This is a genomic window from Ignatzschineria larvae DSM 13226 (assembly GCF_038500265.1).
GTDB lineage: Bacteria > Pseudomonadota > Gammaproteobacteria > Cardiobacteriales > Wohlfahrtiimonadaceae > Ignatzschineria > Ignatzschineria larvae.
In genome coordinates this window covers 5,001-235,686 of the sequence record NZ_CP150637.1, presented here as the reverse complement: position 1 = coordinate 235,686, position 230,686 = coordinate 5,001, and the positions used below count along the sequence as shown (strand labels likewise).

General features: G+C 41.0%; 190 protein-coding genes, 1 tRNA gene, 2 rRNA genes, 1 pseudogene and 1 riboswitch (2 of these 195 only partly in view). Of the genes and pseudogenes, 73 read left to right on the top strand and 121 right to left on the bottom strand.

All coding sequences use genetic code 11. From position 1 onward, the window contains the following. The 4 genes from lpdA to WMO13_RS00960 all read right to left on the bottom strand — a co-directional run. Nucleotides 1-480, bottom strand: the start of a protein-coding gene (gene lpdA, locus WMO13_RS00980; protein ID WP_026879372.1) for a dihydrolipoyl dehydrogenase. 1,332 nt of this gene lie to the left of the window's left edge; 480 of the gene's 1,812 nt are visible here — the first part of the coding sequence; its start codon is at nt 478-480; its stop codon lies beyond the left edge, outside the window. A gap of 11 nt (nt 481-491) precedes the next feature. Beyond that, nucleotides 492-2,189: a dihydrolipoyllysine-residue acetyltransferase gene (gene aceF, locus WMO13_RS00970; RefSeq protein WP_026879373.1), complete on the bottom strand. Its 1,698-nt coding sequence runs from the start codon at nt 2,187-2,189 to the stop codon at nt 492-494. A gap of 250 nt (nt 2,190-2,439) precedes the next feature. Continuing rightward, the gene (gene aceE / locus WMO13_RS00965; protein WP_026879374.1) at nt 2,440-5,112 is read right to left on the bottom strand and encodes a pyruvate dehydrogenase (acetyl-transferring), homodimeric type; all 2,673 of its coding nucleotides are present in this window, start codon (nt 5,110-5,112) and stop codon (nt 2,440-2,442) included. Between the two features lie 506 nt (nt 5,113-5,618). Beyond that, a complete protein-coding gene (locus WMO13_RS00960) occupies nt 5,619-6,044 on the bottom strand; it encodes a DUF1090 domain-containing protein (protein WP_051396301.1) in 426 nt (141 codons plus the stop codon). A 268-nt stretch (nt 6,045-6,312) separates the two neighbouring features. Between WMO13_RS00960 and WMO13_RS00955 the strand changes: the two genes are divergently transcribed. From WMO13_RS00955 to rpsT, 6 genes are all read left to right on the top strand, one after another. Next, nucleotides 6,313-7,068: an IS5 family transposase gene (locus WMO13_RS00955; RefSeq protein WP_342386815.1), complete on the top strand. Its 756-nt coding sequence runs from the start codon at nt 6,313-6,315 to the stop codon at nt 7,066-7,068. A 347-nt stretch (nt 7,069-7,415) separates the two neighbouring features. Next, nucleotides 7,416-8,465 carry a methionine ABC transporter ATP-binding protein gene (locus tag WMO13_RS00950; protein WP_051396279.1) on the top strand — a complete coding sequence of 350 codons (1,050 nt, stop codon included), beginning with the start codon at nt 7,416-7,418 and terminating at the stop codon, nt 8,463-8,465. A 137-nt stretch (nt 8,466-8,602) separates the two neighbouring features. Next, nucleotides 8,603-9,280: a methionine ABC transporter permease gene (locus tag WMO13_RS00945; protein WP_026879253.1), complete on the top strand. Its 678-nt coding sequence runs from the start codon at nt 8,603-8,605 to the stop codon at nt 9,278-9,280. Between the two features lie 189 nt (nt 9,281-9,469). Beyond that, on the top strand, nt 9,470-10,360 hold the full coding sequence (locus WMO13_RS00940) for a diaminopimelate dehydrogenase (protein ID WP_026879254.1): 891 nt from the start codon (nt 9,470-9,472) through the stop codon (nt 10,358-10,360). 525 nt (nt 10,361-10,885) lie between these two features. Beyond that, complete coding sequence (locus WMO13_RS00935) at nt 10,886-11,665, top strand: MetQ/NlpA family ABC transporter substrate-binding protein (RefSeq protein WP_026879255.1); 780 nt, start codon at nt 10,886-10,888, stop codon at nt 11,663-11,665. Between the two features lie 169 nt (nt 11,666-11,834). Then, nucleotides 11,835-12,098, top strand: coding sequence for a 30S ribosomal protein S20 (rpsT, locus tag WMO13_RS00930; protein WP_026879256.1), 264 nt, complete (start codon nt 11,835-11,837; stop codon nt 12,096-12,098). A gap of 234 nt (nt 12,099-12,332) precedes the next feature. Here rpsT and WMO13_RS00925 read toward each other — a convergent pair whose 3' ends face one another. The 6 genes from WMO13_RS00925 to rpoH form a co-directional block, all read right to left on the bottom strand. Next, complete coding sequence (locus WMO13_RS00925) at nt 12,333-12,893, bottom strand: L-threonylcarbamoyladenylate synthase (protein WP_034855951.1); 561 nt, start codon at nt 12,891-12,893, stop codon at nt 12,333-12,335. A gap of 1 nt (nt 12,894) precedes the next feature. Beyond that, complete coding sequence (locus WMO13_RS00920) at nt 12,895-14,370, bottom strand: inorganic phosphate transporter (protein WP_026879258.1); 1,476 nt, start codon at nt 14,368-14,370, stop codon at nt 12,895-12,897. Nucleotides 14,371-14,411: 41 nt separating this feature from the next. Further along, nucleotides 14,412-15,767: a glutathione-disulfide reductase gene (gene gorA, locus WMO13_RS00915; RefSeq protein WP_026879259.1), complete on the bottom strand. Its 1,356-nt coding sequence runs from the start codon at nt 15,765-15,767 to the stop codon at nt 14,412-14,414. 119 nt (nt 15,768-15,886) lie between these two features. Next, the gene (locus tag WMO13_RS00910) at nt 15,887-16,486 is read right to left on the bottom strand and encodes a BON domain-containing protein (protein WP_026879260.1); all 600 of its coding nucleotides are present in this window, start codon (nt 16,484-16,486) and stop codon (nt 15,887-15,889) included. A 357-nt stretch (nt 16,487-16,843) separates the two neighbouring features. After that, nucleotides 16,844-17,410 (bottom strand): D-sedoheptulose-7-phosphate isomerase, encoded by a 567-nt coding sequence (locus WMO13_RS00905; protein ID WP_026879261.1) that lies wholly within the window; start codon nt 17,408-17,410, stop codon nt 16,844-16,846. A 71-nt stretch (nt 17,411-17,481) separates the two neighbouring features. Beyond that, nucleotides 17,482-18,360 (bottom strand): RNA polymerase sigma factor RpoH, encoded by an 879-nt coding sequence (rpoH, locus tag WMO13_RS00900; protein ID WP_026879262.1) that lies wholly within the window; start codon nt 18,358-18,360, stop codon nt 17,482-17,484. Nucleotides 18,361-18,743: 383 nt separating this feature from the next. On the opposite strand from rpoH, the gene WMO13_RS00895 reads away from it, so the two are divergent. Together WMO13_RS00895 and WMO13_RS00890 are read left to right on the top strand one after the other, a co-directional pair. After that, the gene (locus WMO13_RS00895) at nt 18,744-21,071 is read left to right on the top strand and encodes an NADP-dependent malic enzyme (protein ID WP_026879263.1); all 2,328 of its coding nucleotides are present in this window, start codon (nt 18,744-18,746) and stop codon (nt 21,069-21,071) included. Nucleotides 21,072-21,379: 308 nt separating this feature from the next. Next, on the top strand, nt 21,380-22,003 hold the full coding sequence (locus WMO13_RS00890; RefSeq protein ID WP_051396280.1) for a peptidoglycan DD-metalloendopeptidase family protein: 624 nt from the start codon (nt 21,380-21,382) through the stop codon (nt 22,001-22,003). A gap of 121 nt (nt 22,004-22,124) precedes the next feature. Here the strand turns inward: WMO13_RS00890 and pcnB are convergent, their stop codons facing one another. Genes pcnB through rplM form a run of 3 tightly spaced genes read right to left on the bottom strand, consistent with a single transcriptional unit; the run spans nt 22,125 to nt 24,570 of the window. Then, nucleotides 22,125-23,708 (bottom strand): polynucleotide adenylyltransferase PcnB, encoded by a 1,584-nt coding sequence (pcnB, locus tag WMO13_RS00885; protein WP_084331513.1) that lies wholly within the window; start codon nt 23,706-23,708, stop codon nt 22,125-22,127. Between the two features lie 20 nt (nt 23,709-23,728). Beyond that, nucleotides 23,729-24,121, bottom strand: a complete 393-nt coding sequence (gene rpsI / locus WMO13_RS00880) for a 30S ribosomal protein S9 (protein WP_026879265.1) — start codon at nt 24,119-24,121, stop codon at nt 23,729-23,731. Nucleotides 24,122-24,141: 20 nt separating this feature from the next. Beyond that, nucleotides 24,142-24,570, bottom strand: a complete 429-nt coding sequence (gene rplM / locus WMO13_RS00875) for a 50S ribosomal protein L13 (RefSeq protein ID WP_026879266.1) — start codon at nt 24,568-24,570, stop codon at nt 24,142-24,144. 607 nt (nt 24,571-25,177) lie between these two features. Here rplM and WMO13_RS00870 point away from each other — a divergent pair. Continuing rightward, on the top strand, nt 25,178-25,975 hold the full coding sequence (locus WMO13_RS00870) for a siderophore-interacting protein (RefSeq protein ID WP_026879267.1): 798 nt from the start codon (nt 25,178-25,180) through the stop codon (nt 25,973-25,975). Between the two features lie 476 nt (nt 25,976-26,451). Here WMO13_RS00870 and WMO13_RS00865 read toward each other — a convergent pair whose 3' ends face one another. The 3 genes from WMO13_RS00865 to ptsP are packed head-to-tail and all read right to left on the bottom strand — an operon-like array spanning nt 26,452 to nt 31,772. Further along, on the bottom strand, nt 26,452-28,224 hold the full coding sequence (locus WMO13_RS00865; RefSeq protein ID WP_026879268.1) for a PTS fructose transporter subunit IIC: 1,773 nt from the start codon (nt 28,222-28,224) through the stop codon (nt 26,452-26,454). A 3-nt stretch (nt 28,225-28,227) separates the two neighbouring features. Further along, nucleotides 28,228-29,223, bottom strand: coding sequence for a 1-phosphofructokinase family hexose kinase (locus WMO13_RS00860; protein ID WP_245601173.1), 996 nt, complete (start codon nt 29,221-29,223; stop codon nt 28,228-28,230). Continuing rightward, nucleotides 29,220-31,772, bottom strand: coding sequence for a phosphoenolpyruvate--protein phosphotransferase (gene ptsP / locus WMO13_RS00855; protein ID WP_034855954.1), 2,553 nt, complete (start codon nt 31,770-31,772; stop codon nt 29,220-29,222). Before ptsP ends, WMO13_RS00860 begins: the two co-directional genes overlap by 4 nt. Nucleotides 31,773-32,318: 546 nt before the next feature. Here ptsP and WMO13_RS00850 point away from each other — a divergent pair. The 4 genes from WMO13_RS00850 to ygiD all read left to right on the top strand — a co-directional run bounded on the left by WMO13_RS00850 (nt 32,319) and on the right by ygiD (nt 36,538). Next, the gene (locus WMO13_RS00850) at nt 32,319-33,767 is read left to right on the top strand and encodes a DUF4139 domain-containing protein (RefSeq protein WP_026879271.1); all 1,449 of its coding nucleotides are present in this window, start codon (nt 32,319-32,321) and stop codon (nt 33,765-33,767) included. A gap of 201 nt (nt 33,768-33,968) precedes the next feature. After that, nucleotides 33,969-35,042, top strand: a complete 1,074-nt coding sequence (locus WMO13_RS00845; RefSeq protein ID WP_026879272.1) for a hypothetical protein — start codon at nt 33,969-33,971, stop codon at nt 35,040-35,042. Between the two features lie 51 nt (nt 35,043-35,093). After that, entirely contained in the window at nt 35,094-35,666 is a 573-nt protein-coding gene (locus tag WMO13_RS00840) for a LemA family protein (protein WP_026879273.1), read from the top strand. Nucleotides 35,667-35,716: 50 nt separating this feature from the next. Then, nucleotides 35,717-36,538, top strand: a complete 822-nt coding sequence (gene ygiD / locus WMO13_RS00835) for a 4,5-DOPA dioxygenase extradiol (protein WP_026879274.1) — start codon at nt 35,717-35,719, stop codon at nt 36,536-36,538. Between the two features lie 228 nt (nt 36,539-36,766). On the opposite strand, the gene WMO13_RS00830 is transcribed toward ygiD, so the two are convergent. From WMO13_RS00830 to WMO13_RS00820, 3 genes are read right to left on the bottom strand one after another with little or no spacing between them, the layout of a single operon-like run. Next, entirely contained in the window at nt 36,767-38,086 is a 1,320-nt protein-coding gene (locus WMO13_RS00830) for a cytochrome c (protein ID WP_051396282.1), read from the bottom strand. A gap of 11 nt (nt 38,087-38,097) precedes the next feature. Further along, on the bottom strand, nt 38,098-39,687 hold the full coding sequence (locus tag WMO13_RS00825) for a GMC family oxidoreductase (RefSeq protein ID WP_026879275.1): 1,590 nt from the start codon (nt 39,685-39,687) through the stop codon (nt 38,098-38,100). 10 nt (nt 39,688-39,697) lie between these two features. Beyond that, nucleotides 39,698-40,231, bottom strand: coding sequence for a sugar dehydrogenase complex small subunit (locus WMO13_RS00820; RefSeq protein WP_026879276.1), 534 nt, complete (start codon nt 40,229-40,231; stop codon nt 39,698-39,700). A gap of 519 nt (nt 40,232-40,750) precedes the next feature. Here WMO13_RS00820 and WMO13_RS00815 point away from each other — a divergent pair. From WMO13_RS00815 to WMO13_RS00795, 5 genes are all read left to right on the top strand, one after another. Further along, entirely contained in the window at nt 40,751-43,093 is a 2,343-nt protein-coding gene (locus WMO13_RS00815; protein ID WP_342386878.1) for a TonB-dependent hemoglobin/transferrin/lactoferrin family receptor, read from the top strand. Nucleotides 43,094-43,325: 232 nt separating this feature from the next. Beyond that, nucleotides 43,326-44,237 (top strand): heme/hemin ABC transporter substrate-binding protein, encoded by a 912-nt coding sequence (locus WMO13_RS00810; RefSeq protein ID WP_342386877.1) that lies wholly within the window; start codon nt 43,326-43,328, stop codon nt 44,235-44,237. 3 nt (nt 44,238-44,240) lie between these two features. Beyond that, nucleotides 44,241-45,254, top strand: coding sequence for an iron ABC transporter permease (locus tag WMO13_RS00805; RefSeq protein ID WP_342386876.1), 1,014 nt, complete (start codon nt 44,241-44,243; stop codon nt 45,252-45,254). Next, nucleotides 45,254-46,051 (top strand): ATP-binding cassette domain-containing protein, encoded by a 798-nt coding sequence (locus tag WMO13_RS00800; RefSeq protein ID WP_342386875.1) that lies wholly within the window; start codon nt 45,254-45,256, stop codon nt 46,049-46,051. Before WMO13_RS00805 ends, WMO13_RS00800 begins: the two co-directional genes overlap by 1 nt. A gap of 143 nt (nt 46,052-46,194) precedes the next feature. Next, on the top strand, nt 46,195-46,977 hold the full coding sequence (locus tag WMO13_RS00795; RefSeq protein ID WP_342386874.1) for a HugZ family protein: 783 nt from the start codon (nt 46,195-46,197) through the stop codon (nt 46,975-46,977). Nucleotides 46,978-47,477: 500 nt separating this feature from the next. Here WMO13_RS00795 and WMO13_RS00790 read toward each other — a convergent pair whose 3' ends face one another. The 10 genes from WMO13_RS00790 to WMO13_RS00745 all read right to left on the bottom strand — a co-directional run bounded on the left by WMO13_RS00790 (nt 47,478) and on the right by WMO13_RS00745 (nt 63,895). Next, nucleotides 47,478-49,772 (bottom strand): hypothetical protein, encoded by a 2,295-nt coding sequence (locus WMO13_RS00790; RefSeq protein ID WP_342386873.1) that lies wholly within the window; start codon nt 49,770-49,772, stop codon nt 47,478-47,480. 250 nt (nt 49,773-50,022) lie between these two features. After that, nucleotides 50,023-51,792, bottom strand: coding sequence for a molecular chaperone HtpG (locus WMO13_RS00785; RefSeq protein ID WP_425324271.1), 1,770 nt, complete (start codon nt 51,790-51,792; stop codon nt 50,023-50,025). 278 nt (nt 51,793-52,070) lie between these two features. Next, the gene (locus WMO13_RS00780) at nt 52,071-52,826 is read right to left on the bottom strand and encodes an IS5 family transposase (RefSeq protein ID WP_342386815.1); all 756 of its coding nucleotides are present in this window, start codon (nt 52,824-52,826) and stop codon (nt 52,071-52,073) included. 213 nt (nt 52,827-53,039) lie between these two features. Beyond that, nucleotides 53,040-53,441 carry a DUF2628 domain-containing protein gene (locus tag WMO13_RS00775; RefSeq protein ID WP_026879387.1) on the bottom strand — a complete coding sequence of 134 codons (402 nt, stop codon included), beginning with the start codon at nt 53,439-53,441 and terminating at the stop codon, nt 53,040-53,042. A gap of 203 nt (nt 53,442-53,644) precedes the next feature. Next, the gene (gene mqo / locus WMO13_RS00770) at nt 53,645-55,132 is read right to left on the bottom strand and encodes a malate dehydrogenase (quinone) (protein WP_026879386.1); all 1,488 of its coding nucleotides are present in this window, start codon (nt 55,130-55,132) and stop codon (nt 53,645-53,647) included. Nucleotide 55,133: 1 nt separating this feature from the next. Beyond that, nucleotides 55,134-55,565: a hypothetical protein gene (locus tag WMO13_RS00765; protein WP_026879385.1), complete on the bottom strand. Its 432-nt coding sequence runs from the start codon at nt 55,563-55,565 to the stop codon at nt 55,134-55,136. A gap of 67 nt (nt 55,566-55,632) precedes the next feature. After that, nucleotides 55,633-59,583: an autotransporter outer membrane beta-barrel domain-containing protein gene (locus WMO13_RS00760; protein ID WP_026879384.1), complete on the bottom strand. Its 3,951-nt coding sequence runs from the start codon at nt 59,581-59,583 to the stop codon at nt 55,633-55,635. Nucleotides 59,584-59,999: 416 nt separating this feature from the next. After that, nucleotides 60,000-61,448 (bottom strand): tRNA 5-hydroxyuridine modification protein YegQ, encoded by a 1,449-nt coding sequence (gene yegQ / locus WMO13_RS00755; protein ID WP_026879383.1) that lies wholly within the window; start codon nt 61,446-61,448, stop codon nt 60,000-60,002. Nucleotides 61,449-61,740: 292 nt separating this feature from the next. Beyond that, complete coding sequence (locus WMO13_RS00750; RefSeq protein WP_026879382.1) at nt 61,741-63,519, bottom strand: N-acetylglutaminylglutamine amidotransferase; 1,779 nt, start codon at nt 63,517-63,519, stop codon at nt 61,741-61,743. Nucleotides 63,520-63,577: 58 nt separating this feature from the next. Continuing rightward, the gene (locus WMO13_RS00745) at nt 63,578-63,895 is read right to left on the bottom strand and encodes a HesB/IscA family protein (protein WP_026879381.1); all 318 of its coding nucleotides are present in this window, start codon (nt 63,893-63,895) and stop codon (nt 63,578-63,580) included. 405 nt (nt 63,896-64,300) lie between these two features. Between WMO13_RS00745 and relB the strand changes: the two genes are divergently transcribed. Further along, nucleotides 64,301-64,525: a type II toxin-antitoxin system RelB family antitoxin gene (gene relB, locus WMO13_RS00740; protein ID WP_026879380.1), complete on the top strand. Its 225-nt coding sequence runs from the start codon at nt 64,301-64,303 to the stop codon at nt 64,523-64,525. A gap of 934 nt (nt 64,526-65,459) precedes the next feature. On the opposite strand, the gene WMO13_RS00735 is transcribed toward relB, so the two are convergent. The 3 genes from WMO13_RS00735 to WMO13_RS00725 form a co-directional block, all read right to left on the bottom strand. Further along, on the bottom strand, nt 65,460-66,227 hold the full coding sequence (locus WMO13_RS00735) for a hypothetical protein (protein ID WP_026879379.1): 768 nt from the start codon (nt 66,225-66,227) through the stop codon (nt 65,460-65,462). 568 nt (nt 66,228-66,795) lie between these two features. Next, nucleotides 66,796-66,957: a hypothetical protein gene (locus WMO13_RS00730; protein ID WP_156923292.1), complete on the bottom strand. Its 162-nt coding sequence runs from the start codon at nt 66,955-66,957 to the stop codon at nt 66,796-66,798. 214 nt (nt 66,958-67,171) lie between these two features. Then, nucleotides 67,172-67,687, bottom strand: coding sequence for a hypothetical protein (locus WMO13_RS00725; protein ID WP_156923290.1), 516 nt, complete (start codon nt 67,685-67,687; stop codon nt 67,172-67,174). Nucleotides 67,688-67,935: 248 nt separating this feature from the next. On the opposite strand from WMO13_RS00725, the gene coaD reads away from it, so the two are divergent. Both coaD and queG read left to right on the top strand, forming a co-directional pair. Then, complete coding sequence (gene coaD, locus WMO13_RS00720) at nt 67,936-68,445, top strand: pantetheine-phosphate adenylyltransferase (RefSeq protein ID WP_026879377.1); 510 nt, start codon at nt 67,936-67,938, stop codon at nt 68,443-68,445. 8 nt (nt 68,446-68,453) lie between these two features. After that, complete coding sequence (gene queG, locus WMO13_RS00715; protein ID WP_026879376.1) at nt 68,454-69,533, top strand: tRNA epoxyqueuosine(34) reductase QueG; 1,080 nt, start codon at nt 68,454-68,456, stop codon at nt 69,531-69,533. 910 nt (nt 69,534-70,443) lie between these two features. On the opposite strand, the gene WMO13_RS00710 is transcribed toward queG, so the two are convergent. Continuing rightward, nucleotides 70,444-71,742 carry a CitMHS family transporter gene (locus tag WMO13_RS00710; RefSeq protein ID WP_026879233.1) on the bottom strand — a complete coding sequence of 433 codons (1,299 nt, stop codon included), beginning with the start codon at nt 71,740-71,742 and terminating at the stop codon, nt 70,444-70,446. A gap of 696 nt (nt 71,743-72,438) precedes the next feature. Here WMO13_RS00710 and WMO13_RS00705 point away from each other — a divergent pair. The 4 genes from WMO13_RS00705 to WMO13_RS00690 all read left to right on the top strand — a co-directional run bounded on the left by WMO13_RS00705 (nt 72,439) and on the right by WMO13_RS00690 (nt 75,804). Further along, complete coding sequence (locus WMO13_RS00705; protein ID WP_026879232.1) at nt 72,439-73,161, top strand: outer membrane protein; 723 nt, start codon at nt 72,439-72,441, stop codon at nt 73,159-73,161. A 302-nt stretch (nt 73,162-73,463) separates the two neighbouring features. Further along, entirely contained in the window at nt 73,464-73,925 is a 462-nt protein-coding gene (locus tag WMO13_RS00700) for a hypothetical protein (protein ID WP_026879231.1), read from the top strand. Between the two features lie 112 nt (nt 73,926-74,037). Then, nucleotides 74,038-74,838 carry a DUF805 domain-containing protein gene (locus WMO13_RS00695; protein WP_026879230.1) on the top strand — a complete coding sequence of 267 codons (801 nt, stop codon included), beginning with the start codon at nt 74,038-74,040 and terminating at the stop codon, nt 74,836-74,838. A gap of 300 nt (nt 74,839-75,138) precedes the next feature. Next, entirely contained in the window at nt 75,139-75,804 is a 666-nt protein-coding gene (locus WMO13_RS00690) for a DUF1345 domain-containing protein (RefSeq protein ID WP_026879229.1), read from the top strand. 24 nt (nt 75,805-75,828) lie between these two features. On the opposite strand, the gene WMO13_RS00685 is transcribed toward WMO13_RS00690, so the two are convergent. The 23 genes from WMO13_RS00685 to WMO13_RS00575 form a co-directional block, all read right to left on the bottom strand. Next, nucleotides 75,829-77,046 (bottom strand): AAA family ATPase, encoded by a 1,218-nt coding sequence (locus WMO13_RS00685; RefSeq protein WP_026879228.1) that lies wholly within the window; start codon nt 77,044-77,046, stop codon nt 75,829-75,831. 560 nt (nt 77,047-77,606) lie between these two features. Next, entirely contained in the window at nt 77,607-79,631 is a 2,025-nt protein-coding gene (locus tag WMO13_RS00680; RefSeq protein WP_026879227.1) for a polysaccharide biosynthesis protein, read from the bottom strand. Between the two features lie 372 nt (nt 79,632-80,003). Beyond that, nucleotides 80,004-80,585 (bottom strand): hypothetical protein, encoded by a 582-nt coding sequence (locus tag WMO13_RS00675; protein WP_026879226.1) that lies wholly within the window; start codon nt 80,583-80,585, stop codon nt 80,004-80,006. A 4-nt stretch (nt 80,586-80,589) separates the two neighbouring features. Beyond that, nucleotides 80,590-82,095 (bottom strand): AAA family ATPase, encoded by a 1,506-nt coding sequence (locus tag WMO13_RS00670; RefSeq protein WP_026879225.1) that lies wholly within the window; start codon nt 82,093-82,095, stop codon nt 80,590-80,592. Nucleotides 82,096-82,413: 318 nt separating this feature from the next. Then, entirely contained in the window at nt 82,414-82,806 is a 393-nt protein-coding gene (locus tag WMO13_RS00665; protein ID WP_026879224.1) for a hypothetical protein, read from the bottom strand. 3 nt (nt 82,807-82,809) lie between these two features. Further along, nucleotides 82,810-83,616 carry a hypothetical protein gene (locus WMO13_RS00660; RefSeq protein ID WP_026879223.1) on the bottom strand — a complete coding sequence of 269 codons (807 nt, stop codon included), beginning with the start codon at nt 83,614-83,616 and terminating at the stop codon, nt 82,810-82,812. 118 nt (nt 83,617-83,734) lie between these two features. Beyond that, entirely contained in the window at nt 83,735-84,922 is a 1,188-nt protein-coding gene (locus tag WMO13_RS00655) for a DegT/DnrJ/EryC1/StrS family aminotransferase (protein WP_026879222.1), read from the bottom strand. 22 nt (nt 84,923-84,944) lie between these two features. Further along, nucleotides 84,945-85,526 (bottom strand): sugar transferase, encoded by a 582-nt coding sequence (locus WMO13_RS00650; protein WP_156923280.1) that lies wholly within the window; start codon nt 85,524-85,526, stop codon nt 84,945-84,947. A gap of 87 nt (nt 85,527-85,613) precedes the next feature. Next, a complete protein-coding gene (locus WMO13_RS00645) occupies nt 85,614-86,336 on the bottom strand; it encodes a hypothetical protein (protein ID WP_026879220.1) in 723 nt (240 codons plus the stop codon). 121 nt (nt 86,337-86,457) lie between these two features. Further along, complete coding sequence (locus WMO13_RS00640; protein WP_026879219.1) at nt 86,458-87,621, bottom strand: nucleotide sugar dehydrogenase; 1,164 nt, start codon at nt 87,619-87,621, stop codon at nt 86,458-86,460. Nucleotides 87,622-87,631: 10 nt separating this feature from the next. Next, nucleotides 87,632-88,372: a glycosyltransferase family 2 protein gene (locus WMO13_RS00635; RefSeq protein WP_026879218.1), complete on the bottom strand. Its 741-nt coding sequence runs from the start codon at nt 88,370-88,372 to the stop codon at nt 87,632-87,634. Between the two features lie 3 nt (nt 88,373-88,375). Next, nucleotides 88,376-89,509, bottom strand: a complete 1,134-nt coding sequence (locus tag WMO13_RS00630; protein ID WP_026879217.1) for a glycosyltransferase family 4 protein — start codon at nt 89,507-89,509, stop codon at nt 88,376-88,378. Next, complete coding sequence (locus WMO13_RS00625) at nt 89,499-90,704, bottom strand: hypothetical protein (RefSeq protein ID WP_026879216.1); 1,206 nt, start codon at nt 90,702-90,704, stop codon at nt 89,499-89,501. Before WMO13_RS00625 ends, WMO13_RS00630 begins: the two co-directional genes overlap by 11 nt. Before the next feature lie 3 nt (nt 90,705-90,707). Continuing rightward, entirely contained in the window at nt 90,708-92,045 is a 1,338-nt protein-coding gene (locus tag WMO13_RS00620; protein WP_026879215.1) for a polysaccharide deacetylase family protein, read from the bottom strand. 5 nt (nt 92,046-92,050) lie between these two features. Continuing rightward, nucleotides 92,051-93,004, bottom strand: coding sequence for a GNAT family N-acetyltransferase (locus tag WMO13_RS00615; RefSeq protein ID WP_034855934.1), 954 nt, complete (start codon nt 93,002-93,004; stop codon nt 92,051-92,053). After that, nucleotides 92,997-93,572, bottom strand: a complete 576-nt coding sequence (locus WMO13_RS00610) for a GNAT family N-acetyltransferase (protein ID WP_026879213.1) — start codon at nt 93,570-93,572, stop codon at nt 92,997-92,999. The genes WMO13_RS00615 and WMO13_RS00610 overlap by 8 nt, the downstream gene beginning before the upstream one ends. Continuing rightward, nucleotides 93,560-95,122 (bottom strand): asparagine synthetase B family protein, encoded by a 1,563-nt coding sequence (locus WMO13_RS00605; RefSeq protein ID WP_026879212.1) that lies wholly within the window; start codon nt 95,120-95,122, stop codon nt 93,560-93,562. Before WMO13_RS00605 ends, WMO13_RS00610 begins: the two co-directional genes overlap by 13 nt. Then, nucleotides 95,112-96,560, bottom strand: coding sequence for an oligosaccharide flippase family protein (locus tag WMO13_RS00600; protein ID WP_026879211.1), 1,449 nt, complete (start codon nt 96,558-96,560; stop codon nt 95,112-95,114). Before WMO13_RS00600 ends, WMO13_RS00605 begins: the two co-directional genes overlap by 11 nt. A gap of 12 nt (nt 96,561-96,572) precedes the next feature. Beyond that, nucleotides 96,573-97,655: a DegT/DnrJ/EryC1/StrS family aminotransferase gene (locus WMO13_RS00595; protein ID WP_026879210.1), complete on the bottom strand. Its 1,083-nt coding sequence runs from the start codon at nt 97,653-97,655 to the stop codon at nt 96,573-96,575. Nucleotides 97,656-97,722: 67 nt separating this feature from the next. Further along, entirely contained in the window at nt 97,723-98,304 is a 582-nt protein-coding gene (gene wbpD / locus WMO13_RS00590; RefSeq protein ID WP_026879209.1) for a UDP-2-acetamido-3-amino-2,3-dideoxy-D-glucuronate N-acetyltransferase, read from the bottom strand. Between the two features lie 7 nt (nt 98,305-98,311). Next, nucleotides 98,312-99,262 carry a Gfo/Idh/MocA family oxidoreductase gene (locus WMO13_RS00585; protein ID WP_026879208.1) on the bottom strand — a complete coding sequence of 317 codons (951 nt, stop codon included), beginning with the start codon at nt 99,260-99,262 and terminating at the stop codon, nt 98,312-98,314. 13 nt (nt 99,263-99,275) lie between these two features. After that, complete coding sequence (gene wbpA, locus WMO13_RS00580) at nt 99,276-100,586, bottom strand: UDP-N-acetyl-D-glucosamine 6-dehydrogenase (RefSeq protein ID WP_026879207.1); 1,311 nt, start codon at nt 100,584-100,586, stop codon at nt 99,276-99,278. Nucleotides 100,587-100,613: 27 nt separating this feature from the next. Then, on the bottom strand, nt 100,614-101,912 hold the full coding sequence (locus WMO13_RS00575) for a Wzz/FepE/Etk N-terminal domain-containing protein (protein ID WP_051396275.1): 1,299 nt from the start codon (nt 101,910-101,912) through the stop codon (nt 100,614-100,616). A gap of 381 nt (nt 101,913-102,293) precedes the next feature. Here WMO13_RS00575 and WMO13_RS00570 point away from each other — a divergent pair, with 381 nt between their 5' ends. The 5 genes from WMO13_RS00570 (at nt 102,294) to WMO13_RS00550 (ending at nt 107,400) form a co-directional block, all read left to right on the top strand. Beyond that, nucleotides 102,294-102,563, top strand: coding sequence for a hypothetical protein (locus WMO13_RS00570; protein WP_342386865.1), 270 nt, complete (start codon nt 102,294-102,296; stop codon nt 102,561-102,563). A gap of 54 nt (nt 102,564-102,617) precedes the next feature. Next, nucleotides 102,618-103,862: an O-antigen ligase family protein gene (locus WMO13_RS00565; protein ID WP_026879205.1), complete on the top strand. Its 1,245-nt coding sequence runs from the start codon at nt 102,618-102,620 to the stop codon at nt 103,860-103,862. A gap of 83 nt (nt 103,863-103,945) precedes the next feature. Next, on the top strand, nt 103,946-105,472 hold the full coding sequence (locus WMO13_RS00560) for a phosphoethanolamine transferase (protein ID WP_026879204.1): 1,527 nt from the start codon (nt 103,946-103,948) through the stop codon (nt 105,470-105,472). 76 nt (nt 105,473-105,548) lie between these two features. Then, entirely contained in the window at nt 105,549-106,391 is an 843-nt protein-coding gene (locus WMO13_RS00555) for a WlaTC/HtrL family glycosyltransferase (RefSeq protein WP_026879203.1), read from the top strand. Further along, nucleotides 106,336-107,400 (top strand): capsular polysaccharide synthesis protein, encoded by a 1,065-nt coding sequence (locus WMO13_RS00550; protein ID WP_245601170.1) that lies wholly within the window; start codon nt 106,336-106,338, stop codon nt 107,398-107,400. Before WMO13_RS00555 ends, WMO13_RS00550 begins: the two co-directional genes overlap by 56 nt. A gap of 37 nt (nt 107,401-107,437) precedes the next feature. Here the strand turns inward: WMO13_RS00550 and WMO13_RS00545 are convergent, their stop codons facing one another. Further along, the gene (locus WMO13_RS00545) at nt 107,438-108,565 is read right to left on the bottom strand and encodes a glycosyltransferase (protein WP_026879201.1); all 1,128 of its coding nucleotides are present in this window, start codon (nt 108,563-108,565) and stop codon (nt 107,438-107,440) included. Nucleotides 108,566-108,833: 268 nt separating this feature from the next. On the opposite strand from WMO13_RS00545, the gene WMO13_RS00540 reads away from it, so the two are divergent. Genes WMO13_RS00540 through WMO13_RS00530 form a run of 3 tightly spaced genes read left to right on the top strand, consistent with a single transcriptional unit; the run spans nt 108,834 to nt 112,259 of the window. Continuing rightward, the gene (locus tag WMO13_RS00540; RefSeq protein ID WP_026879426.1) at nt 108,834-109,973 is read left to right on the top strand and encodes a glycosyltransferase; all 1,140 of its coding nucleotides are present in this window, start codon (nt 108,834-108,836) and stop codon (nt 109,971-109,973) included. After that, entirely contained in the window at nt 109,957-111,105 is a 1,149-nt protein-coding gene (locus WMO13_RS00535; RefSeq protein ID WP_026879427.1) for a glycosyltransferase, read from the top strand. Before WMO13_RS00540 ends, WMO13_RS00535 begins: the two co-directional genes overlap by 17 nt. Further along, the gene (locus tag WMO13_RS00530) at nt 111,105-112,259 is read left to right on the top strand and encodes a glycosyltransferase (protein ID WP_026879428.1); all 1,155 of its coding nucleotides are present in this window, start codon (nt 111,105-111,107) and stop codon (nt 112,257-112,259) included. Before WMO13_RS00535 ends, WMO13_RS00530 begins: the two co-directional genes overlap by 1 nt. On the opposite strand, the gene WMO13_RS00525 is transcribed toward WMO13_RS00530, so the two are convergent. Continuing rightward, nucleotides 112,240-113,847 carry an acyltransferase family protein gene (locus tag WMO13_RS00525; protein WP_270049130.1) on the bottom strand — a complete coding sequence of 536 codons (1,608 nt, stop codon included), beginning with the start codon at nt 113,845-113,847 and terminating at the stop codon, nt 112,240-112,242. The two genes, WMO13_RS00530 and WMO13_RS00525, sit on opposite strands and share 20 nt — an antisense overlap. A gap of 60 nt (nt 113,848-113,907) precedes the next feature. Here WMO13_RS00525 and WMO13_RS00520 point away from each other — a divergent pair, with 60 nt between their 5' ends. Further along, a complete protein-coding gene (locus WMO13_RS00520) occupies nt 113,908-114,915 on the top strand; it encodes an IS30 family transposase (RefSeq protein ID WP_342386846.1) in 1,008 nt (335 codons plus the stop codon). Nucleotides 114,916-114,939: 24 nt separating this feature from the next. Here WMO13_RS00520 and WMO13_RS10645 read toward each other — a convergent pair. The 3 genes and pseudogenes from WMO13_RS10645 to WMO13_RS00510 form a co-directional block, all read right to left on the bottom strand. Beyond that, a pseudogene (locus WMO13_RS10645) lies at nt 114,940-115,191 on the bottom strand (acyltransferase family protein); the annotation flags it as partial. Nucleotides 115,192-115,240: 49 nt separating this feature from the next. Further along, nucleotides 115,241-116,218, bottom strand: coding sequence for a glycosyltransferase family 2 protein (locus tag WMO13_RS00515; RefSeq protein WP_026879405.1), 978 nt, complete (start codon nt 116,216-116,218; stop codon nt 115,241-115,243). Further along, nucleotides 116,211-117,365, bottom strand: coding sequence for a glycosyltransferase (locus WMO13_RS00510; protein ID WP_026879404.1), 1,155 nt, complete (start codon nt 117,363-117,365; stop codon nt 116,211-116,213). Before WMO13_RS00510 ends, WMO13_RS00515 begins: the two co-directional genes overlap by 8 nt. Nucleotides 117,366-117,812: 447 nt before the next feature. On the opposite strand from WMO13_RS00510, the gene glyS reads away from it, so the two are divergent. The 4 genes from glyS to rsmD all read left to right on the top strand — a co-directional run bounded on the left by glyS (nt 117,813) and on the right by rsmD (nt 122,242). Next, on the top strand, nt 117,813-119,882 hold the full coding sequence (glyS, locus tag WMO13_RS00505; RefSeq protein ID WP_026879403.1) for a glycine--tRNA ligase subunit beta: 2,070 nt from the start codon (nt 117,813-117,815) through the stop codon (nt 119,880-119,882). 83 nt (nt 119,883-119,965) lie between these two features. Beyond that, nucleotides 119,966-120,667: a D-glycero-alpha-D-manno-heptose-1,7-bisphosphate 7-phosphatase gene (locus WMO13_RS00500; protein WP_084331531.1), complete on the top strand. Its 702-nt coding sequence runs from the start codon at nt 119,966-119,968 to the stop codon at nt 120,665-120,667. A 78-nt stretch (nt 120,668-120,745) separates the two neighbouring features. Then, complete coding sequence (locus WMO13_RS00495) at nt 120,746-121,597, top strand: lysophospholipid acyltransferase family protein (protein WP_051396305.1); 852 nt, start codon at nt 120,746-120,748, stop codon at nt 121,595-121,597. A 15-nt stretch (nt 121,598-121,612) separates the two neighbouring features. Next, nucleotides 121,613-122,242 carry a 16S rRNA (guanine(966)-N(2))-methyltransferase RsmD gene (gene rsmD, locus WMO13_RS00490; RefSeq protein ID WP_034856061.1) on the top strand — a complete coding sequence of 210 codons (630 nt, stop codon included), beginning with the start codon at nt 121,613-121,615 and terminating at the stop codon, nt 122,240-122,242. Nucleotides 122,243-122,453: 211 nt separating this feature from the next. Here rsmD and WMO13_RS00485 read toward each other — a convergent pair whose 3' ends face one another. The 4 genes from WMO13_RS00485 to WMO13_RS00470 all read right to left on the bottom strand — a co-directional run bounded on the left by WMO13_RS00485 (nt 122,454) and on the right by WMO13_RS00470 (nt 124,723). Further along, a complete protein-coding gene (locus WMO13_RS00485) occupies nt 122,454-123,164 on the bottom strand; it encodes a nucleotidyl transferase AbiEii/AbiGii toxin family protein (protein ID WP_034856057.1) in 711 nt (236 codons plus the stop codon). Next, complete coding sequence (locus WMO13_RS00480) at nt 123,157-123,366, bottom strand: hypothetical protein (RefSeq protein WP_026879401.1); 210 nt, start codon at nt 123,364-123,366, stop codon at nt 123,157-123,159. Before WMO13_RS00480 ends, WMO13_RS00485 begins: the two co-directional genes overlap by 8 nt. A gap of 627 nt (nt 123,367-123,993) precedes the next feature. Further along, a complete protein-coding gene (locus WMO13_RS00475; RefSeq protein WP_034856064.1) occupies nt 123,994-124,263 on the bottom strand; it encodes a helix-turn-helix domain-containing protein in 270 nt (89 codons plus the stop codon). A 112-nt stretch (nt 124,264-124,375) separates the two neighbouring features. Continuing rightward, entirely contained in the window at nt 124,376-124,723 is a 348-nt protein-coding gene (locus WMO13_RS00470; RefSeq protein ID WP_026879399.1) for a type II toxin-antitoxin system RelE/ParE family toxin, read from the bottom strand. A gap of 927 nt (nt 124,724-125,650) precedes the next feature. Between WMO13_RS00470 and WMO13_RS00465 the strand changes: the two genes are divergently transcribed. The 7 genes from WMO13_RS00465 (at nt 125,651) to thiQ (ending at nt 131,924) form a co-directional block, all read left to right on the top strand. Beyond that, a protein-coding gene (locus tag WMO13_RS00465) for an IS3 family transposase (RefSeq protein WP_342386822.1) occupies nt 125,651-126,723 on the top strand; the annotation gives its coding sequence in 2 pieces (ribosomal slippage) (nt 125,651-125,912 and nt 125,912-126,723; 1,074 coding nt in all). Between the two features lie 96 nt (nt 126,724-126,819). After that, nucleotides 126,820-127,059, top strand: a complete 240-nt coding sequence (locus WMO13_RS00460; protein WP_026879423.1) for a hypothetical protein — start codon at nt 126,820-126,822, stop codon at nt 127,057-127,059. Nucleotides 127,060-127,167: 108 nt separating this feature from the next. Next, nucleotides 127,168-127,311 carry a DUF2335 domain-containing protein gene (locus WMO13_RS10640; RefSeq protein WP_084331534.1) on the top strand — a complete coding sequence of 48 codons (144 nt, stop codon included), beginning with the start codon at nt 127,168-127,170 and terminating at the stop codon, nt 127,309-127,311. Nucleotides 127,312-127,323: 12 nt separating this feature from the next. Further along, nucleotides 127,324-127,572 (top strand): hypothetical protein, encoded by a 249-nt coding sequence (locus WMO13_RS00455; protein ID WP_026879422.1) that lies wholly within the window; start codon nt 127,324-127,326, stop codon nt 127,570-127,572. A 726-nt stretch (nt 127,573-128,298) separates the two neighbouring features. Beyond that, nucleotides 128,299-128,420: riboswitch (TPP riboswitch) on the top strand. Nucleotides 128,421-128,555: 135 nt separating this feature from the next. Beyond that, nucleotides 128,556-129,524, top strand: a complete 969-nt coding sequence (thiB, locus tag WMO13_RS00450; protein WP_051396308.1) for a thiamine ABC transporter substrate binding subunit — start codon at nt 128,556-128,558, stop codon at nt 129,522-129,524. After that, on the top strand, nt 129,500-131,203 hold the full coding sequence (thiP, locus tag WMO13_RS00445) for a thiamine/thiamine pyrophosphate ABC transporter permease ThiP (RefSeq protein ID WP_270049129.1): 1,704 nt from the start codon (nt 129,500-129,502) through the stop codon (nt 131,201-131,203). Before thiB ends, thiP begins: the two co-directional genes overlap by 25 nt. Then, on the top strand, nt 131,187-131,924 hold the full coding sequence (gene thiQ / locus WMO13_RS00440; RefSeq protein WP_026879419.1) for a thiamine ABC transporter ATP-binding protein ThiQ: 738 nt from the start codon (nt 131,187-131,189) through the stop codon (nt 131,922-131,924). Before thiP ends, thiQ begins: the two co-directional genes overlap by 17 nt. A 525-nt stretch (nt 131,925-132,449) precedes the next feature. On the opposite strand, the gene WMO13_RS00435 is transcribed toward thiQ, so the two are convergent. Both WMO13_RS00435 and fic read right to left on the bottom strand, forming a co-directional pair. Beyond that, nucleotides 132,450-132,626, bottom strand: a complete 177-nt coding sequence (locus tag WMO13_RS00435) for a hypothetical protein (RefSeq protein ID WP_156923295.1) — start codon at nt 132,624-132,626, stop codon at nt 132,450-132,452. 63 nt (nt 132,627-132,689) lie between these two features. After that, a complete protein-coding gene (gene fic, locus WMO13_RS00430) occupies nt 132,690-133,766 on the bottom strand; it encodes a protein adenylyltransferase Fic (protein WP_026879418.1) in 1,077 nt (358 codons plus the stop codon). Between the two features lie 1,321 nt (nt 133,767-135,087). Between fic and WMO13_RS00425 the strand changes: the two genes are divergently transcribed. Further along, nucleotides 135,088-137,046, top strand: coding sequence for a bifunctional 2',3'-cyclic-nucleotide 2'-phosphodiesterase/3'-nucleotidase (locus WMO13_RS00425; RefSeq protein ID WP_034856110.1), 1,959 nt, complete (start codon nt 135,088-135,090; stop codon nt 137,044-137,046). 166 nt (nt 137,047-137,212) lie between these two features. Here WMO13_RS00425 and WMO13_RS00420 read toward each other — a convergent pair whose 3' ends face one another. From WMO13_RS00420 to hemE, 3 genes are all read right to left on the bottom strand, one after another. Next, a complete protein-coding gene (locus WMO13_RS00420; protein WP_051396309.1) occupies nt 137,213-137,617 on the bottom strand; it encodes a response regulator in 405 nt (134 codons plus the stop codon). A gap of 143 nt (nt 137,618-137,760) precedes the next feature. After that, on the bottom strand, nt 137,761-138,216 hold the full coding sequence (locus tag WMO13_RS00415) for an NUDIX domain-containing protein (protein ID WP_026879431.1): 456 nt from the start codon (nt 138,214-138,216) through the stop codon (nt 137,761-137,763). A 3-nt stretch (nt 138,217-138,219) separates the two neighbouring features. Continuing rightward, a complete protein-coding gene (hemE, locus tag WMO13_RS00410; RefSeq protein WP_026879432.1) occupies nt 138,220-139,308 on the bottom strand; it encodes a uroporphyrinogen decarboxylase in 1,089 nt (362 codons plus the stop codon). A 165-nt stretch (nt 139,309-139,473) separates the two neighbouring features. Between hemE and WMO13_RS00405 the strand changes: the two genes are divergently transcribed. From WMO13_RS00405 to clcA, 5 genes are all read left to right on the top strand, one after another. Next, complete coding sequence (locus tag WMO13_RS00405; protein ID WP_342386815.1) at nt 139,474-140,229, top strand: IS5 family transposase; 756 nt, start codon at nt 139,474-139,476, stop codon at nt 140,227-140,229. A gap of 377 nt (nt 140,230-140,606) precedes the next feature. Further along, the gene (gene rpsB / locus WMO13_RS00400) at nt 140,607-141,428 is read left to right on the top strand and encodes a 30S ribosomal protein S2 (RefSeq protein WP_026879434.1); all 822 of its coding nucleotides are present in this window, start codon (nt 140,607-140,609) and stop codon (nt 141,426-141,428) included. Nucleotides 141,429-141,518: 90 nt separating this feature from the next. Continuing rightward, nucleotides 141,519-142,382 carry a translation elongation factor Ts gene (tsf, locus tag WMO13_RS00395; protein WP_026879435.1) on the top strand — a complete coding sequence of 288 codons (864 nt, stop codon included), beginning with the start codon at nt 141,519-141,521 and terminating at the stop codon, nt 142,380-142,382. 488 nt (nt 142,383-142,870) lie between these two features. Next, nucleotides 142,871-143,878 carry an IS30 family transposase gene (locus WMO13_RS00390; RefSeq protein WP_342386846.1) on the top strand — a complete coding sequence of 336 codons (1,008 nt, stop codon included), beginning with the start codon at nt 142,871-142,873 and terminating at the stop codon, nt 143,876-143,878. A gap of 87 nt (nt 143,879-143,965) precedes the next feature. Next, nucleotides 143,966-145,348 carry a H(+)/Cl(-) exchange transporter ClcA gene (gene clcA / locus WMO13_RS00385; RefSeq protein ID WP_245601155.1) on the top strand — a complete coding sequence of 461 codons (1,383 nt, stop codon included), beginning with the start codon at nt 143,966-143,968 and terminating at the stop codon, nt 145,346-145,348. 479 nt (nt 145,349-145,827) lie between these two features. Here clcA and WMO13_RS00380 read toward each other — a convergent pair. The 5 genes from WMO13_RS00380 to pxpB all read right to left on the bottom strand — a co-directional run bounded on the left by WMO13_RS00380 (nt 145,828) and on the right by pxpB (nt 150,271). Next, nucleotides 145,828-145,903, bottom strand: a tRNA-Val gene (locus WMO13_RS00380). A gap of 390 nt (nt 145,904-146,293) precedes the next feature. Beyond that, nucleotides 146,294-147,523 carry an NRAMP family divalent metal transporter gene (locus tag WMO13_RS00375; RefSeq protein WP_051396196.1) on the bottom strand — a complete coding sequence of 410 codons (1,230 nt, stop codon included), beginning with the start codon at nt 147,521-147,523 and terminating at the stop codon, nt 146,294-146,296. 280 nt (nt 147,524-147,803) lie between these two features. Continuing rightward, nucleotides 147,804-148,616: a 5-oxoprolinase subunit PxpA gene (locus tag WMO13_RS00370; protein WP_051396195.1), complete on the bottom strand. Its 813-nt coding sequence runs from the start codon at nt 148,614-148,616 to the stop codon at nt 147,804-147,806. A 21-nt stretch (nt 148,617-148,637) separates the two neighbouring features. Then, nucleotides 148,638-149,603 (bottom strand): biotin-dependent carboxyltransferase family protein, encoded by a 966-nt coding sequence (locus tag WMO13_RS00365; protein WP_026878797.1) that lies wholly within the window; start codon nt 149,601-149,603, stop codon nt 148,638-148,640. Continuing rightward, the gene (gene pxpB, locus WMO13_RS00360) at nt 149,600-150,271 is read right to left on the bottom strand and encodes a 5-oxoprolinase subunit PxpB (protein ID WP_026878796.1); all 672 of its coding nucleotides are present in this window, start codon (nt 150,269-150,271) and stop codon (nt 149,600-149,602) included. Before pxpB ends, WMO13_RS00365 begins: the two co-directional genes overlap by 4 nt. Nucleotides 150,272-150,908: 637 nt before the next feature. Here pxpB and WMO13_RS00355 point away from each other — a divergent pair. After that, entirely contained in the window at nt 150,909-152,945 is a 2,037-nt protein-coding gene (locus tag WMO13_RS00355) for a TonB-dependent receptor domain-containing protein (protein WP_051396194.1), read from the top strand. A 363-nt stretch (nt 152,946-153,308) separates the two neighbouring features. Next, entirely contained in the window at nt 153,309-154,514 is a 1,206-nt protein-coding gene (gene gltS, locus WMO13_RS00350; protein WP_026878794.1) for a sodium/glutamate symporter, read from the top strand. A 341-nt stretch (nt 154,515-154,855) separates the two neighbouring features. On the opposite strand, the gene WMO13_RS00345 is transcribed toward gltS, so the two are convergent. After that, the gene (locus tag WMO13_RS00345) at nt 154,856-155,542 is read right to left on the bottom strand and encodes a murein L,D-transpeptidase catalytic domain-containing protein (RefSeq protein WP_026878793.1); all 687 of its coding nucleotides are present in this window, start codon (nt 155,540-155,542) and stop codon (nt 154,856-154,858) included. A gap of 291 nt (nt 155,543-155,833) precedes the next feature. Between WMO13_RS00345 and WMO13_RS00340 the strand changes: the two genes are divergently transcribed. The 3 genes from WMO13_RS00340 to WMO13_RS00330 are packed head-to-tail and all read left to right on the top strand — an operon-like array spanning nt 155,834 to nt 159,705. Beyond that, nucleotides 155,834-156,571 carry a gluconate 2-dehydrogenase subunit 3 family protein gene (locus WMO13_RS00340; RefSeq protein ID WP_156923262.1) on the top strand — a complete coding sequence of 246 codons (738 nt, stop codon included), beginning with the start codon at nt 155,834-155,836 and terminating at the stop codon, nt 156,569-156,571. 2 nt (nt 156,572-156,573) lie between these two features. Beyond that, on the top strand, nt 156,574-158,370 hold the full coding sequence (locus tag WMO13_RS00335; protein WP_245601154.1) for a GMC family oxidoreductase: 1,797 nt from the start codon (nt 156,574-156,576) through the stop codon (nt 158,368-158,370). 18 nt (nt 158,371-158,388) lie between these two features. Continuing rightward, complete coding sequence (locus WMO13_RS00330) at nt 158,389-159,705, top strand: cytochrome c (RefSeq protein ID WP_084331469.1); 1,317 nt, start codon at nt 158,389-158,391, stop codon at nt 159,703-159,705. 140 nt (nt 159,706-159,845) lie between these two features. On the opposite strand, the gene mog is transcribed toward WMO13_RS00330, so the two are convergent. The 15 genes from mog to ndhC all read right to left on the bottom strand — a co-directional run bounded on the left by mog (nt 159,846) and on the right by ndhC (nt 175,121). Continuing rightward, nucleotides 159,846-160,415, bottom strand: a complete 570-nt coding sequence (mog, locus tag WMO13_RS00325) for a molybdopterin adenylyltransferase (protein WP_026878789.1) — start codon at nt 160,413-160,415, stop codon at nt 159,846-159,848. Nucleotides 160,416-160,578: 163 nt separating this feature from the next. Then, on the bottom strand, nt 160,579-162,042 hold the full coding sequence (locus WMO13_RS00320) for an NADH-quinone oxidoreductase subunit N (protein WP_051396192.1): 1,464 nt from the start codon (nt 162,040-162,042) through the stop codon (nt 160,579-160,581). 12 nt (nt 162,043-162,054) lie between these two features. Further along, nucleotides 162,055-163,569, bottom strand: a complete 1,515-nt coding sequence (locus WMO13_RS00315) for an NADH-quinone oxidoreductase subunit M (RefSeq protein ID WP_270049109.1) — start codon at nt 163,567-163,569, stop codon at nt 162,055-162,057. 9 nt (nt 163,570-163,578) lie between these two features. Continuing rightward, complete coding sequence (gene nuoL, locus WMO13_RS00310; protein ID WP_026878786.1) at nt 163,579-165,585, bottom strand: NADH-quinone oxidoreductase subunit L; 2,007 nt, start codon at nt 165,583-165,585, stop codon at nt 163,579-163,581. A gap of 2 nt (nt 165,586-165,587) precedes the next feature. Then, the gene (gene nuoK / locus WMO13_RS00305; RefSeq protein WP_026878785.1) at nt 165,588-165,896 is read right to left on the bottom strand and encodes an NADH-quinone oxidoreductase subunit NuoK; all 309 of its coding nucleotides are present in this window, start codon (nt 165,894-165,896) and stop codon (nt 165,588-165,590) included. Nucleotide 165,897: 1 nt separating this feature from the next. After that, nucleotides 165,898-166,575: an NADH-quinone oxidoreductase subunit J gene (locus WMO13_RS00300; RefSeq protein ID WP_034855570.1), complete on the bottom strand. Its 678-nt coding sequence runs from the start codon at nt 166,573-166,575 to the stop codon at nt 165,898-165,900. 9 nt (nt 166,576-166,584) lie between these two features. Further along, nucleotides 166,585-167,076 carry an NADH-quinone oxidoreductase subunit NuoI gene (gene nuoI, locus WMO13_RS00295; RefSeq protein WP_026878784.1) on the bottom strand — a complete coding sequence of 164 codons (492 nt, stop codon included), beginning with the start codon at nt 167,074-167,076 and terminating at the stop codon, nt 166,585-166,587. A gap of 21 nt (nt 167,077-167,097) precedes the next feature. After that, the gene (gene nuoH / locus WMO13_RS00290) at nt 167,098-168,150 is read right to left on the bottom strand and encodes an NADH-quinone oxidoreductase subunit NuoH (protein ID WP_034855568.1); all 1,053 of its coding nucleotides are present in this window, start codon (nt 168,148-168,150) and stop codon (nt 167,098-167,100) included. Beyond that, nucleotides 168,151-170,481 (bottom strand): NADH-quinone oxidoreductase subunit NuoG, encoded by a 2,331-nt coding sequence (nuoG, locus tag WMO13_RS00285; RefSeq protein ID WP_026878782.1) that lies wholly within the window; start codon nt 170,479-170,481, stop codon nt 168,151-168,153. Further along, the gene (nuoF, locus tag WMO13_RS00280; protein ID WP_026878781.1) at nt 170,481-171,767 is read right to left on the bottom strand and encodes an NADH-quinone oxidoreductase subunit NuoF; all 1,287 of its coding nucleotides are present in this window, start codon (nt 171,765-171,767) and stop codon (nt 170,481-170,483) included. The genes nuoG and nuoF overlap by 1 nt, the downstream gene beginning before the upstream one ends. Beyond that, nucleotides 171,767-172,288 carry an NADH-quinone oxidoreductase subunit NuoE gene (gene nuoE / locus WMO13_RS00275; RefSeq protein ID WP_026878780.1) on the bottom strand — a complete coding sequence of 174 codons (522 nt, stop codon included), beginning with the start codon at nt 172,286-172,288 and terminating at the stop codon, nt 171,767-171,769. The genes nuoF and nuoE overlap by 1 nt, the downstream gene beginning before the upstream one ends. A 30-nt stretch (nt 172,289-172,318) precedes the next feature. Then, nucleotides 172,319-173,578 carry an NADH-quinone oxidoreductase subunit D gene (locus WMO13_RS00270; protein WP_026878779.1) on the bottom strand — a complete coding sequence of 420 codons (1,260 nt, stop codon included), beginning with the start codon at nt 173,576-173,578 and terminating at the stop codon, nt 172,319-172,321. Nucleotides 173,579-173,585: 7 nt separating this feature from the next. Then, nucleotides 173,586-174,284, bottom strand: a complete 699-nt coding sequence (locus tag WMO13_RS00265; RefSeq protein WP_034855565.1) for an NADH-quinone oxidoreductase subunit C — start codon at nt 174,282-174,284, stop codon at nt 173,586-173,588. Nucleotides 174,285-174,291: 7 nt separating this feature from the next. Continuing rightward, a complete protein-coding gene (locus tag WMO13_RS00260) occupies nt 174,292-174,777 on the bottom strand; it encodes a NuoB/complex I 20 kDa subunit family protein (protein ID WP_026878777.1) in 486 nt (161 codons plus the stop codon). Further along, a complete protein-coding gene (ndhC, locus tag WMO13_RS00255; RefSeq protein WP_026878776.1) occupies nt 174,768-175,121 on the bottom strand; it encodes an NADH-quinone oxidoreductase subunit A in 354 nt (117 codons plus the stop codon). Before ndhC ends, WMO13_RS00260 begins: the two co-directional genes overlap by 10 nt. Before the next feature lie 195 nt (nt 175,122-175,316). On the opposite strand from ndhC, the gene WMO13_RS00250 reads away from it, so the two are divergent. After that, nucleotides 175,317-176,534 carry an amidohydrolase gene (locus WMO13_RS00250; protein ID WP_034855563.1) on the top strand — a complete coding sequence of 406 codons (1,218 nt, stop codon included), beginning with the start codon at nt 175,317-175,319 and terminating at the stop codon, nt 176,532-176,534. 368 nt (nt 176,535-176,902) lie between these two features. Then, nucleotides 176,903-178,612, top strand: coding sequence for a proline--tRNA ligase (locus WMO13_RS00245; protein ID WP_026878774.1), 1,710 nt, complete (start codon nt 176,903-176,905; stop codon nt 178,610-178,612). A gap of 341 nt (nt 178,613-178,953) precedes the next feature. Here the strand turns inward: WMO13_RS00245 and tsaB are convergent, their stop codons facing one another. The 3 genes from tsaB to ettA form a co-directional block, all read right to left on the bottom strand. Then, the gene (tsaB, locus tag WMO13_RS00240) at nt 178,954-179,682 is read right to left on the bottom strand and encodes a tRNA (adenosine(37)-N6)-threonylcarbamoyltransferase complex dimerization subunit type 1 TsaB (protein ID WP_026878773.1); all 729 of its coding nucleotides are present in this window, start codon (nt 179,680-179,682) and stop codon (nt 178,954-178,956) included. A 167-nt stretch (nt 179,683-179,849) separates the two neighbouring features. Further along, nucleotides 179,850-180,017 carry a zinc-finger domain-containing protein gene (locus WMO13_RS00235; protein ID WP_084331468.1) on the bottom strand — a complete coding sequence of 56 codons (168 nt, stop codon included), beginning with the start codon at nt 180,015-180,017 and terminating at the stop codon, nt 179,850-179,852. Nucleotides 180,018-180,053: 36 nt separating this feature from the next. Next, the gene (ettA, locus tag WMO13_RS00230; RefSeq protein WP_034855561.1) at nt 180,054-181,724 is read right to left on the bottom strand and encodes an energy-dependent translational throttle protein EttA; all 1,671 of its coding nucleotides are present in this window, start codon (nt 181,722-181,724) and stop codon (nt 180,054-180,056) included. 467 nt (nt 181,725-182,191) lie between these two features. Here ettA and WMO13_RS00225 point away from each other — a divergent pair, with 467 nt between their 5' ends. The 3 genes from WMO13_RS00225 to phnD all read left to right on the top strand — a co-directional run bounded on the left by WMO13_RS00225 (nt 182,192) and on the right by phnD (nt 185,485). Beyond that, a complete protein-coding gene (locus WMO13_RS00225; RefSeq protein WP_051396191.1) occupies nt 182,192-183,181 on the top strand; it encodes a sulfite exporter TauE/SafE family protein in 990 nt (329 codons plus the stop codon). Between the two features lie 498 nt (nt 183,182-183,679). After that, a complete protein-coding gene (locus WMO13_RS00220) occupies nt 183,680-184,363 on the top strand; it encodes an MBL fold metallo-hydrolase (RefSeq protein WP_034855559.1) in 684 nt (227 codons plus the stop codon). A 102-nt stretch (nt 184,364-184,465) separates the two neighbouring features. Then, nucleotides 184,466-185,485: a phosphate/phosphite/phosphonate ABC transporter substrate-binding protein gene (gene phnD / locus WMO13_RS00215; RefSeq protein WP_026878770.1), complete on the top strand. Its 1,020-nt coding sequence runs from the start codon at nt 184,466-184,468 to the stop codon at nt 185,483-185,485. Here the strand turns inward: phnD and mnmC are convergent. Then, a complete protein-coding gene (gene mnmC, locus WMO13_RS00210; protein ID WP_051396190.1) occupies nt 185,397-186,755 on the bottom strand; it encodes an FAD-dependent 5-carboxymethylaminomethyl-2-thiouridine(34) oxidoreductase MnmC in 1,359 nt (452 codons plus the stop codon). The two genes, phnD and mnmC, sit on opposite strands and share 89 nt — an antisense overlap. Nucleotides 186,756-187,048: 293 nt before the next feature. On the opposite strand from mnmC, the gene WMO13_RS00205 reads away from it, so the two are divergent. Next, nucleotides 187,049-187,579, top strand: coding sequence for a DUF1307 domain-containing protein (locus WMO13_RS00205; RefSeq protein WP_026878769.1), 531 nt, complete (start codon nt 187,049-187,051; stop codon nt 187,577-187,579). 469 nt (nt 187,580-188,048) lie between these two features. Here the strand turns inward: WMO13_RS00205 and WMO13_RS00200 are convergent, their stop codons facing one another. The 8 genes from WMO13_RS00200 to WMO13_RS00165 form a co-directional block, all read right to left on the bottom strand. Beyond that, nucleotides 188,049-188,744: a LysE family transporter gene (locus tag WMO13_RS00200; RefSeq protein ID WP_051396189.1), complete on the bottom strand. Its 696-nt coding sequence runs from the start codon at nt 188,742-188,744 to the stop codon at nt 188,049-188,051. A gap of 157 nt (nt 188,745-188,901) precedes the next feature. Beyond that, nucleotides 188,902-189,819, bottom strand: coding sequence for a Kdo hydroxylase family protein (locus tag WMO13_RS00195; RefSeq protein WP_051396188.1), 918 nt, complete (start codon nt 189,817-189,819; stop codon nt 188,902-188,904). Between the two features lie 212 nt (nt 189,820-190,031). Continuing rightward, nucleotides 190,032-191,294 carry an anhydro-N-acetylmuramic acid kinase AnmK gene (gene anmK, locus WMO13_RS00190; RefSeq protein WP_051396187.1) on the bottom strand — a complete coding sequence of 421 codons (1,263 nt, stop codon included), beginning with the start codon at nt 191,292-191,294 and terminating at the stop codon, nt 190,032-190,034. Further along, nucleotides 191,295-192,206, bottom strand: coding sequence for an N-acetylmuramic acid 6-phosphate etherase (gene murQ / locus WMO13_RS00185; protein WP_034855556.1), 912 nt, complete (start codon nt 192,204-192,206; stop codon nt 191,295-191,297). A 266-nt stretch (nt 192,207-192,472) separates the two neighbouring features. After that, nucleotides 192,473-193,126: an outer membrane protein gene (locus tag WMO13_RS00180; protein ID WP_051396186.1), complete on the bottom strand. Its 654-nt coding sequence runs from the start codon at nt 193,124-193,126 to the stop codon at nt 192,473-192,475. Between the two features lie 296 nt (nt 193,127-193,422). Further along, nucleotides 193,423-194,067, bottom strand: coding sequence for an outer membrane protein (locus WMO13_RS00175; protein WP_026878764.1), 645 nt, complete (start codon nt 194,065-194,067; stop codon nt 193,423-193,425). A gap of 233 nt (nt 194,068-194,300) precedes the next feature. Continuing rightward, nucleotides 194,301-194,921, bottom strand: a complete 621-nt coding sequence (locus WMO13_RS00170) for an outer membrane protein (protein WP_051396185.1) — start codon at nt 194,919-194,921, stop codon at nt 194,301-194,303. Between the two features lie 283 nt (nt 194,922-195,204). After that, nucleotides 195,205-196,794 (bottom strand): peptide chain release factor 3, encoded by a 1,590-nt coding sequence (locus WMO13_RS00165; protein ID WP_026878763.1) that lies wholly within the window; start codon nt 196,792-196,794, stop codon nt 195,205-195,207. 230 nt (nt 196,795-197,024) lie between these two features. Between WMO13_RS00165 and WMO13_RS00160 the strand changes: the two genes are divergently transcribed. Continuing rightward, nucleotides 197,025-197,465, top strand: a complete 441-nt coding sequence (locus WMO13_RS00160; protein ID WP_026878762.1) for a universal stress protein — start codon at nt 197,025-197,027, stop codon at nt 197,463-197,465. A gap of 437 nt (nt 197,466-197,902) precedes the next feature. Here the strand turns inward: WMO13_RS00160 and WMO13_RS00155 are convergent, their stop codons facing one another. The 12 genes from WMO13_RS00155 to ccmC form a co-directional block, all read right to left on the bottom strand. Then, nucleotides 197,903-201,124: an efflux RND transporter permease subunit gene (locus WMO13_RS00155; RefSeq protein ID WP_026878761.1), complete on the bottom strand. Its 3,222-nt coding sequence runs from the start codon at nt 201,122-201,124 to the stop codon at nt 197,903-197,905. Between the two features lie 111 nt (nt 201,125-201,235). Then, the gene (locus WMO13_RS00150) at nt 201,236-202,441 is read right to left on the bottom strand and encodes an efflux RND transporter periplasmic adaptor subunit (RefSeq protein WP_051396184.1); all 1,206 of its coding nucleotides are present in this window, start codon (nt 202,439-202,441) and stop codon (nt 201,236-201,238) included. Nucleotides 202,442-202,505: 64 nt separating this feature from the next. After that, entirely contained in the window at nt 202,506-202,994 is a 489-nt protein-coding gene (locus WMO13_RS00145; RefSeq protein WP_051396183.1) for a MarR family winged helix-turn-helix transcriptional regulator, read from the bottom strand. A gap of 445 nt (nt 202,995-203,439) precedes the next feature. Beyond that, nucleotides 203,440-204,111 carry a heme exporter protein CcmB gene (gene ccmB / locus WMO13_RS00140; protein ID WP_026878760.1) on the bottom strand — a complete coding sequence of 224 codons (672 nt, stop codon included), beginning with the start codon at nt 204,109-204,111 and terminating at the stop codon, nt 203,440-203,442. Continuing rightward, nucleotides 204,104-204,751 carry a cytochrome c biogenesis heme-transporting ATPase CcmA gene (ccmA, locus tag WMO13_RS00135; RefSeq protein WP_034855553.1) on the bottom strand — a complete coding sequence of 216 codons (648 nt, stop codon included), beginning with the start codon at nt 204,749-204,751 and terminating at the stop codon, nt 204,104-204,106. Before ccmA ends, ccmB begins: the two co-directional genes overlap by 8 nt. After that, entirely contained in the window at nt 204,752-206,140 is a 1,389-nt protein-coding gene (ccmI, locus tag WMO13_RS00130) for a c-type cytochrome biogenesis protein CcmI (protein ID WP_026878758.1), read from the bottom strand. It lies immediately after the preceding gene. Between the two features lie 5 nt (nt 206,141-206,145). Then, complete coding sequence (locus tag WMO13_RS00125; protein ID WP_245601153.1) at nt 206,146-206,673, bottom strand: cytochrome c-type biogenesis protein; 528 nt, start codon at nt 206,671-206,673, stop codon at nt 206,146-206,148. Then, nucleotides 206,673-207,233: a DsbE family thiol:disulfide interchange protein gene (locus WMO13_RS00120; protein ID WP_026878756.1), complete on the bottom strand. Its 561-nt coding sequence runs from the start codon at nt 207,231-207,233 to the stop codon at nt 206,673-206,675. The genes WMO13_RS00125 and WMO13_RS00120 overlap by 1 nt, the downstream gene beginning before the upstream one ends. Before the next feature lie 8 nt (nt 207,234-207,241). Beyond that, nucleotides 207,242-209,215 carry a heme lyase CcmF/NrfE family subunit gene (locus tag WMO13_RS00115; RefSeq protein WP_034855551.1) on the bottom strand — a complete coding sequence of 658 codons (1,974 nt, stop codon included), beginning with the start codon at nt 209,213-209,215 and terminating at the stop codon, nt 207,242-207,244. 137 nt (nt 209,216-209,352) lie between these two features. Beyond that, entirely contained in the window at nt 209,353-209,880 is a 528-nt protein-coding gene (ccmE, locus tag WMO13_RS00110; RefSeq protein ID WP_245601152.1) for a cytochrome c maturation protein CcmE, read from the bottom strand. Beyond that, nucleotides 209,867-210,037 carry a heme exporter protein CcmD gene (gene ccmD / locus WMO13_RS00105; RefSeq protein WP_084331467.1) on the bottom strand — a complete coding sequence of 57 codons (171 nt, stop codon included), beginning with the start codon at nt 210,035-210,037 and terminating at the stop codon, nt 209,867-209,869. Before ccmD ends, ccmE begins: the two co-directional genes overlap by 14 nt. Nucleotides 210,038-210,058: 21 nt before the next feature. Next, nucleotides 210,059-210,835, bottom strand: a complete 777-nt coding sequence (ccmC, locus tag WMO13_RS00100; RefSeq protein ID WP_084331466.1) for a heme ABC transporter permease CcmC — start codon at nt 210,833-210,835, stop codon at nt 210,059-210,061. Nucleotides 210,836-211,144: 309 nt separating this feature from the next. On the opposite strand from ccmC, the gene WMO13_RS00095 reads away from it, so the two are divergent. Genes WMO13_RS00095 through WMO13_RS00085 form a run of 3 tightly spaced genes read left to right on the top strand, consistent with a single transcriptional unit; the run spans nt 211,145 to nt 213,967 of the window. Then, on the top strand, nt 211,145-212,266 hold the full coding sequence (locus tag WMO13_RS00095; RefSeq protein ID WP_026878754.1) for an NAD(P) transhydrogenase subunit alpha: 1,122 nt from the start codon (nt 211,145-211,147) through the stop codon (nt 212,264-212,266). 12 nt (nt 212,267-212,278) lie between these two features. Further along, on the top strand, nt 212,279-212,572 hold the full coding sequence (locus WMO13_RS00090; protein ID WP_026878753.1) for an NAD(P) transhydrogenase subunit alpha: 294 nt from the start codon (nt 212,279-212,281) through the stop codon (nt 212,570-212,572). A gap of 3 nt (nt 212,573-212,575) precedes the next feature. Beyond that, nucleotides 212,576-213,967, top strand: a complete 1,392-nt coding sequence (locus WMO13_RS00085; RefSeq protein ID WP_026878752.1) for an NAD(P)(+) transhydrogenase (Re/Si-specific) subunit beta — start codon at nt 212,576-212,578, stop codon at nt 213,965-213,967. 308 nt (nt 213,968-214,275) lie between these two features. On the opposite strand, the gene polA is transcribed toward WMO13_RS00085, so the two are convergent. Next, nucleotides 214,276-217,029, bottom strand: coding sequence for a DNA polymerase I (polA, locus tag WMO13_RS00080; RefSeq protein ID WP_026878751.1), 2,754 nt, complete (start codon nt 217,027-217,029; stop codon nt 214,276-214,278). A 278-nt stretch (nt 217,030-217,307) separates the two neighbouring features. Next, nucleotides 217,308-218,117, bottom strand: coding sequence for a sulfite exporter TauE/SafE family protein (locus WMO13_RS00075; protein WP_051396182.1), 810 nt, complete (start codon nt 218,115-218,117; stop codon nt 217,308-217,310). Nucleotides 218,118-219,041: 924 nt separating this feature from the next. On the opposite strand from WMO13_RS00075, the gene aspS reads away from it, so the two are divergent. From aspS to WMO13_RS00045, 6 genes are all read left to right on the top strand, one after another. Next, nucleotides 219,042-220,823, top strand: a complete 1,782-nt coding sequence (gene aspS / locus WMO13_RS00070; RefSeq protein WP_026878749.1) for an aspartate--tRNA ligase — start codon at nt 219,042-219,044, stop codon at nt 220,821-220,823. Nucleotides 220,824-221,078: 255 nt separating this feature from the next. Continuing rightward, a complete protein-coding gene (gene erpA, locus WMO13_RS00065; RefSeq protein WP_026878748.1) occupies nt 221,079-221,423 on the top strand; it encodes an iron-sulfur cluster insertion protein ErpA in 345 nt (114 codons plus the stop codon). A gap of 321 nt (nt 221,424-221,744) precedes the next feature. Continuing rightward, nucleotides 221,745-222,662, top strand: a complete 918-nt coding sequence (locus tag WMO13_RS00060) for an SPFH domain-containing protein (protein ID WP_026878747.1) — start codon at nt 221,745-221,747, stop codon at nt 222,660-222,662. Between the two features lie 2 nt (nt 222,663-222,664). Beyond that, nucleotides 222,665-223,114 (top strand): NfeD family protein, encoded by a 450-nt coding sequence (locus WMO13_RS00055; RefSeq protein WP_051396181.1) that lies wholly within the window; start codon nt 222,665-222,667, stop codon nt 223,112-223,114. Further along, entirely contained in the window at nt 223,098-224,264 is a 1,167-nt protein-coding gene (locus WMO13_RS00050) for a DUF2868 domain-containing protein (RefSeq protein ID WP_026878745.1), read from the top strand. Before WMO13_RS00055 ends, WMO13_RS00050 begins: the two co-directional genes overlap by 17 nt. A 65-nt stretch (nt 224,265-224,329) precedes the next feature. Further along, entirely contained in the window at nt 224,330-225,715 is a 1,386-nt protein-coding gene (locus tag WMO13_RS00045; RefSeq protein ID WP_051396180.1) for a GTPase/DUF3482 domain-containing protein, read from the top strand. 22 nt (nt 225,716-225,737) lie between these two features. Here WMO13_RS00045 and WMO13_RS00040 read toward each other — a convergent pair whose 3' ends face one another. Together WMO13_RS00040 and prfA are read right to left on the bottom strand one after the other, a co-directional pair. After that, nucleotides 225,738-227,678, bottom strand: a complete 1,941-nt coding sequence (locus tag WMO13_RS00040; RefSeq protein ID WP_051396179.1) for a bifunctional 2',3'-cyclic-nucleotide 2'-phosphodiesterase/3'-nucleotidase — start codon at nt 227,676-227,678, stop codon at nt 225,738-225,740. Between the two features lie 15 nt (nt 227,679-227,693). Further along, complete coding sequence (gene prfA, locus WMO13_RS00035; RefSeq protein WP_026878744.1) at nt 227,694-228,782, bottom strand: peptide chain release factor 1; 1,089 nt, start codon at nt 228,780-228,782, stop codon at nt 227,694-227,696. A gap of 90 nt (nt 228,783-228,872) precedes the next feature. Here prfA and WMO13_RS00030 point away from each other — a divergent pair, with 90 nt between their 5' ends. Further along, entirely contained in the window at nt 228,873-229,181 is a 309-nt protein-coding gene (locus WMO13_RS00030) for a septum formation initiator family protein (RefSeq protein WP_026878743.1), read from the top strand. Between the two features lie 392 nt (nt 229,182-229,573). Here WMO13_RS00030 and rrf read toward each other — a convergent pair. Together rrf and WMO13_RS00020 are read right to left on the bottom strand one after the other, a co-directional pair. Then, nucleotides 229,574-229,688: ribosomal RNA gene (gene rrf / locus WMO13_RS00025) — 5S ribosomal RNA — on the bottom strand. A 148-nt stretch (nt 229,689-229,836) separates the two neighbouring features. Continuing rightward, a 23S ribosomal RNA gene (locus WMO13_RS00020) occupies nt 229,837-230,686 on the bottom strand; it runs 2,062 nt beyond the window's last position.

Sequence of the window (230,686 nt, the reverse complement as noted above, 5' to 3'; positions counted from 1 at the left end):
AAGCCCTAAATCAGCCGCTCTAAAAGCTGCAGAATAACCACCCGGACCGCCACCAATCACAACAAGATCACAATCCGGATCTAAAATCGTAGACATGACCACATCATCTGCCTGTGCTGTTGCCGCTTGATGAGTTGCTTGAGCAGGTTCTGCTTTTCTCTCTACATTTGCCTCTGATTTCGCTTCCGTTTTAACTGAATCTACTTTAGAGGCATCAGTTTTAGCAGCCGATTCTGATGAGCCTTCTGCTACTTCTAATTTAGCAATGACAGTTCCTTCACTTACAGAATCACCCACAGAAACTAGTACTTCTGTGATCGTCCCTGCTTTTTCCGCGGGTACATCCATAGAAGCTTTGTCAGACTCAAGCGTTAAAAGTGTATCATCAATAGCAACGGTATCACCTGGTTTTACGAGCACTTCAATCACATCGACACTATCAAAATTGCCGATATCTGGAATTTTTAACTCAATAATCATCTCTAACTCCTTTAGATTACCATGCGACGCATATCTGTAAGTAACTCATTGAGATAAACGATGAAACGCGCACCTAATGCCCCATCGATCACCCGATGATCGTAAGAGAGCGATAATGGAATCATTAAACGAGGTTCAAACTCTTTACCATTCCATACAGGCTTAATTTGATTCTTCGCAACACCGAGGATTGCCACTTCAGGTGCGTTAATAATCGGAATAAAGTTCGTTCCACCGATGCCGCCTAATGATGAGATAGTGAAACATCCACCCGTCATTTGATCAGGCTTCAATTTACCATCACGTGCAAGCCCTGCAAGTTCACGCATTTCAGCGGCAATCTCTAAGACACCTTTTTTATCACAATCACGAATCACCGGCACCACTAAACCATTAGGTGTATCTGCCGCAAAACCGATATGATAATATTTTTTGAGAATGAGCTTATCGCCCTCTAATGAACTATTAAACTCAGGGAATTTTTGCAATGCTTTCACAACAGCCTTGAAGAGGAACGCTAAAATAGTGACTCTTGCACCTTGTTTTTCATACTCTTTGTTAAGCTGCTTACGAAGTGCTTCTAAATCTGTAATATCGGCCTCATCAAACTGTGCCACATGCGGAATCATCGCCCAGTTACGCGCAAGATTTGCCCCTGAGATTTTTTGAATTCGGCTTAATGGTTTCTCTTCTACTTCTCCAAATTTAGTGAAATCTACTTTTGGCCATGGAAGCAGATCTAAGCCCCCACCATTAGAAGATACCGCTGCTTTACCAGCAACGGCTGGCTGCGCACCACTTAACACGCCTTTCACATAACTTAAAACATCTTCACGAAGAATCCGGCCATTACGTCCTGAACCTTTCACCTCATTAAGATTCGCACCTAATTCACGAGCAAAAGCACGCACAGAAGGTGAAGCATGCGCTCCGCTGATATCAAGCGTTGCTTGCGCTACTTGGCTTGGTGGCGCGACAGGAATTTCATCCCCTTTATGGGGTGCAGTTAAATCAGGTTTTGATGTAGTGGTTGCTTTCACATCAGAAGATTTCACTTCTGGTGCTTGTGCCGCGGGCGCAACTTGAGACGTTGATTCTGCTGAAGAGCCGCCTGTCGCAATTTTGACGACAAGATCCCCCTCTTTCACTTTGTCACCGACAGATAATGCGATCTCAGTAATGGTACCGGCTTTATCTGCGGGAACATCCATTGATGCTTTATCTGACTCTAATGTGGCAAGCGTGTCATCAAGCGCAACGACATCACCTACTTTCACAGGAATATCAATTACATCTAACTCATCATTATTTCCGACAGCAGGAATGCGAATCTCTGCAATTTCACCAGCTGATTGTGCTGCAACTTTCGCTACAGGTGCTTGAACTGATTCAGTCTTAGCTGGTTCAGTCTTAGAGGTTTCAGCAGACGCCTGAGCTGTATCCGATTTTACCGAACCCGCTTCGGCATCTCCTGCTACTTCCATGCGACCAATCAGATCTCCCGTCGTCACTTGATCACCTACTTTGACAAGTAGCTCTACAATTTTACCCGCAGCTTCTGCTGGGACATCCATTGAAGCCTTATCTGATTCTAATGTCATGAGCGTATCATCGACTGCTACTGTATCGCCAACCTTTACCGGAATTTCGATAATATCTACGGCATCAAAATTACCAATATCTGGCACTCTTAATTCAATTGTCGCCATATTTTTAATCCTTTTAATCAGTTATATTCAACCATTTCAAAACATTGAATGATCTCATCACTATAAACGCATCACTATAAGTGCATTACTACAATGCGTACTTCCTTCATTCACGTAATAGTCCTATTCAGAAGCCAGTGTTCTATCATTTTACGTTCAAATATTCATACTCAAATCGTACTCAAATATTCAACTTCGAACATTACAATCTCGATAGAACACTGTCTCTATCCTCTATTACGGGTAGTTACTACACCCAAAGTGGATTTGGTTTATTAACATCAATGTTGTATTTCTGAATCGCTTCAGTTACGACTGATTTAGCAATAGTGCCAGCATCAGCAAGCTCTTTGAGCGCTGCAATCGTAATATAGTAGCGATCGACTTCAAAGAATTTACGAAGTTGTGGACGCGTATCTGAACGACCAAAACCATCCGTACCTAATACACGATAAGGTGCTTTTGTGATTGCCGGGCGTACTTGCTCTGCATACATCCGCACATAATCCGTTGACACAATAATCGGTGTCTCTTCATGATTCAATTTTTGTGCAACGAAAGATTCAGGTGCTGCTTTTTCTGGATGGAAAAGCGCTTGGCGTTCACACTCATTAAAGTCACGTGCAAGCTCGGTAAAACTGGTTGCACTGAAAATATCACTCTCTACTTTCCAATCATTTTTAAGAAGCTCAGCGGCATGCATCACTTCTTGCAGAATTGTACCAGAGCCCATTAAACGTACTTTCGGGCCTTGTCCTTTATCCGCCGCTTTGAGTAGATAGAGACCTTTAAGAATATCTTCTTCCACACCTTTTGGCATTTCAGGATGTGCATAATTCTCATTCATAATGGTAATGTAATAGAAGATATCTTCCTGTTCTTTCACCATACGACGTAAACCATCTTGCATAATCACTGCTAATTCAAACTGAAGTGCAGGATCATAGGATTTACAGTTTGGAATCAAACTCGCTAAGATATGGCTATGACCATCCTCATGCTGCAAACCTTCCCCATTAAGCGTTGTCCGACCAGAAGTACCGCCCATTAAGAAACCACGAGTCCGCTGATCTGCTGCCGCCCAGATAAGATCCATAGTGCGTTGCATTTGGAACATAGAGTAACAAACAAAGAATGGAATCATCTCCACATTAGAATTGGAATAAGCCGTTCCTGCCGCAATCCATGAGCTTACACCGCCTGCTTCATTGATCCCTTCTTGCAGAATCTGTCCATCTTTTGTCTCTTTATAGAACATCAATTGACCGGCATCTTGTGGTGTATATTGTTGTCCTGCTTGTGACCAGATACCTAACTGACGGAACATCCCTTCCATTCCGAAAGTTCGAGATTCATCTACAAGAATAGGCACTACACGCTTACCAATCGTTTTATCCTTCACTAATGTATTCAAGATACGGACAAAACTCATGGTTGTTGAGATTTCTCGGCCTTCTGCAGTCGCTTCAAGTTGTGGTTTGAAGGCTTCTAACTTAGGGACTGTTAATTTCTCTTTCGCTTGTGTACGGCGAGAAGGAACATAACCCCCTAATGCTTTACGACGCTCATGCAGATACTCAAGTTCAGGGCTCCCTTCAGGTGGACGAATAAAGTTCACTGCCTCTAAATCTTCATCAGAGATTGGCACTTCAAAACGGTCGCGGAAACGACGGAGGGATTCAAGGCTAATAGATTTTTGTTGATGCGCCACGTTTTGCGCTTCACCATCTTGCCCCATCCCGTAACCTTTAATAGTTTTTACCAGAATGACAGTCGGTTGACCTACTGTTTTAACCGCTGCATCATAAGCTGCATAGACTTTATTCTCATCATGGCCACCACGATTTAAACGCCAAATATCATTATCTGACATATGCGCAACCATCGCTTTTAATTCTGGCGTATTGAAGAAATGCTCACGAACATAAGCCCCATCACGTGATTTATATGTTTGATAATCTCCATCAACACATTCCATCATACGACGGCGTAAGATCCCATCATGATCTTGTGCTAATAAGGCATCCCAACCATTTCCCCAAATAAGTTTAATCACATTCCAGTTATTACCGCGGAAGTTTGATTCAAGCTCTTGGATAATTTTACCATTACCGCGCACAGGGCCATCAAGACGCTGTAAGTTACAGTTAATCACAAAGATCAGGTTATCGAGTTTCTCACGACCTGCGAGCGAGATCGCACCTAGTGATTCAGGCTCATCCATCTCACCATCACCGCAGAAACACCATACTTTACGATTTTCAGTATCCGCTAATCCACGAGAATGAAGATACTTCAAGAAACGCGCTTGGTAGATCGCTTGCATTGGCCCTAAACCCATTGATACCGTTGGGAATTGCCAAAAATCTTTCATGAGCCAAGGGTGCGGATAAGATGATAAACCTTTACCATCCACTTCTCGGCGGAAGTTATCCATCTGCTCTTCTGTAATGCGCCCTTCAATAAAGGCACGCGCATAGATACCTGGGCTTGAGTGACCTTGGAAGAAGATCAAATCACCATCTTGCGTATCAGTATTTCCTTTCCAGAAGTGGTTAAAGCCCACTTCCCACATCGTTGCCAAAGAGGCGTAACTTGCAATATGTCCGCCTAAACTTGAATCTTCTGCATTGGTGCGCACAATCATCGCCATCGCATTCCAACGAATATAGGAGCGGATTTTATGCTCTAATTCGGAGTTGCCAGGATAACGAGGTTGTTTATCTGCCGGAATGGTATTGATATATTCAGTCGTGCCAATAAAAGGGATCTGCACACCATCACGATGGGCGCGTTCAATCACTTTCTCGATGAGAAAATGCGCCCGCTCTTCCCCTTCTACTTCAAGGACACTTTCGATTGAATCGACCCAATCTTTGGTTTCTAACGGATCAATATCATTCAATAACTTTTGGTCTGCCATAAAATTATCCTCTTTTGCATTAACTAGAACATCCTATCTCTCGATAGGATCTAGTCTTGTGAAAAATAGACAGATGACTGTCTTTTGAATCAAAATAAATGCTTTCAGATGAGAATACATCTTCAAGCATAAGTATTTTTCACACAATTGATAAAAGCCCCATGAAAAATAGAGTTCTTCTGAGGCCAATAAATGTAAGTAACTACTACAGTATAACGGATATTTAGTGAAATTTACGCTATTTTTATTACTAGCAGCTTATGACTAAAGCTAGAGCCACCATTTTGCTGAATTAAACTATCATTTTGATATTTATTGAATTAATTTTATATGATTTAAGTTGTAAATCCTATAAACACGATCTAAATAGAGCCATAATATTCACTAAAGATCTGATCAAAGGCAAAAAAGGGACAGAAGTTCTCCTTCTATCCCTTATGCTCTTTATTTATCGTGACGTCATTAAATGATATTTACTAATCATTTAATAGACTATTTTCAATAGACTATTTCAACCCATCAAAATAGCCCTGATACATCTCTAAGCGCATTTTTGCCTCTTTGATTTTATACTCAGCTTCATATTGGTCTTCAATATCACCTTTTATTTTTGCTTTTTGCAATTTATATTCCGCTTTAGCTAAATCTTTCTGAGCATCCTCAATCTTCTCGAGTACTTCTAACCGCTGATCCGCCTCATAGTAAGATTTAGCTTCCTCAGAATCTAGAGGATATCCGCCACCACAATAAGTTTTCACATTTGCAAGTGCACGCTCTAGCCCTTGAATACGATAAGTATTGTTATATTTCTTAGCGTATTCTAATTGATTCTCAAGCGCTGCTTCTTTACGTTTACAACCATAATCAGCCATAGAAACAGCTGGAACTATAAGGCCTGAGAGTACAAGCGCAATCACACTTAACTTTTTCATTTTCTTATCTCCTATAGAATAAGTTACATCTACAACCTATTATCGTTAATAATTATCTATGCAACTTATTATTCAAACTGCAATATTAATAACGACATGTTGTTTACTCATTTGTTACCAAATGAGTTTTGCACTTAAGTAATTTATAGGAAAATTTGTATAAAAAAGTAAACATTATATAAATAACTAGGGGCTGTTGAACATTGCAGTTCAAAATAAAAAAAGCGAGCGGTAGAATATTATCGTCAAAAAAAACCTACCTCTCGCTATGTCTCGAACCATGCTTACAGATAAACTATGGCTGAAACTGAAGCCTATTCTCCTAGATTTGAATATCTATGACAAACCAAATTTAAGAAATATCGTTGAGGGTATTCTATTTAGAATGAGAACAGGTGTTCCTTGGAGGGATATTCCTGAGCAATTTGGGCGACCTAATACTATTTTTAAAACTTTTAGTCGTTGGTCTAAAAATAACAAGCTCTTGAAATTATTTAAAAAACTATCACAAGATGTTGACTATGAATGGCTGTTTATAGATGCAACTCACATTAGAGCTCACCAGCATAGCACAGGAGCAACCGCAGATAATCCTCAAGCAATATCTAAAAGTGTTGGTGGAAATAGTTCAAAAATTCATATGATCGTAGATGCTTGCGGTAATCCCTGTGAATTTATCGTAACAGATGGAACGACCCACGATATCAAGGTCGCTCCAGAGCTACTTAGCAGGGTTCATTTAAATACGACAGATTACGTTAGTGCAGATAAAGGTTATGATTCTGAGAGTTTTAGAGAAGATATTATAAATCAAGGAGCTAAAGCTATTATTCCTAAAAAGAGGAATACTCTTACGAATAATAATCATATGGACTGGCATATTTATAAAACTCGGCATTTAGTGGAGAATGCATTTGCAAGGCTGAAACATTTTAGAAGTATAGCAACAAGATATGACAAGCTAAAACAACATTATGAAAACAACGTTGCTTTAGCTTGTGCCTATATTTGGCTGAAGTTATGAATGTTCAACAGCCCCTAATATCACTATTACTGAATATTCTCATTCCAATCATCTAAAGTGATTAACTTCTATTATGTTTTTATTATAGTTCTTAAATTTCAACTGTTAATATTAAATTACCAATAATTATTTCTATCAAGCATCTCTAACTTCTTTCTCTTTAACTTGTAAATCTAATAGACACTTAAAAAACTGTAATGGCACAAAATTTCTCTTTTTACCCTCTAAACTACGAATATTAGCTGAGATTCTTGCTATAATTAGACGCTTGCAAAACCTATCGATAGGATGATCTATCGCCAGATTTATCATCAGATTGATCTATTGACTCTATAAAAAGATTTTTTATGATTAAAATTGAACAGCTCACAAAATCCTATCTAACCCCAAAAGGCCCGAAAATTGCACTTCAAAACATCTCTCTAACCATTGAAAGAGGTTCTATTTTTGGTGTCATTGGTCATTCCGGAGCAGGAAAAAGCACTCTAATTCGTTGCCTAAATCTTCTAGAAAAACCCGATAGTGGCGCTGTGATCATCGACGGCACAGATATTACTCAACTCCCAGCAAAAGCATTAATGCATGAACGCCGAAAAATGGGCATGATCTTCCAACACTTCAATCTACTCTCTAGTCAAACTGTATTCGATAATATCGCCTTCCCCTTGCGTCTAGAAAAAATGGGCGCAAGTGCGATTCAAAAACGGGTGGAAGACTTGTTAGAATTAGTCGATATTGCTGATCACCGGAATAAATATCCATCAGAACTCTCAGGCGGGCAGAAACAACGCGTGGGCATTGCTAGAGCGCTTGCAAATAATCCGAAAGTGCTACTCTGTGATGAGGCAACTTCGGCGCTAGACCCTCAAACCACGCAATCTATTCTAGAACTACTCGTCGATATCAACCAAAAACTGAATTTAACAATCGTATTGATCACCCATGAGATGGAGGTGATTCGCTCTATCTGTCATCGTGTTGCGGTCATTCACGATAGTCAAATCATCGAGGAAGGGCCGGTAGAAGAGGTCTTTTTGCACCCGGCATCCGATGTTACCAAAGAATTTATCATTGATAAGACCGAGCAAGCACAATTGATTAAATATCTTGAGCGAGCACCAGCGCAACAGCATCACCTTTATCAGCTCTCTTATATTGGAAACGAGGCATTTGAACCCCATCTTAGCCAGATCATCAAACAGAGTAATATCGATCTCTCGATCTTATCGGGTTCTATTAGCTATATCCGCGATATTCCTTATGGGCAGATGATTGTCACAATTAATGGCGACAAGGATGAAGTTGAAGAGGCGATTACGCTCTTTAAAGCCCATAAAGTATTAGTGACATCACTTTCACCGGCACTCACTCAAATCAAGCTCAACCCATACTCATAATGGTAATGGTAATGGTAATGGTGAATATATCGATTAGATAATCGATCGTTCATCGTGATATTAATTTTGCATTAATATCAGCAATAACTCTGTATCAACACCAGTAACAACCTAATTCGCAAAAGGCTTTTCAAATTATGACAGCGTTTTTAGATGCTCTTAGCAATGCACAATATTGGGATATGATTCTCAAAAATACTTGGATTACTCTAATCATGTTAGGGTTTACTTGGCTCTTTACCATTCTGATTGGGCTTCCTTGGGGAATTGCGCTTTTTCTCTCTTCACCGAAGCAATTACTCGCAGCGCCTAATTTTTATCGAATATTCTCTTTCATCACCAATATTTTGCGCTCCATTCCCTTCTTGATTCTCATTGTAGTACTGCTCCCCCTAACCTTTCACCTCATGGGTACCAAAATGGGCGTTAAAGGAGCAATCTTCCCACTTGTTGTCGGCTCTGCCCCTTTCTTTGCTCGACTTGCAGAAACAGCATTTAGAGAGATCGATCGGGGGGTGATTGAAGCTGCACAAAGTATGGGAACACCGCTTCGCACAATTATTCTCAAAGTTTTACTTCCTGAAGCAAGGCCAAGTTTAATTGCCGCAACAACAGTCACCGGCATTTTAATTCTCTCCTATACTGCAATGGCGGGAACAGTAGGTGCCGGCGGGCTTGGGGATATTGCGGTTCGTTTTGGCTTCCACAGAAATATGTCAGAATTGATGTATCTTATTGTGATTGTACTCATTATTATGGTACAAATTATACAATGGATTGGCGATTGGCTCGTTCGCCACTACACACGGAAATAACCCATTTTCGATCTAAAATAGAGTGCAGTCTTGTGGCAATAGCCCTGAGATTGCACTTTTTTTGAGAGTCTTTTTTAATAAATGATAAAAATTCTCACTTACAAGAGTGTAAATGAGAATCACTAACATCATTCATAGAGCCCTCTTAACGAGCTTCTTCTCACAATTTTACAACCGGAGATTATTACTATGAGTAAAATAACTGCTGCTATTGTAGGTTACGGCAATATTGGACGCTACGTTTTAGATGCCCTTGAAACGGCACCTGATTTTACAATCGCAGGGATCGTTCGTCGCCAGGCAACTCCAATTAAGGGTGTTGATTATCCCGTGGTCACAGAGATTACCGAATTAGGCAAAGTCGATGTCGCAATTCTCTGTGTCCCAAGCCGTCAAATTGAGCAATATGCCTCTGAAATCTTAGCGAAAGGTATCCATACCGTAGATAGCTTCGATATTCATTCGGATATCACAAAAGTTCGCGCTCACTTAAACGATGTAGCTCAAAAGCATGGCAAAAGTGCTATTCTTTCAGCAGGCTGGGATCCCGGTTCAGACTCTGTGATTCGTGCGCTTCTCTTAGCCGCGGCCCCTAAAGGGATTACTTATACCAACTTCGGTCCTGGTATGAGCATGGGGCACTCTGTTGCTGTTAAAGCCATTGAAGGCGTAAAAGATGCACTCTCTGTCACCATTCCGATTGGTACAGGAAAACATCGTCGTATGGTCTACGTTGAAACTGAACAAGGCGTTCATTTCGACACTGTTAAAAATACCATCTTGAATGATGATTACTTCAAAAATGATGATACTATCGTTGAGCACGTTGATTCAATCGATTCATTAAAAGATGCTGGTCACGGCGTGACGATTACTCGCAAAGGTGTTTCAGGTAAAACGGATAATCAACTCTTTGAATTTGATATGCGCATCAATAACCCTGCATTAACTGCACAAATTCTTGTATCAAGCGCACGCGCTGTCACGAAACAACAACCTGGCGCTTATACAATGATTGAGATTCCTTTAATCGATCTATTATATGGTGATCGTGAAACCTTAATTCATGATTTAGTGTAATCTATCAATTCTATCCAACTAACTTATTGATAGAGAGTTAGATCAATGAATCGTTTATAGCGATTCATTCATCATTCAGAAAGGCCAAAGAGATGATCTTTGGTCTTTTTATTTTATCTCGATATTTCAATCGATCTATTGTAGCAGCGTAATCCATATCTTATAATCAATTTGGTTTAAGAAAAATGGTTTTTAAACAGCTATTGTGGGGTTTTAAAAGAAGATAAAACCGTACTAAACAACACTTGCAAGATGCCGGATAGAACAGATTTTCTCACCTAGATCAGTTGATGCGCCGGCATTTGAATCAGCTTCTTTTGAAACGATCTTACTATAAAGCTCATGATAGCTCATTGAGATTTATGATAGAAGCGACATCTAGCCTCAAATGGCAGCGATTAAATACATACTAAACATACTTTTTAAATATATTTTTATCAAAATAGCTTGATTTCATAGAAAAAGCTCGTTATAAAAGAGTTCTCGGGGCTCGATTCCTCACTATTTATTTAAAGGATATTCATCATGCGTAAATTAGCACTTGTTTCAGCACTTTCACTTATTCCATTCTTTGGTCTGGCAGCAGAGAAACTCACTGTAGCAGCAACACCGGTACCTCATGCAGAGATTTTAGAGCAGATCGCACCTAAACTCGCAGAGAAAGATATTGATCTTAATATCGTGGTTGTGACTGACTATGTACTGCCGAACATGATGGTGGATGAAAAAGAAGCAGATGCAAACTTCTTCCAACATACTCCTTATCTTGATGAATTTAACAAAAATCACAATATCAATTTAGTGGCCTTAACGCCTGCAATTCATATTGAACCGATTGCCGGCTATTCACAAAAAATTCAAAATATTAGTGACCTTCCTGATGGTGCAAAAGTCAGTATTCCTAACGACCCCTCCAATGGTGGCCGCGCACTCATTTTGCTTGATGATGAAGGCTTAATTAAACTGAAAGATCCAAGTAATATTCTTTCAACTACATTTGATATCGTTGAAAACCCACATAAATTAGAGTTTGTGGAGCTTGAGGCGCCAATGCTGGCTCGTACCCTTGATGAAGTTGAATTAGCACTCATCAATACTAACTTTGCATTAGATGCGGGTTTAAATCCGACTAAAGATTCTCTCTTTATTGAGGGCGCACAATCACCTTATACTAATATCATTGTTGTCCGCCCTGAGAATGAAAATGACCCACGCATCAAAGCATTAATGGAAGCGATTACATCAGATGATGTTCGTCAATTCATTGAAACGAAATATGAAGGTAGTATCGTTCCTGTTTTCTAAGAAATCGTTCTCAGAAAAAGTGCCCGCTTTCTTCCCATTTTCAGTGAAATTACATTGACAAAACCATGAAAAAGGTTAATCATATGTGATTATTACAAATTTAATTGCGCCGATTTTAGGCGCAATATTGTGTTATAAATTCATACATTTTTTAAATTGGAGTAAAACCTTGGCAAATACAGCACAAGCAAGAAAACGCGTTCGTCAAGCTGAGAAGCACAATGCAGCTAACGCTTCATATCGTTCAATGACTAGAACTTATGTTAAGAAAACCATCAATGCAATCAAGAGCAATAACCGTGAAGAAGCGATTAAAGCTTTCGCTAAAGCTCAAGGCGCACTTGATCGTTCAGCAAAACGTGGTTTAATCCATAAGAACAAAGTTGCACGTCTTCTTAGCCGTTTAAATGCTCAAATTAAAGCATTAGCTTAATTGATTCATAGACATTGCCGTTATCTACTATTAGTAGCAATAGCAATATCAATATACAATCATTCTTCTCTTAGAAATATCCATTCTTTGAGTGATATAGATCATAGAAAAGCCCTGTCATTTTATGTCAGGGTTTTTTATTTCTTTCAACCTAGAGTGATATCGATACACATAAAAAAAGAGACTTACATATAAGCCTCTTTTATTCAGATATGATGCCATCCTAATTAAAATCTAAGCACGAATCACCGCTTTGGTTTTAAGATTTACGATACGCGTAGGTGACGATAATCCACCAATCTCACCCATCATCACACCAGCAATCTTGGTACCAAAAACTCCCATAATCGCTTCAGGCGATATTAATGGCGCTTCTTGATGCAAATTCGCACTAGTCGATACAACTCCAACAGACATACGCTCACAAAGCGCTAAAGCATCCGGATGATTGGTAATACGAATAGCTAAGGTCGTGAAATCCCCCCGCAAATAGTGTGGAACAGATTCTTTTGCTGGAACAATCCAAGTGTAACGAAACCCACCCCGATATGATTCTAATACCTCCGTTGTCTCCGCTCTGTCTAAGGGCTCAATCAGTGAGCCGAGCTTCTCTAAGGAAGCACTCATCACAATAAACCCTTTACTTGATGCTCGCTGCTTCATTGTTAGCAAACGTTCAACCGCTAATTGATTAGTTGCATCAGCGGCTAATCCATATACCCCTTCCGTAGGGTAGGCAATCACTTCCCCGTTTTGTAACGCGAAAGCTGCCTCATCATAACTTAATAATTTCATCCTAATTCACAAACAGATAAGTGCCTAGCACATAAAGTCCAAAAGAGAGCGCAGTTGAGACCGGCAAGGTCAAAATCCATGCAATCACAATATTTTTAACCGTTGATTTTTGGAGCCCTGCCTTATTGGCGATCATCGTCCCGGCAACGGAACTAGAGAGAATATGTGTAGTCGATACAGGGAAACCAAAATGGCTAGCAGATGCAATCGCAAATGCCGAGACAATCTGCGCACTCATTCCTTGTGCATAAGTCATATCTTTTTTACCGATTTTACCACCCACAGTATCTACAACCCGTTTCCAACCAATCATCGTTCCCATTCCAAGTGCAGCGGCTACCGCAACAATCACCCAGAAAGGGGCATATTGTGTTGTTTTGGTAAGATCTTTACCAATTGCTTTATACGATTTACGATACCCCTCAGGTAATGCCTCAACAGACTCGAGCGTCTTAGCAATATTCGCTAAACACATCACCTCATTACGAACACCCCAACGTTGATCTGTTGTCAGCTGGTCATAATTATCAATGCCCTCTAAAAGATGGATCAATTTTTTAGAGTGTTGCGTCATTTCACTATATTCACAACTAAAAAGACCTTCATCTTCGGCTTGCGCTTTGCTCTGCTTAGGATAGAGCTCATCTAAGACCGTTTTATTACTATCGTAATAAGCAATCATCTGCTGTGCTGCAACGCGCGTCTGTTCAATTTCAAAGACACTTGAATTAAGATTCAAGACAAAATGCGCTGGTACTACACTAAAGAGCACTAACATCACTAAACCAATCCCTTTCTGCCCATCATTTTGCCCGTGGGCATAACTCATCCCCATTGCAGAGGTGACAAGCCAAAATCGGGGCCAGAAAGGTGGCTTCTTCTTATTGTCTATAACATGACGTTGATAAGGGGTTTTATGAATATAACTATTCGGAAGAAAACGTAAAAGCCCTAAAAGAAGCAATCCTGCTAAACCAGCCCCAATAAAGGGGGAAAAGAGTAGAGATTCAAAAACGCCTAAAGCTTTACCCCAGTTCACGCCTTCAACTAAGGAATGATCATTAATCAGGGCATTCGCAAGCCCAACCCCAAGGATGGAACCTATTAATGTGTGGGAACTAGAAGCTGGAATACCAAAATACCAAGTACCAAGATTCCAAATTAATGCGGCCACTAAAAGTGACACCACCATCACTAGACCCTTTGTAGAGTCTGCACTCGCTAGGAGATCCATCGGTAAAAGGTTGACTATTGCATAAGCAACGCCTAAACCGCCAAGTAAAACACCGAGAAAATTAAAAATCCCCGATAGAAATACCGCTAAACGTGGCTTTAATGATTTGGTATAAATCACCGTTGCAACAGCATTTGCCGTATCATGAAAGCCATTGACGAACTCAAAGGCAAGCACTAAACCGACCGATAAGACTAATGTTAATAAAATTGCGAAATCAATACCCTGAAAAAATTCTAACATGCCGTTTCTACTCTTAATTCATCTGAAATTTATTAGTCTTATTAACGCATCGTTACTAATTCTTCGGCAGCTGTCGGATGAAGCGCTACAGTGTCATCGAAATCTTGTTTTCGTGCGCCCATTTTTACGGCAACAGCAAAGCCTTGAAGCATCTCATCGACAGAAGGGCCTATCAGATGAATACCGACAATTTTTTCCTCTTCGCCAGCACAAACCATCTTCATCGCTGTTTTCACAGGTTTATCGCTAAAGCTAGAGTACATCGCTGTAAACGAAGTAGTATAACAGGTGATTGCAGCCTGCCCATACTCAGCAATCGCCTCTTTTTCAGTCAAACCAGTGGTTCCAATCGGAGGATGTGAGAAGACAATACTTGGAATATTGTGATACTCCAAATGCCGATCCGTCATTCCATTATGCAGACGATCAGCCAAACGACGCCCTGCGGCAATTGCAACAGGCGTTAATTGATATTTACCACCGATAATATCGCCTAATGCGTAAACACCCTCAACATTCGTCGCTTGATACTTATCAACAGTAATAGTGCCATCCGGATTGACCGGCACATCGGTATTCTCTAAACCAATGTTGTGAGTATTATAACCACGCCCAATCGCCCAGACTAAAAGATCCACCTCTAGTGTTTCACGCTCTGTACGAACGGTTAATGAACCATCTGCATTTTTGATCACTTCTTGTACATTAGAGCGCGGATGAAGCGTTAAATGCTCATCTTTCATCAACTCCTCATAGAGATGCTCCGTGATATAAGAATCAAAATGACGAAGAACCATATCACCACGGCACAAGAGCTCTGTTTTACTTCCTAATGCCGATAATAATTGGGCTAATTCAACGGCAATATAACCTGCCCCCACCACAGCAACGCGCTTTGGTGCTTCTTCAAGGTCAAAAAATTCATCAGAAGTAATACCATACTCTGTTCCAGGTACATCTAAACGAAGCGGATACCCTCCCGTTGAGATAACGATCGTTTCGGCACTATATTGCTCGCCATTGACTTCCACCGTTTTATTATCTACAAATTTTGCAGCACCATGAATCACATCAACGCCAGCATTAGGCATATAGCTTTCATTATACCAATTCACGATATTGTGAATATATTGATCACGTTTTGCTTTAAGTGTTGACCATGAAAATGATGGGCCTTCAAACGAAAAGCCGTATCCCTTGGCATCATCGAAAGTATGGGCAATATTGGCTGCATTCCACATCACTTTTTTGGGAACACAACCAACATTCACACAAGTACCGCCGAGCTTATCTTTTTCAATAAGTAGGCATTTCACACCATAACTTGCAGCACGCTCCGCGTAAGATAGACCTCCCGATCCGCCACCGATTATAATTGCATCATACTTTTGTACCATTACATTCACCTTTTTAATGTCATTCATCTGAATAATGATTCTCGCTATTTTACTACAAAGTAGTTAATCGATTTCCATTTGTTCAGTTTTCATAAAGAATCTTATATTAAAGCTTTGTGCTAATTTACATTATAGAATTGTCGATTCACAATATCAAAGAAGGGCACAACCTCTTCCACCCCTTCTACATGTCTTACAATATTAATCGCTTCTTTCGCTTCAGCTTCGTTAACAATCCCCATTAAGTAGACTTTACGCCGGGACGTCTCCACTTTCACATTCGCAGCATTAAAACCCTTTAGCGTAATCTCTGTAGCCAATGCCGCCTTTACTTTAGCAGTAATCATTGCATCAGTAGAGATACTTGCAATAGAGGCTTCAGGCGCCACAATCAATTCATTATGTACCCCCTTCACATGCTCAGTATTAAGCACGGCTTTCTCCACCTCAAGCCCAAGCTGTTGAGTAGGTACCTCACCTAAAATCAAGACCACGCCGTTATAGCTTAAAATACTAATATGGGCATGCATCCTACCAGGTAACTCTCCAATTTTACTTTGTACTTTTACGGTGATCGCATTATCTTCTACAATCTGCCCTGCTGTACGCCGATCATTAACGCCTAAAGCAGTTGCGCCGACACCTCCCACTATGAGGGCAGGAACACATCCCGCTAAAGCCCATAAAACACTACCTAGTAACAAAAATCGCTTCATCATATTTACTCACCATTTAGGGCAAAATATCATTAAATTATTCTCACCAACCATATCCTCTATCCGTATAAAACACAGCTATTTATGATTGATATCATGTCTACTTTATATTAAGTTCTCTTTATTGTGCTTTCTTTATTGCACCTAATCTTATCACTACTTAATAGAGCGCTACACAAGTTCCATCCAAGTTCCATTCAAATTCCATTCAAATTCCATTATCTTTTCCTTCTCTCTGACTTTTATCATCTTTTATTCATCATATTCATCTGACTCACCTGTAATAATTGTTTACGTCTCAGTGTTTATGGTGGACATGATAGTCATAATAGGAGTTAGAAATCTCAAATTGAAAATGATTTAGAAAGCCTGATCGATCATTGCACACCAAATATGGATCACTAAAATATGCATCTCTTGAATTCGGGCGGTTCTATGACTTGGGATTTTCACAAGATGTAGATGATCCGAAACAATCTCCGCCATCTTCCCACCGGTTTCTCCCGTCAAGGCTAATACGTGCATTCCTTTGGCGAGTGCCACCTCTACAGCATTATTAATACTGACTGAATTACCACTAGTACTAATTGCAATGAGCACATCACCTGATTGCCCTAATGCTTGAACCTGCTTAGAGAAAACAACTTCATAACTATAATCGTTCGCGATCGACGTGAGATTAGAGCTATCTGTCGTTAATGCAATTGCCGGCAATGGGGCACGTTCTGTTTCAAAACGGTTAATTAACTCGGCGGCAAAATGTTGTGCATCTGCAGCAGACCCCCCATTACCACACACTAAAACCTTATGGCCATTTTTGAGAGCATCTACTAAAACATGACCTGTCGACTCGATTACCTCTGGCAATTGCGTTAATACTTTCTCTTTAACGGCAAGGCTCTCTTGAATATGGGAAATGGCTGTCATCGTTATTTATCTCCAATAATAGAAAAGACCCAGAAAACAATCTCTGAGTCTTATGAATTATAAAATGTATCCTATACAGTTAACAGGTCTTTGATTTTACTCATCGCCTGATTTTCAATTTGTCGAATCCTTTCGGCGGAGACTTCATACTTATCCGCTAATTCTGTTAAAGTCGGGCGTGCCTCATCTTCATCTTGCATCCAACGTTGCATAATTATATCTTTACTCCGAGGATCTAGCTCTGCAAGCGCAGTATTAAGCTTCTCATTCTCGTAATGTGTATAATCCTCTCGTTCAACCTGTTGCGATGGGTCTGCATTATGGCTTGCAAGCCAATCAGAAGGGCTAAAATCACCATCATCACTACTGCTATTAGCGGGAAGATCAAATGCAATATCGTTAGAGAAAAGTCGCATCTCCATTCTCTTTACTTCAGCCTTACTCACATTGAGTTCTTTGGCAATATCAGAAGCCTCCTGATCAGTTAACCAATCAAGGCTCTCTTTAGAGGAGCGGAGATTAAAGAAGAGTTTACGTTGCGCTTTAGTTGTCGCGACTTTCACAATTCGCCAATTACGAATCACATACTCATGGATTTCTGATTTAATCCAATAGACAGCAAAAGAGATCAATCTTACATTATAAGCAGGATCAAAACGCTTGACTGCTTTCATCAAGCCGACATTTCCCTCTTGAATCAGATCAATCAGCGGTAGGCCATAGCCCGTATAGTTCTTTGCAATATGCACTACAAACTTTAGATGCGACAAGATTAATGTCTGCGCTGCATTGAGATCTTGATGTTCAAGTAAACGATACGCTAAAGCCTGCTCTTCTTCCGCTGTGAGCGTCGGAATATCACTAATCGCACTAATATAAGCATCTAAACCATCTGCAACCGACGGGAAAGTATTTGCTCTTAGCACTAATTGTTTATCTTGATCGGACATTCAAACCCTCCAAATTTGAGTAGAATAGATTCTCTTCCATTAACTCAGTTTAAACCAGACTCTTCCCTGCTGTTCACTGCGGGTTAGTATAACAAATATCCTCTAAATCGTCCTTATTAAATATTCATTTAATATTCTTATGAAGATCATAGACACGCTTTTTAACAATTAGCAGTACAACAATCAATCCACCGGTGAGCGTCTAGCATTTCTGCCTATTTTATTCATTTTTAGCGAGCCCTTTGTAAACATTTTAGACAGCTATTTTCCAATACTATCTCCGATATTATGCTTTTTTATAACAGAATCTATAGATTCACAATAAAATCCTTGTTAGTATCTAATATTTCCCTCATATTTCAGTACAAAGGATAGATCTAAATATGGATTCTCCCAACAATAAAACTGAAGATCTTCGTATTGAAGCACTTCGCTATCATGCACAGCCTAGACCTGGAAAAATATCGGTTGAAGCCACTAAACCGCTTGTCAACCAAAAAGATCTCTCTTTAGCCTACTCTCCTGGCGTTGCCTATGCTTGTGAAGAGATCCAAAACGATCCATTAACAGCATTAGATTATACTGCTAAAGGCAATCTCGTCGCCGTCATCAGTAATGGCACTGCTGTTTTAGGCTTAGGTAATATTGGCCCCCTTGCCGGCAAACCTGTGATGGAAGGTAAAGGCGTTCTCTTTAAAAACTTCTCCGATATTGATGTTTTTGACATTGAAGTCGATGAGCTTGATCCCGATAAATTTATCGATATTGTCGCAAGCCTTGAACCCACATTCGGCGGCATTAATCTCGAGGATATCAAAGCGCCTGAGTGTTTCTATATCGAAAAAGAACTCAAAAAGCGGATGAATATCCCCGTTTTTCATGATGATCAACATGGCACCGCAATCATTACCGCTGCAGGTGTGATTAATGCACTTAAACTCACCGACAAGCGGATTGAAGATGTGAAAGTCGTCTGTAGTGGTGCTGGTGCTGCGGCAATCTCCTGTTTAAATCTTTTAATGCGCTTTGGCGTCAAAAGAGAGCATATTACCGTCGTCGATCGTGATGGGGTAGTGAATCATCTTCGTTCCCCTGAAAGTTTAGATGAGTATAAATCTGCTTTCATCCAACAAACAGATAAAACAACCCTAGGTGAAGTCATCGAAGATGCTGACATCTTCCTCGGCCTTTCAGCACCTCGCGTTTTAACAGCTGAAATGGTCGTTAAAATGGCGCCACATCCGCTGATCTTTGCACTTGCAAACCCTGAGCCTGAAATTCGTCCTGAGCTTGCACATGCAGTACGAGAAGATGCCATTATTGCAACCGGCCGCTCTGATTATCCAAATCAGATCAATAATGTACTCTGCTTCCCTTACCTCTTCAGAGGGGCGCTCGATTGTGGTGCAACAGAGATCAATGAAGATATGAAAATGGCATGCGTTGAAGCGATTGCAGAGTTGACTCATAAAGAGCCAACCGATGAAGTACTTCATGCTTATCCCGGTGAAAACCTGCGTTTTTCAAGCAGTTACATTATTCCAAAGCCATTTGACCCGCGTTTAATCGTTGAACTTCCCATTGCCGTTGCCAAAGCTGCAATGGAGTCCGGCGTTGCACAACGTCCTATCACCAACTTTGAAGAGTATCGCCAACGTCTTACTGAGCATTTCAATAAGACCAATATGGCAATGCGCCCTATCTTCAATCAAGCAAAAGAGAATGCGAGAACAATCGCCTATTGTGAAGGTGAAGATGAGCGTGTTCTGCGTGCGGTTTACCTTGTCAAACAAGATCGTCTAGCGAACCCTATTCTCATTGGCCAACCGAAAGTGATTCAACAACGCATTGAGGAACTTGGGATCAATCTTCCAACCAAAGTTTTAGCGCCCACCGATAAGATCAGTAAAGATATTATGAGCGACTATGTTCAAATTATCGATTATCGTAATCCGCCAATGCTCGATGAATGCGCAGAGAAATATTATGAAGTGATGCGCCGCAAGGGAATTACCCCGGAGCTTGCCCGCCAAAGAATGCAAACCCGCGGCAATCTTCTCTCAGCCATGCTCTTACAATTAGGTGTTATCGATGGTCAGATCAGCGGTATTTTAGGCCAATATCATCGCCATGTTCACCACATTGTCGATGCCATCGGGCTTCGTAAAGGTACACTACAAGCGGCTGCGATTACAATGCTTCTTTCACCTAAAGGGCCTCTCTTCTTTTGTGATACTCATGTTAATGAAGATCCAACTGCTGAAGAGCTTGCAGATATTACGCAAATGGCAGCGAAAGTGGTAGAACGATTTGGTATTACGCCGAAAGTGGCTTTAATTTCCCACTCTAACTTTGGCTCTCGGGAATCGAAGTTTGCACGGAAAATGCAGCAAACTCTGAATATTCTTAAAGCAGAAGCACCTGAACTTGAGTGTGAAGGTGAGATGCAACCCGACCTTGCACTTTGGGAGCGTTATCGTAATGCTTATTTCCCTAACTCAGAGCTTCAAGGTATGGCAAATCTCTTTATCTTTGCCAATATTGATACCGCAAATGTGACTTATAACTTTGTTCGCACCATTACTGATAGTATTGCAGTAGGCCCTATTCTTACCGGAATCTCTAAACCTGCACATGTTGTAACAAATATTGCTACGGCTCGACGCATTGTCAATGTCACTGCAATCTGTGCAACCGATCCTATTGAGTAATGAGGTACCGTTATTAAAAATCGATGAATTAATGTCACAGTGATTAAGATTAATTATTAAGCCATATCTTATTGTTCATATCTTATCCTTCATATCTCATTGATATAAACTGTAACATTAATCCTCGGTAGAAATTTATTATAATAAAAAATCCCCCTAAAAGATTGAAGGTGTTAAAATGATCGCCTTCCTTTTAGGGTTTTTTATCAGCGATATAAAAGTAGAGAGTTATGTACCTTAAACGACTAATACTATTTCTGATCACTCTTCTGATCGTTCAAGCTTGTAGCTCTACAAGAGAGTATACTGTGCGCCCCGGTGATTCATTAAGCAAAATCGCTAAACAACACAATATGTCGGTCAAAGAATTACAACAATTAAATAATATCTCTAACCCCAATCTTATTAAAGCGGGGCAAACATTAGTTGTCAAAGGCAAGGCTGGTGAGGTACCTGTAGCTTCCACTGCTGCAAGTAGTAATGCTAATCCACAACCGCTTCCTAAACGCAATAATACTGTCGTAACGCCGGCAGCGTCTCCTGCACCTAAAGACAAAGTCACTACACCGGTAAAAAATTGGCGTAAACCCACTGCAGGAAATGTCGTTCGCACTTATAACCCCAATATTCCCGGACAAAAAGGAATTCAGATTGCCGGCACATTACACCAACCGATTGTAGCCGCTAATGATGGAGAAATTGTCTTTGCAGGTGCCGGTAATTCTGGCTATGGCCAACTCATTATTATTCGCCACAATGCCAATACCTACTCTGCTTATGGCTATCTCTCCTCTATCAATGTTAAAGAGGGCCGTAAAGTCAAGAAAGGTGAACAGATCGGAACAATGGGTAATAGCTTTGATGGCCGAACAGTACTCTATTTTGAAATCCGCACACAAGGGCAAACGGTTAATCCGATGAATTATATTTAAAATATAGTAAATTTGGTTTAGGGAAAATGGTTTTTAAGTCGCTCGAGTTGACAAAGAAAAAGGTAGCCTTTGCTACCTTTTTCTTTATCCTACTAGATTGTCAATTAGAGACCTATATCACTTAGGGCTCATTGACTTGAGCAGCCTCACTCTGAGTCTTTGAACGTTTGCGAGGGCGCCGTTTACGTTTCTTCTTCGTTTCAACCTCTACCCCATTATTACTCGCGATCGGTTCTAGAGCCGTTTTATTTTCACCAGCATTATTACCGACTTTTGGTTTACTAGAGCGGCGTCTTGAGGGGCGTTTTTTCTGAGAAGCACTATTAGCATTCTCAGACTCATCTTGCCCTTTCACCACATTTCTCAGCGCTTGCTTTACCTCTCGGCGCTCTTCTCTATTACGTTGTTGCTCATTCGCTAAGAGCGTTGCCTCATATACAGAAAATTGCCCTTTCCAATAGTTTGCTCTCGCGATCACCGATTCACTCTCTTGCGCCTCAGCCCGAAGTAGTAAAAAGTCATAAGCTGCTTTAAAACGCGGATTTGCCATCAACTTTTCAGGATGATGAATGACTTTCGCTTCTAATCTAAATTGCAGCACCCACAATTCTTCAATAAACTCGCGCACATAACGTGGAATCACTGTAATCTGATGCTGAATTTTAAAGACTTCATCAATGGCCTGTTCAGAAGCTGTTCGATACTTCACACCTTGCGCTGTTAATGCATTAAATCGGGTAATAAACGGCTCCCACAACAAAGAACCATACACAAAGTAAGGAGAGCTCGATAATCCCTCTTTCGCTCGTAAATCAGAATTATGAAGCGATTGACGTAGCAGATGTTGTGCCGGAAAATCTTGTTGCGCTAATGCTCTATACGTCAGAGGGAATAAAATCTCAAATAACTGATGCGCCATTAATCGCTCATAAGATGCCTCACCATGCCCCGTTAAAAAGAGCTTAAGCACTTCATCATACATCCTTGCCGGTGAGACATTTTCAAGTAACTGACGATGTTCGGCAATCGGCGCTAATAGATCAGGCTCAATCTGAAAACCAAGTTTCGCCTCAAAACGAATCGCTCGCAAAATTCGCACAGGATCCTCTAAAAATCGCTCTGTTGGATTCCCAATTAAACGAAGTTGCCGCTGTTTCATATCAGCAAAGCCGCCGCAATAATCAATAATCGTCTGATCACGTACATCATAAAAGAGCGCATTGATGGTAAAATCTCGGCGCATCGCATCTTCATCAATATCGCCATAGATATTATCACGAGTGACAAATCCTTCTTGATTAGTCTGATAATGCTTTGAGCGATCATCCACTTCATTAGAACGGAAAGTTGCCACTTCCACCACTTCACGCCCAAATAGGACATGCACTAAACGAAAGCGACGACCAATAATTCGGCTGTTACGAAATAACCGACGAATTTCATTCGGGTGAGCATCAGTGACAATATCAAAATCTTTCGGCGCTAAACCAAGCAGTAGATCCCGAACGCCGCCGCCTACCAAATAAGCATTAAATCCAGCGCGATTCAATCGTTGAATCACTGTCATCGAATTTTTTGAAATTTGGCGATTACGGATAGGATGCGTATCTGCCGAATAGATTGTTGGCTCCATTGCCGTTGGCTCCTCGCCGTTATTCCAAAAAGAAAAGCCTTTCGCTAGAAAGGCTTTGATCTGTTTTATCATACTCAAAATAGCGATAGAAATTAACGTTTTGAGAACTGTGTTGCACGACGTGCACCACGAAGACCGATTTTCTTACGCTCAACACTACGTGGGTCACGAGTTACGAAACCTGCTTTACGTAATGGCGCACGATTTGCTTCATCATATTCGATTAATGCACGTGTTAAACCATGACGAATTGCACCAGCTTGACCACTCATACCGCCACCTTTTACAGTTACGATCACATCAAATTGATCTGTAGACTCTAAAAGCTCTAATGGTTGACGCACGATCATGCGAGTGACTTCACGTGGGAAGTACTCATCAATTGCTTTGTTATTTACAATAATGTTGCCTGTACCTTTGCGTAAGAAGACTCTTGCTGCTGATCTTTTACGTCTTCCAGTACCATAGTTTTGGTTAACTGCCATAATAAATTCTCTCTTCTTAATTAGATGTCTAAAACTTTAGGTTGCTGTGCTGCATGCGCATGCTCAGGACCTGCGTACACTTTAAGCTTACGAAGCATATCTCTTCCTAAAGCATTTTTAGGGAGCATACCTTTTACCGCAAACTCAATTACGTTCGTAGGTTTAGTTTGCAACATCTTTTCAAGTGTCGTTTCTTTTAAATGACCAACATAACCAGTATGCTTGTAGTAAATTTTTTGCTGCATCTTGTTACCGCTTACACGAATTTTATCCGCATTCACAATAACGATATAATCACCTGTATCTACGTGTGGCGTAAATTCAGGCTTATGCTTACCACGTAAGCGTCTTGCAACTTCGCTCGCTAAACGGCCGAGGGTTTTTCCTTCTGCATCGATTAAAAACCATTCACGGGTTACTTCAGCAGGCTTTGCACTAAATGTTTTCATTGAAAACTCCAAAATAAATAATCACTAACAAAAAAATCTAAGACCAACAATTCAATCCACCGGTAACGAGAATACCGGCAAGCGCTAGGCGCTCATAGATTACTGGCTTAAATCAACGTTAGGGGTCGCTGGTAAACGATTCGGGCATTTTACTGAATATATGTCTAAAGATCAAGCTAAATAGCAATTGAACATCCTAACATAAATCTATAAAAATATCGCTTAACTACAACGCTCATGATCAATCATCCTATTTTAATTAAAGTTGAATTCATTGAAATCGAAATCCAATTTATAGAACAAAAATTACTTTAAAAAAATATAGTGAGAATAGGCTTTCATAATTCAAAAAGCGAACCTTTACCATCAAATCTTTTCAAAAATTAGAACATGATCGCTGAAAAATCATCTTCATAAAAAAGGTTCTTCAAGATCCTTCAATAAATGCAAATGATAATCTATTGCATTTGAAAATAAGATCCATAAAATAGAGTGCTCACAGATAAATTTTAAGACTTTGGCAAAGTCTCTATTTCAGCGATCTATGGTAACTTTTACACAAAATTGAACCATCACGCTGATGTTTAAATATTTAAAGGATGAGTTTATGAAAGTTCATAGAACAACTGTTTCACTTGTAGATAAGCACTATATTACACCCGGCTACTTACGCCTAACATTCCACTGCGAAGAGATCGCCCCTTTCGCAGAAGTACCATTAGGTGTGAATAATAAACTCTTTATTCCTCCCCAAGGTATGCGTCAAGTAGTAATGCCAAGCTATAATGCTGACCTAAAAGTCTGGGAAATTGAAGATGAATCCCTTCGCCCGACTGTACGTACTTATACCCATCGCGGCATTGACCTTGGGAAGAAACATTTAACCGTTGATTTTGCGATTCATGAAGGCGATTCAGTTGCTTGCCAATGGGCACTCAATGCAAAAGCCGGCGACACCGTTGGACTTGCGATGAAATTAGCTCACCGAGAAGTATTGCCACCTCGAGACCATTATCTCTTTATCACTGATATGACAGGTATTCCCGCCGTTTCATCGTTAATCGCAACAGTCCCACAATCAGCATCTGTAACAATCATCACTGAAGTATTAAGTGAAGCAGATATTCACTCTGATCATTATCAAACAGCGGCAAATCTACAACTTCAATGGCTCGTAAACCCTCACCCTGAACAAGGCAGTGAATTAGCATCTCGTGGAATAGAAATCTGGAAACAATTGCCGGAATCGAATTTTAGTCATATTACAGCCGAATATCATACCGTTAAAAAACTTCGAGACTTTCTTCGACAAGAGATGGGAAAAGGTAAAGAGGATTTCTTCGCCTGCGCCTATTGGCAGATTAATAAACGAGAAGATGAAGAGCGGGAAAAACGCTTAGACTAAGGATTACTCACTTGCGGGCGCTCGATTGTATGGAATTGCAAGCATCCCCTCCCGCTTTGAAATAGCTTCTATTTGAAATGACTAAGAGAAGCTATCGCATCGCCGGGGAGAATGACCTTATTCTTATCATAATCACGTGCCGGCAGATTGCGCATTTCTCTACGCTGAACGATATCGCTATTCCACAATCTTATGCCGGCAATTATGATAGTTCTTAATACTGAGAGATCCGAAGATCACTCGCTTGCGGGCGCTCGATTTTACTGGTGACTCGCTTTTTCTATCCCGCACTGAATCAGTTTTGATTTGAAATAACTTACTCTGAACAATAAGAGTTTATCAATACCCATAAAAATACCCTCAGATTTTCATCTTGAGGGTATTTTGTATCAGATATACCGCTAATAGTACTGATCATCAATATATGATGACTATATGCGATATATCATCACTATCAATGAGTTAATCAGTTATTATTACTTTGCAGGCGCAACAACTTCTACGCGTCTTTTTAATAAGACTAATAATAGTGCTGAAGCCACAGTTCCTGCAATAATCGCAATAATATAACCGATTAAATGGGTAATAGCTCCCGGAATAAAGAGTACAAAGATCCCACCATGAGGTGCTCTTAACTCACAACCGAGCATCATTGAGATACCCCCCGTAATTGCCGCTCCTACCACGAAAGATGGGATCACACGTAACGGATCTCTTGCTGCAAAAGGAATCGCTCCTTCACTAATAAATGAGAGCCCTAAAACAGCTGTTGCCGCTCCTGATTCATACTCATCTTTGGTGAATTTACTACGATAGAGACGAGTTGCAAGCGCTGCAGCAAGTGGGGGTACCATACCCGCAGCCATTACTGCTGCCATTGGCTCATAAACGCCAGATCCTATGAGTGCTGCTGATGTTGCATATGCCGCTTTATTTACAGGTCCACCCATATCAACCGCCATCATCCCACCGATTAATGCTCCCACAAGGAAGCCACCAGCGCCTTGCATTCCTTTCAACCAATTTTCAAGGGCATGTAGAATATAAGCCACCGGTTCACCGACAATATAGACCATAATAAGACCTACAAAGAGCGTGCCTAATAATGGTAAAATCAGAATCGGTTTTAAACCTTCAAGATTACGCGGTAATTTGAGATATTTGATAAGAAAACGAACAAAATAACCCGCCACGAAACCAGCAATAATCCCACCTAAGAACCCAGAACCTGTTGCCGCAGCTAACATTCCCCCAATCATACCTGGAGCAAGTCCTGGTCGATCAGCGATGGAGAAGGCAATGTAACCTGCTAATACCGGCACCATCAATGCTAAGCCATAACTACTACCAATCGTAAAGAGATAGTAGCCAATCGAGCCCTCATCTTCGCCGACATTAATCCCGCCAATTGCAAATGCAATCGCCATCAACAATCCACCGGCAACCACGAAGGGGAGCATGAATGACACCCCGTTCATCAAATGCTTATAGACACCCGCTGATTTCGCTTTTTCTCCACTATCTTCAATGACATCATCTTCAGCATCACTGCTTGCCCCTTTTTGGGTCTTCGCTTCTTTAAGTGCTTGCTCAATTAAGGCTTGACCATTACTAATTGCTTTTTTAGTGCCTGATGAGAAGACCCGCTTACCATTAAAGCGTGAACGATCCACTTCTCTGTCTGCAGCAATCATCACGATATCGGCATCCCGAATCTCTTGAGCCGTTAATGCATCTTGTGCTCCCACTGAGCCTTGGGTTTCTACACGCATCTCAATATCCATCGCTTTAGCCGAGTTAATAAGTCCCTCAGCCGCCATAAAAGTATGCGCAATCCCTGTTGGACAAGACGTGATCGCCACAATCTTAATTGGCCCTGAATGACTCACTTCTCCTCTCTCCATATCCGATGCAGTGGGAGATTTAGCAAGTGAAATGGTTCCTGTAGACCCTGACCCCACTACATTTGTTAATACTGTTGCGGCATCCCCTAAGACATCATCTGCAGTGACTGATTGCAACTCTCCTTTCAATCCTGACACCTGATCAGCCGAGAGATCTACCAATAAAACAGTATCATCTACTGTCGGATTTTGAGAAAATTGTGGCAACCGCCCCACTTCTGCCAAAGAGCTTAGATCTAACGCAATCGCCTCTTTTTCTGCGGCTGCTTTCAAAGCTTCTAACACTACAATGCGACGAACTTCTGAAGTTTGTGGCCCTACGACTACCCATAACTTTCGATTCATAATCTATTTCTCCACTTTGTCAATTTGAACAGCTTGTGCTAATGCCTCTATGTGATCACTCTCCGGCAAGTGAGGGCCAATAAAACCTAAAGTCCCTACCGCAAAAGCTGTACCTAAACGTGCAACACGTTCAAGATCAAGTTTATCGGCAGAGTCTTTTACTGAGGCTTCTGCAATCGCCGCGGTCATTCCTGCCACCATTGCATCCCCTGCACCTACAGTTGTCAGAACCTTCTCCGCCTTAAGATAGGCCCGTAACGTCCCTGCTTTTGAGAGGAAATAAGCACCATCTCCACCCATAGAAATCGCCACTAAGGCAACGCCTAAATCCACTAATTTTCGCGCTTCGGTTAAAATAGCATCTGTCGTTTCTAACTTCCGACCCGCCCATTGAGCAAGCTCTACTTCATTCGGCTTAATGGCAAATGGCAAGCGATCGCCTTTCAATGCTGCAATTAAGGCCTCACCCGATGCATCGAGAATCACCTTACTCGCTTGCGGTGCTGCTTGAATCAATTGGCGATAACTATCCACCGGCATCCCTTCTGCTAAAGAACCTGAGAGAACCAGTAATTCTGGTTTCTGTTCTGCAAAAGTCGCTGCAACACGCTGTAAAGCCACTTCAGTTCCGGCAATGCCGGGGAGATTAATATCGGTTGTATCATTTTGATCGACAATTTTGATATTCGTGCGATTCTGCCCTGAGACGCGCACAAAGCAATCTTGAATCGCTTTGTCTTTCAGTGCTTCTTCAAAAATTTGAGGATTGCTCTCCCCTAATAGACCGCCGGCACGAACAGAAAACTGTCCCCAATCCGCTAAGCATGAAGCCACCATAATCCCTTTACCGCCGGCATTGTAATGGACAGATTCTGCTCGCTGTACCGCCCCCACCGTTAAGCGCGGAACTTTAATGGTCTGATCAATCGCCGGATTGAGCGTAATAGTTAAGATACTGTTCATTGTATGATCCGTTGTATGATCTATCACCTGACTCATTCATCACCTCCTTGAAGTGCTTCCACCTCTTCAGCACTCTCAAATGAGAGGGCTTTTTCCGCAAGCGCCTTGATATCTGCAAATGATTTTTTACGAATACCGGCTTTCACTGCAGCAACATCTCTTGGCGTCATCGATAACTCACTCACCCCTAAGCCCATCAAGATTTGTGCGCCTAAAGGATCACCTGCTAAGCCACCGCAAACACCTACCGGACGTTGATGTTTTTGCGCCCCTTTTACCGTCAAATCAATCAGGCGTAAAACCGCAGGATGCAAGCTTTTCGCTTCCGCTGCTAACACGGGGTTTTGGCGATCAGTTGCAAGGGTATATTGGGTTAAGTCATTCGTACCAATGGAGAAGAAAGCCACGTGTTCTGCAAGTTTATCGGCTAATACCGCAGCTGCCGGCACTTCGATCATAATCCCAATAGGGATTTCTGGCGCATCTAAGCTACTACGCACCTCTTCACAATACTGTTTAAGGGTTAACACTTCAGAAACAGAGGTGATCATCGGGAACATAATCTTAATATTGCTCACCTCTTTTGCTGCACGATAAAGTGCACGCAATTGGGGCAACATCAGATCTAAACGTCTGAGTAAAAGTCGTGAGCCACGCACGCCTAAGAAAGGATTCTCTTCATGGGGTAATTTAAGATGTGCCACTTGCTTATCGCCCCCGATATCCAAAGTTCGGATAATAAGCTCACGCCCTTCAAGTTTTTGCCCCATCTCAAGGTAAGTGGCATATTGCTCATCTTCAGTTGGCGTATCGCCCCGCTCAAGGAAGAGGAACTCTGTACGCATCAAACCCACACATTCAGCGCCTTCTGAGAGCGCTAGTGGGACTTGATCAGGACGATTAATGTTGGCTCCGATAATAATATTGACATCATCTGTTGTAGTTGCCGGTAATTGACGACCTTTCTCTGCCTCTAAGCGTTTCTCCGCTAATTGCGCAGCCCACGCTTTTGCAGAAGCTAGATTCTCTTCTGATGGATCGAGATAAACGCGACCGGCATCCCCATCGACGACCAAGGTATGTTTTTGATCAAGGTCTGCTAATGTAGAACCTAATTTGTCCCCTATTTTACCCCCTATCGCAACCACCGCAGGAATGCCTAATGTCCGCGCTAAAATAGCCGTATGAGAAGTAGGACCACCTGCAAATGTGGCAATGCCTTTCACTTTATTAGGATCTAAACCGGCCGTATCTGAGGGTGTTAAATCTTCCGTCACCACAATAAATTCACCGGCAGGAAGATCCGTAAGAGAGTTTTTCTTTAAGCTACTATCAATATTCGCTAATACCCGCTGACCGATATCCCGAAGGTCAATCGCTCTAGCGGCAATCAGAGGATTTGCATTGCTTGCCAATTGATTGGCTTTCATCTCCACCGCTTCATGCCAAGACCAAGCAACACCATGCCCCGCCACCATTCGCTGACTCGCAAGGGTCATTAACTCTTCATCTGCTAAGAGTGCTGATTGTGCCTTAAAAATCTCTGCATCTTTTGCCCCTAATCGACGGGTGATATCATCTACGATCGATTTGAGCTGTAATTGTGTTTTTTCTAAAGCACGACTTAAACGTTCACTAGCCGTTGTCAAAGGTTCAGGTTGATCAGGAATCTCAAGCACCTTTGACTCAAGGAAATAGACTTGCCCCATTGCAAACCCGGGGCTTGCAGTAACACCTGCAATCGGCGCAATCTCTGCAGCAGGCTTCCATCCACCATGTTTGGCATTCATTAGCGCTTCAGCTGCTTTTTTCGCCGCCTCAATTTCCCCTTTTGAAAGGCCGGTAATCACTTGCTTCAATTGCATTAAAGCATCTTGTGCTTGATCACCTTCGGCAGAGATCACAATTTGATCTCCCTCTCTTAGGCCTAACTGAAGTAATGCCACCATATTGCCGGCATCCGCCACTTCCTGTTGGTGGCGTACTTGAATTTTGATACCTTGATTAACCCATGCTTTAGCCGCATCAGACCATGCGGTTGCCGGGCGCGCATGTAAGCCTGATGGATAATCAATCGTCCATTCAAACTGTTCTGCTAAATCGGTAACAGCCTCTGTGATAACGTTAGCTTGAGTATTGACCTGATCTTCTAGTAAAGCGGCTAAAATCAGTTGAGGATCTGTCGTTGTTTGTAATTGTGCTAACAATTCTTTATTTTGCATTAAGCGCGTTAAACGTCGCAGAATCGTAATATGTGTATCGCCTTTCGCCGCAATACCCACGACTAAAGTCACTTTTTCACCATCGTTCCACTCAACACCTTCCGGCACTTGTAAAACGGCAATCGCATCCTCTTTGATCAAGGATTTATCTTCAACCATGCCATGGGGAATGGCGATACCTTCCCCGAGATAAGTATTAGAAACCGCCTCCCGTCTTTGTAGACTATCAATAAAATCAGGGGATACCGCGCCGGCTGCAACTAAGATCTCGCCAACCGCTTTAATGGCCTCTACCTTGTCCCTGGGGCCGGCATTTAGCTTAATGGATGATTCGGTTAAGATAAGCTTTGGTGATGATGTCATAAAAGACCTCCCATTCAATAAATTCTCATAACGACTACTAGCTACTTTGTGATTACCTACTCTAACGAATAATCCTTAGGCTCATCGTTCTCACTGATAACCTCGTTCATAAACGCTTATAGTTGAACCTTAACAATTAAACTCTTACTAATAACTTCTAATTATTTATAGTAAAATAGAGCTAATGGCTTTTAACATCAACTTTTAACATCAACTTTTAACATTTGCTTTTAACTATCTGCACTAAAGAGTATCTCTAGTATAACCTTATAAAAAAATAGTGCTGTATCAATCCATTTTTTGATTTATACATCACCCGCTCTTCAACAGTTCCTATTAAACCTTTCTTCAATTTTTTAACTAATAGCCAATGAACAACAGTTTAAATGACACTGTAATAGGAATAATATCCATTGTAATGACATTATTATCCCTGAAAACTATTTAAATTTATCGAATAATTTTCATTTTTTATCAGAAAAAATTGATATAAGACCTTTTTCACCCATTTTTTCAAGCGAAATCTCAAACTGGAGCGATCTATCAATGAAAACCAAAATGATCCACACAATTTTACCGACTCTCGTGGCCTCTTCAATAATGATATCTTCTATTGCACAAGCAGAAGATGTTCATAAAACACCAATAGTAACTATTTATCAGGGGAATATTGCGTTAATTCAAGAGACTCGGGCACTCACATTAAATCATGAAAACAGCACGCTTTTCCTATCAGGCATCTCCCCTTCAGCCAATACCTCATCATTAGTGTTAACCTTCACAGCAGACAAAGAGGGGGAGAAGGTTCCTACTATCGTAGCGAAGAAGCTAGATCGAAATATTCTCTCTCCAAATACGCTTCTCAATGACTTTGTAGGCAAACAAGTGAAAATCGTGAGCACACAAGCCGGACAAGAAAAGGTTGAGACCGCAACTATTCTCTCGAATAACGGTGGGCTCATTATCCAATATCAAGATCGCATTGAACTCAACCTGCCTGAGAATGCCCGTATCGCCTTTAGTACGTTGCCGGAAGGATTAAGTAATACGCCTGTTTTATCGGTTATCCTCAATAATCTGCCGGAGACAAAATCCCCTTATCAAGCGAATTTAACCTATCTCACCGGTGGTTTAAATTGGAGTACGGATTATATCGCGCAACTTGATGATAAAAATAAAACCCTCAAACTAGAAGGGTGGGCAACGATCAATAATGGTAGTGGTCTTGATTATCAAAATGCCAAAATTCGCCTGATCGCCGGTGAGCCTAACTTGATCCATACGAACATCACTCCTCGCTACAATATGGCACTCATGGCTTCAGCAAAGATGGAGATGATGGATGAATCAACCGCGATCTCGGCCCAATCAGTGGGTGATTTCTATCTCTATGATATTCCAACAATTTCAACACTTAAAAATAATGAAGAGACGCAATTAATGCTCTTTACAAGTGAAGCGATTCCTTATCAGAAGAGTTATTACTTCACTAACTACGCATCTTATCAACGAGAGTCCGACAAGATAGATTTAACGAACGCAGAAATTCGTATCTACTTCAAGAATGATGAAGCATCTCACCTCGGCTTCCCGCTTCCTTCTGGCATTATTCGGCTCTACGAGGGAGCACAGAACATAGCCTTCCTCGGCGAAGATCAATTACCCGCTACTCCCAACCAACAGACAGCCATACTCAATAGCGGTAAAGCCTTTGATGTAACACAAAAACGTCAATCCACAAGCTATAATATTATTAATGAAGATGAAACCGAGATTAGCTATCAACTCACGCTCTCAAATGCGAAGTCTGAAGCGGTAGAGGTTGTTGTAAATGAACGCATTCCCAATATGAGCGATCTGAATTGGGAAATGATCGATACGAATCATAAAATTAAAAGCTCAAATAGTGACGGTGTCACTTGGAAATTGACCATTCCTGCAAATAGTGAAAATGTCTTAACCTATACTATTCGCTATACCCGTTTCAAAAATTAATCCGTTTCAAATATAGTAATTTTGGTTTAAGAAAAATGGTTTTTAGGGGCTATCAGGAGATTTAAAAAACATAAAACCTAGCTAACCAATGCTTGCAAGATGCCGGACAGAGCAGGTCTTCGCCTCGATCAGCCGATGCGCCGGCATTTCAATAAGCTTATTTTGAACCGATCTTACTATAGAATTAAGAGAAGGAGGAATATGGCCTTTATCGCCCATAATCGACGGTTAAAGCAATTTATTAACCACATCGATAATGCACTTCAAAAGGCAGATACCCCGCAAGCACTCATTGCTGTTGTTGAGGAAGCTAAAAGTTTTGAGGGGAATCTAGCCTTTGATCAACGGGATTTCTATCTCTATTTTACGCTCGATTTCTTACTCCTCATCGGGAGCACACTCTTCTACCAACGAACCGGGGAAGGCTTTGCCCTCTTTCTCTCTTTTCTATCCATCTTTATCGCCTTTATTTTAGGGCAACGCTTTTTTGCCCGCCGGAAATTACTCGATAATCTCTCAGCTAAAATCTTCTATCAAGATTTTCTCTTCGATAATGAGCTCACAGTAGATCATTCAGAATATTACCAATTGCCGGCGCTACTAACGCGATTATCGGACTTCAATCGAGGTAATCATTCGCGAGAATTACGAGAATGCTTAAGGGGCTATTATCAAGGGCAGCAACTCACTTTTACCTATCATTACTATCATCTCCATTATGTAGATCAACGCACTGTAGAAAAACGAGGCAATGATGGTGAGATGAGTCAAGAGACAGTCCTTGAACATTTTGATCGTTATGGTTTAATTCTGAATTTACAATCTATGAGCACCATGACCCAAATCGCGCCCATTGTCATCGCCGCCAATAAGCGCCTTATCGGCCTTAATGAAGGGGATTATGCGCCGGCATCCCTTAATTTTCGTAAGACATTGATTGTCTATAGTCAAACACCCCAACAAGCCGCTCGTTTCTTGACACCGACAACCGTTGAACAATTAGAATATTTTGCCAAGCATTATCAAAAAATTGCGCTTGAGGTCAATGAAGAACAGGAACTCTGCTTCTCATTTGATGATAATGATCTCTTAAAAGTACCGCAACAATATGATCTCTCAAACCCTGGGCAATTTATCGCTGAGCTATCGGGGAAATCTACAGCGCTCAAACTTGAGAGAACCCTTAAAGACCTTGAGACGATATTGTGCGAAAATGATCATAATTTCAATGTTATTGATCCTTCACAGGCAAATGACTCATCAACACAATCCTAGATCAAGGATCACAAAAACCATAGATTATAAAGAATGATAAAGGAGATCTTTATGTCAACACCACTACTGATTCTACTTGCGATTATCGCCTTACTCCTGTTATTGATCGTCATGATTCATAACAGCATTATTACTTTCTATAATGCGTGCCAACGGGCTTGGGCAGATGTGATCGCCGAAGAGCTCAAGAAAACAAGGCTCCTGCCGAACCTTGAAAAGATGGTAGAAGAGTACAAAGTTCATGAGGCTTCAGTACTACAAAATGTCACAGAACTTCGTTCAGCTTTACAGCAAATTTCACCAGAGAAAACCGATATTGATGCACTCACTAAAGTGAATCAACAATCAAAAGCACTTCTCAGCAATATTAATATGGTGGCAGAGAACTACCCAGACCTGAAAGCCTCCAATATCTATCAAAGCTTTATGCGAGAATTATCCGAACTTGAAAATAATATCGCCGCCAGCATTCGGATATTCAATGGCAATGTAGAGCGTTATAACACGAAGATTGAAGTATTCCCCAACGTTCTTATCAATAATATGATTACCCATAAACCACGTCTCAATGTCTTCACAGATGCTGTTGCTACCGACCACTTCGAGTATAAGCCTAATTTTTAGAGTCCCTTCTTCAACTCGCATCTATTCGTTAGCATGGAGCTATTGTCATCATGAATTTACAACAACTAGAAAGGATCACCGCAAACTTCTCTCAAACAGAGAAGATGCCACTTCTCTTCATAGGTCATGGAAGCCCGATGAATGCAATTGGCAATAATCAGTTTACCCAAACATGGGGAGCACTTGGAGACAATCTCCCTAAACCTACAGCAATCCTCTCCATTTCAGCGCACTGGGAAACAGATGGCTCTCGCGTAACGGCAATGCCGGCACCACCGACTATTCATGATTTTTATCACTTTCCTCAAGCGCTCTATCAGATGGAATACCCGGCTCCCGGCGATCCCTTATTAGCCAAGCAAATCCAATCGATGGTCAATACTATTCAACTCGATCATATTTGGGGGTTAGATCATGGCACTTGGTCCGTTCTCTGCCACCTCTACCCACAAGCAGATATTCCTGTGTTACAACTGAGCCTCAACACCAATCTCTCACCTATGGCGCATTTTGAGTTAGCACAAACATTACAATCTTTACGACAAAAAGGGGTTCTTATTATTGGCAGCGGTAATATCGTGCATAACTTACGCCGTATCGATTTTCACAATGAGCATGGCGGTTACGATTGGGCTGAAGAAGCAAGAGAGATCATCAACCAACAAGTTCTTGCGCGGGATAATACCGCTCTACAAGCATTTCGTGATGGTAATCGCGCCCTACAACTGGCTATTCCTACAGATGAGCACTTTCTGCCATTACTCTACATTATGGGGCTGCGATCTTCTAAAGATGAAACACTCCTCTTCAACGATCAAACAGTGATGGGATCACTTGCGATGACGGGTTATTTGATGGGGCGGTTATCGTAGCAACGATCATCACTTCCTTTCTTTTTCATCCTTTCTTTTTCATAGTTACATCAAATTAAAAACCCTCTAATTATGCAGATTACAAATATCATAATTAGAGGGTTGTCATTGTGAGGTATCTGTTTTGAAGTATCTGTTAGCAGATCTATATTTAGACATTACTTCCGTAAACCTACTTCTACCTATATACCTTTATCTTTTGATCTACCATATATTCATCAAGTGTAGCTACTCTTTGCCACTGAGAATTTTCTCAACATCTTTTGCAGAAATAGACTCATTAATATTGCCAAAATGTGTTCGAACATAATTAGTAAGTGCAGCGATTTGCCCTGTTGTTAACTCTGATTTAAATCCTGGCATAAATACTTCATCTCCGGGTACGGCTCTATGAAGCCCTTCAGCGATCACTTGTACTAAATTATTAGGTAATGGACTTTTCACAGTACTATTGAGAATTAATGATGGAAAAGATTGATCTTGAGCCCCTTCCCCTTGAATGCCATGACAAGCGGCACAAACATTAAGATAAAGTAATGCGCCATCTGTCGTATCATGATCGATAAGCGTTTGGTAATCTCCTTGACCTGTGTAAGCACTATTAATCTCAATAACGGGGAAGCGCTTGGTATAAATGGCTTTCGGAACCGAACCATGTATCGCATTAATCGATTTTAAAGCAGCAGCGATTGCCATCAAATCGTCGTCTGTCATTTTACTAAAACTTTCTACAACTGCTGTAGCCATCTCTCCGGCAGAGGAGGCCTTGTTCGCTATATGCCCCGTTTTTAGAAATTGCACAATCTCCTCTTTACTCCAATTACCAATTCCCGTTTCAGGATCTGGCGTAATATTCGGCGCATACCAGCCACCTAGATTAGAGCCCGACAGAGTCTTATTCTCTTTCTCTGAATAAAGAAGATTGCGAGGAGTGTGACACGTTCCGCAATGCGCTAAATTATCAATCAGATATTCCCCCCGATTAATTTGCGCGGATTGATTCGGATCAGGTGTAAATGTCTTATCATCCGAAAACATCCCATTCCAAATAGCCATTAATGAACGGTATTCAAAAGGAAATGAGAGCGAAGTTTCATGTTTTGGTGGCGCATCAACAGCAGCAACGCCATTCATAAAGTAAGTATAAAGTGCGTGAATATCCTCATCTGTAATGCCATGGTAGGCTGTATAAGGCATTGCAGGATAGAGTCTAGTTCCATCAGGCCTAATACCTTTACGCACCGCATCTGCAAATTCAGCCTCACTCCAATTTCCAATCCCATGCTCTTTTGAAGGCGTAATATTAGGCGCAACAATATCCCCCATAGGAACAGTAATCACATAATCACCGGCAAAGGGTTTTGCATTCTCAGTTGGAGCTGTATGACACGCAACGCAATCCGCAGCAATGGAGATATATTGACCTTTTTCAATTAACTCAGCTTCAGAGATCTCCGGTTGCGATTGCGCAAAAAGCAAACTGCTACTCATGCCCAAGGTGAATAGAGAGATCAAAAGACGGTTACAAAACGTTCGATTATTTTTCATCTTTAATCTCCTTAAATTTCACGATCAATAATTTCGGCCAAGCGAATACTTAAGGCAACACCTGTCAATGTAGGATTGACGACACCTGAAGCAGGAATCACACCTGTTGTTGCAAGAAAGAGATTTGGATGATCCCATGTACGACACTCATGATTTACAACGGAATCTTTAGGGTTATCGCCCATGATCACAGTCCCCATAAGGTGATCTCTATTTTGGAATCCCGTACGATCAACAATCACTTTCTCACCCATTTCTGCTACTATTTTGGCATAATCTTGATAAGCCACTTCCCGTGCATTTTTCACATAATCAGCTACATTATAATGAACCGTTAACATTGGAATTCCTAAAGCATCTTTACGAGTTGTACTTGGACGCACAGTATTATTGGGATCTGGCAACATCTCAAATACTGTAGAAATATCCACCCATCGTGACGCTTGGTAACGGATTTTTTCATCTAATTCCGTCCCCAAATACCCTTGTTCTATTAAATTCTGTGTCAACGTTAAGTTAGGATTTGAGTTTGTAAAACCATGGCGCATTGCAGCGTGTTTTTTACGGAAATCGCCATCACGGTGATTCACTATCACACCATACTCTATAGATCCTCTACCTGGCCAAACTTCTTCGTCTGCAATAAATTGCAACCCTGCACCTGAATGATCCATTAAGTTACGCCCAACCTGATCTGAACTATTGGCAACATCTGACATTAACAATAATTTAGGTGTTTCCAAGCCATGAGCAGCGATGACAAAATATTTAGCCGTTAACTGCTTATCCTCTCCTTTTGAAGAACGGTAATCGATTGACTCAATCTTATTCTCTTTTCCTCGATTAATCCTATAGGCCGTAGCATCCGTTAGAAGAATAGCACCCGCTTTTTCAGCCTTTTCAACATCAGAAATCCCACTATACATCGCACCAATAGGACAGATAGGCATACAATTATTATTACCGGCACAAGCAGGACGATTTTCAAATTTGACTGTAGCGCGGGCACAAGGCTCATGTACAAATCGATATCCTAATGGCGATAAGCGATCTCGAACTCTCTGCAATAAATAGTTATCTTGTTCAGGGGGCAAAGGATACGGTTTTGATCTAGGTGGAAATGGTCCTTGATTATGTCCACTTTGATCTTGAGTATCATTACCGGCAACCCCTAAAGCATATTCTGCCTTTGTATAAAAAGGTTCTAAATCATCATATTCAATAGGCCAATCTCGCCCTACACCATAGAGTGTATTAATTTTCATATCATTAGGAAGATAGCGCCAAGTAAATGCTGCCCAATGCCAGGTTGTTCCGCCTACAAGCTTTAACATCCCCGGTTTAAATTCAAATGAACCAGTATTTTCAATATAATCGTCATCAAAAGAGTGACGTGCCCAAGGGGCATTGGGATAAGGGGAATTTAAATTACCTTTTCGAGGTGAATTACGGAAGTTTTCTAAAATTTTCCATCTAGGGATTTTTTCACCCGCCTCTAAAATTGCAACACTATGATTTCTTTCAGCTAATACTCTAGCTACATTGGCACCCAACGCTCCGGAGCCGACAATGATGATGTCATAATCATATTCTTTACTCATTCTCTTCTCCTTATGAATGTTGATTCATTAAATGTACTGGAGGATTAAACCAATAATTGGGCTTTTCCCGTGAAAATGAAGGAATAATCGTTACATCTAATGTTGGTCGATACATCAATGCATCCGTATAGGTGACAAAACGAACATCGTCGGATACTGTATATGGCAATTGATCCCCGGTATATCCTAAATACCATGCTTTAGTGATCTTTTTAACAGTATCGGCAATCTGGGGATTTTGCATCAAAAGACTCTTAGAAAATGTTGTTGCATTAGGGAAACCGCTCTGAGAGATCGTGGCATGTAACTCCCGTAATTTATCCATAAACTCTGAATCATCTATCCATAAATTACTCAATGCCCTCTGCGCTAAAATCAATTTCAGATCAGACTTATCTGTAATAAATTCAGATACTTGCAAAAAAAGTGTTACATTCTCCGCACTCACCGGGGTTGCAAAGGATTGTGCCTGTATGAAGCTAAGGGGCATCACTAAAGAGGTAAAGAGACCTCCACCGAGCTGTATAAAATGTCTTCGATTCATCTATTATTCCTTATCTATTATTTAATAAACCCTCCTAATACTCCCCTAAGATAGAAGAATAATGCCGAGCTTACCTCTCAAAATACCACATAAAAACCAAATCAATATCAATATTATTTCAAATAATTCAATAATTTAAATTCAAGATAGGCTCTAGTACAACTCTACATACCTTTTACACTATTAGTAATTAAAAATTATCAATATTGGTAATCCTCTTCTCCTTGGGCAACCTTCATAATAACTATCCTTACCTCTAGAAATCATTGCACTGCAATTGCTTATTTTTTAAACAAATACATTTGCACTTTCCTTTTTATTCCGACAAATAACCACGATAAATCAGGCTTTAGACTCATCTGATTTTGTGAAACTCTGTGAATCTCTTTCGGATTTTTATGAAAAAATTTGACAATGATCAGCTAATGTGAAAAATATACAAATAAGAATTGATATCATTCGCATTAAACAATCATATTCATTTACTATTTAACCTCATATAAGAAAGAGTCCCTACTTATGTATAAACGCTCGCTGTTATCTCTCTGTGTCTCTTCCCTAATTTTCTCCCCCTTTGCGTTCGCCCAAACGCCGACCTGGGTTAACGATAATACTGAAAATGCGGAAGGTATCGTGACGCTTGATACCCATGATGAACCAACTCCACCTACAGTTGCTTTAAGCAAAGTGGTGATTACCGGTGCACTGAAAGAAGAGCTCTCTATTGCCGAAAGTGCGGCGACCATTGCTCACTTTGGCATTCAAGAAGTGGATCGATTAAATGCCACCAATCTTGCGAATCTTTTAACTTATGAACCTGGTGTCACCGTTGACCTCAATGATTCCGGGGGATTGAGCGATATTCGTATCCGCGGCATTGGCAGTGACCGCGTTTTAATCTCCGTAGATGGTGCGCCTATGCCGATGACCTATAGCTTTGGAAGCTACCTTGCCACTAGCCGTAACTACTTCGATATCGATGCAATGAAGAGCGTGGATATTATCAAAGGGCCTATGTCTACGCTTTATGGCGGGAGCGCCCTTGCCGGTGGTATCTTCATGCAAACCAAAGATCCTAGCGACTTTATTCGTGGCGATAATCGCTTCGGCGGTGAAGTTAAAGCGGGTTACAGAACTGCAACCCGTGAAACACTTCTCTCAGGAACCGTTGCAGGGCGCTTAACCGATACCCTCTCAGCTTTTGCCCGTTTGACTTATACTAATCCACACGAACGGGAGAATTATCAGGGAAAAGCTTCTTCTGAAGATCGTCTTGGTGATGAGAGAACTCATCCTAATAAATCTAAAGCAGATAGCTACAACTTCTTGACTAAATGGGTCTTTGAACCGAATGCCGATCACCGTTTTAGCTTAACCTATGAAAATTTCAAAGAAACGCTCGATATCGATCCGCTCTCTCAATTTAACTATACTAATCCTCTCTCAAGAATTACCTTCTTAGATCTTCATACTAAAGATGTCAATAAACGCCAACAAGTCACACTGCGCCACGATTTCAATCAAGAAACCGCGCTCTTTGATCGAGGTTTTTGGAATATCTATTATCAAAATAGTAAAGCCTCACAAGATCATAATGAAACCCGGCAATCCATGCGTGGGGATCTTAGCTATCGTACCCGTTATGGGCAATTTAATAATAAAAGCTATGGTCTTGGGGCTGAATTTACCAAAGGCATTGCCCAAAATGAGATAATTTTCCATAACCTGACTTATGGTGTTAATTATCGCCACAGTAAAGTAACAACAGAGCGCACCGGTAATACAGTCAACCTAGCAACCGGCGCATCGACAGAGACAGAAACATTCCCAAACAAAAGTTTCCCTGACTCAAAAATCAAAGAGCTAGGCATCTTCTTACAAGACCGTATTAGCCTCTATGATGGCCAATTTGAGGTTATTGCCGGGATTCGTTACGATCATTACAAACTCTCCCCTAAAGCCGGAAGTGCTTTTGAATCAGCCAATCCCGGAACCGCAGCCCCCGCTTCTGTTAGCAAAGGGCAATTCTCCAAACGGTTAGCCTTCCTATGGCATCCCACTGATGAGAATACACTCTTCTTCAATTATTCAGAAGGCTTCCGCGCACCCACATTTAGCGCAGTCAATGTCGGTTTTAGCAATATCAGTAGCCCTTATCAGAAGTATATTAGTAAATCAAATCCTAATCTTAAACCTGAAACTAGTAAATCTTATGAGCTTGGTTGGAACTATCTGGATGAAACCAAATCCTTTGCCGTGACTGGATTTTACACCAATTATAAGAATTTTATTGATGAGTTAAATCTAGTAGGTACAGATCCTAACGATCCTAGAATTCAAGTTTATCAAGCAGTGAACCTCGGCAAAAGTAAGATTTATGGCTTAGAGGTTAAAGGGCAGATGGATCTCTTTACGATTCAAAATGGTCGAGGCACCATCGGGATTAACGGCAGTCTTGCTTATGCTAAAGGCAAAGAGAAAGGCACCAATAATCCGATCAATAGTGTAGAACCCCTGACCGCTGTGATTGGTATCGATTATCGCTATCTTGATCAACTCTACCTTAGTGCACGTGTCAAAGCGGTACAAGCCAAAAAAGCTCGTAATATCAATAGTAATGAGGGAAGTAAAAGCGGCATTCCACAACTGCCTATTAATCCGGCGCCTGGTTATGCCACTGTCGATCTCATTGCTGAGTATCGCCCATCGCGGGATATCACAATCAATGCAGGACTCTACAATATCCTCGATAAAGAGTATTGGTCTTGGAGTGATCGCTTACTCGCACGAGAAGCGAATGATCTTAGACGCGCCTCAAACCCAGGATTTAATGCGGCATTCTCGGTGAAATACGAGTTTTAGGGGATTAATTAATCCTATTTGCAATAGAGCTATAGCGCATCTCGGCTATGGCTTTATCGCACTTCAAAGCAAAACCATTAACCCACTTATATAAAAATCAACATCTTGAATTATCAATAAAAATAGACATTTAAAATAACTCCAATAATTCAAATAATTCAAATAGTTTAAATTCAAAATTAGAACAAACATATTGATAACTCTCTATCTTAGCAGAACAGGTACTCTTACAATGTTACGGAAATTGATCACCCTTAGCTTACTCTCCGCACTTCCTTTTATGGCCAATGCGGATGATGCTACGACACAAAATACCCAAGCCACTATTCAGGCGACACGCATTGTGTCTGCTTCTAACCCGATTACCCAAATCATCTCGGCACTCAATGCCGAAGATCGTTTAGTCGGCATTGACCGCACCAGCCATACCAAACCCTCTCTACAGAATATTCCTGATATTGGCTACCGTACCATGCTCTCTTCAGAGGGGATTTTATCGCTCAAACCCGACCTCATTCTGCTTGCTCACGATTCAGGGCCCATCAATGTATTAGAGCAGTTACAACATTCTCAAGTAACTGTGATGCAGCTTCCTGAATTAAAGGAATTATCCGATATTCAGCAAGCAGTGACCACCATCTCGGCATCATTAAATCGAGCTGAAGAGGGTGCATTACTGAATCAGAAAATTACAGAAGAATCGGCACAATTAGAGGCAATGACCGCTCAAAATCCACCGATGACCGGCTTCTTTATTATGCAAGAAGCCCAAGCAGGAAGCCCGCAAGTATCTGGGGATAAAACCTCTGCCGATAAATTATTAGAGCTGCTCAATATCAATAATGCTTTTGATGAAGACTTTGATCACTATCGTGCCGTTTCCCTTGAGAGCCAATTACAGAAGCGTGCAGATATCGTACTCATAGGGAAAAGAGCGAGCTTCGATCACAATATGACCACGCCGCAAGCGGAACTAGCCCCCTTTACCCGCCGAACAGAGGGGCTCGCAGATTGGCCAGCGGCCCTTCAACCAAAATGTGTGTTCGATGTCAATATGAGTAATTACCTTGTCTTCGGTATTCATATCTATGCCGAAAGCACGCAACTACTCGATGCAATTCAACACTGTATGGCGGAGCAATAAGACGTGAATAGTGCCTTCTTTGAGCAATATCAAAAGCCTATTATTCTCTCGATCCTTTGTGGCTTGGTGATCATTTTACTCACTGCTACCTGGCAAGGCGCTATGGAGATTCGTTGGGAGAATCTCTTCGATAGTGAGTCTATTGAGTATTACATCATCTGGCAGATTCGTATTCCTCGCACACTTGCAGCACTTCTAGTAGGTGGTGGGCTTGCGATCTCCGGTGCGATCATGCAAGGATTATTCCGTAATCCCTTAGTGGAACCCGGTATTATCGGTGTTTCAAGTGGCGCGGGGCTATTTGCCGCATTAGCAATCGTTCTCGGCGTACAATTTCTTCCTTCGCTCTTTGCCATATTAGGAGATTATGCCCTCCCCCTTGCCGCTTGCCTCGGTGGCTGGGTTGTCACTTCGATTCTCTATCTCTTCTCACGTAATAAACGGGGGATCAGTATTAGCTCAATGTTGCTCATCGGTATTGCCATTAATGCTTTTACCGGCGCGCTGATTGGATTATTGACCTTTATTGCCGATGAGACAGAACTTCGCTCCCTGACCTTTTGGACCATGGGAAGTTTAAGTAGCTTTAACTATGAAAAAATCGCCATTATCGCTGTCGTACAACTGATCTTTATTCCCCTTCTCTGCTTCAAAGCACGCGCAATGAATGCGATGCTCCTTGGAGAACGAGAAGCGAAACATCTTGGAATTGAAGTAGAAAAACTCAAACGAATGCAAATTTGGGGAGTTGCCATTATCACAGGGAGTGCTGTGGCATTTGCCGGCGGCATTGGTTTTATCGGTTTACTCATTCCTCACCTCATTCGTATGCTCTTTGGTTCTGATAATCGCTTTGTGTTACCGCTCTCTTACCTTTTTGGTGGGATATTACTGATCGTTGCAGATCTCTTCTCCCGTACTTTAGCGGCACCGAGTGAAATTCCAATCGGGATTTTAACCGCCTTTATCGGCGCGCCCTTCTTAGCCTACTTAGTCTATAAACAAGGAAGAAGCTAATGTTTACACTTGAGAATGTGATACTGACCTATCATCAAAAAACATTACTCGATATTCCACAACTATCGATACAAGAAGGGGCTTTTACCGCGCTGATTGGCCCAAATGGCGCTGGGAAAACGACGCTTCTGAATCTTCTTGCCGGCGATCTATCACCGACAACGGGGAGAATCTCTTTTCAGGAGAAGCCCCTTGCTCAATACTCTGTCATGGAGCTTGCAACCCGAAGATCCGTCCTTCCACAAACAGAACATATTCCCTTTGCGATCAAAGCAAAAGCGGTCATTCTAATGGGAATTATGCCTTTTGGTGTTAGTCCACATCACCCGAAAGCAGAGGCCCTATTAACGCAACTCTCCCAACAATTAGAGCTCGATTCAATTATCAACCGCCCATATCAACACCTTTCCGGTGGTGAACAACATCGTGTACAAATTGCAAGAGTACTATTACAAGCACTCTTTTCATTAGAGGAATCGCCGAATCTGCAGGAGCGGATTATGCTCCTTGATGAACCCTTTAACCATCTTGATCTCTATCATCAGAAACAGTTATTACGCTATTTCAAGCAATTAACGGAAGCGGGATTAACCATTATCTGTGTCATGCACGACATCAATCATGCACTACAGATCGCAGATCAAATTATCCTACTGCAAAATGGGGTGATTCAAGGAACCTATACGCCGGCAGAACTTTGGCATTCAAAAATTCTCTCACAGCTCTTTAAAGTGGATTTTGTCACGTTACAACATCCCGAAAACCCTGATTTTTCCACCCTTGCTTTTAAGGTTTAAAGCAAGATTTTACTTTCAAGTTTCAAGTTTTAAGTTTCAAGTTTTAAGTTTTAAGTTTTAAGTTTTAAGTTTTAAAGACCATTTTAACTGCCCTCATTTGAGGGAAATCACTACAAAATTATCGACATTTAAGGAGATCGACAATGTCCCATCCACATGATCAAGTGACTAAAAATAATCTTACTCAATCTTATAGCAAACAAGATGCAGCAAAAGATTCCCAAAAACAATTACTCTCTAACTTCAATGGTGTATTAGCCACAATTATGCGGGATACTCTTGATATTGGTGGCTACCCGCTCGGTTCTGTGGTGCCATTTTGCCTCAATGAGCGCAATGAAATTGTCCTCTTAATTGCCGATATTGCCCAGCATACTAAGAATGTGAAAGAGAATGGTAAAGCATCATTGACCCTTCACAATGATGATCAAGACAATATCCAAAAAGGTTGGAGATTAACGATTCTAGGTGATGTAGAGCCTGCAACAGAAGAAGAGATTTCCTTCCTTGCTCGTCGTTATGAGCGTTTCTATCCTGAAAGTACGCTCTATTATAAAGTTCATAACTTTGCCTTTTATCTACCAAAACCTAAAAAAGCTCGTTACATCAATGGCTTTGGGGAAATTCATTGGGTGGATTACAGTACTATTTTAGCACCGACCATTTTTGATGAAAAGTCGGAATCAGAGATGCTTGACCATATGAATGCTGATCATCACGATGCGCTTGTGCTCTATCTCAACACACAAACTACGGTCACTAAACCCGAGAAAGTACGCATGGTTCAAGTGGATCAATATGGCTTTACCGTAGCGCACGATGAGGCTTTCTTCCGTTTTACCTTCGAGCAAGAAGCAACTTCCGCAATGGATGTCCGTAAATTCCTCGTAGAAATGGTGCAGAAAATTCGTACAAAAGCTGCGTAAGTAGTCGAATCACGCATCTGCGGGCGCTCGGTTTATCTGAACTTGCAAGCATTCCTCCCGCTTTGAGTGAACTTCTATTTGCAACAACTTAGAAGATTCATCCCATCGCCGGGGAGAATGATCTTGTGCTTATAACAATCGCGCGCCGGCAGTTGGGGCATTTCCTGATGCCGAGGATTCATTCCTTAAAATTGATAATCCTTCAACTGCGACCTCGGTAATCAATAGGATTTATCAAATTTGAGAAGCTTTGAGCTGCTCACCTGCGGGCGCGTATTTTGTCTGGACTTGCAAGCATTCCCTCCCGCTTTAAGTGAACTTCTATTTGCAACAACTTAGAAGATTCATCCCATCGCCGGGGAGAATGATCTTGCGCTTATAACATCCCGCGCCGGCAGTTTGAGGAATTTCAACTTAAAAACTCAGAGAAGACAATCAAGAAAGCCTAGAGAAAAATAGCTCTCTAGGCTTTTACATTATTCCCCTTATTTAAGCGACCACTATAAGCCGTAACGCTCAATGATATTTTGATGAGGTTCTACTGGCATGCCAGCATCTTTAGCCAAACCATACCAAGCAAGGGGATGTTCCCATTCTTTAGTGAGCTCGGTTAAACGCTGATATACCGCTTTCGGCGACATGCTTAAGGGGGCGGTCAGATTGAAATAGACACCTTCTAATGGTCGATCTTCATCATCTGGATGACGCACTTGATAATCATCTGGGCTAAAGACCCAAATTTGATACCCTTCTTCCCGCAACGTATCTCGGAATAGGTCAAAAGCGGCTTGCCCAGGATAAGCCCCATCGGCAAACCATGAATCATGATAACCGCCTTTTTCCAACGTATGAACTGCTCTAAAGCAAGGGATAAAGTGCTCTTCAGGATCTTCTGGACGTTCCACTAAATGCTCTGCATCAAAGACAACCCAATCGCCCATTTTTTGTGCTTGGCCACTACTTGTTGGCTGAATGATTCTCGCTGTAACAGGTCCCGTGCATTGTGCATAGCGCTCTGTGACAATATCTCCCTCTTCATAGTAACGAATAGAGACCATTCCCCACTCTTCTTCAATAGGCCCTTTAGTACTCTCAAGTTTAATTCCCAATTTCTCAGCATATTCCCGAGCCAATTCCCAATTCTGTGCGGCACTGGCATAAGTTAAAATATCCCATTGGGTATTTTTAGGATCTTCCATCAACGCTTCTTGTTTTAGAAGCCACTCAACCGCCATAGGGAACTGCTGTAAGCGAATACCTTCCGCTACCATCATAGAGATTGGCCCAATATAGTCCGGGAACTTTTCATGCATTTTAAGCGCAACCGCTTGCGCCGCATCATAATCTCGTAAGCCTCTTAATCTACGTGCTTTCGCCCAAAGGTGAAGATCACTTTCGGGATCAAAAAATTGCTCGATCTCTTCCACTTCATTGAAGCGTCCTTCATCCATTAACCGACTTGAAAGCATTGCTGTAATAGAATCATCTGCACGATGTTTCCGTACATAATTCCACAGTAATCGCTCCGCTTCCTCTTTCGCTTCTAAAGCAAACAACGCACTTGCAGCATTCCCCACTAAAGCTTCATTATCCGGCAATTGTGTAACAGCTTCGAGTAACCATTCGATCTCCATCTCTGGATTGCGCCCTTCTCCCGCTTCTCCACGAGTATTGAGCCATTCAACTAATCCATCGGCTTCAACAGGTAGATTCACCGTGGCTTTCTGGACTGCAATCGCTTTCTCTAACTCGGCAAATAAGGCATCCATTCCATCTTGTTTCCGAAGTTGTGGTATAGCAGATTTTATCTGTGTCAGCGCCCGACTTGCATACCAAGTGGAACCTCGTTTTAAAGCAAGTCGAATCTGAATCTCCGCCATCTCAATCAAGTGACGATAGCTGCCCACTTTTTCAAAATGATCAATCGCAGATTGAATTAAACCTGCGACTTGCCAATTATTATACCCTGCATCAAGCGTTACTAATTGCTCAATCGTACGAATCCAACGTCGATATCCTAAAGGGGCTAATTGCCCCCAAGGTACTAATTTTTCCCGTGCTTCCGCTTCATTTCCCAACATCGCTAATAGATAGGCTTCATCTACCTGTTCAAGCTGACGCCACTTTTCCCACTGATACTCATTCGCTTTGGCCAATTTTTTGGCTTGAAGGAGCTCATAAGCTTCACTATATCTCTCTTGTTTGATGTAAATATCTATTTTACTATCCTGAAGATCATCTTTTACACCTGCTTCCTGTAACTTAGCTTCTTGTAACGCAATATAGGCTAGTGCTTCCTCATACTTTTTTTCATCGGCGAGAGCTTCGACATACTCCACGCTTAAACAGCGAAAACAGTTCCATTGTGGTGTAATACGTTCCATCATCTCTTCAACTACCGCTTTACGCTCTTCCACCCAGCCAGGACCATCTATATTCGCATAACAATCTGTCAAATCCTGTGTTAAACAGACCGATTGCGGGCATTCATAAGTCTCTTCCCGATGCGCCATCTCAAAATATTTCACCGCATCCGCAAGTGCCACTTCCCCTTCCACACGATTCCCCACACGATTACGCATCTCCCAATGACGAAAGAAGACTTCAAGCCAAGGATTATTCAGACTCCGACTTAACGCAATCGCCTCTGGCAACATGGCATCTACCTTCTCCATATTGAGTTCACATACCTCTGTGCTAAATTGGTCAATGAGTTTTGCTGCCTGACCTTGCCCTGCTTCTTGTAATTCCTCATCCAATCGAATGATCCAATCCCAAATAATATTTTCTGCCATATAATATCCTTCTATTCTCTCGATAATGAGAGGGTATTCATAATCTAATAACGACTGTTACTACTATTTTGTACAACTACGACAATCCATCTCATCGCCGGGGCAAATGATCTTGTTCTTTTATCAATCCCGCGCCGGCAAGTCTGGCATTTCTCAATGCTCAAGATTGATCAAATTTGAGACGCTTTAAGCTTCTCACCTGCGGGCGCTCGATCTATCTGGATGTGCAAATATTCCCTCCCGCCTTGCATCAACTTTTACTGGTTAATAACTGATTGAGCGTTTGAGTATAAACATTTAAAGCTTCATTTAAATTGAGCGATTGCGATTGATCTCTCCCGGACATTAACACTTTGAGTGCTTTTAATAGCGGTGCGGCTCTCTCTGCCTGCACGGGGTTAGATTCAATTGCTTCAAGTAATTGCTTAACGGCAGAATTATTGAGATTAAGATACAATTTCTGATCACTACCGCTCTCAATACGTTGCGTAAACAGCCTTGCAAGACGAAGCGCCGCTTGCGACATCTTCTTATCCGCTTCATCTGCTTCTAATCGCTTCTTCAATTCCATTTCACGATCTATCACCACAACAAGGGGCAACTCTTCAGGCATAAAACGCGCGGCAATAATCTGCTCATCATCACCAATGTGCTCTGATAACCACGTTTGCACTTCTGCTGTTAATTTCGCTGTGGTAAAGAGCTGTTCATTCCCTTTATCCGTCCCGATCTCAATTAGTCGACCTCGACCCACTTGCACTGCTCGGCGCAAAAATGGCACTACCGCATAACGATCCCCAAAAGCAACCGGCACTTTAAGCGCACGAAAAAGAGTATCTTCAAATCCACCATTACTGCCGAGCATCACATAAAGGGTGCCATCGACTTTGAGATCTTTGAGTAGTAATTCCCCTTGGGAAGTAGGTATCCGCAGGTGATCTTTCAAAATTGAGAATAATCGTTCATCACAAAGGGATGCCCCTAATAGCGCTTCATTATGCCGCGTTAAAATCCGGCGCCACGCTTCCGGTTGTTTCTCAGCAATCTCCGCTAATCCGGCGATAATCGCCTCACTTAAAGCATAGCGAATTGCATCATAATGCGCATCCTTTTGCAGATCTTCTCGGCTGGCTGTCGGCACTAATTTTTGCGATTCAATCACACCGCCGATAAATCCTGCCCACGTTGGCAGAAGATCTCGGGCATCATCATCGAGTAACATCCCCCGAAGAAAGATCGAGAGATGCCGATTATCACTCGTACCATACGTTGCCCCATCTTGAACCCACAGTAATCCTATTGCATCGCTCTTGCCATCAGGTGTCACTGGCATTGTGGCAATCGGTTCAAAAACCGGTTCAAAGCGTTTGGCAAACTCTAAATCTTGCCGTAATTTCTGTGCAGGATGTAACACAATCGCCGGATCACGCTCCCAAGGGGGACGCTTCTCATTAATCGCTGTTCGACTCTGATTAATAAAGATCGGCTCTTTCAATAAAATGCAGTAACGACCTAAAATATTATTGAGAATTTCCGCTTGTGCTAAAAAAGCATATTCATCTTTGAGATAGAGGGTAATTTCACTCCCAATCGCACGAGGGGCTATGGCTTCTACAAAATAGTGCTCCGCATTTTTAGAACGATACACCCAACCTTGCTCCGGCGTTTGATAAGAGGTTGTGGCAAATTCTACCTCATCGGCTAATACAAATGCCGAAAGAAACCCTAAGCCAAACATTCCAATCAGCCCCGTTTCATCATCTTCTTGCCGAAGTGTGCGCGTATAACCGACGCCTACCGTCGCTAAAAAAGCGTGGATCTCATCGTGGGTTAAACCTGCACCGGTATCGATAATTTTAAGTTGCTGCTTCTCTGGAAAGCCTAACACTGTAATTCGTCGATCAAAATCGCTGTTATGGGTTTCTAACTGCCGACGAATGATTGAATCGTGGCCATTTTGCACTAACTCTCGCAATGCCACCATCGGCGTTGAGTAGAGATGTTTACTTAAAACCTGCATCAATCCTTCAAGATCAACGCCGGCAGTACAGAGTTCAGTTTCTTTGGAATGTTGTACCACGATTCAAATCCTTTCTATAGACTCTATTAATCTGAGAGATTCACAATTTACTGTCAAAATTATATATAGTACTGTCGGTTCAAAATAAGCTTATTTAAATGCCGACGAATCGGTTGTAAGAAACAAGAATGCTGTTCTACCCGACATCTTGTAAATGTCATTTAGTAAGGTTTTATATTCTTTTTAAAATTTCATAGAAACTAGGGGCTGTTGAACATTCATAACTTCAGCCAAATATAGGCACAAGCTAAAGCAACGTTGTTTTCATAATGTTGTTTTAGCTTGTCATATCTTGTTGCTATACTTCTAAAATGTTTCAGCCTTGCAAATGCATTCTCCACTAAATGCCGAGTTTTATAAATATGCCAGTCCATATGATTATTATTCGTAAGAGTATTCCTCTTTTTAGGAATAATAGCTTTAGCTCCTTGATTTATAATATCTTCTCTAAAACTCTCAGAATCATAACCTTTATCTGCACTAACGTAATCTGTCGTATTTAAATGAACCCTGCTAAGTAGCTCTGGAGCGACCTTGATATCGTGGGTCGTTCCATCTGTTACGATAAATTCACAGGGATTACCGCAAGCATCTACGATCATATGAATTTTTGAACTATTTCCACCAACACTTTTAGATATTGCTTGAGGATTATCTGCGGTTGCTCCTGTGCTATGCTGGTGAGCTCTAATGTGAGTTGCATCTATAAACAGCCATTCATAGTCAACATCTTGTGATAGTTTTTTAAATAATTTCAAGAGCTTGTTATTTTTAGACCAACGACTAAAAGTTTTAAAAATAGTATTAGGTCGCCCAAATTGCTCAGGAATATCCCTCCAAGGAACACCTGTTCTCATTCTAAATAGAATACCCTCAACGATATTTCTTAAATTTGGTTTGTCATAGATATTCAAATCTAGGAGAATAGGCTTCAGTTTCAGCCATAGTTTATCTGTAAGCATGGTTCGAGACATAGCGAGAGGTAGGTTTTTTTTGACGATAATATTCTACCGCTCGCTTTTTTTATTTTGAACTGCAATGTTCAACAGCCCCTACTTAAAAACCATTTTTCTTAAACCATATTTATTATAAATATCTTATAACAAAATATCAAAAAAGCGTAGAATCTACCAACAAATAGATAGATGATTCTACGCTTTTACCTTCTATTTCTATCTAAAATACAACTATTTTTTCCATACAGGACTAATTTTGGCAAAGGGATTCCAATTGTCAATGCCTTTTACTTTCTTAAGGTAATAAGCATAATTCGCTGTCATCCCCCACATCAAAGAAATCATCAATCCAACTGCTGTAAATACAAAAGGTGGTAAAATCCCTCCAAGTAGGTTAAGAACAATACTGACACCTATAGAGATCGCTAACAGTATCAAACCTTTTTTCCATAACCCTAAAATAACAAAATAAATAGGACCAAAGAAAAAAGCCCAGAAGTTGATCAAATAGAGCAGGCGAACACGCATCGGCTGAGCTTTAATCGCCGCTTTAAATTCTGAAGAATCAGGTGCCCCGTAAGTATTGAAAAAATTAAATCGTTGTTGCCATTTTTCTGAAATTTCATTATTCATTTTTATTATCCAATATAGACTTTATATAACCATCAAATTAATAGGCAAATAATTCTAACAATAAATATCGATAAATAAAATAATTTTTTTAATAATCAAATTTCAAATCAAAAACATTGCAAATCACATAATTAATTTCTTACAAAATAACCTCCCCTATGGTCAATCCTATAAGATCATAAAGATATCCTATCAGAGTTTCTTTAGGCTTGAATTTGCAATACCTCCGCCGTTGTAGCGCGAATTGTTCGGCACGCATCGGCATCTTGAATAAGATCAATGCCAAAAGTCGGAATCATCTTCTCTAATTGCCCGCGCCAACCATTAGCAATTTCATCGCTAAAAGCGGTTTTTAATAGATTAAGGGTAATAGCCACTGCCGTTGAAGCGCCGGGCGAGGCTCCAAGTAGCGCCACTAATGAGTGATCTTGGCTCATCACCAACTCGGTACCGAACTCTAAAACCCCCTCTTTTTCACTATCGGGTTTAATAATCTGTACTCGTTGTCCGGCGACTACTTCACGCCAAAGCTTCTTATCTGCCTGAGGATAGAAAGCTTGTAAGGCGGCAAATTGATGATGCGATGTCTGTAGAACCTGCCCTACAAGATATTCCGCTAAGTTCCAATTATCCTTGGCGACCGCTAAGATCGGTAAAATATTCCCCGGTTTAATCGATTCAAAGAGATCACCATAAGAGCCTTTCTTTAAGAACTTTGTGGAAAACCCGGCATAAGGCCCAAACAGTAGCGATGATTTTCCTCCAATCACTCGATGATCTAAATGAGGAACAGACATCGGCGGAGATCCCGTTGCCGCCTTGCCATACACTTTCGCTTGATGCGCCTCGACAATCTCAGGATCATCACAGCGAAGCCAAATCCCACTGACGGGGAATCCCCCATAACCCTTTCCTTCCGGAATACCCGATTTTTGAAGTAACTCTATCGCCCGGCCGCCAGCACCAATAAAGACAAATTTTGCCCATATTGCCGTCGTTTCACGTGTCACCATATCTTGTAGTGTCACGCGCCAACCTTTTGCCTCTCGCTTCAGATCGATCACCTCCACTTCATAATGAGTTGCAACATTTGTAGATTTAGTTAAATTCGCCATCAAAAGATGGGTCAATGCGCCATAATCCACATCAGTTCCCGTATTCATTCTCGTCATTGCAATCGCTTCATTAGGATCACGACCGGCGGTCATTAATGGTGTCCACTCGGCAATTTGATGCCCATCTTCGCTATATTCCATCCCTTCATAACAGTGATGTGCCGACATCTGCCGATAACGTTGTTTGAGATAGGCGACATTCTCTTTCCCTTGAACAAAGCTCATATGTGGGCAAGCGTGAATAAAATCTTGTGGCTGCGGAATCACCCCCTGAGTGACCAGATAACTCCAAAATTGCCGAGAGAGATCAAATTCTGTATTGACCTTCAAAGCTTCCGCTAGATCTACAGTGCCATCCGGCAAGGGAGGCGTATAGTTCATCTCACAGTTTGCCGCGTGTCCCGTTCCGGCATTATTCCAAGAAGCTGAGCTCTCCTCGGCACAATTATTGAGTCGCTCAAAGAGGGCAATTTTTAAACTCGGATCTAATTGACTGAGGAAAGTCCCTAGAGTCGTGCTCATAATACCGGCACCAATTAAAACAACATCCACTCGTTCTTGAACTGGTAGAGACATCTTAAACCTCCTTGGCATTGTGAGAAAGTGGGATCGATTTATGCGCACCTGATTGCGCTCTAAAAGTGAGATCAGCACCGGGGTCAAAGACCACATAAGCCCGGCGCCAAGGAGATTGATCAATTAAGCGCCAGCGATGACCTGAACCTAGATTATCCTCTGCCAGCAAAATATCACCAGGACGAATAATAAAAGAGTCGCCACTCGCGACAGTAAACTCTAAAGTTCCTGAAAGCGTAATGACAAAACGGGGCACAGGATCGGTATGCCAAGCAAAAGCCCCGCCCTCTTCTGTTTCTCGAAAAGAGAGACTCATCATCGGAATCGGCGCACCAATCTCATCTTCTCGCTCCCCCGGCTTCATCATCAAAGAACCCTCTTCAAAATGAGAATTACCATCCTCACCTGTCCACATACGCACACAACGAATCATCTTTTACTCCTTGCTCTGAATTGCTGTATGAGATCTATATTGCATCGATCTTATTGAATATCGGTCATTAGAGCTCTTTTTTATAACCCAGCGAGACCTTTGCACTATGGTAGCTATGAGAACCGAAGGTATAAGAGAGTTCACCCCATACTGAGGAATCACGATTTAAGTGCCGATGTGCTCCGACTTTAATCTGACCCAAATTACGACCTAATGCACTGACACTATAATCCCCTGTCGTATTATGGAAAGAATCCACTCTAAAATTACGGGTATTGTGAATATAATTAAGCTCCCCATAAGGCTGGAATCCTGCAGTTCTCTGATAACGATTCTGTAAGCGAACCCCTAAACGCAACTGCATATTACTCTTATCTGCACTCATCTTTGTCCCATCAGTGGCAACATGGTTATCTTGTTTCACATTCATCCAGATAGCCTGCGCTTGTGGTTGAACCATGAAATCTTCGTCATCTTGAGGATAGAAGGTATACCCCATCTCAAGCGATGCGACCCAACCTTTATTACGGTAACTCTGCTCTTTTTCATAGAGATAGGCTTTTGACTTCACCTTTGAGCGCATATTGACATATTGCAACCACGCATCTGTATAGAACCCTTCAATATCACCATAAGTCCCATAAATACCTAAGGCATAACCATTTGCTGAACCTTTTGAGGTGCGAATATTATTATTCTTCGCTAAATGGTTTGTGGTCTTACTCTTGCTATAACCATAAGCCGCCATCAGCCCTAATTTAAAGGGATGATCTTGATCATCATTACGATAGATATCTCCCCCTATTTGCATAACATAGTTATCAATACGGGTTTTACTATTGCCGACACTATCTTTGAAGCGACCAAAATCCCCATCGATACGCCCCCACAGCGTCTTCTCTTCATTAAAGAATTGACGATCATGCAACTTGTGATTGAAGAGTGTATTCGCTGCAACGTGGTTCGCTAAATAGCTACCATAATGTGCCGGCACTCTCGATGGATTAGGCTCTGATGGGTTATCGCCTCCAGGAGTATCGCCACCGTTCGGGTTATCGCCTCCGTTCGGATTATCGCCACCGTTCGGGTTATCGCCACCGTTCGGATTATCGCCACCGTTCGGATTATCGCCACCGTTCGGATTATCGCCACCGTTCGGATTATCGCCACCGTTCGGGTTATCGCCACCACCGGGTTTATCGTCTCCTGGTTCTTCTGGCTTCGTTTCATCAGAGACTAAATACCAGCTACCCTTGTTTTTTTTAAGCTCATAGGTGTATGCCCCAGCGGTCAATACACCATCTTCCTTTTCATTAAGGTAGAAGAATTTATCATTAGGATTATCAGAATTAGGTGCCTCAATTAATTGAATACCGTTTTCTGTTTTAGCGCCTTTTCCATCAATGTTCTTCACAATCACAGAAGAGCCACTTCCTTCAAGTTTACCCTTGATAACAAGTTTATCGCTCTCCGATCTATCACCATTTAATTCGGTACCAAAATGGATCTTAGAATCCTCATTCCCGGTATACCCGCCGCCGACCGTCAAGACCCCATAATTTCCGCCCTCTTCTGCCTCTTTCACCTGCGTGCCGATATAGATATTACCATTATTGACTAAACTCCCCTCGATAGTGGTATCACCCGGTGCTTTAAGGTGACTTTCTTTCCCGATGGTTGTACTGCCTTTACCTGTAATGCCATTATTATTTAATGTAAGTATTTTTCCATCATTTAGGATTAACTGCCCTTTGTTATCCCCATCTCCAGTATTAAGGGTTGAACTTTTATCTGCAGTCAGATTATTGATATGTTGCTTGTTATTATTAAGGTCAAGCGTTGCTCCCTCCTTGATGATTAGATCTGAGGCATTACCTAAGGCTTCATCCTTCCCTAGTTGGACAATACCACTTGAAATTTGACTTTCGCCGGTGAAGTCATTACTCGAATTATTCAAAATAAGCGGATTATTATCATCACCACCGTTTAAATCAAAGCCTCCCTTACCTGTGAGCTTGATTTTCACTTCATTATTATTATCACTCGGCTTTAAGATAATCTGCTGTTTACCCTCATAGGACTCAAGTGCAGCGATACCACTAGCAACACCAATATTCTGCTTATTGACGGAGGCTGCGGTCCTGCCCCATACTTGACCAATTACGTCATTACCTTGTTTATAATCACCGATTTTATTAAGAGGAATATCGTCTTTATCGAGAAACGCTTCTGTCGAGTCATATTTTTGCGACATATCGACATTGATCTCTTGACTCTCTTGACTCTCTTTGGAAGAGCTGAGTGTCATTTTCGCATCTTTTTCCACCTTCAAAGGATTCCCTTCAGCTACCTCCACCAAAATAGCGGAAGTCACCTCCTGCTGATCGAGAATATTTTTAGTGGTATCATAGTTTGCACCACCCGCTGGCATCTCATCCCAGATGATTTTATTGCTCTCGCCTTTGTTGATGGTTAATCCTTTTTCGCCATCAATCTTGAGCTGATTAACGCCCCAATTCTCATCATTACCTGTTGTGCCTGTCAACTGAATTGCCCCACCCTCTAAGGTGAGATTATCCAATCTTCCCTCTTCGTCAGCCTTGTGGACAACGGTTCCTTGCTCTTTTACTATAAAATGAGCACTAGCCTGATCAGTAGAGGTCTTATTCGCCTCTGCTGTAGCAACACGGCCCGAATAGACTACAAAATTTGAATTATCATGGAAATTTAAGCCTCCCCTTTCTCCATCAATACGAACGCCAAATGTAAAATCTTCACTCTCAGCAATATCTACGCCGAAGGTTGCCCCTTTTTCCACTTCAACATTATGGACAAAGGCATTATCCGCTGCCGTATAGATGTAAGTGCCTGTACCATATTGATCATCAGCTTCAATGAGTAAATTAAATCGATGATCCTTATAATCACCTTCATCGAACAGCTCTTTCGTTAAAAGCACACCATCACGAATAGTGGCATTTCTCCCCACAATGATTTTACCGCCCTGTATATCCTTATCATCAGGTGTCTTTAACTCATCCGATGCCTTTAACTGCTGTAAAATAGAATTATTATCTTTCCCCTTTAAAACAGTGACATCATCATCAGTTAACACATAATCCTGTTTCGCATAGGTTGAGACGGATAACTTTCCTGTATCTAAATCTCTCGTAATAGATTCATTCCCACTAAAACGCAGAGTCATCTCAGCAATACCGCCGGTACTTTCTACTTTAGCTACTTCGCTCTTATTATCACCCGTAAATTTATTAGCGATCCCATTTTGGAACTCAATCTCTACAGACCCCGCAGTCCCATCCTCACTCCCAAAATTAGCGGAGTTAATTTTTGTTCCATTCCCTAAGGTAAATACAATATGATCTCCTTTATCACTATCTTCTCTAGCTTGAATTTCAATATCACCTTGCACATTTAAGAATTTTATCTCTTCATTACGTTCAAGGCCACCTGGTGCGGACCTAAGATCTCCTCTAGTATATTTAGAGTTCTTTCCAAATGTAACGTTATCTAATACGAGTGATAAAGTACCCGCGCCGTTACTAGAAGTTTCCTTTAACTCAATATTCTGTAACGTAAGATCTTTTAGATATAACTCCGTTACAGGACTTCCTTGAGAAACATTATATTCAAGGCTAACTGCTTTATTGTTACCGTCCAATACTTTACACTCACGCTCACGCTCACACCCTTCAACTTCAAGATAAGTATCCTCAACTAGCTTAAAGGATTTACTAGTAGAATAATATTGAGATAACTCGGGCGCAGTTATGTAATAACTGCCTGAATCATACTTAGACTTATCTCCAGGAAATGGAGTCAGCCCTTCCGGTATCTCATCTGCTTGAACTGTTCCTGCGAGAGTAGAGATACCCATTATTATCAATGTTAATGTACGACTTTTAGAACGAGATAGTTTCTTATTTGACTTGCCCAACTCAGAAGTTACTATCCAACGACCAAGCAATTGACTCCATAGTACTTTAAATACATTATTCATTAACTTTCTCCATAAAATCATTATCACGCTTTATTTATATCAACAACTAAAATAATTTTTATATTGCTCATATTTTGTTAAAAATAATGGTGATGTTTGAATTAAAAATTTTTATATTTCTATTAATTTTATTACAGAATTTTACTAAAATACATATAAATAAAGATAAACATGCGAATAATAGACTACATAGTTTAATCTCAATCATTATTTGATATATACATTAAATAAACATAACCATTATTAGACAAGCGGATACATTAAAAAATAGGTGCTATGGTCTAGAAATAATATTTAATATCCGATAAAAAACCTCTGTCAATCGACAGAGGTTAAAATGAATAATCATATTGCTTAGCTTTCTAAGTTCAGAAAGATCAGTTACCTAATAACACCCAATATTAATAGAATGTTACTTAATCCACATTCTCATCATTATCGAGATAACGGGCTAGCATCGTCATCTCATCGGAGGGGCCAATATCTGCCCAGACAACGTAGGCTGAACCTTTCGCAGAATCGATCACTTCCCCTTTTTCCGTCGTCATTTGCCCAATCACAATATCGCGATTGCCATGTTGATGAATCACTTCTAACCGATCGCCAGTTGAGAAACGATTTTTAGCCTGTAGTTTCGATAGACCTGTTTCGGCATCATATTCCAATACTTCTGCCACATATTGTTGACGAGAGTGAATAGAATTGCCGGTTAGGTAATTCTGATAAGCATGGGGGGCATGACGCTGTAAGAAGCCTTCGGTATAACCGCGATTCGCCAAACCATCGAGCTTCCCATAGAGCTCAGGATTGAACTCTCGGCCCGCTAAAGCATCATCAATCGCTTGACGATAGAGTTGCGTGGTTCGTGCGACATAGTAAGGGGATTTGGTACGACCTTCGATTTTCAGAGAGTCCACACCGATCTCAATGAGTTTTTGTACATGTTGGATCGCCCGTAGATCTCGAGAGTTCATGATATAAGTCCCATGCTCATCTTCACTGATCTCCATCCATTCGCCTTTACGCTGACCATTCTCTTGAATGAGATAAGGTTTAACCGCTTCAGGGTGCGGTGTATAGGCTTTCCCTGTAGAGAGATCCGTATAAGCCACCTCATTCATCGCATCCTGGATAAAGGTCACAGGATTCACCCCGATATTCGGATGTTGACTCTCTTCGCGGTAGATCTTCTGCATATCTGTTCCCGCCGGCACTAGTTCCCCTTCCGGTGTTTCTATGCCATCCGTTAGGCCATAATTCCAACGGCAAGCATTGGTACAGGTCCCTTGATTCGCATCTCGATGATTGAAGTAACCCGATAGCAAGCAGCGACCCGAATAAGCGATACAGAGCGCACCATGCACAAAGACCTCTAACTCCATATCCGGACACTCATTACGAATCTCCTCAATCTCATTCAGGGATAATTCCCGAGAGAGGATCACCCGCGTCAATCCTTGTTTCTGCCAAAATTGCACTGTAGCGCTATTCACCGCATTCGCCTGTACCGAGAGATGAATATCTTGATCCGGGAAGCGCTCACGCACCATCATAATAAGCCCTGGATCTGACATAATCAGTGCATCAGGTTTGAGCTCTAATACCGGCGACATATCATCTACGAAAGTCTTGAGTTTACCGCCATGGGGCATCGTATTCACCGCTAGGAAGAATTTCTTCCCTAACTCATGGGCATAATCAATCCCCATCTTAACCCGCTCGGTATTACGGAAATCATTATTCCGTACCCGCAGACTATAACGGGGTAAGCCGGCATATACAGCATCAGCACCATAAGCATAGGCATATTGTAAATTTTTGAACGTCCCCGCCGGTGCGAGAAGTTCCACTGAACGTTGTTTCATATTATAAAGTTCCTTACAGGGGAAAACAGGCATTGCCTGCTAGTGCTCAAGCACTATCTTTGTGGGAAATATTGCTTTTGTTTAAACTCAAAGCATCATAAAAGTTCAAAGCTGAACTAAGGCAAGGATTATACCTTGACTCCAAAATTTGTGGGGAAAAGTTTGATATTTGAATAACACCAATCTCAATAAAAAAGGCCAATCAATGTTGGCCTTTTCTCTCTTCTTCTCTGTTTTATAGACTTTCTATAAGAATAATCTAAGTGATCTATCTCACCTCATCATTCCCCAACTACAGTCCCATCGACTCTAACCACATCTCAAGCAGCGCTGCTTGCCACAATTTCGAGCCTTGAATATTGGTAAAGCTTGATGGAGCTTCTGGATTTTTGATGAGATCTGCGATATACGCTTGATTGAAGATGCCCCGCGATTTCGCTTTCTCGCTTGTCACTAAATCGGTCATCATCTCTAAGAATTCTCCACGTACATATTTAAGCGCCGGCATTGGGAAGTACGCTTTTTTACGATCGATAATATCATCGGGTACACGACCTCTGGCGATCTCTTTTAAGATCCCTTTACCGTTATGCATCAATTTATATTCCGGCGGCATTGCCATCGTTAATTCCACTAAACGCTGATCTAAGAAAGGCATACGCGCTTCTAAACCATGTGCCATGGTCATATTATCCACCCGTTTAATAGGATCATCTACCGCTAAGCGAGTCACATCGAAGCGTAATACTTTATCTAAGAACGTTTCTGCGCCATCTCGTGTTAAATGATCACGGATAAAATCGCCGGCGATATCGCCTACCTGATACGGTTTTGTGAACAGATCCAATGTTTCTGAATGTGGTCGGTCAAGATAATATTGGGCAAAACGCTCATACGGGTCAAATTCACCACTCTCTACCATCTGAGGATACCAGAAATAACCCGCAAAGAGCTCATCTGCACCCTGTCCACTCTGTACTACTGAGGCTTTCGTTTTCACCTTTTCAGAGAGTAGATAGAAGCCAATGGCATCCTGCCCAAAGAGCGGTTCACTCATATTCCGCACCGCTTCAGGGAGCCTGAGTAAAACCTCGCTATTCGGAATCTCAAATTTATAGTGATCTGTTTGATACTTATCGACAAATTGATCTGAATAGAAGAACTCCGAGCCCTTCTCTTCAGGCTGATCTTCAAAGCCCACAGAGAAAGTTTGAATCCCTTTAACCCCCGATTCAAGCGCTAGTGCCGTAATCAATGTGGAATCTAAGCCGCCCGAGAGCAATACACCCACCGGTTCATTCGCCGAGCCCATCTCTTTGACAACCGCCGAAGTTAATGCGCTCTCAATGACCTCTTTCCAGGTTTCGTGATCATATTCAGGATAATCACGTTTCGCCGTCAAATCCCAATAACCGGTTTCTGTGGCCATTCCATTATGTTGTATCACCATGTAGCTTCCCGGGGCGATTTTACGAATCCCTTTAAGGATCGTCAGCGGCGCCGGCACCACTGCGTGCAGAGAGTACATAAAGTGCAGTGCTTCAGGATCGATCGAAGTATCCACATCTTGACTCTGCATAATACTCTGGGTATTAGAACCGAAATAGAACGCCTCACCTGATTGACCAAAGCCGTAGTAGAGTGGTTTTTTACCAAAGCGGTCACGGACTAAAAGTAGTGTCTCTTGCGCATCATTCCAAAGGGCAATGGCATAAGCCCCATCGAGTTTCTCCACAAAGAGATTGCCCCAGCAGTGATACGCTTTCGTTAAGACTTCCGCTTGAGATTCGGTATAAAATTGATAACCCACTTCCCGAAGCTCTTCTCGAATTTCTGCCTGATTGTAAACCGTTCCATTGGTCGCCACAGCAATGCCGAGCGCCTCATCAAAGAAAGGTTCCATCCCATTACTCACCGCTTGCAAACGTGTATGGACTAATCCCACCATTTTCCGGCGAAAGATATTCGTACCATCAGGCCCGCGTTTGACAATCGGCTCTGCCATTTTCTGTAATAGTGATTCATCTACGGCAGTCTGATTTAACTTTAATACTCCAGCGATTCCACTCATGTTCCATTCCTTTTAGTTGCTCTTTATCATCTATGCTATTCTATCTAAGGTATTAATATTAAAGCATAAAACTCTCACCACAACCACATTCTGCTTTTGCAGCGGGATTGCTAAACTTAAACATCCGATTAATACCATCTTGAATATAATCAAGTGTCACATTCTCGAGATAAGGTAAAATGTCCTTATCAGCAACTACCATAATGGGGCTTTCTAATAAGATTTCAACGCGATCATCCACTTGATCACAGAAATCAATATAGTATTTATAGCCAGAACAGCCTGATTTTTGGAGCGCTATTCGAATCGCTTCGGCACTGCTTCCCTCTAAATTTTTGACTAATTGTGTTTTTGCCGCATCCGTTACTGTAAACATCTTTTCTCCCTTCAATCATGCGTTTGACTTGGCATCATTGTGCAATGAAATATTCAATAACAATATAGAACTAAATTAGTGCTATTTTACCGTAAATAGCAAGAAATGGATATCACTTCTCTCTTTCAACAGATCATTATTTAATAATAGGCGCAATCTGCCAGCACGAGATTTATAAAAAATAGGATCATTCCCTCGGCGATGCACATAGTTTCTAAGACGCTTCGGCATGAGACAATGCCAAATCTGCCGGCGCTTGATCGTTGGAAGAGCGGAATATTCCGCCCCGGCGGTGCAATAAATTTTCTTAGTTAATCAAATAATATTCCTACCAATTGAGCTAATTCCCACAATAGAATAAGATTAACTATACTGTAAGGAGATATTATGATGAAGAGGCGCAATATGTTAGCAATACAATTACCTGATGATATTTCTACTCGATTAACATCTATGGCTCAAAAAATGGGCAAAAGCAAAGAAGAGTATGTTCAAGAAGCCATTTTGCAACATCTTGAAGAAATGGAAGAGTATTATGCGGCTCATCAATTGATTGATCGTATTAATCAAGGTGACGAACCGACTTACAGTAGCGATGAAGTGAGAAAAGAACTTGGCCTGGAAAATTAAATACTCTAAGAGTTTTCTCTCGGCATTGAAAGATGCCACAACTGCCGGCACATAGTTTCTAAGACGCTTCGGTATGAGACAATGCCAAATTTGCCGGCGCGCGATTCATAAAAGAACGGGATCATTCCCCCCGGCGCTGAGATACATATTCTTAGTTGTGTTAAACAGAAGCTGTCTCCCGGCGGGAGGGAATGCTTGCAACTCCAGAGAAATCCCGCGCCCGCGAGTAAGGCACTCAAAGCCTCCTAACCCTATACAAATCCCGCGCCCGCGAATGAGCGATTATCAATCTCTCGGCAATGCCCGGTACAGGTGAACGGTCGATTTATTATCCTGCATTGAGAAATGCCAAACCTGCCGGCACATAGTTTCTAAGACGCTTCGGTATGAGACAATGCCAAATCTGCCGGCGCTTGATCGTTGGAAGAGCGGGATATTCCGCCCCGGCGGTGCGGTGAATTGTCTTATGAAACAACTATAATTATAAGAGTAGTACCCGCTTTTAAGATGTGGAAAAAATTTTGAATTTTTTTATTAAAAGCTGTCTCCCGGCGGGAGGGAATGCTTGCAACTCCAGAGAAATCCCGCGCCCGCGAGTAAGGCACTCAAAGCCTCCTAACCCTATACAAATCCCGCGCCCGCGGATGAGGGATTATCAATCTCTCGGCAATGCCCGGTACAGGTGAACGATCTATTTATAGTAAATTTGGTTTAAGAAAAATGGTTTTAAACAACACTTGCAAGATGCCGGATAGAACCGCTTCCTTACTTATTACAATCGATGCGCCGGCATTTGAATGAGCTTATTTTGAACCGATCTTACTATATTATCCTGCATTGAAAGATGCCACAACTGCCGGCGCACGATTTATAGAAGAATGGGATATTTCTCCCCGGCGATGAGATAACTTCTCTTATATCAATAAAGATAGTTCTATTCTGGCTTCTTGAGATTGTTAATATCGACATAGACTTCGTTGCTCTGCCCTTGGATATTTTTAATATCAGAGAGCGAACCCTCGGCATAAATTACATCTAAACCGATTTCATAAATCCCATCTTCTTTACGGAATTGATCACAATAACGATACCATTTTGCAATCCAATGGCGCGTACGTAATCCTTGGGTCGGCGTAAAAGGCTTGCCGGCAACCGCTTTGGCATCTAATAGAAGCGTTGATAAGCGCTCATAGGTTAGATTGATCTTTTCAATAAAGAGCACCGCATTTTTAAAGCCAAGCGCGTGTAGAAAATCCCCAATATCTTCAATATCCGGAAATTGATTGATCGCAGGCCCTTCGGCATGACTCAAATCTTGAAAACTCCCAACACCGATTGTGGTAAAAAAGAGTTTTCCGCCGGCATTGAGCGCTAATTGATAGGCTCGGATTCGATCTTCTAATTCCCATAGATCTTGCAAATAGAGATTGCTGATCACCATATCCACGCGCAATAATTGCGGATCCGCCATGCCATTATCGTAGATATTTTCATAAATCACCGCCTCAGGAAAACGCGCTTGCAGTAATTCCGTCAAATAATGATCACGCGCGCCATCCACCCAAATGGATTGAGGCGCTAGATCCGCCTCAAGATACTCCACCATTCTACGGGCAATCTCATGATGGACAAATGCACGCTTGGTATAATCCTCTATAGTACAAGGGCGATATTGGGGCAATGGATTGGTGAAAGTTGTCATATGGCCATCTCTTGCTAATCAGTTAGAATACGAATTTAAAATAAGTAATATAAGCCTCGTATTCTAGCACGCTTCAAACTCAACGGGAGATTGAAAGATTATTCTTAAATAAATCAAATCTGACTCCCGGCGGGAGGGAATACTTGCAACTCCAGAGAGATCCCGCGCCCGCGGATGAGGGATTATCAATCTCTCGGCATTGCCCGGTACAGGTGAACGATCTATTTATTATCCCGCATTAAGAGATGCCTAATTTGCCGGCGCTCGATTGTTGGAAGAGCGGGATATTTCGCCCCGGCGATGAGATAACTTATCTTATGAAACAACTATAATTATAAGAATAGCACCCTCTTTTCAAATGTGGGAAAACTTTCTGAAATTTTTTCATTCTTATTAAAAGCCGATTCCCGGCGGGAGGGAATGTTTGCAACTCCAGAGAGATCCCGCGCCCGCTAGTGAGGGATTTTCTAATTTCTCGGGATTGCTTCGAGAATATAGATAAGCGCTTAAAAAGGAAAACCTCCGAAATGGAGGTTTCTATTCTCATCTATCCTAGATGACAAATATTCTAAGCTGCAACTTTTGAAGCTTGCAAGCCTGCCAATTCTAATGCGCCTTGATAACCCGCTTCTAACATCTCTTGAATCTCGTTCTTTTCTGCCGTAGCAAAAACCTCATTGACCGCTTGATTGATTAGGTTAGTCATTTCAAGAATATTATATTTTGCCATTTTTCCCTCTTTTACTCTAAAAATTGATTCAATTATTTACTGATAAAATTAAATATAATTAAATATAATTAAATCATTATATATTGATCATTATTGTTATGGTCAATACTTACTAGTTAAACTTTATCCTTACAGAAACGAGTTTTCTCATAATCCATTTTATTAAAATTATCATACAACAGCTGTAATTACCATCCTCACAACCGGTTTAGTTTTAGGATAAATTGATGATCATCCAATGTCCTTCTATAGCCACAATGTCATTTCCAGCATTTCTAAGAATTTCGGTTACTCGTTTAAATGTTTTTAATTCAAACTCACTTCGAGCATAAACTTTCACTTCCCCCTCATTTTGATGAGACAATGCAAAAAACTGACTGATTAAAGACTTATAGATCCCTGCAATAGTCATAATATCTTCTTCTTGAAAATTTTCACTAATTACAGGCGAGATATGAATATTCAAAACTTTTGTGAGTTTTCTCACTTTAGTTTTGGTAATAGATAAAATGGCAGACGCTACATTCCCCTCCTCACTTTCAAAATATCCATAGTAATCTGCTCTATGATCAGAATTAATATCTGACCTATTGATAAATATCTCTGTACTAATAGATCTAAACAGATCTTCGTATTTAGAGATAAATAACTCTTCGGAAATATCCTTACTCCAGCCCTCTTTTGTTGTGTCCAGCAAATTTAAAGTCAATTTTTTTAAAATCCCCATCATTTACTCCTATCAAAAAAATAATTAAATCCGACTCAATTACAAAAAATATAGGAGACATCATAAAAATAAGGGATTTTCATACAGGATATACTTTCATTCCTGAGATAGTATAATCATCTGACTGAGTAACATTGATAAACTCGATCTTCATCACTCCCCCTCGAAATCCCAACATAAATCAGGTAATATGGGCTCAATCTATTTATCTGTACTATACAGTCAATCCTATGTCAGTAAGAGGTTGCAACATGAGCGAATATACTGCTGTTTATCCCGGTACTTTTGATCCTATTACAAATGGGCATTCGGATATTATTGTTCGTGCGGCACGCATATTTCCTAAGCTCATCGTTGCAGTCGCTAAAATCAGTGGCCCTAAGAAAAAGCCACTCTTCACCTTTGAAGAGCGTATCGATATGGCCCAAGAGATCTTCAAAGAGTATGACAATATTGAAGTTGTCGGATTTGATAATCTTCTCGTGCGCTTTATGGATACGATTAATAGTCGTGTTTTAGTGCGAGGTCTTCGTGCGGTTTCTGATTTTGAATATGAGTTTCAGATGGCAAGCCTCAATCGTCACCTCAATGCCAATATCGAAACGATTTTTCTCACCCCTAGTGAAAAATACTCTTTCGTCTCCTCCACCATGGTACGGGAAGCTTCGATGCTCGGCGGCGATATTAGTGCCATTGTCCATCCTTATGTTAAAGATGCCCTTGAGCGAAAATATCAAGAGCGCCTCCTTGCGGAATCTTAATCCCCCGAATGAATGACTCTATTCAATCGCCGGAATTTATTTCGCGGCTTCTAGCAAAAGCTCAAGCACTCGGCATTAGTGAACTCTCCAGTAGTGATATCGATCCCGGCCTTAACCGGGATTACTTTATCGAATGGCTCGGTAAGGGCTATCACGCCGATCTTGATTATATGGAAAAGCATGGCGAAAAACGCTACCACCCGGATCAGCTTGTGCCCGGCACCGTTTCGCTGCTGACCGCACAGCTTCATTACTTTAATCCGGAAATTGATGCTAAAGCGCGGCTTGAAGACCCGAATCATGCCTATGTTGCAGAATATGCTCTCGGCAGGGATTATCATAAAGTACTGCGCAATATGCTCACTAAGCTTGGGAAATGGCTCCAAGAGGAGATCCCCGGGTTAGAATTTCGGGCCTTTGTGGATAGTGCGCCGGTGCTTGAACGCGCCTTTAGTCAAAAATCTGGGCTTGGTTTTTTTGGTAAAAATACGATGATTATTCACCCGAAACGAGGTTCCTTCTTCTTCCTCGGGGAACTGCTACTCTCCCGGCGTATTGAGATCCCAAGTGAACCCATTACCAATCATTGTGGCCAGTGTACTCGCTGTATTAAAGCCTGCCCAACTGATGCCATTGTCGCACCCTTTCAAATTGATGCCGGTAAATGTATCTCTTATCTAACGATTGAACATTTTGGTGCCATTCCGGTGGAGTATCGCCAAGCGATGGGGAATCGGATCTTTGGTTGCGATGATTGCCAGATTGTCTGCCCTTGGAATCGCTTTGCAGTGACTCTCAATACCGAAGATTTCTTGCCTCGGCATCAACTGGATGCTTCCACCCTACTTGAACTATTTGCTTGGAGTGAAGCGGAATTCCTACGCAAAACAGAGGGCTCCCCCATTCGCCGGCTCGGTTACCAGCGCTGGCTTCGCAATATCGCCATCGGTATTGGCAACAGCCCTTATAGCGAGTCTAATATCATTGCCTTACAACAGCGATTAGCTACCACCGATGAGATGGTACAAGAACATATTCAATGGGCACTCAATGAGCAGAGCGCTAAACAATCAGCATCTGTTTCATAAGACAATTCACCGCATCGCCGGAACGAATGATCCCGTTCTTTCAACAATCACGCGCCGGCAGATTTGGCATCTTTCAATGCCGAGATCATAAATAGATCATTCATCTTTGCCGGGCATTGCCGAGAGATTGAGAATCCCTCACCCGCGGGCGCCGGATCCCTCTGGAATCACGATCATTCCCTCCCGCCGTGAGTCAGATTTGAATAAAAATAAAATATTTCAAAAGTTTTTCCCACATCTGAAAAGTTAGAACTATCTTTATTGGTATAAGATAAGTTATCTCATCGCCGGGGCGAAATATCCCGTTCTTTCAACGATCGCGCGCCGGCAGATTTGGCATCTTTCAATGCCGAGATCATAAATAGATCATTCATCTTTGCCGGGCATTGCCGAGAGATTGATAATCCCTCACCCGCGGGCGCGGGATCCCTCTAGAATCACGATCATTCCCTCCCGCCGGGAATCAGATTTGAATAAAAATAAAATATTTCAAAAGTTTTCCCCACATCTGAAAAGTTAGAACTATCTTTATTGGTATAAGATAAGTTATCTCATCGCCGGGGCGAAATATCCCGTTCTTTCAACGATCGCGCGCCGGCAGATTTGGCATCTTTCAATGCCGAGATCATAAATAGATCATTCATCTTTGCCGGGCATTGCCGAGAGATTGATAATCCCTCACCCGCGGGCGCGGGATCCCTCTAGAATCACGATCATTCCCTCCCGCCGGGAATCAGATTTGAATAAAAATAAAATATTTCAAAAGTTTTCCCCACATCTGAAAAGTTAGAACTATCTTTATTGGTATAAGATAAGTTATCTCATCGCCGGGGGGAAATATCCCGCTCTTTCAACGATCGCGCGCCGGCAGATTTGGCATTCCCTCCCGCCGGGAATCAGCTTTGAATGCTTATACGGTAATGATACCCATCATCACTGCGGCAATGAGGAGTAAGATCCCGATTCCCCACATCCAGAAGAAAGCGTAACGGATATAACGCCCCATCTCGATATTCGCAAGCCCTAATGCTAACCATAACGCCGGAGAGAATGGGCTGACAAAAGTGCCGACAATGTTGCCCACAATCATCGAGTATGCAGTGGAAGTTGCGGGAATATCATATGTTGCAGCTATCTGATTCACTACCGGTAGCAACGCAAAATAGTACGCATCTGTACTCAATAAGAGATCAAAAGGCAGACCAAAGAAACCAATAATCAGATGAATATAGCGCCCCATAAAGTCAGGCATAATACTGATGAGATTCTCCGCAATCGCCGTCAACATCCCCGTACCATTGAGCACACCTAAGAATACACCGGCCGCAAGAATGATAGAAGCCATTGATAATGCATTAGGCGCATGGCGTTTAATACACTCATTTTGTAATTTGATCGATCGAAAATTCACCGGTAAAGCAATCGCAACACCAATCATAAATGCAAATCCCGCCGGAATAATTCCTGTTACAAGAATTGCAATAATCGCTATCGAAAGAAGCAAATTAAAGAGATAGAGCCGCTTATTAATCTCTATTGGCGCGGCATCTGAAGTATCTTCCTCAAGTTGCGCTGCTGTCAACGGGGGAAGCGCTGCAATACGCCGCTTTTCACGAATGCCTAAGAGCGTCGCTAGCCCCACCATCAAGATCATCCCCACCACTTGGACCGGAATTAATGGCCGCCATAAATCCGTCACATCCACATTGATTACACTCGCGGTTCGACCAAGCGGCCCGCCCCAAGGAATCATATTCATAATACTCGCACTCCCCCCAATCAGAAGCACTAAGAGATAGGGGCTAATACGCATTCGCTTATAAAGCGGTAATAACGCCGGAATCGTGATCAGAAAAGTCGAAGCCCCAGAGCCATCTAACTGTGCAATGGCCGCAATCACCACACTTCCTATACAGATCGTAATAATATTACCGCGGGTTAATTGAATCATCTTATTGATCAACGGATCAAAAAGCCCACCATCTTGCAAGATTCCAAAGAAGATAATGGCAAAGATAAACATCACCACCACATTCATCACCGAGCCTAATCCCGACTTGAAAAACTCCCCGATCTCCGCCATACCAAATCCAGCGATCAGCGCCCCTAAAATGGGGATCAAGGTCAAAGCAACAATCGGGATCACCTGACCCCGAATTAATAACGTCACAATCGTGATAATTGTGGCAAATCCTATTAAACTTAACACTCCTGACTCCTTTGTTATTATTTTTTTATAACTATTTTTATCGGTTTTCCTATCGCTTTTTCATCTTATTTCTATCTGTTTTTATTATATATTTTGATTTTGGGTTTTTAAAAAGCGATTGGAAATATAACCTTAACGATCTCTACATATAACAGATCTATTATCAAGAAGAGAAGGGAAATTATTCATCTATCTTATTTTGAGTATAATTTAAGCAATTCAAGCTCTCTATCTTAAATGACGTTTAAACATATTTTAAACAGGCATTAAACAGCTTTTAAACCTGTCTTTCCAACCCTATTGCCCGATCCAAAAAATCACTATCCGCAGTGACATCATACGCAAAGTACAATTTCTCAAATCAGTTACACCATAATCTGTCCAAGTTAGTTGACTCATTATCTTTTTAACTATATGATTTTTTGTGAAGTTGCAAGACATTCTCGTATCGAGACAGGTTTTGTGTATATTCTTGACCCTGATTAAACCTCATTTTTGAGCCTACCCACCGTTTAACACTATTTCTCACCATTACTGATCAGTAGGTCACATAATCGACCTATATGGAGAAGACGGTCATGTTTGCCGCTGATATTTACTCGGTTTATTCAAGTCAATATCCACAAAGACCTCAGCTAGATAAAATAGAGCTCTTGCAACCAATGTGGTAATTATTCATTTATAGGATATTTCAAGATGAAAAAACGGATTTTAGTCGGTGCAACGCTAGTGAGCCTTTCGACAGTCGGTATCGCTTTTGCTTATAGCGAAGATAGCATTTATAGTGATGACAGTTATAACCCCATGGAAGGCTACTATGCTGCAGGCAGAGTGATCTATACAGATCAGAAAGCCAAAAATATGGATACGAGTGCGCGCCCGGGGATTGGCAGCTTTGTCAAAGGTGATGAGAGCAAGAAATATACCTCTGGTTCTTTAGCCATTGGCTATCAGTTTGCCTCTGCTTGGCGGGTGGAAGGGGAATATGTCTTCCCAAAAGAGAATGAATTTACAAGTGGGTCCACGGCTTTCCCCACAAGCCTTAACCACCATAAAATTAGATCTCAAAGATTAATGCTCAATGTCTATAAAGATTTCTATATCAACGATGAGATCGCCCTCTATATCAATGCCGGCTTAGGGATTGCAGAGCTCAAATCACAAGGTTGGCAAGGTAATGAATCTCGCCAATATAATAGCAACAGCGATCGCAATATCGCTTACTCTCTCGGCGTTGGTGCAAGTTATAGCCCTATAGAAAATTTTAATATTGATCTTGGCTATCGCTATACCGACTCAGGTAAAACAGAGAGCGGCTGGAATGCCTTCTCTAACGCGCGCGGCCTACAAGATGAGCAGATGAAAGCAAAAATCGAATCACAAGAAATCTATCTCGGCGTTCGCTATCGCTTCTATTAAGTTGATTCTTTCCAAGAATTTTAAAAGGATACTTGATTAACCACCATTCATAACTTATTGATAGTTATTATAACTATAATGGTTACCATCGTGATGCATCCTCAAAGGCCCCTTGTGGGTCTTTGTTTTAAGGTCAAGATAAAGATCCTTTAGATTGAACATATTACACCGTTAAAGCCCAATAATGAACGAACATCACTAATCTTGACATAATTTGCGTTATTGTTATCAAATTGATTTAAAAGTGTTGATTTTATAAAATACAAGCGAAATCGACTACAGGATGTGAGAGATTACAATTTATGGCTAGAATATCACAAAAAGATTATTGGCTTTGCCTACTGATTTATATCGTACTAATATTTGTTACCACCGTGCTGATCATCGCTCTGATAGAGCATATTCCTCAATTAGGTTTGATGATTGCCGATATTACGATTATCCCCTTTGCGGTTATCGCCTTTGCCTTCATTACTTATATTATCTTTGGTCGTGTTCGTGATTTTTCACCTCATCGGGAGACCTTTTTACTCTTTTATCTACCCTCTTTTCTCGTTTATATTCCTGATTTTATAGCTAGTTTTAAGACAATTTTTAGCAGTAATCTCTACAATGAAGCATTTGCCGCACGCTATATTAATTACAAGATAGAAGCCTTTGAACAGGGGATCTTTGGGATCAATTATCTCTATATCATTACAATAAGCCTTGTGCTGATCTTTATCTTAGGTCTAATCCCCCCTGCACGCGCTACTCTAAAGTAGCATTGTCATAATCGCTTAATTCATCGCTTTGTAATCATAACGTTGTAACACAATATCGATCGAAATAAGACAAGACATTTTACCCACCAACAGACTACAGGTTGACTATTTTATGGCTGCATCCCATAAGAAATCGATTCAAAAATTGACGAGTGAGATCTCAGCGCTAGAAAAAGAACTCAATAGCGAGTTCGGGGCCCTTGAAGCTAAGAAGAAGCAGCTCGAAAAGTTGCAATCTTTAGATCAGGATATCAATCAGCTTAAAACGGCTGTGGATCATCCTAATGCCGCCTCTTATCCTGCACCCTATCCTGTAGCGCCTTATCCTACAAGCTATACCTACGGTGCTCCGACTCCGGTTTATATCCCTGCACCGGCTTATGTTCCCCCTGCCGCTGAGCCTGCGCCCATGTTCTATGCGCCTCCGGATGCGATCGGTTTTAGCGGTCAAGGTCGTTTAGGCCGTCTTAATTTTGCGAACGCCTTAGCGATTAATTTCTTGATCATCTGCATCATTGGCATTGCCAATCTCTATCTCATCCGCCGAGATATGGATTTTCTCTCGACTAATGGCTGGTTTACGATTATTAGTCTTGCTTTAATGAGTTGCTTTCTACTGCGTATCTTCTACCTGCGCCTCAAAGATTGCGATATTGATCGGACACTCGCCCTCATTGTGACCGGCACTACGCTTCTCCTTCTGATCTTTCTTCAGTTTGCCGCCCTTCTCATCTTTATCGTATTTCTCTTTATCCCCGGCAGCGGCGCGATCAACCAATATGGTCCCCCTCCTCGTAGAGGCCCTATTGTCGGTGCGGTTCTCCTCGCGCCCTTGATGCTCATTCATATCTTCATCACCATCGAGCTCGCCCATATCTTCTATTACCGCTACTTTGCAGAGCTGTTCTATTAGATGACTGTTTTTACACCGCCAATCATCACAAATAATCGGTAAAATAATTCGCTTAAATGTTTAATATAATATTACAATCATGAATATTACAATCATTATAGTAATTTGGGTTTAAGCAAAGTGGTTTTTAAGCAGCGAGCATGGGATTTTAACAAGCACATCAAGCCTTACTAAATAGCGCTTGCAAGATACCGGATAGAATGGCTTCCTTGCCTCGATCAATCGCTGCGCCGACATTTAAGCCATGCGTATTTTGCACCAATCTTACTATAAAAGTATTAACCCTATTTTGGAGCGTTTATGCATTGGTTATTTCACGTGATCTCTCACGCTTGGCACACTCGATTACGTTTTATCTTCTCATTGCTGGTGGCGATAGTGGTGTTTATCATTCTGATTCAAGGCCACACGATTTTCACCGCCTTTATCGTCAGCTGGAATGCCTTCTCTTGGATCTATCTACTCTTTCTGATGCAGAAAATCCTCTTTCATCATCACCAAAATATCCGCGATATCACGCGCGAAGAGGATGAGAGCGCAAAAATGGTCTTCTTCTTTCTGCTCCTTGGCTGCTGTGCAAGCCTACTTGCCCTCTTCTTTGGGCTTGGCGGTCATGATGGTTTGACTGGCCGGGATAAGATCTTGCAATATATCTTAACCGCTTCCACCCTGCTCTCTTCTTGGCTTCTGCTCCCAATGGGCTACACAATGCACTATGCCCATCTCTATTACGGTAATCCCAATCCAGATAAACCTTGGCTTCTCTTCCCCGATAAGATCACAACGCCCACCTATTCGGACTTTATGTACTTCTCCTTCACCATCGCCGTCGCCTCCCAAACCGCCGATGTCTCCATCAGCTCAACCCCCATGCGCCGGGCGGTTTTACTGCAATCAATTATCTCATTTCTCTTTAATATGACGATCTTGGGATTATGTATTAATATCTCGGCGAGTCTGTTTTAGAGATATATGTATTTGTTTGATTCTTTATTCTGCCCATAAGATTTCATCCAATAAACTTACATCAGGAATGGTATTAAAAAAATTATTTTTTACATAACTTAAAATATTCCTATCGTTTTTATTACAAGCTTGATCAGCCCATATAAACTGAGGATTCCCGCCTCTCTCTCTCTTTATAAACACAAAAGAGTGCATCGGAAAGCCCATTTCCAATATATCGTAATTATGGGTCGTATAAAAAAACTGAGAGTATCTATTGGTCTTTTGCGCCAATAAATTCACGATCTCCCGCTCTATTTCCGTATGACTATTGGACATCTTTTCATCTAAAAAGAAAGTCCCCGATACTTTCGGGTGAGACATCTCTCTTATTAGATTATGCGTAAATCCAGCAACTGCAATGCCTTGATAAGTTCCTTGTGAAAACAGGTGCGCATATTCCCGATCAAGTTCACCTTTCTCATTCATTGCACAATGTTTTCCATTAGAAAAATAGATACGATAGCCCGTTATATATCGATTGCCTTCGCTATCTTCTTCAAAAATATCCGCAATTCTCTCAATTGAAGGATCAAATGTTTTCAATATTTTCAATAATATGGACTTATAGTTTTTATTCTCTTTATCAATATAATGAGCATCCGATGAGTTATTGATGTTCGAAATAATAAACGCCCAGCTTTTAGAAAGTGGCTCTTCAGAGAGTTGTTTTTCTAACGCATCCCATTTTGAGTGATAGCTATCCCCATCAAGGTTATCTAAATAGATACTAGATCCATGCGCTCTTTTATTCTCCAAGATACCCGCTATTTTCTCTCTACAACGCTCAACACTATCATATTTTGAGATAGGGCATTCTGCGTATCTAAACTTAAAAATCCCTGAATGTATTTGTAGAAAAAGCGTTCTGAACTTTAATTGTGATGCAGTAGGATAGACAAACTCAACCTCTATCTCTCCGGGCTGATCTTCTACCGTTAAATGATAACTATGTTTCTCTGCCCATTCCCGGCCTCTCGATATGATATTGATAATATCTAACATCACTTTTCCAAATGAGCTTTTCCCAGAAGCATTGGCACCAGAGATAATGCATAACCGTTTGAATCTAAAATTAGAAGCTCGTTCATCTAAATATTCATGCTCGATCACGCTATCTGTAATTCTTCTTGGATAGGTTAAATCTAGCTCTGTCTCTTCGAAGCAGTATAAGTTTTTCACCTTTACTCTTGTAAATATCATATTCTATATTCCTAAAGTTGGAAGTTATAAAGGGATTATAACCACAATCAACTACAATTACTATTGTTAATAGGATTGGCTTTACAGGTAAAGAATATCCTTTGCACTTAGCACATAGAAATGGCGGAGAGCGAATTATGATCTTTGACCATAATAAGATACTCACTGAACGATTAAAGTTTAAGCCTATAATCACTCCCCAAAAGAGCGCCTAGGTGCTTCTCTTTTATCCTAATCGTTTCCATTGTAAATACACACAATGTCCCTTTGAAGGGATATCGCCATCAACATATTGCCGGAAAAATTTACGATTCTTCCTACAATTAAAATTATTTCAAAAATTTTTCCCACATTTATTACTAGGCTACTATCCTTATAATACTTAGAGATCGGGATGGGATTTTGCCTCCCTAATCAAACCCTTTTCTCGACTCTTTGTATTATCAATATAATTACGCCGGCTGGTCATCTCTAATGTCAGTCGGCGTCTTTTTATCTTTGGGGTAATCCATATTAAAAGCGAGCCTAAACTCGCTTTTGATTAATTAATAATTGATGTGTCATTCTAGTGAATTATAGTCTCCAGACCCCTTCTCCTGTAAATAGAGTTTATCCACAATCTGCCCTTGTGGAGCATAGCCATCGACATATTCTCTAAGTAATTTACGGATCTCTACACAATCCTCTTGTTCCATCGCCTTATAAAGCTGGGCTAATAGTTCTTTGAAGCTCGACCACAGAAGCATTGTTTCATTAGCGCGCATGATCATCGGGTGGATGGTCTCGGAGACATTATCTCCAATCAATAGCTCTTCATAGAGCTTCTCTCCGGGGCGAAGACCTGTAAATTCAATCGCGATATCCCCCGTGGGATTCTTCTCACTACGGATAGAGAGCCCGGTTAAGCTGATCATCTTCTCAGCTAGCTCGGCAATCTTCACCGGCTTACCCATATCAAGGACAAAGACATCTCCACCAACACCCATTGAACCCGCTTGAATCACTAACTGCGCCGCCTCCGGAATTGTCATGAAATAACGGGTAATATTCGGATGTGTGACCGTCACAGGCCCCCCTCTTTTGATCTGCTCCCTAAAAAGCGGAATGACAGATCCAGAAGAACCTAGAACATTTCCAAAGCGCACCATAGTAAAACGTGTCTGATTCTCATATTCCCGACCCGCTTCTCCTTCTTCCGCTCCAACCCCCGTAAAAAAGGTCAGATATGGCTCATGGCTTAAGGCTTGAAGCGTCATCTCCGCCAATCGCTTCGTAGCACCCATCACATTCGTAGGGCGTACCGCTTTATCCGTTGAAATCAATACAAAATTTTCTACCTGCGCCTTAATCGCCGCTTGCGCTGTATAGAGCGTTCCAAAAAGATTATTATATAATCCGACCACGGTATTCATCTCGACAATCGGCACATGTTTATATGCAGCAGCATGATAAACTGTCTCCACTTGCCAGGCCTGCATCACCCTAAAAATCTGTTCAAAGTTCGTCACTGAGCCTAAAACAGGGATAATCTCAATTTGCAAAGCCTCCCGCTTCACTCGCTGTTCTAACTCAATCATCACTCGATAGAGATTATACTCACTATGATCAAAAAGTATCAGCTTCACCGCACCACTATCCACAATCTGTCGGCAGAGCTCCGAACCTATCGACCCTCCTGCTCCTGTGACTAACACCACCTTTTGATAGATGCAGCGCTCAAATAACTTCTGATCAGGCTTCACACAATCTCGCCCTAATAGGTCAGCAATATCCACCTCTTGTAGATCTTGAACCTTCACCGTTCCCTTCGCTAAATCCATAAATCCAGGAATACTCAGAACTTTAAGGGAGTAGCGCTCAAGCTGATTGAGAATCTCTCGCCGCCGCGCTCGACTTGCAGAGGGCATCGCCAAGAGAATCTGTGTTGCGCCTGTCTCCTTGAGCATCTTCTCTAGATCTCTCGGCGAATAAACCCGTATCCCTGCAATCGTTCGCTTCACAATATGCGGATCATCATCAATAAATGCCACCGGCCGCATCGCGCGCCCCATTTTCAGTGCCGCCGCTAATTGGTTACCGGCAGAACCCGCCCCATAAATTGCCACCTTTGGCGCCTTATCATGGAAATGGCTATTAAAAGAGGCATTGAGAAAATCCCACCAATCCCCTAGGAAGTAGTAGCGCATCAATAACCGCAATCCACCTAAGATTAATAAACTAATCCACCAATAATTGATTACCAATGAACGAGGAGCCTCCATCGGCGCATCACGATACCAATAGATGACTAACGCTAAAAAGAGCGCCGATACCGTCACCGCCCTCGCAATCGTGACTAGTAACTCCTTCCCAGCATAACGAATCACCGCACGATACATCCCCATCCGGATATAGATCGGGATCGAAATCAACGGCGCAATCATATAGAGCCAGATAAACTGCTCCCAAACTTCCCAAGTGTCATCCCAACCAATGCGCACAATAAAAGCCAACGCTAATGAGAGCCAAATCAGCAGAATATCAGTCACTACCTGTACCAAGCGCTTTCTACGGCGTGACCAGCTAAGAAGTCGTTGTTTTAGCATTATCTTACACCTACTAATACGCTGATCATGCACAACCTAACGCCAAACACCATTACGGCCATATGACATAGAAAAGGCAGTATAAATTTGTTACTCATCGATGTTAGTATCCAATATATTCTTTTAAAATAAATAACTTAATAAAATATTAACAATAATTTATTTACATATTGTATACTAAAAAAACACAAAAATTTAAATGTTTTTTGCGTGTTATAAAGAGTGTTAAACTTGATCTTCAATGCTCTCAGCGAGATCAATCATGATTTAATCAGTTAACACTGTTATGAATAAAATAGTGCTGTAATTTTCAGAGATTTTTTGAAATCATCGCTTAATTCTTATCGTCAAGATATCAATGCCTAAAATAACTTAAACAGTGCCAAAATCATAATTTCCATCTTGGTCACGCTTGCCTTTAATCAATGACGAGAAGCAATGTTTGAATTGTATCTCATCATTTTTCCAAAAGTTTAATATACGAACCCCATCTGTATTTACACCTACAAGCTGTTTATTCTGATAAAGAGGTAACCGAGATGGATGCTCAAGATCCGTTGATTTATAAGCGACATACGAGATCACTTGATCAGGAATCCCTAGTTTCAAAATAGCCATCACTGCCAATGAGGCGTAATACATGCCCTCTAGCTGATCACAGACTTTCATAAAATCAGATAGCCTACATTTACTCTTCATCTCTACAATATGTAATACCTTCTTTCCATCTTCTTTGATCTCTAAAAAGGCACCTTCCGAGCATTTCTGATTCACTAAAGCCCATAAGGCAGTTCCTTGGTCTTTAGCCTTAATCATCAGTACATCATATTGGGATCTAAAAGTGCAACATCCCGCTCCACCTTGTTTTTTCTCTCTAATGGTTATAGGTTCTTTTTTTTCGATGACATAACATAAATCGTTTTTTAAGAGACTTAAAAAAGGATTCTTTATCATTGCCCTAATCTCCTTCCCTTTCTAGCGTTGTAATTATTTCATGCGATTGCTCTGCTAAACTGATCAAAACCTTATTTAAAGACTCAGCAACAAAACCATATTCACCAAATGCTACTGGATGAACTGTTGTTCTATGATCACCATCGCAATCAAAGTCGTAAGCAGATACTTGATTAGGGGCAAGTATGTCATCATCGGTTAAACCAAATTTTTTTAATAATCGCGCTTTTTGTGGATGATTATTGAGTAACAGCAAGTTATTTAATTGCTGTAAAAATGTATCACTATGTGTTGTGATGAGTAGATAACAACCGCTATTGACCAATTGGATAATAATCTTCGCCATCTCTCTTTGTGCAGCAAGATGAAGATGCGCTTCAGGCTCTTCAAAAATAATAAAAGAATCCGCTAAAACCGGATTTAATATTGATAATGCGGCCACTTCAGTCACCAGTGAGGAACTTGCAGAGAGCGGAATAGCATGTTCAAGACCCTCGGGTTGATATTCAAAAGTTGGCCGATCGACATTAGGTGAGTTTGAGCGAATATCCCCTGATAATAATCGTTTAATATTATTCAAAGGCGTTGTACTCCCCTTCGCTTTTTGATTTCTCACAGAGCTTCTCCGATTAATCTCTTCCGTAAAGGCAATTAAGGGTTCTGTTAAATTACCCTTGAATCTCTCTACAAAAGAATGCCTCTCTTCAGAGCTTTCGGTTAATAAAAAGGGATCGTTCTCCTTTTCTAAGACCTCTGTTGCTTCTTTCCACCGTGCGATAGTGCCTTGTATAAAGAAATCGGATGTTAATAAAATACCCGTTCTTGCTGCCGGAATGTAGAGTAGATTTTCAAACTTATCCCACATCTCCCCAAAATAAGTATGCCCAATAATCTCCTTTTCAGTTCGCTCAAGTAAGGCAATATAGAGCTCACTCTCATGCTCTGTTAAAAGCGCTTCTGAAAGGGGGGCTGCTCTGATTTTATATTCCAACACCTCATTATGGTGACTCTCTTTACGACCGCGCCATTTGAAGGTAAAGCAAGCCGTGAACTCTTTTTCCTCTTTCGCGCTTATTTCCTCTGACACCAATATGGGTGTCACCTGAACATTGATCGACAATATAAGGTTCGGTTCATTGTTAAAAAGAAGCTTTGATTCCTCATCAAATCCATCAAATTTAAAGCACTGTCTTAGAATCATTCTAGAGTTTTGCTCAAGATAACAGGAGACTTCTGCTTTAATCTTATTAGAAAGTGATTCAGGCACATCTTGCTGTTGAGGGCTTTTTTCTTGTAATGCTTTAGCTGTTAATTGATGAATTAAATGGATCAGTTTAGTTTTTACGGAATCACCAAGAATAGTTCTCTTTTTGATACTATTGATAGCAGCCCATAAAGCACTAGCGGCATATGTCTTCCCGCTATTATTTTGTCCTATCAATATTGTCAATGGTTTAAGATCAAAACTCGCTTGATCTATTTTCCCAACCTTTTTAACTGTAAACTGCATTGTCTCTACCCTAATGATTAAAATCTGTACTCCGGCCACTTCGGCCTAAAGCATCATACAATAATGATAGCTGATAAAATTCAGTAATGGTAAATTACACTCTATCACTATTTATAACTGTAGCGTCGTATTGAATCAACTTTAAAATAAGGATTCCCGACCGTCCTATTTGGGGTCATAAGATTCTAAAGAGGGTCTTCACTTCTAAGATCCGCTTGTTGCTTAATTCGCGCATTTCTCTCATCAGAGCGTTTTGCACTGTCGTGTTGTTACGCTTGTAAGCTTACCATCTAACCTCAGAAAATCCCGACACAAGTTTTAATCAGACTCATCTAGTTCATCACTATGCAAGTAACTTAAAATATCTTGAGTGATTACCATTTCCCCTTCAGCATCCTCTTCCGTCACAGTTTCTGTTAATTTATAATCAGCAATCACTCTTTTAGCTCTTCTAGCAGCTAACATATGCCCTAAACGGACTAACTTTTCACTCGCAATTATTTCTTTTTCCGAATGCCTAGCGCTATCCTTGAGATAACGTTCCATTTTTGTATGATACTGGGTAGGGGCATCAGCTGATAACTCTGCTGCAACACTATGAATTAAACAGTAATATAATCTAGATATGACATTTCGATACGCTATCTCGCTATCCGACATTGCAAGTAATTGTTCCGAGAGAGCTAAGAAATCGTTACTCGATACAGCCATGACTTATTCCACCCATTTCGGCAGTGCAATATCCTTATTTGCCATGATCTTATCTTGCCCCATCATATCTATAGAAGCTGAAAATTTCTTATTATCGAAAAATCGTTGAGATGCCATATTCATTGCTAATTCAAGATTTAACTTGCCCAAGATACTCTTATGCCTATTATCAATAATGAGCGAGATATGGTTAACATCAAACTCTTCATATGTTTTAAAATCAATTCTTCCTCGAAGAAAAAGATTATATTTTTCTATGAGTGTAATAAAAATAGATCCTAGAACCTTCAACTCTGAATCACTCAATCCAGCATACTCTATAAAATTTCTCAACTTATCTCTCATGCTAATATTAATTTCATTGGCTTCAAAAAAATTTTTTTTCAAATTTATTAATGAATCTAGTGCTAGATTTGCAGCATCTATATTTCCTTGTAAGATACTTGTAAAAAACAATTCGTATTTTACTCTTGCTACTCCAGCAAAACTTTCTTTTGAGTTAGCATTTTCGATAGCCGCTATAAGATTTTCAATTCTTCCATTCCTAATTAAATAGGTAAAATAATTTTCTAAAAATATAGCATCGTTATATTTTAATGATTTTTTAAAATAAAAAAGTGCATCCTGCTCGTTATTAGAACATGCTTCAAAGTAAGCCCATGCTAGATTATCTCTTACTGTTTTTTTTCCAACAAATTGCATTTTTCTAGCATATTTGTGTTTTTCGAACTCAGAAAATAAACTTTCTTCAACCATTTTCTGATACAAGAAATCTAATATTTCTACAACTTCTTCTTTCGGAGCTACCATAATACCCCTCGCTTTCTTATCTTATTCTTCATTCTCGCAGTGTACTAATACTTAACAGCCATTTCAAGCTGAACCTATGCTAAATCAGTTTAAAATATTGCCCTTAATATTTACATCATTAATGAGCAACAACCCGCCCCGCCTCAGCCATCACCTCCACCAACACCTGACAGGTCTTCTCGATCTCTTCGGCGGTCAAAGTAGGATGAACCATAAACATCAGACTTGTCTCCCCTAATTCTTGAGCTACCGGTAAACGTGATTCTGGTCGATAATCTGTGTTATCAAAGGCCTTTTCTAAATAGACTTCAGAACAAGAGCCTGAGAAGGTGGGAACACCTTTGGCAATCATTGCCTCGATAATACGATCCCGAGACCACCCTTCTTTGAGTTGTTCCGGACGGACAAAGCAATAACATTTGTAGGCCGCATGGGTAATCTCTGTCGGTAACTCTGGTACACGCAGTGCCGGTAATTGACGAGCCGTTTCCCAAATCTGAGTGGCATTTTTGAGACGTGCCTGATGCCATTCCGGCATTCTCTGTAATTGAATCCGTCCAATTACCGCTTGCATCTCTGTCATGCGCCAATTGGTTCCGAAAGTTTCATGTAGCCAACGGAATCCCGGTGCATGCTCCTTGTGATAGACCGCATCATAGCTCTTACCATGATCCTTAAATGCCCACATCTTCTTCCAGAGCTGTTCATCATTAGTGGTTACCATGCCGCCTTCCCCGCCGGTAGTCATAATCTTATCCTGACAGAAAGACCAAGCGCCAATATGACCAATAGAACCAACAGAGCGCCCTTTATACATCGCCCCATGCGCTTGCGCACAATCTTCAATTACATAGAAATGATGCTTCTCTGCTAATGCCATAATAGGATCCATATCACATGGCCAACCGGCAAGATGAACACAGATGACCGCTTTGGTTCGAGGAGTAATCACCTTCTCGATCGTCTCTGCCGTGATATTTTGCGAGTCTGCATCCACTTCTGCAAAGACAGGCTTCGCACCAGCATTTACGATACTAGAAGCGGAAGCCAAGAAAGTCCGTGGAGTAACAATCACCTCATCACCGGCACCAATCTCTAATGCATTGAGCGCTAGATCTAGAGCAACTGTACCATTGGCCAATGCAATTGCATAATGACTCTCCGACCACTTAGCAAATTCTCTCTCAAAATCTCGGCACTCTGTCCCAGTCCAATAATTTACCTTATTAGAGAGTAGAACATTCTTAACGGCATTACCTTCCTCTTCTGCAAAAGAGGGCCATGGGGAAAATGGGGTGTTTAACATTTGAATACCTGTATTTATTTAATTATTTCACAATAGTTTTATAGATATAATATATATCTTTCTGCAATGACCAATTGTCTATATACTCTAAATTGATTCGAACCTTATCGGGATATATCACTTCATCATTATACTTTTGAGGATCTTCTTGTTGCGCTAAGATCTCTTCCTCATTCCGATATGCCAATGTTGCTGGCCCAGTAATTCCAGGTCTTATAGAGAGGATTCTCTTCTCATCACCTTGTAACTGATCTGCATATCCAGGAACATCAGGACGAGGACCAACAAAACTCATCTGTCCAAACAATACATTAATAAGTTGCGGTAACTCATCAATTTTAGTTTTACGGAAAAAACGTCCCCATTTGGTAATTCGTGGATCTCTGTCTTGAGTAATAGTGGTATCTACCCCACTGACAGGACGCATTGTCTTAATCTTAATCACAGTAAAGAGCTTGCCATCTTTACCAACACGCTTTTGCAAGAAAAAACCATTAGACTTGGTGTCTATAGAGGCGATAATCCAAGCTAATAGAATCAACCACCAAGTTAGGCCGAGACCAATAAAACTAAGAATGAAATCAAAAAGGCGTTTGTAAGGCATATTTATCATCTATTTAATTATTGAGTTGAGGAAAGATTATGACTTTAATTTTAAAAAAAGTGATTACTATATAGAAATATTAAAATATTACTCTCCCTTTTTAACCCTTTCCCATTCTTGCTTAAGTAATTTTTGAGTGCAAATTATTAATTGTTCCTCTATTACGTTAGCGGCTATCTCTATTGATAGATAATCTTCAAACTCAGACTTTTCATTAAATTCTAGAATTTTCTTTATTTTCTCAGAATAAGATTTTTTGAACTCGCTATCATTCACTAGAAAAAGATTTTTAGATAAATCTAATGTTTTTATAAAGTATTCTGTCACTTGATCATTTTTTTCAGTACGAGCTTCATAAGAGACTAATAAAATGATGTAGTAATAAAGTTGCAGAAATTTTTCCTTTTTCTGACTCATAACTATCAAACTATCAATATTATGTATATTTCCACTCGCATTACGATCTGGGGAATTAAATAAATTTAAATATTCAGCCATCTTTGTTCTAAGATCATTGATCCAATCTTGCCGATTCTTAGAGATGACTTCTACATTTATTTTAAATTGATTCTGCTGTTGCACACCTTTTAATGCTAATTTTGCACCTTGATAGGCAAAAAAACCAATGATTAAAGCATTAATAATTACCCCTAACTCTAGGTTAAGAGCTGTGGTTACAGAAACCTTACCCAAATAAAGTGCTGTACAAAATACGCCTATCACTCCACCAATAAGAGCTATCGTAGCTAATCCACAGACATTAAAAATAGGATAATTTTCTTGTCTAGTTAAATTACTATTTTTTTCCATGAATATATTTACTTTTATATTTTAGTTTATTTGATAATAAGTTCGATTAACTAACGGATACAAGCCGATTAAGATAACTGTTATAAAAACATCCTAAATAACTTAGAAATTCGACCATCTTTTAATTATCCCCAAAAAGATCCCTTGTATAGACCTTTTCTCTAACATCTAACAAATCATCAGTCATTCTATTAGTAATGATAATATCACTTTTATCCTTAAACTCTGATAAATCTGAAATCACATCCAAGTCATAAAATGAATCGCCTTGAATATTAGGTTCATAAATAATCAACTCTATATTATGGGCTAATAAGCGTTTCATAATCCCTTGTATTGCTGACTTTCTAAAATTATCAGAACCTTGCTTCATCACTAAGCGATAGATACCTACAGTTTTTGGCTGTTGTTTAATAATTTGTGTAGTAATAAAATCTTTTCGTGTTCTATTAGAATTGATAATCGCTTCAATGAGGTTTTGGGGAATATCTTGATAGTTCGCGAGCAATTGCTTTGTATCTTTGGGTAGGCAATATCCTCCATAACCAAAGGATGGATTGTTGTAATGATCCCCAATTCTAGGATCTAGGCAAACAGCATTAATAATATCTTTTGTGTTTAATGAGCGACTTTCACAATAACTATCAAGTTCATTAAAATAGGCTACTCGCATAGCAAGATAGGTATTGGAAAAAAGCTTTACAGCCTCTGCTTCTGTTGAGTCAAGAAGTAACACTTCAACATCCGCTTTTAAGCATGCATCTTTGAAAAGCTTACCAATCATCTCCCCAGTGCTGGATTTGTCACCAATCACGATTCTCGAAGGATATAAATTATCATATAATGCTTGTCCTTCTCTTAAGAATTCCGGTGAAAAAATAATATTAAGGTCAGGAAACTGCTGTTTAATTTTTTCTGTATATCCAACAGGAACAGTAGATTTGATAATGATGATAGATCTGTTTTTTTGTAGAGTCAGCTCATTTAGTACTTGTTCGATAGAAGAAGTGTCAAAGAAGTTTCTCTCTTCATCATAGTTGGTAGGAGTTGCAATAATAACAATATCCGCTTGTTGGAACGCTTCTTCGTTTGATAACGTTGCTTTAAATCTAGGTGCCGATGAAAGGTATTCTTGAATCAAAGTATCATGGATAGGAGAAATTTTTTGATTGAGTTTTTCTATCTTTTTCTCATCAATATCTAAAGCAATAATATTATGCTGTTTTGAAAAGAGCATCGCATTAGACAATCCAACATATCCTGTTCCCACAATTGTAATATTCATATTTTATTTCCTAAGCCTTTCTACTAATACCATTCCAAGCATGGTTAACGAGACAATAGAGAGATTTTGCTAAACTAAGGTTTTCAATTTCACGATAAAGACGCCATTGATATTTTAATACTTTAAGCTTGTTGCCAGACAAAGAGTTTTTAGATGATCGATATTTAGCAAGTACCTCATCAATTCCTTTTGCAGGCCCAATTTTTTTAGTAATTTGAAGCCATAGCCCATAATCCTGACGTTTTAAGATATTAGGCATATATTGTTTGCCGCAAATTTCAGTATTATACATCGCAGTTAAACAGCCGATACGATTGACTCGAATAAGCTCATTATATGGTAATTCTGTAGGAGCTTTTCTTGTTCCACAGTATTTTCCATCCTCATCTACAACATCATAATTAGTATATGATAGAGGGCATTGAGTCTCTTCCATAAAAGCGACTTGCTTCTCCAATTTATCAGGAAGCCAAGTATCATCTGCGTCTAAAAAAGCAACATACTTTCCTTTTGCTTCACTAATCCCACGGTTTCGGGTTACAGCGGGACCGGCATTCCAAGAGCGTTTAATAAATACTATTTTAGGATCATTATCAATAATCTCTAATAGTTCTTGAGAAAAAGGTTTATTCGAGCAGTCATCGATGATTATATGTTCATAGTTTTTAAAAGATTGCGCTTGTACACTTTTGATTGTATCGATTAATTCTTGATTTGAATTATGACAAGGCGTAATGATTGAAACTTTCATTTTTTAATTTCCTAAATATTTCTCTACTGGTATGATTTTTTTATATAAGTTCAATAGTTTTTTCTCTTCAATATTCCAATTATATTTCTCTTCAACAGCTTTTTGTCCATTTTTACCTAAGGATTCAGCTTCGGTAGGATTTAGGATTAAATAATCAATTACTTGTGCGATGGCTTTTGGATTTAGAGGGTCTACGCAAATACCACAATTATTCCCTTCTATAATTTCTTTCCATAAGGGAAAATCGGATGCTATTACAGGTATTCCGGCGCTCATATACTCAAACATTTTGACGGGGAGGGCATCTAAATAGTTTATAGTAGGGTGTAATGTAACCAACCCAACCAAAGACTCTGAATAAACTTGTGTTATTTTCTCTCGATTTAGCCAACCTAACGCGTTAACTTTTTTCCAACCCGCTTCACTTTGAACTTGATTTTCAAATGAATTAGAATCAAATCTTCCGCCTAATTGTAAGATTGTTTGAGATTTTATAAACTCCATTGACTGTACTATTTCTAGTATGCCTCTAATTTTTGATAATGCTCCTACATAACAAACAGCATTTTCTTTACTATCCCAGTTCGTATTGGAAGAAATCAACTCCCCTAAAATAGGATAGTTATTAATATCCACACTATTAGAATTAATCTTCAAAAATTTGTCGCGAATATAAGGAGTTGCGGTAATAATCGCATCAAATTTTTTACATGCCCAGTTTTCATAAATTTGAGCGGTTTTAGAAAGTATTTTGCGAGTAAAAGGTTTTAGATATGGTTTGCCTAATAGTTGTTTAGGCAGATCTTCATGAGCGTCAAATATAACCTTTTTCCCCTTTTTCTTTAACTTAAGACCGATAGGGATTAATTCAGGATCGTGCAAGTGATAAAGATCGGCATCTAATTCTAAGGCTTGTTTATAGACTCTATCAGTTGTTTTGAATATTCGGTTTAAACGCCCATGTGAAGTGCCAACATCGATTATATTGACGTTATTTTTTTGTTCGTTACCAAGATCATCAGCAACAACTAAAGATACATCGTAACCATTAGATGCTAAAGAAGAACACATTTTGATAAAAATACGAGTATCAAAACGGGGATGGACTGAGGTAAGGTGGGCTATTTTATTTTTCATTATTTCCTTTTAATATCGATAGATACATACCCCAAGAGAACCCGGGGAGAAAAGAATATATAGGGTCTGAAAATAGGGAAAATAAAAGTATCATGGAACTATATGCAAAGCATAAGTTGACTTTATTTGAACTATTCCCTTTTATTATTAACTTTAAACATGTTAACAAAGGTATGATTATGCTGAGAGCATATATTGTAAATACGAATACTCCAAATCCTGCCCATGCAGATAATATATTATGTATATAGCCACCAGCGGTACCTGTTGTGATTATATGTCCAGCAAACTCTCCCGTTATAGGAGACTCTATAATTTGTGCAATACCGATTTCTTGTAATTTTTGTCGAGCCAACCATGAAGTAGAATTGGATAAGTTGAAAAGCTCAAAAATGCGACTATTAATGCCATATGATATTATTAGTTCATATAGCACTAATAATATAGGCAACAATAATACAAAAGAAAACAAAAATAACTTTAGCCCTTTCTTTTTAAATTTAATAAATAACAGTAAGAAACTTGCAAAAAAGAAGCCTACTAACTCTGTGCGAGAGCCTAAAATAAAGAGTATAAATAAACTCATTATTGTTATCAGTAAATAACTTTTTATTTTTTTAGGCACACTTATTGCCATAATTGATACCATCATTGCACTCCGAGCATAGCCTTGATATGTTGAAACAGCCCAGGATACATTATCATCAGCAATTTTTTTAGCATAAAAGAATAGAGAATTATTGGTAATAATAAAAAGTATTAATAAGAGAAATGTCGCCAATATAATACAAACTAATATCCTATATGTTTTTTTGCTGATTTCTATATAGTAGCCCATTAATAAAGCAGTAAAAAGAAGTATTAAGCTTTCTATTGTTTGTTTGCTCCCTAGCAAAACTTCTTGGGAAAATGATAATAAAATATTTGTAACAACAATTAATAATGTTAATAAAAAAAATGAAATGATTAAAACAACATAAGGTGTCTGGTTATATGAAATTTTTTTATTTGTTAAAATAAGACCAGGTAATAAAAAAAATAGATATATTATGCTAAACATTCCGAAAAAACCTCCCAAAAGAGGGGGGAATAAATTATATGCTACAAGGGTGTTATAGAGAGCAAATCCAGGATAAAGCGTAAAAAAACCAATTATTGTTGTTTTTTTTAAATATTTATTGATATTTATTGTCATTTTCTAACTAATCACTTTTTTATAAATAGCTTTATTTTGTTTATTAAATTCAGAATTATGCCACAGTATAGTAAAACTTCCTTCCACAAGTTGACATTTACTTTTTAGTTCTAAAATTTTAGAAACCGCTCCATTTTTACCGATTAATCCAAGATATTGTGGCGATAGGATCGAGGCTTCCATAACAATTAAAGGACGAATTCTAATGTTTAATATTTCTTGTGTGAGAGGATTGAATGCAGGATATTCAAAGCATGTCCCACAGCGAAAGCCTGGACGATCGGCATAACTTAAAGTCGTATCATAATTTAGCCCAGCATCTTCCCATGCTTGTAGAGTTGTTGGATGTTCCCAACGGAGATAGTGCATTCGTCCACCCCAATTTTTTTGTTGAATACCTTCTTCATTACAGATTTTTTTTAAGTAATGAAATTCTTCTTTGAGTTTTAAAGAGTTTAAATAAGTATCGTAGCTAGGATGCAGTCCTATTTCATGTCCTCTTGCATGTACTTCTCGTAATAAGGATCTTATTACGGGATGTGAAATATCATAATCAGCATCATTCTGATGTATTCCCCCGCAAATAAAGTAGAAGGCACTCTTCAAATTAACTTTCTCACTGTGAGTCATGATCCAATCAAAAGTATTATAAGGATCCTGAGAATGTAACTGCCTTTTAGTATTCAATTTAATCCAAGGTGCTTTCCATAACGAAGTGATTTGGTGTTGATTGATGATATCGCCCCCTATAGCTCTGACTAATCCTTTAAAATCCCTAAAGCTATATCTACTTGGGCGATCCACATCATGAGAAACCTTCATACTAAATTGATGCTTTTTTAATTCTATCGTTGGCCAAGTTTTCTGTATCACTTGTCCTAAGATATGGAGCCACTCATCAACGATAGGGCGTTCTAAATATCCGTGTTGATAGGCATGCGATGAGGTTGCCGGGAAGCGTTGATGATTATCGAGATCTGCACGCCCAATTTCCTCGATACGATTAAGCATCCAATAAGTGAGTCCCAAGATATCGTAATGGATTACATAGCCATCGGCACTATGCTCAACAACCCTCTTCGGTAGACCTTGAGCATTAGGAGCATGCAAAGGGGAACCCAATACAGAGCTCCATCCTTCACTCTCTGCATCCCAGTGTGTACAAGGACCGTTAGAATGTGATTCTAGAAATAGGGGATTAATATTAGGGAATATAATTTTCCCCTCTTTACTGTCTACTAGACGTAGTTCATAACCACTATGAGTTAAATGAATGGCAAATGAGTGTCCAAAACGCTCTTTAAGGATAATCTGGAGCCACAGGATAATGTCGTGATTCATATAATTTATTTTTTTCCAAAAATATCTTTAATAGCAAAGTAGCTTTTTAATAATCGTGAATTCACTTTTGAAATTGAAAAATAGGGGATTTGGGTTGCTCCAAATCCGCGAAAGAGCCTTTCTACTGCCTCCATCATTGATCCACAAAAATCAAAAGATTTACCTATTTCTGCTGCAAACTTAATGCCATTCCATTGACATAGGCTAACAGCGCTACTATTCCTGATTTCTGGATCACTTCCGCTCATAATACAGTGAGTAGATAATTCATCCCATATTAAATACAATGCAGCATGTATTTTTTGATTTTTATCCACTGCATAAAAACAAGTGCCACTATTATGTCTGAGGCATGCTTCATTAATTTGTTTAATCAACTCTTCCGAAAAAGGTAAAGACAAGTTCTGTTTCGCAAATACTTTTTTATTTAGCTCAATAAAATTGTCTATTGGTAAGTCCCTAATAATTTCTAATTCTTCTTCAGCTTTTCTTAAATGCCGCCTTGTATTACTATCTAACTTTTTCCAAATATCATCCACTTCCAAAGGTTGATTAAATTGGTATGTATATCTTGTCGTTTGTCGATAGTCTCTCCAATAAAGAGGAAGCCAATTTGTTCGTTCTGGCGACCAATTTTGTCTATACAGATCAAAATTAGGCAATAAGTTAAAAAGTTCTTGCAATAATTCTTTTTCCCGAGACAATAAAGTTGAAACCTTAGACTCTTGATGTCTAACCCAAGGACCTAAAAACTGGGTTAACTGTGGTTGGGTTATTATCGTTAAACCATATTTTTTCTTAAGTACATAAGGTAGTGCTGCTTGTATTACTCCTGATTTTTCAATTAATACAACATCCCAGCTATTTGTGGCTACAGCATCTAACCACCAATATTGTTGGTATATAGGAATACTTTTTTCTTCTTGACAAAGAAGTGTATATTTTTCTTTATTAGTCAATTTCATTCTCCAAATCACAAACTAAATAATAACGTTCTTCACCTAAAGCATTATCATAATATTTTTCAACGGGTTTAAATCCAACCTTTAAGGCGGAGCGTAAAGAGCCTTCATTATTGAGAGATATTCTAGAAGAGATCCCTTTTAAACCATTTTGCATAAAGTGATGCTTAATTCTTTCACGCATCGTACTTGCTATTTTTTGTCCTTGATACTGGGAATTCACTCCAATAAATCCCGCATGAACGCTGTTTTCTAATAAATCCCTTTTGTTAAAATAAAACATATTTAAACCAATAAGTTGATTTTGTTGTGGGTCTATAACAACTAATACAAGTTTATTGCTTGCATATTGATATAAAAGCTTTTGCACTCGAGATAGTTCTCGATTTTGGCTAAGCTCTTTTTTGAGTCGCTCAAAATCCTGAAAGTATTCTGTTGTTAATCCTTGATATCGGAATCCTGTTTGAGGATCTTGATAGGTTTCGATAACTCTGATTGCTCTTACTCTCCATAAGTTTTGGAATAGCCAATATAGTTGGGATAATAAGCCTTTTATTTTTCGCATGAAGATTTACGCTCCATATCTTGGATAAAAAAGTAAGCCGCGATGCCGTTGCGACTATAGCCTTTATTGATTAGCTGTTGATACTCTACTTGTGGATAGCGAGATGATGTGGCAAGATTTCCCTTTTTGAATAATGTTCTGTATATTTTTTTTAATTGATTAGCACACCAAGTATCTTTCAAAGCAAAAGCTCTTAATTTATTTAAGATACTGCCCATATCTGAAGCATTTGTAAGCGAATTTTTATAATATTTAGAAAATAAATTTGAGACATAATCTTGGTACCACCTATGATTTCTAAGATTCAATGGTAACGTAGAAAAATAATTAAATAGTTCTTTATCACATAAAGGCATCCACCAATCATAATTAAAAAACTCATAAACTCTGACAGAATTACAGATAAATTTTGATTCTTGTTCTTGCCATACCCATTTTTCATACTGATCAGCATAATCTATCGCTGATAGCCTTTCCAGATTAATAGGGCCCATATTCGCTATTCTTTGGGTAAAATGATTGCGATCAGTATTATTTTCTATTGGGGAAAGAGTATAATAGTAAGCCAATATTTCATTGAGTAATTCGTTCTTGGTATAAGTGATTTCTTTTTCAACAACAAACGTAGGAATATCACATCCCGCTAAAAAATCTCCCCCATGGCCAGGAACAAAGATCGCATCATCAACTAATTTTTGTTCTCTAATGAGCTTAACTGCTAACCAATCTTGAACATGAGGTAGACTGACACCATTAGAGGCCATTACTTGATATTCATATCGCACTGAAGATGCCCAAGCTTTCTGCCAAAGCTCTGGTGTATATTCAACAAAGAACCAATCAAGTCCCAAAGCATCGGCAACAATTTTGCTATATTGCGCTTCTTTATTATCTTTAATGCCATACGTAAAAGTGACTATATTCTCATAACCAATCTCTTTAAGCATTATTGCCACTAGACGTGAATCATATCCGCCACTTAGTGGAATTACAATTTGTCTGCCATTTGCATAATTGACCAGATTATTGAAGCTTTTCTTAAGCGCATTGTATAGTTCTTTTGATAATAGCTCTTCACTGTAAACTTGTGGTTCATGGTGCACATATTCGTAATGTCGAATTAATTCTAATTTTCCATTCTCAAACTTTAAGGATTCTCCAGCCCGTAATTGCTTAATTTCAGCATAAAGTGTATCGCTACCAGTTACGAATCCTGTATGTAAAAACTCTTGCTTAAATAATGAATCCATCTCTTCAATTTTCAGCTCTTTTCTGATCCATTCAGCCGAATCACTTAAATATAAAGTATCATCTATTAATGCATAAAAGAGAGGATTTGAACGAATATGATCAACGGAAGCATATAATAAGTTATCCGCTTGATAAATAATGTAGTAAAAACCATTTAATTTGGAAATTAAATCAATATATGCATCAGTAGAGTCTTTTGTTAATTCTTCTATAAAAGCTTCTTGATGGACTATGGAGCCGGAAATTTTACAGTTATATTGATCCGTATAATTTTTGGTTAAGTGAATATTAACAGGCATAAAACTCTCTTCTAAAATTGTAAAAATAATAAATAAAAATAATAACAAGGCTAATAATGAGAGACACCCAAAAGAAAATATTGTTATTAACAAGGCTACCTATTGTGAAAGGTAGCAGTAACAGTATTGAATGTAAAAATCTTTTCAATAAATTTAATTGTAAAACTGCAAAGTTTATATTAATTAAAAAACTCAGCCTTAAAATAACAAATACCCAACAAAGCCCACTTGAGAAAGAAAATAATATAATCGCTAATAAATTACTTTCAAAAAAGTAACCTATTAATAATGATAGTGTTCTCAACGCGAGCATGATTAACTGAAAATATAATCCCTCTTGTTGTTTGTTTAAAACTAGAAAAAGATTATTCAAGGGAGATGCTATAAATACCATTCCTAACCAAAAAGTCATCCATCTAGAATACTCCCCGGCAATTATCCACTGATCTCCAAAAACAAAACTAAATAGTTGCGGCCCTCCTATAAATATGATGCCCATCATAGGTATCATAATTGCTGACAGAATATCTATTACTTTACTGAATGATTGGTCTAGCGTTCCTTCTCTATAAGAGGTTGCCGCATTAGATAGAAAAACATTTTTTACTGCATTGCTAATTAAAGTAATGGGTAAAACTAAAACTCTATGAGATAAAGCATAAAATCCTGCAATTACTGGTGAAAAAAAGATTGCCAATAAAAGCGGTGGCAACTGACCACTAGCGGTATTAGCTAAACCTTCAGTTGTGACAAAAATAGGGTATTTTTTATATTTAATTGCAATCTTTTTAAGGTCTGTGAACTTCCAATCTTTGAAATTTGGATCAGTAAATGTTGGTTTAGCTAATTTGATAATCCCAGAACCTTGCCCTAGAGTTTGTCCGAATATTAGGCTAAAAGTCCCAAATTTAAAACCAATCAACTGAATAATAAGGGTAACTAGTTTTTGTTGTACTTGAGTTGTTGCTATATTTGTAAAATTGCGAGATCTAATTGCCCAAAAATGATATACATAGTAACTTGCTCCTAAAAATACCCCGAAAGGAAGTAGCCATAAATAAATTTCTAAATTTAAATTTCCAAAATATATTGCAATATTTTTACGAAAAAGAATTACTAATAAAAATGTAATAGCTGTCCAAGCTGCGACTGAAAACAAACTAAGTATGGTTAGATGTGCGGCTTCTTTATCACTTTCTGGAATCGGAATGGCTGAATCATAACTTAATCCAGCAATTACTACTAAGATACCCAAGAGGCTTGCATAAATAGCTAGTAACCCAAAATCTTCAGGAGTGTATAATCTGGTTAAAATCGGCATAGCTATTATCATTAATAACTGTGCGCTAAAAGTGCCGCCAACTAATATACTAATTCCTCTAGTAATATGATTTTTTGGCAAAAATTGTAATATTTTCTTTTTAATTATGTTGAGCATACTGTTTAAACTTTAAAGGCTCTTTTGCAAAATATTCACAATCTTCACCTGATCCGCTTCCTCTAAATAAGGATGCATCGGCAAGCTCATCACTTTTTCTGCCACTCTATCGCCGATTGGAAGATCGATATTGCTATCCGCAACTGCCGGCTGTTTATTAAGAGGGATCGGGTAATGCACTGCTGTTGGAATACCTTGCACTTTCAACGCTTCTTGTAGCTTGGTACGGTTTTCTACTTGAATGGTATATTGCGCAAAGGCAGAACGATTATGCGATAAAATCGGTGGCGGTGTAATCCCGGCATTGCTTAAAAGAGAGTTATAGCGCCCCGCAACTTCTTGGCGAAGTAGCATCTCCTCTTCAAAGATCGACATTTTCGCTAATAAAATCGCTGCTTGAATCGTATCTAAACGGCTATTCACTCCCACTCGGATATGATGATACCGGCGATCTTGCCCATGCCGAGCGATTTGGCGGATAAGAACGGCTAGATCATCATCATTCGTGAAGATCGCCCCCCCATCACCATAGCAACCAAGCGGTTTACTGGGGAAGAAGCTGGTGCACGCAATTGTAGAAAGATTACAAGATTTTTTCCCTTTATACGTTGCCCCAAAGCTTTGGGCTGCATCTTCAATAACGGGAATGCCATATTTGTCAGCGATCGCGTTAATCGCGTCAAAGTCAGCACATTGGCCATAGAGAGAGACGGGGATAATCGCTTTAGTTTTATCGGTAATCGCTGCTTCAAGCTTTGCCGAATCGAGGTTATAGGTTATGGGATCAATATCTACATAAACAGGTTTTGCCCCTAAAAGTGCTACTGTCTCCGCAGTGGCAATGTAGGTAAAGCCGGGGGTAATCACTTCATCACCAGGACCGATACCTAATGCCATTTGGGCAATCTGTAGAGCATCTGTACCATTAGCGCAGGTAATGCAATATTTAGCGCCGGTATATTCCGCCAATAATTCCTCAAGCTCAGTGACTTCTGGCCCGAGGATATAGTGCCCATGTGCTAACACTGCCGCAATCTTTGCGTCAATAAGTGACTTGATACGTTGTTGCTGTGCGCCGAGGTCAATAAATTGCATTGTAAACCCTGCCCTATTTTTAATAATGAATATTGATAACCATTAGAAATGCGGATGTTGCTTCGAACTATTGTTCGACTTTGGTAACCGTTTGCCCATCTAAAATATAGACCGCACCGGTATGCGTGCAAACAGTTCTACCTTCGCCCTCAAACGGAAGATCTAACTGTTCACCAAACTCGCTCATCCAACCGATCTGCTTTGCCGGTACTCCCACCATCAAGGCATAAGCGGGGACATCTTTATTAATAACAGCGCCGGCACCGACAAAGGCAAATTCCCCAATGGTAACGCCACAGACGATAGTGCAGTTTGCGCCTAATGTTGCGCCTTTCTTGACAATAGTATCGCGATATTGATCTTTACGTTCAATGAGGGAGCGAGGATTATAGACATTAGTAAACACCATGCTCGGGCCACAAAATACGCCCTCTTCAAGATGGACATTATCGTAGACAGAGACATTATTTTGAATCTTGCAGCGGTCACCAATGGTCACCTTATTGCCTACAAAAACATTCTGGCCAAGAGAAACCCCTTTACCGATCTTCGCTCCACCACAAACATGAGCAAAGTGCCAAACTCGTGAACCTTCACCGATTTGTGCGCCTTCATCAATGACCGCAGTTTCATGTTGATAAAAACTCATATTTCACCTACTTCAATAATTGCGCTAACACAGGATGACCTTCTTCAGGCTTTGCGACTTCAATAGGTGCAGTACGGATATATTCCACTGTCTCCACACTAAAGCGCGCATCTTCTAAACCATAACCACGACCGGCGAGAATCTCTTCATAACTGACCGTATGCAAATCGGTAAAGCCTTTGGAAAATTCGATCTCTTTTCCATCTACGGTAATCGTTCTAAAGGTCGGTTGTTTCCCTTTTACTTCCGCAGGAAGATCATTGGCATCAATGGAGAGGAACCAACGGACTTTTGCTTTCTCATACTCAAGATAACCGGCAGCTTTCTGCTCATCGGCATAATGCAGAACATTCTTCTCCAATTTACCAAAGACAAAGTGAAGCATATCGAAGAAGTGAACACCGATATTAGTGGCGACACCGAAAGATTTACGAGAATCACCTTTCCAGCTCTCCATGTACCATTTACCCCGTGAGGTAATATAAGTAAGTTCTACCTCATATTTTCCCTCTTTATTGGCTTCTTCAACCTCTTTTTTAAGATCTAAGATCGCTTGATGATGACGAAGTTGGAGGATGTTATAAACCTTTTTACCCGTCTCTTGCTCTACTCGAAGTAACTCTTCTAAATCCTCTTTTGTCGGCACTAAAGGCTTTTCACAGATGACATCACAACCTAAACGAAGTGAGGCAGTAATATGAGGTAAATGTAGATAATTAGGTGTACAGATTGCCACATAATCTAACGCTGTTTGCGGATCACGCTTTAGACGATACGCATAATCATAAAAGCGTTCAAACTCTGTAAAAAACTCACTTTGAGGAGAGATGCTATCGATAATCCCAACAGAATCATTAATATCATAAGCAATCGTTAAATCATTGCCGGTCTCTTTAATGGCTTTCATATGTCGAGGTGCGATATAGCCAGCTGCCCCAATTAATGCAAATCTTTTCATTCTATCCTCCTGATTACGCTTTAATGATATGATCACAAGGCTCACGATAGACACCGCGAGTATCGATAATTAAGGCTGAATTTGCCTTGATCAGATCATAATCAAACTTATCATGATTCGTTGCTAAAATTACCGCATCAAAACTTTGTAGATTTTCAGCTGTCAATGCTTCACTACTTAAATCAAAGTGGTGCTCCCGCATCTCAGGGAATACAGGAATGTGCGGATCACTATAAGCAACAATACCGCCTTTATCCTGAATCAGCTCCATTACTTGTACAGAAGGAGATTCACGCATATCATCGACATTTTTCTTATAAGCAATACCAAGGACTAAAATCTTACTACCTTTGAGCGATTTCTCGGCATTATTCAATCCATCAATCAACTTACTTAACACATATTGAGGCATTGCCTGATTGATTTCCCCTGAAAGCTCGATAAAACGGGTATGAACGCCATATTCACGGGCTTTCCATGTGAGGTAGAATGGATCAATAGGAATACAGTGACCACCAAGCCCAGGACCCGGGTAGTATGCAGTAAAACCGAAAGGTTTAGTTGCTGCTGCATCAATCACTTCAAAGATATCAACACCCATACGATCAGCGACAATCTTCATCTCATTCACAAGACCAATGCTCACTGCCCGATGGATATTTTCAAGGAGCTTTGTCATCTCAGCGGCTTTTGTTGAGCTCACCGGTACAACTTGATCAATCGCTTGCTCATAAAGCGCTATTCCCACTTCCAGGCAAGCAGGCGTATGCCCACCGATCACTTTAGGAATTGTTCGAGTTTCGAAATTAGGATTACCAGGATCTTCACGCTCAGGAGAGTAGACAAGGAAGATCTCTTCCCCAACTTTTAAGCCATTCTCTTCTACTCGAGGCAATAACTCCTCTTCTGTAGTACCGGGATAAGTGGTACTTTCAAGAGAGACCACTTGCCCTGCTCTAAAGTAAGGCTTCAGTGCATCAGTGGTATTAATGACAAAGCTCATATCAGGCTCACGATACTTATTCAAAGGCGTTGGCACACAGAGAATTAGCGCATCGCACTCAGTTGCTCTGCTAAAATCGGTAGTTGCTTCAAAGTTCTTTGCTCGTGCTTCTGCGATATGGCTAGAGGGAATATGTTCAATATAACTCTCACCCTTATTCAGCAGTTCCACTTTCGTAGCATCAATATCGATCCCAACGACATTAAAACCTATTGCGCTATAACGCAACATCAATGGAAGACCGACATAACCTAAACCCACAATCCCGATAATCGCCGATCTATTTTTAAATTTTGCAATTGCTTGTTGTTGCATACTCATCTATTCCTTTACTTCCTGTCTTACCATTTATGCTTGATGACTACTTTCACGGCGATTTCTAACCACAATACGCACCAGCGCAACGCCTACCCCAATCATTCCACCAAGAAGGAACCCTATAACCACAATCAAAGATTTCTTCGGTTTGATAGGTTTTAGAGGCTTAATCGCCGGCTCATCTACATCGACAATTTTCACTCTGTCGAAGTTGACGCGGATCCCTTTGAGCTGGGCCACTTTTTTGCGGTTTTCGGCGAGCTCTGCGAGGAATAGATCATCGTTTTTGCGCATCGCGAGGATTTCTGCTTGGCGGTTATGCTCTAGGAGCTTGAGTTGTTGTTCGATCTCAAGGATACGGCCACTCGTGAAGTCATCGCTCTTACGCGCAAGAAGCTGATCCCGCTCGGCAGTGAGCACTTCTGTCCCCATAAAGTAGAGTGGATCGTGATTGTTACTCACTTCAGTCCGGATGATATTGCCATCAATACTAATATCACCACTGCCACCAAAGGCGGTGCTCTTTGTAGGTTTTACAATACCTAAGTCACTTGCGATCTTAATCGCTTCATTGAGTTGTTCGATTCGATTAAGGCGCTGCTTCTTCAATGTCTCTTTGAGTGCGGCTAACTCATCAAGGAGAACCTGTCTATCTAGAATCGTTTTCTCTTCTAGTTGCGCAATTTTTGACTCTTTATTTGCAAAATACCCAGCGCGCGCAACTTCGATATCATCGCTCAGTTTTTGAATCTGATTATCAATGACGACCGACATTGTCTCTTTGATATTCTCCCGCTCTGCTTGTGTTGCAGCATTGACTAAACCATTAATAATCGCAACACCATTCATCGTCTTTGGATAATTGATCTGTAGAATAAGGCTATTGGCTAAGGCAAGATCTTCTTTATCCTTAGGTACCTCAAGTTTCACATTCTGATTATCAAATTGGCGGAACACTTGCTCAAGATCTTCCTTCTCCGGATCTTTAACGCCAAAGAGCTCAAGATGATCAAGGAAAAACTGATAACGAAGATTATAAGAAGCAAGTTGCTCCCCCACCTGGGCTAATGCAGCCTTAGGCGTAAGGCTATAAATGCCGGAGACATTAAGCGCATCAAGATTCTTAGTCGTCACAGGCTTAAGGACGGTCCGAGCCTGATAGACCGGCGAAGCAAAGAGTGCATAAAGAAGCGCCACGATCGTCACAACACCCGTAACAATCGCAATAATCTTCTTCTCCTTCCAGAGATTACTGGCTAATTCAAAGAGATCGATCTCATCATTATCTACCACTTGCGGAGGGGACATCTTAGTTTGATCAACAGCCATAATCGAATAATGATCCTTTTAAAATTTAAAAAACAACCCAATAAAAGCCAAATAACAACAAGTTAATCTTAATTATTAATAGGTTATGTAAACATTTAAAATATTAATATTGAAAAATATGGCAACATTCTATATTAAGCCGGGAAGGTCGACAATGAATTATTCAATTTTATTCAAATTTTGTTTGATTTATAGGATTTTAATTCAATAATTATTCGTTTTATGTATATTTATTGTATATCGTAGAAGCAGGATTGGGTATAATGTTGCGTCTATTGCAATGATATTTTGCCCAAAAGTGGTCTCATTGCTGATGATTTCACGCGATAACGATGGCTTATATAATATGAATAAGAGCGATCTCTTTACAATGAATGATAGATGTCTATGCACTCCAAACCTTTACGGATAGGAATCCTCCTAAGAAACCGGCACGATGGCCCCGGCGGGTTAGAGAGGGTTCTTCAACAGATGATCGAAGGGCTCTCTGCAGATGCAGCTGAGGTCTATCTTTATGCATTTCGTGCGCCTAAGTATCAAGGCTTTATTCAGAAGCATGCAAACTACTTTGCCCTACCGCTTCCTCGCTGGTTGCAAACCGAGCATGCACAATCTCAAGGTGTCTTCCGGCGTTTATTGACGAAGGGATAATGACATGAAGCACTATTTAGATTTAAAATTACACACTATTTCATTGAGTATTTTATGACTGCTATCAAACAATTTTGTCAGAGAAATCTTTTTCTCTATTTTTTTATACTACTGTTCTCTATTTTCTTAGGGAGAAAAACTTTAGATTTTTTTCTCACCACTGGTGCTGTTATTAGTCTGTACCTACTTCTAACACATTGGAATTATTATCTGAGAGAGTTAAAAGCTAATAGATATCTTTACATTTGCTTAGCATTCCTTGTACCAGTAGCTGTATCATTAATTGATTCACTCTATTTAGAAAAATCTATATCTGTATTTTTTAGAATATTTCGATATGCATTAATTTCAGTTCTCGTTATTATTTTAGTGAAAAACAAGAATAATTATCAATATCTTATTATAACTACATTCTACATACTAATGTTTATATGCTTTGATGCCATTGTTCAGTGGCTAACAGATTACCATATTTATGGTTATGATCCTGTTGAAGGCAATAGAGTTAAGGGAATTTTCCAAGGCCACCACTTAAGCTACTTTTTAGGTACATTTGCACCTATTATCTTTTTTTATCTTTACCAACAACTAAAAAATCATTACTCACACTTTAGATTATTCGGGGCTATCGTTTCGATCTTGTTGCTTATTACAGCTGTTATTATAGGCGGTGCACGAGCTGGTATGGTGTCGCTTGCTATTTCATTTCTACTATTTATCATCTATCTTTTCTATACCGTTAATATTAAGCATAAATTTAAGATTTTGTTAGGAATGATCATTATTGTTGCTGTGGGCATTGGAATTGCTAGTCAATCTGAGATTGTACAGGATCGATTTTACAGTACGACTTCTGCAATAGGAAGTGATCAGTTCCTACAACGGTTCACTTCATCGAGAACCAATATTTGGTATGTAGGATTTAAAGAAATCCCCAATTATTGGGTTAATGGAGTAGGTCCAAGGGGTTTTAATAATCTCTATCAAACATATCCCGAAGAGTACAAAATTTTCCCCTATGTATGGCAACCGCATCTTCACGGCCTTGAAGTTTTAATTGAAACGGGGATTATAGGTTTTATACCTTATCTATTAGTTTTAGGCTATCTGCTATACAGAATGTTTAATGCAAAAGCAGGTAATGAATGGTTGATGATGGGATTTATTGCAATGATGCCAATCAATAGCCATGTCGGCCTCTACGAAAGCTTTTGGATGCCCTTGATCTGGATACCGATAATGTTAGGGCTAACCATTGCTTATCAAACAGAAAAATCAAATAATGAAAACACAAATTGATAACATAACAATTTATGTTGTAGATCAGACCTGTTGAAAAAGACTTCCTTCATACTACTAAAACATACAGTAATTCAATAATAATGACCAATAATCGTTTAAAACACCTCATTCTCCCGGCGATTTTCGCTCTTGTTATCGCTTATGGAATGGGGTATTTGATGCTTAAAGGCGCAGGGCTTCGTTATGCCTTTTTCTATACAATGCCCTTAGCACTTCTCTATGCGCTCTGTAGTGGTTCAAGAAAAGTCTTCTGGTTTTTCCTCTTCCCTTTTACGCTGATCTATGCGCTCTACGCGCCCATTGGCTTCACCTATGGCAAGCTCTCTTACGATTTTTTTATCGCCGGGATCTCCACCGATATGATCGAAATTAAAGAGTTTGTTCAACTAATTCCCCTACGCAACTTCTTTCTTCCCGTTCTGATTCTCATCCTGTTCTTTCTCTTCTGGAAGATCGTACGGCGCTATCAAATCTATTATTATCGCAATAAAACTTTCCTCTTTATCTCATTACTCATTATTACTATCGGCCAATCGCCGATGATCTTTTTGCAGCAAATTAGAGAAGGTTCTACCACTTACTATAAAGAGCAGCAAGCACTCAACAATCTAGTAGAAGCGAATGAATGGGGAGAAAGCCTATTAGTAGATTCTCAATATGATACCTATATTTTAGTAGTAGGAGAGAGTGCGCAGAAGGGATATCATCACGCCTATGGTTACCCGATTAATACAACGCCTTTTATGAGTTCCGCTAATGGATTCCTGATCGATGGGCTAATGGCTGGTGGCACTTCGACAGTTCCATCTCTCAAAGCGATGTTAACGCTCTCGGATAAAACCACTTGGGATGCGGATTACACCAAGACGATCGTAGGGCTTGCTCAATCTGCCGGCATTAAAACCTATTGGCTCTCGAATCAAGGTTACTTTGGGACATTCGATACGCCGATCTCAGCCCTTGCCACCAGTAGCGATGAGAAGAAGTTTTTAAAATTTGGAGATTATGGTACAGCAAATACCAGTGATTTTGAGCTCTTAAAATATCTCGAAGAGATTGTAGAAAACGCCCCACATGAGAAGAAATTGATTGTCGTTCACCTCTACGGATCTCATGCTAATGCTTGTCAGCGTATCGAGGATTATGCCTTAATTCACGAAGTGAAGGATTCTCGTTATGATTATATTAACTGTTATATTACCTCTCTCCATAAAACAGATACGCTCTTAAGAGAAATCAACGATTTTATGAACCAGATTAGTCAAAAAGAAGCATCCAGCTATTCCCTGCTCTACTTCTCCGACCATGGACAAACGCTCTATGAAAGCGATGGGCAATATCTCCTAGGTAATCGCGGTGGCTATAATCAATATGAGATTCCGCTCTTTATGACCGCTTCAGATATTGACAAACGTACAGAGTGTGAAAGCTTTAAATCCGGCATCAACTTCACCAATGGCCTTGCTAATTGGATGGGGATTCAAAATCCATTACTAGATGATCAATATTCCCTCTTCAATTGCCAAAATGATCCCGATGATTATGGTTTGTCGAAAAAACTAGATGGGTCAGAAAAAAATGATTTAATCAATTTAGATGGGAAATAGCTTGTGAATGTATCATGTTAACCAATGATATTAAAATTTAATTTTCCGACATACCATTATCTAGAGGCAAAAGTCAATGCATACATCAATTACTATAGTCACTGCTTTCTTCGATATTGGCCGAGATAATTGGCAATATAATTTCACAAGAACAACGAAAGATTACTTAACTTATTTTAAAAATTTAGCTGTACTAAAAAATGAAATGGTTATTTTCAGCTCAAAAGAATTTATTCCAATAATTAAAAAATATAGAAAAAATCTTCCTACCCATATCATTGAAATTGACTTCAAAAAACAATATAAGAATCTTATAGAGAAGGTACAAGCTATTTTAGATAGTGATACATATAGATCGCTAATTCCTGAAGATCTTCGCAATAATCCTGAATATAATGTAGCAGAATATGTCGTTGTGACTAATCTTAAATTTTATTTCATCAAATATGCTACCGATATTTGTAATAATCATCAAAACACCGATCTTTTTGCTTGGATTGACTTTGGATTTTGTCGTAAAACCTCAACCGTAAATGGGATAAAAGATTGGCGACATAATTTTGATCCTAATTACATACATCTATTTACGCTAAAAAATCCTTTTATCTTAGAAGATAAAACAACAATGTTACATAATGCATTGAACAATGAAGTATACATTGCAGGTGGAATGCTAGTTGGATCAAAAGAATTATGGCGCGCTATCTATCCTAAAATTGTTGTAATTCAAAACTATTATTTAAAACGGAATATTACAGATGATGATCAAGGAACAATGTTAATGATGGTTTGTGAATACCCTAATTTATTCAAAATCCATTACTTGAAAAAAAGTTGGTTCTCCGGCTTCAAACAATTTAATAATGGATCAACTTACAGAAACATCTTTTATAAATTCAAATCACTCTTTAAGATTTAATACTATGCACCAAAAGATATCCTCTATTTCTCCAGATCTATTCTCTGACAGTGAAAACTCGCCCAAGCCTTTTAAAGAAAACAAATTTAAAAGAGCTATTTACAAAATGCTCTTTCCTAAAGAAAAACGAGAGGCTATGAGCTTGGAAGCGAATCAAAACTTAGCATTAAGAACCGCTAAAAATTGGCGCTATATGATCAACCAATACTTTCTAGGAAATTTAAATTATTTTAATGTTAAAGCTAAAAAAGATTTAGGGACAGAAAAAATCATCTGGCAATATTGGGGGCAAGGATTAAATGATAAAACACTGCCACCTATCGCTAAGGCAAGTTTTAATTCTGTAGACAAATACAAAGGAGAATATCTTGTTATTCGTCTAGATGATCAGAATATCTCTGACTATTTAGAGTTCCCTGATTTTGTTTGGGAGAAAAAGGGTAAAAATAACTTTAGACATGTTTTCTTCTCTGATCTATTACGTCTTGCTTTATTGGATGCTTATGGTGGCGTATGGATCGATGCCACAATTATTCTTACCTCGCCGATACCTGCCGATATTTTAAATAAAGACTTCTTTGTTTTTCAACGAGATCCTAATACTACTGATAAAGAAGGTTGGTATCAGTTTAGCCCTAGCTATTTTTGTTGGGAAAGTTATCACCTTGTGAATATTCTCAGTAGTTTTATGGTTGCGAAGAAAAATAATGAGATTGTTCATTTATGGTTAGATCTATTACTCAACTATTGGCAAACACAAAGATCTATCTATCACTATCACTTTTTCCAAATTTTATTTGAAGAGTTAATGGTGAACGACTTATATGCAAAAAGGGGGGAGATCATAGATGATACACTACCGCATCTACTTCATAGAAAAATGCACGCTCCCTTCAATGAAGAAGAGTTCAAAATCATGACTGAAGCCTGCTTTGCCCACAAGCTCACCTATGTTAAAAATCCTAAAAACGATAGTTTCTATGCAGAAATTTTAAGAAGGTACTCATAAGAAGATCTGCAATACAAGATGATGTAAGTACAACAACCTATTGTTGAATTGTTTTAATAAAATTATCAAGATAACGCTCCGTCTCATAGCCCTGAACGCTCACTTGAATCGATTCAGGGCTTGGAAGTTCTAACTCGCCGTCGAGAATCTTTTGGAGATACTCTCGGCTTCTAAACTCTTCATTCATCGGATAGAGCCAGCCATTCTGCCCTACGGTAATAAGGTCCGCAGGTCCCGTTGGGCAATCCGTTGCAAGAACGGGAATCCCACGCATCATTGATTCGATAATAATAAGTGGCAACCCCTCTCTAGTAGAGTTTAAGAGCGTTACGCCAGCACTTTGAACCTGATCCCACGCATTTTTCTGCCAGCCATGAAAGGTGACTTTATCATCTAATTTAAGAGCGGCAATGTGATCTCTAAATTGTTTATCTCCTACCTCATTCCCAGTAGAACCAAAGATATCGAGATACCACGCTCCCTGTAGATCAACCAAGTTTTCTAACAGCGAATCGACACGCTTAATCTCACTGATACGGCCAATATAGATAAAGCGATTATTTTGACGCGGAACTAAAGGTGCGGCATCCACAGGATTATAGATAACGGAGACATTCTTCGCGCCATATTGTTGTTCTAACTCATCTGCGATTCCACGACTAATAGCTAAATGACCATCGAATAGATCAATTTTCTCTGCAACCGCTTTCGCTGTTGCGCGACTACTGCCGGTGAGTGAGAGATGGATCCAAGAGAAGATCGGGATATTACTTTCCGCTTTAAACCGCTTTAAAAAGCGATAATGCCCCAAAAATTGTTTCGATAGATCCATTGTGATAAGCACATCGATCTGATCGGCTTGCATCATTTCAAAGAGTTGATATCCCTGAAATTTAACATAGGCTTTCCGCAACACTCTTGCTAAAACAGGCGGTAACCTATTAGCGAAGCGCTCAATCACCGAAGGATAAGGCAGATAACGGAGGTTTTGAAAGCCCTTAGTAAAAGCATCATACTTAATGGGATAGAGACTATAGAAAAAGAGCTCTACATTCTTCTTGGGCATTGCACGAGCCACAATCTCAAGCACCTTTTCAAGGCCGCCGGGACCATCGTGCCGATTGCGAAGTAAAATGCCGATTTTTAAGCGTCTATCTAAATTCATGTAACATCCCAAGGATACTCAATTTTCAATTAAATGCTGGGAGAATATTAACATATTTATATATACACATTTACATATATTGATGATTACTTATTACTATTTGCTATTTTTGATCTCTACCGAAATTGCCCTCCTCATCCCTCACAATCTCCTTAGGCTATAAAATTCATTACAATCTGCTTGCTATAATGCCGCTAATATCAAAGCATAAATAACAACATTCAAAAGATTAAGCAGTAGGCACGGTATTTAAGCAAAAGGATTACTCATGAGTAAATTTACAGTTGGCTTTCTCATTACAGATCAACATTCCGGCATTGGTGGATTAGAAAATGTCTTACGCTCTATTGTTCAAGGATTAGCTCAACGTGGGGTAGATTCAAAACTCTTCTTCTTACAAGCGCCGGAAGAGCCCCGCTACTTAGATCAATTTGAGGATTGCCACCTATTGCCGCCGATGATGGCAGAGCCATTCCCGCCTTTTTACCCTAAGTTTTTGCGCTTTCAACTCACCAAAAGACGTTTTAACAAAAAAGTCTTGCAACTATTATCAGCGGATTTTGACATCTTAATCGTCTTAAATATCTCTTATTACCTATTGAGATCCATTCCGGCAATACGCAAACTTCAACAAGAGAGACCTCACTTACCGATCGTGGGATGGCCTCATGGAAGCCTAACGGCCATAGAGCCGAGGATTATTGAAAAATTACAAAAAAAGGGGCTCCCTTTTACCCATTACTTTGCGATTAGCCAAGGGATTCAGCAAGAGCTACAACAGTACTTCTCTATTCCTCAAAGTGATATCACGTTAACTTATAATCCCATACCATTTCCCGCGCACATCCCGGCAAGAAACCCCACTAAATTTCTCTATATTGGGCGGGTATCCTCCCCCGGTAAACGGGTAGTATCCTTGTTACACCTACTGCACCAATTACAGGGGGAATGGTCTTTGGATATTTATGGTAGTGCTGGGAATGAAGCTGAAGAACAACAATTTCTCCTCACCATTCAGCAGCTCCAATTAGAAGCGAGAGTCACCTACCATGGCTGGGTTCAATCACCGTGGTCACAGATTCAGGAGGCGGGCGTTTTACTGCTGAATTCCACTTCAGAAGGCTTCCCCTTAGTGCTTGCCGAGGCGATGAGTCGAGGTATTCCTTGTATCTCAAGTGATTGTCCTACGGGACCTAATGAAATTATTCAAGAAGGGATCAATGGCTGGCTCTACCCTGTGGATCAAGAGGATCAATGCCGGGAGATTTTGCAAGACATTATTGATCATCAACGCCCATTGCCATCATCCCATCAAGTGATCGAATCGGTTAAACAGTTTTCAGAAGAGGCCGTGATGAATCATTTTCAGTTAACCTTGGAGGAGCTGATCAATGTCACTGCCCCATAGCCCCCTGAAAATAGGATTCTTCTTAGTGAATCAATATGGCGGTAGAGGTGGCGTGGAGAAGGTATTGCGCTTACTGACCGCAGAATTACAATCTCAAGGTATTGAAACAACGCTTATTTTTACAGATACGCCGGTTGATGCGACATTTTTAGAGCACTTTCCGAATCAGGTTAAGGTTGAGATACCTCCGTTAGTGCCATGTCGCACTCGGCTGCTTCCTAAGGGTATATCACGCTTTATAGTAAAGCGGCAATTTCGTTCTATGCTCCAAAAGGCCTTTAACCATGCAATTATCCCCCTGGATTTAGATGTCTTGGTAATGGTGAATCTCCCGACCAACTTTATTAAATATAATGACCTCATCATCCGCACAAAGAGACGCCATAACCTGAAGATGATCTCTTGGTTGCATGGCTCCTTAGCCCATTTACCACCGGCGGATATCGCTTATATTCAACGGGCGCTACCGATTTTTGATGGGCATTTAGCGATTGGTAAAGGGATTCAGCAAGAGCTGGCGCACTTTTTTAATCTATCGGCTCCCTTGACGTATAACCCGATAGCAGATGCACCGCTGGTAAGACGAAATCACAAAAGGCTCCTCTATATCGGTCGTATAGATGGCAATAAGCGAGTGACCAATCTGGTTAATATGGTACAAAATATCCCAGGCGATTGGACACTTGATATTATCGGCTCTACCGGAGATATAGATAAGGATCATGCTTTTTCCCATTGGCTTCAAAGGATGTCGCATGCGGATAAAATCCATTTTCATGGTTGGCAAGAGAACCCTTGGGATTTAGTACAAGAGGCGGGTTTACTACTCCTGAACTCTAAAAGTGAAGGATTTGGTTTAGTATTAGCGGAGGCGATGATTCGGGGGATTCCCTGTATTGCCGCCGATTGCCCTGTGGGGCCCCGTGAAATTATTCAATCTGGGGTCAATGGCTGGCTCTATCCTGTGGATCAAGAGCAAGTAGGGGCAACAATGATTGCAGAGGTGATCGGGGGTGAGAGAATATTACCTGATCCGCTTACCGTGCGGGCAACTGCAGAGAAGTTTCTGATAAAAAATAGTGCATCAATGTTTATTCATCATATCCAGATGATCATCAAGGAGGAGAAGTAATGAAAGTGGGATTTCTATTAACTGACGAGCATGCTGGAAAAGGTGGATTAGAGAATGTACTGATCAGCATCGTCAAGGGATTAGAGGCTAGAGGAATAGAGAGTACCATCTTGATGTTACGGGCGCCGGAGCAGCAGAGTTTTATTGGTGAGTTCGATGATATTCAAGTGATGCCCGATTTTATCAATCGATCTTGGGCGGATAAACTGCCTAAATTTTTATATCATCAAATCTGGAAATACCGATTTATCAGCCATAGCCGCGCTTTTTTACAGCAGGCGCTCGATCAGGCGTCACTTGATCTATTAATTGTGGTGAATCTATCCAAAGATCTACTCAGAATTCTCCCGGCATTGCGACATTATAAAAAGCGTGCGCCGTCAGTGCCAATCATTGCATGGCCCCATGGCTCGCTCTCAGTGCTCAAAAAGGAGGTTCAACAAGCATTAGCTCAACATAGTGACCTGTTTGATGGGACATTAGCGATCAGCCAAGGCTTAGCGGTAGAGCTGCGCGACATACTCCACCTGAAAAATATTGAATTAATATATAATCCCGTGCCGGTAGCGTCCCTAATTCCTCGAGATCCAACTCGCTTTATCTTTGTGGGGCGGATAGCGGATCCTGGCAAGAGATTGAAATTATTACTAAAGGTAATGAGTCGATTAAAAGGCGCTTGGCATCTAGATATTGTGGGTTCATCGGGTGATGATGAGCGCGATCGAGAGATCAGCCAGTATGCAGAGCAGCTCAAAATAGCGCAGCATCTGACCTTTCATGGTTGGCAGCAAGACCCTTGGAAAGACATTGATAAGATGGGGACGCTACTTTTAAACTCCACCTCCGAAGGCTTTGGCTTAGTCTTAGTAGAGGCGATGATGCGGGGGATTCCGGCAATTTCTAGCAATTGTCCTGTGGGTCCTGGGGAAATTATCAGTAATGATCTCAATGGTTGGTTATTTGAGGTAGATGATATGCCGTATCTTCAAACATTGTTACAGCAGATTATAGACGGGCAGCGTAAACTCCCCGCACAAGAGACCATTATTGACAGCGTTAAAAAGTTTTCTGAGCCTGTCGTACTAGATCGTTTTGAGGCGACCTTGAACAAAATACTTAAGGCTCAGAAATCAATTAATGATCAGAAACTTTAAGCGTCTGCTCTTTGATAAACATATTGCCAATTTTACGGCTGCCATAAGGGTTTAAGTGATTTTGATCACGATAGATCAGATCCCCTTCATTCAATAGTTCATTAACATAAGGGGTAATATCCACATATCGGGTATTGGGGATTTGACTTAGTGCAGCTTGAATGGCTGCATTCGCCGTCTCATTATTAAACAGTGGCGCTCTACGATGAATCATTTCTTTAAGAATAGGTTGTTGGGAGAACCAGTTGACACGAAGCGGGTTATAATCAAATTCAGGGATATCAGAGATCACGATGACCGGCTTTTCCGCAGCAATAGTGCGAATGGTTTCGACAAAATCGGCTAAATAATGTTGATTAGTATCCTCTTTTAACCGATACATATGGCCATAGAAGAGCTGAGAAAAGATAATTGCATCATATTGATGCCAATTTTTTGCCAAATAATCATTGATCATCAAACAGTTTTCTCTCGTCTCTTTTTTCGAAGAATAAGAGAATAAAATAGGGCATGAAGAACTTCCAATAATATCTATTTTAATGCCCTCTTTTTTACCGACAATATCCATCATACTCGATAGATGCATTGCATGAGAGTCGCCAATTAATAGGTAGTGCTCTTGGCTATTGAGGTCGCCGATACTACAACCATCCCCTATTCTCTCCCAGCAGCCATCTCCGTCTTGGTCAAACCATCGTAACTGCTCTTGTGTTACCGAATCATCTGTACGGTTGACTAACATATTGAACGAAGTTAATAAGCCAAAAGGGAGTAGATAGATTAAGACCAAACTAACCAAAAATTTAAAGCGAAGTTTGCGCACAGGATTCTCGATCAAATAGTAGCTCAGCGTCGAAAGAATCAATGTTAATAGTGCGGCTACGGCAAGCCAGATTAGAGAGAGCTCTACACCATTATTCAGATAACGCATAAATGCTAAAATAGGCCAATGCCATAGATAGAGTGAAAATGACCATAAGCCAATAGTTCTAGCAAACTGATTAGTAAATAATCGCTTATAGGCGCTATCCGTACGATCATCAAGGATAAACAGCGCGGCCGCGATTGTAGGGATTAATGTGGCGATGCCCGGAATTAAGTAGCTTCTATTTAAGAAGATGAAGCATAAAACAGCCACTATAGCGCCCACTATTCCAAGATACTTTTTGATAACTGCATTCACAGGATAGGGATTTAAAGCTAAGGCACAGCCCACTAACAGCTCAGAAGCTCTATTTTGGAGGAGATAGTAGCTATCATTCGGCTCTACTCTCCCTGACATTTCAGCAAGGATAGTACTGATGATAATACCGATAATGGCGAGCCAAAATAACCCAATAAATGGGCTTGGCGTTCTCTTAAAAACTTTGTACCCAAGGAAAAAAGCCAATGGCCAGATAAAGTAGAACTGCTCCTCAATCGCTAATGACCATAAATGCAATAAGGGTTTCTCTTCCGTAATAGGATTAAAATAATCAAACCCTGTAAAGGCACGGTTAGCCCTAAAAGTCATCGCATAACGTGCAGAGCGCCAAAAGCTATTATAGTCATCAGGCATCAATATTAAGATAGCGAAGATAAAAGTCACAAATAAGACGGCGGAATCCAATTCCTAGCGCAACACTTACTTAAGGAGTAAAATGTTGCCATGAACTATTCAAGATTATCACTTAATGAACGGATCAATATTGAAGTTGGTATACAACTTAATAAAAGTATTCGAACCATTGCTAAAGAGCTAAACCGATCGCCTTCGACAATTTCCAGAGAGTTAAAAAGAGTTGAGGATAAAGATCACTATGCTGCAACAAAGGCACAGTACGCCTATTTACAAGCTAGAAAGAGATGCGCCCCTGATGAAAAACTAACGCCAGGAACGGTCTTATTTGGTTTTGTGGAACAGTGTTTACGTGCTAAATTATCTCCTGAACAAATATCCGGGGTACTTAAAAAGATGGCTAATTCTAGTTACTATGTTTGCCAAGAAACAATCTACAATGCCTTGTATGCTTTACCCGTTGGCCAATTAAAAAAAGAATTACTCCAATGTTTAAGGCAAGGACGTACCACACGAAAACCCCGAAAAGGAACTGTGGATAGAAGAGGGCAAATTCCTGATTTAGTAAGTATTCACTTACGTCCTCCAGAAGTTAAAGATCGTTTAACACCTGGACATTGGGAAGGTGATTTGATCAAAGGAAAAGGCAACGCTTCAGCTGTCGGCACATTAGTTGAGCGCACTAGTGGTTATGTTATGTTAATCAAAATGGAAGATGCAACCGCAACCTCTGCCGTTATAGGGTTTAGCGCAGCACTCAATCGAGTACCTTTAACATTTGCACGAACAATGACCTATGATCGAGGGAAAGAAATGGCTTATCATGCTCAAATCACGCAAAATACGGGAGTTGCTATCTACTTTTGTGATCCCCATAGCCCCTGGCAAAGAGGGAGTAATGAGAATATCAATGGTTTGATACGACAATACTTGCCCAAAGGGACAGATCTTTCTATTCATAGTCAGGAAGAGCTTGATGAAATAGCGCTATCACTCAATAGTCGACCTCGAAAACGCTTTAATTTTAGATCGCCTATCGAAGTTATTACAGAACTATTTCACAAGGAATATGAAGCTACTCAGATGACGAAACATTAACTGTTGCGTTAGAAATTGGAACTCAAGGACTGTAAAAAAGAGCGGTAATATTCGTTTTATTCTTCGATTATAGAACTCTTTAAAGGAGAAACGATTTTGCTGTAGCTGCCTTTTAATAATAGAAGTAATGAGATAGCCTGAGATAACGAAGAAAATATCAACGCCTAAAAAACCACCAGGAAGCCAGCTATTATTAAAGTGGAAAATAATTACGGAAAGGACAGCTAAGGCTCTTAATCCATCAATATCAGATCTATATTTTATGTTATTTTGCATACAAATTTTCTTATCTTATAAAGTTATCTTTATCTAAAATCTAGCCCTGCTATTTAGCAAAAAAATGCCATAGCCGCCGAGATCTGCTCGAAATAATTTTCACTTTAATCCCTAAGGTCAATTTTTGAATTCCTGAATAAGTAGGATTAAAGGATTGGTGGTATTTAGTTTCATATTGATCGAGAGAGGCTAAGAGCAGGTCAAATTGTTTTGAGCGCAATAGAGACCAGTAATATCTTCGAATATTATTTAAAACGCCCTGCCTACGTCGCTCAATATAGGCAGCATAAGCCTCTTTAGTCTCTCGAGGTTGATCGCCAACTAGATCTTCAAGCCAATAGAGAGAGTCGAGCTCCCCAATTAAATCGGTGTAGGCGATCTGTTGATGACTTAAAGAACCTTGTCGATAGAAGTAGTTATAGAGTACAAGCGGAACGAAAACGATTTTAGTAGCACAATAGGCATAATGCAGCAGAAACTCCTGATCTTCTCCATAGCTGTAATTGCGATTGAACACTATCTCATGGCGCTTAATTAGATCTAAACGATACATACAAGCCATTGGGTGTATCGCATCTTTAACATAGGCAAGATGCTCGATGAAGCTATCCTGCCAAAGATGATTGATCTCGGAAGGTGATTCTTTAAGGATTATTTCTCCATCCGTTTCTCGATATTTACAAAAAGTCATATCCGCATCTTGCCGCTCTAATGGCTCAGACATTGATGCAAGATAATGCTTCTCATAAAAATCATCGGCATCTAAAAATGTGATATATCGACCTTGCGCTAAAGATAATCCTCTATTTCGAGCGGCAGAGACCCCTTGGTTTTCTTGATTCACCCATTTAATTCTCGAGTCTTTTTGCGCAAATGACTCGATGACATCAAGCGTATTATCCGTTGATCCATCATTAATGATGATTAATTCCCAATGATCATAATCTTGTTGCAAAACAGACTCGATAGCACGTGGGATATAGTGCGCAACATTATAGGCCGGCATAACAATGGTGATATTAATCATTATTCATTCCCTTTTGCAAAATTGACCAACGAAGTGCTTTGATAAAGCCGGTCATATAATGGTTAATTTCAAATTGCTGAACGCTCTGTTGGACCGCCGTGGGGGTAGGTAGTTCTAGCGTTCCATCGAGTATGGCTTGTACATATTTTGCAATCCGATCCTCCTCATTGACTGGATAGAGCCAACCGTTTTGACCTTGCTGAATAATATCGGCAGGGCCGGTTGGACAATCTGAAGAGAGTGCGGGAATGCCACGCATCATCGCTTCGATCAGCACTAAAGGAAGTCCTTCTTTTTCTGAGTTTAAAAGAATAACCCCAGCGCTCTTCACTTGAGGCCAAACATCTGTTTGCCAACCATGAAAATGAATATGAGATTGTAGTTGTAGTTGATCGATCTCTCTTACAAAGTCCTGATCTCCCTGCAAACTGCCCGTTGACCCATAGATATCAAGTCTCCAATCCCCAGAAAGTGTTACAAATTGTTGGAGTAATGAATGGACGCGCTTATTCTCATCGATTCTCCCTACATATAAAAACTTAGAAGGATCCCGCTCGACAAGCGCCGCACTTGCAACAGGGTTAAAGACAACTTGAACATTTTTCCCCTGATACACTTGTGAGATCTCCGTCGCTAAGCCTTTACTAATGGCTAAATGTCCATCTAAGATATTGATTCTACTTTTTACCTTCTTCGCTGTTTTCTCTCGATTACTTGATAAAGAGCTATGTACCCAAGAAATAACTGGTATTTGTGATTTTTTCTTAAATCGTTGGATAAAAGGATAGAGCCCCAAAAACTGCTTCGATAGATCAAGCACAATCAGCAGATCAATGTTATCGGCTTGCATTTGATCAAATAGATGGTCGCCTTTAAATTTGATATAGATTTTTCGAACAAGCCGCCCCCAGTGAGAGGGAAGATGTGTCTCTAACCAATTGAGTGGCTTCGGTAATTTTAAAACAGTTAGTTTTTCAAAAGAGCGTGTAAAATCCTGATAAATGGGTGCAAAAAAGGCATAAAAATAGAGCGTTACAGAATCATCTTTTAGATTCGCAACGACACTTTCTAATACTTTTTCCAATCCACCTGAGCCATCGTGGCGATTGCGAAGTAATATCCCTATTCGGATCGGTTTCTCTCTCATTTTTTGTGAACTCTATTCTTGAGCCTTACTTTATTGATTTTAAATATATATATTCAATTTGACTCATTTAATACGGTTGAATTTCTCTTAAGTACATTTGCTGTTACTTACATTATCGACTTATAACAACCATATTATATCTTATTTTTTCTTTTAGTATCTTTATATAACATTCATTAACATGATAATAATGATTGTTTAATTAGCAGATTTTGATTAGAGGAAAGAAATGCATATCAATACAGATAGCCAAAATCTTCCGTACAAGCCTGTAAATAGAATTTTAAAAGTGGAAAAATACTTGGAATAACCAATATCGACAAAAAGCACTGCCCGAAAACGCGCAATTATGATCGAATATAAGTGAGAAAGCGTTCCAAATACGCTAAAATAACCCTCTATATAAGAATTCTAGGTTATTTCATACACTTTTCAGATGGAATCACAATGATTAAAGAGACGCTACTAATTGAAATTGGGACGGAAGAGCTTCCGCCACGGGCTTTGAATAATTTATCGAATGCTTTTAAAGAGGGCATTGCGGCTGAGCTAAAAGCGAAGAAACTCGGCTTTAGTGAGATCAAGGCCTATGCCACGCCTCGCCGTTTGGCGCTTGTGATCTCAGATCTTGACTCTGAGCAAGCGGATTATGTGAGCGAACGCCGGGGACCTGCGGTACAAGCAGCAATGAAAGAGGGTGAACCTACGCCGGCACTTCAAGGATTTGCGCGCTCTTGTGGCGTGACGGTTGAGCAATTAACGGTGCTTGAGACCGATAAAGGCGCTTGGTATACCTACAAAGAGGAAGTGAAAGGTCAATCACTCGCGTCCCTATTGCCGGCAATGATCGAAAAAGCGCTTAAAGGCTTGCCTATTCCCAAGAGAATGCGTTGGGCGGGACACGATTTTGAATTTGTGCGCCCGGTGCGTTGGGTTGTAGTGATGTATGGAGATCAAGTTCTTGAGACCAAGATCTTCGGAATTGATGCCGGCAATAAGAGCCGTGGACACCGTTTCCACACATCAGCGCCGATTGCGATTCCCCACGCAAAAGAGTATGAAGCCACAATGGAACAACAAGGGCATATCGTCCCTGACTTTGCTAAGCGTAAAGCGTTAATTGAAGCGGATATTCAGAAGGTGACAGCGTCAATCGGTACGCCGATTGTGAATGAAGGCTTACTTGATGAAGTCACAGCGCTAGTTGAACACCCCAAAGCGATGATCGGTAGCTTTGAAACGCACTTCTTAGAAGTCCCACAAGAAGCGCTCATTATTGCCATGGAAGATCATCAGCGTTACTTCCCGATTGTGGATGAGAATGGAAAATTAGTAGATAAATTCTGCTTTATTAGCAATATCGAGAGCAGTGAGCCACAAGCGGTCATTGATGGCAATGAGCGGGTAATTCGCCCTCGTTTTGCCGATGCGGAATTCTTCTGGAATGAAGATCGCAAGAAACCGCTTGAGAGTTATCTTGCTCATCTTGAAAGTGTGGTATTCCAAACTAAACTCGGTTCACAAGCAGATAAAATTCGCCGTGTTGCCACTTTAAGTGAAGCGATTGCGAAGATGATCGGTGCTGATGAAGCATTAGTGGCGCGTGCTGCACGTCTTAATAAGGCGGATCTCATCAGTGATATGGTGCAAGAGTTCCCTGAACTACAAGGCACAATGGCACGGTACTATGCCCTTGATCAAAATGAGAATCCCATTGTCGCCGATAGCTTAGAGCAAGTTTACTGGCCTCGCTTCGCCGGCGATCGCTTACCAGAGAGTAAAGAGGCGCAAGCGCTCGGTTTGGCTGAACGTTTAGATACCATTGTGGGGATCTTCTCGATTGGTGAGATTCCAACGGGTTCCCGCGATCCTTATGGTCTTCGCCGAAATGCCTTAGCGGTTCTACGGATTTTAATCGAAAAAGAACTCAATTTAGATCTTTTGAAATTGATTGAGATTAGTGCGGCGACAATGCCTAAAGCAATTGAAGCGGATAAATCAGTAATGACTATCTTTACCTATATCTTCGATCGTCTTCGTGCTTATTCTGCAGATTTAGGGGTATCAAGTGATGTATTTGCATCAATCTCTGAACTGAAGCTCACCAATCCGCTCGATATCTATCATCGTCTTTTAGCGGTTGCGGCCTTTAAAGCGCTACCGGAAGCCGGCTCTCTGATTGAAACAAATAAACGAATCCACAATATCCTCGAGAATAACAAAGAGGAAGCGGTAGCAACGGATGTGAGTGAAACGTTATTAGAGAATGAGTCTGAAAAGTTACTCTTCAAAGCCACAGAACTTCTCAAAGGTGAAATTGCATCATTAGTGGCAGCAAAAGATTATCGCGCTATTTTAGAGCAATTAGCGAATCTTGCAGCACCCCTTGCACGCTTCTTTGAAGATACGATGGTGATGGCTGAAGATCGTGAAGTGCGTCATAACCGTATTGCGCTTCTCACTGAGATTCGTGATGATTTTGAGACCGTTGCGGATATCTCTAAGTTGCAACTCTAATCAGATATCATAATGAGATTGAGAGTGCGTGATCTCTTGATAGATAGCGCGCTCTCAAATCATCAATATCAGAAGGAATCATTATGAGTCAGATCAATCAGACTGCATCACAACAATGGGATCGATTATTAATAGATGGCATATTAACGGCAGAGGATGTTTCACAAGAAACGCTCCCTTGGCCTGACCTTGTCATTCTCGATCGCGATGGGGTGATTAATGAGGACTCTACAGCTTATATTAAATCAAGCGATGAGTGGCATCCTATTGCCGGAAGCTTAGAAGCGATTGCCGCACTCAATCAAGCCGGTGTTCCGGTAGCGGTGGCGACTAATCAACGGGGGATTGCCCTTGGGCTCTATGATCATCAAGCACTTGATGAGATGCATCAAAAAATGGCGGATCTACTCGATGAGCATCAAGGGAAAATTGCGGCATTAGAATATTGTACCGCTGATGATCCCGAGCATCCTGATCGTAAACCTAATCCGGGGATGTTACATAAAATTATGACTCAGTTAGCGATTATACCGCCTCAAGTGATCTACTTTGTCGGGGATAAACAATCAGATCTAGAAGCGGGTAAACGGGCAGGCATTCGCCCTGTTTTAGTGCGCACTGGGAATGGCGCAGAGACAGAACGAAAGCTACAGCAAGCATTGGTAGAAACACCTCAACATCATAGTAATAATGGTCTCGAAAATGATGGCAATCACGAGAACACGATCCCTTGCTTTGCTTCATTAGCCGAATTTGTGACGATACTACAGCGACTGCATCAGTGACTGCATTAGTGACTAATTTACCCCATATACCCTACTATCGATCTCTCGATTAAGCACTTTTCATAGGAATCAATACATATGGTGACTTGGATACGTTCCCTTATTACCTTTATCGGTTATCTCTTTATCTATCTGGTGATTACGCCCATTATGATGCTCTGTACGATCTTCTTTTGGGGTTCGTGGTTTCGCCGGGTGACTATTATCTGGTCGAGTATCCTCATTGGTTGGATGCGAATCGGTGCCGGCGTGCATTATCGGGTTGTCGGGCAAGAGCATCTCAACAAACTCAAAGATCGCCCTCATTTTATCATCTCTAATCATCAATCAGCCTTAGAAACGCTCATCTATACGGTGATTCTACCGCCCCATTCCTTTGTCCTCAAAAAGGAGCTTCTCTATATCCCTTTCTTTGGTTGGGGATTAGCGAAGGCTAAGCCGATTGCGATTAATCGTAAGGATGGGAAAAATGCCCTTAAACAGATCTCGGCTCAAGCAAAAGAGCGCTTTAATGAGGGTCGCTCGGTGATTATCTTCCCGGAAGGAACGCGCGTACCTTTTGGCAAAGAGGAACCTTTTAAGAAAGGGGCCTTTATTGTGGCGAAGCAGTTAGAAGCGCCGGTATTGCCGATAGCGATTAACTCCGGTTTAGCGGCACCGAAAGGCCGTTTTATCAAAGAGCCGGGAATGATCACGATCGTGATTGGTGAGCCGATTGAATCGAAAGAGCTCTCTACCGGCGAGCTTGCGAAAGTCACCGAAAGTTGGATTCGAGCACATATTCTGCCCACATTAGATCCAAATGCCGAAGTCACTATTGCACCGACAATGGTTGAGGAAATCTCGATTATGAAAGAAGATGAAGAGACCAAGGAAGCCATTGAAGCCGTAGCTTCAGAAATAGTATCAGATATCAAAACGCACTCGTAGGAGATCACTCATATTATGAAACGCGCCCAAGGGAAATCCGCCGCTCACGCTATTCAAATTATTGGTGGGGAATATCGTTCTCGTAAAATCAATGTGATTGATGCGGATGGCTTACGCCCGACTGCTTCGCGGGTGCGCGAAACCCTCTTTAATTGGTTACAGCTCACCATCCCCGGCGCAATCGTTATTGATGCCTTTGCCGGCAGCGGCGCTTTAGGGATTGAAGCGCTCTCTCGAGGTGCGAAAAAGGCGATCTTTATCGAAAAAGATCCGGCTGTCTACCGGCAACTACAAGCGAATCTTAATGCGCTCAAGGTTCCAGAATCGCGTTATACCCTGCTCCCAATGAGTGCTTTAGAGTTTCTCAAACAAGATCCGCTCCATCCTGAGATGAAAGCCTATTTAACCGCTATTAAAGAAGAGGGTTTACGCTCGCACCTCTTCCTTGACCCGCCCTTTCATCACAATCTCTATCCTGAAATCTTCAGCCTTCTCCAAGGTCATTCACTCACAGAACATTTAACATCCCTCTCCCTAGAGATGCCCCACAAGCTCCTCTTACAAGCCGCAAGCCTCTTACCGCTTAAAGAAGCAAGAGAGATGAAAACCAAAGAGAGCCGGCTCTATCTCTTCAGAGCGGCGTAAGGATTTTGATACTGATTGAAAGCGGATTCCCGGCGGGAGGGAATGTTTGTGAATCCAGAAGATTCGAGCGCCCGCGGATGAGTAGTCTCTCAACTTCTCAAACTAATCTCCCGGCGCGCGATTGCTGGAAGAACGGGATACTTCGCTCCGGAGATGCGGTTAATTTTCTTAGTTGTTATAAATCATATCTAATTCACAAATGAATTTTATATTAAACAGATAATCTATTGTGCTTTTCTTGAATGATATAGTTTGCGAAATTGGGCACCAATCGACTCATTAAGATTGCCTTAATTTGATGACTCATTGAATACTCAGTAGCTTTTTCTAAATAATGAGACTTATTCAATAAAGCTTTTTCTAACCCATAAAAAATAACTTGATATGAGTAATGCTGAGCTGCAATCCGCCAGCTCTCCTCAGGTATTGCTCCCCAAAAATGAAACATCACGATCAAATCTAATATATCTTTATATTCCGTATATCTATCTGCATTCGCAAGTAGTTTATTGACATAACAGGATTTCTGATCTAAATAAGGAACATTAAAAAAATGTCCCTTAGATCTCGTTAACTCATAATCTGCAAAAGATACAAATTCTAATTTTATTAACGTATTTTCTATATTAACAACCGCTCTTACAGCATCTCGATCTGCCCGAATATCTCTTGGATAATCAAAATCTTCCAAGACTAAATTCCCTAGAGATTGATTTGTGACTTCACTTCTAACTGCTCTATAAGAATCCTTATTTGGACAGATAAAATCAATATCTACAGATTCTCGATACTCGTTTAACTCCAAAGCAATTCTAGTTCCACCACCAAATAAAATTGTATTTTGACTTAAAAATTCAGAATTAAATCGCTCTAGGGCTTTATAAATAATTTGATGATGGCGGCGCTCTATTTTTTTAAGCATGAAGAAAAATACCTTTTCCTACTACATCTATCAATTGTTGTAAAAGTGCTAGCTCTTTATGAGAGAGATTTTTTTCATCAAAATATTGGTATCTTTTTTCACAAAAATAGAAGATCTCTTCAGGCGTAAATTCCTGTTTAGTCGTATCCCATAAAATTAAATCTAAGAAAGGATACTCTTGACGATTGATGGTATTTTTCATATTGACACCTCTCTTATAAACTAATGTTGATCTTTTCTACAACAACTATCTGTATTGTAAGGTGGCTTAACATTAAAGACAATTAATCTTTCTTAGTGATTCCCGGCGGGAGGGAATGCTTGCAAATCCAGAAGATTCGAGCGCCCGCAGGTGAGTAGTTTCTCAACTTCTCAAACTATTTTCTCGGCATTGAGAAATACCACTATTGCCGACATAGATAGAATTTCCGCTTAACTCCCGGCATTGAAGATGTCCAATCTGCCGGCGCACGATTGGTAAAAGAGCGGGATACTTCGCTCCGGCGATGGGAGGGATTGTCTTATATCAATAAAGATAGTTCTAACTTTTCAGATGTGGGAAAACTTTCTGAAATTTTTATCTCAAATCAAATCTGATTCCCGGCGGGAGGGAATGCTTGCAAATCCAGAAGATTCGAGCGCCCGCAGGTGAGTGATTTTCAATCTCTCGGCAATAGAACAGATCCCGCGGATGAGCCGTTTCTCAACTTCTCAAACTAATCTCCCGGCATTAAAGATACCCAACCTGCCGGCGCACGATTGGTAAAAGAGCAGGATACTTCGCTCCGGCGATGAGATGGATTGTCTTAATTGCTTCGAATAAAATAATCTATACGTTGATAGAGACAGTTTTACCCGTAGGTAGATTAATATTGATACTCATAGAACCACCTAATGCTTCAATATATTTTTTCATTGTTGAGAGCTTGATATCTTGAGTAACATTTTCAATACCTGAAAGCGTCGGTTGTGATATCCCCAATATCTCAGCAATCTCTTTCTGAGTTTTATTGAGTTCTTTTCTAATCAACATAAGACTATATTCCAAATCTAGTTGATCTGTTAGTGCTTGAATACGATCTTGGCTCTCTTTAGACATATATTTCTGCGTAAATTCTTTAGAAGAGATTCTCTTTTTAGATTTTTTTAAATCTGATTTCATTTTGATACTCCATTCCTTGATTCTATTAATTGGATGATATATATCACTCTTAATTTTCATCAAGCTCTGTGGCAAATAGTTGATCTGCAATCGGAACCCACTTTTTATAAAAATCCTGATCTTTCCATCCCTTTTTATTATCAGCTATCAATATAATAGCTTCTCGCTGTGGATTAAATGCAAAAAATAATCGATAAGGATTCCCCTGCGATTGCACTCGAAGTTCTTTCATATTAGGAAATTGTGATCCTTGAATGGTATCTGCATAAGGTCTTGATAGCTGTGGACCTCTTTTTTCTAACAATCCTATATAGGCCATAATATCTTCTTGAATCTTAATATCTTGTTGTAACAACCATTTTTCAAACCTTTCTGAAAAGTAAACATCCCAATTCATATCTACTGATCCCTTTATCCTCGGCTCTATTTTTATTTTCAAAAACCTAGAGATGTCTATCTATCATCGTCAATAGATTGATCAATGGATAAAGCAAATAGTTGTTTTCCTTAAAATCATTTTACTCGCTTAAAATATAGCCTTCAACCTATATTTTAATACTCATTGAGTCATTATTAATTAGCCATTTCTTATTTTCGACATAGACAGATATCTCTAATACCATAAACATAGCGCTTACCGGTTATTACGGGGATAATTTCAGAAATTTTTTCATTCTTATTAAAAGCCGATTCCCGGCGGGAGGGAATGCTTGCAACTCCAGAGAGATCCCGCGCCCGCGGGTGGGTAGCCTCTCAACTTCTCAAACTATTTTCTCGGCATTGAGAAATACCACTATTGCCGGCATAGATAGAATTTCCGCTTAACTCTCGGCAATGCTCGACACAGATGAACGATCTATTTATTATCCTGCATTGAAGATACCCAATCTGCCGGCGCACGATTGGTAAAAGAGCGGGATACTTCGCTCCGGCGATGGGAGGGATTGTCTTATATCAATAAAGATAGTTCTAACTTTTCAGATGTGGGAAAACTTTCTGAAATTTTTTCATTCTTATTAAAAGTCGATTCCCGGCGGGAGGGAATGTGTGCAACTCCAGAGAGATCCCGAGGATAAAAGATCTTTTTAATCTTTTAAGTGTTATTTCCCACAATCAAAAAAGAACACCTAAGCTTAAGGTAATTACTCATGAAGTTTAAAAAGTTATCTAGCTTACTGTTATAGAATTAAACCTACTATGTAGATAGTTGGGGAATATAACAATAAAGTATATACTTAAAACATATGCAATTGTAATCCTCCCTAAAAATAATACCGACTATAAGTAGAATTTTCTCGTATTATTTACTTAGGAGAAATTAACTATGAAAAAATCAAAATTCACAGACACACAAATCATGTCAATCTTAAAGCAGAATGAATCAGGCGTGAAAGTGACCGATTTATGTCGAGAGCATGGGATTAGTTCGGCGACATTTTATAAGTGGCGTTCAAAATATGGTGGTATGGATGCCTCGATGATTACTCGCTTAAAAGAGCTAGAAGCTGAGAATGCAAGGCTCAAAAAAATGTATGCTGAAGAATGTTTAAAGTCCCGTATCCGCCAAGAAGCTTTAGAGGGAAAGTGGTAAAGCCATCTCAACGAAAAGAGATGGCTAAAGCTGTTTTAAAGACTCAAGATATCTCCATTCGTTTGGTTTGTGAGATATTTGGGATTAGCAAAACGGCTTTTCACTATCAGGCCAAAGCCTCTTCCGAAAACAGACTCATTGAAACTTGGTTACTGAAGTTAACTAAAGCTCATAAGCGTTGGGGTTTTGGTTTATGTTTTGATTATTTGAGAAATATTCAAAAGTTCCGATGGAATCATAAACGAGTTTTAAGAGTTTATCGGGAATTAGAGCTTAATCTCAGAATTAAACCTAAAAAACGAATCATCAGAAATTGCCCCGAAGCATTGGGATTAGCGACAGATATTAATCAAATATGGTCGATGGATTTTATGTCTGACAGCTTGCAAAATGGACGTTATTTCCGAACTTTTAATGTGATTGATGATTATAATCGAGAAGGTCTTTGCGTGGATATTGATTTTAGTTTACCGACAGAAAAAGTGATTCGCTCCTTAGAGAGAATTATTGAATGGAGAGGAAAGCCTGCAGCGATTCGATGTGATAATGGCCCTGAATATATTAGCCAGAAATTAATTGATTGGGCTAATTCAAAGAAGATCACTCTGATCTATACTCAACCGGGGAAACCCACACAAAATGCTTATATTGAGCGATTTAACCGCACCGTAAGAGAGGAGTTACTATCGAATTATCTGTTTGGAACAATCAATGAAGCACAAATTTACTCCACTAAATGGCTATGGAGTTATAATAATGAAAGACCCCATTCAGCCATTGGATCTGTGCCACCGTGTCAACTTTAATAAACCAAGAGAAACCTTCTACTTTTAAATAGCCCTAAAAAGGGGAGGATTACACAATCATCATAGTTACTGTGATAACTAAAAAGGAGTTTACTCATGAGAAAGCTGAGTCATAGAATTTTGAACTGGTCTAATAACATGATAAGTTTTCCAGATATACCTACTATTTCAAGTCACTGTACGGATTACTTATCATCTATTCAGCCAGCTAAAGTTAAATTAAGAAGCGCTGAAGAAGATATGCAAATTGTAGCCGAAGATATCTCTCAGGCCACAGCTGAGGTATTAGCGCGTTATGGGGATGACCGTGATAACAAAAGATCTATCAAAAGATGATAAACAAAATGATATAGAAACGTCCTGTTCAACTGAACCAGAGAAAGATTTAATTTCTGATGAAGTAGAAAGGATTACCCAAATTGCAAATAGTGATCTTCCTGAAAAATTAAAGAAGAAAAAATAAAAGAAACGCTGCAAATTAAAAGCCAGCTCTTTTCAGGCCCATTACCTCCCCCCGCTTTATTAGAAGAGTATGAAAAAATTGTGCCTGGTGTGGCAACAAAGATTATTGAAATGTCAATAATATAAAGAGAACATACTATGCAAATTGAAAAAGCACTAACAGATTCTGAAATCGACCGAGTGTCTAGATCGCTCAATTTAGCCGAAAAATCCAATAAAAGAGGCACATGGTTAGTTTGGGGCTTAATAGCGGCTTCTCTAATCAGTATTTGGAGTGATGCTCACCCCACTGTTAGCATTGCCTTTTTAAGTCTTCCAATTGTCATGGGATTAAAAAGTTTATTATTCAATCATGAAAATAATAAAAAAGCAGATCCAGATAAATAATCTGGACTGATAGTATGAGTCCATATCAAAATTATAAAAATATACTATCCCCCGGCGATGGGAGGAGTTTTCTTAGTAATCTCAAATCAAATCTAATTCCCGGCAGGAGGGAATGCTTGCAATTCCAGACAAATCCCGCGCCCGCGGGTGAGTAGTTTCTCAACTTCTCAAACTATTTTCTCAACATTGAGAGATATCATTATATTTCAGCATAGATAGAATGTCCGCTTAACTCTCGGCAATGCTCGACACAGATGAACGATCTATTTATTATCCTGCATTGAAGATGCCCAACCTGCCGGCACGCGATTGATGGAAGAACGGTATACTTCGCTCCGGCGATGGGAGGGATTGTCTTATATCAATAAAGATAGTTCTAACTTTTCAGATGTGGGAAAACTTTCTGAAATTTTTTCATTCTTATTAAAAGCCGATTCCCGGCGGGAGGGAATGCTTGCAATTCCAGACAAATCCCGCGCCCGCGGGTGAGCAGTTTCTCAACTTCTCAAACTATTTTCTCTGCATTGAGAAATACCACTATTGCCGGCATAGATAGAATTTCCGCTTAACTCCCGGCATTAAAGATGTCCAATCTGCCGGCGCACGATTGGTAAAAGAGCGGGATACTTCGCTCCGGCGATGGGATAGATTTACTTAGTGACAACCATCAAACATCCCCTTTTATGACACAAGTTTACAGAGCTCTTGAAAATCTCTACAATGAGGGCTATCTCAACGGGGTGCCATTTAGGGATGATTAGGATGATCTGATCTTTAAAGGGCTGAGATTTCACCCGTCGAACCTGATCCGGACAATACCGGCGTAGGGATTTGAGAGCAGATGGCCACGAGGGCGATCTCCCTCAGATCCTGTGACGCATTACACAGGAGCTATTATGACGCATAAAACTGATTCTTCCATATTTCAACGCTTATCTCGATCGATTGCTCAACCGATTGGGCGAATTCTCCTTGCCACTTCTATGATTTTAACCTGCGTGACCACGTTCGCCTTGGCAGAGAAACCGATACTCACCGTCTACACTTATGATTCCTTTGCCGCAGAATGGGGGCCGGGGCCACTGATTAAGGAGCGCTTTGAAAAAGAGTGCGATTGTGAGCTGAAATTAGTCTCTCTCGGTGATGGCGTTGCCCTACTCAATCGCCTACGGATGGAAGGTAAAAAGAGTAAAGCGGATATTATCCTTGGTCTTGATAATAATCTGATTGCAGCGGCGGAAGAGACGGGGCTATTTGCTCCGGCCAATGTGGATACCTCAAAACTCAAACTGCCGATTGAATGGGATCATCAGACATTTATTCCTTACGATTATGGCTATTTTGCCTTTATCTATAATAAAGAGAAGATCCAAAATCCGCCCACAAGTATGAATGCACTCCTCGATAGTAGTAAATCTTGGAGTATTATCTATCAAGATCCTCGGACTAGTACGCCAGGATTGGGATTACTGTTTTGGATGGAGAAACTCTATGGAGATGAGAGTACAGCCGCTTGGCAAAAGATGGCGAAAAAGACGCTGACCGTCACCAAAGGTTGGAGCGAATCTTATGGCCTCTTTCTCAAGGATGAAAGTGATTTTGTCTTGAGTTATACCACATCGCCGGGCTATCAGATGCTCTATGATAAAGATGACAGCTATGCGGCAGCAATCTTCGATGAAGGGCACTATCTACAGGTAGAAGTCGCAGCGAAGTTGGCTACAAGCCAAAATGAAGCATTAGCCGATCAATTCCTGCAATTTATGTTAACGCCGGCATTTCAAGAGACGCTCCCGACTACCAATTGGATGTATCCTGTGATTGATATTCCATTACCGGAAGTCTACAAAGCGCTGCCGATTCCAAGCAAAGCGTTGCTCTTTAGTGCTGAAGAAGTGGAGAAAGAGCGACAACATTGGATTCGTTTATGGCAATCGGCGGTGAGTCAATAATTGACTTGAATGAGGATCTCTCATTGATGTATTCCCTACCCCATCATCACCGTCAATCGGCTTTGCAAGATCAGGCTCATCGGCCAAAGAGTTCTCTCTCTCTGTGGCCGGGCATTGTAGCGGCGCTATTACTCATTACCGTTGCGCTCCTCGCCTTTGGTGCGCTCTGGTGCTTTGCGCCATCTATTTCCTTGAGCGCTATTTGGCATGATCACTATCTCTGGCACGTGATTGGCTTTACCTTTTATCAAGCCTTTCTCTCTGCCCTACTCTCTGTGATCCCCGCTATTTTACTCGCTAGAGCACTCTATCGCCGGCGTTTCCCCGGGAGAACCCTGCTTCTTCGTCTCTGTGCAATGACGTTAGTCTTACCGGTCTTAGTGGCCGTATTTGGCATTCTCTCGATCTATGGTAAAAGTGGTTGGCTTGCGATGCTATTGGAGATGATAGGGCTTGAATATCGCTTCTCACCTTATGGTTTACAAGGGATTCTGCTCGCTCATGTCTTTTTCAATCTCCCCCTTGCCGCTCGAATGTTACTACAAGCGCTTGAGAGTATTTCTGTAGAACAGCGGCAGATTGCAGCGCAATTAGGCTTTAATGAATGGCAACAATTTCGCATTGTAGAGTGGCCCTATCTGCGCCGGCAATTATTACCTACTGCGGCACTGATCTTTATGCTCTGCTTTGCGAGCTTTGCCACAGTGTTAGCCCTTGGAGGTGGACCGAAAGCAACCACAATTGAGTTAGCGATTTATCAAGCGCTCAATTATGATTTTGATCCCGGTAGAGCGGCGATTTTAGCCCTTATTCAACTCTTTTTCTGTATCGGTTTAGTCCTACTTAGCCAACGCATCAATAGCGCCTTTGCCATTGGCACCACACAAGCACGGCGTTGGTTCGATCCGGCAGATAATCATTTTCGGCAGATTCGAGATACGCTGATTATTCTCTTAGCGCTTTTACTACTCCTGCCACCGCTCATTGCCATTATTATTGATGGATTGAATGGGCGCATTCTTGCCGTACTGCAACAATCAGCACTGTGGCAAGCGGCTTCCACCTCGCTGATTATTGCGCTGTGTGCCGGGCTTCTCTCGGTGACACTCACGATGATGATTCTCTGGAGTAGTCGGGAGCTTCGACTTCGGGGGAATGAACGGTGGGGACAGACTTTAGAGCTCAGTGGCCTGTTAATTTTAGCGATGCCGGGTATTGTATTAGCAACAGGTTTCTTTATTCTCTTTAATGAGACGATCGGCATTCCCCAATCCCCTTATCCTGTAGTGATTGTGGCGAATGCACTCCTAGCGATTCCTTATGCGCTGAAAACCCTCGATAATCCGATGAGAGATCTTGCGGAGCGCTACAATCCCCTCTGCCAATCTCTCAATATTCAAGGCGTTCGCCGGTTATGGATCGTTGAACTGAAAGCCCTCAAAAAGCCCATTGCTCAAGCCCTTGCTTTTGCTTCGGTGATCTCCATTGGCGATTTTGGCGTAGTGGCGCTCTTTGGCAATGAGGATTTTCGCACATTACCCTACTATCTCTATCAGCAATTAGGGGCATATCGTACCAATGATGGAGCGGTAACGGCAATGTTACTACTATTCCTCTGCTTTATCCTTTTTAGCTTACTCGAACAACTCTCAGGAAAAGATTATGATTCGGCTCAATAATGTTCTCTTTCATCCTAGCGTTAATGACAAGACGCAATCGATGCTGTTTCAATGTGCCATTGAACAAGGGGAGCGAGTGGCAATTATGGGGCCAAGTGGCGCGGGGAAAAGTACGCTATTGAGTTTAATCAGTGGTTTTCACGTTCCGCAACAAGGGGAGATAATCCTTGCCGGCAAAGATGTGACTAAGCTTCCGCCGGCAAAGCGTCCGGTATCTATGCTATTTCAGGAGAATAATCTCTTTGCCCATTTGACCGTTCTGCAAAATATCGGTTTAGGATTACGCCCGACACTACATCTCAAGCCCGATGAGATTGCAAAAGTCAGGCAAATTGCCGAGCAAGTGGGATTACAAGACCTTCTCAACCGCTATCCTAATACCCTCTCCGGTGGCCAACGACAACGCGCCGCCCTTGCCCGCTGCTTTATCCGCCGGCAACCGATTCTACTTCTTGATGAGCCTTTCTCCGCCCTTGATCCTGCGCTTCGGCACGAAATGTTACAGCTCTTAGATGAGATCTGCCACGCGCATAATATAACTTTAGTGATGGTATCGCACAATATCGAAGATGCCCACCAAATCGCGCCCAGAACACTTGTTATCCACGATGGTACCATTGCGTACGATGGCAATACCGAACAGCTCCTCAAAGGGGAAGATTCCGCAGCAAAACTCCTAGGTATTGAGAAATGCCACAACTTGCCGGCGCACGATTGGTAAAAAAGCGGGATATTTCCCCCCGGCGATGCGATTAATTCTCTTAGTCGTTCTATAGAAGCTAATTCCCGGCGGGAGGGAATGTTTGCAATTCCAGACAAATCCCGCGCCCGCGAGTGAGCGATTTTTTAATCTCTCGGCAATAGAACAGATCCCGAGATTTAAGAGATTTCCCGGCGCACGATCAGTAAAAGAGCGAGATCATTCCCCCCGGCGATGGGATAAATCCTCTTATGAATTAACTATAACCATAAAGATAGCATTCACTTTTAGAATGTGGGAAAACTTTCTGAAATTTTTTCATTCTTATTAAAAGCCGATTCCCGGCGGGAGGGAATGATCGTGAAACCAGAAGATCCGAGCGCCCGCGGGTGAAAAATTTCACAATTGTTCAACGGTATAAGCAAACACAATATGTTTAAAAAAATGCAAAAAATCGACACGTTTTAAAGATATGTTTATACCATCGACATATCATCTCGATATGTTTAAAAAATCCAAAAAAATCGACACATCAATAAAACATCGCTAAATAATCGAGAAAAATCGACATGAATTTTCGGCATTGAAAATGCCACTATTGTTAGCATGATTGAGTTTCCACCAAACTCTCTGCATTGAGAAATGCCACATCTGCCGGCGCGAGATCGGTAAAAGAACAGGATATTTCTCCCCGGCGATGCGATCAATTTTCTTATGGAACAAACTGATTCCATACAAACCAAAGCCGATTCCCGGCGGGAGGGAATGCTTGCAAATAGTCAGCAATTACTGTCGCATTAAGTCCAGTAATTTACCATTAATAAATAGCTTTTCTCGTCCTTCCATATATTCCGTCAAGACACCAATATCACATAATTTTTGTAAATAGTTAGAAGCTGTTTGCCTCTGAGCAATATTTTTCTCTACTAAGTTAGTAATACGGCAATAGGGCTGTTCAAAAAGAAGGTTCACTAGCTCATAGCTATATACTTTAGGAGCTTCTTCTTTGATATGTTGTACGGTTTCTTCCATTAATACCGTAATCGCTTCTATCTTATTTTTCGTCCATATCGATGTTTCTTCAACAGCTTTGAGCATAAAAAGAATCCACTCTTCCCACTGATGATTGGATGTTACTTGCAAAAGTAATTGATAATATTTTTGCTTATTCATTACGATATAACGACTTAAATAGAGTATCGGCAAGGTTAATAGTTCTTTCTCAATCAAATAGAGAATATTCAGAATTCTCCCTGTTCGACCATTTCCATCGATAAAGGGATGAATCGCTTCAAATTGATAATGGAGAACCGCTAACTTAACTAAAGGATCAAGCTCATCATCAGCATGGAGAAAATCCTCCCAATTTTTGAGCAAAGCACGAATAATCTCTTCTCCCGCAGGCGGTGTATAGACCACTTCACCAGTTGTACTATTACGTAAGGCCGTTCCCAACTGTTTACGAATATCCATCTCTCTTCCCTTGAGCGTACTACATATATCCATGGCTGTACGACTAGATAAGGGAAGCTTATTCAGTGAAATAAACCCATTATAGAGCGCCCGGCGATAACTTAATGCCTCTTTAGTCATAGGATCTGCATTCCCCTCTTCTACTGAATATTGAAAGAGTTTATCCGTTGTCGTCACAATATTTTCAATCTCGGAGCTTCCTTGCGCTTCTAAAATGGGCAACAGATTAATCAACAATCCCTGATTCGGTAATAATTTCCCTGCTTGATTCAACTCTGCTAAAGCAGATCTTGCAGCAATACAGTTTTTTAAGACACTTTTTGTTTCCAACTCTTTTTGAGGTGGAAGGAGTGGTAACTCATTATAAGGTTGTTCTGCAATCCAATTCATCATCTTCTTCTCCATTTTTTCAACAGTATAGGGAGATGCAATCACTAGATCAATATAATATGTTTAAAAAAATGCAAAAAATCGACACGTTTTAAAGATATGTTTATACCATCGACATATCATCTCGATATGTTTAAAAAATCCAAAAAAATCGACACATCAATAAAACATCGTTAAATAATCGAGAAAAATCGACATGAATTTTCGGCATTGAAAATGCCACTATTGTTAGCATGATTGAGTTTCCACCAAACTCTCTGCATTGAGAAATGCCACATCTGCCGGCGCGGGATCGGTAAAAGAACAGGATATTTCTCCCCGGCGATGCGATCACTTTTCTTATATTAATAAAGATAGTACCCACTTTTGAGATGGGAAAACTTTCCGAAATTTTTTCATTCTCATTAAAAACCGATTCCCGGCGGGAGGGAATGATCGTGAAACCAGAAGATCCGAGCGCCCGCTATTGAGCGATTTTCTAATCTCTCGGCATTGAAGATGCCAAACCTGCCGGCGCGCAATTATTGAAAGAGCGGGATATTTCCCCCCGGCGATGCGATCACTTTTCTTATATTAATAAAGATAGTACCCACTTTTGAGATATGGGAAAACTTTCCGAAATTTTTTCATTTTTATTAAAAGCCGATTCCCGGCGGGAGGGAATGATCGTGAAACCAGAAGATCCGAGCGCCCGCTATTGAGCGATTTTCTAATCTCTCGGCATTGAAGATGCCAAACCTGCCGGCGCGCAATTATTGAAAGAGCGGGATATTTCCCCCCCGGCGATGAGATCACTTTTCTTATATTAATAAAGATAGTACCCACTTTTGAGATATGGGAAAACTTTCTGAAATTTTTTCATTTTTATTAAAAGCCGATTCCCGGCGGGAGGGAATGATCGTGAAACCAGAAGATCCGAGCGCCCGCGGAGGAGCGATTTTCTAATCTCTCGGCATTGAAGATGCCAAACCTGCCGGCGCGAGATCGGTAAAAGAACAGGATATTTCCCCCCGGCGATGCGATCACTTTTCTTATATTAATAAAGATAGTACCCACTTTTGAGATATGGGAAAACTTTCCGAAATTTTTTCATTTTTATTAAAAGCCTATTCCCGGCGGGAGGGAATGATCGTGAAACCAGAACAATCGAGCGCCCGCTATTGAGCGATTTTCTAATCTCTCGGCAAGGAATAATATCCCGCTATTGAGCGATTCTCTTAGTCATTCTGAACAATAATCTAACTCAATAACATTCATTGTATTAATCGATATAATATATTATTAATCTAATTTTGATTATCAACTCAAAGGAGAATGGATTATGAAGCGAATCTACAAATTATCGGCTTTAGCCTTAATAGTCACCCTCAATTTACAAGCCACTCAAGCGGCAACTGTTGATCTACGGGTATTGGAAACTACGGATATCCACAGTAATTTACTCGATTTTGATTACTATAAAGATCAGCCAACCGAGCAATTTGGTCTTGTACGCACGGCGACACTCATTAAGAATGCCGAGGAAGAAGCACCCAATTCCGTCTTAGTCGATAATGGTGATTTGATCCAAGGAAGCCCGCTTGCGGATTATATGGCGGCAAAAGGCATTCATGATGGAGAATCCCATCCGGCACATACCTTGATGAATACCATGGGCTATACGGTGGGGAACTTCGGAAATCATGAGTTTAACTTTGGGCTTGATTATCTTGAGCAAGCCATTGCCGGCGCTGAGTTTCCCTATGTGAATGCCAATGTGATGGATGCCACTACAGGCCTTAATTACTTCAACCCTTATATTATCGTCGATACACCGGTCATTGATCGAGATGGTAATGCCCAAAATATCAAAATTGGCTATATCGGCTTTGTTCCCCCTCAAATTATGATTTGGGATAAGCCCAATTTAACCGGCAAGGTGACGGTGAATGATATCACCGAAACCGCCCGTAAATTTGTGCCGGAGATGAAAGCGGAAGGTGCAGATATTATTATCGCCATTCCCCATTCGGGATTCTCACAAGAGCCCTATAAAGCGATGGCAGAAAACTCCGTCTACTATCTGAGTGAAGTACCCGGAATCGATGCGATTCTCTTTGGGCATTCCCATGGCGTTTTCCCAAGCGCCTCATTTGCCGATATTCCCGGCGTGGATATCGAGAAGGGAACGATTAATGGGATTCCTGCTGTGATGCCGGGTCAATGGGGAGATCATTTAGGGGTTGTTGATCTTGTCTTAAATGATGATGAAGGCAGATGGAAAGTCGTTGATGCCCAATCGGAGGCACGCCCTATTTTTGATAAAGCAAGTCGCCAAGCGCTTGTGGAACGAGATGAGGATTTAGCGGCTCTAATTAGAGAGCCACATGCTGAAACCCGGGAATTTGTGGGTCAACAGATAGGAAAAGCATCCGATAATATGTATAGCTATCTAGCCCTGATCCAGAGTGATCCCACCGTTCAAATCGTCAATGATGCACAGACAGATTATACCCACCACTTTATTCAAGGAGATCCCGATTTAGAGGATATTCCGGTATTGTCCGCAGCGGCGCCTTTTAAAGCCGGTGGCCGGAAAAATGCCCCGCACGATTTTGTAGAAGTTGAACAAGGGGATTTGACCTTCCGCAATGCTGCTGACCTCTATCTCTACCCTAATACCCTTGCCGTTGTGAAATTAACCGGCGCTGATGTTGTGGAATGGCTTGAGTGTTCCGCAGGAATGTTTAATCAGATCGATCCTAACAATCCTGAACCGCAATATCTACTCAATTGGGAAGGCTTTAGAACCTATAATTTCGATACGCTAAGTGGCGTTAATTATGAGATTGATGTGACAGAACCGGCAAAATATGATGTCGATTGTCAAGTGATTAATCCTGATGCCAATAGAGTTAAATCGGTGACTTATAATGGTAAACCGATCGATCCTAAAGCACCTTTCTTAGTAGCGACCAATAATTACCGAGCTTATGGCGGTAAATTTGCCGGCACAGGCGATGCGCATGTGGCCTTTGCCTCCCCTGATGAGAATCGTACTATTCTGGCCAACTATATTGCTAAAGAGACGAAAGAGAAAGGAGTTGTCACGAGTAAAGCGGTGAATAATTGGCAATTTACCCCCATCAAAAGTGATCAACCACTTGATATCCGCTTTGAAACATCTCCAAGTGAAAAGGCAGAAACTTATATCAAGGAGAATGCACAATATCCTGTGAATCGCATTACCACCGATCCGATCGGCTTTGCAGTATATCAGATTGATTTAATGGGGAAATAGTCACTCACAGAGTAGAAACATTAGCAGGATGCAAGAATCTGTGATTTATAGTGAGATCGGTTCAAAATAAGCTTATTAAAATGCGCTTGAGCTTTAATAAAGGCTCAAGCGCATTTCTCTCATAATAGGGAGGGTGATTTATTAACAATGAACTATTGCTCCTTAATCACTGATCTTGACTGTTCTCAATGCTATTTTGATACTCATCCCAAAGTTTTTTGATCCGTTCATAGAGAAAGGTTTCATCACCACTTTTACTAATAATACCTAAAAGAGCGGGAGGACGCGCCTCTGAATAGAGGACAAGTCGATCGTTGGTCGTTGTGATAATCCCCGGGATAATGCGTGGAGAGAGTTGCTTTTGTAATTGCTCGAGCGTTTCAGGGCCACTACTGCCCGAAAGAACCAGATCGACGACAATCAAATCAGGAACTATACCTTTGCCCAAGAGGGTTACTGCTTCTTCGTAACTATGACAGATATAGTAGAGCTTCTCGGGGAATGTCTCCTCAATACGATGATTAAACTCGGCATCTGCACAGACACAGAGTACTTTTTCTAATCGTTGCATCTTACCTCTCTATCTCTATCTCTATATTTAATGCTATATATTTCAATGCTATTAAATGGTGAACTACTATGCATCATATCCATTTGCAATCTCATGGGTAATACCCTTTATAATAATTCCTATGAGAATTGTAGCTACAAACATCAGGAGTCTTGATGCCCAACTCGCCGATCATAAGCAAGATAGGTATCAGACCATAAGATCACTTCCTGTACACGTGGTGTAACATGTTTGAGTGCCTCGCTTCGGGTAAACCAAGCCCAATCGCTATGTTCAGGACGACCGATTTCCGGATTAATCGGAAGGTGAATGCCTCGCCGACGAGTTTCTGCTAAATAGTAGCGAGCCACTTTTCTACCGCGAAAATAGGGTTCTGTTTCATAGTAATCTTGCCCCCAAGGGAAGATTAGGTCTCGGATCGTGGTCTCTTCCCAGACTTCCCGAAGTGCTGTTTCAAGCGGTTTTTCTCCCTGCTCTACTTGCCCTTTAGGGAAATCCCAAAAGTTAAAAGATTTCAGTAGAAGATACCGAAAAGTCCCACGATCCCATCGAACAATCACCGCTCCACAAGAGAGAATCTCTGGCGGATAGCTATTCATGTATTACCCTTTTTGCTGACCTAATGTATGGTACTGCGGGCTTAATTCATGAACGGCTTCCACCATTGCTTTCACATTTTCAGGATCAATACCTGGGTGAATACCGTGGCCTAAATTGAAGATATGCCCCTCATTTTTCCCGACCTGACCAAATCCCGCAAGGACTTGTCCTACATGCTCACGCACCACTTTCGGTGTTGAGTAGAGAACGCCCGGATCCATATTCCCTTGAAGCACGACTTGCTGACCGACTTGCGCTTTTGCTTCGCTAATATCCGTCATCCAATCAAGTCCAAGCCCATTTGCCCCAATCACTGCTTGCTCTTTAAGCCACATGCCGCCATTTTTAGTGAATACGATACTAGGAATAGGCGCACCATCATACTCTTTGATCAAACCATTGATAATCTTCTGCATATAACGAAGCGAGAATGCTTGATAATGCTGTTTAGAGAGGATTCCTCCCCAAGTATCAAAGATCTGAACCGCAGCCGCCCCGCTTTGAATCTGCGCATTGAGATAATCGATCACCACATCCGCTAATTTATCAAGTAGTAGATGCATCGCTTCAGGATGTTCATACATAAAGCCACGCACTTTACCGAAATCTTTGCTACTACCGCCTTCGATCATATAAGTCGCAAGCGTCCAAGGGCTACCGGTAAAACCGATCAACGGTACTTCATTTTTAAGCGCTTTACGAATGGTTGAAACGGCATTCATCACATAGCCAAGCTCATCATTCACATCGATGTTAGGTAACGCTTCGATATCCGCCACCGACTCAATAGGCTTAGCAAATACCGGCCCTTTACCAGAGACAAAGCTCAACTCTAACCCCATTGCATCGGGAATGGTCAAAATATCGGAAAAGAGAATCGCCGCATCAAATCCAAAGCGATCAATCGGTTGCAGTGTTACTTCACAGGCAAACTCGGCATTACGGCAGAGCGACATAAAATCCCCTGCTTTTGCCCGAACAGCACGATACTCAGGAAGATAGCGGCCCGCTTGACGCATCATCCATACAGGCGTACGATCCACTGGCTCTTTGAGTAGCGCACGAATAAAACGATCATTTTTATAAGTCATTGTTCTATCCTAAGTCTTAAATTATATCGTCGAAATTATACCACAAGACGCCCTATTCCTCCCCTTAATATTATTTTAAATTGCTAGGGGCTGTTGAACATTGCAGTTCAAAATAAAAAAAGCGAGCGGTAGAATATTATCGTCAAAAAAAACCTACCTCTCGCTATGTCTCGAACCATGCTTACAGATAAACTATGGCTGAAACTGAAGCCTATTCTCCTAGATTTGAATATCTATGACAAACCAAATTTAAGAAATATCGTTGAGGGTATTCTATTTAGAATGAGAACAGGTGTTCCTTGGAGGGATATTCCTGAGCAATTTGGGCGACCTAATACTATTTTTAAAACTTTTAGTCGTTGGTCTAAAAATAACAAGCTCTTGAAATTATTTAAAAAACTATCACAAGATGTTGACTATGAATGGCTGTTTATAGATGCAACTCACATTAGAGCTCACCAGCATAGCACAGGAGCAACCGCAGATAATCCTCAAGCAATATCTAAAAGTGTTGGTGGAAATAGTTCAAAAATTCATATGATCGTAGATGCTTGCGGTAATCCCTGTGAATTTATCGTAACAGATGGAACGACCCACGATATCAAGGTCGCTCCAGAGCTACTTAGCAGGGTTCATTTAAATACGACAGATTACGTTAGTGCAGATAAAGGTTATGATTCTGAGAGTTTTAGAGAAGATATTATAAATCAAGGAGCTAAAGCTATTATTCCTAAAAAGAGGAATACTCTTACGAATAATAATCATATGGACTGGCATATTTATAAAACTCGGCATTTAGTGGAGAATGCATTTGCAAGGCTGAAACATTTTAGAAGTATAGCAACAAGATATGACAAGCTAAAACAACATTATGAAAACAACGTTGCTTTAGCTTGTGCCTATATTTGGCTGAAGTTATGAATGTTCAACAGCCCCTAGATAAAATCTCACGTTAGCGCTATAATACGGGGCTTGTCATTTTTAATGAGTCGATCCTGTTACTTCCCAATGTTAAGAATCGTTTTGAATCATTTGGAGAGTTATAAGGTAATCGCTGTTAAAGAAGATCATTACGAGTAAGTCGGGGATAGCATTGATTAAAACTGTCATTGAAACCTATTTTCAAGATCGCTTTAAATAAATGAAATCAATTCCTTACTTACATTTTTTATTTTACATTACTCACAGATTTTCAAACCTAAACGGGGGTGCTTGCGTAGATTTCAGCAATGGAACTTCGACAAGTTACGTTTATGGATGATCTGGAGGCTTAACCCTAAATTACAAAAGGAAAATTTATGTCACAAGTTTCTATGCGCGACATGCTCGAAGCGGGCGTTCACTTCGGCCATCAAACTCGTTTTTGGAATCCAAAAATGAAACCTTATATCTTTGGCTCACGTTCAAAGATTCATATCATTAACTTAGAAGAAACCCTTCCGATGTTTAATGATGCGATGAACTTTATCTCTAAAGTAGCATCACAAAATGGTCGTGTATTGTTCGTAGGTACAAAACGCGCAGCCTCTGACATTATCACAGAACAAGCTAAACGTGCAGGTATGCCTTACGTTAACCATCGCTGGTTAGGTGGTATGCTTACTAACTTCAAAACTGTTCGTAACTCAATTCGTCGTCTTCGTGAAATCGAAGAGATGAAAGCTGACGGTTCTCTTGAGCGTTTAACTAAAAAAGAAGGGATTCTTTTAGAGCGCGAACTCAACAAACTTGAGAAAAGCCTCGGCGGTATCAAAGAGATGCCAAACATTCCTGATGCAATCTTCATCATCGATGTAGGCTACGAAAGTAACGCAGTTGCAGAAGCAAGAAAAATGGGTATTCCTGTAATTGGCGTTGTAGATACTAACAGCTCACCAGACAATATCGATTACGTTATTCCTGGTAACGACGATGCAATCCGCGCAATTCAACTCTATGCAACAGCAGCAGCTGATGCTGTAATCGAAGGCCGCGGTTCAAATGCACAATTGATCTCTCAAGATCTTCAAGAGAAAGATCAATTTGTAGAAGTTACTGAAGAAGTTACTGAAGAAGTTGTTGAAGCAGTCGTTGAAGAAGTTGTTGAAGTTAAAGCTGAAGAAGCACAAGCAGCAGAATAATGGGTTCATTGAGCGCTGCAATCTGATAATTTTGAACAGCGCTCAATCTTCTCTTTTCCGATTAACTTTATTAGATAAAGGTATTTTATAATGGCAATTACAGCAGCTATGGTAAAAGAACTCCGTGAACGTACAGGTTCTGGAATGATGGAATGCAAAAAAGCATTAACAGAGACAAATGGTGATATTGAAGCCGCAATCGAATTGATGCGTAAAAACGGCCAAGCAAAAGCTGATAAAAAAGCAGACCGCGCAGCCGCTGAAGGAACACTTTTAGTACGTAGCGACGATAAATTCGGCGTGATCGTAGAAGTCAACTGTGAAACTGACTTCGTCACTAAAAACGAAGACTTTATCGCATTCTCTAACAAAGTGGCAGATATCGCTTTCGAAAAACGTGCAACTTGCATCGATGACTTAGCAGATATCACTGTTGACGGTATCTCTCTTGATGAAGCACGTAAAAACCTCATCGCGAAAATCGGTGAGAACATCACTGTTCGTCGCGTCGCTGGTATCGAAGCAAAAGGCACCATCGGTGCATATCTTCACGGTATTCGTATTGCGGCAATCGTTGATGTTGAAGGCGGAAACGCAGAACTTCCACGTGATATCGCAATGCATATCGCAGCAGCGAAACCCCTTTGCGTAGATGCATCTGGCGTTCCTAGCGACATCTTAGATAAAGAGCGTGAAATCTTCACAGCGCAAGCGGCTGAATCAGGACGCCCTGCAGATATCCAAGAGAAAATGATCGAAGGTCGTATCCGTAAATATCTTGAAGAAGTGACACTTGTAGGTCAAGCGTTCGTTAAAGATCCTGACACAACAGTTGAAAAGCTTCTTAAATCTGAATCAGCGAAAGTGAACAGCTTTGTTCGTTTAGAGCTTGGTGAAGGTGTTGAGATTGTTGAATCTGACTTCGCTGCAGAAGTGATGGAACAATTAAAATAAGATTCATAAAAGTAAAATTCATCTACTAATCGATAAGATGAGTGACTAAATAGGATCAAAGAAAAAAGAGTGAGGATTGATTCCCCACTCTTTTTTTGTACCTACTTCTTATAGTAGTATCGGTTCAAAATAAGTTTATTCAAATGCCGGCGCATCAGCTGATCGAGGCGAGAAAACTGTTCCATCCGGCATCTTGCAAGTGTTATTGAGTACAATTTGATGTACTTTTAAAATCCCACACTAGCTACTTAAAACTATTTTTTCTTAAACCAAATTTACTATAAATGACATTATTAAATTCAAAAATGACTTTAACTAATTGGCTTTAACTAATTGACTACATCTATAACTTATTAAATAAAAAATAATAACTACAATAAAATATCCACTTAAAATATCGATATCTATTTTTTATTATTTTATTGTTTATTATAGATGGCGGAATCCAATTCCTAGCGCAACACTTACTTAAGGAGTAAAATGTTGCCATGAACTATTCAAGATTATCACTTAATGAACGGATCAATATTGAAGTTGGTATACAACTTAATAAAAGTATTCGAACCATTGCTAAAGAGCTAAACCGATCGCCTTCGACAATTTCCAGAGAGTTAAAAAGAGTTGAGGATAAAGATCACTATGCTGCAACAAAGGCACAGTACGCCTATTTACAAGCTAGAAAGAGATGCGCCCCTGATGAAAAACTAACGCCAGGAACGGTCTTATTTGGTTTTGTGGAACAGTGTTTACGTGCTAAATTATCTCCTGAACAAATATCCGGGGTACTTAAAAAGATGGCTAATTCTAGTTACTATGTTTGCCAAGAAACAATCTACAATGCCTTGTATGCTTTACCCGTTGGCCAATTAAAAAAAGAATTACTCCAATGTTTAAGGCAAGGACGTACCACACGAAAACCCCGAAAAGGAACTGTGGATAGAAGAGGGCAAATTCCTGATTTAGTAAGTATTCACTTACGTCCTCCAGAAGTTAAAGATCGTTTAACACCTGGACATTGGGAAGGTGATTTGATCAAAGGAAAAGGCAACGCTTCAGCTGTCGGCACATTAGTTGAGCGCACTAGTGGTTATGTTATGTTAATCAAAATGGAAGATGCAACCGCAACCTCTGCCGTTATAGGGTTTAGCGCAGCACTCAATCGAGTACCTTTAACATTTGCACGAACAATGACCTATGATCGAGGGAAAGAAATGGCTTATCATGCTCAGATCACGCAAAATACGGGAGTTGCTATCTACTTTTGTGATCCCCATAGCCCCTGGCAAAGAGGGAGTAATGAGAATATCAATGGTTTGATACGACAATACTTGCCCAAAGGGACAGATCTTTCTATTCATAGTCAGGAAGAGCTTGATGAAATAGCGCTATCACTCAATAGTCGACCTCGAAAACGCTTTAATTTTAGATCGCCTATCGAAGTTATTACAGAACTATTTCACAAGGAATATGAAGCTACTCAGATGACGAAACATTAACTGTTGCGTTAGAAATTGGAACTCAAGGATTATAATAATGACCGTTATTTCAAACGAGTTACTGCCTCACTACTGAAGGATTTTATTTTGAAATTTAAGTTTATCGATCAATTGATTAAAAGCGATAAAACGCCGCTTCACATCCTCCTACTCTCTGCAGTCATTGGTGCATTTGCCGGTTTAGTCGGTGTTGCTTTCCAATTTAGTGTTGAGTTCATCTCCACTATTCGCGTCAGCAAAGTTGAGCAATATCTCACAGATCCGCTTTATATCGCCGTTGCTATCTTCATTGTATCGATGATCTTAAGCATGATCTCTTACTATATCGTCAAACGCTTTGCGCCGGAAGCGGGTGGTTCTGGGATTCCGGAAGTAGAGGGTGCGCTCGAGGATTTGCGTCCTGTTCGCTGGTGGCGAGTATTACCGGTAAAATTCTTAGGGGGATTAGGTACACTCGGTTCTGGAATGGTATTAGGTCGTGAAGGGCCAACCGTACAGATGGGCGCGAATATTGCGGGCATGTTTGCCGATATCTTTCGCCTCAAAGAAGGAGAGAATCGCCACATTCTACTAGCATCAGGTGCCGCTGCAGGCCTTTCCGCCGCCTTTAATGCCCCACTGGCGGGCATTATCTTTGTCATTGAAGAGATGCGAAGTGAGTTTAAATATGGCTTAATTTCTTTTAAATCGGTCCTCATTGGCTCTGTTATGGCTACGATCGTTTTCCGCGTTATTTATGGTAGTAGCACCCTGCTCAATATCGGCACCTTTGATCATGTAGATCTATCGGCACTTTGGCTCTTCCTGCTCTTAGGCTTTTTGATGGGACTTGTCGGGCTCTCTTTTAATCGCTCTCTTCTCTTTTTACAAGATCGCTTTGAATCATTTTATAAAGGTCGTATGTTACGCTTTGTTATTACTGGGGGGATTATTGGTGGCTCCTGCGGCGTGATTGCTCTTTATCTACCGGATCTTGTAGGGGAAGGATTTAATGTCATTCATGCTTGGAGTAATGGCTCCTTTACATTGCAGATGTTACTCATTATCTTTCTGCTACGTTTTTTAACCTCCATTATCTGCTTTAGCTCCGGCGCTACCGGCGGGATTTTCTCCCCATTATTAGCACTCGGAACGCTCTTTGGGGCGCTTTTTGGCGATTATGCGATTCATTTCTTTCCACAATATGAACTACATGCCGGCGTATTTGCCATTGCCGGCATGGGCGCGCTCTTTGCGGCGACGGTTCGTGCACCTTTAACGGGTGCAATATTGGTATTAGAGTTGACTAGTAGTTTCACGCTTATTTTACCGATGCTCATTACCTGTCTAGGCGCAACTATTGCAGCACAACTCTTTGGTGGTCATCCACTCTATACAGTATTACTTGAGAAAACACTCCTCAAAAACCATCAACCGATTCGTAACCCTCTTGATACGCCGAGCGGTACTGTTGAATCACCGAAAGATTAGAAAATTGCGCTCTCGCGGGCGCGGGATTTGTCTGGTTTTGCAGCTATTCCCTCCCGCCGAGTCTCAGATTTATCTAGAACAACTAAGACAATTGATCACATCGCCGGGGCGAATGATCTCGCCCTTGTCACAATCGTGCGCCGGCAGTTGGAGCTCTCGTGTTGAGAGATTAGAAAATCGCTCACTTGCGGGCGCGGGATTTGTCTGGTTTTGCAGCTATTCCCTCCCGCCGAGTCTCAGATTTATTTAGAACAACTAAGACAATTGATCACATCGCCGGAGCGAATGACCTCGCCCTTGCAACAATTGTGTGCCGGCAAATTAGGTATCTCTAATACCGAGAGATCAGAAAATCGCTCACTTGCGGGCGTGGGATTTGTCTGGTTTTGCAGCTATTCCCTCCCGCCGAGAATCAGCTTTATTGAGAACAATTCAGACAATAAAAAACCTCTTACATTTCTGTAAGAGGTTTGTCTATTTGGTGGGTGCTGAGGGGTTCGAACCCCCGACCCTCGCCTTGTAAGGGCGATGCTCTACCAACTGAGCTAAGCACCCAATAGAAGAGAAATTTTATTCAATTCTGTTGGTGTTGTCAAGATTATTTAGCTAACTATTTTAAATTTAAAGTTGTAAGTCTTATTACTTACCGGTTTAAATGTTTGCCGTCTCAACCAACGAAGACAAGTATACGCTATTTTTTATGAGAGTCAAAACTTTTTATGCCTAATTTTTTACCGTTTTATGAACTTTTTTAAAATAGGTTTAGCCTCAATTGATAACCCACTATTTTATACAATTAAGCTATTGATCTATTCAATTCACCCTTTTAGAACGTATCCTTCTAACTCCGTTAAAAAACAGATATTGCCCTATTATAATCATATGACTCACAGTAACAATATCTGATCACTTTATTCACCGTTATTCTAAAAGGACAACACCATTCTATCCTGCAATATAATGATAGAGTGTTTGTACTCCTAGAACTGTCATAATTACAACAACAATAGCACCGAAAACAGTCTGCCAAATAGGATGTTTATAATCACCGACGACATCTTTACGATATGCTGCAAATAGAATAGGGCCTAATGTTAGTGGTAAAATCAAACCATTGAGCGCGCCCACAAAAATGAGAATCTCAACAGGACGACCGATACTGACAAAGACTACGGTTGAGATAAAGATAAAGGCGATAATAAATTTGTTCTGATTCTTCGCCACTTTATTACTAAAGACCCGTAAAAAGGTTACTGAAGTATAAGCCGCCCCAATCACCGATGTGACAGCCGCTGCCCACATAATCACACCAAAGAAGAGATAACCAACTCTACCTGCGGCATGTTCAAAGACAGAAGCCACAGGATTATCAGCAGCTAATTGGAATCCCTGACTGATCACCCCTAAAACCGCTAAAAAGAGAATCACACGCATAATTGCAGTGACACCAATTCCCATCAAAGAGCCATTTGAGACCTCTTTAACAACAGCCTTCCCATGAACTCCCGCATCTAAGAGACGATGCGCGCCGGCAAAGGTGATATAGCCCCCCACAGTTCCCCCTACAAGTGTCACAGTGGCCAATATTAAGGCAGAAAGTGGAGCATCGGGTACGAAGGTGCGATAAGCGGCTTCCGCTACTGGCGGTGACGATTTAAAGACAATATAGAGCGTTAAGAAAATCATCACAATACCGGCCAATTGGATAAACTTATCCATAATCCTCCCGGCTTCCTTAAAGAGAAAGATCGCAATCGCAATAGCGGCACTGATCATCGCTCCGGCTTCAACCGATAATCCTGTAAAAACATTAAGCCCCAATCCAGCGCCGGCGACATTCCCAATATTAAAAGCAAGTCCACCCATCACCACAAGCACCGAGACAAAATAGCCCAATCCTGGAATCACTTTATTAGCAATATCTTGCCCGCGCATATTAGAGACGGTAATAATGCGCCAAATATTGAGCTGTGCGCCTAAATCTAAAATAATAGAGAAGAGAATGACAAAGGCAAAACTGGCCCCTAACTGCATGGTAAATGTAGTGGTTTGTGTTAAAAACCCAGGACCAATGGCGGATAGCCCCATAAGAAAGACCGCACCAATAATCGCACTCCGCCTTGCTTTGGCATGTTCATTAATATCGTAAGGTTTGTTAGAAGATGGTTTGCCCATAAATGACTCCTTTAATTGCTTTTTATATTCTCTCAATAGCTTGCTTGAGATCATGATCAATAAGATCACTTTTAGTGGTAATTTTGATGATTTCAGTGAGTGAGGATCCCACCCCGTTATTGTTATGATTCTGAAATCACCGCATAGTGGAGGCTATCGAGATAAAAGCCTCGGTAGCCTGATAAAACGAAGATAAATTAATGATAGTGGTTACAATGAAGATTCAAAAAGAACACGTAAGTAGAACTTTTAGATAGAACATGTAAATGAAATTTCCCATTTAATCAGCACTAATGAGAATCTTCCGCTTTTTAAAGGTTTGACGAATCTCTTCAACAAATTGCAATGCCGAAGCTCCATCACCATGCACGCAGATTGTATCTGCCTCTAAAGCGATCACTTCTCCTGTTACCGTTGTTACAGCATTTGATTCCACCATCTGTAATACTTGCGCAATGGAGTCTTTATGATCAGTAATTAACGCATTTGCATCGATACGAGGAGTCAGCGTCCCATCTGTCTGATAGGTGCGATCCGCAAAGACCTCATTCATGACCGGTACTCCCACTTCTCTTCCTGCTCGAATCAGTGCGCTTCCCGATAAACCATAGAGAATCGCCTCCCCTTGAGAAACATCCGCAATTGCATGGGCAATGGCTAAGGCCAATGATTCATTCGTTGCGGCCATGTTATAAAGTGCGCCATGGGGTTTGACATGGTGTAGCTTTCCGCCTAAGGCTCGAATAAATCCTTGTAGTGCGCCAACCTGATAGACCACCATGTTATAGGCTTCTTTTGGGGTAATGGCCATATTCCGCCGACCAAACCCTTGAAGATCAGGGAGTCCCGGATGCGCACCCATCGCCACCTCATAATCGAGTGCTAACTCCACCGTTTTTCGCATCGTATCAAAATCGCCGGCATGAAAACCACAAGCGATATTCGCCGAGCTGATTAAGGGTAAAATTGCTTCATCATCCCCCATTTTCCAAGCACCAAAACTCTCTCCTAAATCACAATTGAGATCGACTTTTTGCTTTTCATTCTTCAAGGCATTATTGTTGTTATCATTATTGTTATCGTTATTTATCATCATATCCTCCTAATAATAGATCTAAAAACAGGGTTGCGGTAGATGCAAAATATATTCCACATTTCGCAAATATTGCTGTTGAATCTCTAGTTTTTCCCGCGCTTCTGCCTCGTCAATTAAGATAAATTGCACTCGTTTACGCGCAGGCAAATAGGCTAACTTCCACAATTCAGCATGAGGGATGACTGCAATACGTGGATATCCTCCGGTACTTTGGCATTCTGCGGCTAACACTAACGGCTGACCATTCGGGGGGACTTGAATCACTCCTTCAAATACACCTTGTGAGCGCATCTCTTCCGGGCGATCTCGCACTAAGGCTTCCCCCTCTAAGCGAACGCCCATCCGATTGCTATTACTACTTACCTCCCACTCCTGCGAGAAAAATCGTATTCTAGAATCCTGATCAAACTGTTCAAATTCAGGCCCCTTTAAGACGCAGATCGTACTGCTAATATAAGTTCGACTAAATGCTCGCACGCCTACTGCATGAGTAATGGCATACATGGAATCCTTAAAATTTAACCGATCCCCTTTGGCTAAAGGAGAACCATTCCCTTTATGCCCCCCGATTCGATTTTTGATATCGGTACTACAAGAGCCCATCACCGGCGTGATATCAAAGCCCCCCTCGACAGCAAGGTAACTATACATTCCAGAATTATGCGCAGGCTTTAACTCGACAATCTGCCCCCGGCGGATATAAGTTCGCCAACCATGCCAACCTTGACTCTGTCCATCGATCATAATGGTACAATTTGAGCCTGTAACCGCTATCCATGTTGCGCGATGAAACCGAAATTTTACCGGCGTGACAATACTCACCTCTAATGCCGGCGTATTACCCGAATTTCCTACTAACCGATTGGCAAGATGTAAGGATACACCATCAATCGCGCCCGCCTTCCCTACGCCCATCTGTGCATAAGAGAGTCGACCATAATCCTGAATCGTGCTCAAAATTCCAGGATTCAATACTTCCATCATAATAGAATCTCCTTTGCGACAAAGCGTAACTGATCGCCGGGCATAAAAAGAGTAGGTTGCTCGCGAGATAAATCGAAGAAAGCCAATTCTGTATTCCCTAAAATCTGCCAGCCGCCGGGCGACTCACCGGGATATACGCCCGTCTGAGAACCACCAATACCGACACTACCCGCTGGAATGGCCACGCGCGGAACGGCCCGGCGATCCGTATGGATCTTCGGATCTAAACCGCCTAAATAGACAAATCCCGGCATGAAGCCGACAAAATAGACGGTATAAGTTGCCGCAGTATGGAGTGCAACTACCTCTTCCGGCGTTATCTGATGAATTTGCGCAACCTCCAATAGATCAGGCCCTTTCTCACCGCCATATGTCACAGGAACCTCAATTAACTTACCTCGAAAGGCGGTTGTTAAATCAAGTCTTCCTGCTTCTAGCCATAATTGTTGCAACTGTTGTATCAAGATAGATTTATCAATACTGAGATAGGGATTTAAAAAGAGCGTTAAATTATTCATTCCAGGCACGATATCGATCACCATCGGATTTTTTTCTCGAGCAATCTCTTGGCTTATCCACCATATCTTTTGTTGATTCTCTAAACTCATCTCCCCTGACGTCGAGAGAGTAATCCCTCGATCACCAACACAATAAACCGCTATGGACACCTGATTTCTCCTATTTCACCATATTGATGTTGCTACTGTTTTTACAGTCTCTTTATTCGTTTTTGTTTTTATTATTCTTATCGTTCTTATCGTCATTGTCGTTCTTATTGTTACTACTGATTAAAAATATAGAGATAACAATAAGAAAAGATCAAAGAAGCTACTTTTAGGTTTAATAACAGATTTGTTATATCTACCTTGTTATATATATATAGCACTTATTTTCATTGCATTAATACTCTTTTCACAAAATTTTTTATCCCATTGAAAGTATTGAAAAATGATTGATATAAATTAAATTCGTATCAGATACTTTCAAAAAATTGGCGCCCGTTTTAATCGGTTCACTCGATTCTACAATGGTTTATAGCCCTTTATCACCCGCCTTTTCTCTCTCAAACTTATAGCAAGCAATAACTTTTTTGTGAAATTATGTTTGACAATATCTTTTAAATAGGAATAATTGCTATTTACATATAGCTTAAATTCTTATTAGTGCTTCCCGATACATTACCAACGCTGGCCTTTAATTGATCATAAATTATCTAGGTAGCCATTTTCGGCAGATCTCTACTGAGAACCAAGTCTATTGTTGTATCTCTTCATTCATATTCTATCTCACCCATAGGAATACTTTATGTCACATCAAGCATCACAATATATTACACAATTACAACGTTCCCTATTTACTAAGGCGCTCTACCCAGCGCTTATCCTCTCGGTATCTACGATTAGCTATGCTCAATCTGTCCCTGAAAATCTCTCGCTTGCAGAAGACGCATTACTTGAAGCACCAACCATTAATCTCTCTAAAATTGTTGTAACAGCCGGAGGCTTTGCGCAAGCCGTGAAAGATGCCCCCGCTTCGATCTCTGTTGTTACACAGCAAGATTTAGCTCAAGCGCCATTTAGAGATGTGACTGATGCAATTGCCGATGTTCCCGGCGTTGTGATTACCGGCGGCGGTGCGAACGCCGATATCAGTATTCGAGGGATGGGTTCTGCCTATACTTTAATGATGGTAGATGGCAAACGACAAAACTCAAGAGCAACACGTCCTAATAGCGATGGTGGCGGTGTTGAACAAGGATGGATCCCGCCATTAGGTGCCATTGAACGTATTGAGGTCATTCGAGGCCCTATGTCTTCTCGCTACGGTTCTGATGCAATGGGCGGTGTCATTAACATTATTACTAAGAAAGTGAACGATCATTGGATGGGGAATATTCGGACGGATGTTACGATTCAAAATGATTCTGATGCGGGGCACGGGCTTAATACTGAGCTCTATGCAAGTGGCCCCTTAGTCGCCGAAAAGCTTGGTCTTCAACTTTATGGTAAATATTCACACCGTAAAGAAGATGAGAAACTCAATGGCCAGCCAAAGCGTCAGATCGAGAACTTTGGTGGGAAACTCACATTTGTGCCTGTAACGGGACATACTTTTGAACTTGAGTATGGTAATGGTTTCCAAAAGCGTTTCTGGACCGAAGGGAAATCTACAGAGAGTACTAGTGAAAATAAGTATAAACGCACCAACTACTCTGTTCGTTACTTAGGGGAATTTGAGCATGGAATTATGGCCGAACTCTTCTATGCTTATGAAAAGAATAATAACTACACGCGCAAAATGATTGTTAAAAATAAGGAGGTAAGTGGTAATGTCATTATTCCTATCGCGGCTCACACCGTCACACTAGGAGGACAACTGATTGATGAGAAGCTCTCTGATAACAACAATCGACTCGATAGTCACATTCAACAGATCTCCCGAAAAAGCCATGCACTTTTTATTGAAGATGAATGGTGGTTACTAGATAACTTCGCGATTACCGCCGGTCTTCGTTATGATCACGATGAAAACTATGGAAGTCACTACTCTCCAAGACTTTATGGGGTTTGGAATATCAATGATGATTTCACCTTAAAAGGGGGTGTTTCAACAGGTTATAAAACACCGGCAATTCGTCAAGCAGTTGCTGATTGGGGACAACAAACAGGGGGAGGACGCAGTAATGGGCTTATTATCGGCAACCCTAATCTCAAACCTGAAAAATCCACAAACTATGAGATTGGTCTAAGCTATATGCCTCATGATCAATTCAATTTCGATATCACAGGTTTTTACACCAAATTTAAAGATAAACTGCAAAATATTGAGCTCTGTCGTAGTACAGGTAGCACCGATGACTGTGTCGCAGATAATGGATCGAAATTCTTTTTTATTCAAACTAATGAGAATATTGATACTGCAGATCTCAAAGGAATTGAGCTTGCAATGCAGTGGAAACCTATCGATCCTGTGACCCTCAAAGGTAGTTATACTTGGACAAAGACTAAACAGACAAGTGGACAATATCAAGGCGCGCCATTAAACCGTATCCCTGAACATCTCTTTAATATCCACGCTGATTGGCAAATCAATCCGCAGGCGAATATTTGGGCAAAAGTGAGTTTCCGAGGTAAAGAGACGGCGCTGTCAAGACAGGGCGCTCGTGGTACTGAATATGATAGCTACACATTAATGGATATCGGTGGAACTTATAAAGTGAGTCGTGATGTTAATCTCTATGCGGGTATCTATAATATTGCTAATAAGCATATTACCGATGTCAATTATGGTCGCGACTTAGATGGCCGTCGCTACTGGATGGGTGTTGATATTAGTTTTTAAATAGCTGGATAGCCGTACAACTATAATACCTATTGAATAGTATTAAGTGACTAAGTGATTGAGTGATTGAGTCATGAATCGCAAAACTCACGGATGATAGGATAAGGATTATCTTCCACCGCTAATCCACTCTCCCCATCATTAACTTCAAGCTGCCAAGTTGAAATTCTCACTTGGCAGTTTTTGACACTATTTTTTGCTATAAATTATTACAGTTTTGTAGTACAAATACTGCCTTCAATCAGATAGTCTGTCGAAGCTTAGCGCAATGAATTATCCCTTTACGATATATTTATGACAATAATAAGCGCTATATAGTACCTTCTACGACCGCTATCGTTTCTTTTGGAGGTTTCATTGATTATGATTTTACAATTCGATGTGCTCAGCACACTACTTCTTACAATTCTCTGCCTACTTGGTGGTAGTGAGCTCAAAAAACGCATTCAATGGTTACAAAAATTTTGTATCCCTGCACCTGTTATCGGGGGGTTCTTAATCAGTCTAATTATCTGGTTACTCAGAAGTCTAGAACTTGCTTCTTTCCAATTCGATACCAGTATTCAAAGCTATCTCATGGTGGCATTCTTTACCACAGTCGGTTTAGGGGGCAGCTTTAAAATTCTTCGCTCAGGCGGAAAATTACTGCTCATCTATCTCTGTATCTGCTGGTTTATTGCCTTTTTCCAAAACACCTTTGGGATAGGCATTGCCATGGCACTTGATACTAACCCGATACTTGGCGTAATGGCTGGGTCTGTTTCATTAACAGGCGGTCATGGTGGTGCAGCTGCCTTTGGTAGCATGGCCGAAGAGTTAGGCCATAGTTCTGCAACGATTGCAGCCCTAGCTGCCGCAACTTTCGGCCTCATTGCCGGCAGTCTACTCGGCGGCCCTGTGGCGAGCTACCTTATCCGTAAACATCACGTCAAAATTGAAGCAGATAGTGATATCACCTTTACCCAGGAGATTCATGAGAATCCGCTGATCTCCACTACAGTGGATACATTTGCCTTCTTAAAAATGTTAGCCCTCATTCTCTTTATTATGGTTATTGGCCGGATGGCCTCTACTCTTTTCACGGAAGCAACAGGCTTCTCGTTACCGAGCTATGTTGGTGCAATGTTAGTCGCGGTTGTGGTACGTAACCTCAATGACCGCCTCGAATGGATTCCGATTCATGAGAAGAGTATTGACCTGATCTCCGGCGCTTCCTTAGGCTTATTCCTCACAATGGCAATGATGTCGCTTAAAATCTGGGAACTGAGCGATGTTGCTTTACCGCTCTTGATTATTTTAGTATTGCAAGTCCTCGCGCTATTACTGATGACAATCTTTATCGTCTTCCCTCTACTTGGGAAAAACTACGATGCAGCGGTGATGTGTTCAGGGTTAATGGGGCATGGACTTGGCGCAACGCCGAATGCAATGGCCAATATGACCTCTGTCTGTGAGCGCTATAAAGTGATCTCTACCAAAGCCCTGATGATCGTACCATTAAGTGGTGCCGTCCTGATTGATATCGTCGCAATCCCCTATCACACTTGGCTGATTAACTTCTTCTCATAAAAAGGCTTTCAGGATCAGAAAACATATTTCATATCTCATCACAATAAAGTACTGATCTGTCATTACTAATGAATAAAAATCCCTGAGAGAGTCGAATGTCACTTAATCGAACTATCTCAGGGATTTTATAGTCAATTTGGTTTAAGAAAAATGATTTTAAACAACACTTGCAAGATGCCGGATAGAACAGCTTCCTTGGCCTCGATCAGCCGATGCGCCGGCATTTCAATAAGCTTATTTTGAACCGATATTACTCTAGTAAAGCGCTTCCCCATGCAATATTGTATTGTGGCAAAAATAACACATTTTACCCTACAATCCTCTATGCATTTCCTAAGCCGCTACTCAAGATAATAGGCCCATAATAAAACAGGCTTCTGCTTAGTTTGTAGTAATGCATCAACTTTTCGCATGGTTTCATCATCTACTACCGGACAACCTTGGCTAAAACCTAAAGGAAGATAGGCAGGATACTGCTCTTCTGCCGGAATCATATCAAATGAGTGCAACACAATATAACGTTCAAAAGCCTTATCATTAGTAGGCTCTAAGCCATGCAATTTATAGTGAACATGAATGCCCCATTTGCTCCAAGCCCGTTCCCCAATCCGGTATTTGCCAAGAGATGAGGTATAACTATTGGGAATATTGCTAAAGACAATCTCCTGATTACTACTCTCAAACCCTTTATTACCATAACCATGAGCCACTAAACTCTCAATCACCGGTGCTTGCTCGGCAAAACTCCATACAAAAAAGCGATGAGTCCCAGAATGCCGGCCAAAGTCGATCAAAATCACATGTTCTAAATCAAAATCATGCGCTTTAGCATATTCATACGCCTCGCTTGCTCGCTCCTTGAGATCAATCGGCGAAAAATGAGGATCTTGTTTTGCCATCTCAATCGGCGATTCTGTCCCTTTATCAAAGTACATCGGAATCAACCATAATCTATCCCGAAAATAGTACGCAAAGCCAAGACCGACAATAAGTAGTAAGAGCAATAAACTGATGAGTAGACGTTTCATAAGATCCTTTTCTTATTTAGGTATCTGGGGTGCTTTGGGGTATTTGCTTTTACGATCGAGATAAATCATTTAAACAAGCGATCAATCTCCCAATATTCCCTCAATGGTTGACTTTTAAATCCTTGCTAGTAGAAAAATAAAATCATTCTTCAAAGCCATATAAATAAACTTAATTAAAAATTATTTCTTCACCCTATTTTGACAATAAACTGCTATTTCACTTTCAAAAACCCAAAAGATTTACATAAAAAAACCAACTATTAACAATAAGTTACAAGTTGAAGGCGTATTATGAAGTACAAATATACATTTATGATGGAGGTCAACAAAATGCCTGAGTATAACGCCAAACGCCGTAAATTTTTTAAAACATCCGCGGCACTCTCTTCTGTCTGTTTCGTACCACTCTCGGCATTAGCCCATGAGAATGATGGCACAACAGGAGAATATCAACCCCAATTCTTCAATGCTGACGAGTGGGAATTTATTAAAGCGATCACAGATCAGTTGATTCCTGAAGATGAGCTCGGCGGTGGGGCAATTGTTGCCGGCGTGCCTGAGTTTTTAGATCGGCAGATGCAAACAGAGTATGGCCGTGGAGAGCTCTTCTATATGAGTGGTCCTTACCACTACGATGTACCGGCGACTTTAGGCTATCAAGAGCAGTTTCCACCTAATGAACTATATCGCCAATCAATCACACAAATCAATCAATATCTTAACGCGCAATATCAAAAAAAATTCCATGAACTTGATGAGGCCACACAACTAGATGTTATGAAACTGATGGAAGCCGGAAAGATCCCCTTAGAGGGTATCTCCTCTTCAGCAACTTTTTTTGCGCTCTTATGGCGTAATACGGAAGAAGGCTTCCTCTCTGATCCACAATATGGTGGAAATAAAAATATGATCGGTTGGAAACTCGTAGGCTTTCCTGGGGCTCGAGCCGATTTTATGGATTATGCCGGACGATCGGGAAAACCTTATCCCTATAGCCCTGTTGATATTGCTGGAAGAAGAGGTAAATAAAGATGACAAATACAATTTTAAATCAAATTCCCGATAAAACGATGCCTAAAACAGATGTTGTGGTCATAGGCCTTGGTTGGACTGGCTCTATTATGGCAAAAGAATTAAGTGATGCAGGATTAAAAGTAGTTGCGCTTGAGCGTGGTAAACATCGATCGACAGCAGAGGGGGCAAAATATCCTAATGTAGCTGATGAGTTAGCCCATGTTCAACGTTTCAAACTCTTTCAAAAGATGAAAAATAGTACCGTTACTATTCGCTATAATCTCGGCGATACTGCCGTTCCTTACCGGCAGTTAGGTTCTTTCTACTTAGGCACTGATGTCGGCGGTTGTGGTTTCCATTGGAATGGTATGACTTGGCGTGCTTATCCCGAAGATCTGCAGATCCGCTCAATGTATGCGCAAAAATATGGCGAAGATTTTATCCCTGAGGATATGACAATTCAAGATTATCCTGTGACTTATGAGGAGCTTGAGCCTTACTTTACCCATTTTGAAAATGTCTGTGGTACATCAGGGACTGCTGGAAATATTCAAGGCCGCATTATGCCGGGCGGCAACCCATTTGAATCTCCTCGTTCCGGAGAATATCCAACACCGGCTCTGAAAACATTATTCAAGGGCGGGAAATTTAAAAAAGCGGCTGAAAAAGTCGGTTTTCACCCTTTCCCTATTCCAGCCTCTAATGCTTCAGAACCTTATACCAATCCTTATGGAGTAAGATTAGGGCCTTGTAATTATTGTGGATTCTGTGAAGATTTTGGTTGCTATATGTACTCAAAAGCAAGCCCTCAGACGACTATTTTACCGGCACTGATTCCCAATCCTAACTTCGAACTTCGTACCGAGAGCGAAGTCATTAAAATTAATACGAATGATACTAAAGATCGAGCAACAGGCGTGACTTATATCGATCGTGATGGTCAAGTGATCTTCCAACCTGCAGATATAGTACTACTTTGTGCATTCCAAATTCACAATGTGAAATTACTACTCGTTTCCCAAATTGGCAAACCTTATAACCCACAAACAGGGGAAGGTTTAGTCGGGAAAAACTTTGCTTATCAATATTACACTTATGCCAGTGTCTACCTCAAAGAAGGCGCACTCAATAATCCTTTCATCGGTGCGGGTGCTGCCGGTATTGTGATTGATGATTGTAATGGTTTGAACTTTGATCATAGAGAGCCTAATTTTATTGGTGGTGCTTATATCTCCGCAACCACAACCGGTGGCCGACCTATTGGACAAGGACCTCTAGCCCCTAATACCCCAAAATGGGGAAAGGGATGGAAGCAGGGTAAAAAAGAGGGTTATCAACGAATGTTAAGTTTAAGTGCTGAAGGCTCTGTAATGTCTTATCGTGATAGTTATATCGACCTTGATCCAACTTATAAAGATCATTATGGTCTACCTCTTGCGCGGATAACCTTTAATTGGAAAGAGAATGAATACCGCCAAGGGGCTTATATCAAAAAACAGTTAGAGAAAATATGCGCCGCAATGGACGATGTAGAATCTTATACTGTCTCTCCCGTTTCTGGTAACTGGGATACCCGTAATTATCAATCAACCCATATTACCGGCGGGGCAATTACCGGCGATAGTCCTCTCAATAGTGTCGTTAATAAATATATGCAATCTTGGGAGGTACCCAATCTCTTTGTCTATGGTGCAAGTGCTTTCCCTCAAAACTTAGCCTACAACCCAACGGGATTAATTGGTGCATTAACCTACTACTCTGTTAACGAGATTAAATCCCGTTATCTTAAAAATCCTGGCCCATTAGTCAACTAGAGGAAATCGAGGAATATTATGAAAACGAAAACAGTTATCTCGCGTACACTCATCGCGATTATTGGGATTGGCGTTATAGGTGCTGTAGCCCTTAACTTCTATAAAGGACCAACATCCCCACTTTCGACAGAGTCCGTTGAACCTAGCACAGCACTCATTGAGCGTGGTGCTTATTTAGCACAACTTGGAGATTGTACCTCTTGTCATACCAGTAACTCAGAAGAACCATTTGCTGGCGGCCTTGCATTTGAGCTTCCTATTGGAACACTCTATTCGCCGAATATTACACCAGATAAAACTGAAGGAATTGGCGACTATACACTAAGCGATTTTGATAATGCGGTTCGTTTTGGGATTCGCAAAGACGGGAAATCCCTCTATCCTGCAATGCCTTTCCCTGATTATGCCGTATTAAAAGAGGAGGATATTAAAGCACTCTACGCTTACTTCCTATATGGAGTTAAACCTCTTAATATCGCAGAGAAAGCCAATGGTATCACTTGGCCCCTCTCTATGCGTTGGCCTCTGACCGCTTGGCGTTTACTCTATTCACAAACACCTAAAGCATTCGATGATGGACAATATAGTGATCCTGAAATTGCACGTGGGGCTTATCTAGTACAAGGTTTAGGCCATTGTGGAAGTTGCCATACACCTAGAGGATTAGCGATTAATGAGAAAAGTTATAGTGAAAGTGATAACTCTTATTTAAGCGGTGGTAGTGCGCCGATCGATGGTTGGATACCCATTAATTTACGAGGCGATAATCATACTGGGCTTGGCCATTATAGTGTAGAGGAATTGACAGAACTGCTTGCAACAGGCCGTAGTAAACATCATGCAGTCTTTGGTAGTATGGAGGAAGTCATTAATAATTCACTACAATATGGCAGTGAAGAAGATATTAGAGCAATGGCTAAATATCTAAAATCTTTAACACCCGTAGAGATCGATAATCCCGCCTTTGTCTATGATGAAAGTACCCATGAAAAATTGGTTTCCGGCGATGACTCAGCCCGAGGTGCGAGCCATTATATCGACTCCTGTGCCGCTTGTCATAGAACGACGGGATTAGGTTATGATGGGGTATTCCCTGCATTAGCTGGCAATCCCTCTCTACAAAATGCCAATCCTATCTCTGCCATTAATATTATTGCCCAAGGTAGCATTTCCCATGGAACGACTCATGCCCCGACTGTTTTTGAAATGCCAGATATGGCAACAGATAGATTAAGCGATGAGCAGATCGCTGATCTCGCCACTTTTATTCGCACCAGCTGGGGTAATAAAGGTACACCTGTTTCAGTATCTGATGTAGAGAAGGTATTAAAGTAGTTGATGAAGTAGGATGCAAATAGTCATCATCTATTTCATAAAATAGAACAAAAAATACAAAAATTGAGCGTATGCCTTACAGGATACGCCCTTTTTATATCTAACACTTTTTGTCTCTAATGCTTTTTCGATCGAAATTTCTACTTCTTCTTTGGCCGGAACGCACTCGTCACCGCTTCATTGACTTCAACATAACCTGCGCCAATCAGATCAAGGCAGTAAGGAATCGCGGCGAAGATCCCTTGAACCAGAATATTCCCTGCTTCATCTTTTACGCCGGCTAATGTCTCTTCAATGGCTCGGGGACGACCGGGAAGATTGACAATCAGCGTCTCTTTACGAATCACCCCAACTTGCCGAGAAAGAATCGCTGTAGGTACGAAATGAAGGCTCACTTGCCGCATCTGTTCCCCAAATCCCGGCATCTCTTTATCTGCCACAGCTAATGTAGCATCAGGCGTTACATCCCGCTTAGTGGGTCCTGTACCGCCAGTTGTGAGAATCAGATCACAATGTTCATTATCCACTAGATCTTTGAGTGTTTGCTCAATTAGAGGCTGCTCATCGGCAATTAAACACTCATGAAAGCGAATCGGATTGCGAATCGCTTTTGTCAGCCACGCTTTAAGATGTGGAATCCCTTCATCTTGATAAATGCCTTGGCTTGCTCTATCGGATATGGATACAACGCCTATCGTAATCTCTTGCATAATCTCCTCACTATTTTTACTACTAAATCATAGATAATTTTTGGTAAATATATAAAAAAGAGTTCCCGATACCGCAGTATCTGACAGAACTCTTTTCTAAGTAGATGATACCACTATATAACGATATGGTGATTCATCCTCCCTATTTCAATACTTCGGCTCCTTAAAGGAAAGCATAAAGTAAAGAAGGTGCGATACCTAGTACAACTAAAGCCAGTGCATTCACATTAAAGAATACTCGGCTTAAACCTGTCGCTTCAATCGTTAGCTCACGACCATGCACTTCTTCATCAAAGAACATCACTTTGACTACTCGTAAGTAGTAGTAAAGTCCAATCACTGAGGTTAACAGCGCAATGATCACAGTAAAGATATAACCTGCATTAAAGGCGGCTTTGAGTACCACAAATTTCGCATAGAAACCAACGAAGAATGGAATACCGCCCATAGAGATCATGATTGCTGCCATTAAAAGCGCATACCAAGCATGTTGGCGAGCAAAGCCTTTTAAGTCATCAATCGCTTGCACTTCCTTACCATTGACTTTCACCGATAGCATAAAACCAAAGGCGGCTGTCGTGGTCATCGCATAGGTGATGGCATAGAAGATCCCTGCACTTAAAGCCGCATCACTTTCCGCTGTAACTAGTAGACCTAATAAGATAAAACCCGCATGAGAGACTGCTGAATAACCGAGCATCCGGCGAATATTATCTTGTTTCAGTGCCACTAAGTTACCGATGATGAATGAGATAATAGAGATTGCGATGATAAATGGTTGCCATTGCCCCGAAAGCTCACCTACCGCACCTAATAAAATCCATACTCCCATCATGAAAGCAGCGACTTTTGGCGCAGCCCCAATAAACATGGCAACTGGTAACGGCGCGCCTTCATAAACATCAGGTACCCAACCATGGAAAGGCGCGGCACCCAGTTTGAAGACCGTTCCTACAATGAGGAATGCGGTTGCAAAGAGCACTAAGCGTGATTGACTATCTGTCATGCCATTGGCAATCACAGCATGAATATCTTCGAACTGTAGAGAGCTTGTTGCCCCATAGAGTAGCGCCATACCAAAGAGCAGGATCGCTGAAGACATAGCTCCCATTACAAAGTATTTCATCGCAGCTTCAGTACTCTTATTGTTACGGCGATTAAGCGCAACTAGACCATACATCGGTAGAGACATCAACTCAAGGCCAACATAGACCATCAGCATGCTTGCCGCAGAGACTAATACTAGCATCCCTAATGTGCTGAGTAATACTAATGCATAATACTCGGCTGTTACGATATTTTGCTCACCGGCACGTCCATAACTATAGACTAAACCGAAAGCAACTATCACGACCATCGCCACTTTTAAGACAAGTAGTAGCGGATTATAGTTGATCTCACCAAACCAAAAATGGTTACTAATCACAATACCTTGTGTAACATCGACATTGTATAAAACGATACTGATAATACCTGCACCGAAGAGCCCGATAAGACTCAACGTGAAGAGTATTGATTGCTTCGAGTTCTTATTGAGGCTCTCATATAACAAGATGACAACGATCATACCCATTAAAAAGATCTCAGGAAGAGCAACGAGCATATCTGTCAGATTTAATTCCTTCATTTTTAACTTCCTTTAGAATTGACCTGTCAAGTGAGTAATAAGTCCATCAATTGTTGATTGCATTAAATTCGCAATAGGATCTGGCCAAACACCAAATAATACGATTAATACAGCTAATGAACCCAATAAGAACCATTCTCTACCATTGATATCTTTCATCTGTCTTACGTGCTCATGGACGATATCGCCTAAAATCACACGTTTTGTTAACCAAAGATTGTAAGCCGCACTTAAAATCAATGATAACGCAATCAGAATCGCGATATAAACTGAGTAGTGGAAGCTCGCTAAAATAGTCCAGAACTCACCAATAAAGCCTGATGTCCCTGGTAATCCTGAGTTTGCCATCGTAAAGAAGATAAAGAAGGCACCAAATACCGGCATGCTATTAATCACACCGCCGTAATCGGCAATTTCACGTGAATGGATACGATCATAAAGCACACCAATACAGAGGAACATCCCAGCAGATACAAGACCATGAGAGATCATCTGCATCATGCCGCCTTGAAGCGCCATCTGCATTGCTTCAGGATCAAGCACATTCCCGCCTAACATCGCCACAGGGAGAATAAACGCTAACGTTACAAAGCCCATATGAGAGATAGAGGAGTATGCAATCATCTTCTTCATATCACGTTGGACTAGTGCCACAAGCGCAATATAAAGAATCGCGATCACGCTTAATCCTACGATTAACCAGGAGAAATAAGCCGCGCCCAAAGGTGCTATCGGTAACATGAAACGTACGAACCCGTAGCCCCCGATTTTAAGGGTAATCGCTGCTAGAATCACTGAACCTCCGGTCGGTGCTTCAACGTGCGCTGAAGGTAACCAAGTATGTACAGGGAACATCGGCACTTTCACCGCAAATCCAGCGAGGAATGCGAGGAAGAGCCATTTCTGAGTTGATTCTGCTAATGCTAAATTTTGGAAACCGATAATATCGAAGCTACCACTTTGTAGAAAGAGGTAGATCAATGCGATCAGTAAGAAGATTGACCCTAAGAAGGTATAGAGGAAAAACTTGAGAGCCGCAGTAATACGGTTTGGTCCACCCCAGACACCGATAATAAGAAACATCGGGATTAACATCGCTTCGAAGAATACATAGAAAAGAATCCCATCTACTGAAGCAAAGATCCCGTTCATTAAACCTTCGAGGATTAAGAAAGCGGCAAAATATTGATTAGGCCGATCTTTGATAATTTCCCATCCTGCGACGACCACTAGGATCGTTACGAAAGTGGTCAAGACAATAAAGGGCATTGAAAAACCATCAACCCCTAAGTGGTAGCTGATGCCGAGCTCACTGCTCCATACCATCTGCTCCACAAATTGCATGCCACTGACATCAGGATTAAACAGGAATAGTAGTGGTAACGAAATAATAAAAGCAAGAATAGCAAAGGCTAGCGATAACCAACGAGCTCGTGTGGGCTCATTACCCACAGCAAGCACAATGAGTCCGCCGAGAATCGGAAGCCAAATGACTAAACTTAACCAAGAGATTTGCATTGTGTCCATTGTTTATTCCTAGTTAAAAAATACGACCCAAGTCATAAGTGCCAATAAACCAACTACCATTAAGAAAGCCATATGGTAGATGAACCCTGTTTGAATGCGACGAATACCAGCACCTACAGCAGAGGCAACACGAGCCGCGCCGAAGACGATTCCTTGATCGATAATCTTATCGTCAATTTTCGTCCAGAAGAAGCGACCTAATGCCACTGCCCCATTGGCAAATACTTTTTGGTTTACATCATCAAAGTAGTATTTATTTTCAAATACTTTGTAAATACCTGCTTTTTCAAGTATTTCACGGCCTTTTGCTGCCACTTTTGGATGAATTAAGAAGCTATACCATGCCGTTAAAATCCCCGCTAAGGTGAGATAGAACGCTGGTGCTGTTAAAGCCTCTTTGGTCATCTCCCACGAGCCATGGAAATTATTTTTCATAAACTCAGTGGCAGGATTCACGATATTATCGATATAGACAGAGTGTTCAAGGAATGTATTCTCAAACATCATTGGTGCCATATACCAACCTAGAATGATCGATGGAATCGCAAGCAAAATAAGCGGTAATGTGACAACCCAAGGTGACTCTTTTGGTGTTTCCGGTAATACACTCTCATCATCACCGTGGTGATCATGTCCTAAAGACTCATCAACGGTATAACGCGCTTTACCATGGAAGACTAAGAAGTACATTCTAAAGGTATAGAGTGCGGTTAAGAAAACACCGATCTCAAGCGCTAAATGGGCAAATCCTGAACCAAATGTCGTACTATGCTCAAGCGACCAGATAATTCCTTCTTTTGAGTAGTAACCCGAGAAGAATGGCATCCCAACAAGTGCAAGTGAACCAATTAACGTGGTCATCCAAGTAATTGGCATCTTCTTACGAAGTCCACCCATATAACGCATATCTTGAACATGGCTCATACCGATAATGACTGAACCTGCCCCTAAGAATAAAAGCGCTTTAAAGAATGCGTGTGTCGTTAAATGGAATGCTGCTAATGAGTATGCTGACGCCCCTAATGCCACAGTCATATAACCAAGCTGTGAGATTGTCGAGTAAGCGATAACCCGTTTGATATCGGTTTGGAATAATCCCAAGATTCCCATAAAGAGTGCAGTAATCGCACCTAGAATCAATATCATCGACAGAGCCGTTGTTGATAATTCATAGATCGGCGACATTCTCGCTACCATAAAGATCCCTGCTGTTACCATCGTTGCCGCATGGATTAACGCAGAAATCGGCGTTGGGCCTTCCATTGAATCTGGTAACCAAACATGTAAAGGAACCTGTGCCGATTTACCCATAGCGCCGATAAAGAGGAATACCGCCGCAAAGGTCATAATATTCCAATCTGTGCCTAAGAAGTGAATCGTGCTTGCCGCGCCATCTAATTTTGAAAATACATCTGTATAGGTTAATGAGCTTGTCATATAAGCCACACAAGCAATCCCGATAATAAAGCCAAAGTCCCCAACGCGGTTCACTAAGAAAGCTTTCATATTGGCATAAGTTGCCGTTGGCTTTTTAAACCAGAAACCAATCAAGAGGTAAGAGACTAAACCGACCGCTTCCCAACCAAAGAAGAGCTGCATGAAGTTATTAGACATCACGAGCATCAACATCGAGAAGGTGAAAAGTGAAATATAGCTGAAGAAGCGGTTATACCCGGGATCCCCTTTCATATATCCCACTGAGTAGAGATGAACCATCGTTGATACCGAAGTAATCACGACCATCATCATCGCCGTCAGATTATCCACCATGAAACCGACACCGACACTTAATGAACCGGTATTCATCCAAGTATAGAGATTCTCATCAAAAATCGGCGCACGTCCTGTCATGTGTTCAATTAATACAAAGACCGAAAGCGCAGCTGCGATTGCAACAAAGAGAATCGTCACAGTATGGGCGACTTTTTGATTAATTACCCGACAGAAGAGACCGGCAATTGCCGAGCCCATCAGAGGCAATAAAACAATCAAAAGATAAATATATTTAAATTCCATTGTTAGCCTCTTAACTCTGTAATTTCATCGACATTAATATTGCCACGATTTCTGAATATTAATACCAAGATCGCAAGACCAATCGCTGCTTCTGCGGCCGCAACCGCTAATATAAAGAAGACAAAGATCTGTCCATGTAAATCGCCAGAAAACTGTGAGAACGCCACAAAGAGAGTACTACTTGCTAAGAGCATTAACTCAATGCACATTAAGAGCACAATCAAATTTCTACGATTAATAAAGATTCCCGCCGTACTAATTCCAAATAGAATTGTCGAGAGAATAATATAATCACTAATAACAAGATTCATATTACTTTTCCTCCTCTGGTGTGACCGTTTCAGCGTCCTCTTCCTTGACAGGCGCCGGTGCTAAAACTGCTGAATCCATTTTTACCATCCGTACACGTTTGGTAGGATCCGCTTTAATCTGCCAACCCACAGGGACATCTTTACGACGAAGGGGGCCAACGCGATGCGTTAAGGCAATTGCGGCGATCATCGCCACTAAGAGAATAAGTGCTGTTGCCTCAAAGGCATAGATATATTCAGTGTAAAGAAGAACACCAAGCTCTTGCGCATTCGTTAACTCTACCCCTTCACGAATAGATTCAACTCCACCTGCAAGTGCAAAGTTCTGCGTAATAAAGCTATCGCCCCCTAAAGTCACGACCAAGATCTCAGCAATAAAGACGATTGCGACTAATACCGCAACCGGCAGATATTTCACTAAGCCTTTTTTCATCATATCGTGAGGAATATCAAGCATCATCACCGCAAAGAGGAAGAAAACCATCACCGCCCCACAGTAGATAATAATTAAGGCTAATGCCAAGAATTCCGCTTGTAATAACAACCAACAGCAACTCACCATGACAAAAATCAGAACTAGGTGAAGTACTGATGTCATCGTATTCTTAGCGCTTACCACCCGAATAGCTGAATAGATGGTAATAAGTGCGAAGATATAAAATAAAATCTTAAATAACATCTTCTCCCCCTAGTACAATTTAGAGTCAAGCGCGCGATCGGCTGCGATCTGTACTTCGTACTTATCGCCGAGTGCTAGCAGAGTCTCTTTAGTGATGATATTTTCCCCTTTCTCTTCCATGTGATATTCAAATACGCGGGTCAACACGATTGAATCTACAGGACAGGCCTGCTCACATAGACCACAGAAGATACATTTAAAAAGGTCAATATCGTAACGTGTTGTTCGACGGGTGCCATCGCCACGCTCTTCTGTATCAATGGTAATTGCTAATGCAGGACAAACTGCTTCACACAATTTACAACCAATACAGCGCTCTTCTCCATTAGGATAACGGCGTAGTGCATGTAACCCACGAAAACGATTCGATTGTGGTGTTTTTTCAAACGGATACTCGATCGTAAATTTCGGTCTAAAGAAATAACGAAAGGTAATTCCTAAACCTTTACGCAACTCTCTGAGCGTAAACGTTTCGTAAAATGATTTTAAATATTTAAACATTGATTAGTCCTACCCTATTTCTTAAAACCATGGTTTTAAACCGATGCCATACATCACGAGTACTACCGCGATCCATACAAGTGCAATCGGAATAAAGAATTTCCAACCTAACCGCATAATCTGGTCATAACGATAACCCGGGAATGTTGCGCGAACCCAAACCATTGAGAAGAGGAAGAATGCCATCTTCAAAATCATCCAGAAAAGACTATCTTGAGCCAAGAATGAAATGACAGGAATATTCTCAATCGCTTCAACACCTGAGAGCGGAGCAAGCCAGCCACCAAAGAAGAGCAAGCTCATCAATGCCGACATTAAGATCATATTGGTGTATTCCGCAAGGTAGAATGTTACGAAGCCCGTTCCTGAATACTCAGTAAAGTAACCTGCAACAATCTCTGATTCCCCTTCTGTCACTTCAAATGGCGCACGATTTAACTCTGCAAGACCTGCAATAAAATAGATCACCGCCATCGGTAATAGTGGGATAAAGTACCAGTTGACTAACCCTAAGCTACCTGATTGTGACTTCACAATTTCAGAGAGATTAAGGCTCCCTGAAATCATCACAACGGTAATCAGCGCAAAACCAATCGCAAGCTCATAAGAGACCACTTGTGCGGCACTTCGGATTGCTCCAAACATGGCAAATTTAGAGTTTGACCCCCAACCACCAATCAATGATGAATAGACCCCTAAAGAGGTCATCGCAAGGATAAAAAGAATCCCTGAATCCATTGATGAGCTGATCCAATTATCTTGAAAAGGAATCACTGCCCATACTGCAAAAGCAGTTGTTACAGCTACAAATGGGGCGATTAGGAACATCGCCTTATTCGCAGCTGAAGGAATAATCCATTCTTTGAAGATCATCTTCATTAAGTCAGCAAAGGGTTGTAACAAACCTTTAGGTCCTACACGATTTGGCCCTAAACGGATATGCATATATCCCAGAATTTTACGTTCTGCAAATGTTAAGTACGCTACAGATAAAACGATCGGTAAGAAAATTGCCAATGTTTTAAGTAGAGCCCAAACAAGCGGATAATGAATAATCGCCATGATGATATCCATCTAATTTGCCCCCTTGATAAATTGATAAAATGGTGTTTGCCCCGCATATTCTGTCGGGATTCGAACACAACCAGGCGCTACTTTTGCTGATACTCTTGAAGTGAAACGGCTCTCTTGATTTAAAATCGCCATGACAGTCGCTTCATCGTTACTATTGTTAAATGCAATCCGCGCACGACTTGCAAGAGGCGTCTTTTGTAATGCTTCACCACGACGAACGTAAGCATCAGTCGAATAGAGAGATGTTGTTGGGATCGCTATCAAGCCTGATTTAGGCATCGCTTGATAATCAAAAGTGAACACTTCACTTATATTATTTTGCTCTGCCAATTGTGCCTCATGCATCAAACGCCATTTGGCTAATACCTCTTCAGAACTGATATAACCAAAGCCTGGTAATTCAAATTGATTGCCTAAAACACGAAGAATCTTCCAAAGGGGACGCGCTTCCCCTTGTGGCATACTCGCTGCCTGCAATGATTGTAAGCGCCCTTCTAAGCTCACGAAACTGCCTGAGCTCTCTGCCCAAGCTGCCGCAGGTAGAATGATATTTGCAAGAGATTTAAGCGCTTCACTCACAAAAGGTGTAACCGCAACGACGGCTTCCGCTGCTTTAAGTGCATTAAATACTTGACCAGTCTCTGCAAAATCATATTCCGGATCGATTGCACCCACTAAAATATATGCTTTTAGCGGTTTTGTAAGCATTGATGCCGTATTGAAACCCTCAGTTGTAATCTGTGTGAGCGCAGCACCAGAGCTATTCGCTCCCGCAGTGAAGTAACCGAAGCTTGCACCCGTTAAACGTGCTAATTCAACACTTAATGCGCGAATCGTTGCAAACTGTGGATGGCTAATCGCCTCATCCCCTAGAACAATCCATTCACGCTCACCCTCTAATAACTGATCTGCAACACGTTCAACTAAGGCATTATCCACCGCTGTATCCGCATTAATCTTTGCAAATTCTAAAGCAAGTGGTTGCCCTTTTGCTGTAGCAACCCGTTTTACGACTGCCATTAAAGTACCGACCCAATCAAATGGGTGGGCAATTATTGAAGCATGCATTGAATGTAATTGATCCGCATCATAAGTGCCAAGGCGAGAGACTTTCGCACCCTTTTTAACCGCATCTCTTAAACGAATAGCTAAAACAGGCACTTCCATACGAGGATCGGCTCCTACTAAGAAGACAGAATCAAGCCGATTAATCTCTGTCAGTTTAAGCCCTAATGAACGGAATGTAGGCTCACTCTTCTCCCCGCTGAAATCCCGTTGTTTCAAACGGTAATCAACATTTTTAAGATTCAGGCCTACTTTTAATTCGCTCACTAGCTGAAGCTCTTCTACAGATGCAAGCGGTGAAACAAAAATCCCTACTTGATCTACGCCATATTTTTGAATTGCCCCTTCAATGACCAGCTTTGTTGCTTTAAGCGCATCCGCCCAATTCGCTTGTTCTAGCACGCCTTGACCATTATCAATCAATGGGAAATGGGCACGATCTGCACTAAAGAGTGCTTCATAACTAAAACGATCACGGTCAGCAATCCAAGGTTCATTAATCTCATCATTACGACGAGAGACAACCCTTGCTACTTTGCCACGTAATGTATGAATTTCAGTATTTGTACCGACACCATCATGAATCGAAATTGAATCATGGTTCATATATTCCCAAGGCCGAGCCCCATATTTTGAAAGTTTGGCAGTTAAGGCACCTACTGGGCAGATATCGATAATATTGGCTGAAACCTCTGAAGCAAGCGCATGCTGAATATAGGTGGAGATTTCTAAACGATCCCCACGATCTAATCCACCAAGCTCACGCATTCCGGCAATCTCATCTCCATAGCGTACACAACGAGTACATTGAATACAACGATTCATAAAGGTCTCAACGAGTGGACCAATATCGCTTTTCGGGAAATGACGTTTCTCTTCAGTATAGATTGAGTGATTTTGCCCATATTCAGCCGAAAAATCTTGTAATTCACACTCACCACCTTGATCACAAATCGGACAATCAAGTGGGTGATTAATTAACAAGAATTCCATAATGGCTTTTTGGGCTGCTCGTGCTTTTTCACTTCTTGTACGAACAATCATGCCATCCATAATCGGCGTTGCACAAGCAGGTGCCGGCTTTGGCATCCGCTCAACATCGACTAAACACATCCGGCAACTTGCGGCAATCGATAACTTATCATGGTAGCAAAAACGAGGAATGGTAATTCCTTCCCGATCCGCAACCTCGATTAACATTGTGCCCGCAGGTGCTTGAAATTCCTTACCGTCAATATTTACGGTAAATATTTTTTCATTACTCATTATTGGGCTCCCTCAATCATACTTCTCCCATGTTCAATATAGAATTTGAACTCTTCTGGGAAATGTTTAATAAAGCTTAAAATAGGCGTTGCAGCCGCATCACCTAAAGCACAGATTGTGCGTCCACCGATATTATTGGCGACATGAAGCAGTTTATCGAGATCTTCAGGACGACCTTGCCCCTCTAAAATACGTTCAACCACACGATAGAGCCAACCTGTACCTTCACGGCATGGCGTACATTGACCACAAGACTCACTAAAATAGAAGCTTGCAAGGGTCTTTAATACTTTCACCATATCTGTTGTTTCATCCATGACGATGACAGCACCTGAACCCATCATTGATCCTGCTTTTTTCGCAATAGAATCATAATCCATGTTCGTTTTCATCATGATATGACCCGGAACGACAGGAACGGAGGATCCCCCCGGAATAACCGCTTTAATTTTGCGACCTTGCCAGATACCACCGGCTAACTTTAATAGATCTTTGAAAGGTGTTCCCATCGGAATCTCATAGTTCCCAGGCTTTGCGACATGACCTGAGATAGAGAAGATCTTCTGACCGCCCGCACCGGGAATCCCATGATCTTTAAACCACTCAGGACCATTACGAATAATGCGGCCCACTGATGAGAGTGACTCACAGTTATTGATCGTTGTGGGCTTACCATATAAACCAACTGCTGCAGGGAATGGTGGTTTAAAACGTGGCTGACCTTTCTTGCCTTCTAAAGATTCAAGTAATGCCGTCTCTTCACCACAGATATAAGCACCTGCACCGAGCGCACCGTATAACTCAACAGAAATACCCGTACCTTGAATATTCTCACCTAAAAGTCCTGCATCACGTGCTTCTTGCACGGCAGCTTCAAAGCGCTTAAATGGCTCTTCACTAAACTCACCACGCATGTAGTTGTAGCCGACTTTTGCACCGATTGCATAAGCCGCAATCGCCATACCCTCAACAAGAGCATGAGGATTATAACGAAGGATATCCCTATCCTTACAAGTCCCCGGTTCAGATTCATCTGAGTTACAAACCAGGTAACTACTTCCATCTGTGTTCTTCGGCATAAAACTCCACTTCACACCCGTTGGGAAGCCTGCGCCCCCACGGCCACGAAGTTCTGAAGCTTTCACCATCTCGATCACTTCCTCTTTCGAGAGTTCGCCTCTTAATATTTTCTTCCACCCATCATAGCCACCTAAGCTCATATAGGTCTCAATCGACCATGGCTTATCGCGTCCGAGAGTAAAATAACAAACTTCATTTCTAACCATTAGTTTGCCTCTTTCTTATCTGCGCTTGATTCGATACGATCTAGAATTTCATCAATCTTCTCAATCGTTAAATTCTCATGATACTCGTGATTGATTAAAGCCGCTGGCGCTGCTGTACATGCAGCAAGGCATTCATCCTCTTTCTTCAACGAAAAAAGACCGTCAGGAGTCGACTCCCCGGCCTTGATACCCAAACGATTTTCCACGTGCGCTAAGATCTCTTCTGCACCACGAAGCATACAGGAGATATTAGTACAGATAAGAAGGGCATTCTTACCACAGGGTTTCAATTCAAAATTGGAATAGAACGAGGCTACCTCATACACCGCAATCGGGGGTAATTCAAGGTAATCAGCGATGGCATCCATCAATTCTGTCGTTAAATAACCGCCATTTTCATGCTGAACTTCACGTAGTGCAGCAAGCAATGCAGACTGCTTCCGATCTTCTGGGAAGCGTGCTAGCCAGCGATCAATCTCTGCTCTCGCATGGCTACTTAAAATGCTCTCTTTATTTTTCATTTTCGCTACTCTTTTCTGTCGTTCGTAAAATTAGCGGTCGATATCTCCAAACACTAAATCTTGTGTCCCGATAATTGCAACCAAGTCGGATAACATATGACGATGTGCCATCTCTTCGGTGGCTGAAATATGAGAGAATCCAGGTGCTCTTAACTTAACGCGATAAGGTTTATTCGCACCATCTGAAACAAGATACACTCCAAATTCCCCTTTAGGATGCTCAACTGCAGCATAGGCCTCCCCTTCAGGCACACAAAAACCCTCGGTAAAGACTTTAAATTGCTGAATCAAGGATTCCATTCCCTCTTTAACATCTCGTCTTTGGGGGATTGTTACGCGGCTATCTTCCGCCATTACAGGCCCTTTATTCTCACGAAGCCAAGCAATGCATTGCTTCATGATATGTGCCGACTGCACCATCTCTTCTAAACGAACTAAGAAGCGATCATAACAATCACCATTGACGCCAACAGGCACTTCAAAATCAAGTTGATCATATACAGAATAGGGTTGTGTCTTACGTAGATCCCAAGCAACACCTGAACCACGAAGCATAGGCCCTGTAAAACCAAGTTCAATTGCCCGCTCTGCAGAGACAACACCGATGCCTACAACACGCCCTTTCCAGATACGGTTACCCACAAGAAGATCTCGATACTCTTTCATATTTTGATTCACAAAACGATCACAGAAATCCTCTAAGAAATCTAACACGTCGCCTTGACGCGCAGCATTAATACGCTCTAGTTTCTTTTTCGATCTGAACTTGCTTGGCTCATATTTAGGCATCTGATTCGGTAGATCTTTCGCAACCCCGCCTACACGATAGTAAAATGGGTGAATACGCGCCCCGGTAATTGCTTCTTGTGCATCGTAAAGTTCTTCACGATCACGGAAACAGTAGAGGAGCATCGCCATCGCACCTAAGTCATGACCATGTGCTCCTAACCACATCAAGTGATTCATAATACGTGTTGCCTCATCCATTAATACACGGATATATTGCGCACGAATCGGCACTTCAATACCGAGTAACTTCTCAACTGCTAACACAAATGCATGCTCATTATTGAGGCATGAACAGTAATCTAATCGATCTAAGTAACCAATAGACTGAGTGTAAGGTTTTGCTTCCATTAACTTTTCAGTACCACGATGAAGTAAACCCACATGCACATCAGCACGTTCAACGGTTTCCCCGCGGAGCTCTAAAATCAGACGCATTACACCATGTGCTGCCGGATGCTGTGGTCCGAAGTTAATCGTATAGTTTTCAATATTTGTTGTCATAACTCTCCTACCCCTTACGAATCATTCGAGGAATATTGACGCGCGATTCAATCGAAACAGGTTGATATACCACTCGACGAAGCTCTTCATCATAGATCACCTCTACATTTCCGGTTAGTGGGAAATCTTTGCGTAGTGGATGACCAATAAAGCCATAATCGGAGAGAATACGACGTAAATCTGGGTGGTTTTTAAAAGCAATTCCGAACATATCGAAAGTTTCCCGCTCGAACCAGTTTGCGCCTGCCCAAATATCCGATACGGAATCCACCATCGGAATCGTATTATTCTGCTCGCCATCAAGATAGGTCTTTACACGTAAACGCGCATTATGAGTCAACGACAATAGATGATAGACAACCGCAAAGCGCTCTGTCATTGATTTTTTATGTGCCGTTTTCTCTAATTGTGTCCCGGCTCTTCCCACAGCCTGAGGTGTTGTTCCTCGGCTAAAACCATGATTAGAGGCTTCCACATCCCATTCAGTAAGACCATAAGCGGCATAATCAACGCCGGTAATATCTGTCATCTGCTCAAACTTGAGTTCATCATGGTGACGAAGTGTTTCCATCACAGAATGAACCGTATCAGGGGCGATCGTAATGGTTACTTCGCCGACATGTAGCACTGACTTGAGAATTTTATCTCCAAGAATCGTTGCTAACGTCTCTAACAACTCTTCGGGATTTCTAATAAATTTTGCCATTTCTCACCTACCCTAATCTTGCAATGGTACTAGTACGCTTGATCTTTTCATGAAGACGTAAGATCCCGAACATTAATGCTTCAGCAGTAGGTGGGCAACCTGGCACATAGACATCTACCGGCACCACTCGATCTGAACCACGTACAACAGAGTAAGAGTAATGGTAATAACCCCCACCATTTGCACAAGAACCCATTGAGATCACCCATTTTGGCTCTGGCATCTGATCGTACACTTTACGAAGAGGAATCGCCATTTTATTAGTGAGCGTTCCAGCAATAATCATTAAATCAGCCTGTCTTGGAGAGGCTCTAAATACCGCACCACCATAGCGGTCTAAATCATATCGCGCGGCGCCAACATGCATCATCTCCAATGCACAACAAGCAAGCCCAAACGTGACCGGCCATAGTGACCCCGTACGCGCCCAGTTGATTGCCGAATCGAGGGTTGTTGTAATAAAACCCTCTTCTAATCTAGCTTCTAATCCCATTCAAGTGCCCCTTTCTTCCACTCATACGCAAAACCAACCGTCAATAAAACAAGAAAAACCACCACAGCCATAATACCAGGTAGTCCTATCATTTTAAGAGCAGTTGCCCAAGGAATGAGGAAGATTAACTCTAAGTCAAAAACAATAAAAAGAATTGCGACAAGAAAGAAGCGGACATCAAACTTCATTCGGGCATCTTCAAATGCCTCAAATCCGCTTTCATATGGAGATAGCTTTTCAGCGTTAGGTTGGCTTGGTGATAAGAAGTAACCAAGGGCAACGAGGATGCCTGCAAAGACAATACTGAAGCCTACAAAGACTGCTACAGGAAGATATTCCATCATAGCTCATTTTCCTCCAAGACTCTGATTTTACTCATAGATTGATATAAACAAGTATAAAGCCTAATTGAGAGAACCCAAATATGCTTCTAAACTTTGACATAAAATTGTATCCTAAGAGTTCTATACTAATGGATTAGGCGATAAAATTAAAGTCTATACCGAATTTAAACTTGACACTAGAGGGAAGCTGCAGCCATGCTAGCAAATATCGTTCAAAATCCTAATTCAAACCTCATCTTATTTCTCCAAAAACATGAGGCTGATTTTCGACAATTACGGCAAGATTTCCACGCTCATCCAGAGTTATCACGTGTTGAATTTAAAACAGCTGAAAAAATTGAAGCGCTCTTACAATCATGGGGTATTCAAACAGAAAGACTCTCAAATACTGGAGTAATCGGAATTCTAAGAAAAGGGGATTATCATAACGGCAAACGAATTGGCTTACGCGCCGATATCGATGCACTTCCCATCACTGAATCAACTGATTTGCCTTACAGCTCCAATAATGAAGGGATTATGCATGCCTGTGGTCATGATGGTCATATGACAATGCTTTTAGCTGCGGCCCATTATCTTGCATTAGAAGCCACGTTTGATGGAACCATCATCTTTATCTTCCAGCCTGATGAAGAGGATCAAGCAGGCGCCCGCACAATGGTCAATGACGGATTATTTGAGAAATTCCCGGTTGATGCAGTCTATGCAATCCATAACTATCCCGGTGCGAAACAAGGAGAAATCCTGATTAAGAAGGGGCCTCAAATGGCCGGCACCTGCGAGATTCATATCGATGTTTTCTCAAAAGGCGGTCATGCAGCGCACCCTTACCAAACCGTCGATAGTGTCTTAGTTGCATCAGAAATAGTCGTTGGACTACAATCGATCATATCGCGTAATATCTCTGGCCTTGATTCTGCCGTTATTACCATTGGCGCAATCCATGGGGGGCATGCGAATAACGTCATTCCCAACAAAGTATCGCTACTTGGGACATTACGTTATTTTGATCTTAAAGTAAGGGATCTTATTAAAGAACGAATCAAGACCTTAGCCGAAGGGATCTGCAGCGCTTACGGTGCGACCTGCGAAGTGCGATTAATTGACGGTTATATTCCCACCATCAATCATGACAAAGAGACTGAAATTGCCATTGAGGCGATCGGCAATCTAATGCAACCAGAATATATTAATTACGACAAAAAACCTTCTATGGGTGCAGAAGATTTTGGTTTTATGCTCCAAGAGTGCCCTGGTGCATATTTCTATATTGGTAACGATACTCGCGAACAACATGAGAATGCTGAGTTAATAGGCCTACATACAGAACGATATGATTTCAATGACGACAACATCCTAATAGGCGGCGCAACTTGGGCAAACTTAGCATTATATTTTCTAAAAAAGAGATAATAGAACCAAATAGTTACTCTTATTAACATCTCTATGCATGGTAAAAAACCATACATATTTTTAATAAAAATTGATACAAATCAATCTTTACCCCCCCCACTTTTCATAACAACCCATGCTTTTTTCGATAAAACCTCGTTTAATTGAATAAGGGAAGAAGCAGAAGAAATATTGCGTCGATATCGTTTTCTCCCTACACTATCACTTTTTATATCACCTAATTTCCCACATAATTAATGAGATCTAGTTAATCTAGCTGAATCGACCTACTAAACAGCTCTTTATTTCTTGGTCTCTATAAATTTAAAAATTATATTTAAAAACCATATTTAAAAACCATATATTAAGCGATTAACAGACAATCTACTATGAAAACAAGTCAATTTTTAATTAACACTCTTCGCGATACACCTAACGATGCTGAGATCAAATCACATCAACTGATGCTACGCGCAGGCTTAATTCGCCGCGTTACATCAGGAATCTATAGTTGGAGCCCGTTAGGTCTCCGGGTATTGCAAAAAACTGAAAATATCGTACGGGATGAGATGAATAAAGCGGGGGCACTTGAGATGCTCATGCCATCAGCGCAACCTGCAGAACTTTGGATTGAATCAGGCCGATGGGAGAAATTTGGCCCTGAATTACTTCGCTTCAAAGATCGCCATATGCGCGATTACTGTTTAGGTCCCACTCATGAAGAGATTATCACTGATTTTGCCCGCCAAGAACTCAAGAGCTATCGCCAACTGCCAATCAATTTCTATCAAATTCAATGGAAATTCCGCGATGAAATTCGTCCACGTTTCGGCGTGATGCGCTCTCGAGAGTTTTTGATGAAAGATGCTTACTCTTTCCATATTGATGCAGAATCCCTCGACGACACTTACAACAAAATGTATACCGCTTACAGCAATATTTTAGACCGTTTAGAGCTAGAATATCGTGCAGTTTGGGCAGATTCCGGTGCGATCGGTGGCAGTAAATCACAAGAGTTCCACGTTGTAACGCAAGCGGGCGAAGATGCGATTGTCTACTCTACAGAATCTGATTATGCAGCCAATGTGGAAGCAGCAGAAGCTATAGCCGTTGGGACGCGTGGAGAAGCAACCGGCGCACTGAAAAAACTCGAAACACCGAATGTTCACTCGATTGAAGATTTGGCCAAATTCTTAAATTCTCCGCCTGAAATGCACCTCAAAACGCTCATTCTTCATGGTCGAAAAGAGAACGAACTCATTGCCGTTTGCTTACGAGGCGATCATGAACTCAATGAAGTGAAAGCAGAAAACTGTGGTCTTTTTGCCGTACCACTCACCTTTGCGAGCGATGAAGAGATTGCAAATACACTTAACACAACGCCGGGCTCTATTGGCCCTGTCAATATGCCGATCAAAGTGGTATTTGATCGCCAAGCAGCCTTAATGAGCAACTTTAGCTGTGGTGCAAACGAAACAGGTTTCCACTATATCAATGTGAATATTGGTCGTGATCTCCCTGAGCCTGAAGTATTAGATCTTCGTGAAATCAAAGAAGGAGATCCCTCACCTTGCGGTAAGGGTAAAATTGCCATTGCTCGTGGTATTGAAGTCGGCCATATCTTCCAACTAGGAGATCGTTACTCAAAAGCAATGAATGCGACAGTGCTTGATCAAAATGGTAAAGCGACTGTGATGCAGATGGGGTGTTATGGAATCGGCGTTACCCGTATTGTTGCCGCAGCGATTGAGCAGCGCAATGATGATGCCGGCATTATCTGGCCTAAAGCGATTGCACCTTTTACCCTATCACTCATTCCAATGAATTATGGTAAATCTGAACTTGTGAAAGAGACTACCGATAAACTCTACGATGAGTTATTAACGCTCGGTATCGATGTTTTATTAGAAGATCGGAATATTCGCCCAGGCGAAGCTTTTAGTGACCATGAACTGATCGGCATTCCTTATCGGGTGGTGATTGGTGATCGTACACTTAAAAACGGTGAAGTTGAATTCAAAGCAAGAACCGATGAAGCTGCAACGATGGTGCCGGTGACAGAGATTGTGAACGTCATCAAAGCAACGCTCAATCCATAAAACGATGTTTTATTCATAGAAAATTCTTTGATTACACAAGGATTTTAGGACACAGAAAAGCGCCGATTGAACTCATCAATGGGCGCTTTTATTTTACTCATCTTTAAGTATGTTCACTTCAAAACAAGCTGATTTATAGTAAATTTGGTTTAAGAAAAATGGTTCTTAAACAGCTATTGTGGGGTTAAAAGAACATAAAACCTGACTCACCAACACTTGCAAGATGCCGGATAGAAAGGCTTCCTCGCTTTTTACAGCTGATGCGCCGGCATTTAAATAAGCTGATTTTGAACCGATATTACTATAAATGCCGACATATCGATTGCAAAAAATAGGTAGGCTTACAACGATTCCTCAGCTTCTGCTTTTGCCGCACGTAGCGCTTGCTGCTCTTCAATCGTCAGTGCAATATTATGGCGTAAATAGACCGGTGAAACTTGATCAGCATAGAGCCCGAGACCTTTATCCAGATCCCGCTTTGCCAATAAGGCAATATCCCCTGCTCGCGGATAATGACGATCAACAATCATTGTGGCATTTAATTTTTCTACTGCCTCACTATCTAACGTCCAACCATCACCAATGCCTAATACCGGTTCAGAGCTCTCGGCAAAAAGTGCATAGATCTCTTCTAAAGTATTCACTTGATCCTCTGCAATATTAATGAGTTGTTTATCTTCATCTAATGCATAAATAGCCCAATACACCTCATTCATCTTTGCATCAAGCATCGGCATTACTTTTACCTCAGGATGCTCTTCAAGCACCGAATAAGCTAAAGCTGCCAGCGTTGAGATAGGGGCAATAGGCAAATCAAGCCCGGCGCCCAATCCTTGAATAAAACCACAGGCAATCCGAAGCCCGGCAAAACTGCCAGGACCGACAGCGAATGCTAAGCCATCTAAATCTTTAAAATCGAGCTCTGATCCTGCCATCACTTCTAATACCATTGGCTTTAGAAGCTCAATATGTTTACGTGAAGCAACAGTAAGTCGTTCGACTACTTCTCCATGTGCATAGACCGCCGCTGAACAAGCCGCAGTTGAAGCATCGACTGCTAAAATTTTCATAAATGTTTAGAGTTCTTTAATTAATTTTTATATTAATTTTATAAGTAATAGATACTTTATAAGAAATACAACAAGCACTTCAGTCAAAATCTCACAAGTGAGAACACTGAAGTGCCGGCAATATCTTTCAAACGTGTTTGAGAGAATTCAACAGATTACTCAGCCAATTACTCAACAATATATTCAGTGCTGCAATAAGGGCATTTTACTTTCCCTTCTTGATCAGGACTTAGATAGACACGCGGATGATAACCCCAAGCATCCACCTCAAGCGGAGGACAGCAGATAGGGAGTGCATTTTCGTCTAACTCTACCTGTTTCTTATCTAGTGCCATAATGATTGCTCCTTAAGAATAGATCTAGTCTCACGCTTAGCGAGAGATCGGTTTGTATTTAATACGTTGAGGACGATCCGCATCATCTCCAAGACGGCGGCGGCGATCTGCTTCATACTCTTCATAGTTTCCTTCAAACCATTCTACATGAGAATTTCCTTCAAAGGCCAAAATATGTGTTGCAATTCGATCTAAGAACCAACGGTCATGGGAAATCACTACAACACAGCCCGCAAATGCTAAAATCGCATCCTCAAGTGCCCGTAAAGTTTCCACATCAAGGTCATTTGTCGGTTCATCGAGAAGAATCACATTTCCACCTGAACGAAGAACTTTCGCTAAATGCACCCGATTACGCTCACCGCCTGATAGATCGCGTACCAATTTTTGTTGATCTGAACCTTTGAAGTTAAAGCGCCCACAATACGCACGAGATGGTGTTTCATAAGTACCCACACGGATCATATCTAAACCATCTGAGATCTCTTCCCAAACAGTTTTGTTAGGGTCAAGCGTATCACGACTCTGATCTACATACGCAAGCTCAACAGTTTCTCCAACTCGAAATGTCCCTTTATCTGCCTCTAATTGACCGGTCATCAATTTAAAGAGCGTTGATTTACCCGCACCATTAGGCCCAATAACACCCACAATGCCACCTTTAGGCAGATTAAAGCTTAAATCCTCATAAAGTAGTTTATCGCCAAAGGCTTTCGCAACATCAGTAGCTTCAATCACCAAGTCCCCTAAACGAGGTCCAGGTGGGATATAGATCTCCATCGTCTCATTACGTTGTTGATATTCTTGACTCTCAAGCTCTTCAAAACGTGCCAAACGTGCTTTCGACTTCGTTTGACGACCTTTCACACCGGCGCGCACCCACTCAAGCTCTTTCTTAATTGCTTTTGCACGAGATTCTTCCTGCTTCGCTTCTTGCTCTAAACGGCGAGTCTTCTGCTCAAGCCAACTAGAGTAGTTACCTTCATAAGGAATACCATGTCCGCGGTCAAGCTCTAAAATCCAACCTGCCACATTATCAAGGAAATAACGATCATGGGTTACCGCCACAACAGTACCGGGATAATCATGCAAGAAACGCTCAAGCCAAGCCACAGATTCTGCATCTAAATGGTTTGTAGGCTCATCAAGCAGAAGCATATCTGGTTTTGAAAGCAGTAATTTACAGAGCGCAACCCGGCGTTTTTCCCCCCCTGAAAGGGTCGCAATATCACGATCCATCGGCGGCAAACGAAGTGCATCGGCAGCAATCTCCAATTGACGATCTAAACTATGACCATCGCTGCTTGCTAAAATCGCTTCAAGCTCTGCTTGCTTCGTTGCTAATGCATCAAAATCCGCATCTGGTTCGGCATAAGCGGCATAAACTTGATCGAGCTCTTCTTGCGCTTTTTTAATATCGCCGAGCGCTTCTTCAAGGTTACCACGCACATCAAGCGCTTCATTTAACTTTGGCTCTTGCTCTAAGAAACCGATTTTTGTCCCCGGTTGAACACGCGCCTCACCTTGAATATTGGTATCAACACCCGCCATAATGCGAAGTAATGTTGATTTACCAGCACCATTAAGGCCTAACACCCCAATTTTTGCACCTGGGAAAAATGAGATAGAGATATCTTTTAAAATCTCACGATTAGGCGGTACCACTTTACTCACACGATTCATCGTGTAGATAAATTGTCCTGACATAGAAATAAATCCTTTACTAACAATAAGGGCGCCGAAGTAGCTGCTGATCAATTTTGCTAAAGATAGCCCATTAATCGAGACTCAAGCGCAGAATCACCAAAATAGTTCCCCGCTATTCTACCCTATATCGCTACAAATTCATTCTTTCATCTACAAATTTATCCGTAAGTCACCCTCAAATCACCATTGATAAATACCCTAATGTCATCCTCACTAATACTTTCTCTTACTTTTTCTCTTGCTTTTCTATACCTTTTTCAAAATGGCTTTAAGGTTTGCTATGACGTTGACAGTGAGTTTTCCTTTGAGTCTTTTGCAATTTCCATTATGATGATCAGCATTCAAAATAGCCATGGTTTCACGATCAATCATTCAAACTAACCTATTGATTATAGATACCAACAAAATGATTCTATAAAGATTATCTATTTAACAATTATTCATAATAACAACATGAGGACTTCGTAATGATGGAATTTCTGGCCTTAATCTCAGGGGCATTTTTTATAGGCTTTGCTGCTCAAACACACTGTGTCGGCATGTGTGGCCCTGTAATTGGTATCTTGGGAATGAATAATGCCTATAAACGCATTCCGGCAGCGATTCTCTATAATCTAGGTCGTATTTCAACCTACACACTTCTAGGTGTTATTGGTGGCTTAATTGCAGCATCTGTCTCTGATATTACTGCCATTCAATATATTATCCGTTATGTTGCCGGCGCTATTATGATCTTTATTGCCTTACAACTCTTCGGCTTACCACAAGCGTTAAGTTGGATTGAACGCCCTTTTCAATCAATTTGGAAACCCATTCAAAAATTCTCTCAACGTTTCTTCCCTATTCGTACTGCTAAAGGGACTTATCTTGTTGGTATGATCTGGGGATTACTCCCTTGTGGTGCAGTTTATGGACCTCTAGCCGTCGCCATGGGCGCAGGTTCTGTCGCAAAATCTGCCGCCATTATGTTTGCCTTTGGCCTTGGCACACTTCCTATTATGTTGGGCCTTGCGATTTTTGGAAACTTTGTTGGCCACTTCTTCGCGAAGAAAGGAGTGCGTATGATCGCAGGTTTAGTGGTTCTTGTAATGGCGATCTACTATCTTGGCTGGATTGCGCCCCAAGATCGTGTCACAAAACGCGCTGAAATGGTCAGCACCCAAACAGAGAAAATTCGTAGCGGTGAGCAGAGTGCCACAGACATTTTGACGCAGATGCAAAATATGGGACATGGACATGGACATGGCGATCATGGCAATGCTGGCGATCACGGTAATGCTGCTAATCATAACCACAATAGTACTAATGGTACGGATCATTCTATGAATCATAATATGCCGGAACATAACAGGTCAGAGATGCCAGCCATGCAGCAATCTCAGATGCCGACAGATCATAAAGCCACCAAACAGAATGAGCATACGATGCCAATGGATCATTCTAAGATGAACCATTAAAGGTTACTATAATCTAATCATGTAACGCTTTCTGAAGAGTTGTAATGCTATCGCATTCAAAAGCCCCATTAATGATGCAATCATAATGGGGCTTCTTTTATAGTATAGTGAAATCGGTTTTAAATTATTAAGTAAAGATGTTTGTAAGCTTGTAAGAATCTTCATCCTATAATGATTGTGAATTTTCTTAAACTAGAATGACTATAAATGCCGGCGCATCGGTTGTAATAAGTGAGGAAGCTGTTCTATCCGGCATCGTGCAAGTGTTGTTTAAAACCATTTTTCTTAAACCAAATTTAATATAAGCAAAAAATTGAGAATTTAAATTTTTCGATCATTAGAGTTTTTGATCATTAGAGTTCTCGATTATCTAATAGGCGATGAAACAACTACGTCAAGCGAATAACATAGATCAATATGTTATATTGAAGAGATTAGGAAGATAAATACTACTTTTGCAGCCACAATGGCTCGATCATCAATATTTAGGAGATCTCTATGGCACCCCGATATCGTATTCATTCCGAAGTTTATGAGCGTTATGAAAATTTTAGTCATATTATTGAAGATATGGAAACCGGTGAAGCGATCATTATCGATCCCGCTTGGGATGAGCAATACTTTATTGATCGTTTACAAAAACTCAACCTCAAGCCTGTGGCGATTTGGCTAACACATGGTCATCATGATCATGTGAGCGCAGTCAAAGCATTAAGAGAGTATTTTCCTGTTCCTGTCTATGCATCTAATGTAGAAATTGATTATATCAATTCATTTCCGAAAGGCGATCTTCCACCAGCATTTCGAGAGTTACCAGATGATGTAATTCCTATTTTCGATAATGATACGCTAGACTTTGCCGGTGAGAAAGTAAAAGTACTTTTGACTCCTGGACATAGCAGCGGCTCTATCTGTTTTCTTTTAAGTGATGACCTTATTACCGGCGATACGCTCTTTATTAATGGCTCAGGCCGTGCTGATTTACCAGGATCCGATCCAAGCGCACTCTTTTATTCACTCAATAGAATTAAAGCAGAAGTGCCGCCCCATGTGACTCTTCGTACAGGTCATGCCTATGGGCCTAATGCAACTGACACATTAGCACATCAGATAATAGCTAACCCCTATATGCAATACCTTGATGATGAAGAACAATTTATCGCTTATCGCATGAGCAGATGATAACATTTGTAAAATAAGTGAAAAATATTGCTATAAATGTTAAAAAATATTATTATTTAAGAAATTTTGAACATTTTCATAGCTACTTATGAGGGATTCACAATGAATAGGCTACGTTTCATTGTTACCATTATAGCGATATTTTTCAATATGTTAGTCGCTTTTAGTGCCGAATGTAATCATCGAGGAATGCTCGAAGAGCCCTATTGTGACAACGATTACGATTTGATTGCCGATCTTCCTACAGATCCTGAACAAATGATTACACCTCAAACGTTGATCGTCTCATTTTCGCCTTTTGAGGATCTCTCTCCCTACTCAAAATATATAACAAGATTTACAGATCATTTGGCAAATTGCCTTGACTCAAAAGTGATTTATTATCAAATGCAGAGTAATGAGGCCGAGATTGAAGCGATGCGCGCTGGTCGGTTGCATGTTGCTGGGTTCTCTTCAGGTAGCACCGTTGCCGCAGTGAATCGCGCAGGAGCAGTTCCCTTTGCGGCCAAAGGCAATCAACAAGGCATTGCTTATTCCGGCCTGATTGTCATTGCTCGTAGCGATAGCCCTTATCAAAAACTCACAGACCTGAAAGGTAAACGCGTAGCACACACAGATGCCGTCTCTAACTCTGGGCACTTAGGTGCTTTAGCACTATTTCCTCAAGAAGGCATCATTCCCGGCGTTGATTATGAGGTGATCTTTTCAGGTAAACATGATCTCTCCATTGTAGGCGTAAAATCAGGAGATTACGATGCAGCGGTTATCTCAGCTGAGGTTTATGAAAGAATGATCGGACAACAACGCATTAAAGAAGGCGAATTTCGTATCATCTATCAAAGCGAACCTTTCCCTGCGGCGGCCATTACTTACTCTCATAAATTAGCCCCTGAGTTTCGAGAAAAACTACAGCAATGTATTTTTGATTACCGTTTTTCAGGGAGTATGCAGCATGAATTATTGGGCGCTGATCGCTTTGTCCCCATTAATTACCAAAAAGATTGGGCTTATATTCGGATGTTACTCGAAGAAGCTAACCAAATTCGCCAGGAGATTTTCCAGAACGTAGCTGCTGGTAATAAAAACGGTTGGGGTGCAAGACTCTATACATGGCTTCGGTGAGTCGGGGGGAAGGGTTCTCATTAATATCCTCCTCAATATATTCCCCTGCCCGCAACATATTGATCAACATTTTACCGGATAGGGGGGCAGTAATCATCCCCCTTGCGCCATGTGCAGTTGATAAGTAGAGCCCTTGTTCCCAAGGCACTTTAGCATCAGGAATACGCTTTGCATCTAACCGAATGGATGCAAAGCGCGTCATAAATTCATCGTATTGCGCAATAGGGCCGACAATAGGTAGAGATCCTGGTGCACTTGCTCTAAGCGCTACTCTTCCCTCTAACGTGCCCGGCAATTTCGGCATCCTTGCACTTAATTCTAAATCTTCTGCTAATTGTTCCGAATTCTGCTCAAGCATGGCGATATTTTCTCGATGCTCCCGCTCCGTTGGCGCTGAAACTTCCCCATGATGTTCAAAAGTGGCCCCAAAGGTTGTCCAATAATGACCATTTTGTTCAATAGATGGGGCAATATAGCCTTTCCCACTCACCACCATCTTCAAAGGATTTGCCTGCTTCAGAGAGGTTGTCTGCCCACGTGCCGATATAACAGGAAGATTTTCACATACTTTTAATTTACAAACATCACTCGCCATCGCAAGCACCACTATTTTACTCTGATAACTCTGCTCTGCTGTTTTCACCCTCCATAAAGGAAGATCGGGATCCTCAGCAACTGATTGCACATCAAATACTGCCTGATTTGGCAGAAAGGTAATATTCGAATGTTGTAATAGCGCTTTCGTGAAGGCTTGAGGGACAACCCAACCCGATTTAGGGAATAGAATCCCGCCAGAATGAAGCGAAATGCCGGCTAATTCACTTGCAGTTTGAGAATCTACAAGTTGCATGGTTTCAGGATATTGCTCAGCTAAGATCGTTTGATATTCCGGCTTTTTACTCGCATAAGATAATTGCAATAAGCCACAATCATCCCAATCTTTTCCCTTTATTAATAATCCTTGGGCCGTCAATTGTTTCAATAATTGTAAAGTATATTGAAACCCTGCAAGGGCTAATTCATTCTCTAGTGCCGTATGAGGTGAGAGCTTCACATAGAGCATTCCTTGCCGATTGCCTGATCCTGCAGTTGCAGGAGTGGCAGCTTTATCTAATACCCATACCTTTAATCCTGCTTGTGCAAAATGATACGCTACACTTGCACCGGCAATTCCGGCACCGATAACGATCACATCAGCAGCTAAAGGATAATGATGATAGACTAAACTATCTAAATCGATCACTGGAAACCTTAACCATGGCTGCTGCATTTTTATCTCCCTATCATATTCAATAAGTTATAATACGAATAATACGAATAATACGAATAATACGAAATTAGTTAAGAATGCTATCTAATACTTCAAAAATAGCAGATAAAAATTACGTGATAATTCAAGAAATTATTAATCCTCAATATGTTACCAAAATAACATTCCTTCACGCTTAGATTATTCTGCAAAATCCATAGCATTAGTTGATCGAGTGCTATAAAATATTAATATTGTCGACTACTGTCGATTCATGCATTTAACTCAATAATATTTACAAAAGGTTATCAATAATGAAAAAGTTATATAAACTCGGCCTTGGTATCATCTTTGCATCCCTTCTTGTTGCATGTTCTGATGATGCTAAAGAGACTACTCAGAATGAAACAACAAACACAACACCTGCTGTAGAAACAGCGAAGGCAGTTCCCCAAGAGGAAGTGACATCTACTTATGAGCTTGAACAGCCGGGAGTCACTGTTCGCATTACCCTCGTAGGGAAAGATGACAAAATCACTCGTCAAGAAACCGATAGCATTATCGCTTATGATGCGATTGGTGCATCAAATGCCGCTGAAGCTGAAAAAATTCTTTCTGAAGTAACTAATAATATTGATTACGCTGCAATCAAAGGCATTACTTACAATATGACTTATGGCGATAAAGATGCCCATGAAACCATCATTATTGATTTAACCAAAGCGGATCTTGCTGAATTAGCAGAACTTCCAGGTTCGGCCTTTAATGGCGACCCAAATGAAGGCGTGAGCTACTCAGCAACAGGTCAATTACTTGAAACCGCCGGTTTCAAAAAAGTGAAATAGATCTCTGATTTTTAAAAATAGAATCTAAACATTAAACCGTAGATTAAATGTCTGCGGTTTTTTTATATAGTAAATTTGGGTTAAGAAAAATGATTTTAAACAACACTTGCAAGATGCCGGATAGAATGGCTTCCTTACTTATTACAGCCGATGCGCCGGCACTTAAATAAGCTTATTTTGAACCGACATTACTATATTGATTTGTTTGCCCTATGGTTAGACCTGTGGTTCATCCTATAATTTTTATCTCTTTGCATAACCCTACAATCAACAATACTCTCCACAGTTATGCACAATTTCTTTGGATAACTATCGGGATAACTCTGCGCATGGCAAAGTTATAACTATCTATCACAATAAAAACGGGTAATAACGCTCTAAAAAAACTTGGGATATCAGCAATCTATCCCAAGCTTCTCCCCAATTTCTACAAATACTTATCCCAAATGGGTAATTAACAGTTCAAGAATCATCCTAATAACTGCACTGCCGCTTGATAGAGTAATCCGCCGCCAAATCCGACAAAGAAGATCCCAGCAATTCCATCAATATAAGCGCCGGCCTTTTGATAGAGTGCTTTCATCTGTGGAAGAGAGAATAAAATCACCACCACTAAAAACCAAAGAAAAGTCTCTACGATCACTAAAGTAAAGATCTCCGCCCGCAAGACTGTAGAGATATTACCGCCGATAAAGATCACAAAAACACTCCCGAAATAGATTAAGGATTTGGGGTTTGAGAGATTCGTAAAAAGTCCTTTTAAAAAGAGCGTGCGACCACTCATTTTCTTTGGTCCTAGTTCCACTAATTGATCATCCGTAAGTGGATTTTCTAACATATCCTCAATCTGCACTTTACGACTTTTGAGCTGTTGATAGCTACTCTTCAAGAGTAAAATACCGAGATAAATCAAATAACAACCACCGGCTAAGAAGAGTACTGCTTGGATCCAAGGAAGCCTCTCTACCAATACATGTAGACCAAGAAGCGCGACAACCGCCCAAATCGCAACACCAAGGGTAATCCCCATCACTGTCATCATCGCCTCTCGCCGAGAATGGCTCACTGCGACCTGTGTCACCAAAAAGAAATCGGGTCCCGGCGTAACAAGCGCCATAAAGTGAATCCCCGCTAATGAGATTAAGAGCATCGCCGCTTCATACATCTACTTTTCCCCTCTTATTATCTATTCAAAATAGTCGCTATTTTCCCCAAATAAGCGCCATAAAAAAATGCTGATCAATATGATATCAGCATTTTTGTCGACATGGGATGATGTTTGCGTAAATCATCTCACTAACAATCCTCGATTAATATGCGGATTATAGTAATGGTTTACCTACTAATCCTTCTAAAACTTTAAGTGGAGATTGTGAACTATCCACCATATCTTCCACATCTAATTGGAAAGTCTGCTCTAGCATAAATTGCCCACTCATCGCCGCATGGGGCGTTTGATCCGAAAAACAGACCCAGGTTGAGCCCGGCATAAAATTCACTTCCCATTGAATCCCCCGATCTTGGTACTCTTGATCTTCTTTCATAATGTCATGGAACTGCAACATAATATGATCATAATGGGTACGCTTACTTTTGGTAATCTGTAGCGTGTCTAAAAGGGTTGCGCCTAATTTAGAGTAAGGCTTAATTTTCGGCAATAAACGCTTCGCAAGATCCGGAAAGGCTTCTCCAACGCGCCATTTCCGAGGAATGCCATTCGGATTAATATTGGTAAAAATCCGAATAATACGTTTCCCATGAAGCGGGCGTGATGGAAAAGCATCAACGTGTAACCGTCGATCATCTTTACGAAATGAATGACTATCACTCCATTCATCAATTGCATTTAGACGAAGCGTATTCATCGGGCTATGCAGTTTATCCTTATACTCAGGAATAATATCGGTAATGAGTCGATAACTCGCTTCAGCATACCGTTTCAATAAGCCTTTGAGCACCTGCTTCTGTGCCTCAGTCACATCATCCGCTGTTCCTCGAATCTCATCTTGATCCGCTTGGTACATAATATTTTTGCGCTTAGGGCTGACATATTTGGGGTCAAGCAGCGCGGATTCTTCCGGCGTTAAAGCAAAAGGTAGTGACGGGAAATAGAGTACATCCCCCTTCTCTAAATGGCTCGCAATATTATCATGATCACACTCTTCTGCACGCCATTCAGTAATCCCTAATTCTAAAATAGGTGCTGTTTCGACAGACCTCTGCGCGGTCGCAGTAGACATAACAAACCTCCTCAAATTTCAGTAGCCAATGCTACAACATAAATATAACTAGATATTACTAACCTATCTAAAGCATCAATTTTAAACTCAATGCATCAATAATTCCCCGTAATGATGATATGTTTAATAAATCACATTACAATCATTATTAACGATCGTTATTGCTTTGATTTCACTCAAAAATAGAGCTGCTAATTCTCGATATTTTACCACTATTCTTCTCTCTTCGGGAAAGGATTCGGGCATATTTGCCCGAGGACAAGCGCTTCCCTTGCGCCGGTTGCACGTGGAACATTGCCCGCAAGCCTTTCTCTTGTTAAATAACCTAAAAGTGCAAAGGCTATCGCCTCTTTCGCATCGCTTGAGAGCCCTAAATTCTCTCCTGTTAATATCCGCTGATCTGGCAATTCAGCCTGTAAATAACGCAACAAAGCACTATTATAAGCACCTCCCCCTCCGACAATCACTTCATTAATATCTATGGAAGGAAATACATATCGCCGGTAGCTCTCGGCAATCGAAAATGCCGTAAATCTTGTCAAGGTATGAATAATATCCGCCGGCGAATAAGCACAATTTTGAGGGGATAAATACTGCTGTAATAATGATTGCGTGAAGCGTGCGCCGAATTGTTCTCTCCCTGTGGATTTGGGGGGATTTTCTGCAAGATAGGGATGTTGGCATAATTGCTGCCATAAAGGTTCAATCAATTCTCCTTGCTGAGCAATCTCACCATTATGATCATAGGTTTTCTGATAGAGCCGCTCCATCGCTTCATTGATCATCATATTGCCGGGGCCCGTATCAAAAGCCCAAAGATCCTCAATATCGGCACCTTTCGGCAGAATTGTCACATTGCCAATCCCACCGATATTTTGCAGCAAGCGATTTGCCGTTGCACTACGATATAAGAGCCATTCTGTCATCGGCACCAAAGGTGCGCCATCTCCGCCTGCGACCACATCCATCATCCGAAAATTAAAATAGACATCTGTCGCAAAGTGGTAAGCTAACATTGATGGATCCCCTATCTGTAAAGTAGAGGGTGTTAATTGATGAGTTGCCGATTGTGATTGCGGTAAATGATAGATAGTCTGCCCATGAGAAGCGATAAAATCGAATCTTCCGGGAAAATCTTGCAAATGTTGAGCACCTTCCTGTTGCAACGTTACTACTTCCTGCAACAATACCTCTACTGCTTCTGCATACAGTAATCCTAATTCGGTATTAAGAGTACAAATCAAAGCCACATTCGATTGCTCAAGATCACACGCTTGCGTAATTTTATACCGTAAATCATCCTCTAAAGGTTGGCTATAAAAATGCAGTAGCTGACACGTTACATCAGCCCCTCTTCCCTCTAATTTCACTAATGCGACATCGATACCATCTAATGATGTGCCGGTCATAATCCCGACAGCAAATAGCGATTGTGGTAGAGAGGGCGGTAAAGATTGCAATAATGATTGTGACATCTATCGATCTCCTCTTTCAGCCACTAATAATTGCCGAATATGGCCATCATACTGCGCTAATAGCGCCTGCGCTTTTTCATAAGAAGTCGCTAATAAAGCCATCACTATCGCCGGTTTGACTGCGCCTTGGCTCTTTTGAAGAAGCGCTTTCGCTTCACTCGAACTACATCCCGTTACTTGCATCACAATCCGCTCAGCTCTTGCCACTAACTTTTCATTGGTCGCACGCAGATCAACCATCTGATTCCCATATACTTTGCCCAAACGAATCATTGTTCCTGTGGAAAGCATATTGAGGATCATCTTCTGCGCCGATCCCGATTTCATACGGGTAGAACCGGTAATGACCTCTTCCCCGACAACGGCTTCAATGGCGATATCCGCCTTTTGGCCAATTTGACTCCCGGCAACACACGCAATGGCAACACTTCCGGCACCTATTATCTTGGCATAGGCTAAAGCTCCCAGACAATAAGGGGTTCTCCCTGATGAGGCAATCACACAAACAACATCTTTCTCATTACAATGAATCGCTTCTAAGTCTGCCTTGCCAGCTTCAAAATTATCCTCAGCATTCTCCACCGGATGACGTAACGCCCGATCTCCACCGGCAATAATACCGATCACCGCTTCCTCACCAACGCCAAAAGTAGGCAGACATTCCGAGGCATCTAATACCCCTAATCGCCCAGAAGTACCGGCACCCATATAGATCAATCGCCCTCCCTGTTTTATTGCTACTACAATCAGATCAATCGCCGCTGCAATCTGCGGGGTTGCCCGATTAACCGCATCAATCACAGCTTGATCTTCACGATTAATGAGTCGCACCATCTCTAAGGTAGAGAGCTGATCGATCTCTGCCGTTCTTGGATTACTCTGCTCTGTTCCTATCTCTGCTAAATTGATCATTCTCCCATTCTCCACCTTTTCATTGATCAGCATTGAAGCTTTTGTAATATTTATATTCTAGCTTAAAGTAAACAGATCGATTTCGCCATAGAATCAGTCAAGGATTCTCTGTTTAAAATGTCTCATAAAATTTCAGATAAAGAAAAACCCCATTAGTCACTCAATCGACTAATAGGGTTTCGCATAAAAGTATTCTCAATAGCTTCTATCAATAGCGTTATAGAACTATAGCAATATTATGATCGCTCTTCTAAAAAGGAACAATTTTAGAATTGATAGCGAACACCAAAGTTTAATTCATTTGAACGAAGTTTCGCCGTTGCGCTGATATTATTCTCGCTAGCGTTAAATTTCACTTTACCGTAATCGGTAAAACGGTAGCTCACATCTAAAGAGAGATTGTTATCCATTTTATAGCTTGTACCAACGCTCACGTTCCAAGCAAAGTTCCCTTTGCTTTTAGAGATTGAATAGTTGTCATTATCCTCGTGATCTACAATACCTACTTCATTTTTGAGGTGCGCATAACCTAAACCTGCACCAACATAAGGGGTAAAACGTGTGCCTGTATTGAAATCATAATAGACATTCGCCATTAATGATTGTGATTTCATACGGTTTTTGAGCTGAACATTCCCCTCATCTAAAGTTTTGTCCATTTTTTGCGTACCATTTAAACCATACTCTAATTCTGCACGAAGGCTATTTTCACCCATCGGAAATACTAAACCGTAAGCAAGACGAAGACCCGCAACACTTTTGCTCTCTTTAAATTCTTCATTATCTTCATTACTTTGGACTTTATAAGTACCATAACGCACAGCACCTTTACCTGACACATATTGCTCAAAGCTTTGTGCATTAGAGATGGAAGCAACACTTGCAATGGTAAGTGCAGAGATGAATAGAACTTTTTTCATGAACGACTCCTAACTTTTTATATCACTGATTCACAGGAATCGTAGTTTACTATATAAATAAACGTAAATAATAGTATTTTTTGTTAAAAACAGTTATAAAAACAATTAAGCGATTGATTTTTAAATGAGAAATTTATAGAAAGGAATGATGGTTTTTCTAACTATCTTATATTCTTCACCTATTTATCAATTAGTTAGATCATAAAAAATCCCACCTATGAATAATAGGTAGGATTCATCTCTATCTTGATTACTAGAATGTAAAATCTTTCTACTACAATAAAAATCAATCGAATCTATTCGGGAAAACGATAACGAATCCCAAAATTAAACTCATTACCACGTAATTTAATGCTTCCTTTATCAACTAAACTCGTTGAATTAAAAGTATGTGTTACTTTGCCATAATCCGCATATCGATAACTAATATCGAATGAGACAGTATCACTAACGGTATATGTCGCCCCCACTGTTACATTCCAAGCAAAATTGCCCTTGCTTTTAGTTTCATGATAATTTTCATCTTTCGGTAGTGATAATGTATTTTTTAATCGGCCATATCCTAATCCAATACCTGCATATGGGACTAAATTGGATTTAGTGTCAAAGTCATAATAGATATTTGCCATTAATGATTGTGATTTTGTTTCAAACTGATCATCTTGGTAAGACAATTTAACATTGCCATTATAACCATATTCTAGCTCTGTTCGAATTATCGCGTCATTGATAGGCAATATTAACCCATAAGCTAGACGAAGACCTCCTACATTCTTGCTTTTACTATAAGTATCTGTTTCCCCATCTTCAGTCGCATCTAACTTACTATTAGTATGATTTAATACCGCTTTAGCCGAAAGATATTGATTAAAATCTTGTGCGATTGCCATGCTTCCTAGCCCCATTAAAGTAAGGCTCAATGCGAGTGCTCTCTTTTTCATGATAATCCCTTTTATATACAAAAATTGACAACCACATATTCTACTATATCTTATAATTTATTAAATAAATTTATATACAAAATAGAAATATAATAGAAAATAGATTAATAAACCTAATCTCGCACAAAAAAGGCTCTGCATCTCTGCAAAGCCTCTCGATACGATATTATCTCTCTATTCTACATCTCTATCAATCACCTTATAGATATGAATAGATAGAATCAAAACCTAACTTAAAAGTTAAAGCGAACCCCAAGGTTGAATTCATTACCCCGTTGTTTCACTTTACCTTCTGAATTTTTGCTATAACTATGTTTAACATCACCATAATCCGCATAACGGTAACTCAGATCGATATCTACATCACGATTGACAGCGTAACTTACACCTGCACCCACATTCCAGGCAAAGTTGTTACTACTTTTACTCCAAGATGTATCCCCTCGGTCAATCGTATTTTTTAAACGCGCATAACCGATACCTGCGCCGACATAGGGAGTAAATGCTGTATCAGTATTAAAATCAAAATAAGCATTTACCATCACTGATTGCGACTTTGTTTCACTATTATAATGCTCATCATCAATTGTTTCACCTAGCTTTACTTTCCCATTATAGCCATACTCTAATTCTGTCCGAATTTTATTGCTATCGACCGGAAAAGCGACACCATAGGCTAGACGGAAGCCACCGACATTCTTACTCTTTTTCAGATTAAGATCATCTGTTTCAAATTTATTGTTCACATGGTTCAATACTGCTTTCGCGGAAACATATTGCTCAAAATCCATCGCAAAAGCGGTTGAAGTGAAACCTAATAGAGAAATCGCTGAAGCAATTAATAACTTTTTCATAGACACTCCTTAATATAAAATAAAATCAATTCAGTAAATGAACAAGCAAGTAAATTAAAGTTCATTGAATACTTGTAAACTTACTGAAAATTTAATATAAGTTAAAACATAAATTAAAATATAATATTAATTATATTACACAAAATAATATAATAATTCAATTTTAAGTCATTTTATATTTGAAGAGCAGCACCTATTTTTATCGATACAAAAATAAAAGGCACATTCTAATGAATGTGCCCTCCATAACTTCATATTAATACTTGTTAGATAGAATTAGATCTTACCCATGAATCTCTCTAAAGGCATCAAAACTAATATCAGGGTAACGCTCTTGCGCTAAGTGTAGATTTACGCGAGTTGGTGCAATATAGACATATTCACCATGATGATCTACGGCTAAGTTATCTTCAGCTTTTCGCTTAAATTCATCGAATTTCTTCGGATCTTTAGAATGTACCCAACGTGCTGTGGAAACATCTACATGTTCAAAGATACAATCGACGTTATATTCTATTTTCAAACGATGTGCTACAACATCAAATTGTAGTACCCCTACAGCCCCAATGATTAAGTCATTATTCCGTAAAGGTTTGAAGAGCTGTGTTGCCCCCTCTTCACAAAGTTGCTCAAGTCCTCGCTCTAAATGTTTCATCTTAAGCGGATCCCGTAAACGTGCCCGGCGGAAGAGCTCTGGTGCAAAATCAGGAATGCCTTTAAAGCTTAATTCTTCGCCCTCTGTAAAGGTATCACCGATACGAATTGTGCCATGATTATAGATCCCGATAATATCGCCGGCATAAGCTTCATCTAAATGCCCTCGATCAGAGGCCATAAAGGTCAAAGCTTCAGGAATCCGGATATTTTTACCAATTCGTACATGCCGAGCTGTCATTCCCGGTGTATATTTACCAGAACAGACTCGCATAAAAGCGATACGATCGCGATGCCGCGGATCCATATTTGCTTGAATCTTAAAGATAAAGCCTGTTAAAGGCTCTTCATCTGCCATCACTTCTCGAGTCAAAGTTGCTTGCTTACGTGGTGCCGGTGCAATCTCTACAAATCCATCGAGCATCTCTTGTACGCCGAAGTTTGTAATAGCAGAACCAAAATAGACGGGCGTTAATCGCCCCTCGAGATACTCATTCAAATCAAACTCATGACTGGCAACACGTACTAATTCAACCTCTTCACGGAAAGCATTCGCGCGATCTTCCCCTAAAACCTCATCAAGTTCAGGGCTATTCAATCCTTTAACAATACGTCCTTTACTTTTAGTACCCCGTTCAGTGGCATCATAGAGGTGAATATAATCTTCAAGAATATGATAAACCCCTTTAAGATCCCGGCCCATACCGATCGGCCAAGTCACTGGCGCACAATTGATCTTTAAAACATCTTCCACTTCATCGAGTAGATCGATCGGCTCTTTACCATCCCGGTCTAGTTTATTAATAAAGGTGATAATCGGTGTATCACGTAGGCGACAGACATTCATCAGTTTGATCGTCTGCTCTTCAACCCCGTTAGCACAATCGATCATCATAAGCGCCGAGTCCACAGCGGTCAAAGTACGATAGGTATCTTCCGAGAAGTCCTGATGCCCAGGCGTATCCAGTAGGTTAATCATACAATCACGATAAGGGAACTGCATCACAGATGAAGTCACCGAGATTCCACGCTGTTGCTCTAGCTCCATCCAGTCAGAGGTGGCATGACGGGCAGCTTTACGACCTTTAACCGAGCCGGCAAGATTAATCGCGCCTCCAAATAGAAGGAGCTTTTCTGTCATAGTGGTTTTACCCGCATCCGGGTGGGCAATAATGGCAAATGTCCGGCGACGGGCCACTTCTTTTGCTAGTTTACTCATGTTGATTCGCTCTACTTAACGCTAAAATGATGCCTAATTGCATCACTGGAAATACTTATAAATTTAGAGTTGGTATTGTACACGTTTTTTGACCTTAAGGGGTTTTTTCCCCCGATTAGAATTGCTAAATTCGCCATCTCTTGCTATAACAAATAGAGATATAACTCGAATTATTTCTTATAAATACAGGCTCGAGTAATCCATACTTTTATCATTGCAGGAGAGCAAAAATGTCTGAAACTGAATATCAACATATTCTTGTCGCAGTAGATCAATCTCACGATGCGGAGAAAGTCGGTCGACAAGCATTAGTTGTGGCGAAACGCAACCATGCCAAAATTACCCTTCTCAATATTTTGGAAGGTATCAGTATTAGCGCAGGTTATGAGTTAATGCCGATTATTCCACAAGTCTCTGACAGTGAAATTATTGCTGAAGCTAAGAAATCAATGCGTGAACTATCTATGAAATTAGGGATTCCTGATGCAGATACGATGGTTATTTCAGCGCTTTCAACGAAAGAAGGGATTCTACGCGCAGCGGAAGAACTTAAAGCAGATCTGCTCGTGATTGGCTCTCATACTCGCTCGGGTTTAGGCGTGCTTCTCGGCTCAACCTCTGGCGCAATTATCAATGATTCACCTTGCGATATCTTAACGGTTAAAGTGTAATTCATCGCTCATCAATAACAGAATGATCAAGTAAGCCCTACATCGAATAATGTAGGGCTTTTCTTCTATCATGCTATTAAGAGATCATAAAGCAGATGCCGGATAGCATAGATTCCTTACTGCTTACAACCGATACACCAGCATTGACATAAGACTTATTAAAATGCCGGCGCATCGGTTGATCGAGGCAAGGAAGCCGTTCTATCCGGCATCATGCAAGTGTTGTTTAGTGCGGTTTTATGTTACTCCACAATAGCTGTTTAAAAGCCATTTTTCTTAAACCAAATTTACTATAAAACCGATTTCCCTATATATTGCGTAAAATGAGTAGATTCATCACTCCCCCATAAAAAATTCCCTAGATCATAACAATCTAGGGAATCTATTGTTTCAGCATTCACTTTATCTCTGCTTACAGAGCTAAAGTCTCTGAATTTTTATGAATCTGCTTTTGCAAGCTTCGTTGATTGATCAGAGTCAGATGAAGAATGACCTGCATTAAGCTTTTTCGCATCACGATTGAGTAGTAAGAAGAAAATCGGCGTAAAGAGAAGCACCAGTAGCGTCCCTCCAATCATTCCTCCTACAACCACTCGTCCAACAACGTTTTGTGCTCCAGAACCTGCACCAGAAGAGAGTGCGAGAGGTAATACACCTATACCAAATGCTAATGAAGTCATCACAATTGGGCGCAGCCGTTCTTGTGCTGCTTTTATGGCGGCATCCATCGTACTTAATCCTGAACGTACCAGATCTCGTGCAAACTCCACGATTAAAATTGCATTCTTAGACGTCAACCCTATCGTAGTTAACATCCCCACTTGGAAATAGACATCATTTTCAATGCCAACTAATCGTGCCGTAATCACCGCACCTACAACCCCTACCGGAATCGTCAATAGAACAGAAATTGGTACCTTCCAGGATTCATAAAGCGCCGCGAGGCTCAAGAAGATAACAAAAACTGATACCAATAGTAATGCAGCTTGTGAACTGCCCCCCTCTTGCTCTTCATAGGAGGTATCTGTCCACGCGACACTAATGCCTTGTGGTAGATGATCTTTGACAAGCTGTTCAATTGCAGCCATCGCTTCACCTGTACTCTTACCTGCAGCTGCATTAATAGAGAGCGGGAATGAGGCAAATCCATCAAAACGATTTAATTGTGGTGGACCATAAGACCAACGCCCTTTAGCAAAGGCGCTAAATGGCACCATTTCACCTTTCGCATTACGTACATACCAACGCTGAAAGTCATCGGGCATCATACGATAAGGCGCATCGGCTTTAAGTTGTACATGTTTAACCCGTCCACGATCAATAAAGTCATTCACATACATTCCCCCCCAAGCAATCGACAATGCTTGGTTAATGTCGCCAATAGAGACTTGTAATGCTTGTGCTTTTTCACGGTCAATATCGATATGATATTGTGCCGTATCAAATTGCCCTCCAGGACGAAGAGAAGCAATATCAAGATCAGGAGAAGTTGCAGCGATACCGATAAATTTCATCACTGAATTCATCAGTGCATCATGTCCAAGCCCGATGGTATCTTGTAATTGAAAACTTACCCCTGTTGCCGTTCCTAATTCGATAATAGGAGGCGGGCTAAAGACAAACAGCTGCGCTTCAGGAATGGTGGTAAAGAATTTTTGCATCCGTTTCATCAACGCCGGGATAGAATCATATTCTGACTCACGCTCTCCCCAAGGCTTTAACTTAATAAAGAACATCGCTTGTTCACTACCTTGACCTGAGAAACTAAATCCTGCAACAGTCATGACAGAGTCTACAGTCTGTGTCTCCTCTTTCATAAGGTAATCTGCAATCTGCTCTAACGGGATTTCAGTTTGAGTTAAAGAGGTTCCATTAGGATTAATTGCCATCCCAATTAACATCCCCTGATCTTCATCAGGTAAGAAGCTTTTAGGTAGCTGCATAAATTGATAGCCTATTCCCGCAAGCCCCACGACAAGCACTAAAACAAAGACAAAAGGATGTTTTAATACACGTGTAATTCCGCGAGTATAACCATTACTTAACTTATCAAATCCAATATTAAAGTACTCAACCGCTAAAGCTATGACTTTCGTAATAGGTGAGAAGAGCTTTTTCAAAAAGCGGCCTACTGCAGTTTTAGGTTCTTTCGGTTCGGTATGATCTCGAAGTAATGTTGCACACATAGCAGGGGTAAAGATAATAGCCACTAATACAGAGAGTAGCATCGCCGTAATAATTGTTACCGAGAATTGACGATAGATAACCCCTGAAGCCCCTCCTAAGAATGCCATTGGGACAAATACGGCCGAGAGCACCACTCCGATCCCGATAAGAGCACCCGTTATCTGATCCATCGATTTTCGAGTCGCTTCCAAGGGTGAAAGTTTATCCTCCTCCATGATACGTTCAACATTTTCGACCACAACAATGGCATCATCTACAAGAAGACCTATTGCTAGAACCAGCGCAAAGAGTGTTAATGTATTTAGATTAAATCCTAGAAGATCTAGAATAATCATAGTGCCGGCTAAAACATATGGAATCGCCAACATCGGAATAATTGTTGCACGAATATTTTTAAGGAAGAAAAAGACCACCACGAACACTAATAAAATCGCATCAATGAGCGTCTCTTCAACACTTGCTACCGAATATTCAACGAAAGGAGTCGTATCATAAGGGAAGGTATAAGAGAGTCCTGAAGGAAAATCTTGGGCAACACTTTCTAAATAACTCTTCACTGCATTAGCCGTATCAAGAGCATTCGCACCAGAAGCCAAACTAATTGCTACCCCCGCAGCTGGAGAGTTATTATATTTTACCGCAACAGACTCAGACTCCGGAGAGAGCTCTACTCTTGCTACATCAGCAAGCAAAACTTCACTTCCATCTTCATTAACACGGAGCTGAATAGCCTTGAATTCTTCTGGACTTTGCAATAATGATTGTGAAGTAATGGTATAACTAAGGAGTTGGCCTTCGACATCAGGCATTGCTCCTAAGCTACCTAATGTTGCCTGGGAGTTCTGCTCCTTAATGGCTGCAGCAATATCCATCGGAGTCATATTGTATTGATACAATTTCATTGGATCGAGCCAAATATTCATGGCATAACTAGAACCAAAGAACTGAATCTCACCAACCCCTTGAATACGGCTCATCTGATCTTGCAGCGTCGAGGAGATGTAATCTCCTATATCTCCTGAAGACATGGAGTTATCCGGTGAATAGAAGCCTACCACTAAAAGGAACGAGCCACTTGATTTAGCAATCGTCACCCCCTGTTGCTGTACTGCCTGTGGGAGTTTGCTTAGCGATTGTTGTATCTTATTTTGAACCTGAACCTGGGCTAAATCTGGATCAACCCCTTGGTTAAAAGTTACCGTAATTTGGAATGTACCAGAACTCGAACTTGATGAACTCATATAACGGAAACCATCTAAGCCATTGATACTCTGCTCTATGACCTGCGTTACACTCTCTTCTACTGTTTGAGCACTTGCTCCTGGATATACCCCTGAGATACTAATTTGTGGGGGCGCTATAGGTGGATATTGTGATACAGCCATGTTTCGAACTACTAAGAGCCCGATAAACATCGTTAATATCGCAAGCACCCACGCAAATATTGGTCGGTCTATAAAAAATCGTGCCATTTTGATTACTTAATCCTTCAATTTTGATGATAAACCAATCATTTACTCCATTAAATGGCGCAAAAAATCACGCCTACAGTAACTTATTGATTCACACTATGGGTTTATTGCTTACTGAATAGAATTATCATCTGGAATAACCTGTACCTTGACATCTTTACCACCACTTCTTTGTAGTGCAGACTGTACAGTTTGTAAGCCTTTTACAACAACGCGATCGCCCTCTTTCAAGCCACTTTCAATGACCCAATCTTGCTCATAAGAGCGGGAGATCTTCACAGGACGAACATGAGCGATATCATTCTCATCAATCACGATAACCGTACTCGCTCCACCTTGCCCTTGTGTCACGGCTTTTTGAGAAACTACTAATGCCCCTTCTTCAATCCCTTGTTGCACAACCGTACGAACAAACATACCCGGGAAAAGGCTACCATCATTCTCAAATTGCGCTTGGAGGAAGATCGAACCTGTCGTAGGATCAACGGTTAAATCTGAGAATTTAATGTAGCCGACTTTGTCATATAGCGTCCCATCTTCAAGATAGATTCTCACTAAATGTCCATTTTCTAATTCACCTGTCTCTAAGTTTTCAACTTGTGTAGGAGTATAGGCACCTGAAAGAATTTTCTTGCGCACTTGTGCATATTCGGCAGAAGAGTAAGTAATATTCACTTTCATCGGATTTAAAACTTGGATCACCGCCATTTCACTTGCCTGCCCCGGAGATACTAGTGCACCTTGTGTGAAATTGGTTCGCCCAATTTGCCCGGAAATAGGTGCCTCCATTTGAGTATAATCTAAATTAATTTTAGCATTAGTAACTTGTGCTTCGGCTCCTAGCACCTCTGCATTAGCCTGCATTAAAGCGGCATTGGCATCATCGACATCTTGTTGACTTACTGCTTTAGATTGTTTTAACGCATTTAATCGATCTGCTTTTAATTTTGCTGCATTTTGATTCGCTTTTGCTCTCTCTAGGGTTGCTTCTGCCTGTAATAGGCTTGCTTTGTAAATAGCAGGGTCAATCTGATAAAGTTGATCACCTTCATTCACATAACTCCCTTCTGTAAAGTTAACAGAGAGAACAATCCCCCCAACCTGAGGCCGAACCTCTGCTATAACAGAAGCTTCTGTTCTACCAGGTAACTCTGCCTCAACTGTAATATTTTTACGCTCGACAGTTTGCACTACTGCCTGAGGAGCCATCGCTTGCGCCGGCGCTTGTGTTCCTTCACTGCACGCGGTAACAAGCAGCCCTAAACCCACTATCCCTATGATATTTCGAACATACTGCAAATGATTACTCTTTCTCATCTTATCTCTCATGTGTTGATATATTTATTTAAACCTAGCTGATCTCACTTTGTAGGAGTTACTACTAAGTTTTCATACTTTTCTTTGTCCCAACAATATTTAATGCTTCATCTAATTCCCTAATAGATATAATCAATCGTTCTGCCCTCTCCATTCCGACAATATTCGCAACATCATTTAACCACTGCCCATACACTTTTACTCGTAAATCATGATAGTACGCACTACCCGATGCCGTTACCCGATATAAAGGAGAGCGTTTATTGTGAGGATTCTCAATCGCTTCGATATACCCATTTTCTAATAAAAGGGTGATCTGCCTCTGCACTGCTTGCCGAGAAGTCGAGCGGAGTTGTGCAATTTGAGGCACAGTCAAGTGTTCAGGCTCACAGTGAATAATCGATAGAATCGTCCAACAGGAATGCGTAATCTCACTTTGCGCATCCATCAAAAGATCCTCACTAATACGGTGTAATTTAGACAAGAGAGTGAACATCTCTTGAAACATGGAAACAAATAGTTGTTTCTGTGGATCTTCTCTATTTTCGCTCATGGTGTTCTTTTAGACAGGAATAAAATAATGCTTATAGAATAGTAATTCTTGACAACAACGTTGTCAATAGCAACTCGGAAACATTACATGTAAATAAGTTTATAGATTAATGATTTAATGTTATTCCACTACCCACAATACTCATTGTCACTGACTGTTTATCTCTAAGGATTATCCTGTATTGGTAACACATCAATAGGATAAATAACTACAACAAAGTAGATTGCCTACAGAAGCCATGCTCATGCTATTGTAACATTAACCAATTGATATAAATACACTTAATAGGATAGTAACGTGCTAGATAGAGATTCAATGCTCCCTATGATTACTGACAGTATGTCGAACAGATACAAATAGACACCCAACAACAGGCGTTACTTTTCTTTGTAGACCCATTGGCAAAGTTAGAATCTATTAATCTAAACTCATTAATCTAGACTCATTAATCTAGACTCATTTTAATCGCAAAAGCAGTCACAATCGGTACAAGAAGCAGCGCAGCGATATCCGCACCGGCAAAAATCAGTAACAGGCTGTTGAGTGAATGCCCTTCTTGTAACCGGTAGATCAGCTGAACACCCACTAATAAAATCGGTACATAGAGCGGTAATGTAATAATACTGAGTAATAATCCTGCCTGCCGTAAGCCCACAATCAGCGCTACACACATTGCACCAATAAAGCTCAATAGTGGCGTCCCCAATAACAGAATCAGCGCAACGGAAAAAGACTCGGTAATAGTAAAGCCGAGCATCACGCTTAATATCGGTGAAAAAATCACAAGTGGCAGACCCGTGAGCAACCAGTGAGCAATAATTTTACCGAGAATAATGCCGTAGAGTGGCGAACCACTAATCACCATCTGCTCAAGTGAGCCATCTTCAAAATCATGCTTAAAGATTCGATCTAACACTAAAATAGTGGAGAGAAGTGCTGCAATCCAGAGAATTGCCGGCGAAGCAGTATGTAAAACTTTCTGATTTTCAAGCCCAAGCCCAAGGGGAAAGAGGGTAATAATAATCAAAAAAAAGAGTAACGGCATCAAAATCTCAGAACGATTACGCATCCCGATTCGAAGATCCCGTATTAATACCCCGAATAATCCGCTAAACATTCGCTATAAACCTCTCGATTGTGACCGCTTGCGTAAAGACATCTTCAGTTGGTGCTTGGTGGGACGTGAAAATAATCGCACCGCCCATCTGACAATGCGTTTTCATCTTCGCTTCTAATAGCGCGATTGAATCTACATCTAACGCCGTAAAAGGCTCATCAAGAATCCAGAGTATCGCTCTCTCTAGCCATAATCTTGCTAAAATCACCCGGCGTTTCTGCCCTGCCGAAAAATAACGAACCGGAATCGATTCTATCGGAAGTTCGAGCGTTGAAAATACTGTTTCAAATGCATCTCGGTCTAATTGAATCCCCCGTAAACTAGCCATAAATCGCAGATTTTCCCAAGCAGAGAGATCGAGATTCAGGCTTAATGCATGCCCAACATATAGAAGTGGTCGGTGATAGTGGTGCAGTAATTCCCGGCGATCTTCCCCGTTTAATAGAATCTGACCTTGATAACGTGCACTAATCCCGGCAAGTACCCGCAGAGAAGTGGTTTTACCGGCACCATTACGCCCTTTGAGATAGAGAGATTCCCCATTTCGTAGCGTAAAACTATATGGATTAAAGATCGGACGATAATTACGCGTCACTACCAAATCCGATACCACGAGTTCAAAGTCAGGCAATTGCAACATCTACTCCACAATATGATCTAAAGTTAAGACAACAGGAGTATCAAGTGCTTCAATTTCCACAGCTTTAGCCTCAATATCGCCTGCTTTAGAGATCGGATCCCCATTCATACTGATTTTTGCAGAGAGCGTCAAAGGTAATTGCTCGCTTAAGCCTGCTCCCGGCATGAGTAGATCCGCATCGGTAATAGTCAGATTAACAGGGAATCCACCCATTGCCCCCAACGGAATACGCTTAGCAGCTAACGGTGGTCCCACTTCATTTTTACGCACAAAGAGATAGAGAACCGCTTCTTGTGGCAATACATCAGCTGATACCGCATTCTGTTCGATCGAGACATTAATAGGTATCGAGGTTACAGCAGCACTCTCAGTGGCTGGTACGGATGATCGCTGTGGTTGTGATTGTTGAGGTTGTGATTGTCCTTGAGATGGATGATTCATACCCTTTGCACCATTGATTTCGCTGCCATTCATTTCAGCACCATTCGTCAAAGTTGCAATCATATTGAGAATCATATTCCGATTTTCAGAACCCTCAGGATAACGATCTGCTAATAGAGAGAAGAAATACATCGATTTATCGATCTTCTGATTTTCAAACAACACTGTACCGTAATAAAGCAGTAAGCTTTCATTCTCTTGATTACGCAACACAAAATTATCAAATAACCCTTCTAAGCGTTGATCAAGTTGATACTTATTCATCGCTAATTGAATATTTAACAGCGTATAGAGCGTATTATTATTCACAGGATTCTCAACGCGATAGAGATCAAGATAAGCCTTCTCTGCTAATCCTAGTTGATCCATATTCAAATAGAGTTTACCTAACAAGGTTAATTCTTTTGGGTCATTGTGATGGGTTGATGCGCTCATCAAATTCAGCGCTGCCAATGTTCCTAAAAGGTTATATTGCAATGCTTCCGGTGGATTGAGATCTGCGATCGTTTCCCCCCGTTGTAATACTTCAAGCGGTGTCGATGCAAGCCACTCTTTTACATAAGGCAGCGCAATTGTTCGCTGAGTATCGAGCTCTTTAGCCTCTTTGCTATAACCATCTTCCCAGAATACTGTTAAGAAAAGACCAATAACTGCAACGCCTAGTACCGCTATAATACCTTTTGAGAGGGAGTTGAGAGTTCTATCAGGCTTCGCAACATCAAGAAGATCACGCGCTAATTCTGTTTTCTTCTCATCATACTCCGCTTGATCAATTTTACCCCGAGCAAGATCATCCTCTAAAGATTCCGTTTCATCAAGATATTTATCCCGATAAACATCCTTTAAACGTGGATAGTGTTGGCTACTTTTCCCCCATAGCGCATAACAGAGAAGCCCCACAGAGATAATAAGAAATAGTAATGTATAGATGATACCTAGTGTTGTCATAATGCTTATGGATTCTCTTTCAGGATCTTTTGTAAACGTGATTGCTCTTCTTCACTTAAAGCCGCAACCGCCTCTGTTGTTTTCGTTGCTTTTTTACGTCCTTTGACACCAAAGACGAGTGCTAAAATCAACAGTAAAAGCACCACTGGACTAAACCAGAGTAACCAAGTAATAGGTTTAACGGGTGGATTGTACATCACAAAATCGCCATAACGATCCACCATAAAGCTGACAATTTGTGCATCTGCTTGACCATCAATAATCATATTGTAAGTCAAATCTCGCATATCTTGTGCAAGAGGGGCATCGGAATCAGCAATATTTTGATTTTGACACTTAGGACATCGAAGCTCTCGCGTGAGAGTTTGAAAGCGCTTCTCATCTACAGGATTCTTAAATTCATAGAGGTTTACAGAAGAGAATGCCGGCTGTAACATTGCAATAAGTGCCATCAGCGCAATAAAGACTCTTCCCATCTGCCACCATTTTCCAAAGCTAAATCGACTTTGGCGTTGTTCTGTCAATAATCTCATTATTGCCCCTCTGCTTGATTGTGCTCAGTATTAAAACTCGACTCATAAATCGATTTTAATTCTCGATTCCAGAGATCTACACTAATCTCTCCGACATGACGATGAACAATCACATTATTGGCATCTAAGAAGTAAGTTTCAGGTGCACCGTAAACCCCAAGATTGAGACCAATTTGCCCACTTTCATCCGCAATCGTAAAGATATAAGGATTGCCTAGATCCCGAAGCCAACGATATGCTTTCTCAGGATTATCTTTATAATCAACGCCATAAATGGGAACACCTGTGGCACCAATCTCTTTCAGCGCCTCATGTTCCGCTTCACAAGCAGGACACCAAGTTGCCCACACATTTAAAAGCGCCGGCCCTTGGATATCTTCATCCGTTAAAATCCGCGCAGTAGCCCCCGGAGCCGCTACTTCATAAGCACTAAATGCTGGTAACTGTTTACCTTTCAGTGCCGAAGGGAGGTAAGTAGAATCATTCCCAAGACTCATAAAGAGAAATATTAAAAATCCTACGGCTGCAATAATAACGCCGGCAACAATAGCTCGTAACATAGTTCCTCCTACGCAATATCTTCTGTTTTAACTTCAGAATTGACTTTCATTCTACGTCCCACTCGATAACGGCGATCTAAGATAGAGAGTAGTGCTGCCAATGAGATGATAAGCCCACCAAGCCAAATCCAACGAACAAAAGGTTTCACATAGAGACGAATCGCCCAAGCATTCTCTGCTCGTTCCTCTGCCATTGCCACATAGAGATCATCTAACAATGAAGGACGCAGCGCTACCTCACTAATCGGCATCATACTCACCGTATAGATCCGCTTCTCTGGATACATCATCCGTAATGGTTTGCCATTCTGATACACTTGGATCGTTCCCTTAGTCCCACGATAGTTAGAACCTTGGATATCTTCTAATGCCAATAATTTAAAACCATACTCTTGTACTTCTACCGTCTCACCGACACGCACTAAGCGATCTTGCTCATCGCTATAGTGTGAAGTCATCGTAATCCCGACAATCACAATGATTAACCCTAAATGTCCAAGGTTCATCCCCCAGCGCGATAAGGTTTGCCGTTTCAATGCTTGGAAATAGCTATCTTTTGCACTGCCGTTAAGCTTCACTTCAAAAAGAATTCCAAAGAAGACCCAATAACAGAGCACTAAACTCACCGATACCCATAGATCAAGGCGTCCGGCATAGAGAAAATTACTACCAAGCCCCAATATAATAGAGAGCAGCGCCATTATCATCAGCGGCTTTTTAATTCGCGCAAAATGATCTTGCTTGAAGCGAAGTAGCGGACCAAAACCAAGAATGATCAAGATTAAGAGCGTAATGGGCACCATATATTGATTGAAGTAACCCTCACCCACTGAAATTTTACCGATTTGTAAAATATCGACAACAAGAGGATAGAGTGTTCCTAATAAAACGACAAAGCAGGCAATTGAGAGAAAAATATTATTAAAGAGAATCCCCGTCTCTTTTGAAACCAAGCTCAAATGCGCATTTTGACGAATTTTTGAGGCTCTAAAGAGAAGCAGGATAAAACCAAAGAGGATAATCACTGCTAATAAGAAGAGGATAAATTGTCCACGCTTAGGATCGGCTGCAAATGAATGAACCGAAGTTAAAACCCCTGAACGAACGAGGAAAGTTCCAAGCACGCTTAAACAGAAGGTCAACAGCGCAATAATTACAGTCCACAAGGTAAATACTTTACGTTTCTCGGTTGCCGCTAAGGAATGCAATAAGGCTGCCCCTAAAATCCATGGGATTAATGAAGCATTTTCTACAGGATCCCAAAACCACCAGCCTCCCCAGCCAAGCTCGTAGTAAGCCCACCAGCTACCGACAGTAATCCCCAGTGTCAAAAACCCCCAAGCAGCCAGTGCCCAAGGTCGTACCCAACGAATCGAGACGCGGTCAATGTGACCTGTTAATAGGATAGCGCACATAAATGCATAAGGCACCGCAAAACCCACATAGCCCATATAAAGTAGTGGTGGATGGATAATAAGCCCTACATCTTGCAGCAATGGATTAAGATCACGGCCATCATAGAGATCAAGTGTTAAGTTTCTCGCAAATGGATCGGATGTGAAGATCAAAAAAGCGATAAAACCGGCACTAATCCCCCCTAAGATCGCTAACGTCGTCGATGAGAGTTCTAGCGGCATTTTCCGTGTAAAGAAGACTGCGGCTAACATCCACGCAACAAGGGTAAAGACCCAAAGTAACATCGAGCCTTCATGCCCGCCCCAAATAGCAGTAATTTTATAAACGGAGGGAAGCTTGGTATTAGAATTCAAAAATACATAGGAATAGCTAAAATCACTAATCCAGAATAGGTGCCCCAAATAGATAAAAGAGAATGCTACCAAGACAAAGAGCCAGATCGTCAATGGTCTTGCACTATACATAAGCTGCGGACTACGAAGTTTTATCCCTAATAGCGGGATAATAAAGAGTGCAATTGAGACGCCAAGGGCGACATAGAGAGAAAGCTGACCTAAGGGAAGCATAATAATTCTTAACCTTTATTGTGTTAAATCTATCTTGATAACTATCGATTCTTTAAATATAGTCAATTTGTTAAAACCCCAAAATTTTCAAACAATTTAGGGGTTCTATCCAATATCAATCTTACTGTTGATTGTCACTACTTTGAAGCATCGCTATTTTGTGCTTTTTTAGTTGCTTCAATCTGCTTACCAGGGTGTCCCTGAGCTTCAAGTGTTGCAGCAACTTCGGGTGGCATATACTCTTCATCATGTTTTGCCAAAATCTCTTCAGCGGTAAATTGATTACCTTCGATTAGCATCCCGCGAGCAATAATCCCTTGCCCTTCTCTAAAGAGATCCGGCAAGATTCCATCATAAGTCACAACGATCTGTTCACCCGAACCATCGACTAAAGCAAATTTCACTTCTAAATTATCTGAACCTTTCTCTAGAGTCCCCGGCACCACTAAACCACCAACACGAATTGTTTTCTCTAAAGGCGCTTCCCCTCTAGAGACTTGCTCCGGCGAATAGTAGAGGTTGAGATTATCTCTTGAGGCATACATTGCAAACCCGATGACGACAAAAGCCGCAACCACTAAAGCAATAATAATCCACATTCGCTGTTTCTGTTTTGGCGACATCATGCGACGTTTTTTCGGCATTGCCGTACTATTTTGAGCCATATTCCACTCCCTCCTGCAACATTGCCTTTTTTAAATTACGCCCTTCCATAATGAGAGCGACGATCAAACCAATAAGACAGATTGCCACAAAACCGTAGCAACTCCAAACATACGCCGTATGTTTCCCCATGTTCAAAAGATCTAAAAATACTGACATCTATCTATCCCTTCTCAATGATTACCCTAACTTACTATAACGCTGCTCTAATTGCTCTCGATAAATCAGATGTACGCTCTTCAATAGAATATATCCCACCGTAAAAAGACCATAAGCCACCATCATCAACATTAGCGGCCGAAGCATTTCAGGTGCAAGGCTTGGCCCCCCTTCAGCAAAAATTGTGCTTTTTTGATGAAGGGTCGCAAAGAGATAGACCGACACCTTAATAATCGGCACAATGACAACACCAATAATCGCTAAAATCGAGATGGCAATGTTCCCCTTTTCTCGATCTTCAAAGGCATTATCTAAGCCGATATAACCTAAATAGAGGAAAAAGAGAATCAATACGGACGTTAAACGTACATCCCAAACCCACCAAGTTCCCCAAGTCGGTGCTCCCCAAATCGCCCCTGTGACCAATGTAATAAGCGTGTAAACCGCGCCTAATACCGCAGTTGCTCTTGCAACCACCGGAAATAACTTAATTCTAAAGATCAAAAATAGGACACTTAATCCCGCTACTACCATATAGAGTACCGATGAAAGAATTGCTGCCGGCACATGGATATACATAATTCGTACAGTATTACCCTGTTGATAATCCACAGGCGAGTTAAAGAGGCCATAATAGAGCCCAGCCACTGCAACAATGGCACTTAAGGCAAAAGCCCAAGGAATGATTTTCCGGGCAAAAGGCACGAAATACTTATAACTAATCAACCGTTTAAATGCGGTCCATTTAGATTGACCTTTTCCTGTTGCTGGTCTTTGTTTTTGATTCTGCTTCGCCACAACAACCCTTTATCTAACAAATATATTGAATAAGATCTCTTTTGAGTATTCGTTAGTATAGCAAATCTTCCCCTTTGCGCAGTAAAAGAAATTATGAAATCAAAGGCTAAAGTGATTAGAAATACGACCTCAAACAAAATTCTTTCTGAAAATAGCTTTAAAATGGCAGCATGGTAACCTCAAAATAGTTGATAAAACCGCAATCAATTGCCTTTATAACGCTTTTAGCGTGTAAGGACTTACCATTTCAAATGATAAAATGGTAATATGATTTTTCATTCTTTTTTGCCACTAGGAGCACTGAAAACTATGATAAAAACCATCATTGTCCTGAAAGAGCATAATCCTCTTGAAAAACGTGTGGCGCTTGATCCGAAAAATATTGAACGTCTTGTTAAAAAAGGCTTTCAAGTGATCGTAGCCCCTGAGGCTGGCAAGCACGCTTATTTTAGTGATGAAGAGTATATTGCAGCAGGTGCTACGGTAGATGTACCTGATTTTGCAACGCCTGCCATCATTCTTGCGATTAATCCTCCCGATAAAAAAATCATCAATCAATTTAAAGCAGGATCAACCTTGATCTGTTTACTCGATCCCTATCGGCAAATTCCGCTTATCAAGCAGTTAGCCGAAGCTAAAATTGATGCGATCGCTCTTGAATTTATTCCTCGCATAACAAGAGCACAGAGCATGGATGTTCTCTCTTCACAAGCGACCATCTCGGGCTATCAAAGTGCACTCATAGCAGCAAGTAGCTCTCCACGCTTCTTCCCGATGCTTACAACAGCAGCCGGCACTATCCGCCCAGCCAAAGTTTTAGTGATCGGTGCAGGCGTTGCCGGCTTACAGGCAATTGCTACAGCCAAACGTCTCGGCGCACAAGTTGAAGCGTACGATATTCGCCCAGATGCGAAAGAGCAAGTGGAATCACTCGGTGCAAAACTCGTCGATACCGGCGTTAATGCCGCAGGAGAAGGCGGTTATGCTCGTGAATTAACTGATGAAGAGAAGGCACAGCAAGCCGAAGCGCTCGCAAAACATGTGAAGGGTGTTCATGTCATCATCTCAACAGCGGCAATTCCGGGTCGACGTGCGCCGCTCATTATCACAAAAGAGATGGTTGAGTCGATGATGCCGGGCTCTGTGATCGTGGATATGGCTGCAGAAACCGGTGGCAACTGCGCACTAACAAAGGTTGGAGAGACCATTGAACATCACGGTATCACTATCTGTGGCCCACAAAACTTACCCTCTACTGTTGCAATTCATGCATCAGAGATGTTTGCACAAAATATTTATAACTACCTAAGTCCCTTCATCACTGAAGAGGGACTACAATTCGATTCTGAAGATGAAGTCGTCAAAGATTCCCGTATTATTCACAATGGCGAAGTTGTCTCTGAACGTATTAAACCGCTTCTCACAGCTTAAGGAGAATTTTATATGATTACAGGATTTGCAGCGCTCTATATCGTTGTGCTTTCTGCTATTTTGGGCTATGAAGTAATCTCCCGAGTACCGGCGATTCTCCATACTCCATTAATGTCAGGTTCAAACTTCATCCATGGAATTATTCTCGTGGGTGCGATGATTGCACTTGGCCATGCAGAAGGGGCATTTCAAACAATCCTAGCTTTTATTGCCGTTATCTTTGGTGCAATTAATGCCGTAGGTGGTTACTACGTCACCGATCGGATGCTCGAGATGTTCAAATCTAACAAAAAAGAGGAGAAATAGACTATGGGCGCACTGCTTGTGAATATTGGCTACTTTGTAGCTGCTATTGTTTTTATCTACGCGCTCAAAAGTATGAGCCATCCTTCAACCGCTCGCAAAGGGATTCACTATGCGGGATTAGCGATGTTATTAGCGGTTGTGATTACCCTATTTCATCCGGCGATTACAGCGCATCACTATTTTACAAACTTAATTTTGATTATTATCGCGGTCGCCATCGGTGCTGTGATTGCAAAACGCTCTGCACTCAAAGTGGCAATGACCGATATGCCACAGATGATCGCAATCTATAATGGCGTTGGTGGCGGAGCGGCTGCGATTATTGGGGCAATTGCCTTACTTCAAGTAGGTTCAGCAGAAAACACCTCTAGCGCACTATTCCTAGCCGCTATTGGTGGCTTTATCGGTGCGGTTTCTTTCACCGGTTCTATCGTGGCTTGGGCAAAATTAGATGGCCGAATGAATAAAACCATTCGCTTTAAAAATCGTAATGCGGTTAACCTCTTCTTATTGATGTTCTCGCTACTCTTAGCATTACTCCTAGCATCAAATGCAGAGCCTAGCTACTTTATGATCTTTATCTTCTTCGCCTTCACCCTTGCATTAGGAGCTTTAGTAGCGATTCCTATTGGTGGCGCAGATATGCCGGTCATCATTTCGCTCTTCAATGCCTTTACCGGTATTGCTGTTGCCTTTGAAGGGATTGCGCTCGACAACGGTGGCCTTATCATCGCCGGTACAACCGTCGGGGCGGCAGGTACACTCTTGACAGTTCTCATGGCGAAAGCAATGAACCGTTCATTAAGCAATGTTCTCTTCTCTAACTTTGGTGAAAAGAGTGCGGAAGAGACAGAGATTGAAGGCTCAATGACGGAAACAGATGCGGCAAATGCGGCGATGACAATGGCTTACTCTGATCGCGTCATTATCGTCCCAGGTTACGGTTTAGCGGCGGCGCAAGCACAACATAAAGTGGCAGAGCTTGTGAAGATTCTTGAAAATCGCGACGTTGATGTGCGCTTTGCAATTCATCCTGTTGCAGGAAGAATGCCGGGCCATATGAATGTTCTGCTTGCAGAATCAGGGATTCCTTACGAGAGCATCTTTGACCTTGATGAGATTAATGATGAGTTTAAAGATACCGATGTCGTACTTGTGATCGGTGCAAATGATGTAGTCAATCCTGTCGCTCGGACAGATAAATCAAGTCCGATCTACGGTATGCCCATCCTCAATGCCGACCAAGCAAAACAGGTATTTGTCATCAAACGGGGTCAAGGCTCAGGCTTCTCGGGTATTGAGAACCATCTCTTCTATCTCGATAATACCGATATGGTTTATGGAGATGCCCAAAAAGTGTTAAATGAGATGATTACTACGCTAAAATCACTCTAATGAGTCTTGAGTCATTACAGGATATCGCTTTGTTTTAAAAAGATAGATATCTCTTAAATAGAGCGCTAATATCGAAAGAGTTAGCGCTTTTTTTATGGTATTCATAGTAAATTTGGTTTAAGAAAAATGATTTTAAACCACACTTGCAAGATGCCGGATAGAACGGATCCCTTACTTATTACAACCGATGCGCCGGCATTTAAATAAGCTTATTTTGAACCAACATTACTATAAAATCATTATCAATAAAAAGGCACGAATGTGAGATTCGTGCCTTTCAATGATCTTATAAACTCATAAACGAGAATTTAACTATCTGTTTCATCCCAATTCTTACCACGACCGACTTCTACAATCAGCGGTACATCAATCTCAATCACATCGGTCATTGCTGTAATCAGTAATTCTGTTGCTAACTTCTCTGATGCAAGTGAAGACTCTAGAATCAATTCATCGTGCACTTGTAATAACATTTTCGCTTCAATCTCCGGTTTTTCACTCAACAAACGATCTACCTTTAGCATTGCTAATTTGATGATATCGGCTGCCGTTCCTTGCAGTGGTGCATTGATTGCAATTCGCTCTGCACCTGAACGGGCAATGGCATTACTGCTATGAATTCCCGGAAGATAGAGCCTACGCCCTAATAGCGTTTCTACATAACCTTGCTCGCGAGCGCGCTCTTTCGTCTGATCCATATAATTTAAAACGCCGGGATAACGGCTAAAATAGAGGCTAATATACTCTTGTGCTTGGGTTCGAGAGATTCCTAACTGCTTCGCCAATCCAAACGCCCCCATTCCATAGATTAAACCAAAGTTAATGGCTTTCGCCGCTCGACGCTCTTGGCTTGTCACTTTTTCAAGTGGGGTACGGAACACTTCCGCCGCCGTTGCCGCGTGAATATCCTTCCCCTCTCTAAAGGCCTTAATCATCGTCTCATCTTGAGAAAAATGTGCCATTAAACGAAGCTCAACCTGTGAATAGTCGGCAGAGAGTAGAATATGCCCCTCTTTCGCCACAAAAGCTTCCCGAATTCGTCGCCCCTCACTAGTTCGAATCGGGATATTTTGCAGATTAGGGTTCGAAGAAGAGAGTCGACCGGTACTCGTTTGCGCTTGGTTAAATGAGGTATGGACGCGCCCTGTATCAGGGTTAATATCGGCGACTAATGAATCGGTATAAGTTGAACGTAACTTCGAAAACTCCCGATACTCAATAATCAATTTCGGTAGCGGGTAATCCTCCGCTAATTTTTGTAATACATCTTCCGCAGTGGACGGCGCGCCTTTTGGCGTTTTCTTAATGACCGGCAACTGTAATTTATCAAAGAGAATCTCACCCACCTGCTTTGATGAACTCATATTAAATTCTTCGCCCGCTAACTCATACGCTTCAATCTCTAACGCTTTTAAACGCTCGCCAAACTCGTGACTGAGCGCTTCTAAATGCGCAGCATCCACCTCAATACCGGCGTGTTCCATTTTTGCAAGTACCGGCACTAAAGGCATTTCGATCTCTTCATAGATCTGATATTGCCCGGTTTGTGCTTTGAGGCGAGGCAATATACTGTGTCGCAATTGCAAAGTAATATCCGCATCTTCACAGGCATAGAAACTCGCTGTCTCAATATCAATCTCATCAAAAGTCTTCTGATGACGCCCTTTGCCGGCAATCTCTTCAAAGGAAGTGGTTTTATATCCAAGATAGAGTTCCGCTAAGGCATCCATATTATGACGATTACCAGTAGGATCTAAAATATAGCTCGCCAACATCGTATCATCGGCAATACCTTGTACTTCGATCCCATAACGCTTCAAAATATGCCAATCAAATTTAGCATTCTGCCCTACCTTTAGAATCGCGGGATCTTCCAGAATAGGTTTTAGGCGAGGAATCACTTCATCAATACTCAAAGGATTTTCTAAACCGGCCTGTTTGAAGGGGATATAGATTGCAGATCCCGGCGCTACGGATAGTGAAATGCCGATTAAAGCGGAATGCATAAACTCAAGACCATCTGTCTCTGTATCAAAGGCCAGTAACGCACTTTCCGGCACCAATGCTAGAAAAGCCTCTAACTCGGCTATTGTAGTAATCGTTTGATACTCTCGAGTTGCCGGCACCTGCGGGTTAACCCACTCTTCACCGCTGACTGAACTATCACTGGCTTTTGCGGTCGGCGGCACAAAGCCCTCATCCACCGCATCCCCTTTCTCAAGCTCTGCTAATAACTGCCGGAAACCAAGCTCTTGATAGATGGCTTGTAACCGCTCGGTAAAGCGATCTTTCGGTGTTAATTCTTCCACTTTAAAAGGTAGGGATGCTTCGGTATATAGGGTTGTGAGCTTTTTAGAAAGTGCTAAGACATCGAGGCTATCTCGTAATCTCTCGCCTACTTTACCCTTGATCTTCTCGGCATTTTCAATAATTCCCTCAAGCGAACCCCATTCGTGAATCCACTTTGCCGCAGTCTTAGGTCCCACACCTTGAACGCCGGGAATATTATCGGCACTATCCCCCATCAATGAGAGATAATCGCGTACTTGCTCAGGATAAACGCCATATTTTGCAAAAACCTCTTCTCGGCCAAGCATCTCATTTTTCATTCCGTCAAACATATTAATAGCGCCATCTTCCACAAGTTGCGCTAAATCTTTATCACTCGAGGCAATAATAGTCCGGATACCTTTTGATTTTGCTTCCACTGCAAGCGTTGCAATCACATCATCGGCTTCAATGCCGGGGATTGAGATACGGGGATAACCCATCAGATCAATAATCTCAAAGAGCGGTTCAATCTGTGCCCGTAGATCATCCGGCATCGGCGGACGATGTGCTTTATACTCTTCAAACAGATCATTCCGAAAACTCTTACCGCTTGCGTCAAAGATCACACCGAGATAATCCGGTCGAAATTCCCGCATCAATTTCTCAAACATATTAATCACCCCACGAATCGCCCCCGTTGGTCGGCCATCTGGGCTTTTAAGTGGCGGCAACGCGTGGAAGGCACGAAAGAGGAAGTTAGAGCCATCAATGACTAAGAATGTTTTCGACATAGTGATTATTAACCTTTATACAAGTATCCGAATGGATCTGAACAGATTTCAAGACCCTATTTCAAGAAAATAAATGACTTCAATTATAATACAAAAAAGCGAGGAACTCGCCCCGCTTCTTATCTGCTTATTCACTTATTCAATTTATGCGCCCTCTCTGCCTCAAATCTCTACATTTCGAATCCCTACACTAATAAAACATCCACTTATGAGGTTCTAACGCTTTGCGCTTGTGCTATCGAATAAGAATCTCGCCACATCTTGTTAACCAATAAACTTTAACCAATAAAATTATTGTAAATAAAAACCAATAGAATCAATGTTAAAAAGCCGGCAAAGATCTGCCGAATACGTTTTACCGGTAGAATATAGACTAACTTCGCGCCAAGCGGTGCGAAAATAAAACTCGTGATCGATAAGCCAATCACTGCAGGAAGATAGATAAATCCAAGGGAATTATCCGGCGTATCCGCGACATTCCAACCTGTTACTAAGGCACTCAGCGCACCGGCACACGCCATTAACATTCCAACAGCAGAAGAAGAGGCGATTGCATTTTTCATTTTATAACCGATTTTACTTAAAACCGGTACGATCATCACTCCTCCACCGATACCGACGAAACTTGAGATAAAGCCAATAACACTCCCGACTAAGAGGTAGAGTGGTTTTGCAAAGGGAATCATTTGATCGGCTTCTTTTTTAGACGCGCCTCGCACCATATTGAAAATGGTATAGGCCAAAAAGAGACAGAAGAAAAGTTGTAGTACTAAATTATTAAGACGACTCACGACAAGACTACCGAGCGCCACGCCTATCATCGCCCCAATCCCTAATAAAAACACCACCGGCCAAACGACAGAACCCCGGCGTTGGTGCGCAATGACTGAAGAAAGACTCGTAATGCCCACAACGGCAAAAGAGGAACCTAATGCGATTTTCATCACCAAATCAGGATCAACCCCAATTGAGACTAAGAAAAAAACCACTGTAGGCACAACTACAGTACCACCGCCAACGCCTAAAAGACCTGAGATAATCCCGATCACACAACCTAATAACAGAAAAACAACCAACTCAATCCCCATTGTGAAATATCCCTATTTTATTCTTATGTACTTATGTCCCTTATCGCAATCAACGACGTTCGCAATAAACAACGTTATCTACTTCTAATCAATACTATACATTAACAATCCGATAATAATTTTATCTCATACAGTAGTGTATGATTTACAGCGATCTTTAATCCGATAATCAATCTCTCTGAGCAATAATGCCTCAATCTTATTTTAAAAGATAGTCCGAGAATAATTCGTACTTTTCTCACGAGATAAATAATGAAGATATAAAAAGAGTAAACAGCCCTATTTGACAGCGATTACCCCCTTTTATTCAACATTAAATTGATATTTATCCAAACTCATTTACCAAAAAAATTTGCATTTATAAAATAAATACGCTAATCATAAAGGTGTCGGCGTTATCAAATTTTGTGTTTAGATTGATAATAACTATGAAATAACAGCATCACCACAATCTAAACATAGACAAAGGAGGGCTAAGCCTAAGAGGAAAGATATCCTCACAGCTTAGTAAAATATGGTGAGTAGTATCGCCTCTAATAATAAATATATAATCAATAGAGGACAGATAGGCTTATAAATCTAGGAACCTGCGTTTATTACAAAGGTTTCACTGCGAATCAACGTAGGTTCCTAGACTATTATTCAAGATCACTCTGCGATAAATGGTATGCGGATCACAATCTAAAATCCCCCCTTTATTCGAGAGTCGATCTTGAAGGGGCTAAACGGGGATTAAGATCTATAAGATCTTCTGCATTCACCCTTTTCCCTAAAGACAACTCTTTCACATATCTTCCTCTGAAAGTTTCCGCAAAATGTCTTATAATAATCTCATTTGCTTTTCAAATTATTCAATTATAATTTACCCTTTATTTGCCCCTTGATTGGGGAATATTTAGATTCATTTTTAAGGACAACAACATTATGCGATCACATTATTGCGGATTAGTGAACGAAGATCTTATTGGCAAAACCGTTACCCTCTCTGGTTGGGTACATCGTCGCCGTGACCACGGTGGGATTATCTTTGTCGATCTTCGAGATAGAGAAGGTATTGTGCAAGTGGTTATCGACCCTGCACTATTATCAACCCCTTTTACTGAAGCCGAAAAGATTCGTAATGAATATGTCATCAAAATCGAAGGCGAAGTGATTGCTCGCCCTGAAGGAATGATCAACGAGAATATCGTTTCGGGAAAAATCGAAGTCGTTGCCAAGCAACTTGAGATCCTCAATAGCTCAGCGCCTCTTCCGTTCCAATTAGGGGATGATAAAACCTCTGAAGAAGTTCGTCTCAAATATCGTTATCTTGATCTACGGGATAACAGAATGCATCAAAACATTATGTTGCGTTCAAAAGTGACCCGCTATATCCGTCAAGCGCTCGATGAGCAAGGCTTCCTCGATATCGAAACACCGTTCTTAACTAAAGCAACACCTGAAGGGGCGCGTGACTATGTTGTTCCCTCTCGTGTACATCACGGCGAATTTTTTGCACTTCCACAAAGCCCACAGCTCTTCAAACAGCTATTGATGGTCAGTGGTTTTGATCGCTACTATCAGATCGTCCGTTGTTTCCGCGATGAGGATCTTCGTGCAGATCGTCAACCTGAATTCACCCAAGTGGATATCGAAACGTCATTCCTCTCATCGGATGAGATTATGGATATTGCCGAGAAGATGATCCGCAATGTATTCCAAGAATCAATCAATGTGGATCTTGGAGATAATTTCCCACGGATGACTTGGCACGAAGCGATGGCTCGCTTTGGTTCAGATAAACCTGATCTTCGTATTCCACTTGAGTTTACTGAAGTCACAGAATTGATGAAAGGTTGTGATTTTAAAGTCTTTAAGGATGCTGCGAACCGTGAAGGGGGTCGCGTAGTTGCCCTCAATATCCCGGGCGCTTCTGATCAATTTACTCGTCGTCATATTGATGAATACACAGATTTCGTAGGTCGTTATGGCGCAAAAGGTCTGGCTTACATTCGTGTCAATGATATTGCTGCAGGTCGTGACGGCTTACAATCACCGATTGTGAAATTCTTAGATGATGCAACATTAACGGAATTACTCAAAGCGACGAACGCCCAAAATAATGACATCATCTTCTTTGGCGCAGATAAAGCCACTGTTGTGAATGATGCAATTGGTGCATTACGCGTTAAAATTGGTAAAGATCTTAACCTACTGACTTGCAAATGGGCACCAATGTGGGTTGTTGACTTCCCGATGTTTGAATATGATGAAGATGCGAAACGTTATGTGGCGGTTCATCATCCATTTACAACACCGAAAACGGGCATTGAATCATTAACAGATCCGGCTAATGCGATTGCCAATGCTTATGACCTTGTTTTAAACGGTACTGAGCTCGGCGGCGGTTCAATCCGTATCTTCAAACACGACGTGCAGATGAAAGTCTTTGAACTTCTCGGCATTGATAAAGCCGAAGCGGAAGAGAAATTTGGCTTCCTCTTAGATGCGCTTAAATATGGTGCGCCACCGCACGGAGGTATTGCTTTTGGTCTTGACCGTTTAGTCATGTTAATGGCTGAGCAAAATTCTATTCGTGACGTGATCGCATTCCCGAAAACACAATCGGCAGCTTGTCTCTTAACCGATGCACCGGCACATATTAGCCAAGCACAATTAGATGAATTAGCGATTGCCGTTGTTCCGGATGAAGAAGAGAACAAATAGCATCCTCTAGTGTCATCGATATAAGAGATACCAACAGCATTAAGCGCTGTTGGTATTTTTTTGCTCTGATATACTCAAAGCAGCGTATAAAATGCCAAATGCAAAATACCGTTTCCTACCATCTCTACAAAGAACACCATTTGGGCGCCTCTATATCGAGAATCATTACAAATACCGGCAAAAGTATCCCGAAGAATTGAAATCTAGGCTATAATAGAGGACAAATTTGAACTATTTTCATTCAAGGAGAACACTATGTCGATGATCGATGATACAGGCATTAATTTCACAGATTCAGCAGCGCTTAAAGTGAAAAGCCTAATTGAACAAGAAGGTGATCCATCGCTGAAACTTCGCGTCTATATTCAAGGCGGCGGTTGCTCAGGTTTCCAATATGGTTTTGCATTTGCCAATGAAGTCGAAGAAGGCGATGTAGAAGTAGTTAATCAAGAAGTGACGCTTTTAGTTGATCCTTTAAGCTATCAATACTTAGTCGGTGCTGAGATCGATTATGTGAACGATCTTCAAGGCGAGCAATTTGTCATTCGTAACCCTAATGCAACGACAACTTGTGGTTGTGGTAACTCTTTTAGCGCCTAATCACATCATTAATACCGATTGAATCATCAGCTAAAATAATTCTGATACTTATATAATAGTGAGAAATATTTATAAACGGATCATTTGAGTACTTATCTCAATATTTATTTCTATCATTATTTTAGCGTTTATCTAAAAATAGACATTATTATTTTAATGATAATATTCTATCTTTATTCTATTTTCTGATAAAATCTATTCCCTATTGTTCGTAATATTCTTTATACTAACAATTGGAGATATAAACACCTATCTCTATGAAAGATGTAGGTGTTTTTTTCAATACCCTGTTTTAGGCAATTAAAAGGATATTAATTCATTATGAGTACAGGTATGATTTTAGTCTTGATCATTGCGGCTATTGCCGTTTTAATGATCTTCCTTGGAATTAAGATGGTTCCTCAAGGTAGTGAATATACCGTTGAGCGCTTTGGTCGCTACCGTAAAACGATCACACCGGGGATCTCTTTCATCGTGCCATTTTTCGATCGTATTGGCCATAAAATCAATATGATGGAAAATGTTGCCGATGTTCCCTCTCAAGCGGTGATCACCAAAGATAATGCGATGGTGCGTGTCGATGGTGTTGTCTTCTTCCAAATTAACGATGCAGCACGAGCAGCTTATGCTGTGAATAATTTAGGTTCAGCGATCCTGAATCTCACAATGACCAATATCCGTACCGTAATGGGTTCTATGGATCTTGATGAGCTACTCTCAAAACGAGATGAGATCAATGCAAGCCTCTTAGCGGTCGTCGATCACGCGACAGAACCTTGGGGTGTTAAAGTCACTCGTATTGAAATTAAAGATATTGAACCCCCTAAAGATCTCGTGGATTCAATGGCGAAACAGATGAAAGCAGAGCGGGAAAAACGGGCTGCAATCTTAGAAGCACAAGGGATTCGAGAAGCTGAGATTCTCAAATCAGAAGGGGAGAAACAATCTGCCATTTTAGCGGCTGAAGGTAAAAAACAAGCGGCCATTTTAGAAGCAGAAGCGAGAGAGCGCTTAGCAGAAGCGGAAGCAAATGCGACACTGATGGTTTCTCAAGCCATTAGAGAGGGTGATATTCAAGCCGTCAACTACTTCGTTGCACAAAAATATGTGGAAGCTTTTGGCAAAATTGCTGAGAGTGATAATGGTAAGATCATTATGATGCCGATGGAATCTGCAAGCGTGGTAGGTTCTATTGCAGGTATTGCTGAATTAGTTAAAAATGCAGGTAAGGAGTCGTAATAATGTCCCTATTTTCAAGTTTTAGTCCTATGATGGTGTGGCTGATTCTCGGCGCTATTTTGATATTACTTGAAATGTTGGTTCCCGGCGTTTTCCTATTTTGGCTAGGTATAGCAGCGCTCATTGTAGGGGCGCTGCTTCACTTTTTCACCTTTTCTGTAATGGTGCAGATTCTGCTTTTCGCAATTTTCTCAATTATCACTGTGCTCATTGGTATCAAAACCTATAAACGTGGGGAAAAAGATATCCGCTCACAAGATCCTAATCAAGTTCGTGGTGCGGAATATATTGGCAAAATTTATACGATTACAACGGCGGTTGAAGAGGGCGAAGGTCGCTTGCCTTTAGGGGATTCGGTATGGCGTATTGCCGGAGAAAATATCCCGGCAGGTAGCAAAATTCGTATTACCAAAGTAACAGGAAATACCTTAAATTATGAGCGCGTCGAATAATCGTTCTCAACTAACGGATCATAAAACAATGCTCATCAATCAGGTGGGCGCTGTTTCTCTTCGTCCCTCAAAAACGGTGATTACACTCTTTGCAATTCTCTTAATCTTTATTACTATCAGTGGCAGCGGTGCACTGCTCTCTTCCCCTATTCACCCGATTGCACTGGTATTAGGCATTTTAATTCCCTCTTATCTCTTTTTAATCTTTGCACTCATTCGGAAACACTCACTCTTTTCTGACCTATTATTACTATTACAAAGACAGATTAGGAAACTCCAACACCGTATACAGGGTGATCAATCAGCAACGCCGACAAGAATCAACCCCGCTTTAAGTGAAGCTGATACAGCACAATTAATGCGATTAATGAAATCCGTAATGCACTTCTCTTGGCTTGTGATCTTTATTGCGCTGATTGTCAGTCTCTTTTTTCAATTTACCCTCAAACAATATGAGTTTCATCTCTACAGCACGCTCTTTCCACAAGAGAATGGACTCTATTATCAGATTATTGCGGTATTAGATTATCTGCCAAGCTTTTTTCATCAATCCTTAATTACTCCGGAAATCATTGAACATAGCCTCAATAGTACGCCCTCAGCCATTGAAAATGCAATGTGGGCAAAATGGGTCATTCTGATGATTCTCTATTATGGACTGATTCCTCGATTGATCTTCTTTCTCTGCGCTTATATTCCCTATCGCCGACATCGGCAGATTATGCCACCGACGGTTGCAAGCGTGACTCAAACACTCACACAGATTGTTGACCCGGCCAAAGCACGCCCGCAAACAGTGCGACCTGTGAAAACCATTACGCAAGGAGAGCATCAAATGGAGGTAGCACTCGATTATGCCTATCCCTTACCCCATAATATTAAGGTGATTAATGATCGAAAAGCCTTTAGCGCATTACAACAAGCTTTAGAACAGGCACCGCTTGTGAGTTTAATACTCTATATTGATAGTGAGCTCACACCGGATCGGAGCTTACTACGCCGAATCTATACGCTTCTTAATCTCTCTTTAAATAATGAAATTATTCTACTCGAAGGGAATGACCAATCCCGACTCAAAGAGTGGCAAGCAAAATTACAGCCCAATCTTTATGAAAATGAGATTTTACGGGTTACGCCCAAGCCTCAATAGCTGATTCTTAACCCTATTACTATGCTATTTATGGCATAATAGAGCCTTGAGTTACAGGGGGATATATGAGTGGTAAAATCTTAAAAATTGCAATTGTCGGTCATACAAATACAGGAAAGACATCCTTAATTCGCACTATTACGCGCGAGCGAAATTTTGGCGAAGTGAGAAATGAAGCATCCACCACAATTGATGTCGCCGAGATTAAACGCTCTTCAGATCAACTGACACTCACCTATATCGATACCCCCGGCATTGAAGATGCAATGGGCGTATTAGATCTCTTAGAGAACCAGTATCCCTCACGTACTCGTATGGAAGAGGCTAATAATCTCCTGCGATTTGCCAATGATCCCGAAGTCGAAGCTGAATTTGAGCAGGAAGTGAAAGTGATTAAGCAGCTCTTTGAAGCTGATCTGACCTGTTATATTGTCGATTGCCGACTTCCCTTTTTACCTAAATTTGATGATGAATTAACCCTCATTGAAAAAACTCATCGCCCTATTCTCCCGATATTGAATTTTATCCAAGGGGAATATTTAGATATTTGGAAACAACATCTTAAAGCGCACGGTATTCATCATTATCTAGAATTTGATACGATTATGCCACCGCAAAAGCGTCGATTTTATGAGCAGATTGCTATTATGTTTCCGGAACTTTATCAAGAGATTATGGCTTACATTCAGCTCGAAGAGATTGCTGAACAAACACGGTTTCATACGGCAATGGAGCTCTGCGCTAACTTCTACCTCAATTTAATGACATTGCAAGTCAAGAAAAAGCGGGGAACGAATGCCGATAAAATTATGAAATCCCTCAATCAATCCATTGAGAAATTAGAGCAATCAACACTACAAAACCTACTCAATTGTTATCAATTTAACAAGGAAGATATCGCCTATTTTGCGGTTGCCGTTGAAGGCTCACAATATGAGCAAGAACTATTTACGAGTGAAAATCTCATCGATTTCTCTGTGCAATTTGGCAAAGGTGCAGGTGTTGGCGCAGGGCTCTTTGCCGGCATTGATGCTTTAGCAGGATTTACAACACTAGGTGCGGCTTCGGCAACGGGAGCTATTCTTGGCGGACTTGCGGCCTCTTTCAAACATTACGGTAGCTCCCTAATGGATCATCTACAAGATCTGGAAACATTCTGCGTCAATGATGAAGCCATTGCTCATCTCTTATCACGAATGCTCTATATGGTAGGAGCCTTAAGTGGTCGTAGCCACGCTGAATTAACACCTATTTATCTCAATCAAATCAGAGATCTCAAAGAAGATCAGTCGGCATTACAAGCATTTATTCACGATAATCGCTATCTCAGGGCACATCCGGAATATTATGAGAAAAATGGCCGAATGATTGATAGTAAACGGGATAAAGTCCTCACAACACTCACAGAAAAGCTGACATCACTCTATCAATCGGCATTAAAGCAGGCATAGCAGATTGATGAATAAATCCCGATTATGAACCACTATCAATCTGATAAAGCGCAAATTTCTCGGGATCTTCACCGACATATTGAATAGGATAATGACAATGTTGTTCAATAATCGCCCGAGATTTGCCACTATTGGCTGTTTCAAATAGTAATTTTGCATTTCCTAATGCTGAGAGCGCTAATTCCCAATTATAATCGGGCTCAACTCTTAGCTCGCCCCGTTGAGATGTTGCCTGAATATAAGAGAGAATCACTTCAGGAATCTCCATCATCGTTCCACAGACCACCTGCCCGCTGCCTGCCCCTGGGAAACGATCGACTAAGGCTCGATAACTGTTGGTTGCCAAATAGAATTGATCTTCCGGTTTAATCAATGCTCCTTGATAACGAAGTTCCATAATACGTTCAGTCTCTGCATTTAATAATGAGAGATCAGGGGCATAACGTGGTAATTGCGAAGGATCAATCTGATATTCGATCCCTTTAATAATATCGAAGTTGTAAGGTCGGTATTGCGCCCAATTGATGAGCTGTTGCGGCGTTTCAGCTGCTGGATTAATTGTATGATAGATGCTTGCACAACATTCAAGCCACTCTTTTAAATTAGCGCCACTAATTTGTAATACTACAAGATAATTAGGATAGACATAGAGATCGGCAACATCTTTAAAATAGAGCTCCCCGGGATCAATCTCTGTAAAATAACTCGGGTCATCTTTTCGGCTTCCCACCTTAAAAAGAGGAACTGCCGAGAGAAGTGGATATCGCGGGAAATAAGTCTCTTTCGCTTTTGATGCTAACAACTGCTCAGCCATTGCTCGCTGACTATCTGCGACAATCTGAATACAGTGGTCATCTTGAATTAACGATAGATAGCTATAGAAACCTGTTTGACATACACCGATCGGCACTTTCATCATCGCTCGGATTGCTTCGTGGGCATCTTGCATCAAAGAACGATAATAGGGATTAACTTGACCATTAATAGGCCAATCTTCTTCAATAAAACGTAGCTCTGATCGGCCCTCTGTAACCATCCATTGATCTTGCTCGAATGTTAAGTTTAGATCAATTACCCCTAACCAACGAGCCCAAGAGCCGGGCATAACAACAGGGGTTCCAAGAATCGTACCGTTGGCAACATCAATTCCTAAAGAGTCATACCCCGATTGATCGAGATCCGCTGAAAATCGAAAACTCTCTGACGGAAAACGGCGATGTTGATGACCCGTAATAAGCGCATCTACTTCTGGAATTTGAGCAATATAGTAACCACTATTCTCCATTTCCGATTCAAAAGGTCGGCGAGAGATTCCCGTATGTGCCAATGCAACTACAATATCGGCGCCGGCTTCACGCAATAATAGCGCTTCTCTCTGAATAGCTTCTACCGCATCAAAGCTCTCTAAAGCAGGGTTTGTTAACGCATACTCATCTAAATGATTTTTATCCCAAGTGGTCACTTGTGGCGGCACAATACCCGTCACACCGATTTTTAGCAGGATTTTCTTACCTTGATCAGTCACCATTTCTCGCTCTAATATTACTGATCGAGGCAATAGAGGCTCACCATCTTGGTCACAAATATTCGCATTGACATAGGGAAATTGCGCTTGTTTTAACACCGTTTTAAGATAATCAACCCCAAAATTGAACTCATGATTTCCAATAGTCGCCGCATCATATCCGATCGCATTCATAAGGGTATAGGCAGGATGCTCTTCTTCTAACGCATATTCCCGTAGATAATCAGACATTGGTGCTCCTTGTAGCAGATCGCCATTATCAAAGAGAAGATGATTCGATACTTCTGACCGCGCTGAATCAATCAAGGTCGCAAGTGAGATCAATCCTGTATAAGGCGCAACTTTATCTCGATAATAATCATAGTCCATGTAAAAACCATGAATATCGGTCGTTGCTAATAATCGTAACTGTAATTGATCTTGCTCTCTACGCTTCATTATAACCCTTGAAGATTATTCATCTCCACCTATTGCGGCAAGAAGATCTGCCTGATTTTCTTGAATCAAGGGTTCAATCACCTGATCAAGATCGCCATTCATAATTTCATCTAATTTATAGAGCGTAAGATTAATACGATGATCTGTAATACGCCCTTGTGGGTAGTTATAGGTACGAATTCGCTCAGAACGATCCCCTGAACCGACTAAGTTCCGGCGATTTTCGCTCATCTCTTTCTGCTCACGCTCACGCTCTGCTTCTAATAGACGAGCACCCAATAAACTCATCGCTTTTGCTTTATTTTTATGTTGAGAACGCTCGTCCTGACATTCCACCACAACCCCTGTCGGTAAATGGGTAATTCGAATCGCGGAATCGGTCACATTAACATGCTGTCCACCAGCCCCTGATGAACGGAATGTATCAATTTTAAGGTCTGCAGGATTAATCTCAATCATCTCTGTTTCAGGGATTTCTGGTAAAATCGCCACCGTTGCCGCAGAAGTATGAACCCGACCTTGAGATTCTGTCTCAGGAACCCGTTGTACCCGATGCGCCCCCGATTCAAATTTCAAACGAGAATAAGCACCTTGCCCTGTTACTCGAGCAATGACCTCTTTATAACCACCGTGCTCCCCATGGTGCTCACTGATTAACTCAACTCCCCAACGGCGCTCTTCTGCATAACGCATATACATTCGAAGCAGATCGCCCGCAAATATCGCAGCCTCATCACCACCGGTTCCGGCACGAACTTCAAGGAAGATATTGCTATCATCAAAAGGATCTGTAGGTAACAGTAAGACACTAAGCGATTTCTCTAAACGTTCTTTCTCAGCTTCTAAAATAGGAAGCTCTTCTTTCGCCAACTCTTTAAGCTCACTATCAGATCCATCAAAGATCTCTTTAATCTCGGCAAGCCCCTCTTCATTCGCTTTCCAAGCATTAAATTCAGCAACAACAGGATCTAAATGCGCATACTCTTGCGAGAGCTCTCTAAATTTATTATTGTTATTAATGACTTCCGGGTCAGAGAGAAGATGGGAAACTTCTTCTAAACGCTCTTTTAATTCTTCTAATTTTGCAATTATACTGTCTTTCATTCGTTACTTTACGCTATAATAAGTGGTTCAAGATTTTATCGCTTATTATCTCAAATCTAAAGGCTTTCGTACAATGCGAAATGATCAAATATGAAGTTAATGCATCTTCTGCTCATTATCCTTCTCCTAATCTTAGGAATTCTCATCAAACAGACCTGGTTTGACGAAGAGAGCGGGCGTAAAAAACTAGATGCATTGCAAGCCTCTTTAGAACAATTACAACAACAAAATCAAGAACTCCTCAATCAAAACAATCATATTCGCCAAGTGATTAATGGCATTAAATATAATTATGGCGCAAGAGAAGAATTAGCTCGTAAGCATTTAGGGCTGATTAAAGAAGATGAAACTTTCTTCCATGTTATTCCTGCGGATAGTGATGAGAGTAATCAAAAATAAGATACTTATTACTCACTCATAGAAGATATAGTAAGATCGTTTCAAGATAAGCCCATTTCGTGCGGCATCTTGCAAGTGTTGTTGAATACAGTTTTATCTTCTTTTAACTCCCCCCCAATAGCGGTTTAAAACCATTTTTTTAAACCCAATTGACTTTACCAACAAAAGTTGCTCAATACACCCAGCTACTTTCAGCACAAAGTGGGATTGCGCTTCTCACGGAACAAGCCCAATAAGATACTTCCTTTATAAAACTCCCCTGATAAAATTCTCCTTATAAAGTAACTTTTATCCCTTATTTTGATAAAAATAAGTTACTAAGTTGATTTTTTTAAAATTTTCCCACAAAAGAAAAACCCCTAGTTCACTGAACTAGGGGTTTCTGTATTAAGCCCTGGAAATGACCTACTCTCACATGGGAACTCCCACACTACCATCGGCGCTGCTACGTTTCACTTCTGAGTTCGGGACGGGATCAGGTGGTTCCATAGCGCTATTGTCTCCAGGAAAACTGGTTTGTGTTTGAAGTATTAAATACTCCACTCACGAATAAATTTGATTAGTTGGTTAGTAACAGCAAGTAGACTGTATTCTTCGTTTTAACTTTGGAAACGTTCATGTCTCATTGTAAGACAAATTGTCTAAGACCTATTATATGGTCAAGCCTCACGGTCAATTAGTATTGGTAAGCTCAATGCATTACTGCACTTACACACCCAACCTATCAACGTCGTAGTCTTCGACGGACCTTCAGAGGGGTTAAACCCCTAGGGAAATCTTATCTTGAGGAAGGCTTCCCGCTTAGATGCTTTCAGCGGTTATCCCGTCCGTATGTAGCTACCCGGCTATGCCATTGGCATGACAACCGGAACACCAGAGATACGTCCACTTCGGTCCTCTCGTACTAGAAGCAGCTCCTCTCAAATTTCCAACGCCCACGGCAGATAGGGACCGAACTGTCTCACGACGTTCTGAACCCAACTCGCGTACCACTTTAAATGGCGAACAGCCATACCCTTGGGACCGACTACAGCCCCAGGATGTGATGAGTCGACATCGAGGTGCCAAACTCCGCCGTCGATATGAACTCTTGGGCGGAATCAGCCTGTTATCCCCGGAGTACCTTTTATCCGTTGAGCGATGGCCTTTCCATACAGAACCACCGGATCACTAAAACCTACTTTCGTACCTGCTCGACGTGTCTGTCTCGCAGTCAAGCACCCTTTTGCTTTTGCACTCATAAGCCCGATTTCCGACCGGGCTGAGGGTACCTTCGTACTCCTCCGTTACTCTTTCGGAGGAGACCGCCCCAGTCAAACTACCCACCATACAATGTCCTTAGCCCAGATCATGGGCCTAAGTTAGAAGTCCAAATCTTTCAGGGTGGTATTTCAAGGATGGCTCCACAACAACTAGCGTCGCTGCTTCAAAGCCTCCCACCTATCCTGCACAAAAAGATTCAAAATCCACTGTAAAGCTATAGTAAAGGTTCACGGGGTCTTTCC

Excerpts from the sequence above, each read along its gene's own strand:
- fic (WP_026879418.1), bottom strand. The coding sequence starts at position 133,766 with ATGAATTGGATTGCAGAACAACCTTATAATGAGTTACCACTCCTTCCA.
- WMO13_RS00555 (WP_026879203.1), top strand. The coding sequence starts at position 105,549 with ATGCATACATCAATTACTATAGTCACTGCTTTCTTCGATATTGGCCGA.
- WMO13_RS00455 (WP_026879422.1), top strand. The coding sequence starts at position 127,324 with ATGCAAATTGAAAAAGCACTAACAGATTCTGAAATCGACCGAGTGTCT.
- rplM (WP_026879266.1), bottom strand. The coding sequence starts at position 24,570 with ATGAAAACATTTAGTGCAAAGCCTGCTGAAGTAACCCGTGAATGGTTT.
- WMO13_RS00945 (WP_026879253.1), top strand. The coding sequence starts at position 8,603 with ATGACAGCGTTTTTAGATGCTCTTAGCAATGCACAATATTGGGATATG.
- WMO13_RS00090 (WP_026878753.1), top strand. The coding sequence starts at position 212,279 with ATGATTACAGGATTTGCAGCGCTCTATATCGTTGTGCTTTCTGCTATT.
- WMO13_RS00225 (WP_051396191.1), top strand. The coding sequence starts at position 182,192 with ATGATGGAATTTCTGGCCTTAATCTCAGGGGCATTTTTTATAGGCTTT.
- WMO13_RS00645 (WP_026879220.1), bottom strand. The coding sequence starts at position 86,336 with ATGGAAAAAAATAGTAATTTAACTAGACAAGAAAATTATCCTATTTTT.
- WMO13_RS00340 (WP_156923262.1), top strand. The coding sequence starts at position 155,834 with ATGAAGTACAAATATACATTTATGATGGAGGTCAACAAAATGCCTGAG.
- wbpD (WP_026879209.1), bottom strand. The coding sequence starts at position 98,304 with ATGAGTTTTTATCAACATGAAACTGCGGTCATTGATGAAGGCGCACAA.
- yegQ (WP_026879383.1), bottom strand. The coding sequence starts at position 61,448 with ATGAAACAACGTTCAGTGGAACTTCTCGCACCGGCGGGGACGTTCAAA.
- WMO13_RS00200 (WP_051396189.1), bottom strand. The coding sequence starts at position 188,744 with ATGTATGAAGCGGCGATGCTCTTAATCTCATTAGCGGGGATTCACTTT.
- WMO13_RS00565 (WP_026879205.1), top strand. The coding sequence starts at position 102,618 with ATGACTGCTATCAAACAATTTTGTCAGAGAAATCTTTTTCTCTATTTT.
- WMO13_RS00075 (WP_051396182.1), bottom strand. The coding sequence starts at position 218,117 with ATGGGGATTGAGTTGGTTGTTTTTCTGTTATTAGGTTGTGTGATCGGG.
- nuoE (WP_026878780.1), bottom strand. The coding sequence starts at position 172,288 with ATGAAAAATAAAGAGAGCATTTTAAGTAGCCATGCGAGAGCAGAGATT.
- ccmB (WP_026878760.1), bottom strand. The coding sequence starts at position 204,111 with ATGTTTAGCGGATTATTCGGGGTATTAATACGGGATCTTCGAATCGGG.
- WMO13_RS00750 (WP_026879382.1), bottom strand. The coding sequence starts at position 63,519 with ATGAGTGGAATCGCTGGAGTATTAAAGTTAAATCAGACTGCCGTAGAT.
- WMO13_RS00420 (WP_051396309.1), bottom strand. The coding sequence starts at position 137,617 with ATGCAACGATTAGAAAAAGTACTCTGTGTCTGTGCAGATGCCGAGTTT.
- WMO13_RS00405 (WP_342386815.1), top strand. The coding sequence starts at position 139,474 with ATGTCTCGAACCATGCTTACAGATAAACTATGGCTGAAACTGAAGCCT.
- ccmE (WP_245601152.1), bottom strand. The coding sequence starts at position 209,880 with ATGGCTCAAAATAGTACGGCAATGCCGAAAAAACGTCGCATGATGTCG.
- WMO13_RS00760 (WP_026879384.1), bottom strand. The coding sequence starts at position 59,583 with ATGAATAATGTATTTAAAGTACTATGGAGTCAATTGCTTGGTCGTTGG.
- WMO13_RS00485 (WP_034856057.1), bottom strand. The coding sequence starts at position 123,164 with ATGCTTAAAAAAATAGAGCGCCGCCATCATCAAATTATTTATAAAGCC.
- WMO13_RS00515 (WP_026879405.1), bottom strand. The coding sequence starts at position 116,218 with ATGATTAATATCACCATTGTTATGCCGGCCTATAATGTTGCGCACTAT.
- WMO13_RS00470 (WP_026879399.1), bottom strand. The coding sequence starts at position 124,723 with ATGAATTGGGATGTTTACTTTTCAGAAAGGTTTGAAAAATGGTTGTTA.
- tsaB (WP_026878773.1), bottom strand. The coding sequence starts at position 179,682 with ATGAAAATTTTAGCAGTCGATGCTTCAACTGCGGCTTGTTCAGCGGCG.
- WMO13_RS00495 (WP_051396305.1), top strand. The coding sequence starts at position 120,746 with ATGGTGACTTGGATACGTTCCCTTATTACCTTTATCGGTTATCTCTTT.
- WMO13_RS00260 (WP_026878777.1), bottom strand. The coding sequence starts at position 174,777 with ATGGGATTAGAAGCTAGATTAGAAGAGGGTTTTATTACAACAACCCTC.
- rsmD (WP_034856061.1), top strand. The coding sequence starts at position 121,613 with ATGAAACGCGCCCAAGGGAAATCCGCCGCTCACGCTATTCAAATTATT.
- WMO13_RS00600 (WP_026879211.1), bottom strand. The coding sequence starts at position 96,560 with ATGCTCAACATAATTAAAAAGAAAATATTACAATTTTTGCCAAAAAAT.
- WMO13_RS00610 (WP_026879213.1), bottom strand. The coding sequence starts at position 93,572 with ATGCGAAAAATAAAAGGCTTATTATCCCAACTATATTGGCTATTCCAA.
- WMO13_RS00345 (WP_026878793.1), bottom strand. The coding sequence starts at position 155,542 with ATGAAACGTCTACTCATCAGTTTATTGCTCTTACTACTTATTGTCGGT.
- WMO13_RS00950 (WP_051396279.1), top strand. The coding sequence starts at position 7,416 with ATGATTAAAATTGAACAGCTCACAAAATCCTATCTAACCCCAAAAGGC.
- WMO13_RS00830 (WP_051396282.1), bottom strand. The coding sequence starts at position 38,086 with ATGAAAAATAATCGAACGTTTTGTAACCGTCTTTTGATCTCTCTATTC.
- WMO13_RS00550 (WP_245601170.1), top strand. The coding sequence starts at position 106,336 with ATGGATCAACTTACAGAAACATCTTTTATAAATTCAAATCACTCTTTA.
- WMO13_RS00690 (WP_026879229.1), top strand. The coding sequence starts at position 75,139 with ATGCATTGGTTATTTCACGTGATCTCTCACGCTTGGCACACTCGATTA.
- ccmD (WP_084331467.1), bottom strand. The coding sequence starts at position 210,037 with ATGTCAGTATTTTTAGATCTTTTGAACATGGGGAAACATACGGCGTAT.
- wbpA (WP_026879207.1), bottom strand. The coding sequence starts at position 100,586 with ATGAGTATGCAACAACAAGCAATTGCAAAATTTAAAAATAGATCGGCG.
- nuoF (WP_026878781.1), bottom strand. The coding sequence starts at position 171,767 with ATGGTTAGAAATGAAGTTTGTTATTTTACTCTCGGACGCGATAAGCCA.
- WMO13_RS00560 (WP_026879204.1), top strand. The coding sequence starts at position 103,946 with ATGACCAATAATCGTTTAAAACACCTCATTCTCCCGGCGATTTTCGCT.
- WMO13_RS00545 (WP_026879201.1), bottom strand. The coding sequence starts at position 108,565 with ATGAATTTAGATAGACGCTTAAAAATCGGCATTTTACTTCGCAATCGG.
- gltS (WP_026878794.1), top strand. The coding sequence starts at position 153,309 with ATGATTTTACAATTCGATGTGCTCAGCACACTACTTCTTACAATTCTC.
- mnmC (WP_051396190.1), bottom strand. The coding sequence starts at position 186,755 with ATGCAGCAGCCATGGTTAAGGTTTCCAGTGATCGATTTAGATAGTTTA.
- WMO13_RS00655 (WP_026879222.1), bottom strand. The coding sequence starts at position 84,922 with ATGTTAAACACCCCATTTTCCCCATGGCCCTCTTTTGCAGAAGAGGAA.
- WMO13_RS00040 (WP_051396179.1), bottom strand. The coding sequence starts at position 227,678 with ATGAAGCGTAGAGAGCAAGATCAATTACAGTTACGATTATTAGCAACG.
- WMO13_RS00125 (WP_245601153.1), bottom strand. The coding sequence starts at position 206,673 with ATGAGATTATTGACAGAACAACGCCAAAGTCGATTTAGCTTTGGAAAA.
- WMO13_RS00635 (WP_026879218.1), bottom strand. The coding sequence starts at position 88,372 with ATGAAAGTTTCAATCATTACGCCTTGTCATAATTCAAATCAAGAATTA.
- WMO13_RS00220 (WP_034855559.1), top strand. The coding sequence starts at position 183,680 with ATGGCACCCCGATATCGTATTCATTCCGAAGTTTATGAGCGTTATGAA.
- hemE (WP_026879432.1), bottom strand. The coding sequence starts at position 139,308 with ATGACTTATAAAAATGATCGTTTTATTCGTGCGCTACTCAAAGAGCCA.
- gorA (WP_026879259.1), bottom strand. The coding sequence starts at position 15,767 with ATGGTACAAAAGTATGATGCAATTATAATCGGTGGCGGATCGGGAGGT.
- WMO13_RS00205 (WP_026878769.1), top strand. The coding sequence starts at position 187,049 with ATGAAAAAGTTATATAAACTCGGCCTTGGTATCATCTTTGCATCCCTT.
- WMO13_RS00250 (WP_034855563.1), top strand. The coding sequence starts at position 175,317 with ATGCTAGCAAATATCGTTCAAAATCCTAATTCAAACCTCATCTTATTT.
- WMO13_RS00265 (WP_034855565.1), bottom strand. The coding sequence starts at position 174,284 with ATGGCAAAATTTATTAGAAATCCCGAAGAGTTGTTAGAGACGTTAGCA.
- WMO13_RS00955 (WP_342386815.1), top strand. The coding sequence starts at position 6,313 with ATGTCTCGAACCATGCTTACAGATAAACTATGGCTGAAACTGAAGCCT.
- WMO13_RS00245 (WP_026878774.1), top strand. The coding sequence starts at position 176,903 with ATGAAAACAAGTCAATTTTTAATTAACACTCTTCGCGATACACCTAAC.
- thiB (WP_051396308.1), top strand. The coding sequence starts at position 128,556 with ATGATTTTAACCTGCGTGACCACGTTCGCCTTGGCAGAGAAACCGATA.
- aceF (WP_026879373.1), bottom strand. The coding sequence starts at position 2,189 with ATGGCGACAATTGAATTAAGAGTGCCAGATATTGGTAATTTTGATGCC.
- queG (WP_026879376.1), top strand. The coding sequence starts at position 68,454 with ATGAATGACTCTATTCAATCGCCGGAATTTATTTCGCGGCTTCTAGCA.
- anmK (WP_051396187.1), bottom strand. The coding sequence starts at position 191,294 with ATGTCACAATCATTATTGCAATCTTTACCGCCCTCTCTACCACAATCG.
- WMO13_RS00365 (WP_026878797.1), bottom strand. The coding sequence starts at position 149,603 with ATGATGGAAGTATTGAATCCTGGAATTTTGAGCACGATTCAGGATTAT.
- rpsI (WP_026879265.1), bottom strand. The coding sequence starts at position 24,121 with ATGGCAGTTAACCAAAACTATGGTACTGGAAGACGTAAAAGATCAGCA.
- WMO13_RS00175 (WP_026878764.1), bottom strand. The coding sequence starts at position 194,067 with ATGAAAAAGAGAGCACTCGCATTGAGCCTTACTTTAATGGGGCTAGGA.
- WMO13_RS00170 (WP_051396185.1), bottom strand. The coding sequence starts at position 194,921 with ATGAAAAAGTTATTAATTGCTTCAGCGATTTCTCTATTAGGTTTCACT.
- WMO13_RS00670 (WP_026879225.1), bottom strand. The coding sequence starts at position 82,095 with ATGCAGTTTACAGTTAAAAAGGTTGGGAAAATAGATCAAGCGAGTTTT.
- WMO13_RS00815 (WP_342386878.1), top strand. The coding sequence starts at position 40,751 with ATGTATAAACGCTCGCTGTTATCTCTCTGTGTCTCTTCCCTAATTTTC.
- WMO13_RS00315 (WP_270049109.1), bottom strand. The coding sequence starts at position 163,569 with ATGGACACAATGCAAATCTCTTGGTTAAGTTTAGTCATTTGGCTTCCG.
- WMO13_RS00370 (WP_051396195.1), bottom strand. The coding sequence starts at position 148,616 with ATGATAAATAACGATAACAATAATGATAACAACAATAATGCCTTGAAG.
- nuoK (WP_026878785.1), bottom strand. The coding sequence starts at position 165,896 with ATGAATCTTGTTATTAGTGATTATATTATTCTCTCGACAATTCTATTT.
- murQ (WP_034855556.1), bottom strand. The coding sequence starts at position 192,206 with ATGATCAATTTAGCAGAGATAGGAACAGAGCAGAGTAATCCAAGAACG.
- rpoH (WP_026879262.1), bottom strand. The coding sequence starts at position 18,360 with ATGTCCGATCAAGATAAACAATTAGTGCTAAGAGCAAATACTTTCCCG.
- nuoL (WP_026878786.1), bottom strand. The coding sequence starts at position 165,585 with ATGGAATTTAAATATATTTATCTTTTGATTGTTTTATTGCCTCTGATG.
- WMO13_RS00095 (WP_026878754.1), top strand. The coding sequence starts at position 211,145 with ATGATAAAAACCATCATTGTCCTGAAAGAGCATAATCCTCTTGAAAAA.
- relB (WP_026879380.1), top strand. The coding sequence starts at position 64,301 with ATGTTAGCAATACAATTACCTGATGATATTTCTACTCGATTAACATCT.
- rpsB (WP_026879434.1), top strand. The coding sequence starts at position 140,607 with ATGTCACAAGTTTCTATGCGCGACATGCTCGAAGCGGGCGTTCACTTC.
- WMO13_RS00685 (WP_026879228.1), bottom strand. The coding sequence starts at position 77,046 with ATGATATTTACAAGAGTAAAGGTGAAAAACTTATACTGCTTCGAAGAG.
- WMO13_RS00160 (WP_026878762.1), top strand. The coding sequence starts at position 197,025 with ATGTCTGAAACTGAATATCAACATATTCTTGTCGCAGTAGATCAATCT.
- WMO13_RS00700 (WP_026879231.1), top strand. The coding sequence starts at position 73,464 with ATGGCTAGAATATCACAAAAAGATTATTGGCTTTGCCTACTGATTTAT.
- nuoI (WP_026878784.1), bottom strand. The coding sequence starts at position 167,076 with ATGTTTAAATATTTAAAATCATTTTACGAAACGTTTACGCTCAGAGAG.
- WMO13_RS00725 (WP_156923290.1), bottom strand. The coding sequence starts at position 67,687 with ATGATGGGGATTTTAAAAAAATTGACTTTAAATTTGCTGGACACAACA.
- WMO13_RS00425 (WP_034856110.1), top strand. The coding sequence starts at position 135,088 with ATGAAGCGAATCTACAAATTATCGGCTTTAGCCTTAATAGTCACCCTC.
- ccmI (WP_026878758.1), bottom strand. The coding sequence starts at position 206,140 with ATGACAACACTAGGTATCATCTATACATTACTATTTCTTATTATCTCT.
- polA (WP_026878751.1), bottom strand. The coding sequence starts at position 217,029 with ATGTCGAAAACATTCTTAGTCATTGATGGCTCTAACTTCCTCTTTCGT.
- WMO13_RS00475 (WP_034856064.1), bottom strand. The coding sequence starts at position 124,263 with ATGTCTAAAGAGAGCCAAGATCGTATTCAAGCACTAACAGATCAACTA.
- WMO13_RS00060 (WP_026878747.1), top strand. The coding sequence starts at position 221,745 with ATGAGTACAGGTATGATTTTAGTCTTGATCATTGCGGCTATTGCCGTT.
- WMO13_RS00500 (WP_084331531.1), top strand. The coding sequence starts at position 119,966 with ATGAGTCAGATCAATCAGACTGCATCACAACAATGGGATCGATTATTA.
- tsf (WP_026879435.1), top strand. The coding sequence starts at position 141,519 with ATGGCAATTACAGCAGCTATGGTAAAAGAACTCCGTGAACGTACAGGT.
- WMO13_RS00150 (WP_051396184.1), bottom strand. The coding sequence starts at position 202,441 with ATGAGAAAGAGTAATCATTTGCAGTATGTTCGAAATATCATAGGGATA.
- WMO13_RS00820 (WP_026879276.1), bottom strand. The coding sequence starts at position 40,231 with ATGAATCGAAGACATTTTATACAGCTCGGTGGAGGTCTCTTTACCTCT.
- WMO13_RS00775 (WP_026879387.1), bottom strand. The coding sequence starts at position 53,441 with ATGAATAATGAAATTTCAGAAAAATGGCAACAACGATTTAATTTTTTC.
- WMO13_RS00030 (WP_026878743.1), top strand. The coding sequence starts at position 228,873 with ATGAAGTTAATGCATCTTCTGCTCATTATCCTTCTCCTAATCTTAGGA.
- WMO13_RS00115 (WP_034855551.1), bottom strand. The coding sequence starts at position 209,215 with ATGCTTCCCTTAGGTCAGCTTTCTCTCTATGTCGCCCTTGGCGTCTCA.
- WMO13_RS00910 (WP_026879260.1), bottom strand. The coding sequence starts at position 16,486 with ATGATGAAGCGATTTTTGTTACTAGGTAGTGTTTTATGGGCTTTAGCG.
- WMO13_RS00390 (WP_342386846.1), top strand. The coding sequence starts at position 142,871 with ATGAACTATTCAAGATTATCACTTAATGAACGGATCAATATTGAAGTT.
- WMO13_RS00535 (WP_026879427.1), top strand. The coding sequence starts at position 109,957 with ATGTCACTGCCCCATAGCCCCCTGAAAATAGGATTCTTCTTAGTGAAT.
- WMO13_RS00235 (WP_084331468.1), bottom strand. The coding sequence starts at position 180,017 with ATGGCACTAGATAAGAAACAGGTAGAGTTAGACGAAAATGCACTCCCT.
- WMO13_RS00620 (WP_026879215.1), bottom strand. The coding sequence starts at position 92,045 with ATGAATCACGACATTATCCTGTGGCTCCAGATTATCCTTAAAGAGCGT.
- WMO13_RS00795 (WP_342386874.1), top strand. The coding sequence starts at position 46,195 with ATGTCCCATCCACATGATCAAGTGACTAAAAATAATCTTACTCAATCT.
- WMO13_RS00800 (WP_342386875.1), top strand. The coding sequence starts at position 45,254 with ATGTTTACACTTGAGAATGTGATACTGACCTATCATCAAAAAACATTA.
- thiP (WP_270049129.1), top strand. The coding sequence starts at position 129,500 with ATGGCAATCGGCGGTGAGTCAATAATTGACTTGAATGAGGATCTCTCA.
- WMO13_RS00825 (WP_026879275.1), bottom strand. The coding sequence starts at position 39,687 with ATGAGTAAAGAATATGATTATGACATCATCATTGTCGGCTCCGGAGCG.
- WMO13_RS00055 (WP_051396181.1), top strand. The coding sequence starts at position 222,665 with ATGTCCCTATTTTCAAGTTTTAGTCCTATGATGGTGTGGCTGATTCTC.
- WMO13_RS00790 (WP_342386873.1), bottom strand. The coding sequence starts at position 49,772 with ATGGCAGAAAATATTATTTGGGATTGGATCATTCGATTGGATGAGGAA.
- WMO13_RS00940 (WP_026879254.1), top strand. The coding sequence starts at position 9,470 with ATGAGTAAAATAACTGCTGCTATTGTAGGTTACGGCAATATTGGACGC.
- WMO13_RS00480 (WP_026879401.1), bottom strand. The coding sequence starts at position 123,366 with ATGAAAAATACCATCAATCGTCAAGAGTATCCTTTCTTAGATTTAATT.
- ettA (WP_034855561.1), bottom strand. The coding sequence starts at position 181,724 with ATGTCAGGACAATTTATCTACACGATGAATCGTGTGAGTAAAGTGGTA.
- WMO13_RS00665 (WP_026879224.1), bottom strand. The coding sequence starts at position 82,806 with ATGGCTGTATCGAGTAACGATTTCTTAGCTCTCTCGGAACAATTACTT.
- WMO13_RS00520 (WP_342386846.1), top strand. The coding sequence starts at position 113,908 with ATGAACTATTCAAGATTATCACTTAATGAACGGATCAATATTGAAGTT.
- WMO13_RS00920 (WP_026879258.1), bottom strand. The coding sequence starts at position 14,370 with ATGTTAGAATTTTTTCAGGGTATTGATTTCGCAATTTTATTAACATTA.
- WMO13_RS00270 (WP_026878779.1), bottom strand. The coding sequence starts at position 173,578 with ATGACAACAAATATTGAAAACTATACGATTAACTTCGGACCACAGCAT.
- WMO13_RS00850 (WP_026879271.1), top strand. The coding sequence starts at position 32,319 with ATGAAAACCAAAATGATCCACACAATTTTACCGACTCTCGTGGCCTCT.
- WMO13_RS00780 (WP_342386815.1), bottom strand. The coding sequence starts at position 52,826 with ATGTCTCGAACCATGCTTACAGATAAACTATGGCTGAAACTGAAGCCT.
- WMO13_RS00320 (WP_051396192.1), bottom strand. The coding sequence starts at position 162,042 with ATGAAGGAATTAAATCTGACAGATATGCTCGTTGCTCTTCCTGAGATC.
- WMO13_RS00085 (WP_026878752.1), top strand. The coding sequence starts at position 212,576 with ATGGGCGCACTGCTTGTGAATATTGGCTACTTTGTAGCTGCTATTGTT.
- WMO13_RS00155 (WP_026878761.1), bottom strand. The coding sequence starts at position 201,124 with ATGGCACGATTTTTTATAGACCGACCAATATTTGCGTGGGTGCTTGCG.
- WMO13_RS00585 (WP_026879208.1), bottom strand. The coding sequence starts at position 99,262 with ATGAAAAGATTTGCATTAATTGGGGCAGCTGGCTATATCGCACCTCGA.
- WMO13_RS00540 (WP_026879426.1), top strand. The coding sequence starts at position 108,834 with ATGAGTAAATTTACAGTTGGCTTTCTCATTACAGATCAACATTCCGGC.
- WMO13_RS00045 (WP_051396180.1), top strand. The coding sequence starts at position 224,330 with ATGAGTGGTAAAATCTTAAAAATTGCAATTGTCGGTCATACAAATACA.
- ccmA (WP_034855553.1), bottom strand. The coding sequence starts at position 204,751 with ATGTTGCAATTGCCTGACTTTGAACTCGTGGTATCGGATTTGGTAGTG.
- ygiD (WP_026879274.1), top strand. The coding sequence starts at position 35,717 with ATGAATTTACAACAACTAGAAAGGATCACCGCAAACTTCTCTCAAACA.
- pcnB (WP_084331513.1), bottom strand. The coding sequence starts at position 23,708 with ATGATAAAACAGATCAAAGCCTTTCTAGCGAAAGGCTTTTCTTTTTGG.
- prfA (WP_026878744.1), bottom strand. The coding sequence starts at position 228,782 with ATGAAAGACAGTATAATTGCAAAATTAGAAGAATTAAAAGAGCGTTTA.
- WMO13_RS00335 (WP_245601154.1), top strand. The coding sequence starts at position 156,574 with ATGACAAATACAATTTTAAATCAAATTCCCGATAAAACGATGCCTAAA.
- WMO13_RS00375 (WP_051396196.1), bottom strand. The coding sequence starts at position 147,523 with ATGGGCAAACCATCTTCTAACAAACCTTACGATATTAATGAACATGCC.
- ndhC (WP_026878776.1), bottom strand. The coding sequence starts at position 175,121 with ATGATGGAATATCTTCCTGTAGCAGTCTTTGTAGGCTTCAGTATTGTC.
- mqo (WP_026879386.1), bottom strand. The coding sequence starts at position 55,132 with ATGTCTCTACCAGTTCAAGAACGAGTGGATGTTGTTTTAATTGGTGCC.
- WMO13_RS00870 (WP_026879267.1), top strand. The coding sequence starts at position 25,178 with ATGAAAGTTCATAGAACAACTGTTTCACTTGTAGATAAGCACTATATT.
- erpA (WP_026878748.1), top strand. The coding sequence starts at position 221,079 with ATGTCGATGATCGATGATACAGGCATTAATTTCACAGATTCAGCAGCG.
- WMO13_RS00510 (WP_026879404.1), bottom strand. The coding sequence starts at position 117,365 with ATGAGAGAGAAACCGATCCGAATAGGGATATTACTTCGCAATCGCCAC.
- aceE (WP_026879374.1), bottom strand. The coding sequence starts at position 5,112 with ATGGCAGACCAAAAGTTATTGAATGATATTGATCCGTTAGAAACCAAA.
- WMO13_RS00595 (WP_026879210.1), bottom strand. The coding sequence starts at position 97,655 with ATGCAATTTATTGACCTCGGCGCACAGCAACAACGTATCAAGTCACTT.
- WMO13_RS00195 (WP_051396188.1), bottom strand. The coding sequence starts at position 189,819 with ATGTCTACTGCGACCGCGCAGAGGTCTGTCGAAACAGCACCTATTTTA.
- WMO13_RS00935 (WP_026879255.1), top strand. The coding sequence starts at position 10,886 with ATGCGTAAATTAGCACTTGTTTCAGCACTTTCACTTATTCCATTCTTT.
- WMO13_RS00650 (WP_156923280.1), bottom strand. The coding sequence starts at position 85,526 with ATGCCTTACAAACGCCTTTTTGATTTCATTCTTAGTTTTATTGGTCTC.
- nuoH (WP_034855568.1), bottom strand. The coding sequence starts at position 168,150 with ATGGATATCATCATGGCGATTATTCATTATCCGCTTGTTTGGGCTCTA.
- WMO13_RS00895 (WP_026879263.1), top strand. The coding sequence starts at position 18,744 with ATGGATTCTCCCAACAATAAAACTGAAGATCTTCGTATTGAAGCACTT.
- WMO13_RS00695 (WP_026879230.1), top strand. The coding sequence starts at position 74,038 with ATGGCTGCATCCCATAAGAAATCGATTCAAAAATTGACGAGTGAGATC.
- WMO13_RS00145 (WP_051396183.1), bottom strand. The coding sequence starts at position 202,994 with ATGAGCGAAAATAGAGAAGATCCACAGAAACAACTATTTGTTTCCATG.
- WMO13_RS00730 (WP_156923292.1), bottom strand. The coding sequence starts at position 66,957 with ATGGCAAAATATAATATTCTTGAAATGACTAACCTAATCAATCAAGCG.
- WMO13_RS00840 (WP_026879273.1), top strand. The coding sequence starts at position 35,094 with ATGTCAACACCACTACTGATTCTACTTGCGATTATCGCCTTACTCCTG.
- WMO13_RS00605 (WP_026879212.1), bottom strand. The coding sequence starts at position 95,122 with ATGCCTGTTAATATTCACTTAACCAAAAATTATACGGATCAATATAAC.
- WMO13_RS00960 (WP_051396301.1), bottom strand. The coding sequence starts at position 6,044 with ATGAAAAAGTTAAGTGTGATTGCGCTTGTACTCTCAGGCCTTATAGTT.
- WMO13_RS00530 (WP_026879428.1), top strand. The coding sequence starts at position 111,105 with ATGAAAGTGGGATTTCTATTAACTGACGAGCATGCTGGAAAAGGTGGA.
- thiQ (WP_026879419.1), top strand. The coding sequence starts at position 131,187 with ATGATTCGGCTCAATAATGTTCTCTTTCATCCTAGCGTTAATGACAAG.
- WMO13_RS00785 (WP_425324271.1), bottom strand. The coding sequence starts at position 51,792 with ATGCAGGTTTTAAGTAAACATCTCTACTCAACGCCGATGGTGGCATTG.
- WMO13_RS00330 (WP_084331469.1), top strand. The coding sequence starts at position 158,389 with ATGAAAACGAAAACAGTTATCTCGCGTACACTCATCGCGATTATTGGG.
- WMO13_RS00735 (WP_026879379.1), bottom strand. The coding sequence starts at position 66,227 with ATGACAACTTTCACCAATCCATTGCCCCAATATCGCCCTTGTACTATA.
- WMO13_RS00630 (WP_026879217.1), bottom strand. The coding sequence starts at position 89,509 with ATGAAAAATAAAATAGCCCACCTTACCTCAGTCCATCCCCGTTTTGAT.
- WMO13_RS00660 (WP_026879223.1), bottom strand. The coding sequence starts at position 83,616 with ATGGTAGCTCCGAAAGAAGAAGTTGTAGAAATATTAGATTTCTTGTAT.
- WMO13_RS00860 (WP_245601173.1), bottom strand. The coding sequence starts at position 29,223 with ATGAGTCAGGTGATAGATCATACAACGGATCATACAATGAACAGTATC.
- coaD (WP_026879377.1), top strand. The coding sequence starts at position 67,936 with ATGAGCGAATATACTGCTGTTTATCCCGGTACTTTTGATCCTATTACA.
- WMO13_RS00625 (WP_026879216.1), bottom strand. The coding sequence starts at position 90,704 with ATGACAATAAATATCAATAAATATTTAAAAAAAACAACAATAATTGGT.
- WMO13_RS00675 (WP_026879226.1), bottom strand. The coding sequence starts at position 80,585 with ATGATAAAGAATCCTTTTTTAAGTCTCTTAAAAAACGATTTATGTTAT.
- WMO13_RS00925 (WP_034855951.1), bottom strand. The coding sequence starts at position 12,893 with ATGAAATTATTAAGTTATGATGAGGCAGCTTTCGCGTTACAAAACGGG.
- WMO13_RS00575 (WP_051396275.1), bottom strand. The coding sequence starts at position 101,912 with ATGGCTGTTGATCAAACTAAGATGTCCCCTCCGCAAGTGGTAGATAAT.
- glyS (WP_026879403.1), top strand. The coding sequence starts at position 117,813 with ATGATTAAAGAGACGCTACTAATTGAAATTGGGACGGAAGAGCTTCCG.
- WMO13_RS00905 (WP_026879261.1), bottom strand. The coding sequence starts at position 17,410 with ATGACAGCCATTTCCCATATTCAAGAGAGCCTTGCCGTTAAAGAGAAA.
- WMO13_RS00845 (WP_026879272.1), top strand. The coding sequence starts at position 33,969 with ATGGCCTTTATCGCCCATAATCGACGGTTAAAGCAATTTATTAACCAC.
- WMO13_RS00705 (WP_026879232.1), top strand. The coding sequence starts at position 72,439 with ATGAAAAAACGGATTTTAGTCGGTGCAACGCTAGTGAGCCTTTCGACA.
- mog (WP_026878789.1), bottom strand. The coding sequence starts at position 160,415 with ATGCAAGAGATTACGATAGGCGTTGTATCCATATCCGATAGAGCAAGC.
- WMO13_RS00640 (WP_026879219.1), bottom strand. The coding sequence starts at position 87,621 with ATGAATATTACAATTGTGGGAACAGGATATGTTGGATTGTCTAATGCG.
- WMO13_RS00745 (WP_026879381.1), bottom strand. The coding sequence starts at position 63,895 with ATGTTTACAGTAACGGATGCGGCAAAAACACAATTAGTCAAAAATTTA.
- WMO13_RS00680 (WP_026879227.1), bottom strand. The coding sequence starts at position 79,631 with ATGCTAAAACAACGACTTCTTAGCTGGTCACGCCGTAGAAAGCGCTTG.
- aspS (WP_026878749.1), top strand. The coding sequence starts at position 219,042 with ATGCGATCACATTATTGCGGATTAGTGAACGAAGATCTTATTGGCAAA.
- phnD (WP_026878770.1), top strand. The coding sequence starts at position 184,466 with ATGAATAGGCTACGTTTCATTGTTACCATTATAGCGATATTTTTCAAT.
- WMO13_RS00165 (WP_026878763.1), bottom strand. The coding sequence starts at position 196,794 with ATGAGTAAACTAGCAAAAGAAGTGGCCCGTCGCCGGACATTTGCCATT.
- WMO13_RS00765 (WP_026879385.1), bottom strand. The coding sequence starts at position 55,565 with ATGATTCGTTGTGTGCGTATGTGGACAGGTGAGGATGGTAATTCTCAT.
- WMO13_RS00865 (WP_026879268.1), bottom strand. The coding sequence starts at position 28,224 with ATGAATCGAAAGTTATGGGTAGTCGTAGGGCCACAAACTTCAGAAGTT.
- nuoG (WP_026878782.1), bottom strand. The coding sequence starts at position 170,481 with ATGAGTAATGAAAAAATATTTACCGTAAATATTGACGGTAAGGAATTT.
- WMO13_RS00810 (WP_342386877.1), top strand. The coding sequence starts at position 43,326 with ATGTTACGGAAATTGATCACCCTTAGCTTACTCTCCGCACTTCCTTTT.
- WMO13_RS00415 (WP_026879431.1), bottom strand. The coding sequence starts at position 138,216 with ATGAATAGCTATCCGCCAGAGATTCTCTCTTGTGGAGCGGTGATTGTT.
- WMO13_RS00570 (WP_342386865.1), top strand. The coding sequence starts at position 102,294 with ATGTCTATGCACTCCAAACCTTTACGGATAGGAATCCTCCTAAGAAAC.
- WMO13_RS00180 (WP_051396186.1), bottom strand. The coding sequence starts at position 193,126 with ATGAAAAAAGTTCTATTCATCTCTGCACTTACCATTGCAAGTGTTGCT.
- ptsP (WP_034855954.1), bottom strand. The coding sequence starts at position 31,772 with ATGACATCATCACCAAAGCTTATCTTAACCGAATCATCCATTAAGCTA.
- WMO13_RS00120 (WP_026878756.1), bottom strand. The coding sequence starts at position 207,233 with ATGTTACGAGCTATTGTTGCCGGCGTTATTATTGCAGCCGTAGGATTT.
- WMO13_RS00300 (WP_034855570.1), bottom strand. The coding sequence starts at position 166,575 with ATGTTATTTAAGATTTTATTTTATATCTTCGCACTTATTACCATCTAT.
- WMO13_RS00050 (WP_026878745.1), top strand. The coding sequence starts at position 223,098 with ATGAGCGCGTCGAATAATCGTTCTCAACTAACGGATCATAAAACAATG.
- WMO13_RS00355 (WP_051396194.1), top strand. The coding sequence starts at position 150,909 with ATGTCACATCAAGCATCACAATATATTACACAATTACAACGTTCCCTA.
- WMO13_RS00460 (WP_026879423.1), top strand. The coding sequence starts at position 126,820 with ATGAGAAAGCTGAGTCATAGAATTTTGAACTGGTCTAATAACATGATA.